A 227,225-nucleotide genomic window follows, 5' to 3' on the forward strand; every position below is an offset into this window, starting at 1 on the left:
CTCGAGGATCCATCCGTAGAGCGTGGTCATCAGTACGGAAAATAGATCGTCGACGACTCCGGGTGGGGCGCTCCTCGTGTGGATTTTCCGCAGGATTTCATGCACGAGTGGGTGAATCGTGAGTGTATCGCTCGCGGGGTTGTACTGGCCGTCACCGTCAACATAGCGTTCGCGGCGCGCCAGAGTTTGGGTCCGAATATTGGTGATGACCGCGTTTCGCAGTGTCTGGTCGGCCACGACCGGCGCCGGAGGGTGCATCAGATCCACGTGAGTAGTTGGATGCACCGTCTGGAGCAGGAGGTTGACAGGGATCCGGTCCGGCGACAGGAATGATGCGTGATAGAGCAACGCTTGGCTCTCGCGGCCGAACTGTCCGCGCGCTTGTGCTGCCTTCCCGATCTGCTCCACGGCGAACCGGACGGCTGCGAAGGCGGTTCGGTCGTATCCTGCGGGTACAGCCATCGAGTCATCGAGGGCCGCGAGATCATCGAAGTATCGTGCTGACAGCTCCTCGATGTCTTCTTGGCTGTTGCGGAAGTAGTTGGCGGCCATGCTGATTGCGAGTGGAATGCCGCCGAGCCGTTGGACGACGCCGCGAACTGCGCCGTCGTTGGTACCGGGTTCGATGTTCGCGTGACGCTGGAAGCAGCGCACCGCTTCGTTGTCGCTGATCGCCGTGACTTCTAGCCAGTCGCACGATGGCCACCACGTCGTGCTGTTCGTTGTCGTCACGACGACGAAACCGCTGCCGCTGGTCGGAAGGTAGGGCTCGATGTCAGCGCGTGTGCCCGCGCCGTCGAATATGAGGAGGAACGGCCCCGCGGATTCCCCGATCGCGGTGCGGAAGGCGTCGGCTGTGCGATCGGAGTCCGCTGCAGCCGGCGTCAATCGTGTGGTGATGTCCTTGATCTGTGCGCTGATGAGTTCGGGCTTTCGGCAGTCGATCCAGCAGACCTTCTCATAGAAATGCCGGTTCAGGTGGCAGAAGTCGGCGGCAATGGTGCTCTTGCCGAACCCGGTCTCGCCTGCGAGGACAGCCACGCGCGGTTGCCGTGTCGTGGTGCTCTCTTCAAACAGTTGAGCCAGTTCGTTGAGATACGACAGCCGCGGCACCACGGAACTGACCAGCGGTACCTCGTTGACCGGAGTTCCCCAGTCGAATCGTCCGGCGGCGTGCGCTAGTTCGCCGTCAGAAAGTGAGAGGAGCCCCCAGACGTCCTGTGCGGGGATTCTGCGTGTGCCCAACCCGGCAGCCGAGTCGAAGATGGTCGTCAGCAGCAATGCGGCGAGCAGAGTTGCTGAGGTTTCACCGCGGCCGAGTGCTCGGTCACGCCGGAGGGCTCGGATCGAACCGAGCAATGATTGTTTGAGTTGGTTCGGTGATCGAGGATCGACCCTGATGACAGATTGTCCGGCATCCGACGCGTCCCGACTTGGGCCATAGCGGTAGAGCCGCTGATCGGGATTGTCTGTGACATCTTCGGTGCATTCCGCCAGTAGGGCGGGCGCCAACTGGCGATTGGTCAGAACCGACAACCGCACTGGCGTCGACCCTGACCCGGTACCTGCAAGTCGAGCGAAGATCTTGGCGGCGTCCGCTCTGTTCAACGCCGTGTGGACAGTCGGGCGAACGGAGGCCTTCACCTGTACACGATCGGTAACTGCCCCGTCGCATTCGATCGCGAAGTCGATGATGTCGCCGTCGACGCCGTCCGCATCCGTCATGTCCGCTGGGGTCGGCTCAACGAGAAGAGTGGTCAATGCAACCTTGTCCGGTCGACGGGCAAGGGAGCTCAGGAGCCACTCGGCTGTCGCCACATACTGATAGTTGAAACCAAACGCAGCATTCGAACCGCCCACCGTCGTCGACACCCCGCTGATCGTACTGTTCGGTTCCGACAACATCTTGGGCACAGCGCCACCGCAATTGCCCGTCCGCCGCCTTGCCGGCGTCGGCCGCAGGGTCACCTGACGGGCAGTCGTCCGGGGATCTGTCACATCACGATGCGCTGCAAAGCTTTCGCCGAGTCGAGGATCGCCGGATGATCCAGTTCCAGAGGTTCCACCCGCACCAGCGAAGGCCGCAGCCAGGAGGCCAGCACCGACCACTGCGGGCGGTGATACGACCACCACGACACCGCCTGCCACGCCCGATCCCCCGTGTGAGGTTCGGTCTCCGACCAGATCCGATGCCCCCACCCCTGGGTCACCGTCAGATTCCGGGTCACCACCTGGGTCGGGCGCAACCCCAACCGCACCAACTGGGCCGGATCATCCAAATCGAGGATCCGCAGATCATCGGGCAACTCGAACACCCCCAGGGCGCGCCGCGACCCGGGCAGCAGCGGGAACTCCAACATCGACGCCTCCCAGCGGACGAGGTTCCCGAAACTCTCCCCACAAGCCGCCTCCGCCAGTCGGGAGAGATACCAGACGTGATAATCCGGGTGATCGATCCGGCCGCCGCGTTGCGGCCGATGCTCATACATCGGGTGCCCCGGCTGCCCCGGTGCGGCCGCGGGCAGGTATGGGAAGATGCGGTAGGCGAGCACTCAGGCGGCCCCGCCCCAGGCCTGCGCATCCAACGCTTCGAGCACCGGAGCAGGACCGGACAGTTGCAGCACATCGAGCGGACGCGCCCCATCGAGATATGCGTTGGCGCTCTCGAGCCACGTGTGGGCGGCCGTCTCCCCCCAGACCAGGCGGGCGCGGGCCAGCACATGCTCGAGGTCGATCAATAGCGGCGCCGCGGCCGGACCTGGCCGCTCCACGCCTTTGATCCACCGCGAGGGCTGCGACCGGTTCACCCCGACGATCGCCGCAAGCTGTGCTCCACCGAAAGCGCCGGTCAGGTACCGCACCCGCTCGGCCGACAACGGATCATCGGCGGCCACCCGCGGCGACCTGCCTCCGTGACCACTCGCCCGCGCCGTACGTCCTGCGGCCTTCTTCGCCGCCGCCGTCATGGTCTCGTCTCGTGCCTTCACAGTCGCCATACGCCCACTCTACCCAACATTTCTGTTGGGCAGAAGGGCGGGTCGCCCGGGCCTCGCCGCGGTCGGGACGCGGAGTCGGGCTGGGGCACACCGAAGGACCACCATTAAATGGGTTCAGTGCGAACCGCCCGACCTACTCCTGATTACGCCAGAATCTTGTTATGCCCCTTCACCGCGGTCACGGTGTCCCACTCGAAACCTACGAACTTACCCGCCGCGATCACCGCGAGCAGACGGCAACCGAGCAAATCCATGACCATGTCCAGATGCTCGCCGCACGGTGGCGCGCCGAAGAAGCGGAGGACCCCTGCCTGAGAGAACAGCGGGTTGAGGCTGTCCGGCGCGCATGGAAAACGATGGACACGCGTCGGACGGCCGACGATCAGATCATGCGCTGGCGAGTACGGCTCTACTGCAGCCATATCGTCGAAGTCACTCGCCACTGCGAGATGGAGGAACCGACGATGCATGGCTCCGTTTCCATGCCATGCCCCGACTGCCGGAAGGATCCGGCTCGGATCGTGGCGTACGAGCCAATTGGACTGGTCGCGGAACCTCGAGAGAGGAAGACCGCGGTTGCGGTTGCGGCCGCGCAGCCAAGGCGACTGAGTCGCAAGCAGCTCGAGGAGCGTGTTGCGGAGCTCGAAGCGACGCTGGCAGCGCGCAAGCGGACGGAGTAGGACCATGAACATGGCGATGATTCGGCGCGGTGCCGGGTTGGACTCGCTGGTCGGATCGAGGAACCGACAGCGGGCCAGACCGGAGGCGGGCCAGATGCCGACCAGGCCGTGTACGTCCGCAGCGGCGCCGAGGTGTTCGTGATCGATGCCGCCACCAACACGGTCAAGACAACCTTCTTTCCCGCGAAGGGCACCCTCGGCGGCGTGGCCGTCACCGGCGACGGAAATATGCTGTACGTCATCGACTCCGAGGGCGGGGCGGTCGCGGTCGTCGATACCGCCACCAACACCGAGGTCGCCTACGTTCCCGTCGGCGCGATCACCGGCGGCGTCACCGTCTCCCCCGACGGAAACAATGCCTACGTCACCAGCTCCAACGACACCGTCACGACGATCACCCGCGGCGGCACGACCGAAGCGCGCACCGGATTGCTGTGCCTGCCGATACCCGGTCGCTGACCCGAACAACAATGAGTGAGGGCGGAACCCCGAAGGGCTCCGCCCTCACTCATTCAAAGTCAGTCGCACGCGGTCATCGGGAATCTCCAAGGCCCGTGGCCATCGTGGAGCACTGATCAGAGCCTGTAGATGGTCTGGCGGGTTGACGTGACAGGGTGCGCCCCTCCGAGGAAGCTGGCGGGCCGGTGAACCACCCCATCTCGCCGCCCGCGGCCCCGCCGGCGCCCGCAACGAGATGGCTTCCGGGGCCGGGCGGCGCGGCGCGACCACGCTGATGCTGTGCGCCACCGGGCTTTCCAGCACGGGGTCGACCCCCTCGCATCTGCCGCCTCCATGTCGAGTGGCGCTGGATCGCCGACGGCAGTCCTGCCGGCACGCGCCGCCGCGCGGACAAGCGCGGTTCTTCGGATGTTTCGTCGACACTCACGCCGTGCTCGGTGACCAGGACGCCGAGTCCCCCACTCCAGCCGGCCGACCGGTTACGCACCTTCCACGTTCCGTTGCGCCGGTACACCTCGAGCAGCACCGCCGACCGCTCGGTGGTGAGACCTTCCGCCGGGATCACGAAAGAAACGCCGCCCACCTGGGTGACTCGCACGGCAAGGCCCGGAACCTGAGCCAGGCTGCCGGGCACGTTCTCATCGAGTGCGACGGCCACGGCCAGGGTGTCGATCGCCGCGGGGACAGTGCCGAGGTTCAGCGTTACCTGTCCGCCGGCGAGAGTGACCGCGCCCTCGGGAGTGGTGGGGTTGTTGAAGAACAACCAGATCGGCATCCGTCCGCACCTCCAAATCGGCACCGAGCTGGAAGACGAACAGATCGACCGTTCCCTGCCGGGCGCCGGTCACCTCCACCGTCGTCGTTGCCGTGCCGATCGGGCTGTTCGCTCCGCGAGTCAGTGAGGTCATGGTGTGTGCCCGGCACCCTGGAGGTGGGGCCGAGTCCTTTCCTTCGTCAACTGGTGTGGCGCAGAACCGGCTGTCGCCGGGGCGAATTCATGTCAGGGCCCCGATACTCCATCATGGGGGCAGCGGCCGGCCCCCGTTACGCAGTTCGGATCCCACGGGCATCAGTTCGACGAACCGACTGAGTACCGAACTGGTGCCCGCTCACCGTGTCAGGTTGACGACGCAAGTGTCGAGGGCTTGGACGATTTCGTCACCGGGGGAGATTTTCAAGGGTGCTGCGCTGGCCTTGGGCCAGGTGGTGGTGTTGCGGGCGCCGCCAGTCGAGGAGTAGACGGTGCCGTTCGCGATCACCCAGACGTCGGAGCGGTTCTTCATCTTGCCGGTCGTGTCGACGGTGGTGCCGCCCAGGAACGTGTACGGGCCGGAGTCGATCACCGTGCCGTTGATGAGCGAAAGTCCGGACGCGGAGAACCCTGACTCGACGAGGGCCACGAGCGATTCGTTCGCCGGGGCGCAGCGCGGGTCGGACGCGGGAACAGCAGGTCGCGGCGCCGGGACCGGGGGCTGCGTCGTGGTCGGTGCGGCAGCGGCCGGTGGAGTGGTCGACGAGGGTGCCGCCGATGTCGTTGTAGGCCGTGTCGTGGTGACCTGTGTCGTTGTGGCGGTCGTTGTCGCCGCTGCGGCCGACAGCTTGTCGTCCTTCTTGTCCCCACCACCGAAGACCGTACCGAGAATCCCCATGACTACCAGCACCGCCGCCAGAATCAGCAGGACCTTCCCCACCCCGCCCTTCTTCCGCGGAGTGGGTGTCTGGGACGGCTTCGGTTGAGTCTGCTCGGTCCAATGTGTTCCGTCCCAGTAGCGCAGTAAATTCGCGTCTGCCGGGTCCTGGTGCCAACCGGGCGGGGGTGTCGGAGCGGTCACTGTGGGAGTTCTCCTCGATCTGTGCTGTGGCCCGCCTGCCTGTCAGGCGCCGGAGGGTCCTCCGTTCACCCTTGAGATTCGGAAACGGTTGCGGATTCTCCGTGGATTGTTACACCTTCACCGCCGCGCTGCGTCCGGTGACCTCCTTCTGCACACAGTGTGTATATCGTGCGAATGACACCAGGCGGCAGTGCCTTTCGGGCGGGTGGAGCACACCATCCGTCGACGATCCACTGCTGCGGGGCTTGCGGCGGAATGGTGGGTTACGACGACGCGGCCGCAGACGATCAGTGCTCCAACACCCACACACCGCGCGACACACGAATCGACCGAGTCCCTGAAGTCGGCGCCGTTTCGATCGGTAATGGCGGGGGAACGCCATCACGTGAACAACGAGGGGGAACACGCAAGTCTGCAGATGAGGTCACACAGGAGGAGAAGGCTGGCGCCGCCCAATACAGTCGGGCGCCGCTGCCGGTGTACGACACCGTCGTGCTTGGGTGGAGCAACACCCTCGTCTGGCACTGTCCCAGCGAACGCCTCCTCGCGCACTACAACCTCGCACCTCGGTGGCCGGCACCTCGACATCGGCCCCGGAACCGGCTGGTACCTCCAGCACGCCACCTACCCGACCCCGAACCCGCTTGTCGCGCTACTCGACCTCAAGCCCAACACATGGCAGATGACCGCCGCACGCCTCGCCGACCGTGGCATCAACGCGGCAGCGCACACCGGCATCGTCCTCGCCCCATTTCCCGCGGACATTCGGGGTGTTCGACTCCGTGGCAGCGAACTTCGTGCTGCACTGCGTGCCCGGTACCTGGGTGGAGAATGGCCGCGCGTTCGCGCACATCGCCCAGGTCAATCGCCGACGACGGGGTGTTCTTCGGCCCGACCATCCTCGACCCCGGTGTGCACCACACTCGGGCTACAGGTGCTCGGTGGTGCGCTTGCCGATCGTGGTGCTCAGGGCGTCGAGTTCGGCGAGAACACCGGTGGCAGCCCAGATCTGGTTGCGCTTGCTCTCGGACAGCACCTCGAGCACCCCGGCCGCGGTGAGCCGGCCGAGCGCGCGGTACGTGCTGGCGTCGGTGGTGCCGGTGATCTGCTGGGCTGTGTCGGCGCTGAAGATCGGGGTGTCGAGCAGGGCGTCGATGATCTTCTCGTCGGCGGAGTTGCTGCGCGGCCGGGCGATGTCCCGCCAATGGCCGGGGAGTTCGGCCAGCGCGCGGGCAGAGTCCTGCGCCGCCTCGCTGGAGACGATCGCGGCGTGGGCGACGTACTCGACGAACCCGTCTGCATCCCCCGCTCGGTAGCGGGTCAGGTGGTCGAAGTAGCGGCGGGTGTCGGCGAGCATCACCGACGCCAACGGCACGGTGACCCGGTGGGTAAGGCCGCGGCGCCGCAGGATCGCGCTGATCAGGGCGCGGCCGATGCGTCCGTTGCCGTCGGTGAACGGGTGGATGGACTCGAACTGGGCGTGCGCGATCGCGGCCTGCGCGACGATCGGCAGGTCGGTGCGGTTCGCGAACTCCAGCAGATCCGCCATCAGCTCATCAACCAGTTCCGGTGGCGGGGGCACGAACAGCGCGTCGATCGGGGTGTAGTCGCTGCCGCCGATCCAGTTCTGCACGTCGCGGACTTGGCCGGAGTCGCGGGCGGTGTAGAAGTTCGGTGCCATCAGCAACCGGTGCGCACCGAGCAGGGTGTCACCGGTGATCGGGCCGTCGCCGGCGGCGTCGACCATCGCGATGAGGGCCTTCACGGCGGCGAGCTGCGACTTGGCCTCCTCGCTGGCCTTGCCACCGGCCAGCGCCTTGCCGAATGCCCGCCAACCCGCGTCGATGTGCTCGATCTTCGACGACGCCACCGACTCGCTGCGCAGCAGGAAGTCCGACAGCGGCGCCAGGTGCTCGCCGAAGCCCGCTTCGAGGCGGGCGACGGCGATGACCGCCTCCTCGTGCGCGCGGGCGACGGTGCCGACCAGGTCGCAGTCGAGGGAGCCGATCATCGGCGGGATCGAGACGTCGACGGCCTTGAGGGTGCGGTCAGTGCGCGAACCCTGCCGCTGACGCGGGTTCCAGTCCCGGGTCTCGGTGCGGTGCTCTGGCCAGATCACAACCCTCTCCCCCGTTCGGAGACAAACGTAGACAACAGAGACATTAACGTACTTTTTCTGCCCCAAACGTAGTCAACGGCGGGGTTAATATACAAACGGCGGCAGGACACCCTCCCGAAATCGGCTTCGTCCACGCCCTGCAGATCACCACCGGGTTCGGTAACACCGTCACCATCGAACCCGACCCCGCACCGTGCCCGGAACCGGCTCAGAAACCGAACCCCGCCGCGACTGGATCAGCCCGTCCGGTTCTACGGGCCGACACAGGAGTACTTCGACCACATCTACACACTCGCCGACTTCGCCAGGGTCGACCGACCGCAGCCAGCTGCGGCGGCAGGAAGGGCTGCTCGTCCGGGCGGCTGCTGCAGTTGGCGATGCGGGTGACCGGACTCCGGCCAACTTCGCCCGCTACGGCGGCCGTCAATGCCCCCGTCCGCCCCAATACATACGTTTGACGCCGGTGCGGCCCCGACTGATCTGACAGCATGCGTGCAAATTTGGGCCTGGAGGACGTCGCGGCCGCGCCGGACGCAGGATTTCATCCCGCACAACGACATTCCCGCATCGCTCAACAGGGCGGGTCTGCCGCGACACCGTGTTCCCCGGACGGGGTTCCCCTCCCAGACGGACTAGCGGTCGTCGGTTGCTTCCGACATGTCGTCCTCGTCGGTCTCGTCGTCGTTGAGAATTGATCGAAGTCCTTCCGAGAAGTCCCGCGGCTCAGCGACATCAACGGTCAGCTCGCCTTGGTAGAGCTCGTGGTGCTCTCGAGCAGTGACCTTCCATACGCCGGCGATGTGGCGGACGTCCAGGTCGCGGAGAAACAGTACGAACTCGCCGTCGTCGCTGTCGTAAGTGTCCTCCGGCCGCAACTCCGACAGGTGTAGTCGCAGGTCCACCGAGCCGGAGTTCTCGAACCCGACCGAGTCGTAGATTGCGGCGGGAACCGGGGGCTCGTAGCGGAAATGGTGTGCGAGATCCGGGCCCCCGAACAACGGCGTGGTCGTCCTCGGCCCCCACGGGCGCGGCCTCGCCGGAAGACTGCGTAGCAGGTCGCCACTGTCCGGCATCTTGGCGATGGCCCGGACCGGGCCCTCGAGATGAATCTTCACCACAACACCTTCGAGGAACGTCTTACGGAGGTTGCGCACTCGGATTCGCGCGCACGGCCAGACGGCAGCGGCCACGTCGTCGAGCAGTGCCGTCCACGCTTCACGGACTTCGGCTTCCCAGTGATCGATCTCGACCCGGTACTCCTCCGGGGAACGATCTTCGGGCTCGACACCGAAAGCGCCACTGTTCAGATCCCGGAAGGCCGCGCTCAACGGCTGCGGGGCGGCCGATTTCAGTACATGGTTCCGGTATGCGGACTCGAGCTCACCCCGTATGTCGGTGATGTATTCCTCGAGAACCTCGGCATCGCAGTGGAAGGGAAGAGCGCTCCCCACGACTGACACTTCGAGGTCGGCTTGTGGGCGCGCCGACTGAGCACGGGTCAGCAGGGCGCGGACTTCGCCGCCCTTGGCCTCTCGGGTCTGACCGTCGAGACGAATGTAGATCCCTCCGTCTTTGAGGTTTTCCGGCCCGTCCTTGTGACAGGTGAAGACCGGATCGCCATGACGGGGAGGATCTACGACGATGGTGATCACGTCGCGGTCGCCGCCCACGCGGACACGTTCGAAGTCCCAGTGTGGACCGTCGTCACCGATGTATTTCTTGACGGTGTTCTCGAGGTCTTTGGCTTCGAAGAAGGGAATTCCGGTGACCGCCCCTTCCGAGATTCCGAGGACCATCAGGGCGTGTCCACCGAAACGCTTGGCCGCCACATCGGGGTTTCGATTTGCCGCACCGAGAATGAACTTCGCGACCTTAGCTCCGCCGCCCGTGGTCGAGAGGTCCACCTCCGACTTCAACTCGAGGAAATAGCGCTCGGCGCGATCGTCGAGTTCTCCCAGCGACTGCACCAGGTTCGACCATCCCCGCTGCCCTACCGGTAACCGAATCAGATCCAGTTCAGCCATCTCCACACCCTTTCCCGGCCGCACACTAGCCGAGACCCACGACAGGGATCGCCGACGACCTCCGCACCGAGTTCCCCGGCATGCGAGGACTGTCCCAACGCAACCTGATCTACATGCGCACCCTCGCCAGCGAATACCCCGACCCAATTGCGCAGCACCCTGCTGCGCAATTGCCGTGGGGACACATCCTCGTCCTCCTCGACCGACTCCCCGACCCCCGTATCCGCGACTGGTACGCGAGCCAGGCGGCCAACCACGGCTGGTCCCGCGCCACACTCATCCATCACATCACCTCGGATCGGCACCTGCGTGTCGGCGCCGCACCGAACAATTTCCCCACCACGCTGCCGGCGCACGAATCCGACCTGGCCCACGAGATCCTCCAGGACCCCGTACAACCTCGACTTCCTCGGCCTCGACGCCGACTACAGCGAACTCGAACGCGAACGCGAACGCGAACGCGAAGATGCCCTCATCGGTCGGCTCACCCACTTCCTCGGGCGAGCTCGGCGGTGGCTTTTCATTTGTCGGACGCCAGTACAAGCTCACCATCGGAATCCTCCTCGCCGCCGACCGTGACGACATCGTCGTCGAATACGCGCTTCGCGGTCTGGACTCGTCGCTCGCCGTCAGCACCTACACCACGCACCGGTCCCTCCCTGAGGATGTCCGACCCGCGCTTCCGACAGGGGCCGACCTCTCCGACGCCATCCGGGAAGTTCGACACCCCCAAACCAGAGACCCCTCCCGGGCCGTCAACCGGCAGCTGAGCACGCGCCCCGGATGCCCTGCGAGCGCGGTGTCCGGAGTCTGCAACTCAATTTCAGGCACCCTCGTGTGGCATCGCGGCCGAGGGCGGCCCCCGGTGGATCAACCAGTACCGCCGGCAGCGCGTTGCACAAGGCCTCGGGAAGTCATCACAGCCGCCCCCGGCGGAGGCGGAGCTGCCGTCGTCGAGGTTTGCGGACAGCCCGGGTACGGCCGCAGATGATTGAACCGTCCTGGACGAGGTGGAGACTCCTGATCTAACAAGGCCTCGAGGTCGGCGGCGACAGCGGCGGGGTCAGAGTGCATTCGCCTGCGCACGCCGGTCGGCCGTGGCCGCGAGAAGCACCCGGTAATCGTCGTCGCCCAGCAGGTCGCGGGAGCGTTCGATCTGATCCCACGTGCCCAGCACGTAGCTCTCCCCCAGCGGGTCATTCTCGGCGACGTGCCCGAAGGTGTAGTCCCAGGCCATCAGTTCGGCCATCATCCGATCGTGGTCGATCCGCTTCGCGGCATGCTCGAGCAGCACCTCCCGGGGGCTGCGGTCGCGGGCCGACGGATTCAACCGCAGCTTCTTCACGATCCGGCTGACCTCCGGTTGCGTGACGGCCAGGTTCTTCGCGATCACCCGCTGCGGCACCCGATTGTCCGTCGCGTGCGCCACCGCACGCAGCAACTTCAACTGCAGGAGTTCTTTCTCCGCGGGGATCGCCCAGAGATCACGCTCAATATCCGTCAATGCCATCACACACCACCTCCAACTGCAGTTATACAAAATTGTATCACCGCTGCGGATAGCACCCGGCTCGAAGTTCGCGACGGCGGGAAGTGGAGCTGCCTTCCAAGTGTGCCTATCCCCCGCGAGCGCGCTGATCCGCCGAGGCCCGGGGACCACGGGTGTGACTCACCCGACCTTTGACTTCAAGTACTTGAAGTTCTTCGCGTCGATGGGGTGAGTGCACGAACCACCCCACGCGACTACACGATCAAGGACGCGGCCGCTCTGACCGGACTTCCGGCCAGCACGCTGCGCTACTACGAGTCGGTCGGGGTGATCGCGCCGATCAGCCGTGGGGAGAGCAGTAAGCACAGGGTCTACGACGAGAACGACCTGGGCCAACTCTTGGCCATCGCGTGCCTGGCAGCGACCGGGATGTCGGTCAGCGACATGAAGGAATACGTCGCCAACGGACAACTCGGGGCCGCGGCCGCCCCCGCGCAGATTGAGTTGCTGACCGAGCGCCGGCAGCAGCTTGCGCTCGAGGCCCGGCAGATCGCACTCCGGCAACGCTACGTCGACATCAAGATCGACTACTGGCGCGCGATCGACGCGGGCGACGAGCCCCGTGCCGCGCTCCTTGCGGCCGAGGCGAGCGCACTGGCTGACGAGCTCCACAACACCAGAAGGCGTTAACCCCACCGCCCTCGCCCGGTGCGGCCCCTCGACTGATGCGCCACCGGTCACTCGCCCCTGTCCTGCTCACCACCTCAGTGACCCACCAGAGAAGAAGGAAGAACTGCCATTCGTGTCAACGCGTACGCCGCTCCCGCCGCGGGCCAGCCGCTGGTCCCCACGACCATCGAGCGCCGCGACGTCGGCTCCAACGACGTCCTCATCGAGATCCAGTACGCCGGCATCTGCCACTCCGACATCCACACCGTCAACGGCGACTGGGGCCCGCAACCCTTCCCGGTCGTGCCCGGCCACGAGATCGTCGGCACCGTCGCCGAGACCGGCGCAGACGTCACACACCACAAGGTCGGTGACCGCGTCGGCGTCGGCTGCCTGGTCAACTCCTGCGGCGACTGCACCAACTGCCGCAACGGCGACGAACAGTACTGCGCCAACGGCATGGTCCCCACCTACGCCGGCGTCGACCGTGACGGCACCACCACCCAAGGCGGCTACTCCACCCACATCGTCGTCGACGCCGACTACGTCCTTTCCGTCCCGCAGAACCTGGACCCGGCCGCCGCAGCTCCGCTACTGTGTGCCGGCATCACCACCTACGCGCCGCTGCGCCGCTGGGGTGCCGGTACCGGCAAGAAGGTCGCCGTCGTCGACCTCGGCGGGCTCGGGCACATGGCCGTCAAGATCGCCCACGCCCTGGGCGCCGAGGTCACCGTGCTGTCGCAGTCGCTGAAGAAGCAGGAGGACGGCCTCCGCCTCGGCGCCGACGCGTACCACGCCACCTCCGACCCCACCACCTTCGAGCAGCTCGCCAGCCGGTTCGACCTCATCATCAACACGGTCAGCGCCAGCATCGACCTCAACGCCTACCTCGGCCTCCTCGCCGTCGACGGCACCCTGGTCAACGTCGGCGCCCCAGCCGAGCCGCTCGGCCTGAACGTGATGTCGCTGATCGGCGGCCGCCGCTCCTTCGCCGGGTCGATGATCGGCGGCATCGCGCTGACCCACGAGATGCTCGACTTCTGCGCCGCACACGGCATCGGATCCGAAGTCGAGGTGATCCCCGCCGACCGGATCAACCAGGCATACGAGCGGGTCCTCGCCTCGGACGTCCGATACCGGTTCGTCATCGACACCGCCACCCTGAACTGACCCGCTGTGAACGCCCGCCGACAGGTTTCGGCGGGCGTTCACCTAGGGTCTGTCGCTGATTCGGTGTAAGTGGTCCTGATCGCCCCGGCGTGGGGCAGGAGGAATCACTGTGATGACCGACACACTGAAGAACATGGAGAACACCCAGGAGTCGGGGCCGGCCGCGTCCGGCAACACCGATATGGGTACCGCTGAAGCGGTACGTGAGCTGTCTACCGGCGAGCAGCAGCTGGTCGCCGATCTGGTCCGTCAGGCACGCGCTGAGGGCGTGGAACTGACCGGCCCGGACGGCCTACTGAAGGCGCTGACGAAGTCGGTGCTCGAGGTGGCGCTCGACGAGGAGATGGCCGAACACCTCGGGTACGGAAAGCACGATGCGTCCGGTCGCGGTAGCGGGAACTCGCGCAACGGGTCGCGGACCAAGCGGGTACTGACCGATGCGTGCGGCGAGGTGGCCATCGAGGTCCCGCGGGACCGCAACGGCTCGTTCACTCCGCAGGTCGTACCCAAACGGCAACGACGGTTGTCGGGCGTGGACGAAGTGGTGCTGTCGCTGTATGCGAAAGGACCTACCACAGGCGAGATATCAGCTCACTTCGCCGACGTGTACGGGGCATCGGTGTCCAAGGACACCGTCTCGCGGATCACCGATCGGGTGCTCGCGGAGATGGCCGAGTGGTGGTCCCGGCCACTGGAGAAGGTGTACGCGGCGGTGTTCATCGATGCGATCATGGTCAAAATCCGGGATGGGCAGGTACGCAACCGGCCGATCTATGCGGCGATCGGCGTCGACCTCGACGGCAACAAGGACATCCTGGGCATGTGGGCCGGCGACGGGGACGGTGAGTCGGCCAAGTTCTGGCTCGCGGTGCTCTCCGACCTGCGCAATAGGGGCGTCAAGGACATCTTCTTCGTCGTGTGCGATGGGTTGAAAGGGTTGCCCGACAGTATATCTGCAGCATTTCCCCTGGCTACGGTACAGACCTGCATCATCCACCTCATTCGCAACACGTTCAAGTACGCCTCGCGTAAGTACTGGGACAGGATCAGTGCCGATCTGCGGCCGATCTACACCGCACCCAACGCCGAGCAGGCAAGGTTGCGGTTCGAGGAGTTCGCCGAGAAGTGGGGCAAGCCGTATCCGGCGATTGTCAGGTTGTGGAACAACGCGTGGGAGGAGTTCATACCGTTCCTCGACTATGACGTCGAGATTCGTCGAGTATTGTGTTCTACCAACGCAATCGAGAGTTTGAATGCTCGATATCGGCGAGCGGTGCGGGCGCGGGGCCACTTCCCGAACGAGCAATCGGCACTCAAGACGCTCTATCTCGTGACCCGCTCGCTCGACCCGAAGGGTACCGGCCAAACCAAGTGGGTCGTACGCTGGAAGCCAGCGCTCAATGCACTCGCCATCACCTTCGCTGACCGGATGCCGGGTGCGGAAGAACGCTGATCGAAGAAGAGTTCGAGAATTCTCCACTTACACCGAATATCGGACAGTCCCTTCACCTACACACCACAATTCCGTGACGTTGCGCGACAGTTGGTTACAGGACGGCACTGACAAAGTCGCGGAGCCATTGATGGCCCGGGTCGGCTTCGTGGCGATGGGACCAGTACATGGACACCTTGAAGGTGGGTACCTGCAGTGGGCACCGCACCGGGTGTCAACAGGTCTGTGGTCGCTAGTGTACTGCGTCAGAAATTGCACCAGTTAGTTTATAGTTTGTTCTTATGTCGCATCGTGGGCCTTCGGCTGTCGAGATCACCTTGTCCGTGGCCGAGCGTGCCGAGCTGACGCACAGAGCCGAGTCGGCGGACCGGCGGCAGGCCGAGCGCGCGCGCATCGTGTTGGCCTGCGCCGAAGGTTCGTCGAATGCCGGCGTTGCACGCGATCTCGATCTCGTGGTGGCGACGGTGGCGAAGTGGCGGCGAAAGTTCGCCGCCGACCGGCTCGACGGGCTGGCCGATGCCGGGCGCAGCGGGCGCCCGAAGGCAGAGCTGGTGTTGAGCGAGGACGAGCGCGCGCAGCTGACATCGTGGACACGGAGAGCGAAAACCGCTCAGTACCTTGCGATGCGGGCCAAGATCGTGCTGCGCTGCGCCGAAGGTGGGACGAACAAGCAGGCCGCCGCCGATCTCGGGGTCGACGAGTCGACCGTGGATCGGTGGCGGCAGCGGTTCATCACCGGCCGGCTCGGTGGGCTGGTCGACGAGCCCCGGCCCGGACGACCGCCGTCGATCCTGCTCGACCAGGTCGAAGACGTGATCATCGCGACCCTGGAGTCGACACCTGGCAAGGACACCCACTGGTCGCGGGCGTCGATGGCGGCACGCACCGGACTGTCGAAATCGACCATCGGCCGGATCTGGCGCAAGTTCGACCTCAAACCGCATCTGCAGGACTCGTTCAAGCTGTCCACCGACCCGCTGTTCGTCGAGAAAGTCGTCGATGTTGTTGGCTTGTACCACAATCCGCCCGAGAAGGCGATCGTGCTCTGCGTCGACGAAAAGTCCCAGATCCAAGCCCTCGACCGGTCGCAACCGATCCTTCCGATCATGCCCGGCATTCCGCAGCGCCGCACCCACGACTATCTCCGTCACGGCATCACCAGCCTGGGGGTACCTCCCTGGACGTAGTCCTTGGGGGAGTCGCGGCATTCAACATCGCCGACGGCACCGTCATCAGCGAACTGCACCGCCGCCACCGCGCCATCGAATTCCGCAAGTTCCTGAGCACCATCGACAAAGCCGTACCCCGCGAACTCGACGTGCACCTGGTGTGCGACAACTACGCCACCCACAACACTCCCGAGATCAAGACATGGCTGGCCCGGCACCCCCGGTTCCACGTCCACTTCACTCCGACCGGCTCGAGCTGGATGAATCAGGTCGAACGCTGGTTCGGCCTGCTCACCGACAAACTCATCCGCCGCGGCGTCCACACCTCGGTTGATGCCCTCGAAAAGGACATCGCCGCATGGATCGACGAGTGGAACGACAATCCGCGCCCCTTCCGCTGGACCAAGACCGCCGACGAGATCCTCAAGTCTCTCGCCGACTACCCAGCCAAGATCAACCCGACCATCACAACAGATCAATAACTAACCTGTTCAATCTCTGACGCAGGACACTAGCGTGTCGGGGATCCCGAGGACGCCGGGCATCACAAGTGCAACGTTCCGTTTCCACGACGCATCCAAGAGGTGGGAGTCGAGAATCCGCGACCACCCGCTGCGGGCGACGCTGATGGGCCGTGCCGATTGGTACTCGGCGTGTATCGAGCTGGACCGGGTGAACAGATGATCAGCGATTATGAGGCAGACCTAACTTTTCTTCGGTCAGTCGTTCCGATCTGAACTCGCGCTGGGCACACCCTCAGCGCTACGACAGCGACGCCCAGATCCCCGAGCTAACTCAGCCCGCGTAGGTCCCCGCTGCGTCACCGACGAGGCTACGACCGCCGCAGCCGATCTCGGCGGCGTGGTCCTGTTTGTCCCCGCAGCCACGATCGCCGCCACTGCCGTCGAAGCCGATCCCGAACTCCTTCGGTTCCTGTTGACGAACAACGTGTACTTGTCGGTCCAACCGGTTTCGCGCTGATCGCAGCAGCAGCCAGGGCCGCATCGTCCGAACGGAACTGCAATCCGATCTCATGATGATGCCGGCCTCGGTAGCGACGGCACTCAGCTCCGCCGACCACACCATCAGACACTTCGATCTGGTCAACAAGCAGCTGCGGCTAGCCTCCGTCAACCTCGCACACAGCTACGGGCATCCGGCTCCGGTCGGCGCGTCAAATGTCGAGGAACACCGTTTCCCGACCGCCGTCCGGAGTGTCCTGCAGTCGAATATCGAAGGTGTACACCGCTTTTCCGTCGCGCTCGCTGCGTGTGGCGATCAGGGTATTGCGACGGACCTCCCACTCGATCGAGGTCAGAAGTGGATCGGCAGCATTCGCAGCGGTCTCGTCGTCGAAGTACAGCCGCGTGTGCAGGCCCACGTTGATCCCGCGCGCGAACAGCACCATCAGCACATGCGGTGCCTGAGTACTTCCATTGCGTCCGGGCACCGGGCCGGGCTTGATCGTGTCGAATGTGTAGGCGCCCGTGTCGAAGTCTCCTCCGGTGCGACCCCAGCCCCGAAATGACGGATCGCGGTCCTTGTCCTGCGTATCGCCCGGATGGGCGTATTTGCCAGCGGCGTTGGCCTGCCAGATCTCGATCAGCACATCGCGCACCGGTGTGCCGGAGCCGTCGAACACCCGGCCCTCGAGGGTGATTCGCTCACCCGGGGTGTCCTCGTCGACGAGCACGTTGCCGAAATTGTTGTCGAAGATGTCGAATCCGGCCTGTTTCGGGGCGAGGCCGATGTGCACGTACGGGCCACCCGTCTGCGACGGGGTCTCCGGCCTGCGCGCCACCATGGGGAACGGGGTGAGCGGCTGCAGGTCAGGAGTTGGGGACTGGCTGGTCATCGGCTTGCTCCCGTCGGCTGCGTGTTCTCGAAGAAGGTGGCGCGGCGGCCCCGAAGCGTGATGTCGAAGCGATATGCACGTGCATCGAACGGGGCGTCGTTGGCCGTATCGGCCTGAGCGATGAGGCTGCGCACCTGCTCGCGGGTGGGAATGGTGGCGGCGATCGGGCATTGGTCGATCAGGGGATCGCCCTCGAAGTACGACTGCGTGATCAGCCGTTGCGCCCAGCCGTCGCCGATGATCGAGAAGTGGATGTGCGCGGGCCGCCACGCGTTGGCGCTGTTGCCCCACGGATACGGGCCGGGCTTGATGGTGCGGAAGAAGTAGTAGCCGTTGTCGTCGGTGAGCATCCGGCCGCAGCCGCCGAAGTTCGGATCGATCGGCGCGAGGTGATAGGTGTCGTTCTTGTGGCGATAGCGGCCGCCGGCGTTGGCCTGCCACGCCTCGACGAGCGCACCGCGCACCGGGTTTCCGAATTCGTCGCGAACGTAGCCGTGCATGATGATGCGTTCGCCGACGGGAAGCCCGTCGTGCGAGAAGTTGAGGATCATGTCGTTGTCGAGCTCGCCCAGCTCACCGGCGGTGAACAGTGGTCCGGTCCTCTCCGACAATGTGTTCCGCGGCGAGATCAGCGCGTTGCGTGGCGAGCGCAGTACCGAGGTGCGGTAGCCGGGTGTCAGAGCAGGTGGGTGCTGGGTGTGGTCGCGTTCGACGAATTCGCCGTATGCGCGTGCGGTAGTCATCGAGCCGCTCCTGTCGTCGCTGCCGTGGGTTGCCTCCACGCTATTGCTGTCCTCTGCTCATGTAAATTGACGATTCGGGACCAGATTCATAACCTCTACTTATGCAAATCGAGGCACGGTTGTCCGCACGCATCCGGTTACGCCACCTGTCGTGCTTCGTCGCGGTCATGCAGGAACGGCACGTCGGTCGCGCCGCCGCCCGCCTGCACCTGAGCCAGCCCGCCGTCACCAAGACCCTCAACGAACTCGAACTGCTCGCGGGCACCAAACTCCTCGATCGCGGGCGACACGGTGCCGTACCCACCGCGGCGGGTGAACGCTTCTTCGACCACGCCGAACGCGTCGTCCAGGCCTTCGACTCGGCCGTCGCAGGGCTGGCCGGCGCCCGTGACTCCGAACACCCGAGCGTGCGGATCGGTTCGCTGCCGTCGGCCGCATCGGTGCTGTTCCCGGACGTTCTCGCGGCTCTTCACAACCGGCACCCCGACCTCCGCGTGCGCCTGCGCACCGGCACGAACACCGAATTTCTCGCGGCCCTGCGCGCGGGCGAGGTAGACGTGATGGTCGGGCGCATGAGCGACCCCGAAACCATGCAGGGACTGTCGTTCGAGTTGCTCTACGCCGAGGCACTCGCGTTCATCGTGCGCCCCGGGCATCCCTTGACCGGGGCGCGGGTCGCACTCGCAGAGGCATGCGAATACCCGCTCGTCATCTCCCCGCCCGGAACCGTCCCACGGCACCACACCGACGTGCTGCTGCGCCGCCACGGACTCGACCTCCCCGCCGGCACCGTCGAAACACTCGACGTCATGGTCTCCGCCACCTATACCCACAGCTCCGACGCCGTGTGGGCCGCACCCGAGCGCGTGCCGGACCGCGACATCGCCGAGGGACGCCTGCGCCGGCTTCCCGTCGACACCGTCGGCACAGCCGAACCGATCGGTGTCATCCGACCGGCCGCCGGATCATCGGTTATCGTCGACGACATCGCCGCGCTGCTGCGCCGCGCAGGCCACCGAACGGCCACCATGTGAATTCGCGCTCGCGCGTGAGGTTTCCGCGAGCATGACCGACTCGATGCCGAGGTTCCGATGCCCACTTCCCCTTCCACCCGCGGCCCGCTGTTCGACGCCGTGTTCGGTGCCGACGATCTGGCGCCCCTGGTGTCCGACCGCGCGTGGATCGGCGCTCTCCTCGAGGTCGAGGTCGCGATCACCGCGAGCGCCGTCGGTATCGGTCGCGCGACGGAGGACGACGCTGTCGCCGTCGCCGACGCGGCCGGGGTGCTCGCCCGGGAACTCGATCCGGCCGAGCTCGGCGCTCTCGCTGCGGCGGGCGGCAACCCCGTCATCCCGCTCGTGAAGCTGCTCCGCGGGCGAACCTGCGCTCCCGCGACTGTGGTCCACGTCGGTGCAACGAGCCAGGACGTCATGGACACGGCCCTGATGCTGCTCGCCCGTCGCACCGGCGGGCGCATCCTCGACCACCTGCATACCGCAGCCGGCGCCGCCGCCGATCTCGCCCGGCAGCATCGCGCCACGCCGATGATCGCGCGGACCCTCGGCCAGCAAGCGCTGCCTACCACGTTCGGTGCGCTCGCCGCGACGTGGCTCACCGGCCTCGACGATGCATACGCCGAGCTCGAGCGCGCATTGACCGCGCTGCCCGTGCAGTACGGCGGGGCGGCGGGCACCCTCGCCGCCGTCGCCCCGCACGGTCTCGTTTTCGCCGACGACCTCGCCGACCGACTCGGTCTCGCGCGCTCGCCGCTCCCCTGGCACACCGTCCGCACGCCCGTCACCCGGCTCGCAGCCGCGCTCGGCGTCGCGGCCGGTGCGGTGTCCAAACCCGCGGCCGACGTGGTGCTCATGGCGATGACCGAGATCGGCGAAGTGTCCGAGGACTCGCCCGGGGGGTCGTCGGCCATGCCGCACAAGCGAAATCCGGTGGCGGCGATCTCCGCTCGTGCAGCTGCCCGCCGCGTACCTGGACTGGTGGCGACAATCCTGTCGTGCGCCGACCACGAATTCGCCCGCGCAGCCGGGCCGTGGCACGCGGAATGGGAACCGCTCACCGACCTGCTCCGTCTGACCGGCGGGGCCGCGCACCGGCTGGCCGCAAGCCTGGCCGGCCTGCACGTGCACGTGGACGCACTCGACCGCAATCTCGCGCTCACCGGCGGTGCGGTGCTCGCCGAGAAGGTCGTCAGTGCCCTGTCCCAGCATGTCGACGATGCCCTCACGATCGTCACCGACGCCGCCGTCTCGGGCACCGCGCTCGACGAGGACCCGCGGATCACCGCACACCTGCCCGACGACGAGCTCGCCGAATTGCTCGACCCCACCCGCTATCTCGGGCACGCCACCGACCTCGTCGACCGTGCCCTGGACCGACACGAAGGATCCGCATGACTGCCCTCGCCTACGACCGACACGGCGACCCGACCTCCCCGACCGTTGTTCTGCTCGGATCACTCGGTTCCGATCGTCGAATGTGGGCGCCCCAGGTCGTGGCGCTGTCGCCCATCGCCGACGTTATCGCCGTCGACCATCGCGGTCACGGTAAATCGCCTTCTACTCCAGGTGAATACAAGATCGAAGAGCTGGCCGGCGACGTCGTCGAGCTGCTCGACTCACTCGGTGTCGATGCGGCGCACGTCGTCGGTCTGTCGCTCGGCGGTGCGGTGGGGCAGTGGCTCGCCGCGCACCGACCCGAGCGGGTGCGCACCCTGACGCTGCTGTGCACGGCCGCCACGTTCGAGCCGGCCCAGCAGTGGCGCGACCGTGCCGCGACAGTGCGCTCCGACGGTGTCGGGTCGATTGCCGAGCAAATCGTCGGACGCTGGTTCACCGACACTCTGGCCGCACACGACCTCGAACTCGTCCGGCAACACGTCGCGATGGTCGCGGCGACCTCCGCCGAAGGTTACGCCGGCAGCTGTGATGCCCTCGCCGAGTGGGACGGGCGCCCCGACCTGGCCCGCATCGTCGCCCCGACGCTCGTCGTCGCGGGCGCTCAGGACCCCGCGACACCGCCCGAGGTGATGCGCGAGCTCGCCGACGGAATCGCCGGCGCCGACTTCCACATCCTCGATCCGGGCGCTCATCTGGTCAGCGTCGAGCAGGCCGGACGGGTGACCGCGCTGATCCGTGAACACATCATCCGCGCGGCACCGGTAGATGCGTACCGGGACGCGGCGGTCGAGGTCGGTATGCGCATACGCCGGTCGGTGCTCGGCGACGCGCACGTCGACCATGCGATGTCGCAGGCCACGGAGTTCACAAAGCCGTTCCAGGACTTCATCACCCGCACCGCGTGGGGCGACATCTGGGCACGACCCGGTCTCGACCACCACACGCGCCGGCTGCTCACGCTGGCGATCCTGACCGCCGTCGGCAACGAGCACGAACTCGACATGCACATCCGCGCCGCGTTGCGCGCCGGGATGAACCCCGACGAACTCGTCGAGGTCTTCCTCCACACCGCAGTCTACGCGGGGGTGCCCAACAGCAACCGCGCATTCGCCCTCGGCAAACAGGCCTTGAGGGACTTGACCGAGTGAGCCCGATTCACGAGTGCGGTCAACGGTGTAGCTTTCCGCGAGATACTTCCGGCCATACCGCATGGTGACGATATTCGTGGATTTGCCGATGGCGCACTTACAACCGAGGTGCGGCTATGCATCCGGCCGTCGAGATGGACGACGGATATCTGCTGATGAGCGTGGGTGACGGTCGAGCGAGTGGATCGTAACTCCAGGCGGTGCCAACCAACACTGTCCGATGCCCGGGCACGTAACCGGCTACCGCCCACCACACCGGCCCGCCTCGGCGATCACCCCGAACCCACCGACATGCGCCCCGGGAAGGAGATTCGTTCCCGGGGCGCTCGTGGTGTCTGGGTCGGTGGATGCGGCAGCAATCCAGGCGCTGAACGTGACCGGAAGGTTGGCTGGTCGTGGCGCTCCACAGTCGAATGTACGGTGCCCGACGGCTGTCGCCCTCCGAGGCAGTTACCCGAACCAGCGGAATCCATTCGACGTGATCTTCTCGGTACGGACACGGCGCCGTGCCACCGAGAACGTAGCCGACCTGGACGCCTGGTTCCGCCTCAGCTGTGCGGCCAGCCCGTGTAGCTTTCGGCGAGGTACTGCTGCCCGTACCGCGACGACGTGACGGTTGCGAGTTCGCCGAGAGCCCGCTTGCGTTCGAAGGGGTTCGCGTCGGCGCGGGTGTGCAACATGTTCGTCATCCAGTACGAGAAGTTCTGCGCTCGCCACACCCGTTGCAGGGTGGTGTCGCTGTATCCATCGAGCAGGTCGCGGGACTTGGTTGTGTAGAACGCGTCGATGGCCTCGAACAACACTCGGACGTCGGCCAATGCCAGGTTCAAGCCCTTGGCGCCGGTTGGGGGAACAGTGTGCCCGGCGTCGCCGACAAGGAACAGGTTGCCGTAGCGCATGGGCTCGCACACGTACGAGCGGAACGGGAGCACCATCTGTTCGAAGATGCGGCCTCGCTCGAGTTGGAATCCGTCGGGGCCGTCCACGCGCTTCTGTAGCTCTTCCCAGATCTGATCCTCGGTCCACGCGGAGGCATCGGTGCCGGGATCGCACTGGAAGTACATGCGCTGCACCGTGTCGCTGCGCTGGCTGATCAGAGCAAAACCGTGTTCGGAGTTCGCGTAGATCAATTCGGGTGCGCTCGGAGGTGCTTCGGTGAGGATGCCGAACCACGCGAACGGATACTCGATGAAATTGTCGGTGCGCAGGTCCTCCGGGATCGAGTGTCGGCAGATGCTCTGCGAACCATCCGCCCCCACGAGGATTTCGCAGTGGATCTCGACTGCAGTGCCATCAGCTTCGGTGAAGCGGATCTTCGGGGTGCCGGTGGTCTGGTCGAGCACCTCGGTATCGGTGACGCTGTAGCGGACGTCGCCGCCATCGCGTTCGCGGGCGTCGGCGAGGTCGACAAAAACCTCGTTCTGCGGGTACAGCCACACCGACTCGCCGATCAGGTCCGCGAAGTCGATTCGGTGGCTCTCGCCGGCGAAACGTAGGTCGATGCCGTCGTGCCGGTGCCCTTCGGTCAGGACGCGCCCGTCGACGCCGCTGTCGGTGAGCAACTGCACCGAGCCGTGCTCGAGGATGCCGGCGCGGTGGGTATTTGCGATGGTCTCGCGATCACGCTTCTCGACGGCAATGTTGTCGATGCCGGCCTTCGCGAGAAGGTGGGACAGCATCAAACCTGCAGGTCCTGCGCCGACGATGCCGACCTGGGTGGTGTCGATCCGTGAACTCATGGGTCCTCCCCTATGTGACGTATGCCATGAGTGTGGAAGCCGGGCCGGGCACCTTCCGCATCGATTCTTGTTGAATGAGAAAGCTCAGGGTCCCTGACCGGTACCGCGCGCGATGCCGCGCGCCGCGGCGCTGAGTACCGCGACGATCGTGTGCCGAGGCGTCCCTGTCGGTACCACGACCCCGATCGACGCCATTGCATGCTTCGATCGGTCGAGCACGGGCACTGCGATCCCGGTGGTGCCCTCGTCGAGGACTCCGTCGAGGATCGCGTACCCGCGAGTCCGGATCTCGGCGAGGGTTCGACGCAGCCCGCCGTCGAACCGGTCGTCGATTCCGGGATGTTCGCGCAGGTACTGCTCCTGACGGTGCGCCGACGAGAACGCCAGCATCGACATGCCCAGCGACGTGTCGTGCACGGGTAGTCGATGAGCCACCGATGCTTGATTGACCACCGAGTCCGGTGACGAAAGACGCTCGAGGACAAGAACTTCCTCATCCTGGAGGACCGCGAGTTGAGTGTGCTGATGCACCACCGACTGCACATCCTGGATGAACGGCAGCGCGGCGTCGCGTAGGTCGCGGGCGGGATAGCAGCGGGTGACGAGTTCCCACAGGCGCAACCCCGGCCGCACCTCACCCGTCGGCGGACGGTCGAGGAATCCGCGTCGCACCATGTCGTCGACGATGCGGTACGCGGAGGCCTGCGGAAGGTCCGCGCGCCGTGCGAGAGCGCCGACCGTGAGAGTAGGGCAAGAGGCGTCGAATGCCTCGAGGATCCGCAGCACCCGGTCGAGCACCGAATCTCCGGACGACGAGTTGGCCATTCGACCATTATCCTCGAGAAGCAGCTAAGTCCGTTGCAGAGCTCGCGCTCCAGCTGCGGAAATGGGCCTGCGAGGAGCAGATTGATTGCTTCGCAAGGGTCAACGCCGTCCGACCCCGGGTGCCAACGAACGGGCCTGTTGCGTCGCGTTGCCCATCAGAATCTCATGCGGTACAACCTCGATGGGGCACCCCACGTCTTCAGGATCTCCGCACTGATCTGCCGCGGGCATTTCGGACAATGGAGGTGACTATTCTCAGGCCGCGATCGCGGACTGCCGGTAACTGTAGTGGACGTCGTTCGGCGATCTGTACCCGATTGCGGAATGCCGACGACGTGGATTGTAGAAACCTTCGATGTACCTGACGATGTCCTGTCGCGCTTTGTTTTTCGCCACCCCGGTCCGTCCCATCGAGGACCGCATCCCCAGCGCGGCCACCAGGCGACGGTAAGACCGCGAGGTGTAGACACTGCCGCGATCGGAATGAAGAATCGCTCCCGGCTCGAAGAGGGTCGTTGCAGCTGCGTTCGTCAACGCCGCCGCGACGAGCTCGGTGCGCATGTGATCGGCGATCGACCACCCCACGACCTTGCGGGAGTAGCAATCGATGACCGTCGCGAGATACAGGAATCCCTGCCAGGTGGATGTAGGTGATGTCGCCGACGAACTTGATTCCCGGGCGATCGTCGGTCCCTCATGATCCGACCGGTGAGGTCACCGCCCGGTGTCATTGTCCGCTCAGCAGATCTACCACGCCTGGAGGGTGCCTCAGCGAACTCTCGACCACCGACAAGGCCCGGGTTACCTGGCGGGCAGCACAACTGGAAGTCGGCGAGCGCGGTGCATGTACGGCGGCCGCAGCCCCATCCGTCCCTCTCCACCCGTGCGCACGCCGCTGCGCCCGTGCAGGCAGGCCGCGGGTGCGGTGCGGCCGAGGCGGCCGTCCGGGTACAGGTGCGCGAACTCCCACCGATTGGCAGCCGGTTCTTCGTCGACGGTCCACGTCAGCACGTGGCCGTGGCCCGCACTGCGTTTCTTCCCGATCGAGACGATGGGTGCGAGCAGCTCGGCGACCGCGGCCGGGTCGCCGACCACCCGCCACACCAGGTGCCGGCACACCGTCAGCGGCATCCCGGTGTATCTGCGCACCCACCCGGTTACCGTCGCGGAACTGCGCCGACTTGTGTGTCGAGTTGCGGTTGATCGTGCCGTTCGGCAGTGTGTGAGTAGGCCGGTTGCGGCGGGTCGGCCTTTCCTCCCCGCTCAGTTGGGCTGAGCATGGATGAAGAAGCCGGGCTCCATTGCCGCCGCATCCAAGCTCTCTGCGCGTTTGCGGAAGATCGGATTCCACGGTTCGAAGGCGTCGCTGCCTCGCACATCGGCCAGTTCGAAGAGGGTTCTCGCCGCCACAGGTTGCCCGAACCAATGAACGTCTTTCGCATCGACAAGGGCCGGGGCAAGGAAGTCAGGACCAGACCAGATCCTTTTCCCGAATACCGTCAGGTCGCCGGTAGCAGCACTGGTGTGCGACGGGAGGGGTGCATGTACGGCGGCCGAAGTCCCATCCGCCCCTCCCCACCGGTCGGCACGTCGTCGTACTCGTGCAGGCAAGCCGCGGGTGCGGTGCGGCCGAGGCTGTCGTCGGGGTGCAGGTGCGCGAACCCCAAGAATCGGAATCCGGAAGTTCCTCAATCTCCCAGGACAAGACGTGGCCATGCCGGCTGCTGCGCTTCTTCCCGATCGAGATGATCGGTTCGAGCAATTCGGCGACTGCAGCCGGGTGGCCGACGGCCCGCCACACCAAGGTGCGGCACACCGTCAGCGGGATCGGCATCACTCGGGAGCGGTGGACGATGATGGCATGGATGGGCTCCTCGATTCGGCTGTGACGTCGACCTCACCGACACAACCAGGAGCTCGCTTCCATGCACTGACCACGGCAGACGCACGCCGTCGTCAAGTTTCTCAATCACGCTCTGACACAACGCTTCAATGGGCCTGGCGGGCGCAGACTGGATGACCAACATGATCGGCACCCGCGCCGACGCGGATCCCTTCGAACGCAAGCGGGCCCACACCGAACTCACCACCATCGCGACCTCGGGTATGGCCGGAAGTATCTCGCGGAAAGCTACACCGTTGACCGCACTCGTGAATCGGGCTCACTCGGTCAAGTCCCTCAAGGCCTGTTTGCCGAGGGCGAATGCGCGGTTGCTGTTGGGCACCCCCGCGTAGACTGCGGTGTGGAGGAAGACCTCGACGAGTTCGTCGGGGTTCATCCCGGCGCGCAACGCGGCGCGGATGTGCATGTCGAGTTCGTGCTCGTTGCCGACGGCGGTCAGGATCGCCAGCGTGAGCAGCCGGCGCGTGTGGTGGTCGAGACCGGGTCGTGCCCAGATGTCGCCCCACGCGGTGCGGGTGATGAAGTCCTGGAACGGCTTTGTGAACTCCGTGGCCTGCGACATCGCATGGTCGACGTGCGCGTCGCCGAGCACCGACCGGCGTATGCGCATACCGACCTCGACCGCCGCGTCCCGGTACGCATCTACCGGTGCCGCGCGGATGATGTGTTCACGGATCAGCGCGGTCACCCGTCCGGCCTGCTCGACGCTGACCAGATGAGCGCCCGGATCGAGGATGTGGAAGTCGGCGCCGGCGATTCCGTCGGCGAGCTCGCGCATCACCTCGGGCGGTGTCGCGGGGTCCTGAGCGCCCGCGACGACGAGCGTCGGGGCTCACACCCATCCAATATCGCCTGCACCTCGGAGGCGGTCAGCATCCGCGGCAATTCCTTCGACACCTTCGGTGCGATCGCCCGCCACGGTGCCAGGCGCTGCCTTGCTGATGTGATGCAGGAACGTTTCCACCCGCCGCGCCGGCCCCCGGGCTTCCCGTCACCAACAACTCACCCGCCTCCACGCCATGCCTGGCCGCATGCGTGTAGAAGGCGCTGAGCGCCGACAGCTTTCGGTTCACCGTCGATTCGGTGCAGTCTGCTGAAAGGAAGGCAACGCCGTGACCTGGCCCACGGGCAACAGCGGAAGGCGCAGCCACGCGACCAAATCGCCGATGTCTTCCAGCCGGACTTCCTGCCAGTCCACGTCGCGACCGGTCAGGAACGAAACCCAGTCCTTCAAGTCATGGGCATACGCCTTCACGGTGTTCGGCGAGCGCTCGATATCGGTCAGATACGCCAAGTACCGTTCGATCGGTGCAATCGGGGCCATCGTCGTCGTCGCCGCCGTCGCCGTCGCCGTCGCCGTCGCCGAGAACGGTCCACGACTCGAGCGGCACGTCGGGTGACAAGACCCGCTGAACAAGAATCATTCCTCCTGAGGATCTGCGTTACGGACAACGGCAGATAACCAGATCCACCACGCAGATTTCCGACGCTCAACCCCTCGTGATCAACGTGGATGACGGGAACGGGACGACTCCAGATAACGATCGGGTTGTTCGACCAGATCTTCTGCCAATGCGCCTGAGGGAACGTGGTGAACGCGAGGACGTCCGATTTCGCCCGACGCATCATCTCCGTGACCTTCGGGAACGCCCCGGCATCGTGCCGGCGACCGTGTCACACGGCGCGGCGAGCGCCTCGGGCTCAGTGTGCGCGAAGACAGTCTTGACCGCGGCCATCACCGGAGGCACATGCTTGTTGCTGACAGCCGACTGCAGATTCCGCATGAAGTGCAACGGGCACCGCTGCCACGACGACGTGCCCGTGAACTGCTGCGCCACAGCAGCTTTCAACCCCGACTGGGCATCGGAGATCACCAGGTGCACGCCCGAAAGGCCTCAGCCGCGCAGGCCGACGAAGAACTCACACCAGAAGTCGAAGGACTCGCTGTCACCCGCCGCGGTGCCGAGGACCTCGCGGGTACCGTCAGCGAAGACACCGATGGCCACCACCAGCGCCTGCGAGACTAACGTGCGCCCGACCCGCACCTTGCAGTACATCGCGTCCAGGAACGTACGGGAAGGTGGCGTGGGTGAGGTGCGTTCGCGGAACGCGGCGATCTTGACGTCGAGTTGCTGGCAGATCCGCCAGACCTTGGACTTCGATATCGGACGTGGCACCGAGAGCTGCGTCCAGGTCGTCGACGTTGCGGGTCGAGACCCCGTGCACCCACGCTTCCATGACCACCGCGTGCAGGGTCCTGTCGATACGCCGGCGAGCACTCGAGCAGCGACGGGAAGAACGACGCCGGACCTCAGCTTCGGTATCGCCACGTCTTTCGTCGCCGCTGGCGTGGCCACGGTCTCGGGCTGGTCCCGTTCCGGTAGTTCGTCCCGGTGTCGGCGCGTTCGTAGCGGCCCGCGCCAAGCGGGGCTGCAAGCTCGGCGTCGATCAGTTCTTGCAGGCCGGATCGGACGAATTCGGCGAACATGGCACACCGCCCCGGTCGGTGGTCGGTGTCGGCACAATCGTGGTGGGTTATAGCTCCTTGATGTCGGGTCACTGTGGTAGGTAACTCGTCCATCACTACGCGGTGGTCCGCCCCCTGGACTGGCAGTGACACGCTGCCAAGTCTGCTGCTCAGAGCCTCACCGATATCCACCACTTCCGGGGACTCTCCCACCGGACTTTTCCGTTCACCGGAAAGAATTGCTGGACAGACCCACGTGAGCCATGTCTCAATTAGCTGTGATCTCGAATCTGCTGCCCACTTCGAATGCCCTGGGTCGGTCCACGGTCGACAAGCTTCCTCCTGCGAGCGAGGTGAGCGGCCTGGTTCATCTCCGGGAAGAGGACCGGGCAGTCTGGGAACGCGCCGCGCGATTCCTCGACGTCCGAAGCAATGACGGTCACACCATCTATGCCTATGGCCTTGCCCGCGCCCTGGTGGACCTGCATCCGGACGCGGACCCGGGGATCGTGCTGCCGGCGATCCTGCTCCACGACACGGGCTGGTCCCAGGTCCCTCCCGGTGACGTGCTCGAGGCGATCGAGCCGGGTGCCGGGCGTCCTGACGTCGTGATCGCGCACGAGAAGGAGGGAGCGAGGATCGCTACTGCGATCCTGACCGATCTCGGTCTAGAGCAGCACCGGATCTACGAGATCGTGACCATCATCGATGGCCATGACACCCGGCTCACTGCCCTCTCGCTTAATGACGCCTTGGTCAAGGACGCCGACAAGCTGTGGCGACTCACACCTCACGGCGTGGACACGGTCATGAACTGGTTCGGCCTCGACCGAGAGCAGGCTCACCGCCTCATAGGCTCCCGCGTCCACGAGCACCTGTTCACCGACGCGGCCAGGGCGATGGCCCGCGGTCTTGCCGCGCTCGTGTCGATTGACTGCGCCCCCGAGCGCCTCGCGCTGGGATGATCGATGCGTACCAACGAGGCCGGGCGCACCGTTACCTCCCGCGTCCTGGCGATTCTTGAGGCCTTCGAGGCCCACGGCCCGATGCTGACGCTCTCGCAGGTGGCCGAGCACACCCAGATGCCGGTCTCCACCGCCCATCGCCTGATGGCTGAGCTCGAGGAATGGGGCGCGTTGGCGCGCGACGACAACGGCCGCTACCACGTGGGCCTGCGTCTCTGGGGACTCGCCCAGAGCGGCGGGGTCCGCCTGCGCGACAGCGCGAGGCCATTCCTGCAGGACCTCTTCTCCCTCACGCAAGAGACCGCTCACCTCGCCATCCGTGAAGGTAGCGAGGCGCTGTACGTCGATCGCATCTACAGCTCCAAGCGCGTCCCCCGGGCATCACGGATCGGCGGGCGGCTACCGCTGCACGCGACCGCCGTCGGCAAGGTCCTGCTCGCCTACGAGGCACCGTGGTTCCGCGACGCCTACCTCCACGAACACCTGGAGGCACCCACGAAACGCACCCACGTGAATCCTGAGGCGCTCGCCCGAGAACTCACACAGATCGCCGACCAGGGATTCGCGATCGCCCACGAGGAAGTCCGGGTCGGAGCATGCTCGATCGCCGTCCCCGTCCGCGGACGACCGGACGCCACCGAAGCGGCGATCGGCCTGGTTCTCCCTGCGCCACAGTCCAGTAACCTCACCCGCCACCTTCCGGTACTGACGGGCACCGCCACCCGGATCGAGGCGGCAATAGCGCGCTACCCGTTCACGATGACGAGCCAGCTGACCGGGGGCGCAACCACCTCGACTGGATGGAGATGACTTCCGGTGAATGGAAACGGGCCCTTGTGACCGGAGCAACGCGGATCCAGACTGCTTCTATCAACTAAACGGGAGTTGCATGTGACTACAAATCTCTCGGCCCCGCAGGCGGGATGCCCTGTGCCTCACGGAGACACGGCCCACCACGGCTACGAGCCCTTCGACCAGAACGACCCGTTCCCGTCGTACGCCGAGCTCCGGACTGAAGCACCGGTGTTCTTCGACGAGCGGATCGGATACTGGGTCGTCACCCGCTTCGACGACATCAAGGCGGTCTTCGAGGACTGGCAGACGTTCAGCAGCGAGAACGCCCAGGCTCCTGTGCGTGAGCGCGGCGCAGAAGCCACCCGAATCATGACGGAGGGCGGCTTCACGGCGTACTCCGGGCTGTCGGCCAGGGTGCCACCCGACCACACCAGGATCCGCAAGATCGCCTCCAAGGCGTTCACCCCGCGGCGGTACAAGGTTCTCGAGCCCAGCATCCGCGCGCAGGTCGTGAACCTGCTGGAGAACATGCTGGAGCGCCCGGGGCACGAGGGCGACATCGTCGCCGACCTGGCGTACGACGTCCCGACAGTGACGATCCTGACCTTGATCGGTGCGGACACCAGCCAGGTCCCGACCTTCAAACGCTGGTCCGACTCGCGTGCCGCGATGACCTGGGGCGACCTGAGCGACGAGGAGCAGATCCCGCACGCACACAACCTCGTCGAGTACTGGACCGAGTGCCGGCGACTGGTGGCCGAGGCGCACGAGAAGCAACCCGACAGCTTGATTGGCGACCTGGTTCGCGCCCAGGCGGCCGGGGACGAGATCAGCGACCACGAGATCGCCTCGGTGGGGTACAGCCTCCTGTTCGCCGGCCACGAGACCACCACGACGCTCATCTCGAACGCGGTACGAGCCTTGCTCGGCCACCCTGGGCAGTGGCAGCAGCTGGTGGACAACCCGTCGAAGATCCCGGCGGCGGTGGATGAAGTGCTGCGCTACAGCGGCTCGATCACCGCGTGGCGCCGAAAGGCACTGACCGACGCGACGATCGGCGGGGTGCGGATCGCCGCGGGCGACCAGGTCTTGCTGGTGATGGGTTCCGCGAACCGCGACGAGACCAAGTTCGCCGACGGCGAGACGTTCGACATCGACCGTCCGAATGCCCGGGAACACCTGTCATTCGGCTTCGGCATCCACTACTGCCTCGGCAACATGCTCGCAAAGCTCCAAACGAAGATCGCCCTGGAAGAGCTGGTCCGGCTGGCGCCCGACCTCCGGTTGCGCAGCGGTGCGTCGATCACGTTCCGCGAGAACTTGTCCTTCCGGGTTCCACAGGACGTCCCAGTGACATGGGGAGGAGCGGCATGACCACCTACATCCAGTTCTTCGACGAGGGCCTGCCGCCCGAGCACGAACTGCTTGGGGGCAAGTGCGCCTCACTGGTGACGATGACGGCCGCCGGCATGCCGGTCCCTCCCGGATTCGCCGTCACGACAGCGTTATACGACGCCTTCATCACCGAGTCGGGTCTCGGCGAGGTGATCGCAGCGAAGCTCGAGAGCCTCGATCCGAGCGATGTCGCCCAGGTCGATCGCGTCTCCGCGACGATCCGCGAGGAGATCTACTCCCGTCCGGTGCCCGATCATCTGCGCGAGCCCACGATCGCGGCGTACGGCACCCTCCAAGCCCGGTTCGCCGAGCCGGTGCCCGTCGCCGTGCGATCGTCGGCGACGGCGGAGGACCTGCCGGACGCGAGCTTCGCCGGCCAGCAGGACACCTACCTGTGGCTCACGAGCCTGACCGATGTGCTCTCGCACATCCGGGCCTGCTGGGCGTCGCTCTACACCAGCCGCGCGATCATCTACCGGCTCAAGAACGGGATCAGCGAAGAAGGCCTGTCGATGGCCGTGGCCGTGCAGAAAATGGTCAACGCCCGGGTCGCCGGGGTTGCGATGACGATGAACCCGCACAACGGCGACCGTTCCAAGGTGACCATCGACGCCTCCTACGGTGTCGGTGAATCGGTGGTCTCCGGTCACGTCACCCCGGACAACATCCTCATGGACAAAGTGATGCTCAGCGTCGTGCAGGAGCACATCGGCGCAAAGCACATCGAGCTGGTCCCGGACGCGACCGCCGGCCGCCTCACCGAGCGTGAGGTCGAGCCCGAGCGCTGCACCGTCCGCTGTCTCACCGACGACGAACTGAAGGCGGTCGCAACGCTCGCGAAGAGCGCTGAGCGCCACTACGGCACCCCCCAGGACATCGAGTGGGCGCTCGACCGTGACCTGCCCGAGGGTCAGGACCTTCTGCTCCTGCAGGCCCGGCCCGAAACCGTCCACTCGGTCAACAAGCCGGTCGCTGCTGCCGCCGCTGCGCCGAGAACAACCACCGGATTCTCGGGGCTCGGCGGCATCACCGCCGCCCTGCTGGGCGGTGGCTCGTACGCCCCTTCGATCCCTACCCACCACCACCAGAGCAAGGACACCTCGTAATGACCGTTGCTTCAGCCGCTCCGACGGTGAAGTCGTTCCCCAGCCCGTCCTCCCTTCCGGTGCCGGCAGGCGCCGAGGGGTGGGAGACGCTGTACCCGTACTACCTGACCTTCAACAACAACGCGGGCTCCGACGACGAGAAGTTCTGGTTCTGTGACAGCCAGCACTGGCCGACAGCGTTCAAGCCGTTCGAGACCATCGGCGGCGAGTTCGCGGTCAAGTGCCTCGGGCAGTACAACACGCGGCACCTGCTGATCCCGCCGGCCAACGGCATCGAGTTCAAGATCCACCTGGGCTACCTCTACATGAGCCCGGTCCCCGTCCCCGAAGAACAGATTCCCGGACGCGTGCCGGAGTTCGAGCGGCGCGTAGGCCACTACTTCCAGAACTGGGACAGCCTGCTCGTCCTGTGGAAGGAGAAGGTCCTCGCGACGATCCGAGAGATGGAGGCCCTCGAGTTCACCTCGCTGCCGGACATGGTGCCCTTCGACGACATCGTCTCGGGCAAGGCCAAGGACGGCAGCGAGGTCCTCCTGGAGAACTACGACCGGCTGATCCAGCTCTGTTACCAGAACTGGCAGTACCACTTCGAGTTCCTCAACCTCGGCTACCTCGCCTACCTCGACTTCTTCAACTTCGCGAAGGAGGTCTTCCCGGGCATCCCCGACCAGGCCATCGCGAAGATGGTGCAGGGCGTCGACATGGAGCTGTTCCGTCCCGACGACGAGCTCAAGAAGCTGGCAACGCTGGCCGTCGAGCTCGGGCTTCAGTCCGCGTTCGCCGACACCGACGACGTCGACGGCACCCTCAGTGCGGTTAGTGCCCTCCCGGGTGGCGACCAGTGGGTGGCCGCGTACCAGGCGGCCCAGGACCCGTGGTTCAACTTCACCGTCGGCAACGGCTTCTACAGCCACGACAAGTACTGGATCGAGCACCAGGAGATCCCGCTCTCCTACGTCAAGGATTACATCCGCCGCGTGGAGGCCGGCCAAGACATCCTCCGCCCGGTCGACCGGCTCATCGCTGAGCGCGACCGCATCATCGAGGAGTACCGCTCGCTGCTCGACGGCGACACCCTCGCCACCTTCGACGGCAAGCGCGGGCTGGCCGCCACCGCCTACCCGTACGTCGAGAACCACAACTTCTACATCGAGCACTGGACGATGGGTGTGTTCTGGCGCAAGGTCCGCGAGCTCAGCCGCGTGTTCGTCAGCGCCGGTTTCTGGGGCGAGCAGGGCGACCTCCTCTACCTGAACCGCAACGAGGTCCGCGACGCGCTCTTCGATCTGGTCAGCGGCTGGGCGGTCGGTGTGCCGGCCATCGGGCCGACGTATTGGCCTGCCGAGATCGAGCGCCGCCGCAAGATCGTCGACGCGCTGGACTCGCAGCGGCCCGCTCCAGCGCTGAACACCCCGCCGGCGCAGATCACCGAGCCGTTCACCCAGATGCTGTGGGGCATCACGACCGAGCAGGTCCAGCAGTGGCTCGCCGACGACGACGGCGACGACACCGGCGTGAGCGGCATGGCTGCCTCCCCCGGTGTCGCCGAGGGCCCCGCTCGCGTGGTCTTCCACGCCGATCAGCTCAGCGACGTCCAGGACGGCGAGATCCTCGTCGCCACGATCACGGCGCCGAGCTGGGGCCCGATCTTCGGCAAGATCAAAGCCACCGTCACCGACATCGGCGGGATGATGTCGCACGCCGCGATCGTCTGCCGGGAGTACGGCCTGCCGGCCGTCACCGGCACCGGCAACGGCTCGACCACCATCCAGACGGGCCAGCTCATCCGCGTCGACGGCAACACGGGCCGGGTCGAGATCCTTGAGAGCTGACCCCGTGCCCGACACCACCACCACCACCACCACCTCCTCCCGCCGCACCGTGCTCATCACCGGTGCGGCGGGAGGACTAGGACGCGCTTTCGCCCTCGGCTTCGCCGAGCGAGGGTACGACGTCGCCATCGCCGACATCGACCCGGTCGGGGTCGAGGAGACCGCGCGCCTGGTCCGCGAGACCGGCGTCCGTGCCTGGCACGGCCCGGTGGACGTGACGTCCACCGCCTCCACCGAAGCCCTGTGCACGGCGGCCGCCGCATTCGGCGGTGGAACGATCGACGTCGTACTCAACAACGCGGCGATCTACGCCACGGTGACGCGGTCGCCGCTGGAGAAGATCGATCCGGACGAGTGGGACAGGGTCATGGCCGTCAACGCGAAGGGCCCCTGGCTCACGGCGCGCGCGGCCAGTCCGTTCCTCCCCGAGGGTGGCCGCGTCATCAACCTGTCGTCCGCCACGGTCTACTCCGGCTCGGAGCAGTGGGCGCACTACGTGGCATCCAAGGGTGCGGTCATCGCGCTCACCCGGGTGATGGCCAAGGAGTTCGGTCGCCGTGCGATCACGGTCAACGCGATCGCACCGGGCTTCACCCTCACCGAGGCCAGCTACGGACTGATGGACGACGCCGCGTCCTACGGTGTCGACCGCGGTGCGCTGCGCAGGGCGAGCCAGCCGGGCGACGTCGTGGGGGCCGCCCTGTTCCTCGCCGGCCCCGACGCCGCCTACATCTCCGGTCAAACCCTCGTAGTCGACGGCGGCCGACAGTTCATCTGAAAGGACCCAGGAGTAAAGCCATGGCCAAGATCACCCTGACCGACAGCGTCGGCGAGAGCACCGTGCTGGACGCGAACCCCGGCGACTCCGTCATGGAGACCGCCGTGCGCAACGGAGTCACCGGCATCGTGGCGGAATGCGGCGGCTCGCTGTCCTGCGCCACCTGCCACGTGATCGTGGACGAGACCGACTACGCCACCCTTCCCCCGATGGAGGAGATGGAGGACGAGATGCTGTGGGGCACCGCCGTCGACCGCCTCCCGACCTCGAGGCTCTCCTGCCAGATCCGGGTGACGGACGGGATGGACCTGCACGCCGCCCTTCCCGAGACGCAGGTCTGAGATGACCGGCAATCGCCCGAGGAACGGGCTCCTCATCGTCGGCTCCTCCCAGGCCGGGGTGCAGCTCGCGGTCTCGCTGCGCGCGCTGGGCTTCACCGATCCGGTGACGCTGCTCGGCGACGAAAACCACCGGCCCTACCAGCGGCCGGCGCTGTCCAAGGAGTTCCTGCAGGACAAGATCACCAAGGAGTCGCTGATCTTCCGCAGCGAGGACTACTGGCGCGAGCACGACATCGACGTCGTCAAGGGGGAATTCATCGAGAAGGTGCGCACGGACCCGGACGGCTCGGGCACGGCGCACACCGCCGGCGGCCGCACCTTCGCCTTCGACCGTCTCGCCCTCACGGTCGGGGCCCGGGCGCGCCGGCTCGATCTCCCGGGGGCCGGCCTCGACGGCGTGCTCTATCTGCGCAACGCCGACGACGCCCTCGAGCTGAAGGCACGAGCACCGCACGCGCAGCGGGTCGTGGTGATCGGCGGCGGCTTCATCGGCATCGAGGCCGCGGCCAGCCTGCACACCCTCGGCAAGAAGGTCACGCTCGTCGAGTACGCCGACCGGCTCGTGGCTCGCGCCGTCGGCGAGCAGACCTCCGCGTTCCTCGCCGACCACCACCGCAGCCGCGGCATCGACATCCGCCTCGGCACCGGGGTGGAGGCCATCGTCGGCGCCGACGGCCGCGTCACCGGGGTCGACATCGGCACCGAGGTGCTCCCGGCGGACATCGTCCTCGTCGGCATCGGGGTCGTCCCCAACACCGACCTTGCCGAGCAACTCGGGCTCGATGTCGACAACGGCATCGTCGTGGATCGCTACGCCACCGCCTCCGACGGGCACACCCTGGCCGTCGGGGACTGCGCCAACCTCCCCAATCCCGTCCCGGGTGCGCTCGAGGGCGCCCGGGTGCGGTTCGAGAGCGTCAACCATGCCATCGAGCAGGCCAAGGTCGCGGCCTACGCCGCCATGGGACGCCAGTCCGAGTACGCCGGCGTTCCGTGGTTCTGGTCCAACCAGGGCGACCTCAAGCTCCAGATCGCGGGCCTGTCGACCGATCACGACCAGGTCGTCGACCGCAGCCCGGCCGACCCCACCAAGCACTCGGTTCTGTACTACCGCCAGGGACGGCTGATCGCAGCCGACTGCGTCAACGTGCCGCTCGACTTCATGATGGTCAAGCAGGCCCTCGGTGCCCAGGTCGATCTCCCTGCCGATCAGGTCGCTGACCCGACCGTCCCCCTCAAACCGATCCTGACCGCGGCACTCGAAGGAAAGCACGCATGACGACCCATCCGCTCCCGCCCACGCCGATCGCCCCCTCCGGGACGATCGACACTTCACCGATCGCCCTGAGTCCGGCGTCCGGCGCCGAACTCGACCCGATCTGGGCGTCGATCGTGCCGGAGACCCGGGCCCGCTCGAACGACATTCACCTCCCCGTGTCGCTCGCCTTCGCCGAGCGGCTGGTAGCCGCCCACCCCGAAGCGGACGCGCTGCTGGTGCGGGTCGCGATCGTGCTGCACGACGCCGGGTGGGGCCGGGTCGACGAGAGCCGGATCCTCAGCGAAGGCTTCTCCGGCGACTGGCGCAAGGCCGCGATCCGGTTCGAGCACGAGAAGCAGGGATGCGAGATCGCTCGCGAGGTGCTCCCGCCGCTGGGGTACGACGAGGAATTCGTCGAGGAGGTCGTGGCCATCATCGACGGCCACGACACCCGCAAGGAGGCGTACTCCCTCGAAGACGCCCTGGTGCGGGACGCCGACCGGCTGTGGCGCTTCGACCACGTCGGCATCGCGCTCGCCGCGGGCTGGTTCAACATGGACCCGGCCACCTACTGCAGCAGGCTGCGCAGCGAGATCATCCCCGAGCTGCTCACGCAGGCCGCCGTCGAGATGGCCGTGGCCAGTCTCGACCGATCCGAGGCCCTCCTGAAGACCGACGTGATCCGATGACCGTGGCCGTCACCTTCACCCACGTCGACGACCTGTTCCTCGGCGGCAACTGGACACCGTCCGGTTCGCCGGAACGACTACCGGTCGTCGACCCGGCGACCGGCGAGGAGTGGGGCAGCATCCCGCAGGCGTCCGCAGCCGACCTCGATGCCGCTGTCGGCTCCGCCCGCGACGCGTTCGACTCGGGCCCCTGGCCGCGGCTCACCGCCGCCGAGCGCGCCGATCTGCTGCTCCGCATGGCCGACGAGGTCGAGAAGCGGGCGGAGCTGATCTCGGTCACGAACACCCGCGAGAACGGCTCGCCGGTGGCCGAGACGTCCGGTGCCGCGGCGAACGCGGCCGGCATCCTACGCCACGTCGCCGGGCTCGCCGGGGTCCTCGACGGAGAGGATCGCCGGCTGTTCCCCGGCGGCGGGGGCGCGACCGTCGTCCGGCGGGATCCGATCGGTGTCTGCGCCCTCATCGCACCGTGGAACTTTCCGATCAACCTCGTCGTGACCAAGCTGGCCCCTGCGCTTCTGGCGGGCTGCACGGTCGTGATCAAGCCAGCCGAGACGACCCCGCTGTCCATCCGGTACATCGTCGAGGCCGCTGCCGCCGCCGGCATCCCGGCGGGTGTGGTCAACCTCATCACCGGCGACGGACGAGTGGGCGATGCGCTGGTACGGCACCCGGGCATCAACAAGGTGGCCTTCACCGGGTCGACGGGCGTAGGACGCCGGATCGCTGCTGCCTGCGGGGAGCTGCTCCGGCCGGTCACCCTCGAACTGGGCGGCAAGTCGGCCGCGATCGTCCTCGAGGACGCCGACCTCGCCGCCTTCTCCGAGGTCCTGATCAGGTCCTGCATGCGCAACACCGGCCAGACCTGCTACATCTCGACCCGGATCCTGGCGCCGGCTGCGCGCTACGACGAGGTCGTCGAGGCGGTCACCCGCACGGTCCGGGCCGCTCCCCAGGGCGACCCCTTCGACCCGGGCACCGTCTTCGGCCCGATGGCCAACAAGCGACAGTGGGAGGTCGTCTCGGGCTTCCTCGATTCCGCACGCGAGGAGGGCGCCCGCGTCACCACGGGCGGCCACGCGCGCCCAGGAAGTCCCGGGTACTTCATCGAGCCGACCGTGCTGGCCGATGTCACCCCACAGATGAGGGTGGCCCGCGAGGAGATCTTCGGGCCCGTCGTGACCATCCTGCGCTACGACGACGTCGACGAAGCGATCGACATCGCGAACTCGACGCATTTCGGCCTGGGCGGCATCGTTTTCGGCCGCGACACCGACCGCGCTCAGGCGGTCGCCGAGCAGATGGACACCGGGTCCGTCGGGATCAACTTCTTCGCGTCCAACCACGCCGCGCCGTTCGGCGGACGGCACGACTCCGGCCTCGGTGTCGAGTACGGCGTCGAGGGGCTCATGCAGTACGTCACCTACAAATCGATCCACCGACGCGACTGAAGCGCGTTCTCCCCCAATGTGAGTGGGCAATGACGATCCGGCCCCTCCTGCCGTCTCCCGACGGCAGGAGGGGCCGCCCCCTTTCCCACGATCGCCGGCTCGCCGGAGCGACCGGCTCCTGCGACCGCGGCGCCGCCCGGTGATCGACCGGACCCTGTCGATCGGCTCGACGGTCCACCGGGTCCGCCGATCCGGTCCCGACGCCACCCTGTGCACGGATAATTTTGCACGACAACAGATTCCATGCCGTCAACGCTGGCCACGGTCCGGCCCCAGGCCGCTCCCGCGGCACACGCGAAGGGGCCACGACAGCCGAGAGCTGTCGTGGCCCCTTCGCGACAGGGTTCGGGTGGATCAGCCGAACTTGTCCACGTGGATCCGGTCCAGGCCTGCGCCACACTCGCGGAGTACCGCCATCGTCGCGTCGACCATTGGCGGGGGCCCGGCCAGGTAGTAGCGGTGCGCCGGTGTGGCGATCTCACCCAGTGGGGTGGTCGCGAAGCCGCGACAGCCCTCCCAGGTGTCATCGGCCTGCGCGACTACCGGCACGAGCTCCCCTTCGGGCAGTTGCGCGACCGCGGCCGCGAGCTCGTCCAGGCAGACCAGTTCCTCGGGCGTGTTGGCGCCGTACAGAACCGTGACTGGATGGGTACGCCGCTGCTCGGCCATGTGCCGGACCAGTGACAGCACCGGAGCCACGCCGGTACCGCCCGCGATCAGGATCGTGCTCGAATTGTCGTCGCGCAGCCACATGCCACCGAAGGGAATCGCGATCGGCACCGATACCCCGACCTTCAGCGCATGCAGGGCAGAGCTCCCCGGCCGGCCTTCGTAGTGCTTGGCGACGAACGTGATTTCGTCCCCCGGCCCGGCGTCCATCGAGTAGCAGCGCCGCAGATCCGGGCCCAGCTCGAGGATCGCGTACTGCCCCGGACGGAAGTCGGCCGGTGCATCGAGCGCGAAGGTGAACGAGCAGATGCCGGGACCCAGCTCACGCTTGTCCACCAGCTGCGCGACGCGGTCGGTCGTCGGACGCTCCTCGAAGGGACCCAGCCGAGTGACCTTGAGCGTGACGTTGGTGGCGGTGGTGGTCTGACAGGTCAGCTTGCGGCGCCGTCGGTCGTCCCGGGGGTCAATGGCCGGGGCATCGGGGAAGAGCAGCTCGACCTCCCCGGAGATCAGGGTCGCCTTGCACGTCCCGCATGAGCCCCAGCCGCACTCGAAGGGCAGCCAGACGCCCGCGCGGCGACCCGCGGCGAGGATATTCTCGCCTGGCTGGACAACGAACGAATCACCCGACGGCTCGACGGTCACGCGGTAGTGCCCGGGAAGCTCGGCGGCGAACCGGGCACCGCGCGGCGACGCACCCGCCTGGGGGATCACCGGCGACCGCTGCGGCGACGGTGCCGCCGAGTCAGATGGCGGTGCCAACGATGAACTCATCGCGGGTCGCCCCAGCCCTCTTCACGACTGCCACCGGATCAAGCGGGACCGGGGCCTTGCCCAAGACCGGAGCCAGAGCGGCGACCGCCTCGTCGGCGAGGGCAACCCACTTCGAGACCCAGCCCTCGAACACCTCGGACAGCGACGGGTCCCGCTCGAGCGCGTAGCTCGTCAGGGCCTGCGTCCAGTCCCGGCTGCGGGCCGAGTCGCGGGCGAACTCCGCGGCCAGCTCGGCGACGAAGCTGTCGCCGTTCTGTGCTGCGAGGTCGCTCAGACAGTCGTTGAAGAGCGTGTCCATCGTGGGCTTGATGACCACGCAGAGGGCCGTGAAGGCCTCGCCCCAGTCGTAGCTGATCAGAAGGGTCTCGAGTGCCTTGCGCAGCGGCTGCCAGGCGGGGTCGGACTGCCAGATCTCCCGACTCCGTGCGGACTCTGCGATGTGGTCACCGTGGCTGTTGGCGAGCGCCTTGGTCCAGTAGGCGATCCGCTGGATCCGCCGCATCTCGTCAGCGGCCTGGAAATGGGCACAGTTCGTGATGTAGGACGACGGGGCCATCTGGCCGACGTAGAGGCTCACCATCTGCAGCACGTGGATCGGGAACCGCAGCGGAACGAAGACGTCCTCGAGGGTGGCGACCCACGCCGGGTCCAAGCCGGCGACAAGGCCACTGGTCTCCGATCGGTCCACCAGCGCGTCGACGTAGAGCTCGCGCTCGTGCTGCATCGCGACGTAGTCGCGGTAGGTGAGCTTGTAGGGGTCACGGAACGCCTCCCAGTCGTCGACCTGGAGCGGCGAGCCTTCACGGTTATTCAGGTACCAGGTGTTGATCGGTGTCGTCGGGTCGAGCTCGAAGGGAGCCGGCTCGCGACGGAAGTGGTAGTGGAACTTGCCGGTGACGACCTCGTACGGCGTGGGCTTGCGCTTCACTTCGCCGAACTGGCTCCAGGTGCGCGGCTTGGGGCGGCTAGCAGGGGTGTTGGTGGTCATATCAGTTGGTCCTCTCCAGGTACCACTCGATGCTGTCGTCGGAGGTGAGGACGCGGCCCGAGAACGAGGCCAGCGCCTGCTCGAGCTGCGTTATCGGGTAGGTGTAGCCCAGCTCGTCCTCCAGGGTGGCTCGCGTGAGCACGCACCGGCCGGGAGTGTGGATCCGGACGTAGCCGCCCTGGTCGTCGATGGTCACCGGCAGATCGGGGTTGTCCCGCTCGACGGCGGCCATCACGGCCTCGGCTAGGGCGGGGTCGAAGCCTCGGATCACCGGGCCGACCAGCTTGGCGGCACTGTGGGTGTTGGTCATAGGGTTGGCCTTCAGCTCTCGTAGGACTTGAGGTAGTGGGTTTGGCCGTCCTGCGGGATCCCGATGCGGATGATTCCGTCGTTCGCCTCGACCGGGTAGCGGTACAGCGTCGAGCCCTTCGGGTTGATGCCGTTGCCAGCCTGCATGTCGAACTCCCAGAGGTGGCCCGGGCAAGCGAGCACACAGGTGATCTCGTCCCACGTGCCGTCGGCCAGGAGCACCTCCTGGTGCGGACAGAGGCCCTGGAAGGCTGCGTACGTGCCGTCGAGGTGGTGCACGATGATGACCTGCTCACCCTCAACCTCGGCGTCGACGATGTCGCCCTCCCAGATGTCCTGCGCCTCGGGAACCTCGACCCACTTGATGTCGACGTCTGCGGCGACCTTCATCTCGGCCATCACACATACCCCACTTCCACGACGTCCATCGGGCCGAAGCCGGCGCTGGTCACGGTGGCGTCCGGCGCGACGGGGGCAGATTTGTGGCGGACCTGCATCGGACGGTCCTGGGCGGGGACGCGATGTCCGACCGCGTGGTAGGCCACCTTCTCGGCGACCTGCGTCATGGTGTCCTGGTCGTCGACCGGGACCAGCATGAGGACGAAGTCACCGTCGAACATGCCCTGCAACGGGAAAAGTGCCATGTTCCGTTCTCCCTCACTTGTCCGCGCCGACAGGCAACTTGCCGGGCACGTAGGCCTCGGCGGCCCATTCGTAGTTGGTCGCGTCTTGGCCGCATTCCTCGGGCGAGAGGCTCATGTAGGCGAGCGCACCGCCCAGGTCGGGCGGCTGGATCTCGCCGCCGAGGAACCGGTCGATCAGGCTGGTGTGCCCCTTGAACCGGTCCGGGGACTCCTCGAAGATCCACTTGCAGGGCACCGAGCAGAAGTTGTACTGGCGTCCCTCGTGGATCAGCGTCTGCGGCAGCGGGCTGTCGAGTTTGCCCGCGTTGAAGCCGGCCGGCGTGCAGATCGGGATGTGGCACATGTTGCAGATCATCGGCAGGGTCTCGGGCAGCGTCGCTTCCGGCTTGCCCGCCCGGATGTTGTCGCCCATGACGTCCCAGTGCCGTCCGAAGTTCTCGTTCCAGCCCGGGTACTTCTGCTCCAGATAGTCCCGCTCCTCCGGCGCGACGCCGGCGTCGGGGTTCCACCAGACCGTCGGCCGCCAGTTGTAGACCCCGAGGTGGTAGGCGTGGTGCAGCCAGTCGAGTTCCGGCAGGAAGTATTCGTCCCAGTACCACGGCTTCTCCAGGCCGAAGTCGCGGAACTGCTCCAGGAACTGCTTGACGATGAACTCGCTCATGAACTCCTTGAAGGAGTGGGCGCGGTGCTCCAGTGGGGTGTAGTAGTCCATCGACAGTCCGGTCAGCAGCGCGAAGACCTTCCACGAGCGCCAGAACATGTGGTCGACCAGCTTCTGGGCGACGTCCTTGTGGCCCTGCTCGATGAGTATCTTCACTGTCGGCTCGCCCTGTTGGGAGTGCCGCGCCTCGTCGGTCTGGATCGAGGAGATGAGCGAGCCGAAGTCCACGTCGCCGACTCTCATCGCGTCGGCTGCCATGCCCAGGAACTGCAGGTTGGTGAAGCCGGTCTCGAAGGTGAAGGTCAGCTGGATCGCGGTGGACACCGCGTCGTTGGCGGTGAACATGTCGTCGAACAGGCTGCGGGCGGCGAGCGCTCCCCACTCGTTGGTGTGGAGGGCCTTGTGGGCCCAGTCCGCTCGCGGCTCCTTCGCCAGCAGGCCGTACGGGAAGTACGTCTGGATCTGGCCGTGGCGGGTCTCGTCGAGCGTGCCGTACATCGCCATGTTGCGCCACGCGGCGGCACGGCCGAAGCGTCCCATACGGGACTCGCCGATGCCGGCGGAGTACTCGGGGACCGCGATGGCGCCGTAGTGGGCGAGGATCGCCGACTTCCAGCCCGGGTCGAGGGACTCGAAGATTTTGGAACGGCCGATGACCGCGTTGACGGCGTAGACCGAGGAGTCCTTGCCGAACTGATTGTGGACGTACTCGGTGTACGTCACCTTGTAGGGTTCGTCCCAGGTCCACCAGTCTTCGGCGGCGACGCCATAACTGTTGGAAAGCTCCTCGGGGAAGACGTCCTTTTCATCAACGTAGGTGAATGTCCAGTTCATGTCTCGCGTGAGGTCGTACCACTGCGACCGCTCAAGGCTAGGCACCTGATGACTCCTTCGGATGGGGGCCGACGCGCGCTGCGTTGGGGTTCCCGAATTAGACCACCGGGTGATGGCCATCACAACGGAGCTTTTCCATTCAACGGAAGTCGATTCCGCCGCCCCCGAACAGGGGCGCGCGCCCCGGGGCTAGCGCGACCCCAACGCGGGGCCGCGTGGCGCACCTGCGGGGCCAACCGTCCGCGGGGTCGACCCCGGCGACGAGGCACCGACCGAACGCGGACTGCGCGACCTCGCCGCCGAGGCTGCCCTCCATCCGCGGAATGATCGAAAGAGATTCTGCTGCAACAGAAGAGCGCCCCGTTGGCCGAACGGGGATGCTCGTCGATCCTCAGTGGGCACCCCCCGGCGAATCCCGGCTCGATCAGGCTTCGGGAACGCGGAATCGGCGGTGTCGTGTGCCTCATCCCTGCCGAGTCACCAGCATTCGAGCGTGGTCGGATACGGACGGAAACTCCAGGGGTTGGCAATCGCCCTGCCCGCCCTCGCGGGGTTCGTCGACGCGCTCGGTTTCGTCACCCTCGGCGGTGTGTTCGTCTCGTTCATGAGCGGCAATTCCACCCGCATGAGCGTGGGCATCGCCGACGTCAACTGGTCGCAAGCCGCACTCGTCGCGGGGATCATCGGACTGTTCCTCCTCGGCGTCGTGCTCGGCGGCGTCGTCGCGGAAGCCACCGGCCCGGACCGCCGCACCCGAAAAACGTCCGTTCTGGCCGCGGTGTCCACACTGCTGTTCGTCGGTGCGGTGGCCGCGGGGCTCGGCTGGACACCGGTGGCGGTCGTCGCCATGACGCTGGCGATGGGTGCGGAGAACAACGTGTTCCGGCGCGACGGCGAAACCAGCGTGGCGCTGACCTACATGACCGGCGCACTGGTCAAGATCGGACAGCGTCTCGCCGCAGCGATGTTCGGAGGACCCCGGTGGACCTGGCTGCCCTACCTGGGACTGTGGGCCGGGCTCGTGTCCGGGGCCACTCTCGGCGCACTCGCCCACCGCGTATTCGGTCTGCACGCGCTGTGGATCGCGACCGTGGGCGCGGCAACGCTCACCGTCGCCGTGCGATTCCTCCCCTACAGCACCGGGCCCACCCGGCCGATGTGAACACCGGGGCCCGGGCTCGCAGCCGCACAAGAGCATTCGATATGCAGGTCGGTGCGGTGCCGTGGGTCGCGCGCGCCCTGGTGGGTATTGCGGCAGCATCCGTCGCCGGGGTCGATGACACCATGACGATGCCGCGGGCTGCCGCCTCTACAAGGACGTCGCCGGCGACCACGTGCAGATCGTGACGGTGCCGGAACAACTTCCCAACGTCCTCGGCGCGCGCGGGGGCCACCGGGAAATCGAGCAGGTCGCAGACACTCTCGGCGCCGGAGCCGCCGAAGCGCTGCTGGGTGAAGACGTGGTGTCCGACGAAATGCCTTGGGTCACCGGATCCATCGGCCTCCTGGGCACCCGGCCCAGCTGCGAGATGATGCGCGGGCCAACTTTTGGTTGGCGGCCCTGCCCGAGGATGCACCCCTGTCGGAATTGGTGCGTCTGGCCAAGATCCGCTGGCGCAGCGAACACGACTATCGGGAGCTGAAAACCGGTCTCAGACTCGATCATCTCGAGGGCCTGTCCTGGCTCGGGTTGGCATCAAAATATCTTTGGCCCTGTGCAATTCGGCGACCTTCCTGCGGCGGCAGCGAATCTCGTCGTCGTCTCGTTCACCCGACACCGGCGTGGCGGGTGTGTCGGATCGGTCGGCGTCCTCGATCCAGTTCCGCCGCGTCGCCGGCTTGATGGCAAGCAGCTCGCCGACGTGGCGGCGGGCTCCCAGTTTCGAGTCTCCGGACTCACGGATCAGGTCCCGATACATCCGGACAGCACGCTACCGGGTCTCGGTGTCGTACTTCCTCGGTGCAGGCATACCAGTGTCAAGGGACATGAGGGCGTCCCTGTAGGCGGACAGGTGGTGTCCCTGTGTGCGGACAGCTGATCTCCCTGTCGGCGGTCAGCTGATCTCCCGCACCTGGTCAGGCCAAGGGCATCACCCCGCGTCCGGCGGTGGCGTCCTGCAGTCGCAGCGAGGTGCCCTCGGTGATCACCACATGGGCGTGGTGCAGCAGCCGGTCGACGGCGGCGGTGGCGAGGGTTTTCGGCATGATCGTGTCGAAGCCGGAGGGGTGAAGATTGCTGGTGACCACCACGCTGCGCCGTTCGTAGGCGGCGTCGACGAGACGGTAGAACGCCTCGGCGGCGGCCTGACCGGACGGCAGCATCCCGATGTCGTCGACGACGATCAACTCGGCCCGGGTGATGCGAGTGATGGTCTTGGTGATCGATCCGTCGACCGCGGCCCGCCCGATCGCGGCGGTCAATGATTCGAGACTGAACCAGGACACCCGCATCCCGGCGTCGATGACCGCATGCGCGAGTGCCTCGACGAAGTGGGTCTTGCCGGTTCCGGACGTTATCGACGGGTGTTCGTCGACTCTCAGCAACGTCTCCGACGACCTGTGTTGACCTTGCTCTGTGATCGTTGTTGCCAGGTTATCGCCGGGAGCGCAACAACGTCAGGAGCGAAGCTGTGGCCTACTGTGTGGCAGTACGGCCGCCTGGTGGGCGCCGGACATGGACGGTGATCGACGGCTCGTATCGGACCGTCGCACCGATCGAGCAGTGGCTCGAAGCGCATCGGCACCTGTGGTCGCCGAACACGGTGCGCGGGTATGCGACCTCGCTGGCGCAATGGTGGACGTTCCTCGAACAACGCGGCGAAGCCGACCGGTGGCAAGACATCGGCGTCCCCACAGTCAGTGGGTTCCTGTCATGGCTACGCAACGGCCGGACCGTCGAACACAGTGTGATTGCACCGCAACACATGCCGGCACCCTCGACGATGGAGGCACGCCTGGCGGCAGTGGTGTCGTTCTACCGTTGGCAGGAAGCAGTTTTCGGTGTCCCGGTCGCGGGGAGGCTGCTGCGGGGACCGGCGCGGCGGATGCCTGCGCGGGCGCTGCTCGCGCATCTCGATGCCCGATCAGCCCCGCGGCCCTCGTCGTTGGTGCGGGTGCGCAGCCATCGCCGTGGTGGCCGGCCACCGGTGCTGTTGCCGGCGCAGATCGAGCAGATTTTGGATGCCTGCGCCGTACTCGACCCCACCACCGGGGACTGGACGGGGAACCTGCGGGACCGGTTTCTGTTCGCGTTGTTGGCCGAGACGGGGATGCGGTTGGGTGAGGCGTTGGGATTGCGGATCGGGGACTTCGCGATGGGCCGGGGCGGGACGGCGTTCGTGGAGATCGTGCCCCGGGAGGACAACGCGAACGGGGCGCGGGTGAAGATGATGCGGCCGCGGCGGGTGCATGTCGGCGCCGATCTGGAACGGTTGTTCGCCGACTATCTGACCCACCTCGCCTGCCGGGCCACCGACCTGGGACTGCCGCTGGGACTCGAGTCGCCGTTGCTGGTGAATCTGGACCGGCCTCCGTTCCTGTCACCGTTGCGGGAAGGAACGGTTCGGGACAAGGTTGTTGCATTGCGGCGCAAGGGCATCGGATCCGACGACTGGACTCCGCACTGGTTCCGGCACAGTCACGCCACCGCCCTGCTACTGGCGGGAACACCGGAGTGGGTGGTCACCCGTCGCCTCGGCCATGCCCATGTCCAAACAACGCTGGACCTCTACGGCTGGGTTCGCGAGGACGACGCGTTACAGACCGCGGCGAACTGGCCGGCGCATGCGTCCGACCGGCAGGCGAGGCAATGACCGGGCCCCGGCCACCTTTCCCGGGTCGCATCGAGACCGCAGATCCGATCTGGCGACTCTGGCACGAGCTTCCGCCCCAATGGCGCGGACCGATCATCGGACCCGAGGTCGAGAACTGGGACAAGATCACCGAGAACGACTCGGCCCGGATCCGGCTGCACGATCTGCCGGAGACGATCGCCGCCGAGCTGGCCTGGATGGCGCACTGGCAGGCACGCGACGGCACCCGATCCTCGGTCTTGGCGACCAACCAACTGGCCAACATCATCCGACGAGCGATCGGTGACCGGCATCCGTTCCCGCCGTCGATCCGGGCGATGGACTGGGATCAAGCTGCTGCGCTGCAACGCTGGTTCTATGCCACCCGGTGGGGACGGCTCCCGCCACACGGCAGCATCGCCCGGCTGCGTGTGCTGTTCCGGTTCGCGCGCTTGGCGCTGGTGGCGCGTTGTCACGACGGGCACTGGTGGCAACTCGACGACTGGCACCCCCGCTGCGATCCGCGGATTCCGCTGACAGAGCGGGAACCGCAGGGCAACTACGGATGTTCACCCGGACAGATCCATCATCGTTGGCTGCGGGAGGCCGCGAAATGGCAGCTGGGGACCGCCCTCGAAGCCGGGACCTTGCGATGGTCGACGGTCAGTCAGGAACGGATCAAATGCCTGACCCGATTCGATCGGTGGCTGAGCACTATCGACGATCCGCTGCGGGTTCTCGGTGACCCCACCGACGCGAGCGTCCACGCAGCGACGTTCCGGAGGTGGGACACCGACCCTGCAAACCGGCTGCTGCGCAACAACGACCGCCGCTTCGCCGACAGATCGGTGCATCCCCGGCAGATCAACGACGATCTGCGCGCAGTCGGTGAGCTGTTCGCGTTCGTTGCCGGCAACCGCGCCGCCGCCCCTCGGCTGCTCGACACCGCACCGTGGTCACCGGTGACCGAGGCGCACGCCGCCGGCTGGTTGCGGCAGGTCACCCGCATCAAACACACCCGCGAGATCAACGACGCCCACTACGTCGACGACCACGCCATGAGCCAGATCCTGGCGGCGTTGCCGCTGCTCGGCCTGCCCCGCGACCAGCAGATGCTCATCAGCGGTGACGGTGGCACATCCGTGGCGGCCGACGGTTTCGACGATCCGCAGGCCATGCGGATGATCCTGCTGCAGATCCTCACCGGTCGCCGCGCCAGTGAGATCCGCACCTGCCGTTTCGACTGCCTGTCCGCGCCACCGGCCTCCGCGGTCCCCGGCGAGCAGATCACCCGATTCCACTACGCACAAACGAAGATCGACAGCGCACCGGACACCATCCTCGTCGATCGTCAGGTCGCCGAGATCATCGGCGAGCAGCAACGCTGGGTGACAGGCAAGTTCCCCGACCACGAACCGCGGTTTCTGTTCGTCCAGCGCAACGGCAACCGCACCGGCGGCAAACCCTATCCACCGGGCACCTACGCCTGGGTGCTGCGCGAGTTCAGCGACCGAGTGCAGATCACCGACAGCCGCGACCGGCCGGTCCGGCTCAGCCACACCCACCGGTTCCGCCACACCCGCTTCACTCGCCTGGCCGAGCTCGGCCTGCCGATCCACGTGCTGCAACGCTATGCCGGCCATGCCACTCCGACGATGACCATGCACTACATCGCCGCCCGACAACAGCACGCCGAACAAGCATTCCTGGCGACGGTGAAGTTGAAGGCCGACGGCACCCGGATCCAGTTCTCCCGCGACGACCACGACAGCCTGCACCTGTTCGACCGAGCCGATCGACGTCTGCCCCACGGATGGTGCCTGTTGCCGCCGCTGCAGACCTGCGACAAGGGCAACGCCTGCCTGACCTGTTCGGTCTTCGTCACCGACGCCACCCACCGAACCGTCCTGCAACGTCAGCTCGACGACACCACCGAGCTGATCAACCGCACCACAACAGAATTCGAGGACACACACGGCCGACCGATGCCCGACGACAACATCTGGCTCACCCACCGCCGCACCGAACAGCAGGCGCTGACCCGGCTGCTCGACGCACTGCCACCCGAGCCCGAGCGCACCGCCGGCAGCTGCTGCTCCCGGCCCGCCGTCGCCGGACCGATCCCGCTGCCCCTGCCCACCCCAAGGACACAACCGTGACCACCCCACGAGCAGCCCGCACTGCCGCCCTGATCGCTGCCGCCAAAGCCAAATCCGTCCGCAAGACCGCCGATGCCGAGCAGGCCATCCGACGCCTCATCAAACGTGGTGAGCGCATCACCTTCCAGGCCGTTCAACGCGAGGCCGGTGTCTCCCATGCCTTCCTCTACAACCACCCCGAACTACGACCACGCATCGAACGACTGCGCGCCGAGACCACTCCGCCGGTCGGCACCGACATCCCCACCGCGGACTCGGAGAGCACTCTCGTCCGAGTGCTCAGCCGGCAGATCACCGACCTGAAAAAGCAACACCGCACCGAAGTGCTCGCGCTGCGGGACGCTCTCGAACAGGCTCACGGTGAGAACCTCGAGCTGCGTCGGCAACTCGACCGCACAGGCGCAGCCGCCGAGTCACGTTCCATCGATCGCTGAAACGTCGTAACCAGCATCGACTCCTGAGTTTCGGGACCAAACCGGCGATAACCGACGGCCCGCTGACCGCCAGATTCTCGGCGCGATGCACCCACTCCAACGTCGCCAGCGCGTGCTGGGTGGGTAGCGGGATCGACGAATCCGACTCGCGCCAGGAGGAAAACGTCTTTCCTGCGGGAAGGCCGGCGCTCTTGCGGCGCATCGCCCTGGTGGCCTCGTCCCGGCCCCGGATCTCCTCGTCGAGCAGAACCTTGAGGACCTCGGCCGGATCCCACCGCTGCGCCTTCGCGGTGGCCAGCACCTCCGGTGCGGCAGCGCGCAGATAGGGCAGACGCATCCGTTTGAGCACCGCCAGCAGGTCCTCGGGCAGCGGCGGCGGAGTCGGGTTCACGAGCCTGCTCCCGCCGCCGTGGTGCCGAATCCGGCCCAGGCACCAGTGCCGGGCTGGGCCGAATGGGCCTCGTCGGCAACGACATTCCCACTGGAAGGGGTGTCGGCATGGTGGGCGACGATCGCCGGCAGGTCCGACTCGGCGAACCGGCCGGCCTCGGCGGCGACCGCCAACGCCGCATCGACGGTGTCGGCGCCGACGAACGCGGCCAGTTCGACCGCGGCGGTCATCTTCGCGCGGATCCGGACCGTGCCGGCAGCCGAGGCGGCGATCAGCCAGGTGTGCGCGCCGGAACCGAGTTCGAGGAACCGGGCCTCGGCCGCCGAACGGGCCCTCGGGATCGGAGGCTTCGGGGCACCGCCCGGTTCCTGCGGGTGGTCGGGGTAGTGCGCCGGGTCGATGCTCGGATTCCCGGGCGTCGAGAGTCGGTGCCGGGCAACCTCACTCAATCCCTTCCTGTTCTGGGCCCAGGCCGGGGTCCGGGGCAGGGCGTCGAGGTCGGCGACGATGACCAACTCGGTGCCGGCGACCCGCACCCAGACTTCGGCGCCGACCAGTCCGGGCGGGGTCGAATAGCGCACCGACCCGAACCGGATCGTCTGGTCGGTGCCGACACTGCGGGTGGTGCCCAACGCCAGCGTGTGCGGGGCCGACGGCAGGGTGTGCAGGCGGGCGCGTTCCTCGGCCAACGCCTCGGTGGGGATGCGGGCGCTTTCCCGATGCCGCCGACCGTTGACCGTGGCGCAGAACAGGTCGCAGGCGGTTTCGAGGTCGGCGAACGAGGCGTAGTCCGGCAGCAGGTTCGCCTCGGTGGGCACCAGGTCCGCCTTGGCGATCTTGACCGTGGCTTCGCTGCCGCCCTTCGATTCCGGATCGAACGGGACGCAGGTGTGCACCGTCATGCCGTAGTGCCGGGCGGCCTCGACAATCTGCGGATGCCGTACCGGAATCCCGGCGACGTGATCGATGCTCACGGTGCGGGGATTGTCGGTCAGCGCGTAGGTCGGCACCCCACCGAAGCGGCGCATCGTGGCGTCGAGACAGGCGATCAAGGTCGGCAACGTTTGGCCCCAGACCGGGATCACCACCCGGTAGCGTGACCAGGCCAGCCAGGCGCAGAACAGCAGGGTCGAGCGCATCAACCCGTCGGGCCCGGGTACTTTCGGTCCTGCGCCCCAATCGAATTGCATCCACAAGCCGGGTTCGGTGATCCAGGGCCGGTAGGTGCGGCGATGCCCGGCCTGCCACGCTGCCTTCGCCTCCGCCACCGCCCGGCGGGTGGTGCGTTCGGTGCCGTCGAAGCCGAGCTCGATCAGACGTTCGTGGACGATGTCGGCACGGACCTTGCCTTTGCTGCGGTCGATCCACTCTTCGATCTTCGCCAGGTAGTCGTCGATGAGGCGTGGTCGCCGGGTGGGACCGGCCAGTGCCAGCCCCGCGTCACGGGCGGCGACGTAGCGCCGGACGGTTTTCGGATCGACACCGGCCAGCTGCGCGGCGGAATGCGCGCTGCCGGTCGCGTCGTAGGCTTCGAGAATTTCCATGATGTCCCTGTCAGACTTCTTCATGCGTCCCTCCGGTGGGAGTCGCTCGGTGGTGGTCGAAGACCTCGAGCAAAACCCCGGAGGGGCGTCTGGTTCAGGACCGACACACCGCCGGCCCCCATGTCCCTCGACAGGGAGATCAGCTGTCCGTCAGCAGGGACGAACGTGTCCGTCTACAGGGAGATTGGCATGTCCGCTTTCAACCAGCATTCTCCTTGCCAGATCAGCAGGCTCCACCTCGTCCAGGGCGGTTCACCGCTCGCCACGGATCGAGAAGCCGGATCGATGGGTGACCGGGGCGATGCCGGCATAGGCGGCCAGGTGCGCCGCAGACTGGAATGCTGAGCTGTCTCCGACTTCGACGACTTCGAGGGGGATGCGAGCCGCGGTCCCGATGCCGATACCGGGCATCGACTTCAGGACCGGGAAAGGGGGTGGTCGTCGAGCGCTTCGTGGGTGAGCGCGACGTCGGCGCGGGACAACGCTGCCAGGATCGGCACGTAGGCTCATGTGCGAAGCCGGTTCAGCGTGGTGCATGGGTTGGTGGTGGCCACAATGGCGTCGTGGACAGGCTCAATCTGTCAGCGTTCTGTCGAGAAGATGTCATTGTACGTCGCGGGTTGCAGCGATCCGATCGTCGTCGGGGAGCCTGCGCGGACGCTCGACGATGCTCCATGCGGGTTCGATTCCCGATCCGATAATCAGCGAAGCTGGAAGGTACACACTGGCAGTGATCCCGCGTGCCGCGCCGGCTTCGGTGGTCGGGCGGAGCCGTACCTGTAGTCCGTGGCGCTGTGCGACCCGCCCCACCACATATAAACCCATGTGTCGGGTGGCCTGTGCATCTGTCTCCGCACCTTCGGCGAGCCGGTGATTGATCCGCGCGAGTTCCGCCGAGGGAACGCCGATTCCCTGGTCGACCACTTCGAGAAGTAGGCCCTTCTCGACGGCGGGTGAAGTCATGAATGCTACAGAGGTCGTTGGGTCCGAGGCTCGGAGGGCGTTGTCGAGCAGTTCGGTGAGCAGGTGGATCAGATCATCGACGACGCCACCGACCAGAGCTACCGGCGGTACCGCGCCGAGGCGCACCCTCTCGTAGTTCTCGACCTGAGAGACCGATGCTCGCATGACATCCTCGAGGGGCGTGTCCGATCGGGCAGTGCGGCGACTGCGGGTGCCGGCCAGAACCAGCAACGACTCACCCGTGCGGCGCATGCGTGCGGCCAGATGATCAAGTTCGAATAGGTTCTGCAGTCGCTGCGGGTCGCGCTCCTTGTACTCGAGAGATTCGATCAGCGCGAGTTGGCGGTCGACCAGGGATCGGTTGCGGCGGGCCAGGGTTTCGAACATGGTAGTGATTTGCCGACGCAGCGTGGCCTGCTCGGCTGCCAGCAACAGTGCCTGGGTGTTGACCCCGTCGACGGCGCGAGCGACTTGCCCGATCTCTTCTGCGGTATCGACTCCGATGGGGTCGATCGTGACGGTGGCGGGGTCGGTGTCGCCGCGGATTGCAGCGACCGCGGTGGGCAGATCTCGGTAGGCGACCCGGGCGGTGTCGTCGCGCAGTCGCCGAAGAGACGAGACCAACACTCCCGTCAGGGCAAACGTGATTGCAACCGTGCAGGCAACTGCGAGCGCGACGAGGACCGCGGTGCGAATCGCCGCCTCCCGCGCAGCGTCCCGCTCTGCGTCCAACTCGGCAACGATTCGACCGACCGCGACGTCGATCAGTCCATTGCGGATTGCGACGCCGGCGAGCAGTGAAGCGGTCAGGTCGGGCGCACGTGTCGGCAAGGAGGTCGGGCTGAGCAGCAGCGAATGCCGCTGCTCAGCCTCTGCACGCAGCTCCGCGAGCGCCTGCTGGTCATCCTTGGTGCCTCGGAGTGCCGAGAGCGCGGCACGTTCGGAGGCGAATGCTGTTTCGAGCAGGTTGCGGGCCGCGTCCGAGTCTCCGATAGATTGGGTGTACGCAGCGGTCTGGTCGAACAACATCAGGACAGCGTGCCACAGATCCAGAAGACGTCGTGACTCGCCAAGCGCGGTAACATTTTCCATCTGATCGGTCAGGGCGCGTACCGTGTGCTGCACCTGCAAGCCGAAGGCTCGCATCTGTTCGATCCGCAGTGGAATGGCGGTATCCGGCGCGGTAGCGGCACGGGTCAACTCTCGGCCGTCGGCGAGGATTCGGGTGATGTCCTCGGACACAACGGAGTCGAGGTCCTCACGTTTCGCAAGAGCTTCGACGGGTGCCGTGTAGTCATCGAAGACCGCATTGTTCTCGTCGACGAAGATCCCGAACGCCCTGGCCCCTACAGTCGCTGCGACGCTGGTTGCGTACCGCATGATCGCCGGCAGAGCCGAAATCTGTTCGGCGAGTGCCGCCGAGCGGGAGGCGCGTTGCATCCCGTCGGCGATCTGCACTCCGCCGAATCCGCTCAGCACGAGCAGCGGCACTGCGACGATGACGGCGGCCTTCGTACGGACACCCCAGTCACGGGGATGGGTACGCAGAGGTTCGGCCGAGTTCCTCACGAGATCGAGACCTTCCTTGCAGTGTCGGGGGAATGCGCGCCGCCGGTATCCTTAGGCTGGTGGCAATGCCAGACGCGTCGAATCACGTTGATACACATGATATCTGCGAGATCGCAGAATGCGAGGTGCCGACGAGCATGTAGTCAAGGGTTCGGATTGGCTGTCCCGGTGATAATTTCGACTCGTTCATGCATCGACGACCGAAACCAACGCAATCGTACGCAGCGCTGTCACGGTGTGGGTCAGTAACCCCTTGACGACGAGCTTGCGCTTGAGGATTTCACCGAGAACGGACATGCCGCGGCTGGTGAAGAAGCCAACCGGAACCAGGCCGCCGGCCTTCATCGGCAACTGCGACACGTCGATAATTTGATCGACGGTCGCCATCACCGTCACCGAAGGCTTGCCCACGATGTCGTTGTAGACCACGGCCTCGTTGCTGCCGAAGATGATGGTGCACGCGGTGTCGGTGTCGGTGCTGTAGATCGACACCGGGCGTGTGATCCTTCGTGCGAAAGCGGCTCGTGACGGGAAGTTGGCGAGATTCTGCCCGAGCAGCATCCCGACGATGCCGGCGACGCCGTTGGCGTCCGGACCGTCGTAGAGGGAGACCGAGTAGGTCGCGTTGACGACGGATGTCATTGATTCTCCTGGGTTTCTCAGCGCATGCCAGAACTGGTGGTTTGTAGTGGGCGGTCACCGTCGGGGATATTCGGGTGAACGGCGTTGTCCGGGGCGTCGACACGGCTGTGGGGGTCCCACCCTTGGCACGTCACAATGAGAATCATGTTCCGTCCGGTGAGATTCCAGCAGGCGTGAGGAACGCTGGGACAGGCGATGTGGTGAAGGCAGAGCCAGGCGCGGGACTTCCGAGAGCTCTCGGAAAGCCCCGCGCGACCGGTGCAGAGTCAGACAGCCCACTCGGTGGGAACCTGACCCCAGGTGAGGAGGAAGTTGTTGAAGGCTCCGGCGTTCTCAATTGCCGCGGACATCGGTCCCTTCGAGAGCTTGATGGCGCCCGCCATCAGGAGTCTTCCGCCTTCCTCCTTGCCGTCGGCTGCCAGCTTCCAGCTGTCCAGGCTTCCGTTGAGAACGATCCACAACTCGTCGTCGACGAACGTACGTGGCGTCCATGAGACGATCTTGCCCCGGTCCCATTCGATGTGAGTGACGAGATCTTCGCGTTCGATGACGGCAAATCCCATCTTGTTGGTGAAATTGGCAGCGTCCTTGAAGCCCTGGTGAACCGCGGCGTTGGCGTTGACAGCCTTGCGTGCGGCGTCACACCATTCCTGGGAGAAGAACTTGACGGCGTCGGTCATCGACCTGATCTCCTTTACTTGGTGCTCTTTCTATCGGCGCGGGGTTGCGCCGCTCGGTTGTTGCGGTATGTGAGGTCAGTTCCGTGCCCACCCAAGGACACTCACCGACCGTTCCCTACCGGAGGTGGTCACGCCGGACTGATGACGGTCTCTGTTCGGTTCCACTTCTGCCCCGGTGGGACGTTTCAGACGGTCCGCCGTCCTACCCGTTTCACGAGTGGATCAGACGGTTTCCAAGGTTCGTGCGTGCGATGCGAGGCGCTCGTCTCGTGCGGACGTCCCGGTGAGGAGACCGGCGCCGCCGAGGATGATCAAGGCAATGCCCGGCAGTACAAACCACCAGGTCAGTGTCGTGGTCGCATGTTCAGCGGTGGGGATGCTCGCTGCCTGCTGGAAGTTCCCGACGTTTTGGTCGATGCCGGTCACGAGACCGGCGAACCGTGGGAGGATGTCGTCGAGCTGTGCCATACCGTCGGCTACAGCGGGGAAGTTCTCGACCATGAAGGCCTGGAACTGGGTCGGGTCCATCCTCAGGCCCTGCATCAAGGCCGGAACCGTCTGGGTCTGCAACTGGTCTGCCATCTTCTCGATGACGGTGAAATCTGCACGTATCGAGGCGGCGCCTTCGTCGGTGAAAACCTGGTCGAATGCACTGGTCAGGTCATCGACGGCGGAGGCTTTGGCCGGGACCGACAACACCCACGGCGCGCCGACGAAGACCAGGCCGGTAACGACACTCGCCACCAACGTTGCTCGCGACAGGGTTGTTCGCGACAGGTTACGGCCGAAAACCAAGGCCCCGGCAGCGAGCACCACCAGGAGTGCTCCGGGAATCAGGAACAACAGCGGAACCGTGGTGCTCGGCAGGAAATTCGTGGGGATCTCGTCTGCGGCACGGAAGTTCGGAGCCTGCGCGTCGAGGCCGGTCACCAGGTTCTGGAATCTCGGCAGGATCGTGTCGAGCTGGCCGACGCCGGTGGCAACGTCGGGGAAGTTCTGGCCCATGAATTGCTGGAACTGCTCCGGGCTCATCTCCAGAGCAGCCGGCAGTGCGGGGAGGGTTTGCGCCTGCAGTTGGTCCGCCATCGCCTGAATGGTGTTCATGTCGGCGCGTGTCTGCTCGAGCGCCTGCGGCTCGAAAGCCGCCCGCAGGTTCCCGGTAAGGGATTCCACCCCTTGCGTTTTAGATATCAGACCGGTTGCGAACGGGAAGACGAACAGGAGCGCACCGACCGCGGCCACGCCTGCGAGAATCGCCGTCTTCGTTGAGCTGGGCACCTGATGACTCCTTCGGATGGGGCCGACGCACGCTGCGTGGGACTCCGTGAAGTAGAGCACCGGGTGACAGGAGCCACAACGCGGCTTTCCCATTCGGCAGAAGTGAATTCCGTTGGATCTCGAGCGCATCGAGAACCGGATTGGCGCGAAGTGCGGTGGACACCTGTCAGTGAGGTCTTCTCGGTGAGCCGACCTTGACTTGAGCCGAATCACGAAGAGACGCAGAGCCCCTGGTAGGGCCGGCTCATCTGCCAACTGGTACGCCCGGCAGTTTCGCTTCCGCGGGAGGATCCGCGGCACGCTCGCGACGATGGGGCCCGGGGTTCCATACGGAATCGACGCCGAAATCGGCCATCCCGAACGGCCCGTGATCGTTTTCGCCGGGGACGGCTCGATGCACATGAACGGGACAACGACCTCAACCAGGTCACCCGGGAGAAGCGGGCCATGGACGGGAACCGACATTCGTTGATTCCCAAAAACTTCCGGATGTCGACTATGCCGGGTTCGCCGCAAGTCTCGGCCTGCACGCCATCACCGTCACCGTGCCGACGAGCGTGTCTCCGTCCTCGTCGTGCGTCTACCGGAAACGCGCCCGCGACCGGTGGTGCTGCCGCAGGCGAGCATGCCGTCCGCCGCGGGACGTGTGGCGCCGTCGATGACGTCGCGTCCGTCGGCAGCGCGGATCAGGTGCCGCTTCGGTCCGGTCGTCGTCCCGCTCTCCTGGTGCCGGACCCGCCGTCCCCACCGGTCCCGTTCAGACCACCCGAGTCGAACTCCGGGTCAGTTCTCGGTGGTGACCTTCTGACCGGCAGCGTCGAGAACCCACCACACGCCGCCCTCGCCCTGGCCGTCGACCTCGCCGGCGGCGTTGTCGTCGACATAGAAGTAGAGCGGCCATCCGTTCACCGTGATCTGCTGGGTGCCGTCCGGCCCCGGAATCGTGCCGATCTCCCCGCCCACGCCGGCGACCTGCGGGGTGGACGTGTCGGTGGTGACCGGCGGCCACTCGACGAGGCACTCCCCGGTGCACGCGCTGGCCCCGGAGCCGGGTGTGTCGCGGTCGAAGATGTAGACGGTCATCCCGCGGCCGTCTACGACGATGTCGCCCAGTTCGGAGCCCGCGACCGCAAGCGCCGCGCCCGCCGTCTCTGCCGGTGCGGTGGGCGCGCTTTCCGTCGTGCGGGCACTCTCGGTGGTACGCGTCGCCTGGTCGTAGGCTCCGCTGTCGGTGTCGGTGTCGCCGCCGTCGTCGCTGCAGCCGGCCAGCACCAGGACGGCTGCGACCGCCACCGGCGCCGCGGCCCGCGCATATCTGTTCCGTGCGGATCTGCTCATGGGATCGGGTCCTTCTTCCTTGTCGGTGCCCGTACCTGCGACCGCGAGGCAGGGGCCGGAATCTGGCGGACGTACCGTCCACCGACCTCGACGAAACCCTGATGGAGGCCTGTCCATCCTCCCACCGGCACGTTCGGATCGGCGCGGATCGGGGACTGCCATCCGGAGATTTCGCCCCGGGGACGTGGCCCGCGGCGAACAATCGACCCCATGACGAACGCCGTGTCCCCTGCCGACCACTACCGCGATCTCGCCGCCAAGTTCACCGCCATCGTCGACGCGGTCCCCACCGACCGGTGGAGTTCGCCGTCGCCGTGCGACGGCTGGACCGCCCGCGACCTGGTGCAGCACGTCGTCGACACCCAACGCGAGATCGTCACGAGGGTCGGCCTCGAGTTGCCGCCCGGGCCGTCGCCGGAAGCCGACCCGGTCGGGGCGTGGGCCGCGACCCGCGACGGGGTACAGGAGATCCTCGACGACCCGGCCCGCGGAAACCTGGAATACGACGGCTATTTCGGGCGGACATCCCTCGCGGCGACGGTCGACACGTTCTACACCTTCGATCTGGTGGTGCACGGATGGGATCTGGCGCGCGCGACGGGACTCGATGAAACCATCGCCGCCGCCGACCTCGATTTCGTCGAGTCCGCGGCGGCCGGGATGGGTGAATCGATCCGTATGGAGGGCGTGTGCGGCCCGGCCCTCGAGGTACCCGAGGGCGCCGACCGCACCACCCGGGTCCTCGCGTTCCTGGGCCGGCAGGCCTGATCGTCACTTGCCGGCGTCGTGCCTGGTCGTCGTCGTGCAGACGGTCGCCGACGGGCGGCACCCATACCGTCGTATGTCCGATTGATGCAGGTACGGTGCATCCATGCGCGCCCGCCCGTACGCCACCACGAACCCCCACCGGCTCGCCGCTGCCTTGCTCCAGGTCGCAGCACGCAGCGGCCTGGACTCGGCGAGCGTGCGCGAGGTCGCGAGCGAGGCCGGGGTGTCGATCGGCGCGGTGCAGCACCATTTCCCGACGAAGGACGAGATGCTCGCGTTCGCCTTCCGGGCACTCGCCGACCGGGTCCTGGGGCGGCTGAGCAGCACCGATCCCGATATCGACCCCTCCCGGACCCTTTTCGCCGCGCTGAGCCAGCTGCTGCCGCTCGACGAGCAGCGAGCCAGCGAAGCGCAGGTGATGGCGGCGTTCGCGGTCCGCGCGGCCACGTCCCCGCCGCTCGGCGCGATCCGCCACGCGACACTGTTCACGATGCGCACGGGGGTGTCGGCGGTCCTGATCCGGATGGGCACCCCGGAGCCGGAGACCCGGGCGAGCCTGCCGACGCCCCCGCGGCACTGAAGAAGATGCTGATCCTGCTCGAGCACTGCCCCGCTGCGATCGCCGTCGTGACGGTGCACGGCGCTGTCGAGCTGCCACCCGAGCTTGCAGCCGGTGGTCTCGACCACAGTTGGGTGAGCGCACATCATCTGTGTTTCTCTCCCGAAGAGATGGAGCAGTTGTGCCGATCCCGAGGCCTGGCCGTCACCGCTGAGCGACGCCCGGAACTGTGCAGCGAACTCGGTGGCGTGCCGTCACTTGTCGCCTCTGCGGTAGCCGTGCTGCGAGTCGCTTCGGCTGCGGCGACCACCACCGGACACTCGGAACCGGCGCTGGAGCAAGTAGTCGGGGACTACGCGCACCACCGGCTCAGCGGACTCGGTGAGGACGCCCGCGCCATCGCTCTGAAAGTAGCGGTGATGACGACATTCACCGACGCAGACGCTACCGAATACGTGGGAGGCGAAGCGTCCGCGGAGTTTCTCGACCAGCTCGGCACGGTTGGACTGATACTCGGGACATTCGACGGTGTGCAGCGCCGCTGGTCGTGGCCTCCGGCAGTGCGGGAGGTGGTCCTCGGGATCACGCGTGCACACATGCCCGCATGGGTGGATGAAACGTTGACCAGGCTGGCCCGTGAGCGTCGGGATGCGGATCGTCACGCGGAGGCTGCCGTATATGCCGCCGAAGCCCGGAGATGGGATGTCGCAGCACGCATCCTCGACGAGAACTGGAGCCGTTTGGTCGCCAGCGATTTCGAGGTTCTGGTGCGGCTGCTGCGAGCGGTTCCGGACTCGGTGACCGATGAATTCCCCGGGTTGGCTGCCGGAAAGGCACTTTTCGTGAACGCCTTGACAGGCCACCCGCTGTTGGACATCGAAATATCGTCCGACCCGAATGAATTGACTTGCCTCGGTACAGAACCGGACGCGGCCGCGGCGCTGCACATCGGCACCGTCCAGGCCATCGCGCTGAGGTTGGCGGGGAACCTGCGCGAGGCCGGCGATCGGGCACTGGCGATGGTGCCCCTGGTGGAATCGATGCTGGTGCACCAGCCCGGTGAGGTGACTGCACAACTGCCGACTTTGCGGCTTCAATGGGCGATCGGCATGCAGCTGGCCGGTGACCTCGGCCAGTCCACTGTGCAGTTCGAACAAGCGTACCGAGATGCGCTCACCCCGGGTTCGGATTATGTGGTGCTCAACGCCGCCGGGAGCCTCGCGGCGAACTGGGCGTTGTCGGGGGATCTCACGAGGGCCGACGAATGGCTTTCTGCCGGCTCGCGGGTCGATATCAGCGTCGGCTACTGGGACGAGATGATCCGGGTCGCGGGTCGGGTCGGTGCCGCACTGGCCCACCTGGATCGTCTCGACGCGGAGGGTGCCGCCGTCGAACTGGACCGGCTCGGAGTTCCGGCCGCGGGCGAAGAACTCTGGGGCCTTGTTGCCTACGCGCACACTCAGTACGCGCTGACTGCTGGGGACGCGTACGCGGGTTTGACGGTCTTGCACCGGATTGTCGACGGCCACCGGCGTCTCCTGCAGGACGGATCCCTATCGCATGTACTGCTGACCGCGGCGGAGATCGACTTGCATCTCGCACTCGGACACGGGAATCTCGCACGTGCCGTCGCTGAAACCGACACCACCGGCCATCCGCTCGTTGTGGTGGCCTCAGCGCGAATGGAACTGCTGACCGGAAACCCCGAGGCCGCTCGGACCGTGCTCAAGAGAATCTCGTGGCCCGACAGCGGATGGCTACGGGCCCATATCGAGGCGCTGCTGATCGAGGCCGGCGCCTGGCTTCTCACCGATCGCGACGCTGCAGTACGTGCGTGGAGCCGCGGCACCACTCTGGCCGAAGCTCTCGGCAATCGTCGGGTCCTGATGACTGTGCCGGCAGATACCAGGCGCGAACTCGCACACGTGAGCGGTGCCGCGGTGCCCGAAAACCTAGCGGCCGAAGTGTTTCCCCTCTCGGTGCCGGAAACGGTACTCACAGCCCGTGAACGTGAAATTCTTCTCCTGCTGGCCAATGGTGTCGCTCGGAAAGACCTGGCGAAGACGATCTACGTCTCGAACAACACCGTCAAAACTCATCTACGCAGAATCAACGTCAAGCTCGGGACCGGCAATGCCGTGACCGCTCTCGCCCGTGCCCAGGAACTCGGCTTGCTGTCCTGATGTCCGACGACCACGGTTCCGGCGAGGACGCGTTGCCGCGGGTCACCGTGTCACGGCAGTGATCGGTTCATCGGCGTGACAGTGAGGTCCTCGACGACCGGATCGTCGGCGTCCACATCGAGGTGGCACAGAACCTGACCGGTCTCGTCGAGGAGGGCGTAGCGTCCCGGCACCAGACCGGCGAAACAGAACTGTCCGTCGGAGGCGGCCGTGGGCGGATCCGCCACCGGACCCGGCGGTCGTGTGCCGTGTTCCGGCGTCGAGTTCACAGATCGCCGCCCTATCCGGCCATTGCCGCCGCACCGACCCGCACTCGAATCGCTGCTGGTCTCACCCGGTGTTGTCTGTCGACGCTCTTCGCGGTCGGAACCTTCCGGGTGTTCCGGCGAGGAGCCCCGACGCAGGTTCCATCGGCGAGTCCCTCCTTGGTGTCGACGCTCGTCGATGGCGTGGGGGGTGGGTGTCGGCGGTGCCTGCCCGATGCTGCGGAACGCAGCCCGATGTGTCATGTGCCGCCGCTGCGTCGGGCCGGACGTCCGCCGGACCCGGCCGGTTCTCCCCTCCGGATGTCACCCCGGATGTCACCCGAACAGGAGATAACGGACAGCAGGTACCCGAGGATTCAACCTGTGTCGGGAGTCCAGGTCGGAACATTCACCAGTGTTCCGACTCAGCGGGGGCGTCAGACGAAAGGCACTTCAGGTGAAAATCTGTGTTCGAGTGTGGGCAGGTGCGGCGGTTTTGGCAGGATCATCGGTGATCACGATCCCGGTGACGGCGACCGCGACGACTCCACCCTCGATACGAGAACTCCAGATCGAGACCGACCCTCACAGCTCGGACTACGCGGTCATGGTGCGCCCGCCGCACACCGGCCGCTTCACCCTCACCCTCACACTCGCACCCTCACGGGCCTGGGGCCCGATCCCTGCCGGGTGCGCACCCGAGTCTCACGTAATCGACCAGGTCCTCAACGTCGAAGACCAGGCACCGGCGGGCACGGCGGCGTTAACCCGGTCGGTGATGGTCTGCGAACTCGGCGCACTCGACGCCGGAACACAGCACACGATCATGGTTCCGGTGTCGGACCAGGTGTCGGCCCTCTCCGCGGCCGGATCCGTGTTCACCGCGAATCTGCACTCGGGCGAGACATTCCTCGACCGGGCCGACCACCCCGCAGCGCCGGTCACCCGGTGCGCCCCACCCGGTCGGGCGCCGATCCGGACAGCGGATGATCAAGACCCCGACAACGGTGCTGTCGCCGGGGCACCGGAGACAGTGTCGGCGGCGGCGACCGGGCAGATCGCCGGCCGCACCCACCCCGGTGCCCGCCTTTCCCTGACCGGGGTCGATGCCTGTGAGGACCGCATCGACCGCACGGTCACCGCCACCTCCGACGGACAGTTCCGTTTCGCCGGTCTGCTGCCGGGACGCTACGCCCTCCTCGACGAGACCGGTCAGGTTCTGTGCCACCTCGATGTGGACGCCGACGATCCGGTCGTCGAGGACCTCACTGTCACGCCGATGAACCGATCACTGTGAGTGCGGTGCACGCGGGACGGGGGTCCGTGGCGGTCACTGCCGTGACACGGTGACCCGCAACAACATTTCGGGGACATCAACACGCGCAGGGGGGCGAACAGGAAGAGTTTCAGGTGAAACGAACACGTCGCTATCTCCTCGGTGCCATCACGGTCATCGCCGTCGGCTGTGCGATCCTCGCCGGAGTCTCGGCCGTAGCCGCCGCCTGGTGGCAGGTCGACCTCGTATCCGGATGGACGGCCACCGCACAACCGGCAGCGACGGTGATGCTGGCGGTGGCGCTGACGGCCTCGGCAGTAATCTTCTCCTGGGGACTTGCCGAACAACGCCAGATGCTGACCGCCCACCGGCAACTCGATCTCGAACCGGCGCACGTGCAGGGTCTACGTACCCGCATGCTCGACGCGGCACGCATGCTCTCGCAGGAGAATCCGACCCTGAGGTTGGCTGCGGTATACGAACTGCTGGCCGTGGCCGACGACTGGTGCCGGATCTCCCGCCGATCCACCCATCCTCAACGCCTGCTGCTCGAACACCAACGGTGCCTCGATCTGATCTGCGGATTCCTGCGGGCGAATCACCGACTGGAACGGTTCGTTCCCGGCACCAGCGTCGGCGCGGGCGTCGAACACGACGAACGAATCGTACGCAAACAACTGTGCGCCGGTCTGACCACGCACCTGACCACCTGGAAACACCTCGGGCCGTTCCGGGTCGATCTGTCCGGTGCGGACCTGGCCGCGATGGTGCTGCGCGGCAGGTCGCTGCCGGGGATCATCGCTCGCGGTTGTGTGCTCACCGAGGCCGATCTGTCCGGGTCGGACCTGGCCGGGGCTGATCTGACAGAGGCGGTCGCGGCGAACACCCGGTTCACCGACACCGATCTGACCGGCACGAATCTGACCAGGGCCACCGCACCGTATGCCTCATTCACCGGTGCCGACCTGACCGGCGCCGACTTCACCGACACGGTCCTACGAGGAGCCCAGCTGATATCGGCCACCCTCGAGCACACCGACCTGACCGGGGCGGACCTGCGCGCCGCGAAACTGATGCGGGCCGACCTGCGTACCGCGACGTGGGAATCGGCCGACTTCGGCGGTGCGGACCTGACCGACGCCAAGCCTGCTGCGGCCCGTGACCGGTCCACCACGACTACGACGGGCCACAAATGACCACCACAGAGCGCGCACTGGGATGGCACCGGGACCCGGGCAACGACGGACTGCAACGCTGGTGGGACGGCACCGCCTGGACCGCGCTGGTCCGCCCGATCCCCCGGCCTCGGGTCACCGACGTCGAGACGGCCCCACCATCGGAACCGGCCCCGCCGCGCACACCGATGTCCACCGACGCCAAACGCGCACTGATCATCACCGCGGTCGCGGCCGTGCTGTTTGCGGTGTGGGGATACACCACCGTCGTTGGTGCGAATCCGCCGTCGCCACCGTCGGTCGCCGAACAGGACACCACTCCTTGACCGCTCGAGGGGGCGTTGCAGCGCGCACCGGAGAAGCGGGAGAACCCATACCGCAGCGCGCCGGTCTCCCGCACTACCGGGCGATCATTCACTCGAAGGGCCGCAGCCTGCGGGCAAGGCACGTCGTCGCTGTGAGGCGACAGCGCTACTTGCCGGTATGGACCATGATGACCTAGACGATATGGAGTGACACACGGCTTGTTGTGAGAGCGCTCCCGTTGCGCCGGGGCGTCCCTCGGTCGCATGGAAAGGTGCGCCCGGTGCGGGGCGGTGTCAACGTCGTTCATGCTCGCTGCGCTGCGCGTGCTCCACGTTGACATCGCCACCCGTGCCCCGGGCGAGTCAGCGGTGATCGAGGGACACCCCGGGAGGGGGTTGTCGACCACACTGGCGGGCCGGGGCCTCACGCACAAGATTCGTGGGTTACCGAGCAGACGAACCCGCCTGTCCGGCCTATCCGACAATTGTGGGAGGCCCCGGTGTTTACCGAGCGTACGAGCGTTGGACTGGACGTGCACGCACGTTCGGTCGCGGCAGCAGCCATCGACAGCGTCACAGGTGAGGTGTTGCAAACCCGGCTGACCCCGTCCTACGAACACATCCGATCCTGGATCGCGGACCTGCCGGGTCCGGTAGCGGTTGCGTACGAGGCCGGCCCGACCGGGTTCGGGCTGTACCGGGCGTTGACCGACGCACAGGTGCGGTGCGAGGTAGCCGCCCCGTCGAAACTGCAGAAACCGGCCGGAGACCGGGTCAGAACCAACGCCCGTGACGCTGTGCACCTGGCCAGGTTGCTGCGACTCGACGAGATCACCCCGGTGTCGATCCCGACCGTCGATCAGGAAGCGGCCCGGGATCTGGTACGGGCCCGCGAAGACTGCCGCGGCGACCTGATGCGCGCACGCCACCGCCTCTCCAAGCTGCTCCTCCGACATGGCGTCGTCTACTACGGCGGCGCCGCCTGGACCGGAGCGCACGACCGGTGGCTGCGCACCGAAGCGGCACCACAGCTGACCGCACCGGCCACACGGATGGCGTTCGACGCCGACTACGACCACGTGCTCACGATGCAGGCCCGCCGCGGTCGCCTCGACACGGCGATCGAGGACATGGCATCGGATAGCGAGTTCACCCCGGTTGTGCGCCGCATGTGTTGCCTGCGCGGGGTTTCCACCTTGACGGGGTTCGGTTTGGCGGTGGAAATCGGTGACTGGAATCGGTTCACCGGCAACACCATCGGATCGTTCCTCGGGTTGGTGCCCTCCGAGTACTCGTCAGGCGCGTCGCGGGTGCAGGGGTCGATCACCAAGACCGGAAACACCCACGCCCGCCGGCTGCTGGTCGAAGCCGCCTGGCATCACCGCCCGCGGTATCACGTCGGGGCGGTCATGCGGCAACGGTGGGACCAGGCGCCGGCTGCTGCCCGCGCACGCGGTGATGAGGGCAACCGTCGCCTGCACGGCAGGTGGGTGGGATTCCTCGAACGCCGCAAGCGGCCGACGGTGGCGAACGTGGCGATCGCCCGCGAGTTGGCGGGCTGGTGCTGGTCGTTGGCGGTGATGGACTGCTGAGGACCCATCCCTGATCTGCTTCGCCGACGAGTCCGGTGGTGACAGCGCGTGGATCGACCCGCGACACAGCTATGAGCAGGCCGTTTCGGGCCGACGCTCGACCCTAGACACGCGGATGCGATCCAGCCGAAAAACCGTCCTGCGGTAGTCAACCCGCGTATATGCCCCCGCAAGCGGGAGGGACCCCCGTCTGACCGCGCGTCGCTTGTCGACACGCTCACCACAAGGACTTGTCGACGAAGCGCAGAGGCGCCTCCAGGGTCGCTCCCCGGAGGCGCCTCACTCTGGCCTCTTGACAGGCTTCTCTACATATCAGCTGTGATGTCTAGCCCTCCACGCCCGGTACGCGCAGGCCAGTATGCCCGATGTGCCCGAAGCCGACGCTCACTCGGACACTGACGACACAAAAAGTCCCCCACCTGCGTGAACAGGTGGGGGACTCGTGGCGGTGGCGGAGGGATTTGAACCCTTGCGGACCTCCTTGCGTACACAACGACAACGCTTCGACGTAGGTATTTGAGGCTTCTTCAATCTCACCCGGCCACCCGATCTTGCATTGGAATGTGCCCATGGCAGGTCCCCGATAGTCGGTCCGGTCGGTTCTAGAGCCGGTTCCTATGTGTAGTCGATCAGTCGATCTCGCACGCCACGGGCTGGTGCCGGTGGGTGCATCCGGCAGCGTACTCGGCGGGGGTCTTGTAACCCAATGCTGAATGACGGTGTCGGTGATTGTGGTCGTCCTTGAAGTCCTCGATCACCACACGGGCCTCGAGCAGAGTGGGCCAGTAGTTGCGGTTCAGGCACTCATCGCGCAGCCGGTTGTTGAACGACTCGATGAACCCGTTGTTCCACGGCGTGCCCGGCGGAATGTAGGACATCCCCACCGACCCAGCACAGAAGTCCCGCAGCGCTTCCGAGATGAACTCCGGCCCGTTGTCCATCCGCAACACCAGCGGCGGCCCACCCCACATCGCGAATGCCTTCTCCAAGCCCTCGATCAACCTGTCGGCGGTGATCGAGCGGTCCACGATGTTCAGCAACGACATCCGGGTGTGTTCATCGACCATCGACGCGATCTTCACCGTCTTGCCGTCGACGGTCGAATCGAACTGGAAGTCCAATGCCCACACAATATTCGGAGCATCCGCATCGATAATCGGAACGGAGGACAGGCCGGCACGTTTGCGGCGCGGGGCACGCCGGACCTGCAGCCCTTCTTCCTTCCACAGGCGGTGGATCTTCTTCTTGTTCACCTCGACGCCCTGGTCGTAGCGCAACCATGCCCACGCTCGACGGAAGCCGTGCCGCGGATGCTTGCGGGAATATCTGCGTAGCTCTGCGCGCAGGTCGGCATCCGGGTCGTCCGGTGTCTGCGCCAACGGCAACCGCCGGTAAACCGATCGGGAGAGCCCGACGACCTTGCACGCGGACCGCTCCGACATCTGCAGGGTGTCGGTAAGCATGGTGATCGCGGCGCGTTTGGCGGTCGGGCTCAGAATTTTCCCTTCGCGATCTCCCGCAGGGCGTCCTTTTCCAACTCGGCGTCGGCGAGCAGCCGCTTGAGCCGGCTGTTCTGCTCCCGTAGTTCCTTGAGTTCCTTCGCCGCATCGGCATCCATGCCGCCGTACTGGCGACGCCAGTTGTACAGCGTCGCCGCCGACACCTCGAGTGCAGCGGCGATCTCCTCGCCGTTCTTGCCTTCCGCGGCCAACTCGTCGGCCCGGCGCAGCTTGCGCACGATGTCCTCCGCCGAGTGACGTTTGCGTCCCGCCATGATCCTTGTCGTCCCTTCTTCGCCCTTACCAGGGCAATCAGGACTCTAGATCAGGCCGGACCTACTCAAGGGGAACATGCCACAGTACTGGCGCACAGCGGGGTCGCCCATACCGCGGCAACCACGCCGTATCCCACACCGGACCACGTCCATCCGCTAACGAGGGACCACCCTGCGAGCAACACCCACATCGCGGCGATCAGCCAGTAATGCGAGGGTGGAGCTTCCTGTCCCAGAATGCCGTGCGCGCGTTTCATCGCTCACTGGTCGCTGCCTGAGGGACCGGGATAAGCGGCGCGGGCGGTGCGGATCGCGGCGTGGAGTGCGTCGACCAGCTGGTGTGCCTCGTCGATCTGCAGCAGCAGCACCCGCTGCGTTGAGACCGTCGTCGACCGCTAAAGTCACCGTCTCCGGAAGTTCGTTGCGGACGGTGATGGCCCCGAAGTCGGTGTCGATGATGTGGGATTCGGTCACGGTGCGATCCTCTTTCATTCGGTGGTCTCGGCCCTGGTGGCCTGTTCGAGCTGGTTGATGCGACCACCGGTCAAACCCAGGACAGCTCCGGTGTCGCGGGTGGACAAACCCGCCTGCGTGCGCAACACACCGATCAGATCGACGGTGGTGGCGCTGATCTGCGCGCTGGTCTCCTGGGCGCGGCGACGCAGCTCGTCGAGGCCGGCGAGCTGTTCGGTGATGTCGACATCGCCGATACGCACGTGGGCGCGAGTGACGGTGACCGCGTCGGGATCGACGCCGTCGTGAGTGTGGGCCAGATCGCGGACACGGTCGTCGATGGCAGCGAAGTTCTTTTCCCGGAACGACCAGTCGGGCCGATCCTGCACGGTGACGGTCCAGGCCTTGTCGTCGGTGTCGGCGCGCACGACGCTGATGGTGTAGTCGCTGCTCATCGGATGTGTCCTCGTCCTTCAAGGGGCTGCCCAGGGTCCGGCCGGTGGACGCAGCGCCGGGGTCGACCGGAGGCTGCGTCCACCTGCCGAGCTCGACCCTACGGGCGCGCTGAGACGTCCCCGTACAGCGCCGTCAGTCCGGTGCGGTCGCCTCGGTCACCGTGTGCATGCCCCCTCGCCTGTGTGATGCCCCTGAATCTATGCCACCCGCACCACACCGTCAATCACTCTAAACAGATTTGTTTACTTCGCTTGACATATTGGGTTGCGGGGTGGTCGACTGGCCTCACCCGAACGAAAGGAACGCTCGATGCGCACTTCCGAAGTCTTTGAAGCCGTGACCTTTCCGAACGCGAGCGAGATCCTGGTCCGGCGCCGATCAGCCCGCGGCGGCATGGAAGTGCTTGCCCGCATTCCACGACCCGTCAACGCTCCGGCGCCGCTACACGAGGCCATGAGCACAGCCCTGGACCACAGCCGGTGGCAGGCCGTAAGCCCCGCGTTCCTCCTCCCCGCAGAGGAGCACGCCGCCGCCGTATCCGGCGTCAAGGTCGAGGTGACGTCCCGCTACGAGCACCCCGCCGACCCGGCTGCCGCGATCGTTGCGCTCACCGAGGAGCACCGCGAGGCCCTGACCGACGAAGCGGTGCGCTTCTACACCCGGATCGACGAACCGGTCGACGGACTCGACGACTACTCCAAGGCGGCTGCCGGTTCCCTGATCTGGGATGCCGGGTTGTTGCCGATCCGCTTCACCGGCCACCGTGACCGCTGCGGCGATCTGGTGCGCGCCCACATCGTCGCCGACACCGGCCTGTGGACACCGACCGCCGAGCGGGCCACCGACCTCGACAACCAGACGCTGACCGCGCGTGTCCTGTGGCAGCTGATCTGCGAACTGTCGGACTGACTGACCACCCGCACCGGCCGGTGCTGGGCGGGGATGCAGCAATCATCCCCGCCCACTCCCAGACCAGACCAGACCAGACCAGACCAGACCAGACCAGACCAGGAAGAGTACCGAGCATGTTCCGTGCCACCGAGACCCCCGTTGACCTGACCCAGTTGACCGAGCAGGTGCTGTGCATAATGACCTTTCCCCTGATCGTCGCGGCGCTGGTCTGGGTCGTATACCACCTGTACACCTTCCCCGACCGCATCGAGGCCCGCTGGAACCGCAAAGACGACTGGCAGCAGGCAGAGGCGATCTACCTCGGGGTGCTCGATGACTACGCCGCGTACCTCGCCGACCCAGATGCCCGGCTCGACTGCCCGGCTCTCGACGATGTCCGCAACCCGGCCACCGCTGCGTTCCTCGATGCCCTCGGACACGCTGAGTCCCTGCACTTGGACCGAGTTCCCGCCGACGGCGGCCGTATCGACGCGTTCGGCCGCGCCGCTCGGATGCTGCGCACTGCCTTCGATGACGCGGCTACCGACCGTGGTGCCCTGCCTGTCGACACCGGCCGGTAGCGTCGACACTCGTACCAACCAAGGGGCAAGCTCAGGTCGCAGGTTCGAGCGGTCGTGGGGCAGGAAGATCGGATACAGCAAACAAGAACGAGAGATGTATGCCGCTGCCGGTCGAGAGCTGCCCGACGACTAGATGGTTCGCGCGAAGTGGATTCCCTGATGCGACGAACCGTTTCCGGCGCGCCCGGCACCTGCATGCAGACAGATGCGGGGGTGGAGCGTACTCCTTGCTCACCTCACAGGAATTGCGGATCCGGCTTCTTCGGGGCGCAGCGCGACGAACCCGGTTGTATGAGCGGTGATCAGTTGCTGTAGCCGGTCACCTCGACGATCTGGGCGGTGAACGTCGGAACGGTGATACGTACGTCGCCTCTCGCGTCGTAGGTGATGGGGCCGCCCACCGTGGCATACATTGTGACCAGGTCCCCTTCCACGACGTCGGCCAAGATCTCGGATGTGGGAGAGGAGATGACAGCCCGATCGCGGTACCCGAAGCGGCTGCTGTGCGGTACCGCATCCACCAAAGCATGGAACGTGTCCAGCCCGGTTACGGTGTCGAACTGCTGCACATATCCGTGCAGCACGACTTTGCGGTCCAGATGCTGTGTCGGATCCTTCACGATGAACGCGAGATCACGCGAGTCGAGCACCTCGTAGCTACTCCGGTCGTACCGGGCCGCATCCAGCGACGGCGCAGGCACAGCGATCGACGCACCGCCGCCGGTCTGTGAGGACCATCCCGGCACTAGCGTCGTCCCATCCGCAGCGACGACCGACCCATCCCGAGCATCGATTACCGCACCCCGAGCATTGTTCGACGCACCCTGATCCTCGCTGTCGGTGGTGAGGACTGCGAAGACAATCATGAGCAGTACGACGCCCAGAACTGCGATGATCGCCCGAACCCACGTCGGTGTCGGGCTTCTGGTGCTGTCTGTGTCACCGGATGAACCCTCGTCGTTACTCAAGCCGCTGCCTCGTTTCATGCCCGATGTGTTCTCCTCGATGCCGCCACGTGACATGGCGATCTCAGCTCTGGAATCGAGTCCGTAGATCACATCGTTACCGCTGGTCAGCACAGTGTGGTCACGGGTCGCGACCGGCGCGGGGATGAGGACGATCGGCTGCCCCCGGGTGCAGGGTGTGCGAGGTTTCGAGCCCTGCCGATGCTGGCCAGTGGTTCGGCCACCATCGGAACCAACCTCCCAGCACCAGTTCCCAGTCCTCGATTCCGGCCGAACATCACAGTGAGGCTGCCCCCCTTGTAGTGGACACCCTCACGTGGTCGTTTGTCGGTGCCTTGTTGGAGACTCGGACCGTGAGCTCGAGACCTCTGAGAAACCCTACCGCTGCCAGTCGACTCCTCGGGACGAGGGCGGCGATCACAGCGAAAGAGATTCTGGGCGCGACTGTGAACCGAGCTGCGCGGGATCGCGTGTGGGCTTGCTCGAACATCTATAGGTCGCTCCAGGTGGTCGCCGATCTGTTGGCGCGCATGGACCTGGCACTCATCGACGACACACGAGACCAGGTGGAACTGAGCTGGACGCAAGCCCTCAGCCCCGTCCTGAGGAATAAGCTAGAGCCGCTGGTGTCCGTTTCCTATCGGGGACTGGGGCCTTGACCCCAGTCCGTAGACACGGGTGGTGGATTACGCCGCGGATGACAGCGTAGCGGTGTAGAGGCTCTCGTAAGAGTTCGGGGACCGGTGGCCGCACCAGGAGTGCCTCCTCCTGGTGTTGTAGCGGGTGACCCATCGGAAGACTTGGCGCCGGCACGCCGCTTCGTCGGGCCAGACGTTCGCGTTCTGGAGGACTTCTCGTTTGAGGGCGGCGTTGAAGGATTCGGCGAGGCTGTTGTCGGCGCTCGTGCCGACTTTGCCCATCGACTGGATAACGCCGAGGCGGGCGCAGAGGGAAGCGAAATCCTTCGACGTGTATTGCGCGCCGTGGATGCTCTCCTGAGAGTCAAGCTGCTTTTCGATGGTGTCGGGTGTTCGGGGTGATGGTCTGCGGTCCAGGGTTGAGGAGGTAGTAGACCTCGCGAGCCAGGTAGCGTTTCAGGCACCGAATGGTTTCCAGTTTCGAGTGGCCTTCGCTGGTTTTCTTCTCTACGTAGGCCTGGGTTTTCGGGTCGAGTCGAATGCGGCCGATGACGGCCAGATGCAAGGCTCGGTTGGCTTGGCGGTCACCGCCGCGATTGAGGCGGTGGCGTTGGGTCATGCCAGAAGATGCGGGTAGCGGCGCGACACCGCATAGCATCGCGAACGCGGCTTCGGATTTCATTCGATCGGAATTGTCGCCGGCGGTGACAAGCATTTGTCCGGCGACTTCGATACCGATTCCGACGCGCTCGAGTAGTTGAGGTGCGAGGGCTTTCACGATCGGGTTGATCAGTTCGTCGAGATCGGCGATCTCGTCGGTCAATTCGAGATAGCGGCGAGCCAGGGATTTCAGCGAAACCCGGTAGGCGGTCACAGGATCGGTAGCGTTCGAGACATCCGGCCGCCACGCGGCGAGGAGGCGTATCAGCTGCATCCGCGTCAGATCGCGGACCTGCTCGCGCAGCTCGTCGGGAGCGGAGATGATCGTCATCCGCAATAGTTGCAGCGCACTGCGCCGCTCTCGTACCGAATGGGCTCGGGTCACCCTCAACACACGAAGTGACTCGACGGCACCGTCTTTCGATTTCGGGGTGGTGGTGCGCCGGTTGGTTTTGGCTGCACGCGCTGCGTTAATGGCATCGAGGTCGTCGTTTTTGCCCTTACGGCGGCGGTCCGAGCGATCGGGGCGGTCCACCTCGAGTACCGTCACGCCGGCTTTCGCGAGGTGGCGGGTCAGCCCAGCTCCGTAGGAGCCAGTGCCCTCAATACCGATCCGGATCAGATTGCCGTACTCGCCGATCCAGGTCAGCATGGTTCGATACCCGTTTCGGGTGGTCGGAAAACTGCGAGTTCCGAGGACGTTGTCGTCGGTATCGATCACCGCGGCGACGTGCAGTTCTTTGTGGGTATCGACTCCGGCGAACACTTCCCGGTCTTGATCGAGATCGGCTTTGTCAGGCATCCTTGTCATGTCGCTTTCCTCTCCGTTGACCGATGAGCAAGGCGGCGCCGCGCATCGACCGAACCGGCGGACAAGACAGTGATGAGCACCTGGTGGTGCAGGCTCTCCTCAGGTCACCCCGACGGTGAGGCGTAGCGCCTCACCGGGGGTTCCCAGGAACCGACAAATCCAAGGAAAGACATACGATCGTCGATCGGAGTGCGGGTCAGGAACACTGGGAACTCCCGGCACCAGCATTCTCTCGTCTCCATGCGTTAACGGTCAGGAAATCCGAAAACACCGGCACAAACAGTCTCACTATCGGAGTGAAAGACGGACCCGGACAATCCATTACGATCGCCATGAGCAGCGCGGAGAGCGTCGGAGACGAGCTCGGTGCGCATATGGTCAGCGATCGCCCAGCCGGCGAGTTTGCGGGAGTAGCAGTCGATCACCGTCGCCAGATACAAGTTGGTCCCGCCCTCGAGCGGCAGGTAGGTGACGTCACCGACGTAGATGCGGTTCGGTGCGGGGGCGGTGAAGTCCCGCTCGAGCAGGTCGGGCACCTTCTGGTCGGCAGGTTCGGGGACGGTGGTCGTGACCCGTCGTCGACGGCGGTAGCCGGCGATATCGTTCTCACGCATCACCCGGGCCACCCGCTTGTGGTTGACCCTCTCGTCCATGGTGACGCCATCGTTGAGCTCGGCGGTGATCCTCGGTGCGCCGTAGGTGTTGTCCTCGGTGTGGATCACCCGGATTCTTTCGGCCAGCTGCGCGTCGGCCTCGGCGCGAGCGGCCCTCGTGGTCTCTGCGGATTTCCAGGCGTAGTAGGACGAGCGCTCGATCTCGACGAGCTGGCACAACCGCTTCACCTGATAGGTGTCGGAGTGGTCGGCGACGAACTGGAAGCGGGTCACCAGTTCGTCTCCCCGGCGAAATACTTGGCCGCCTGCCGGAGGATCTCGCGTTCGGTGGTGAGCTTGGTGGTCTCTGCTCGTAGGGCAGCGTTCTCGGCTTCGAGGCGGGCGAGTTTCTGCTCGACGGTCTCCGATTCGCTACCCGTGCCGGGGCTCGGGCTGTGAGGCCGTGCCGGAGTGTTCACCCGGGTGCCGTCGAGGTGGGTTTTGGTGCCGGTCCCGTACTGGTCGATCCAGTGGGTGAGGGTGCCGCGTACGACCCCGAGGTCAGCGGCGATGCCTCGGATCGTCGCGCCGGGTGTGGACTCGTACAACTCGACGGCCTGGCGCCGGAACTCCTCCGAGTAGTTCTTTCGTGACATGACTGAAGATCATCTCGCTTCCCCAGCAGGTGCTGGTTTCAGCGTGTCCAAGAACCGGGGTCAGGGCCCCTGATCTCACCTCGTGCGCTCATGCAATGCGCGCGCGAGATCATCGAATCGGCCACCGGCGATGCCGCAGCTCAGGCAGTGGACGCAGACGAACTCACACGGTGCCTGCTCGGAATCAACGGCGAGCACGATCATGTATCGGGTGAACTCGGTCTTCCCGAGATGGAGCGGTTCGATGCAAAATCGATCGACGGGATCACCTCGGTACTCGACGGCCTCGACGACAACCGCCTGCGTGAGCTGATGCGAGCGTTCAGCGTCGCCGAAATCGCCGAATTGGCGTTCGAGAAGCCGGAAACCATCGAGACGCTGCTTCCCCTGACACACGACATGTGGCGCCGACCGTGGCCATCGACTGCCCGGGTGGACCGGCTCACCGGTTCCTCTCCGGCTGCCGTCTTCGAGAACGTGTTCGGGTCAAGTCCCGTGAGGTGGTGTACGACGTCGTCGCGTGATTCCTCGTCGTCGGTTATGCGGTCAAAGCCGGTGCCACCTCCTCCGCGGGTTCTGTGACGGTCTCGGCACGCCTGTCCGTGCGGGAGCGGGCGAGAACGTCAAGTCCGAGATAGCGGCGACCTTCGATCCACTCGTCGTGCTGCTCGGCGAGGACGGCACCAACGAGCCGGATCAACGCAGTCCGATCCGGGAAGATCCCGACCACATCGGTCCTGCGGCGGATCTCCTTGTTCAGCCGCTCCTGCGGATTGTTGGACCAGATCTGCCGCCAGATCTGCTTCGGAAACGCAGTGAACGCCAGCAGATCCGCTCGCGCTGCGTCGAGATGCTCGGCCACCTTCGGCAGCTTCTCCTCCAGCGCATCGATCACCCGATCATATTGGGCATGAACAGAATCCGCGTCCGGTTGATCGTAGACCGAATGCAACAGCGTCTTCACCCACGGCCACGACGACTTCGGGGTCACCGCCATCAAGTTGGTCGAATAGTGCGTTCGGCACCGTTGCCAGGACGCCCCCGGCAAGGTCACACCGATCGCTCCCACGAGGCCGGCATGAGCATCGGAGGTCACGAGCTGCACCCCGGACAAGCCTCGGGCAACGAGGCCGCGGAAGAAGGCCAGCCAACCGGCGCCGTCTTCGGCAGAGGTGACATCCACCCCCAGGATCTCGCGGTAGCCGTCGGCGTTCACGCCGACCGCCACCAAGGTGTGCACGCCCACGACGCGACCGTTCTCGCGGGCTTTGAGCACGAGAGCATCGGCGGCAACGAACGTGTACGGACCTTGATCCAAAGGCCGATTGCGGAAGGCCTCGACCTGCTCGTCGAGCTCTTTCGCCATGACGCTGACCTGCGATTTCGACAGACTGGTGATACCCAACGTGTCGACGAGTTTCTCCATCCGGCGGGTGGAGACGCCGAGGAGGTAGCAGGTCGCAACAACAGAGGTCAGAGCTCGTTCGGCGCGTTTACGGCGCTGCAGCAACCAGTCCGGAAAGTATGAGCCCTGCCGCAACTTCGGAATGGCGACATCGAGCGTGCCGACGCGGGTGTCGAAGTCCCGATGCCGATAGCCGTTGCGGACGTTGATTCGGTCGTCGGAGCGTTGCCCGTAACCGGCGCCGCACAGTGCGTCGGCTTCGGCGCCCATCAGGGCGTCGAGGAATATCGTCAGTAGTTCGCGCAGCAGGTCGGGGCTGGCGCCGGTGAGTCGGTCGTCGACAAGCTGGCGCAGGTCGATATCGTGGGCAGTGGTCATCGCGTGGTCCTGTCTCGAGTGACTTTGGTCGGTCTCTCTGAGAATCACGCGGTGACCGTCTTTCGTTCGGTTACGACACGCCAGCAAGCTCATTCAGCTGCGGCTCGTACACCACTCTGGTGGACGCAACCACAGCCAGTGCCGAGTACACGGCGATCGATAGACCCCACGCGGGCCCTCGGACCGCGTAAACGCCGGAGTCGACGTCGAGGCCACGGCACTCATGCCCGACGGGCCACCACACGGCCACATCGTCGACAGTTCCGTTGGCGCGTTCCCAGTCCGGTGCGCGGTAGCCGAATTGCGCCGGGAACATCTCGCGGCACCCACCGGCATTCGACCACTGATAGTCCGCCGCCCACAGCACACAGAACGCAAAACAGTTCCGCACAACACAAGTGCCACACTGGTCCGGATGACTCGATCAGTCGACCAGCCTGCGAGGATCATCAAGATCAGCACAACGATCGATTCTGTGTGGCGAACTCCACCGGGCCGTCGCCGCCTGAATATCTCGCTGACACCGCCAGCAGTTGTCGGACACCGCTTCCGATGTGCCGCCCCGGCGATTTGTGCGCCACGCGTACTCCCCCATTCGGATCGGCCACGGGAACAGACGTTTGATTTCGTTCCATTCGCCTCGTAGTCCGATATCCACCCATCCTGCCAGCTTTCGACTGCAGTGGAGACCGACGCATCCGGTGATCATGCACGACTTCCAGACTCGGGTTGATGCGGAGATCCGTTGTGACATGTCCACCACGACAATCGGAAGGATCGATACACTCGTCCCCTCCGCAGATCGCGAACTATTCCGTCGAAAGGTTATGCAATGGGGACGCTTTGGTTGGAATCCGATGACTTCGGAGCTAGATGGGGCGACGTGCCCGACAGCGCATCGGAGAAAATACTCGAGAAGGCCACCACGCTGATCGGATCGCCGCACGCTGTGACCACAGCATGGACTCAGCCCGGCAATGGCCAATTCCTGATAGCCCGGGATCAGGTGCACACCTTCTGGAACGACGCGTCGGAGGCTCACGTCGACGAGATTACGGACGTGGCGACGGAGCTGCTGGGAGAGCCCGACACTGTGGCGTAAGCGACTCTATGCGCCGGTGCCGTTACCCGGAAATGAGATGACCCAGAGACGCTCAGAACTCATCACAGACGGGGTCGGACTCAATCGAGTTCGACCCCTTCCTCTGTTTCTGGCGATCATCGCGGGCCAGCCGTCGATCACGTTTACTCACCCATCGCCAGACCGGTTCTCACTGGCCCTTTTTCGCGTAGGCCGCCCTATCGGTATAGCCGCTGTATGCGATCCCACAACAAAGCCTTGGGTGTGGAATCCATCTTCAGTTCGCGAATGCACTGATCGAGCCGGTGAGGATTGTCTCGGTGGTAGTCGATAGCTTTGTCGAGGTCCCTCACGACAGACGAACCGTAGGCTGCCTCGGCCTTGTCAACGGCCTCGTCCATGAGGCCGTTGCTGGGCTCCATCATGGCGAGGTCGATCAGGTCTCGACTGAAGACGGAGGTGTCTGCCCATCTGTCGGAGTTCGCAAGAAGTTTACTTGTTGCCATGTCGAGTAGGGACAGCGTCGCCACCCCACATACCTGGTCGTCCCGCGCCGGAATTTCGAAGCTGATACGCCCTTCAGAAACGATCTCGAACTTGATGGGTGTACCGCCGACATCGAGAATCGCCCGGATTCCGTACTGGTCCGCCACGGGGTCACGGACCAACGGGACCTGGCGCACCATAATCGATTTGAATCCTGAGCTCTTGATCAGCTCTCGAAGCGTTCGGTACCCGGCTGCACTCGAAACCAGGAAGTCGACGTCGATCGACTCCCTGAACTCTCCGAAGCGGAGTGCTATCGCAGTCCCTCCACCGAAATAGCAACTCGTGTCTCGAAATAGTTCGCTGTTGAGTGATTCGAGAACAGTTTCGATGAGGTTGTGATGGTCTCTGCTAAACAAGAAGAACTCCCTTGCTGTATTTGTCCGCCAGAGCCTGGATCAGAGCTTTTTCCTTGTCGCTCATAGCGGCATGGTCGAGGTGACGCCAATTGCGCTCGTAGGTCCTCAAGGCCTCGAATCCGTCAAGGCAACTATCGGCATCGAGCTGCCAAGCTGCGGCGCTCAGTAGCGGGTAGTCACCCACTCTCACCTTCGCTGGAGTTTCGGTGTTCACTGGTTCGTCCGCGCTGCTTTCCGTCCACTGCGGGCGAGCATCCGTTAGCTGAAGATGCAGACCCACCGCCTCGGCGGCATTCACCAGTGCTCCTACCGTGACTGATGGCGCGCCGCTCTCGACTCGATGCAGCGTTACCCGTGACATTCCAGCGGACTCAGCTGCAACGGTCGCACTGATCCCTAGCTGTCGTCGACGATCTTTCAAGGCCGCGCCGATAGCAATCAGCGACTGCTCGCTGGGCTCTGATATGGAGGGATTCTTCGACGGCATGTATCTCATTCTATACATTCAACCGCTTCGGTCAAGGTTGGCGCTGTCACTCTCAGCTGCGCAAAAGTAGGCGGGCGCAGACGCTGTGGTTGCCACCCTCGCCACCGGCGAACCCCCATCATCCTTCCTCCGTATTGCCATCCTCCTACTCGAACCAGCCAGCAAGGTCGGCACACAACTCTCGTGCCACACGAACTACCTCCGGCCCTTCGTCTTCCGGAGAGAAGTTGGCGATTGCGCTTGTGCGAGCGAGGACGGAATCAGCGCTCTTCTTCTCGTCCAGCATGGGATAGACATCGGAGGCCAAGTGCCGCGCTTCTACCGCCACTTTCACGACGTCTTCACTTCGGGGGTCGACAGAATTGATCAAGGTCATCAGGTCTGCAACCGGGTTGTTGCTCATAATCGAATCCTTCTGTCGTAGCGCCGGTGCGGCGACCGGGAGTTACACGGGCTGTGCGTGTGCTGGACGTTTGTAGCCACCATGGCGGGTCTCAAATGCTTTCGCGCTGACGTGCGGTTACTCCGTTGCGGCGGCGCCACCACGCGGCGCCGGGACAGAGGAGAGCAATGAGCGGTCACGGGACCGGCGTCAGGAAAACTGATGGCACGAAGCTCGGGCAGCGAACCGTCCGATGTCGACGTAGTAGGCAGCGAGAACCGTAGCGACGCCGAGAAGGTCCTACCCGGCATGTTACTTCGCGCCGACGGATTCGTTCTCAAGTTCGTCGTCGTCCTCGATTTCCCGTTCGAACCCGCATTCCTGGCACTGCCCGATGGTCGGTTCACTGGCGTCGGCCGGGGCGATGAGCTTGAGATCCAGGTCCTTGCATTCCGGGCACAGGTACTTGTTGAATTGTGACATCGTCGCTCTCCTCTGTTGATTTTGTTTGTTCGCAATGTATCTGACTGGCTCCACCTGTGTTCCACGCAGCTTGGAGCCCAGGCAAGTGGTGTGGCGACCGCCGTCTCGAGCGTCACCTCCCGGTTCTCGTGAGAGCACTTTGTCGCGAAAACATCGAGGCTGCAGTCACATGCGCCGATTGCAGCGCTGTCGTTGACCGCGTGCCGATCGCACACCGTTCACCGGGAAAGATGTCGCAGATCATCCTAGTTCCTCTCTAAGACAAAGGTTCATGGTCAGTTTCGATTTCCCGGATGTCGTCGATTGATTGCTCGACGAACCACAGTCGACGGCTAATGGCTACTATTTCTTTGTGACCAACGGGGGGAACACCTACGAACTGCCGACCCTTCTCCCGGTTCAGGCTCGGCATCTGTACGTATCGCCGATCGAGAAAGAAGGATTCCGTGAATCGAGTTGGACGAGTGGGCGCATCAATTTGCGTGGCAGCGTTTTTCGCTGTCGCAGGGTGCAGTACCGACGTGAGTGCCGACGACCCGAATGCAGGTGAGTCGACATCTTCGGCGGACGCCGAGAATGCAAGCAATGCGTCTACCGCTGTGGATCCGTGCTCGGTGGCATCGGTCCCGGGTCAGATGTGCCGGACCGTAGCATCAGCACCAATTGAGCACGCGGACTTCACGAATCAGATTGCGGTATCGATCAACACCTCGCCGACGATCGAAGTTCGGGTCGCGACGAAGGCAGGGGGCGTCGCCACGCATCAGGTGTATCCGACCTCGACGTCCGGCGGCGGTGGCCTCGGGCCGACGGGCGACTTCCCCTCCAAACAGGATCACTTCCTCACCTCTGTCAGCGACGTGACAGGGGACGGCGTCCCCGAAATCATCGTCCAGACTGGACAGTTCGCCGATCACTCCGAGTACCAGGTGCTCCGCCTGGGCGAGAACGGGACGTTGGCTGTGGTGAACGCCCCGACATACAACAAGTGGACGACCGGTAGCGACGTGTGGACGACATACAACACCACGGACCCGGACATCGGCTTCTTCCGTTGCCCGAAGCCGGGGCAGCCTGGTGTCACCACGAATCCCCTGCAGAGCATCAACGTCAACGATGACGGCCGCGGAACCCGCGTCGACTATCTCCACGATCACAAGTCCGGCGCGTGGACTCAGGTCGCACAGGAACCGGTGACGATGCAGATGGGTGTCTCGACGGAGCCGTTCCGTGCATTCGACTGCACCGATGTCGCCACGCGTACCGATCGCACCCCCGAAGACAAGAACACCCCGTTCACGCCTGAGACCGCAACGTCGACTGTCGCAGCGCCGAGTACGTCCGAGGCCCAAACATCTACTGTCGCAGAACCGTGCACGTTCGATCCCTACCGTGGCAGGGCAACCACGATCTCTTTCGACTCCGGGCACCTCGACTGCGCTGACGCCCAGCGCATCGCCCACGAGTACCAGACCAGCGACATTCCGCCTGGCGGCAATGCCGCGCACCGGGACAACGGCGAGTGGCATTGCTCGTCACCGACTGCAGGCGAGAACGAGCGGACCGGCCGCATCATGAGTTGCTCCGCATCGGGTGAGGCGTCTCCGTCGTGGCATTTCTATGTCGTGGTCGAACCCAGGTAGCCCACCTGGTTCAGCATCACCGCTGTTGGTGTGCATGCGAAAGTCCCCCGCGGTCCGTATGGACGGCGGGGGCTTTCGTTTGTTCGCTGCGGTTTCCGAAGGTGGGGCGGTCAACGATCGCGTCGACGGGAGGCCTCGGCGACGACGATGTCGATCTCGACTTCGGTTGCGCCCGCGCGACGGGCCTCGCCCAGGGAGAAGCCGGATCGCTCGTCCACAGCACCTCTATGGATCCACGAGGCACGGGACCTCGACATGCCCGAATCCCGCGAGGTCGATCTGCCGACCGGGATGCCACTCCCCCGGCGCCTGGTACCGATGGCTGCGGGCGTGGGCGTCGAGCACCGACAACGTTTGTCCTTCAACCGGGTGATCATGAGCGCGGGCGATCGAGATCAGCCCCCACAGGTTCCTGGGGTGGATTGGGTCGCCCAGCTTGAGAGTCTCGAGGTGCGGCTGCCAGAGATCCTCGGCCCCGGTGCCGTAGTCCTCGTCGAATCGTCTCCTGGCGGTGGCGGTCTGCTCAGCTCTGATCACTTCGGACACAGCCTTGACGTACTGGTCCACCACCGCGTTCTCAGCTTGGGCGCGTTCACGCTCTTTCGCTGCGGCGGCGGCAACTCTGCCGGTCCAGGCGTCTACCCGCGCGAGTGCGTCCACGTCGGCCCACGCGAGTCGGGCACGGACGTCGCCGTATCGTGTGGCGCTCTCCGGCCACCAGGGGATGCCGACTTTGTCGAACCGTGGCCACGACGGATCGTCCGGGGAGGCGGAGTACTGAACGAACGACGGGCCGTACCGATTCCCGCGCTCTTCGGTCAGGTGAACACCGTTGCGGTCCTTTGTGATCTGGAATGTACGCGCGGTAATGAGGTCGTCGTCGATGTTGCGGTAGTTACGCAGCCCCTGCTCGCGCAGCGGCGTTTCCTCGGGCGGTAGCGGGTTCGTCCAGGAGTACGAGATCAGCTGCCGCGAGGACGGGCGCCGCTTGTCGTGGGTTTCGGTGATGCACAGCGCGATCGCGGCGGACTGCGCGCAGGCTTCCGCGATCACCGCTTCCCGTTCGGGGCCGGTGAGGTAATGCATCGGGTTTGCGGCGAAATTCCAACGCTCCCAGTCTTCGTGCGCCCATCCTGGCCGCAGTAGCGTCGCACTACGCACAGGAAGGTACTGCCAGCGCTCTGTTGTCCCCAATGTGCCGTCGGCGTCGATCGGGGTGATGTCGAGGAACACGTGAGGATCGTGCGCGGGCGAGGATGCCGCGTAGACGTGCCAGGCCCCTTTCCTGTTGCGTGCCACGCACACCGCTCCGGGGACGGCGCGCCCGGCCGCGATGATCGTCGCCGTCGACGGGTCGGCGTCGTGTGAACGCCGGGAGCGGTATTCGGCGAGGATCTGCCGGACAGCTCGGCCTTCGTGGGTGGGGTTTCCATTCAACGGCTTCGCCCACGTGTTCGCGAGTTTCCACCAGTGCACCAGCTCGTCGAGCACACCGTCGACCGTTTCGGGCTCAGCCCCGGCATCGATCAGTTGCGCCGCCAGCAGCACACGAAACGGGCCCTCCGTCTGGGCCTCTGAGTCTTTCGCTGCGATCGCCGATCGTAGAGTCGGCACCATCGTCAGGAAGTGGGCGCTGCGATCGTCGCGACTGTTGAGGTAGTACTGCAGTTCCTCCCGGGTGGCGAGGTCGAACGGCAGCACCCACGAATCGGTGGGCAGCACCAGGCATGATGCACGGGACGACGGGGTCACCGGCATTTCTCCGCCGTAGACGTATCCAGGCCGGTCGGGGATCGGGACATCGCGCTTCCACACCGTGTCGGTGCGGGTGTAGCGAACGATGACACCTCCGTCTCGGCGGTCCTCGATCAGGTGCGGCACACCGGATTCGGGGACGCATCCGACGCTCCGCGGGTGCAACCGCGGATGCCGAGCGGCGCGGTACCGGCCATCACCGTCCCGCCGCAGGTCGTCGAACGCCGACGCGTGCCAGTCTCCGATGATCCGCATCCCGGGGCGCATCTTCGCGTTCAATCGCCGTTGCCACTGGCCGAACGACTCGCGGCCGTCGCCCAGCTGGATGGATGTCTCGTCGTCCTGAATGAGGACGACTGTGCCGCTGTCCTGCGCCTCGACGGTCAGCAGGTTCACCCCCGCCGGGGGCAGTGGATGCCAGACCGGGGTGCGTTCGACGATTCCCTGCAGCACCAGCATGATTCGCATGTAGTGACGACGGCGGGCGTCGGCCTGCCGTTCCAGTTTCATCCACTCGTCGGAGCCGGGAACCAGCGGCTCCCCGGCTGCGCGGCCGAAGCCGAACAGTCGCCGATCGAACACTTCCACGAACTCAGCGCGACGAGGCAATACGCGGTCGCCGACGGTGATGTCCGCTGTCAGCAGGTAGAGCTTCTCGCCGTTGCGCATCAGCCACCACGAGCGGGAGTTCTCGGCATCCCGGGCCTCGTCTTCGAACGCGTTGCCGGAATCGCTGCGGACCCGTGTCGGGATCAGCACCACGACACCACGCTGTTCGGGCAGTACTCGGTCCAAGTTCGCCGGGTCGGCGGTGATCCACTCGGTGAACGCGTCAAGGTCTCGTGCGTCCATGCCCGTGGACCGGCGGTCCATCAGGACGAGAGATTCCTCGGCCATCACCAGTACTCGTTGGCGGATGGTGATCGGGGTGTCGGCTGCGGCGGGGGCTCCGTCGCGGATCAGTTCGACGTGCTCGTCGCGGCCGAGGTACAGATCGACCGTCCACATCATTTCCTGCATGCGTGCGAGTTGCTGCTTCATCGGCGCGATCTGTGCGTCCAGTTCTGCTCTCTGCCGGGCGAAGTCAGCTTCCAGTTCGCAGCGGCGGCGTTCCAGTTCGCTACGCAGTTCCTCGTGCCGGGCTTGGGCACTGCGCATCGTGCGGGCGAGGTCGGCGCGCCGCGTGGCGACGGCGCGTTTCGTTTCGGCGGCGTCGCGTCCGCCGCGGGTGACGAGTTCGTCGAAGGTGCCGTCGGTGCGCATCGATGTCTCCTCATTGGGGGCAGGCCGTCGAGTCGAGTGGTGGGCGGTGTCGATCTTTCGTATCGGTGCGCATTCAGGTCAGCTACGAAAGGGTGGGTGGCGCTTCGCAGCTGACCCAGGCAACGCGATTCAGTCGCCGCGGGATGGTGTGTCTACGTCGTCGATCACTCCAATCGGGACGGGGAAGCACCCCGTATTGACCCCGCCTATCCAAGTTTCTGTCGCTTCGATGAGTGCGGCTTTCGCGCTATCGATCGAATCGAGATCAATCTCTGTTGCGTCGTCCTCGTCGAAAGGTTTGTATTGCAAATCCTCAGCGAGTTCGGTGATCGCCTTCTGGAGCTCTTTGATTCGAGTAGACACCTGAGATGGTGTCAGGAGCGCTGCACGGACGAGAAGCAGATCGAACTCCGCCAGTGTGGATCTGGTCGCGCCAGCCGTATCGCTGTACTCTCCCGCGATCTGGGCAATGCGCTGGTTGAGATCGCCACTCTCCAAAAGAATCCGTTGCAGACGCCGTTCATCGGGCGTTTCGCCCCTGTTGGCAAAATTGTTGGCAGGATTGTAAAACTCCGGCTCAATGGCCACTTGCCGAGCGGAGATTTCCCGATATTCCCTCAGCTGGAGATTCAACGGAGCAAGCCGCTCACGCTCGATCTTTGTAGTCGTAGATACGACATCTGCAACCAAGTCCACGGCGCGCGTCAGCGTTTCGCTGTGCTGCTTGGCGTCGAGCTCCTTCTGTTTGATCACCATTTGGTGATCGCGGTCCTTTTCCGCGTTCACGGTTGCGGTCTTCCCGGCGAATCGTGCGGCGTAGAACGCCGCGCTCCCGGTGATGCCACCTCCGAGGCCAGCTGAAAGTACTAGTTGAATCCATGTCGACCACTCGGCCATGTTCCCCACCCTCAAATCAATTTTTCCACACCGCTACGACAAATGAGCTGCTCTGGTACGAGAATATGGGACTTGTTCCCGCCCTACACTATTCGGATCTTCGTTCGAATCCGATGCTGACGGATGAGCTGTCAGTCCATCGTCATCGCGGCGATCCATTCACTCGGATCCATGCTGTCAAGGGTGAGATCTCCGTCGTGTTCCTTGAAATCACTTTCCCTGAGTTCAAGCCCCTTCACTTTCGCTTCCACGATGTAGCGGGCGATCTTTTCCGTGTTCGCGTCACTTGCCATGATTGCCCTCTTCGTCTTGTCTTCTGCGCCGTCTGCGGCATGAATACTCACACATGAGTGTAGCGGAGCGTCTACACTCGCGGGTGTGTTCAGCGGACGCGCCCACCATCCACTGCACTCCAACCAAGCGAAGGAAACCCGATGAGCGAGAACACGTCCGACTACTTCGACAACTACTCAGCAGGCCTGACAGCGCTCGCCCACGAGTACCCTGAGATCGAACCGCACTTCGGGCAGAGCATCCCCGGACTCGTTCCCACCCTCGCCGACGAAGAAGTCGCACCATTCCTCGCTTCCCTCATCGCCGCATCCGTCTCACCCGAGGTCGACCAAACCACCCGGAACTACACGACGAAGCTCCACAGGTTGATCCAGGATTTCCTCACCGCCCGACGCCTCGACCAACCCCAATCCAGCCGCGGACTCTTCCAACGGTTGCCCTCCACCTGGACAAACGAGAAGTAGCACTATCCGCGGCGGGCTGCCGAAATCGCCAGACCCGCCGACGCCCTTCGCAACGTGCTTCCACGTGACCATCAACCAGGAGAATTTTCTCAATGAGCCCCACGACACAAGGCACTTGGGTCATCACCGAGGGCCGCGACTACACCGCTCTGGTCGGCGATCTCAACTCTCGTCTCAGCGGTCACCAACTCGTCGTGACGGAGATAGACACCGTCGAGTTCCCGGACCGGACCGGCAGGACTGGGTGGCAACGCCTGGCGGAACCGGCATATCTCGCACCGGGCAACGTGCACATCCCCGAACGGATCATCATCCCTGTCGGGCTCGGCATCACGATCCCCCTGCGCCCCACCGTCCACGACGGTCATATCGTGAACCCGATCATCGACGTCAACGGAGATCACGTCCAGATCCTGTGCCCCTACCTCTTTCACTCCCCACCGCGACAGATCGACTGCCGCTCGTGGAGCATCACCGCCGTCAAGTGGACCGACAACACCTGACACGCACACTCGATGCACGATCCTTCACGTACGAACTGACCTGCCTGGCAAAGGAACACCCATGCCGCTGCCCACCTTCACCACGATCAGCAACACTCCGGCCCCGTCGCCGACGATGACCCGAACCGACGCGGCAACCAAGCTCGGCCTCTCCCCCACGGCGCTCGACAAACTTGTCCACACCGGGATTCTCGACCTCCCCATCTCAACCGAACGCGTCTCCGCCCTCTCCGACCGGCCTCTGCTCTCGGTCACCTCAGGCGAACTGACCGTGTTGCGCACCGACAGCCCACAGCCCGCATCGGACGACGACGACCGCACAGTCATCGGGTTTCACACATCGATGGAAAACGAAGAAATCTGCGACACCAGCCTCCGGTGGTGGCGCTGCGACCCGGCGCGTGTCGTCGACAACAAACTGCTCGTCGTCACGATCGCCACCATCCCCGTCGCGGCCTTTCTCGTCACCGCTCACATCGCCCAGGCGCCGTCCGGAAAGCGCACAGTGCGTCATCGCTTCGACGGCCGACTCCTGGCGCGACTACAGGCCGATGGGAGGGTTGTGCAGGTTTCCGAGGTTGCGGACCTGGGACGCCGAGTCCGTGATCTCATGCATTCGCGCATCATCACGATCAGCGGTGGGCCTATTGGTTATCTGGGGCCGAACCCTGAGCGCGCCCAGCCCCGCAGATGATCTCACTCTGACCGCAACACAGAACGGCCCTCGACTTCACATCGAAGTCGAGGGCCGAACCAGTTCGCAGCGGGTGAGCCGATGCACCACCCGGGATGGACTTAATTCGAACGAATCCGAGCGCATTTCCCACGTCCGGTGGCGCACTCCGAGAGCGGAGACTCGAGTGCAGAGACGTCCGGCTAGCCGCCACCGGGTAACGATGGTTCTCGCTCGTCCACTTTCACTTCAGCCACGACCGGGCCGCCTTTGCAGCTTCCGCCTGGGCTGCGCGAGCGATAGGTTCACGCGCCTGCTGGGCGGCAGCGATCAAAGCGTCGAGGGTCTCGAGGTTCGCCGAGGACCCCTTCGACGCCAGGAACTCTTCGTAGGCGGCGCGAACAGCTCGCCCTGCCTTCACCGAGCGGATGTAGTTGATTGCGTCGACGACATCGGCGCCTTCCGGCGGGGCGAGTACGGCTTCCTGGCCGTCCCAACCTTTCATTATCCGCACGTAGCGCTCGCCCCCAACGGACTGGTTGGACCAGCGTTCTTCGCCAGTTCGCGGGAAGTCCACGACGACGTCACGGGTGAGCACCTTGGTGATGGTGCCGCGCTGGACCGATGTGACGGCTCCGCGTGACGAGTAGATCGCGGCGACGGCCGCGCCGGGAACAGCCCATTCCAGGTGATTACCGGTGGTGCTCATGGCGTTTCCTTTCGGAGTCGCCCACAACGCTCTGGCGCGGGCAGGTGGTCGACGTAAGCGGTGGAGTGGCGCCGTGTCATCGCTTGGCGAGGCGACCGAGTCGCTGGACGCGACGCCGTGCCGCATGGTCGTCCAGGTCTTGGGTACATCCGCACGTGGGGGATGCCACCGGCGCAGTGGGAAGGTTCGGCGCTGGGCATCACGCCTCCGGTGGCGTTCCGATGATGTTGCGGCCTGCTTCGGTGATTTGCCAGCCGTCATCGTATTCGTTGACAGCGTAACCGTTTTGGTCCAGGTGGAACATGCCTCCCAGTACGAGATCTCGCATCCCGATGTTGGATTCTTCGCTGGATCGGCTCGGGTCTACCGTGACCGCTATGCGAGTGGGTGTCCACACTTCGCCGTCTGCGAGGCACTCCATGATCATGGATGGGATCGGTCCGAGCGCCGCTTGGGCGTGTGGGGACAACGGCTTCGGCCGTGAGCACTGCGAGTCGACTCGGGCCGGTTGTGGGCCTTGAAGAGGAGATCGCACGGCGTATTCCGTCTCGGGCATCGACGCGGGCGTAGAGGGTCTCTGGTCGGTCCGTGCGCCCTGGCGGCGGATGAGGCCTCGAACTTGATCTGCCGGGTATCCGCTGACCCGTTTGATGCGGCGACTGGCCAGTAGTGCGCGGGCGCGTGATTGTGAGACTCCCCAGTGGTCGGCCACTTTCTCGATCGGCCAGAGGAATTCGCTCAGTAAGTCAAGGGAATTCGGATGGTTCTCGTCCTCGCCGGGCGGATTGTCGTTCGTTGGTTCACTGGCCATGAGACAAACTTACGAGCGTTTTGCTCGTAAGTCAATCGGGCCGGGCACGAAAATGGGCACCACCGAGACCGGTGGCGCCCACTTCCCACAACGACCGATGCCCTGGGGGCCCTAGTAGTCCTCGTCCCACCGCTCACCGGCGTAGGTCGGATCGAAATCAGGGGGCGCCTGCTCGGGATACCTGGCGCGAATCTCCTCGTCTCGCACCAACCGCTCTTCCCAGTGTTTGTCACACCGAGGGAACGACTTGCCCGTGGCGGACAACGCAGTTCGATACTCGACGACCCCGCGGCAATCACTCGTATCGCGGTCCAAACAAACGGGCGGTTCCACATCATCAGCCATTTGCGAACACTTCTCTCTTCAGTCGGTAGAGCGTCGAGTGTTGCTTCACCGTATCGCCCACGCCCCCAGTGCATCTACCCAATCGCGGCGCACGCGGCCGATCCCCTCGACACCCGAGGTCGGCAGCCACCTCTAGGAGTGCACTATTTCCAGCAGGGAACCCTTCTGCTCGTCCGTGAGGCTGACGACGTCGTCGCCGTCGATTCCGGTGAGCACTGCAACGCCGAAGCATGGTGACGAGGTGAAGCCGTGCGACGCCGCGATAGCAGTGGCGCGTTGATTGAGCGCCAGATCGCCTGTGGGGATCGCATCTTCGTTCAGCCACAGGACGATCTCGGGAGCGAGGAACAAGGGGCGGACGGCCTCGCACTTGATGACGTCCCGGAGAGCGCCGTCGACACCGTTTGAGTCGGCACCCAATTCGACCTCCCCGGCTGTGCCGTCAACGTCAATCCGCATGCCGTGTACAGGCATTTCCAATCCCCATTCCTCGCATGTCGTCGGCTCCGACGACCAACACCGCTTTCCCTTGCCAGCCCGACGGTACAACATAACGAAGCCCGCTGGGCGCCATTTGTTGCGTCCGGCGCGACATCGCGGGTCGAATTGCGTTACATTCATTGCGAGTGCCCATGCGGAAGGAACCCGCGAATCAGCCACACGTCCGCGACAAGCCGAGGAGCAACGATGGACAACCTCACAACCGTGATCGAGAAGGCCCTGACTGCACGCGGCCTCGGCAAGTCCGAGTTCAGCGAAATGGTCGGGGTGAGCCGCTCGACGCTGGCGCGGTGGGACACGAGCCTCCCGCAACCAGCGACCCTGCGAAAGATCTCCGATGTGCTCGAGATCCCGCACAGTGCCGTCCTCTCTGCCGCCCTTGCGAGCGCCGGGTACCTCGGCGGCGGTGACACGTTTCCCTCTCCGGACGTGTACGTGGTCGTCAACGAATGCGACCCTGACGACAGCCAGCAATACCTCAATGCAGGGCTTCCAGGAGCCGGTGTCGTCGGCGTCTACACCACGGAAGGCGCCGCCGATCGGTATGTCGAGACCGCAAACCGAATCAGCAACGTAAGCAGCGAGTTCCGAAAGCACACCCTTGAACTCGACACACCACCCGTTCCTTCGACCGTCACCGTCTACACGAGCCGATGGGAGTACCTCAGCGACACCCTTCGCACCACAGAGTCGATCCACACGAGCGTTCCTGAACGGCTCGGGGAATCGGGCACCAGTCCGGTCGACGCCGAGGAACTCCCGCACACAGGCCTTGTCCAGGAACTGGTCATCAGCTCTCTGGACCCTCGACGCGGGGAAGACATACTCAAATGGTTCCTCGAGACCCTCCGCACTCAAGGACGCGTGCGAATCCCGGTCGACACGGAGCGTGCACCCGAACCTGTCTTCGAATCGACATCGTCGGCCACAGTGATCCCGTCCTCGTTCCGCGACTTCACCGAAAGCGCTGGCGGTGCCAAGCGGTGGCCAGGTAGCGACGAGAATATTCGCGCGGCCCTCAATTACGTCAAGAACAGGTATCCCGGCGTCCCTCACTACTCCGCCACGACCCCAGCCGATCTCATCCAAAAAATGCTGGACCGCGGCATCGGCGACGCATCCAGCAGGGGGTAAATCGCATGTCGATCATCAAAAACGCGGAAGATCTCGTGGTCGGCGACGTCTTCACGCCGCCAGCAGAGTGGCTCGGTGGGCACACGTTCACCGTCATCACCCTCGACAGACCGCACAAAGCCCATCACGACGGGGCCGACACCTACGACGTCGAGCGGGACACGATCAACATGCTTGTGAGCCGGGACGGAGCCAACTACACGGTCCGGCTCTGGCCAGATCAGGCCGTCACGATCGAGGGGAACTGACATGACTGCAGTGGAGAGCATCCGGACGGTCAAACATCCCGAAGAAGTCCACTACACATGACGGCCGACAGCAAATAGGCTCTCAGACAAGCGAATCGAGCACCACCCGAAACAGCTTTGGGTGGTGCTCGATTCTTGTGCTGGGCGCGTGTGGGAAGAGGTTCGTCGACTGTCTATCAGCGGCGCAGTCAGAGGTAGCGCCGTCCGACCTCGTCAGATGGTGAGATCTCCCAGCCGGACGGGTGCATTCGGTACACCACGACGCCTGGGCCCGAGTAGTCCCACTTCGAGGAGACGCCCGAGTAGGCCGAGTCGCCCTCCGCGAGCGTGATGACTGCCTTTTTCCAGCCCTCCCCGATGTCCTCGCCCGCGTCCATGATCGCTTGGTGGTCGTAATGCATCCTGCACTCCTATCCGTTTATCACTGAATTGTGGCGTAGGTGACGGCGCTCGTCGTCATCGTTCCACGTCGCCGCGCCGCTCACGCGGCACGTGGTCAACGAGACACCTGTCGGTCACTGAGTAGGTTTGGGCGTAATCACCATCTCCCGAAATGGCATTCCATCCCCGCATAGTCGCCAGTCGGTGCTGCGTGCGTATCCGGCTTCGGCGACCTTGTCGTACGCGATCAGCTTGGTTGCTGCGGTGCCCAGCTCGTCAACTGACCCGTCGTCGTGTTGGATCCATAGGTTCTTGGTCTCACGGTTGTACATGGCTTTCATCGCGCGCATCCCCACTCGTTGGTCGTGGCTGCGCTCACCTTTGACTGTTGAGGGAGTCGCAGCCGATTCGAGCGTGAACCTAGCGTGCGCGGCGCCCTGATCGCTCGCCCAAACCTGCACGGCTACAACGCACCCCGCAGATTCAGGCAACTCCTACTTCCGTCGCGGTGTCAATCCCACTTTCACTGAGACGGCAGGCCCCCCACGGCGCTTGGTTCACCGGTTGTGGACACGGCGATCGGCAACACGGCGTGCCCGCACGCCGCACCGATCCGGCCGGGGACACGCACTAACCATGTGGGCAACAAAAATTCGCCTCCACACCCATGATGCAGTGGAGGCCGCACTTCGAGTGCGCTGGCCGCGGGGAGGTCGGACAGTGCCGAACGCAGCCGATTTCAGATTTTAGTCGAGCACCCCGCGGGCGTAGTCGTCGAAGAACTTTCGTGTCTCCTCGCTGACGGGAATGCCCACGATGTTGACCACGCGGGTGTCGCCGTTGTCGTCGCGGACTCGGTATTCCCAGGTGTCGTCCGTGCACTGACGGACGACTTCGGTGATGGTCGCGGTCCCTTCCCACCGCGCTTCGGGGTAGCGTTCGCCTTTGCTGAAGATTCGTGTCCCGATGGGAAGTTGGATCCGGTTGTCGTGGTTGGTCATCGGCCGATCCTCGGTCAGCTGGTGGTCAGTGCCTGGGCGATGTTCTTGGCTTTGAGTCGGTCGAAGATCGCGTCGATGTCGTGCTCGGTGGCACCGGCGTCCAACGCTGCGCGAGTCAGGAGTGCGTACTCTCTCGCGGCCACCAAGTTAGTCCGATCGACCGGCCCGCCAGAGGTTTGGAATTCTCGGTCCAACTGCTCGAGCCATGCCTGCAGTTCGCGCAATGCCTGTTGCTTGTCCATTCTCGGATCCTACAGCGGGACAGCGGTTTCGGCGCGCAACCGGCGGCGATGATGCCACGGATCACGTTGCGGTTACAACGAAGTGCGGGCCGGTCGCATCGCAGAGCGATGTGACCGGCCCATCCCGCTCCGAGTACGGGAGATGCGCTGATTCAGTCCCCGGCAGCTAGAAGCTGGGCGCCGCGAGGAAGTCGACGCCCACACCGTTGTACTGGTGGGGCGTTTCGGTGAGGATCGATGTGTAGGTCTCCCCGGTCTTGAACTGGCCGGTCAGTGCGGCGATGACGATGCCGGTTCCGTCGCAGGTGGCGTCGTACAAGGTGGTCGATGCGCCACCGTCTCCCTTGACGCCGTTGACTGTGAATGTCCTGGTGTTGCTCATGTTCTTTCCCCTTTGTTGACGCGTCGAGGACCGCCCGCGTGCCGGGTCGGTCTGTGAGTTGCCGAGAACGGTAGTGTCCCGGCACGCTGATGCATTGGCCGCAATTGTGTTGTATCCCAACGACTACCGGAAATGGTAGTGCCGTTTGGCTTCGCTGTGTCGGATTGCGCCGCGCGACGGCGATGCTTACTTCGCCGCGTCGACTGCTGCCATAGACTTCCTGATTGCCTCACCGCATGCCGTGCATGTGATGCCGTTCCCTGCGGCGGTGAACTCCTCTGTCAGTTCCAGTCCACAGGAGGTGACGGATTCACCGTCGCCTGCGTCGCCGTCAATTTTGTGACTGCGCCCGTTGGGTTTACGGACATTAAAGACTTGAAATTGGATGCCGTCCATAGTGGCGTAGAACTTCATTCGGTTCCTTCCTTCTGTGGGATACGACCCTGAATGCTGCGGGACTGACGCACGCATGCGTCTGCGTCCTAGTGTCAGGACGGAGGATCAGTGATCGCCGACCTCTGCGAGGAGCGCTGAGGTGGCGTTCTCGCGGATCCCGTTGAGCACCTTCCACACTTCGTCCTCGACCTGTTCGAAGGCTTTGTCGAGTGCTGCCTGGATGGTTTCGGTGGGAAGGTTGCACAGTGCTGCCAGCTGATCAGGACCGACGTTCTTGTTGCCGTAATACCAGTCGTCGAACAGGAATTGCAGCGACGCTGGGTTCGACGGGTTGCCGTTCTGCTGGGCGTGACGTCGGCCGGTGGGGTCGGTGGCGAAGAGATCGGACATAGTGGGGGTGCTCCTCGGTATCAGGTCAAGGAATGGTGAGACGATTCTTCGGTTGCGGTGCTGTGGAATCCTCGCGACCGGTTCAGCAACAGGGGCTGTCGTCAGATCTCGATGCCGGTTTCCCATTCCCCGCCGTCTCGGCGTTCTTGGGTGGCCATCTCACCGTTCGGTTCGATCAAGATTGACCATTCGAAGCCGTCGCCCTTCATGAATACTTCAGTCGCGCCGCGTTCGTCGGTTGCTCCGAGTCTCCACTCCCCGGGCACGTTGTACCCCTGCCAGAAGGCGACGACTTCCTGTTGCTTGGGATTGAGCGCTGATATGTCGAATGCCATGTCGGGTCTCCTGTTGATTCTTGTCGATGCGCGTCGTCGGTGCTGTACGCCGCAGTGGGCGTTGTCGTTTCGCGATGGTGGCGCCGTTCACCGGATTCGCTGTATCGCTGTGTCACTGTGGCTGATTCCGGGCGATCCCGGGCACCCAGGTGGCTACGAACACTCAGGTCGGCCGCTATACGGTGATTCCGTCCACCCACGTGCCGCCGGGTTCACGGGAGGATTCGGCGGACTCGCCGAACGGTTCGATGGTCAATGACCATTCGATGTTCTCGCCCTTCATGATTGCTTCGACGACACCGTCTTTGTCGGGCTGTCCGATCAGCCATTGACCTGGCACGTTGAAGGACTGCCAGTGGCTGATGACCTCTTGTTGGCGGTCGGTCAATTTCGGTACTTCGAATGCCATGGACTTTCTCCTGCCAGTCTCGATCTGTGTGTCGATCTGTGTGTTGGTCAGCGCGGCGAAGTTCTGTGCGGTTTCGTTGTGCTGCGTTGGATACGTGGCACCTTCGCCGAGGTGGTGGGCGGGGCTGAGTTGACTACGCGCTCTGTGCGCCTGAGGTTTCGCGTTGGTCGGCATGGGAGCCGCAGTACCCGTCGTACCCTTCTCCGTCGTCGAGGGAGTTCTCGCAGTCCGGCGCGTCGCAGGTATCAGGGTCGTAGTCGGCGAGTTCACTGTCAGACGGCGTCGGCGGCTGGACTGAATTCGGCATGTTCTGTGCTCTTTCGCTTTACGTGTGCGTGGGCGTGCGCCGCTCACGAGCATCCCTGACGATATGACACTTCAGTCACCTATGGTCGGGTGCGAAAGTTGCTGCGGCACGGACGATCCTCATGTCTCGTGACGCTTGCCCGTGCCCGGGGTACGGGTGCGGTCTCACCGACTTTCGCGTGATTGTGTGCGCAGCTAATCTGGCTGGCTGTTCCAGTAGGTGGTGTAGGCGTCGATCTCGTCGGCGGTTGCGACGTGCCAGTTGTGTTCGTCCCCGGGTTGTGGGTATCCGATGACCGGCACGGTTCCGGCGCCGGATCTGTCGGTGTTGTGGGCCATCTGTTCGTCGGCTTGTTCGGTCACAGTTTCTTCCCTGGTGGGTGTTTCGTTCTGCGGGTGGGTTTCTCGATTGACTATTGATCGCGGGGGGTCGGGTCGAGGGATCCGAGTTCACCCTGGTCTTCGATGTGCCGCCTGACTTCGGTCCACTCGCCGCTGTATTCCACGCGGGTGAAGTCGGAGCAGGCTGGCGGCAGCTCGGTGACGGACGGGATGGATGCCACGTAGTGCAGGCCCCCTGCCGCGCCTCTTTGGAATGCACTGGACAGCTGCGGGACTCGGGCCTGGTTCTACTCAGCTGATCGGGGTGTCGACGATGTTCCAGGACTTGATCTCACCGGCGTCGGTTCTGACGAGGTATTCCCAGGTGCCGTCCACGGCGTGCTGTTTGACGACCTCGACGATGGTCGCGGTCCCTCGCGCGATAGCTTCCGGGTACTGCTGGCCACGGTGCCGCACGCGGGCGCCGACTTCGAGGGGGGTTTGGTTGTTGTGGGAAATCACGTTCGCCCCTGTCTGTCGGTGTGCCTTCCCCTCCACGTGCGCGGGCTCATCCGAGTGTCGCGACCAGGGCGCGGGCCTTCGACTTCACCTTCGCGGGTATGTCGGCGGTGCAGTCGGCAAGGCCGTTCGTCCACACGTCACCGAGTTCGTACCCCTCTGCCGCTCGTGTGACCGATGCCGTGAACACTTCATCGTTGCGGGTGTCTTCGACGTGCGCATTCTGCCAGTCGACGGACACCGCCCACGGTCCGACGTTGCTGCTCGCTGCCATCGCCATTGGAGCTCCTCGTGTGTAGTGGAATTGGATCGTCGTCGCCGTGCCGCATGACGCGGCCGGGTGCTGGAAATTGCTTGACAACAAGCTAACTCAGATCGCCGTCGTCGTGTCAGGTCGTGTTCACGCGAGAGCATCGGCGTTCACTGCAGCGTTCCCCCGTGCAATTCCCTTATCCTGCTCATCGCCACGGCGACAAGGCACTTCCACCTCTGAGGTGCACATATTCTCGAGCGCTGGTGGAAATCACCTTCAGGTGGTCAGCGATTCCGCAGACGGCGACTGTGATCCATCCCCCTCTCTGGCGTAACAAAATATTTGCCAGCAATGATCAGGCGATCAGGGAATACGGGCGCCCTGCAGACCCAGACAAGACGAATCCGATAGTTGTTAAGGTTATTTCACGAACCTGAGGAATGCCCACACCAGTGCGTCTTCCCATTCGACTACCCATAGCATCTCGCCCGCAACACGCGCGCGTGCTCGGAGCAGTCGATGCAGCCCCCGATGAAAGGCGACACATGCGCCCCCGTACTGCCCGACCACACGCCCGAAGGATCGGTGCTGTCCTCGCCGCAGCGGCAACCGCCGCCACCGTTGCCACGGTCACCGCGCCGACGGCCAGCGCGGTACCGATCGTGTACCCGGCAGCATTGACCGACGGCTTCTACAACGCCCCGGCAGACCTGGCCGACAAGGCGCCCGGCGAAGTACTGGCCGTCCGCTCCGTCCCGCCACCGGCGTTGTTCTTCGACACCACCGCCGTCCAGCTGAAGTTTCGGTCCACGAACTCACAGGGCGCTCCCATCGCCGCAGTGACCACGGTTCTCTCCCCCACCGGCGCCGCACCCGCTCGCCCAGTGCTCTCGTTCCAGCACATCGTCAACGCCCTCGGGTTGCAGTGCGCGCCGTCACAAGCTCTGTACACCGCGGACCCGAACCTGATGATCCGTGAAGCACCCGCCCTCAACGGCGCACTGCAGCAGGGCTGGTCCGTCGCCATTCCCGATCACCTGGGGCCGACCAGCGCGTACGGAGCAGCTCGACTGGGTGGGCAGATCACCCTCGACGGGATCCGCGCTGTCAAGAACCACACGCCGCTGGCCCTGACCGACAGCCCTGTCGGGTTGGCCGGTTACTCCGGCGGCGGCATGGCAACTGCAATGGCCGCGGCGCTCGCACCGACGTACGCGCCGGAACTCGAGCTCGCTGGCAGCGCCTTCGGTGGCGCTCCGCTGAACATCGGCAAAATGGCGAAGGGCCTCGGCGATGCACCGCACCCGGTGTTCGGGTTGGCGATGGCCGCAGCAATGGGACTCGAACGTGAGTACCCGCAGCAGATGCCCGTCAGTGAACACCTCAATCCCGAGGGTGTCGCCCTGCGCGATTCGATCGCCAACTCCTGCACCAACGACATCATCGCGGGCGGCGCGGGCCGCAGCATCGCCGCCGTCGCAGACACCATCAACGGAACCGCCCTGCTCGACGACCCGTCGATCCAGGCCGTCTTCGCCGACAACAGCGTCGAAGCGCTGCCCTCCGTTCCGAACGCACCTATCTACGAATGGCACGCCAACGACGACGTCCTGATCCCCGTCGACGCGATCACCTCCACCATGCACCGCTACTGCGATGCCGGTGTCCCGGTCCAGTCCGAATCGGTGTGGAGTCCGGACCACCTCTCCGCGGCCGTGGTTGGTCTTCCCGGCGCCATCTCGTTCCTCACTGACCGCTTCGCAGGCGTCACTCCGACCAGCAACTGCTGACCGACAGGTAAAGGAATCACTGTGCACAAACACACCACGCACCGCATGCGGCGAACCGCCATGCGCATCGGTGCCACCGTTCTAGCCGGAGCGATCGCGTTCGGCGCTGCCGGTACCGCGACAGCCGCACCGGCGAACCATCGGGCGCCCGCCGGAGGATACGAAGAGGTCTTCGTTCCCTCCGAGATGGGGCCGGTGAAGGTTCAGATCCAGTGGGCAGCGCGCGGCGGCGACGCAGCGTTGTATTTGCTCGACGGCCTCCGCGCCCGCGACGACGTCAACGGTTGGACCCTCGAAACCGACGCCGCGCGCCAGTTCGCCGACGACGACGTCACTTTGGTCATGCCGGTCGGCGGTGAGTCGAGCTTCTACACCGACTGGCTCGCACCGTCGAACTTCAACCGCCAAGGCGTGACGTACAAGTGGGAAACGTTCCTCACCGAGGACCTCCCCGATTACCTCGCGACGCGCGGTGTCTCCCGCACCAACAACGCGGTCCTCGGACTTTCCATGGGCGGTAGCGCCGCCCTGTCCCTGGCAGCGCATCACCGCGACCAGTTCAAAGCCGCAGCAGCGTATTCCGGGTATCTGAACCTGTCCGCCCCGGCGATGCGTGAAGCCATCCGAGTCGCGATGCTCGACGCGGGCCGCTTCAACGTCGACGCGATGTGGGGTCCGCCGTGGGGCAACGGTTGGCTGCGAAACGATCCGTTCGTGTTCGCACCCACCCTCAAGGGACTGCCGATCTACGTCTCCGCCGCGAGCGGCCTTCCGGGACAGCACGACCAGCCCAAGGGCATAGTCGGACACGTCAACAACGCCAGCGCCATGGCGCTGGAGGCACTGTCCCTCGCTCAGACCCGCGCCTTCCAGATCCGCCTCGACACTCTCGGCATTCCCGCGCAGTTCAGTTTCCCTGCCGCCGGTACGCACAGTTGGGGTTACTGGCAGGACGAGTTGGCCAAGTCTCGTCCGATGCTGCTCGACGCCCTCGACGCACACTGATCCAACTGGCCCAGCGCGCGCCCCGAACCGAACAGGTTCGGGGCGCGTTGTCGTTTCCTGACCCAGATCGACTGCGACACGGCCCATCCCGCAAGGTGGTGTTGCGGAGTTGCTGCGCGCCAGATAGTTTCATCGGTATACGGCTCACCACGCGAGCCGTTCCCCGTTGAATCCGTTCCCGTGCCGGACGATTCTTTGGAGGGCAAGGGTCTCGGACTCGCGTGAGAAACAACCCCTGTATGTGCAGCGCATCCAGGTGGGCACGGAACCGGATGCACCACTGACACATGGAGGACCAAAAGTCATGCGAGACAACACCGCAATGAAGAAGAAGGCCCGCGCCCGCGCGCAGGCGACCGGCGAAAAGTACGTCACCGCGCAGAAGCAGATCGCCGCACAGGCGCCCGAACCGGTCGCCCCTCGATTCCCGACCTTCGCCACACTGCCGAGCCCGACGCGGATACCGACAAGCGTCGACGAAGCGAGCGAGATGTACCCCACCTTCCGCATGCAGCTCGGGATCGACGAATCCGGTGACATCGTCGGGGTCGACCTGGCCAAGAACCCGCACGCACTGTTCTTCGGCGTGACCGGATCCGGCAAGTCTGTCCTCACCCGTACGGTGATCGAGTCGTGCCGGTCCGCTGGGTGGATGCTCTTCCTCTGCGACGGCAAAGGCACCGACTACGAGGGTCTGCATCGGCAGCCCGGTATCGTGGCGATCTCGCAGCGCACTGCCGACCACATGCGCATGGTGAGGATGGTGGCCGACGAACTGCGCGGCCGTCAGGCAGATGCCTGGGCACGCAGGCAGGCGGGAGAACGCGGTCCGTTCCCATGCCCGCCACTGTTGCTGCTGCTCGACGAGTACGCCACGATACGCGCGAGCATCCGGGACGTATACGGCACCGATTTCCACGAGTTCGATTCGGATGTTCAGCTCATTGCACGCATCGGCCGCGAATTCAGGGTGCACGTGATCGTGGCTACTCAGGACCCTTCTCCGCGCGCTATCCCGGCGCCCTTGCTCGAAAATCTCAGCACACGTGTCGCGCTCGGCCCCTCGGACAACGCGGCGGCGTGCACCGCATTCCCCTATCCTCATCGCGCGACAGCACGCCGAATCATCGAGTCCTTCGGAAGCCACGCTCGCGGCAGGGGTTTGGTGGCGTTCACCGGTGAGGACGGCGGCAGCCGGATCGTGGAGATCCAGACGTTCATCGGCTATACCCCCGGCGATGCCAAGCGCGCTCCGGGTGGGGACGCTGACGTCACGCACAACGCGCACGAAGTCAGCAACAAGGTCCCCTCGCTGTACCCCCGACTCTGGTTCCAAGTCGACGGCCCCCATTATGGGCAGCCCCTCAGCGCTTTGTACGCCTGCCCGACAGTCGCGCTCGATCGACCCGACGGCACCCCCGACCCTGACATGGAGCAGTACGATCCGCTTCATCCGTCATATCTCGGCGCGGCCGACGCATTCCGTCATTGAGGCCCCGGTTCACGGAGGACTGATCGATCTCGTAGCTCACACCTCGCCCTGACGTCGTGCCCCGAACTGATAGCCGGTTCGGGGCACGACACATCAGTGGATTCTCATTCACACTGTCGCCCGGCATTTTCATTGCAGACTCGAGTAATGTCGCGAGGTATGGAGTCCTCACCGCACAGAATTCACCTCGCCGAAGGTGCAAAGAAGACCGCTAACATCGAGAACCTTATCGACCATGCCCACAGTTCCGGATCGATCGTCTATGCCGTAGGTGTACGCGGCGAAATCGCTGATCGGCTCAACCGCGACACCGGCGTTGCAGAAGTGTCGGAAACAGCTGCCGAACACGTTGCGCTCGCAGCGAAGGCCGTCGAGGAGGCACGCTCCCGCAAGACTGCAAACGCCGACAGCGAACTGGCCCAACTACTTCTGGTCGTCCACGACCTCCCTGCTGTGGAGAGCGAGTTGAAATCTGCTCCCGATGGCGCCGAGCTACTTGCATCGTTCGAACGTGATCTCTCATTACTGATGCGGGAGTGCCGAGAACTCAACATGCGTGTTCTTCTGAGTATCTAGTGTCCTCACTACTGTGCCCCGCTTGATCATCCGGCGGGGCACACTCGATATCGGATCGGAGATCTAGGGCTACGTCCCTCGACGAAATTCGGAGTCACCGGCCTCGTCAGGTCTCACAAACACACTGTGTCCGTGACACCCCAACCGCCCCATATCGATGCCTTCACACAAAGGCTCGGCGAGTAGATCATCTTCGACCACGAATTGGTGCCGTTGTTGTTGCTGTACTCCTGGGGGTAACCGCCGTACTGCACTGCCTTGATACTGCTGGTCACAAAATTTGCTTGCGCCCAGTTGGTTTTGCACGTCGGCGACCACCGGAGGTTGACCTGCGCGGTTCCACCACTCCCGTACACGTATGCGCTGGCTATTGTTTTGGCATCGCCGGAGCACCCCGACGACAGAGGGTCGACGCCCGAACAGTAGTCCCCGTAACAGGTGACTGCCGATGCCGACGGCACATTGACAAGAGCCGCGGAGAACGTCAACACCGCCACTGCTGCAGCCTTTTTCAGGAAACTGACCTTCATTGTCGGATCCTTTCGCTCGGACGAGGACGGCCTGAGTGCGCACTACCAACCGTTCGGGAACGCTCACGCTAGCTCGGCGGTCACCCAACTAGTGGATGAATGCACGCCAATTCAGTCGAACAGATGACAAGGCCAGGAGAACCGGACCTCACCCGCGCCGCCGAACGCCCGCTCAGATCTCCTCGGATCAGCGGCCGGTGACCAGTGGAGCGAGCGTGAAGATCTCGACCGACTCGTCGTAGTCGACGAGTCCGCGAATCAGGAGTCCGAGCAGGTGTCGTCGCATACCCGGCCCCGGGTTGCGGGCGCTCCACGTCCGACGCTTGAGGACCTGCCCGTAGACGTCGAGTTGCTTGGGTGTCGCGGCTGGGCCGACCATGTATTCACCGACGCGGCACGAGGTGTGGATCCGGTACCCGTCTGCATCGGTTTTGCAGTCCGGGGCACACTCGTCGATGTACTCCGCCGTCCACTGCTCATGGGCGAAAGTGGCGGACGAGTCGAGGTCGCGGAGTGCTTCCTCGGTGGTGCGCACGAACGCGGCGAATTCGTCTGCAAAGACGAGCCTTCGGATGTTGCCGTCGTCGTGCAGCATGTCGCGATGCCTTCCTGTCGTGGCCTGGTGCGGCTCTGCAGTACACCCTGCGTCGTGGTGGACAGCGCAGGGGTGTCGCCTTGTCAGAGCAGGTCGGCGAGGCGATCACCGAGTTCGAGGCGGGTGCGCGTCACGAACGGCTGGAGTAGTCGGTCGAGTTCCGGGGTTCGTGTGGCGAAATTGTATTCCGTGCAGCCCGGCGGGACTGATCGGCCACAGATACCGGGTAGCTGCCAAGCGTAATCGACGTCGAGGACGACGATTTCGGTGACCGGCCAGGATCCTCCGTCGTCCTCGCCTACACACACCTGAATGTGGATGGCTGCGTCCTGTTCGGGCCGCTGGACGCGAAATCCTTTTCCGTGCAGTGCGGTTGAGATGATCGCGAGCCGTACGACATCTCCGTCGATGGCGAGGCGGCTGGGTCTCACCAGCTCGGCCGTGTGTCCCGATGTCCTGATCCAGTCCAGGAGGATGGCGGTTCCGTGCTCGACTACCTGCGCTGTGCTCACTGGGGCCTCCCAAAGGTCATCAACATTGCCGAGTGAAATGCTAGCATGGATACATGGCACGCCAACCGCACGCACTGACAATCGAACCGGTCGATCTGTCGCCCCTCCTTACCCACACGATCCCCACCGTCGCAACAGAACTCGGTATCTCCCGCCCCATGGCAGAAAGACTGATCCGCGCCGAACTGGGCGGACCGGCGAGTTTCGACGGCACAAACCTGACCGCGACCAACGAGGCCATGAACGCCCTCCTCACCCAACGCGACAGGTGGGCGGACACCTCCGTCCACGGCATCGCGGTTCGCGTCGGCCCGGCGTGGTGGAGCCCCGAGGAAGGTCGCTACATCGGATGGCATCGCCGACTCGACGGCAAGTATCGGGACGACGCCATCCGCCAGGTCTGGGCCGTCCGCGGCGCTCCAGAACTGGTCGGCGCGGCGTTCCTCGCGACCATCGGCGGCTGGATCACCGAAGTCCGCCGCATCGTCGACGTCGAACCCGTTCACGGCGGATGGGCGTTCGATCTCGGCCCATGCACCCAGACCCAGCAGCGCGCATATTCCGGAAGGCGCATCCCGTCGACACCCGGCCGTCAGGTCATCCGGCTCGGCGAGTCCTGACTTCCGTGGCGTTCGGCTGGCGCCGCAGCATCACGACCGAGCAGTAAACCTCCGTGACCTCGTTCATGCTTGACCGGGTGGCCGGTTTCGTGTCACGTCGAACGATTGCCGCCCCGCCCCGGCGGATCTATCCGCTTCGCGCGGTCCACCGGCTCTCCCGGGTGAATGCGTTGCCGGAGTTCGTCGGCGGCTGCGTCGTCCAGGTCGGCATGGATCGTGCCCGCAGCCCAGTCCCACAACGGAGTCGACCAAACGTAATGGGGAACACCCCATTTCGGTTCCCATCCCTCTACACTCCGCGGACGGCGAGAGAGCATCGCTACACGGTTCGACGCGTCGAAACCCCCAGAGTCCGTTGAGCGGATGCTGTCCGGGGTGAAATCGACAGGCACTCGGACCGTCAATTGTGCATCGGTCACGTTGTTCGTGAACCACTGCACCTGCTCGCGTTGCGCGGCAAGCTGCTCGTCTCGAAGCAGTTGCTGATGCTCTTCCGGTGTGACGGCAGGCCCATCCCACATGAACAGCGCCTCATCCATTGTTTCGCCGACGGTGACGTCGACGAACCGCGAGCCTTCCCCAACCTCGTCGATGCGGTAGCCGAGCATCTGTCCGGATTCGACATCGACCCAGATCCGGAGTGGATACGGCTTGCCTTCCGGTGGAGCGAGTTGCACTGTCCAACAATCCCGTCCAGCGAATTCGGCGGCTTCGACTTCCCCAGCGGGTTGGGCGAAGTCGTTTCCGGCCCATTCGGCGGCGCTGCGGCGGTGGAGCAGGAATTGGTTGGGACCTAGATAGATAACGCGGTCGGGTGAACCTACGAGTGGCCGGTCGGCTCGGCCGGTGAAGTCCCATGCCCGAACGCCGTCGCTGATGAAGACCGGTTCTCCGTCGATGTTTTCGACTCTGATCTTGTTGCCGTGCCGCCAGACCCGGCAGCCGTGGCCTAGCACGACCATCAGTGGAGGCTGCCCACTGTAAGCGAATCCGCCGGTGAACGACTCGGAAACGCCCTCGGCACGGACTCCGTGAATCGTTCCACGTAGAGGAAGATCGGGTCCGGCAGTCAGAGCCGTGAGCACTTCGATCCAGGCGGTCATGTCCGCAGCCTAGCCCTCACTTTGTGCTCAGGCCGCCCGCCCACGTAGTAGCGACGGAACGTCGGGACTGGTAGAAGTGTCAGCTGCCGAAGATCGAGCCGAGGGACCCGAGGGACCCGGTCGGGGATGACCGGACCGTGACCGTTACTTCGAGGTTGACGGGGGCACCGACACCGTTGTCGGCAGCCAGCCTGAACTTGTAGCTACCTGCGGCGATCGGCGTCCCGGACAGGGTCGGGACACCCGTGACCGGATCCTTCGCGAACGTAGTTCCGGGCGGGAGCTTCGCCGCATCGACAACGGTCACGGCAGGAATCGGTGTTCCGATAGCAGTGAAGCTGCGAGACAGACTCGTTCCGACGGTGCCGGTCAACGTAACGGGCGCAGTGTCCGCAAACACCGGAGCGACAGGAGCCGGAGAAACAGTCGCCGTCACATCGAGGGTCGTGGGGGTTCCGACCCCATTGGAAGCGGTGAGTGTGAAGTCGAATGTGCCTGGGGTGGTCGGCGTCCCGGTCAGGGTCGGGACACCCGTGACCGGATCCTTCGCGAACGTAGTTCCGGGCGGGAGCTTCGCCGCATCGACAACGGTCACGGCAGGGGTGGGCGTTCCGGTGGCAGTGAAGCTGCGGGACAGGCTCGTTCCGACGGTGCCGGTCACCACGACGGGTGTCGGGTCGGCGAACCCTGCACTGACAAGAGTGGGAATGGTCGGCGCCCGGAGGACCTCATAGGCAATGCTGCAGCACCGCGGGCTAGCCGCCGCCCACCCCTGAGCTCCAGCAGGGCGCTCGAATACGACGCCATCGACCTTCACTACCTCAGTGAGACGCGTCGCCGTGCTAGCTGCCGGATTCCAACGTGCGAGACGAATCCAGTTGCCCTCACTGAGGTCTGAGCGGACGACGGTGTAACACCACATGCCCATCCCGTAAGGCGTGCGGATGTCATCGACCCACGTGTCGAACCTGACGTTTGACATCCACTCCCCGTGCCAAGTGTCCTCGGGCGCGTCCCAGGGGCCCCAGTCGCTCGGCTTTCCGTCGTTGACCTGAAAGGCAAGGTTGTTTCCCTCCTTCGCGTCTGAACAGAACTGGGCGTGGTAGGAGATTGCCGTGTCGGCCGAGGCGACACCGACTCCTCCGGTAAGCGCAATGCCCGCGGCGACCAGGAGGGCGGCAGCGATGCGGCCCCATCGAGTCCGGCGACGAAGATCAGGTGTTGTCACGGTTGGTGTGCCTTTCCGACAGAATCCCCACGGGATGTATCCACACGGAGGTGCGGAGCGGCCACGGAAAGCAACCACGAGAAAGAAACATAACGGACACTCGCCTTGATATACGCACGCCGGTAGTGATTCGGCGCAGTAGCGCGAAGTCTCGGAATCGATCAATTGATGGACTACGTCCAAACGTCGCGGACAGGAGTGTGGCGGCGGCTTCTATTATCCATCGATCACCGACGCGTATGGACGGCGTGGGTCCCGTGACTTGCCGTGCTTCATGACTGTGTCGATCGCTACGCGCACACTGGAGCAAGCCTCGTCGTATGTCGCGGCCCCTCCCGCGTGAATGGTGTTGTTACGCAGGTCGGCGAGTTGCTTCAACGCCGGATGCGGGGTGTAGTCCTCAACTCTGGTCGCCACCCATTTCGACCGACTTATCAAGCCCTGGCGACCGTTGTACTTCTCTCCGGTGGACGCTTCGGTTTTGGCTACCAGATCGATTAGGCAGATTTCTACTGCCGTCGCTGCGTCCAGCACAGCTTTCCGCGTGTCACCACGCACCAGAGCGGCCCTACTGTCACGCCACAATTGATGCTCGATCGGCGGCTGGTCCCCATCTCCTACTCGTTCCAGGATGGCGCGCAAAAAATTCTGGGAGAGAGGGGTGGGTGTCGGTGTCGAAATTCGGACTCCCCCGTCGATCCATTGACCATGCCGCCACGTCAGCAGACCTGGCCCGATGGAATTGGAGTCATAGATTGGCTGTCTATGGTTGATATCTTCGCCGGTCACGACGGACACCCAGTTCTCTACCTGCGAGAACCAATGTCCAATGTGATTGGCCGTGACATCAGCGATTTTCGCGGTCCGAGGCTGCCCACGATGATGTGGTGATTCCCAAACCTCCCGATCGTCCTCGCGCAGCTCTAAACCAATCCGTCGCAATCCGGTCGCGTTGTCGGTGCCGAAAGATGCGTATGTCGTCGACCACTGAGGAACCTCGTCCCCTGGTTCGACTGCCCATGCCTCATCGGGGACGCCGACGAGAGTGGGTGCAATCGCCAGGTCGGACGGTCCTACGCGCGGAGGTGTTACCACCGTTGCCCGCACCGGACCGATATAGGTTTCATACCGGCAATCGAGCGCACCCATCTCGACCCAAATATGGTGCGGCAGTGAATATTGTGCTGAGAGAATCATCCTTGCCCTATCCAGTCGGCGTTCAGGCGAACATTCCAGGATACAGGAGTGCCCTGACCTGAGCTGTCAGATTCACCTCGGAAGAGTTTGAGAGAGATTCGAAGATGGAGCGCAGCGCACGGGAGACACCGGTGCCGGGGTCGAATACCGTCACTGAGCCGGGGGAACTCAGCGGAGGTTCCTAGGAGGAACGCTGTGGGGGCGAACGCGTCAAACACGATCTAGTCAGAATTGAGTGGGGGTTGGCGTCGTACGAGATTCCAGCCCGTCACTGAAACGAGTGTCCCGACCGCGGACCCGAGAAGGGGTCCACCGACGATCAGTCCAATGATGAATCGATTAACCGAGACCGTCTCGATCCGGAACGATTGGAGATCGTGCGGCTGGTAGCTGGCTGTGTAGATCGTGAAGGGTTGGGAGACGTACCACCACAACACGGCAGCACCTACGAGCCCACACACTAAGCCGAATCCAGCGAAGACCAACACAGTAGCGGTCGCCGAACGGTGTTGCGCCTTCAAAACTTCTCTTCCCGAGCCACACACGCACGCTACCCAATGCGATGCATCCCGGTAAGGAGCGCAATAACACCGTGTCTCCCACATCCGCGAAGCGAACGTGGCCTCAACAGGTCAACGCACCACTACTGGTGAGATGGTGCGTGATCGAGGTTCCGCCGAAACCTCTAGTTGCTGTGTCAGTAGCCCCCTCCGCAGGTGCTGATGACACCCGTAGCTGACGCTGGCCGATTCAGGTTCTGTGGCTCAGCTTGACCTTCAGGGCTGTAGCGATGACTACGAGCGATACTGCTGCTGTGATGAAGTTTTCCCACCCGAGTGCGAAGTAGTTCACAGCTGAGTCGAAATCCAATGTCTTGCAGGAGGCTACGGGAAATGGGATCCACGCCCATCCTGCGTCTTCGAGCGCACCGCTGGAATACAAATTTGATCGACAGAGCGCTGGCGCAGAGGCCGGGAACCCCCACCGCGATGTCACACCGAAACTGACGATCAATCCAATTATGCCGATTACCAGCGCGAGGGATGAGGCGTTGAAGAAAGCTCGTCCTACACCTCCGGATGAATTCATTTGCGCAGCGTACGTTCTCGCCGGATCCAGATACTGACCAGTCGAGCGTTCCGGCTTGGTGAAGCGCGCCCTGCTTCGTTCTGTCACCGCGGGGTCAGTCAGGTTATTGAGGAGACGTCCCCTTCTTCTGATTTCGATTGCACAACGCATTGACTGCCAGACTGGGGAGCCCGTTCACCAGACCGAGCGCAACAACCGCCAAACCTCCCACCAACAGCGGCTCTGTACCCCAATACGGGCCCAAAATACGCACCGTACCAACGATACTCAGCACCCAGCTCACAGTCTGGGCACGACGAACCTGCCCGGAGAGGCGCGACGAGGACGCACTGGGAGGCGGCGGGCAGCTGCCGACCGTAACCTTCACCGGCCGCAATACGAGCGGCGAAAAGGTGGAAGGTGATGGCGAAGGCCAGAAATAACAATCCGATCAGCATGTGCGCCCTTTCAATTCCTTCATCGACCGTAGCCGCTATTGATCGCAACGAAGGCAAGACGGTCAGATGTCATCCCTGTAGCGCTCCATCGTCTCCGCATGGCGGGCGTGGATGCTCGATGTTCGGGTATGTGATCAAATTCGACGATGAGGCTTTACGGTGCACGCCCGGGTCGACTGTTTGTGTGTGTTGCCGTCGTTGTCGGGGCGCTCGCGTTGGGGTTTGGTGGTCCTGCGGTGTACCGGTGGGTGGACACACGATCTGCAGAGAAGGCGGCAGTGTCGATGGCAACGGACCTCGGGTTGCAGCTGTCCGACGACGACTCGGTGCTGTACTCCGAGACATACCCTTCGTTTCCCGACTCTTCTGCGTTCTTGGTCATCGAGTCGAATTCACCAGAACGGGCGGCGAACCTTCGGACTGATTCGGGGCTGATCTCCTGCGCCCCAACCGTTTCCTATGACCTGGACCAAGTGCCATCGGGATTCCGTCCAGCCTCGCCGGAAGGGTTGGTAGCGTGCGAGTCCCCGGTGACCGGCCGAGGCTACTTGCGAGCGGTGTGGAGTCCAACGGCAGGGCACGACAACCGAATGTTCCTGTCGGCAATTCAGATGTGAAGCTGGGGAACCGAAGCTGCTGGAAGGACCGCTGAGGATGCATCAGTGACCCGATCTGTCGGGCAAACCGTCCGGGGAAATATGGCCGAAGATCTCGATTTAGGTTGTATCCGTTCGCAATAACGGGGCGGTTATGTCGTCGACGGACTTATCGGTGCGGAGCCCTTTGTACGACGGGTGACGAAGTGCGCCGCCGGTGTACTCGCGGTATTCGACATCGCAAATAAGCAGTGGCTCAACCCATCTGACATTTCTGGCCACAGAGGGTGGCGGCGCGACTGCGAACGGGCTGGTCGGGCGTTCGAGTTCCTGGAGTTGCGCCCAAAGGTCCCGCCGCGTCCGGGCAGTGAAGCCGGTGCCGACATGCCCAAGTTGGATCAAGGAACCACTATCGTCGTGGGCGTCGAGGACCAACGATCCGATTCCGCGGCTGGCGGTTCCGGAGCCGGGCAGGTATCCACAGATGACGGCGGTGGTCTTGGCTCTGACCGGGCATTTGATCCACCGTGGGGACCGTTTCCCCGGCTGGTACGTCGAGTCCGTTCTCTTGGCGACTATGCCCTCGAGATGGTGTTTGCGGGCCACCTCGAGCATCGCGGCGCCATCGATGTCGAGCCAGTGCGGGGGTACGACGATCCGGTCGCCGATGAGACCCAGATCTTCGGGCACTGCCCGTCGCTCGAGGTACGGCAGCGGCATCGTCGATTCGCCGTCGACCGTGAGGACATCGAACGGGTAGTAGGTCACTGGAACGGATCTGCGGACCTGTGCAGTCGGGGCCTGCACGTGCATGCGGCGCTGCAGAAGCGAGAAGGATGGGGCCCCGCGGGCGTCGAGCGCGACTATCTCCCCGTCCAAGACCACTTCACGGTTGCCGAGCTGCTCAGCGAGCGCGTCGACGATCTCGGGAAACGACCGGGTGATGGCGTTTCCGTTGCGTGACCACAGGACCGGCGCGGGTTTGCCGGTGGCGGCGATCGCTCTCAATCCATCCCACTTTTACGTCACACCGGGGAGGTCGCATTTCCCGGGGTGGCGCGGATTCTCTCCGACCCCTCATCGCCGAATCAGCGTAGTTCCGTCCGGAGGGCCTCGAGTGTGTCGACGCCGCCCTGCGCAACGCAGTCCAGTGCGAGCTCGGATGCTGCCCCCCGCAGGGTGTCGTCGTCGGCCATTGCGTCGAGCGAGATGTCCACTGGCACAAATGCCTTGATCGGAATCGTATGTACTGGCGCGGGATAGAAGTCGTCGGCAGCTGTCGGTGCGTACGGTTCGGGGGCGTCGAGTTCGCCCGGCCCGTGGATGGTGATCGGGTCACTGCCTTCCCAGGCCAGGCCGACCCGCAACTCGTACGAGCCCGTCATCCCCAGTGACCGGGCGGCCGAAGTGAGGACGGCGAGAAACGATCCCACAGCCACTTCTACGAGCACAGAAGTCACCTCGTGCGGTTCGGTGTTGCTCACGATCCCTCCGAGTGTCCAGGCCAGGCTGACGGCACCGTTGTCGTGCACAGAGGCCTGAGCCGAGCGGTACCGGGAGTGAGCGCCGTCCTCGCGGTCGTATCGGGCTGTTTGGCGACGGAAGCCACGACGGGCGCGTTCCAAACTCGCGCCCTTGTCAAGCAGTGGACTGCTCCTCTCATGGAAAGGGAAGAGCGTGTTCTGCAGCAAGTGGGCGTTCTGGAATATGTAGGTCGCCTTCGCGCCGGTGATACGACCAAGACTCGGCGGCCTCGGGGTTTCCGGCGCTGCTACGGCGACGAAGGTGACGCGTGAGTCTGCGTGAGAGGAACCGGCGACCTCGTCGTAGAGACCGTGAAGTCGGGCCGTGAAGTCGCCGCGGTCGGCGAACCGGGATCTGTACGCCGCTGCCAGCTGGCGCTCTTTCATCCACTGCGTCTGCGTTCCATCCCTGAAAGGCGCCCTGAAATCGATGTCGTTCCTGATGAGGAGGTGCGGTGCGTCCAACGAGGGGGCGATGGTGATGACGAGTACCGATCCCTCGTCGTTGATGAGGTTGTCGAATGCCACGTCGGAGACAGGAGGATACGTGTTGTTGAAGATGACGTCTCGGTACCGCCGCGCGTCGAGGTCGTTCCACTGGACCGGCTCGTCGAAGCCGACGGCTTTCGACGTCGGCTTGTCTTCGGAAACGCCAACAACGATGATTCCTCCGCCTGAGTTTGCCATTGCAGCAACGTCTTTCGCGAGTTCATCCTTCCAGACAAGTCCCTTGTGCTCGTGACGTTTGCCTTTCCAATCGAGATCGGCCTGCTCGGGAAGCCCAGCGTCGACGGCCTGCTCGATCAGCGTCCAGGTCAGTGGCTGCGGTTCGAGGCCGAGGCCCCGATGGATGGCGGTGAATTGCATCCCCACATAGTGCCGGATTCTGGCAGGCGGAGCCCTGCTGGCACCCGACGGTAGCGAACGCTATTTCGCTTGCCACCCACCCTCGCTAAGCTGGTGGATTCCTACTGGAAGGCGCCGCACCATGGCACACAATTTCTTCGAAGACCCCAACTTCGCTCGTGTCGCGGCAGAGCAAGCGGCAACGATCGACATGAACGGCATACGAGATGCCGTCCTGCAGAATGTCACTTCGTTCGATACCACGTCATTGCAAGAGGCAGCGCGGAACGCGTCAGCATTCAACACGGTCAATCTCCTCAATTGGCAAAGCCCGGCGAACGGCGTGATGGCTCGTATAGCCGAGCAGCTCACCTCGCCCGCATTCGGTCAGATGCAGAACCTGGCCAGGGATCTGGATATGCCGTGGCTGGACTCGATCTCGGCTTCGCTGAGCCCAGTAGGTGATGCGGCATGGTTGGCGCCCTATCTGCAGACCGTCGACTCGGTGACGTTGTTCGACACTGTCTTCTCGGCTCAGTCGCCGATCGTGGATCTCGTTGGGCGGATGAGCGATGGCGTGCGGGATCAGTTCGTTATTTCTCCGATCCTGACCGATACGTTGATCAGTTCGCAGTTCACCACGATGCTCGATTCGATCGATGACCTGGCGACTCCCTCACTGATGAATCAGTTCCGCGATACCGTCCTCGCGCCGAACATCGGCTCGATCCTGGACAACATCGCCGAGGCTGCAGATCACGATCTGATCGACGAGATCGAAGACTTCCTCGCAGATGTCTCTGACGAGCAGGAAGCGTTCGTCGCCGATTTGATCGATGCCAACCCCTCTCTAAAGATGAAGTTCCAGGGCGCGGTGGCGAGCGTGAGCGGGAAGATCACGACCACGGTGAGTGAGCGGCGCCTGCGTGCTGGTCTTGTCCTGTTCGCGGTGACCGGCATCATTCATACGGTGCTACTTGTTGCGCCGGAAGAGTTCCGCGATCAGGCCATGCAGTTCGCGACGATAGCCGCGCTGGTCTACGGGGTGTTCGTGTTTCACGAGAACCGGTGACATGTTTCCACACTGCATGCAGGACAGTCATTTTCACAATGCCACACTTACGGTTAGCCCTGTGATTTGATCTTTCGCCTGCCGCCGGGAGCGCACCCATCTCCGAGTCGGGCCGTCGAGGGGTTCGTGTAGGCCGGAAGTCCACTGTTGTCGCCCTCGCCAATGACGCCATCGCTAAGTGGCACAAGCATTTCGCTCGCAAGAGGCAGGTCTGATCACGGACGTACGCATCCTGGCCGTTGCACTCCTCTCCCGACAGGTCGGACTTCCGAGATCGCTCTCCGCCCTCCAGCATCTACCGTAACGTCGCCGTGAGACGACATTCATGTCAACAAGAGGGGCCTTATGCGGTGGTTACTGTTGATGCTCATCGTGATCGGTCTTGCGGGAGCATTGCCGTTGGCGAGTGCCGCCCCCGCCCATGCCTGCTCATGTGTCTATGCCCCTGATGGACCTGAGATCGACGAGCTGGTCTCGCAGGCCGCTTCGGTCTTCACCGGTACCGCGACTGCCAAACGTGAGAGCGACCCTGTCTGGATTTACGAGTTCGATGTGCGCGAGGTCTTCGCGGGGGACGTCGGCTCAACGGCGACCGTATCGGCATTCGAGCTCAGTGCTTCCTGCGGTCTCAGTTTCGAGGTCGGGACCGAATACATCGTGTTCACCTCTAGACGCGAAAACCCCGCAGCATCATGGTCTGTGAACAGTTGCTCGGCGACGACTCAGTCATCTAACGAACGAACACGTGCTGCCGCGGTGGCCGTCTATGGAATGCCTCGGACAATCGATCCGCAGTCGAGTGCGGGCAGCGGCGACGGCGAGAAGTCCTTGTGGTGGGTACTCACCGTGATCGGCTGCGTCGCCGCGCTCGGCATAGTCCTGTTTGTCTGGCGATTGAGATTGCCCAGACGCTGACAGGCCGCGGGCCTGCCTACGGGGCGCCCGAGAGTTGATAACTGATGTATTTGTCACCCCATTCGAGGTAGGCAGTCGACGTTGCCTGGCCGCGGATCTGGTCGTTCTGCCACTGGTAGACAGGAAGACCCAGTGGGATCGGAAAGGAACTCACCCGTTCGAAGGTGTAGCTCGTGCCATGCCCCTGCGAGTACCGCTGGTCGAGCTCTTCACGACTGCGTGGCGGAAAATTGCTGATCAGGTAGGTGCGACCAAGGGATGTCATCCGCTCCGGCGGTGCGAATACGTTGGCACTGCGAAAGGCGGAAGCAAAATACAGGTAGGCCACCGCGACGATGGCGACCAGCGCCACCACGACGATCTTCGACGTGCGAGGGTGCGACAGCGACATGGTTCACCGTACAACGGGAAACGGACCATGCACCTCACTGGCACGGAGTGGCATCGTGTGGGTCAGCCTCCAGGTGGCGGAGTCCAATGGCCCAGGTTGGCAGGGATTTCCGTGGGCGGACGATAGTCTTCTCCGATGGGCGAAGGTCGAACATCTGGCAGTAAGTCTCGCAGGACTGATGCAGTGGTCATTTCCCTGTTCGTCATCGTCGTTGGCATTGTCGTATTCGCGATTGCGCTGGCCGCTCCGTGGATGGGCGCACCGGGCAATTCCGCGGGATTGTGCGCTGAGCGCGCACCGTGGGGAACTCCGGAGAACCCGCCTTACCCGGGGCCAGCCGGGGTACGCGCGGTTCGGTCGTGGTGGCCGATCGGGGTGACATGTGACGGCCCTGACCCAGGCAATGGTTTGAATGTCATTGTCCAGCCGAAGAACTGGGGTCCGACGATCGTGGCGTACATTTCGCTCGCACTCACCTTCCTGGGCGCGTTCACACTGGCGGTGCAGTTGAAGCGCCCGGTAGCTCTGTAGCGACAGGCGAGCGACCGGGGTTTCTCGGCGCCCCATCGACTGCGGGCAACACACGGAACCCCTCTCACAATGCACGTGGAAGATAGTGCACGTCTTCGCTCTGCACCGTCAGGTTCATCACCGCCTCGTACGCCTCCGGAAGTGGTAACCGACATGCTCCGCCGACCGGAAATGCCACCCTTACAGCGTTTCCCGCGTCATCGACCAGCCACACCACAGGTGTAGGAATGCTCGAGACTGTGGGACACTCGCCGAACCATGGCGATTTGAGGGAGTCCCGCTTCAACTGTGCCACTACATGCACCATGTCCCCAGTTAGGACCGTCTGCGAAAGGATCGCCTCACTGAAATCGTCTGTGTATCTGATGAATTGGCACACCTCGACGGATGTGGGCTCAAAGTGGTCGGGAACCGTGCCAGCAGGGGGTAAGGGATCCGATGGCGGCTCGGGCGACTGTACCGGTCCCGGGACCGCCGCGGCGAGGATCTCCGGCGCTGTACAGGTGGCGTGATCGACCGCCGATCCTGTCGGCAACGACGCGGGGGCGCGGCGTTCGTCGAGGGTGCGGAACGAGATCACTCCTCCGACTGTGAGTGCAGCGATCACAACTGCCGTGGTGAGGCTCGTCCGTAATCGCTGCATAGCCAACAGTAGGCCCGCGCTACCTGAACTCAGGACACGTTCGATCTCACCTTTCACCGCGCAGCAGTCAGATCCGCCGCCGAGTCCGCGCATTCCTCGAACCACGGGGCAAGATCGACAGGCACTAGTGTGGTGCGCTGGTCACGGCGTCGGACGTGACCCACAGCCACAGGTCGAGGCCGGTTTTGCCGTCGCCGGTGGTGGCATGAATTTTGACGCACCCGAGCCACTGTCCGTCGCTCAATCTTGCCCATGCGTGGAGTGTTCCGGGCATGGTTCCTTCGAGTCGGAGGCCTCCGGCGAGTACTCGCAATGGCAGCCTGTCGGGTCTTTCCGCGTTCTTCGCGAGAGGGAGGGCTCGGTTCATCTCGACGACTACTCGGCGGGGCTCGTCGAGTTGGTGCAGGGTCGGTGTCAGCGGCCAGGGTTCGTGCCAGCCGGTGAAGTCGGGGGCGGTCATAGCGCGCGGTGCAGGGGTTGCTGGTGCGGTGTCTGTGCAGCCCAGTCGACGGTGCCGTTGGCGGCGCTGAGGTCGAGTGTGGCGGATCGGGGCCGGAATCCTCGGCCACTGACTTCGACGTCGACGGTGATGCCGGTGATCCGGCCGCGGCCTTGTCCGAGACCGGTGTATCCGGTGACCTGACTGTCGATGCGGACGTCGGCGTTGTCCCAGCGGCCTTCGGTGACGACGAGGCACGAGTTTTTGCTGCGTGCGCGGGCGATGACCGCGCGGGCTCGGGTGGGTGGGACGGCTTGTCCGGCGAGGCCGAGGACGACCAGATCCATCCCGTCCAGCAAAATTGCTGCGACGTCGATGGCGGCGTCGCCGGGGGCGGGGACGAGGGCGCAGCGGTTGAGGTCGGCGCCCATTTCGGTGGCGGCGAGGAGCCCGAGCTTGGGGAGGCCGATGACGGTGGCGTGCTTGCCGCTGCTGGTGACGGCTGCGATGAGGCTCAGCAGTATCGAGGACGCCCCGTTGACGGAGGTGACGGTGCCGCGGGCGAGTCCTTGTTTGGGGAGCAGGGCGGCGAGCGCGTCGGGGGCGGGCAGGACGGTGAGTGTGGACCCGGCCGGGAGCGCTTCTCGGGCGTCGAATCGGGCGTCGGGTTGCTCGACCGGGACTGCGGGTGCGGCGGCGCCGTCGGTGCGGGCGGGGATGGAGGCGATGCGGCGGCGGAGCTGCTCGATGCGTTCGTGCGCGGGGAGGTTCGTCAGGGTGGGCGGGGTGGTGGCCACAGTGGTTCGACCTCCTCCGCCGGTGCTGCTGTCACCGCTCACTCTAGTCGAACGTACATTCGATTTCGAGTGGGGTGCGGGGCCGGATCGGCGGGTGCGGCGGATTGATGCTCAGATACTCGACTCTTGTTGCGCCGCTGCTAATCCCCGGTGCAGGTTCAGTCGGTGTCGTTTACTTGTGATTTCCGGTGCGTTCGGTTTGGCCACAGTCCGCGCAGTGCCGACTGTTGTTCACTCCGCTCGGGTGACATTCCTCGTCGCAGGACTCGGACGGAACGTAGTCGTGCTTGGTGCTTTCCATTGCAGATCTCCTAGTGGGTGTTCGGACGGGTCACGATTCCGCTGGAGAGGGCGCGGGCGGCTCGTATGCTCCGGGCGGCGTCGGCGAGGTGGTTGACGATGTCCTGGTGCTCCGCTTCGTCGGCGAGGAACTTCTCCACCTGCTTGGTTGTGGCTGCACCTTTGTAGGCCTGTTTGAGGGCCTCGACGGCGTCGAGGACGCTGAACTGGGCCATGTCGAGTGCGTCGAGCATCCCGCCGAGGTTGACCAGCGCCTGCTCGCCCTCGGGGTCGCTGCCCTCGTCGGCAACGGGGCGGAGGTGGAGCGGTTTGGCTGTCGTCATCGTCGGTGCCTCTCTGGGTGTCGGGTTCAGTGGGCGAAGGCGAGGTGCATGGTCAGGAGGTCGTCCACGCGGGCGGCGACGTCGAGGTCGTCGCCGTCGATGTCTTCGAGCAGTACAGCGACGGTGAATCCTGCGCAGAGGTTCCATGCGCGGCGGCGACTGTCGACGTCGGCGCTCACCTCAGCACGGGTGATCGCGGCAGCGAAGACGGCATCGGTCGCGGAGACCCATCTGCGGAAGGCGCCCACTCCCCCGCTGACTGCCCTTTCGAGGATCAGCTTCATTCCGGCGCGGGCGCGGACGGAGGTGGTGACGATGTCGGCGAGGGCTTCGAAGACTGCGCGCAGCTGCGTGGTGGCAGGAAGTTGTGTCGTTGCAGCGTCGGCGAATTCGGCTTCGATGGTCGCTATCCAGTCTTCGACGAGCTGTTGCGCGATGGCCTCTTTACTCGGGAAGTGGTAGAAGATCGCACCTTTGGTGAGATAGCTGCCGTTCAGCATTTCCGTGATACTGGCGGGGAAGTACCCGAGGGCGTCGAACACGTGCGCCGTCTCGTCGAGGACTTTCTCGCGCGTGACCTTCGCTCGTGGCTGAATGCAGGGTGAGTGGGCGAAAGTGAATGTGGCGGTCGCAGTGCTCATGTCGGATCCGTTTCTGTGGTGAGCGGCCCGGCCTGTCAGCGCTATTCGGGCAAACTATGTGGTGGAGACAAACTTTACCGTCGATCGTTCGCGCGTAGTTGGATCGTTCGACAGGACAGACTATTTCATGATCGCTATGGATCTCGTCGAGTTGAGTTGGGCCAGAATAGAACTGTCACGCTCGATCCGTGAATGGAGAGCAATCCGCGTGACCAGGCACAGCGCCGCAACAAGTGCGAGGGTCAGGTACGCGGTCAGCGACCACAATGCCGTCAGGTTCGTCGCGAGCGCGAGCCAGATCAGGCTGCCGTCCGCTATCCGGTTGACGAACCCGGCCCGGCACCCTTCCCACAGCGGCTTGGACAGGACGGCGACGAGGACTGTGGCGCCGGAGACGAGCATCAAGACCAGAGCCAGCATCGGGATCGATACGGCGTCCGCGAGGGTGAGAACGCCGAGGACTCCGCCGAGCGCAGCTACCACGCCGATGAGGCGGGCAGCGACATGGTGAATCCTGGTGGTAATCATTGGGTTCCCTTGCGAGATCGTGTGGGTGGCGTAGGCGCCGACGAGTGTGGGTGTGAGTGTAGTTGCCGCGCAGCGGGTGTGGGCGGAGTGCGTAGCGCTGAACCGCGGGACGCGGTTCAGCGCTACATGGAGGGTGGACTTCAGCAGGTGGCGAGGATTTTCTGCATCGCGTCCTTCTCTGCTTGCGTCACCCACAGGTGGTAGATCGATTTCACCGTGATCTGCTGGGAGACGTAGGTGCATCGGTACGCCTTGTTCGGCGGAAGCCAGGACGCTGCGTCGGAATCGGACTTCTGGCCGTTCGTCGGGCCGTCCACGGGGATCAGGTTCCGCGGGTCGTTGGCGAGGTTTCGGCGCTCTTCCGGGCTGAGTTGCTGGGCACCCTTCTGCCACGCGTCGCTGAGGGCGACGACGTGATCGATTTGCACGGCGGTCGAGGTGTCTTGTCCGCGAACGAATTTGATGGTCTTGCCGGTGTAGGGATCAGCCAGGGTGCCGGAGAGGACGACACACTGCTTCGTCCCCTGCTTGTAGACGATGTCGGTCAGGTCACGGGCGAGGATGTCGTTGCGTGTTATCTCTAGCGCCGCATCAGGATGAAGGCACGGTAGGCACGGCGTGTCGGTGGGCCTGTCCCTCGTGGTTATCTAATAGCGTCTATGTCACAGGTGGGACAGCCATAGGAGTGGCGATGTCGTGTGCTGTAGAGAAGGTCATTTCACTGACGACGGGGCAGTCGGGTTGGGTGATCGTGGACGAAGAATCCATGCGCCCGGTCGCGGAGGCTTCCGAGTGGGTGCTGTTCATGCAAGGCGCCGGAAGGTCACCTCAAACAATCCGCGCATACGTTCCTCGGGTCTGTTGGTTCTTGAACTGGACTGCCGGTCGCGGACTGGATTGGCACGAGATTCGTGTAGGTGAACTCACTCGTTTCAAATTCGCCGTCGAACACACCCCAACCGTCCACTACCGGCTGCGCTCCGGCAGATCGGTCAACGCAGTGATGACTGCTGTCGTCGAATTCCTCAGGTTCTGCGGAATGCGTGGATTGGTCTCCGCAGATGTTGTTTCTGGGCTGTCCCAGCCCAAGTATCTGGCCTACGCACCCCGCGATTTCCACGAAGGTGAATCCGGTCAGCATCGGCTGATTCGTGCCAGAACCCTCAAAGCGCCGGAAGTCGTAAAGCCTCCGGAAATTATTACTGAAGAACAGTTTTCGCATGCTCTGAACTCCGCGAACACCGAACGAGACCGTTTTCTGGTGCTGTTGCTGGTTCGTTCCGGACTCCGAATCGGAGAGGCATTGGGTTCGCGCCGTAGCGACCTGCATTTCCTTCCGACCTCGGTTCATCTGGGATGCCAGGAACGTGGACCTCATGTTCATGTTGTTCGGCGTGAAGGCAATTCGAACGGTGCCCGCGCTAAAGGACAATCCCGAGTCGTACCGGTCAGCGACGAGGTGGTCACTCAGTATCGCGAGTACCTTCTCGAACGAGACAGCGTGCCCACCGCAATGACCTCGGACTTCGTGTTCGTCAACCTTCTCGGGCATCACGCCGGTTCGCCGATGTCGTATTCGAACGCAAAACAGATTGTGGAAAGGATCGGCAACCGTGCCGGTTTCCGATTGCGGCCCCACATGTTCCGGCATACGGCAGCCACAATCTGGACGCGCAACGGCACCGGTATCGACGTGGTTCAGTCGTTGCTCGGTCATGTGAGCCGAGCATCGACCGCGATCTATCAACACCCCGACGCGGAGGACCTGAGGGCGGCAGTGGAAAGAGTGGGCATATGAGCATCACCGCTCTACCCCTCGAGTCAAGTGCCCTCTCGACTGGAAACGAACAGACCTGGAAAGCGTGGTTGATCGAACGAATCGACCCGCAATGGCGAGTCGCGGAATGGGATTCACGCCGACAGGTATTCACCGGAGACGTCGACAACGAAATGACAGCGGTCTATCTGTGCCGAGTCGACCGATGCATGACGGTCGTGGAAATCTTCGACCGCCGTTGCAGGCGGTGCGAACGCCACCGCAAGCTCAACGGGACCTCACCTTCATTCTTCGACCGGACATTCGACCCCGATTCGGTTCCACGAAGAGACGAAAAAGCCTTTTCGAAAGTCGATTTCGAACTCAGTGAGGTGAACGGCACTGTTGCGGCGGAGATTATTTACGGAGTGCAGCAGCGTGACCGTGATCAGATCATCTTGGTTCCGATGCGGATCCGCAGCATAGTTTCCCACCTCCCACCGGATTGTCGCTCACTGCTCGATGTCGCCGGAAATCGCCAGTTCGAGAAGGCACTCGGAGCTGCAGCCGGTGGTGTGTTCCGGTCGTTGGTCACACATCTGCAGCGGGCGCACGTCGTGTACTCCGGTACTGATCCCACCATGGCCGACGTGTGGAAACCTGCCGTCGTGGGCCTGCAAGCTGCTCCGGACCGGCGATACAGTGCGGCCGGTGGCGTTGTGGACTTCCGAGAGATCAGACAGCGATGGCTTCGAGAGATCACCAAACAATTCGGCCGCGAGGTACGCCCACCCGTGACGACACTGCGGCACACCGTTCATGCCGCCGAAATCGCTTCACGGCAACTCTCGCTGCGCACGAACGGCGATCACCCCGAACTACTCGACCACGGTGACATGAGCGCTGTCGTCGAGGGTTTCCGCACCAGCGCCGATCGAGAGGGCAAGCCCCATTCCTTCACCCATCGACGATCATTGCTCGGGTGGTGGCGCCGACTTCTCGAGTTCTCACGCCGCACGGGCGCAATGGATGACATCCCCGGCTCCTTCGCACTCGATCTGCGTTCGCACACAATTGCCCAGGTCGAGACCAGCGAGGACGACTTCGGACGCACGATCCCCGAACATGTCATCGCACAACTCGATCAACACCTCGAGCTGCTGGGTAGGCACTCCACGTACTCCGCGCCGGGCTGGAACCCTGACGACTACGCCATGATGTATCAGACGGTCTACCAGATCATCCGGGACACCGGTCGACGCCCGAGTGAAATCGTCGGGCTCAAACGCTCATGCCTGGACTGGGTCGACGGCAAGCCCACACTCGTCTACGACAACCGTAAACGTCGCAGAATGGGGCGTAGATTGCCGATCAGCACTGCAACGGCAACCGTGATCGACCAATGGCTCGACCACCTTCAATCGCTGTCCGTTCCGGACACACTGTGCGACTGGCTCTTTCCCACGCCAGGAACCCGCAACAACATTCGCCGCGGGCACTTGAGCGGTGCGCAGTTCGGGTCCCGGGCCTTCGCCATCTGGATCGATGCAATCCCGGAACTTGTCGACGAAAGACTCGACGATGACGGAAACCCAGCTCTTTACGACAGATCAATGATCACTCCTTATGGATTGCGGCACTCCTACGCTCAGCGGCACGCTGACAACGGCACACCGGTGGACGTCCTACGCGAATTGATGGATCACCGCAGCGTCGACACGACCATGGGATATTTCTCCGTCACACTCAAACGTAAACGCCAAGCCACCGAGGAGATTTCGAAGTTCGCGATCGACAGGCACGGACGACCGGCGGGATTCACGTCGGTAACGGAGTACGAGCGACAGTCGGTGGCCGTGCCCTTCGGAAACTGCACCGAACCCTCGAACATCAAAGCCGGCGGCCAACACTGCCCGATCCGATTCCAGTGCGCAGGATGCTCCTTCTACCGACCGGACCCGTCCTACCGGCCCGCAATCGAGCAGCATCTCGCAGAGCTGCGCACAGACAAAGAAACTGCAATCGCCACCGACTCCGCGTCGTGGGTGATCACCAACTTCGACGCCCAAATTCACGCGTTCACGGACGTCATCTCGTCGATGGACGCAATGCTTGCCGACCTGCCCGCAGACCAACGCGCGGTCATCGACAACGCCTCCCGCGAACTGAGGAAAGCGAGGACCGCAGCTGCCTTCATACCGCTCGAGTCCGTAACCACCCACACGAACGAGGACGAACAACGATGACTGCCGATGACCGTGACATACGAACCCAACGGCTCATCGCCTCCCGTCGACGTGACAGCGCTGACAAACAACGCAGAACGCTGACAGTCATCGCCGACCTCTCATCCGCTGGCGAACGCATCAACATCAGCGAAATAGCGCGTCGCGCAGGCGTTTCTCCATGGTTCATCTACAACACCGCAGCAATTCGAACCGCCGTCGAACGCGCCACAGAAGAGCACTCCCACACCGCCACCAGAAGCAGCGCCGGACGCACGTCCGCTACGGCGGACAGTCTTCACGCCGAACTGTTGATGGCGCGTGAGGAAGTTCGGGCGCTACGAACGGACCGAACCAAGCTCGAGACCAAAGTGCAACTACTACTCGGCAACCAACTCGAACACCTGCCGCACGACACACTGCTCGCCCGTATCCACGAGCTCGAACAGATAGCAGCCGAGCTGCGCTCGGACCTCGACTCCGAACGCAGACGCGCCGACACCATGACAACACGAACCGAAGAACTCCAGGACGAGCTCACCGCCGCCCGCGCCTCACTCAAAAGGATGGTTCAAAGCGTTTCTCCAGCACGACGAATCGAAGCAATCGGCACATAAGAACACACCCCAGCAAGCATCGGAATCTACGCGGAACTGTGAATCAACACGCGGACAATACGGCAGACATCGCATCCTTCTCTGCTTGAGTCACCCACAGGCGGTAGACCGACTTCACCGTGATCTGCTTCGAGACGTAGGTGCATCGGTACGCCTTGTTCGGGGGAAGCCAGGATGCGGCATCGGAATCAGACTTCTTCGCGTTCGTCGGTCCATCCACCGGGATCAGATTTCGGGGATCGTTCGCCAGATTCGTGCGCTCCTGAAGACTCAATTGTTGCGCACCCTTCTGCCACGAATCGCTCAACGCGACCACATGGTCAATCTGAACCGCAGTCGAAGTATCCTGTCCCCGAACAAAATTGATCGTCTTTCCAGTGTAAGGATCAGCCAACGTGCCAGAGAGAACAACACATTGCTTCTTTCCTTCTTTGAAGACCACGTCAGTCAGCCGCGAAGCCAACAGATTATTGCGCGTATCGCACCCGTCATGCCCGAACTCCACATCGACATCATCAGACCATGCCTGACCGAACTGATCTCTGCTGTAACCAGTTTTCGGAGCACGCCCCTTCACCGGAAGCGTCTCCAACAGCGCAACGGAAGAAGCCACATCAACATCGTGCTGACCAGGGCTATCCACAGACAACGATCCTGCTGGGATCACATCCGCCAACGTCGTACTGCAACCGGAAATCGACAACCCGACCAAGGCAGTGACGGCAACCAGGAGGGAACGGGAACGCACCAAGCGACTATGCAACGTGAAACTCCTAAATCATATGCAGTGCAGAGGATCTGCACTCTTATCAACAAAACTCATGAGGATGATTGTCGGGAAATCCCGACATCAGACCAGGTGTGCTACACATCCACCGAACCCAATCAACCGGCCACGTGCGTGATTGAACATGCCATCGTCCCTATCCGTGCGGTCGAACCGGTCGACCGTCACACGAACTGACCATCGTCACTCACATAACTCACACCGTCGACATCGAACAATGGGGGCCTACCAGCAAGGTTTTGAGATATGTCAAAACTGCGTGCAGATAATGCGTGTGTCACAACCATTTCTGGCCAGAGGTCCGTCGTACTTGTCGGTCCATGCGGTTCCGAAGACGCAACTTTCTCTGCACTAGTGCGACTTGCCTCTGGTGTGCGCAGGCATGCTCAAACAGTTTGGATTGGGTGCGGGCCGTTGGCCCGACATGGCGTTAATCTTCAGGAATGATGATCAATGTTGTATAGTGTTGTTTATGTTTGATGAGAATTTTCTGAAGGTGGCTGAAGCAGCCGCCTATGTGGGGGTTTCCGCGCAAACCCTTCGGCGCTGGGATCGTGACGGAACGCTGAGCGCAGTAAGACGACCAGGAAGCAACTACCGCTACTACCGCCAAGCCGACCTTGAACCCTTTCGGCTGCAATATCGACGCGCCGAGGAAGCCGCAGCGAGCGGTGCGGACAGCAGCGTCTTCGCGACAGCGAACGCTGATGTCGAAGCTAACGCAGCACTGCGGGAACCTCAGCGCGAAGCACACCGAGCGGTCCGGGAGCATTTCTCCGGTGACAGGAGTCCTGCGATCGTGCAGATTCCGGTCGGCTGTGGAAAGACCGGCATCATGGCTACGCTGCCTTTCGGCATTGCCCAAGGTCGTGTCTTGGTAATCACGCCGAACCTCACGATTCGAAAAGGTGTCGCCGACGCCGTCGATGTCACCAGTCCACAATGCTTCTGGACGAAGTTTCGGGTGCTATCTGACTTCACGGCTGGACCCTGGATGGCCGTGCTCGACGGACCGAACGCCAACCTCCACGATGCGATCGAAAGCGACTTCGTTGTCTGTAACATCCAGCAGTTGGCGAGCCAAGCCGACCGTTGGCTTCCCCAGTTCCCCGAAGATTTCTTTGACATGATCCTCGTCGACGAAGGTCACCACGCCGCCGCAGAGAGCTGGCAGAAGGTGTTCCGTCGGTTTCCTAACGCGAAGGTCGTTAGTCTGACGGCGACACCGTTCCGCTCTGATCAGCAGCAACTCCACGGTGAGATCGTCTACCGTTACCCGTTCACTCGAGCGATGGTCAACGGCTACATCAAGCAGATCCACTCACGCAACGTCGCGCCTTCGGAGATCTATTTTAACTACTCCGACGATAACCGCCGCCATACTCTCGAAGAAGTCCTTGAGCTGCGTGAAGAAGCGTGGTTCCGCCGTGGCGTTGCGCTTAGTCCGGAATGTAACCGTCACATCGTTGAGACCAGCATCCAGCAGTGCGAGCGCATGCGCGCACAAACAGGTATTCAGCACCAAATCATCGCCGCGGCATGCTCAGTCGACCACGCCCGACAAGTTGCCAGCATTTACAACGAATGCAACTATCGGGCCGCGGAAATTCACTCGGGTATGGACTCCGACAGCCAAGACGCCGTCATCGAACGGCTGCGGCGAGGCCAGCTCGACTGCATCGTGCAGGTTCAAATGCTCGGCGAAGGCTTCGACCATCCACGACTTAGTGTCGCAGCCATTTTCCGGCCTTTTCGCAGTCTTGCGCCCTACATCCAGTTCGTCGGCCGAGTCATGCGCGTAGTCCAGGAATCCGCCCCCGAGCATCCTGACAACCAAGGCCACATAGTTTCACACGTCGGGCTGAACAATGACGCTCGCTGGTCTGAGTTTCGAGAGCTCGACCTTGACGACCAAGCACTCGTTCACTCTTGGGTCGACGGACAGACTGACAACGATGAGGAGGGCGAAAACAGCGGTCCACGCGCCCGTCGGTTCGATGGCGGGATGCTGGTCGACAGTGAGATCCTGACCCGTTTCGTTGAACAGACCTACCTCGACCCCTCCGATGACCGAGTGCTGGACGAGATGCTCGACAAGGACATTGCGCCCGGGCTGAAGTTGGGTGACCTGGTCAGCCGAGACCAACTGCGCGAACGACTACTCGCGCAACAAGCAGCCGCAGAAGTGCCAGTGCCGCAATCGATCCCCGTCTCGCCGCAGCGTGCCCGTCAGTCAGCCAAGACCCGTGTCAACGAGCGCACGAAATCAGTTGCCAACCGTCTACTGGAAGATCTGAAGCTGCCACCTCGTGGCTACCAGCTCATGGCCGTGAATCCAGGTCGACGACAGCATAATTCCGTGATCGCGATTCGTCGCGTTGCTGCTGCAATCAATGCGGAAATCGGTATGCCCAACGGGACACGCGGCGAATGGTCACATGAACAGATGACCAGCATCTTCAATCGCCTGGACGAAATCGCCGATTCAGTCCGAGATTCACTGAGAATCCAACTCGATCAACGTAACTGAGCGGCAGCGGAATACACAGATAGGAGTTGAAATGCCCATCAAATCGGTTCTGCGACACATCCGAGTTGAAACGCCCCGAACAAACCATCAACGTAAATGCGCAGCGCACCAGAGAGGAAAGCAGGCGCATTACATACTCGCCGGTGACACTCACCTCGTCATAACAGAGGACAACAAGGACATCAGGTACTGCCTGGATGCCGCAGCCGAGATCCTCGACCGCGCTCAGAAGGATCTGGAGATTCTCCGAAATCAACTCGGTGCGCTGAAGTAGGTGCGTGTTGACGTATTGAAGCTCCGTGGATTCCATGCCGAGGCATTTCCCTCCTCCTGTTTCTCAGGCGTAACCGTGCCAATCAGTTGCGCGGTGAGTCCCCGTTCGAGCCAAATTCTGTCGACAACGACGGCTCGCGAAGAATCAGGAGACGGGCGATTGGTCGGCATCCGACTGGGCTGCATGTTAGGGCGTGCGGCGGACTGCTGCGTGTCCGCGCTTCACTGCGCAGTGCCGGCGAGCAATGCGAGAGAGTGGATTTTGAAACTTGCGATTCTTCTTTCTGGCGTGGTTATAGCGTAGGCGCCCTTCCAATGATGGAACCGAACGAAGGGATTCCGAGATCGGTCGTTCCCGATCCTCGTTTCATCGTGGCGTCGATTTGTGCCAACTTGTCCTTGACTCCGGTGTAACTGACCTGCAGTCCTTCGACTTCTCCCAGCCAGCCTTCCTGTTTTGCTTCGATGATGCGCGCTTCGAGGTTGTCTCGGATCTCTTCGAGCCTGCCTCGCTGCGTTGGATCCGGCCTCAGGAGTGAGCATCTGACGCAAGCATGCTCATGGATGCAGGGTGTGCCGAACGATCGCGCGCAGGTCCCGACCGATACTTTCCGCTTCTCGAAATGCGACAAGAACGCATCCCATTCCTCGTCGGTCGGTGTCCGGTATTCCTCACTAGGCCTCATCGAACGACGACGCGCGATGAACGCTCGGTGCGCTTCGATAGTTTCCGAGGGGTAGACGGCCTTGTAGCCCATCGTCGTGTCAATTGTCTTGTGCCCGCAGATAACCTGTGCGATATGGGGTGGCAGTCCGTTCATGATCGCGTCGGTGACGAATATTCGCCGGAAGTCGTGAGGCTGAAACATCAACGGATCGCCACTGGCATCGGTGAGAGCTGCCGCCGTGAGCGCATTGATGAGGAGCTTGCGGACGAAACTCGGTGGGATCGCGCGGCGTTCGTTTCCGATTGCCCGCTGAAACAGCAGCGGCATCGGCGGATTCCAGAGCTTCTCCTGTGTATCGTAGGCAGCCACGAGAGGTATCGATCCGTTTGGTTGCCGTGAACGTTGAACTACCGCACTGAGGACTTCCGCAAGCTCGGGACTGACCAAGATCAGCCGCTCGGTATCGGTCTTCGATGGAGCTATCTGCAGCAGCGGAACCAGTTCGCCGGTACTGGGTAGTCGGTATTCGGTGATGCTGTGGTGACTCAGCTCGAGGAGCTCTTCATGACGGATACCGCTGAGCCGCAGCACTTCGATGGTGGCGAATGCCCAGAATGCTTCCTCGTCCTCGTAGGTGAGATCGCGACGAGCGCCGTTAACAGTATTGTCGGCCCACATGACCCGGCCGGTTCCCCGAAGGATCAAGGATCGTCGCAGTTCTCCGTTGGTTCCCGCGATCACCTCACCTGGTTCGGTGTTCTGAGCCGCAACAAGTAGAGCCGCTGCGGCCGCGCGGCGGTCAGCGGCGGACCGAACCAACTGAGACAGGACGGGTAACCGCTCACGGGTGCGCTGATCCATCCGCGCTTTGCGGTGTTTGAGTTCCTTGCCTCTTTTGACCTCGGCGTCACTGATCGGGCAGGGCGCCACCCACTGCGCCCAGCGTGCCGGATCTTCGACGGCCCAGTGCGCGAGGTCGAGATAGAACGCGCGCACTTGCAACAGATTGTCTTTGTAATTCTTTCGGGGCGAAGTTGTTTCGTGCTTTCGTCCCGCCGCGTCGACGGCGGTGCGTGTGATCGAGCTCAGGTCGTCCTTCCATGCGCGGGCGACGTCAGGCGGCAGGTGCAGGGTGTCGATACCGGGTGCGAGTGTCTCGACGCGGCTCCAGAACAGCCCGGCGAGCCCTCGGGCTCTCGAGTTGAGGCTGGTGTAGTCCAGCGCGGGTTGGCGCTCGCGCAGATAGTCAATGAGCAGAGCTCGGATCGGTTGGTTCTCGATCGGGTAGCGGTCGACGAGTTGTTCGATCGTCAACTGTCCGACGGGAGCGCCGAACGCGCGGATGCTGTGTGGTGCGTCCTCGGGAAAGATGCCCATCGCACGTAGCCGCAGGTAGAAATCGATTTTCTTCTGACCGCGGCGGGAGTGCACCTGCGCCATCGTTTCGATCAGCTCCACGCAGTCGCCGACAGTGATCTCGGCGACCGTCCCGCCTTTGGATACCAGCAGGGTCGCGATTCTGGTCGCTGCGATTCGTGCATCGGCTCGCGAGGTATCCGGCTGAGTGGCAGCAAGCTCGTCCAACCGCGCGAATCCGTCCGGATCTCGCAGCTTCGCCATCATCGGCGCGAGAAACGGGTGCGCCCGGGAGAGCATCCACGGCAACTGCGGCCGGATCACGTCCAGGCAAAGCAACATCAGCAGTCCTGCAGCCAGGTCGTTGCGATCGTGTCTGACAGGGCGCCCCTGTCGGGCAATCCATTCCACCGGGAGATCGGCCCAGGAGGCTGTCGCGCCGTAACGAGACCCGCGAATGTTCTCGGCGCCGCTGGCGAGCCACCGGGCTTGCCAGGTATCGCCGGGCACCGAAGCCAACCAAGTCAGTATCTTGATCACGCCTCGGTGCCGTCCGGCTCGGGTGGTGACCGCAGCCTCGGCAAGCACCGAGCAGTTCAGTCGGGCCTCGACCTCCTCGGCAGAGGCAGCGGTGTGCGGCCACCAGAGTTCAACTTCGCGTGGTGGAAACTGTTTGTGCAGTTGGCGAATCCTCGAATGCGGCACCGGTGTGACCTCGAAGCGTTCCGGGCGGGTCATGTGCTTGACGGCAGTGCTCACAACGTCCTCCCGAACAACACGCTCAACGCTGCCGGATCGTACCCAGGTGCAGGAGGCGGTAGAGGAGTCCTCGGATGTTCCCGCTGATCAGCAGTACGAGCGTGGTGGGCCAGGACGCTGGTGATCACCTCGTCCTTGTCGGGTGTCAGATAAATTTCGGTCGTCGACAAATGTGCGTGCCCCAACACCTCTTTGACCTCCACCAAGGACAAGTGCGGGTCGTTGGCCATCCGCCTCGCTGCACTGTGACGTAAGTCGTGCAGAGTCCAATCCGAACCGAGAGTGGCGTTCGCACGCTCGAACATCCGATGCGCCGCATGGTAATTCAACGGGCGACGAGGCCTTCGCAGTGTCCACCACAACGGTTGCATCCGTCCGGGTGGCACCTCGCCCCGCAGCTGCTCCTGATACAACCGCAACCAGACGAACGCGTCTGCCGACGCAGGGACCTGCTCCACCGCACGTGTTCCCTTGCGCACCACGGTAATCAACTGTTGACCAGGATCGACATCGCACTCGCGGACTCCCAACAACTCCGACGCTCGCACCCCGGACGAAATCCAGAACGCCACCAACGCCCGGTCCCGATCCGACGACAACGCCGCGAACAACTTATCGAACAGATCCTCGGGAATCGCTCGGGGAATCCGCTGCGAGACCCGAGGCCGGTAGCGTCCCACACGCTCAGGTGCCCAATGATCCATCGGATTGTGGTGCGCATGAGCCCGTCTCGACCGGCGAGAGAGATCGAGAGGGAACGGATTCAGGAGCGGGCCAGTACTTGCGTCCCGATGAAAATCGTAGAAACTTCGCAGCACCGTCTCACTGTGCGCCACTGTCGCCGGCGAGTATCCGGTCCCCAGAGCCGGTTTGCCGGTGACAGGATTCGCTGTTGCCGCAGCAGTAGCAGCCGACTCGGCGCTGGCCGGCACCACTGATCCTTGTCGTGCCTTCGCCGTCAACTGGATCCAACAACTGAAATCGCGGGCATCGACCCGAGAGGCACGATCCCACGCCACATCCACAGCGTGAAGGAACCGCCACCACCTCAGCAGATCCATACCGTATGAACGCACCGTCGCCACCGACCTCCCGGAAGCGATCAGCTCCCGGAAGAACACCTCGACGGACTCCACTCGTTCATCGTCGCTGCCCTGCAGGATATAAGGCTCCGACGTGTGGCCGGTCGCTGTCAACCGACCCACTCGGGCCACCACCAGCCCCGACAGATCTCTCGAACTTTCCCCTTCGCTCATGTCCGCAAGCTACCGACCCACATCGACCTCACTCCTTCAGACCTGCACCGTTCGGCATTTAGTTCAGTCAACGGGGCTTCGCCTGTGCCGCAACCTCTTTCGTAACCAGGGACATTCGGCAACTTGTCGACGACAGTCACCGATCCGAGCAATTCGTCAAGGCGAGGCGTCGACTCGCCGGCCACTTCTGTGACCACGAGAGGTGCAGCAGGTGCACTCGTCTCCATTCCCGTCCAGGGGCCTCCCTGAGCAACCGCTGCGCACCCCGAGACCACGGTCATAAGAAGCCCCGCAGCGGCAACACACGTGGCGACCTTGCGCCTCATCATCATCATTCTTTCGTCTCTGCTGAGGGCCACATCAATTCGGCGGCGTTAGGTGCGACGGACGAAAGGCTGACTCTGCAGGAGAAATTCGAGGCCACCTCGCTCGGATCCGCAGCAGGAGCAAACGCGGGGTACTCGTCGAGCATCACGATCAGTCGACCACTGTCTTCGTCACCTTGAGTTTCGGAGCTGTCCCGCTCTTCCTTTTCGTCCGCGTTTCGTGCCGCTGCGGCAGCTTCCCTGGCTCGCGCGGCGAGCGTTGCGACAGACGTATCGGGGGGTTCGATCGGCGTGGTCATGGTCTCCCTTTCCTGGCGAGCCGATGCGGTTGCGTCCGGCATCGCCGCACGCTAACTCCGGACCTGGACTGGATGACGCCGTGCACGCACCTCCGTACAGAACCTGCAGCTCAGGCTCCTTTGCTTCACCGTCACAAAGCCGTGAAAATTCAGACGGTGCCCCCGGGTGCACAGGTTTCAAGAAGCGGGCCCGATTCGGCACCGGCGAATGGCAGGACTGACGAGTTGGTCGATCGTGTGGGGTAGTGTCGACGCTACTGAGAATGCACCGGGTGAGTCGGGGGCACACCATTTGGTGGCCTCCGACTTTCTTGTGTATGTCCTTCAGTTCCTCCCGCGCCGATTCCACCAACCGCGTCGCCAGCCAATGGGGACGGGCGCGCGGTTCGTGCGGTCGCCGACTTCAAGAGCCGAACATCGTCCACGGCCATGCACGCACGCCTGACAGGCGCGCACGAGCAACCCACCGGTAGCCCGCCCGTCAGCAACAACCAGGCAGGCCGTGTGCGCCAAAATCCGACCAAAGAAATTGGCGCACAGTCCAGGTTGGCCCGCCCACACTCTCTGGGGGATGTCGAACGGGCCAGGTACGCGTCGCGGGGGGTGCGCCCCGCACCCGGCGACGCTACTTCGCTGCGCACTTCGATGCATGTGGGAGTCGAGGGCGTCCGTTCCGCCGCGCTCCCTCTACGAGCAGACCAATCCACGGGTCTGCCTCAGGTCGGCCACAATCAGGCGTAGTTCGGCTTCACGATTCGGCCGCCGAGCTGGATCTTCATCTCCGAGCACATTCGTGTGGCCGTGGTATCCCCGCAGTTAATCATCCAGTTGGAACCAACAAGGAATCCGTACTCCAGCCTGATGGCTTCGCCGGTTTCGTCCGACACCGCTTGTCGGTGAGTTCTGACACCACTCGGGCCGGATCCACGCCGGGGATGTAGGTCTGCGTCGACACCACTGCTCGGGCGTACGACCTCCGGTCAGCTCGTCTGCTTCTTGGTGGCCTGGGCCAGACGATAAGAGTCGGTGCCGGTCTCCAGGATGGTGCCACCGAAGGTAAGCCGGTCGACGATGGCCGCGCACAACCGGGGGTCGGTGAATGTCTTGGTCCAGCCATCTGGGGTTGGCACTTGTTCGTCTCCGTGGAAACCCGCAGCTCGCTGGGACTTCAGCATGTTTTCGCGTTCTAGCCTTCTTCAAGCTGTGAGCGGTCTATATTAGGTGCTACCTTAATCGTTCAGGTGTGAAGAAGGTGTGCTGATGACCGAAGGTCTGCGGCTGATCCCGGGCAACGTCGTTCCGATAGAGTCGATCGAGTCAGATCCTGTTGTGTTCCAACGCAACTGCGTGGACGCCTTCGTCGCGTCCTGGCGAGCTCGGGGCTTCAGCCCAGTCACTATCGACAACGACATCGGGCTACTCGAGCGGACGCTGACGGCACTGGGCCGGCCGGCGTGGGAAGTCACCGCCGAGGACATCGACCGAGTCGTCGGCAGCCTCGCAGTCGCGGGCCGTGCTCCGTCGACTCGGCGGGAGTATGTGCAGATCTTCAAGGGATTCCACTGGTTCCTCCAGGTTCGCAAGGCAGCCGAGATCGAGGCCGTGTTCGGGGTGAAGCTGGTCTGTCCGGTGGATGAGTTCAACGCCTCCCGCCATGTCGGCGACGATTCGCCGGCGCTGGTGCCGCCTCCGACTCCGGAGCGCGTGCGGGAGTTCTTCGAGTTCATGAAGGCGCGCATCATCACCGCCCGAAAATATGGGCCGGCAGCTCGGGACTACGCGCTGTTCCGGACGCTCTATCATGCCGGACTGCGCTCGGAAGAGGCTGCGCTGCTCGACCTTCCGGATGTGCATTTCGATCGTGGTCCGTTCGGCAAACTTCATGTCCGCTTCGGTAAGGGCGCCAGGATGTCCGGTCCTCGGCCGCGATGGGTTCCGATGCTCGACGGTCTGGACCTGGTGCTGCGCTGGTTCCTGACCGACGTGCGGCCCAAGTTCCCGGACTCGCCGGTGTTGTTCGCCGACGAGTCCGGCGGGCCGCTGCATCGTGGAACGATCCGCAACCGGCTGCGATATCTGATGGAGCTCGAAGGGCGCCCGCGTTCGGAGCGGTTCAGCCCGCATGCGCTGCGACGTGCGTGCGCGACCCACAACTATGAGCGTGGCGTGGATCTGGTTGCGATCCAACAGCTTCTGGGTCACTGGACCGTCGGATCGACGATGCGGTATGTCCGGCCATCGGAGACCTTCATCGAGGACGCGTATCGGCGCGCGGTGACCACCACCCTGGCCGAGCTCAGCGGAGAGGACGAGCGAGCGTGAGGATCAAGTGGCGACTGCGGATGGCCGCGGCCCAACGCGAAGTGTGGACCGGGACCGAGCTGCGCAGGCTACTGGCAGACAAAGCCGGGCTGGAGATGTCGGCGGCGTCGGTGTCGGCGCTGTTCACCAAGGAACCCACCCAGATCAAGATGACGACGCTGATCGCGTTGTGCACTGCCTTGCAATGCACTCCGGACGACTTGTTCGAGATCGACGCCACTCCCGTCGAGCGTCCTGCCGATCCGCCAATTCGACCGGCGCCGACGCAGCGCCAAGCCGTCAACGCCCGCGGCCGCTCGCTTCCGCCGATGTGACGCTTCGACCTGGAAGTCATTGCAGAACATGGGTAAACGCCAGCGTGACTGTGCCGAGTGCGGCGGACCGGTGGGCATCATCGGCCGCGACCTGTGCTGCCGGTGCACCGCCCGCGCCAAGGACGCGGCCGCCAAGCAGCCGTGCCCTGACTGCAGCCGCAGTAGGGTGCTGGTCGTCGAGACAGGTCGTTGCGTGATTTGTTCCCGCCGGTGCGCGCAGTGCGGTCACAAGGTCCGCTTCGCGGAGGCCGTGTTGTGCCGGGGCTGCCAACGCAAAGCCGACCTGCAAGCTCGGCAACAGGACTGTCCGCGGTGCGGCAAACCCGGGTATCTGCGCGTGGACACCGGCTGGTGCGGTCACTGTTCGAGGCCGCGCCCTTCGAAGAAGCCCCCGCGCGTCTGCGTCGCCTGTGGCGTGTTGCGTCGCCATGCCGGCCGCGGCATGTGCTCGCGATGCTGGCAGCGCCATCCGGATCGGCCGCATGTGGCCGGCGAACATCTCCTAGCACGTCTTGCCGACCCGCCGGATTGGCTGCCCGGCCTGATCACCTGTCTCGCCGACGGCTATTCGCCAGGCCGTGCGTGTGTGGCGGTCACCGAGCTGGGGCGACTGCTCGACGACGAGCACTCCAATCATCCGCCGTCCCTGCTCGACAGGGCACGCCGCTCAGGCCGTTCCATGGGTCCGCTGGCCAGATCGATGCAAGATTTCTTCACCGAACACGGGCTGGCGATGCCGACCGACCACAACGAGCGACTCGCCGCCGGCCGCCGGCAACGGCGGATCGAAGCGGCCCCTGAACCGCTGCGACCGGCAATCGCAGGATTCGCCGAGTTCATGCTTACCGCCAAGGCCCGTGCTCGCCGGGCCGGAACACTGCCCCGCAGCGATTCGACCATAGAGGCCGCACTGGCGGCCGTTCGAGATTTCGCTTCGTTCTTGAACAGTGAACGCGGGAAACAAGATTGGGCGACCGTCGAGCTCGGCGACGTCGAGGCGTTCCTAGTTTCCCTGCCGAAGTCGCGCCAGCGAAGACTCACCGTGCTGCGCCAGTTTTTCCGATTCGCGCGCAGTCACCGTCTGGTCCTTGTCGATCCGACGAAGAGCCTGGACAGGAAAGAGGCCAAGGGTTTTCGTGGCCGGACGCTCACTCTCGAGCAACAACGCCGGTTGTTCCAGCGGTGGACCACCGACCTGCTGGTGCATCCGCATGAATCCCTGGTCGGCATCCTCGCCTTGCTGCATGGCGCTTCCAGTCGCGAAGTCCGGCTGCTGACCTGCGACGATGTCGATCCGCTTCGACAGACCGTCAGGCTTGGCGAGCGACCGCATCCGGTCCCGATGGACCCGGCGAGCTGGACGATCGTGCAGCGCTGTTTGGCCCAGCGCGCCTCCTGGCGCACCGCCAATCCGCACGTCATCGTCACCAAAGGGACCAAGGCCGGACGGTCACCCGCATCGGTCGCCTATCTGAGTCATGTGCTCGACGATTGCGGGTTCGGCCCGCGGATGATCCGCTGCACTCGCCTTATCGATCTGGTCAACACCATGGATCCGAAGCTCGTCGCCGCGGCATTCGGCATGACCGCCGGGGCCGCCATGATCTACCTGGCAGACTTCGTCGACCCCACCCGACTGCCGAACCCGTGAAACTTCGGCGCGACTACGCACAGATTCGCGCGAACATGTGCGCTTTGCCGAAGGACTCGTTGGACGCGATCGCGACCGAGGCCTTCTCCTCACGCTCGGTGAGGACCTGGAAGAGGAGTTCCGCACCGCGGCGGTCGAGCTGCATGTAGCCGAGCTCGTCGATGCACAGCAGGTCGACTCGGCCGTAACGGGCGATGGTCTTGGCGAGGGTCATCTGGTCGGCTGCTTCGACGAGCTCGTTGGCGAGCTGGGTCGCCAGGGTGTATTTGACGCGGTAGCCGGCCATGGCGGCCTCGGTGCCAAGGGCGATCAGCAGGTGCGACTTCCCGGTGCCGGAGTCCCCGATCAGACACAGCGGCTGGCCCTTGTGGACCCATTCGCCCTTGGCAAGGGTGTGCACCACGGCGGGGTCGATGTTCGGGTTGGCGTCGAAGTCGAATGCCCGCAGGGACTTCTCCCGTGGGAACTTGGCCGCCCTGATCCGCCGCTCGGACCGGCGGCGGGCGCGGTCGTCGCACTCGGCGAGGAGCAATTCGGCGAGGAACCCGCGGTAGGACATCTGCTCACGCCCGGCCCGGTCGGCGTACTCGGTGAAGGAGCCGCGGATGGTGGGCATCCTCAGCATCCGGCAGGCCTGGTCGATCGCGGCGTCAGCGGCTTCCTCGGTCATTCCACGGCGCTTGGTGGTCACGGTGCAGCTCCTTCGTTCGGGTTCTCGCGACGGTTGGGCAGCAGCTGGTCGTACTTGTCCACGCTCGGCAGTGGGCGAGTGTCGGCTGGGAGGTGTGCGCGCAGCCGGCGCTCGGTCAGCGATCGCACGGCAGGGGCCTCGCCTTCGCCGTACGCCTCTGAGCCGACATGGGCGGTTGGGTGGTCCAGGGCCGCGTCATCTGCCGTGTCCTCGTGCTTGCGTGCCTCCAACGCGACCGCGTCCGCGGTCAGCGCACCGGCACGTAGCGCGGTTGCGAGCCCGGCGACGACCTGCTCGTGGGGAAGGTGGCGATGCAGCATCAGCACCTCGATCAGGGCCCGGGTGCCATCGGCGTCCCCGTGGGCCTTGCATGCCGCTGCCCACCAGGCGTCGTGCACCTGGGTGAACTGTCCCGATGCCCGTGCCTGCTCCAACGCTGTTGCTCCGGGGAGCGCGCCGGGTTTGCGGAGGAGGACCTCGAGGTAGTGGTCCAGGTCGACCCGAGTCGCGCCCTTGGTCATCAGTCGCTCGTGGCGGGCGATCTCGGTCTTGCCGTCGTAGATGATCAGGTCGCTGGCATTGAGAAGCACCCGGGCTTGGCGGCCGACCAGACGCGCGGGGACGGAGTACTTGTTCATCCTGACCGTGACCTGGGCGTACCGATCCACGCGCGGGGTAAACCACCGGCCGGTCTCGAACACCTCGACAGGTAGTGGCGCGAGCAGTGGCTGCTCGGTGACGAAGTGCTCCCCGACCGTGCGGGCCCGGGACCCGATCCGACGAGTCTCGTCTGCCAGGTCCCACTCGTCGACCAAGCTGTTGAGCTCGGAGAGGGAGTCGACCTCGGGGATGGGGACGAGGTGGTTGCGGCGGAACCAACCGATCTGGCCCTCGACGCCGCCCTTCTCGTGGGCCCCCTGGATGCCGGGTTGGCAGTAGAACGCCTCGATGCCGTAGTGCGATCGGAACGCCGTCCAGCGGTCGGCCTCGACCCGCTGACGGCTGAACCCAATCACGCTCGCGACCGCGGCCTTGAGGTTGTCGTAACGGATCTTCCCGACCGGCACCCCGCCGAGGACGCGGAAGGCGTGGGCGTGGCCTTCGAAGAAGGCTTCCTGTCCCGCAGAGGCACTGATGCGGTGCACGGCCTTGCCGGAGTAGGAGAGTCGGAGGCTGAACAGCGCGCAAGTGACAAGCTCGCCCCGCAGCTGGATGGCCACATCACCGAAGTCGACCTCTGCCTCCCTGCCCGGGAGATGTTCTTGTGGGATGAACGTGGCTGCGGGCTCTCGACCGGCCTCGATCCGGATCTCCCGGCGTCGGGTCGCGACGTAGTCCCGCACCATCCCGTATGAGACCTCGTGGGCGTCGTGCTCGTCCAGAAGCCGATCGAAGATTCGCTTGGCGGTGTGACGCTGCTTGCGCGGAGCATCCAGATCGTCTCGCAGCCAGGAATCGATCACCCCGCGGTGTGGATCGATCCTCGATCCACGCTTCGGCTGTGGCTTGCGTGGCTCCGGCCACGCCGAGGCCTGCGCGGCAGCCACTGTCCGGTACCCCACGCCGTGCTTGCGCTGCAGGGCGCGGTTGGACATCCCGGCGCGGACATCGCGCCGGATTGCGGAGTACAGGTCGACCCTGGACCTACCCGCCGGCACGGACACGCCCGTCTTGGGTCGGGCCGGAGGTCATCGGCCATTGCCGGAGGTTGGTGTGCCGAGGCATTTTGCGATGCCGTCGAGAATCAGGCCGACACCACGCCGGTAGGCACCTTCGGGGTCGTTGGCTTTGCCGGTCTGTTCTCCGAGGGTGCGGGAGACGCGCGAGGCGGTCGGGAACCGGGTCTGGTCGCCGATCGCGTTGGTCAGGGCCGGTTCGATGTTCGACCACCAGTCGGTGTCGTGGTCTTCGCCCGGCAGCCTGGAGTCTTGGGCGGCGCGTGTGGCGCGGGCGGTTCCCTGCACCAACGAGAGCAGGGCGGTGAGGGTGTGCTCCATCTCGATGTCGGTGAGCCCGATTCCGTCCAGGGCGCGCAACTCGGTCTCGTACTTCGTTGAGGCCCCTGGTCCCGGGACTGGGCGTCCGGTAGCGAGGTCGGTGATCCAGGGATGGGCTTGGCAACTCGCCCAGTTCGCTTCGGCGAGCGCGGTGACGCGTTCCCGCCAGTCCGCGCCCTCGGGGATCGTGACGGCCTCGTAGGTCACGCCGGCGACTTGATCGAGCATGAGCTCGACGAGTTCGGCACGGCCACCGATGTGTGGATACAGCGCCATCGCGGTGACCCCTGCCTCCTCGGCCAGTCGCCGGATTGTCACGGCGTCCAGGCCTTCTCTGTCGGCGAGGTCGACTGCCAGTGTGGTGACGCTTTGGGTGCTGATCCCGCTGCGTGGGCTCACCGGCGAGTCACGCCAGAGCAGTCCGATCAGCTTGAACTCGTCCACGCCTGTGCGCTTGGCCATCTCTGTCCTCCTCGAACTCTACGTTGTATACTACACCGTAGAACGCGACGAGAGGAGCAGCATGGATGTCGAGATGAGCCCACCTGGCTCGATCCGGGTCGAGGCGGTGCGCAAGACCTTCCCGAAGCGGGACAAACCCGCGTTGACCCGGGTCGATCTGCGCGTCGACTCCGGCCGGGTGTGCGCACTGCTGGGAGCCAACGGTGCTGGCAAAACGACCCTGGTGCGGATTCTGACGACGCTGACGGGAAAGGACTCCGGCACTGTGAGCGTCAATGGCTGGGACGTGGACCGCGATCCTGCACGGGTACGGGCATCGATCGGCGTCGTGGGGCAGTATGCCGCCCTCGACGAGGTGCTCTCAGCCAGGGAAAACCTGGAACTGTTTGCCCGGCTGATCGGGCTCTCACGTACCGCGGCCCGGTCGCGGGCAGCCACGCTCCTGGAGCAGGCGGGCCTTAGCGAGCACGGCGGGCAGAAGGTATCCGGGTTCTCCGGTGGCATGCGACGTCGCCTGGACCTCGTGACCTCGATGATCACCCGTCCCGCCGTGCTCCTCATCGATGAGCCGACTACGGGCCTCGATCCGATCGCCCGTCGCACGATCTGGAACACGGTGCGCTCGTTGGTGGACGAGGGTACTACCGTCCTGTTGACCACGCAGTACCTGGAGGAGGCCGACGAATTGGCCGATGACGTCGTGATCCTGCGCGAGGGTTCCGTGGTCGCCACCGGCACCCCATCGGACTTAAAGGCGCTCGTGGGAGAGCCGCGGATGGAACTGCGCGACCCCTCCCTCGAAGACGTCTACCTGCATCTGCATCAAGGGGGCGACGCAGCATGAGCGCCACGACGATCGAGCACCACGGTCCGGCCACGGGCAGCATTCTGCGCGAGGCCGTCATCCTGACCGGCCGCGCGATGCGGCACTGGCGGGCGCGGCCGGTCACGTTCAGCATCCAACTGCTGTTCCCCGTCTTGGTCATGCTGCTCATGGGCGGCCTGCTCGGCGGGGCGATCGCCAGCACCACAGGCGACTACATCGTCTTCGTCGTGCCGGGCATTCTCGCCTTCACCGTGCTATCGGGAATCGAGACGACGATCACCGCTGTCACCGGAGACGCCGCCAAGACCGTCACCGACCGGTTTCGCACCCTGCCCATCTCCCGCGGTTCGGTGCTGCTGGGACGGGTCTTCGCTGACATGCTCACTGCCGCCGTGGAACTCGCGGTCGTCACCGCCGCAGGACTGCTGCTCGGCTGGCGTCCCGAAGGGGGCGTCGCCGATGTTGTGCTCGCCTACGTCCTGCTGCTGTGGCTGAGGTTCGGACTGCTGTGGGTCGGCGTCTGGATCGGGTTGAAGGCCGGCACGCCAGAGGCGGCCACGACCGCCCAGCTTGCGATCTGGCCGGTGGCGTTCCTCTCGACTGTGTTCGTCGATCCGCGCACGATGCCGGCCTGGCTCGGAGTCGTCGCCGAATGGAACCCCCTGTCGGCGACCGCATCCGCGGCGCGTGAACTGTTCTCGGGCACCGACCTCACCGGGGTTACCTTCGTCGCCGACCACTCCGTGCTCTTCGCCATCGGCTGGCCGCTCGCGCTGACCGCGGCGTTCATCCCCCTCGCCATTCGTGCCTACCGGAGACTGTCATGACGACCACGACCCACGACGTGATCCGCGTACGCGGAGCCCGTCAGAACTCACTCCAAGACATCGACGTCGACGTCCCCAAGCATCAGCTCGTGGTCGTCACCGGCGTATCCGGATCAGGCAAGTCCTCGCTGGTGTTCGACACGATCGCGGCCGAATCAGCGCGCCAGCTCAACGAGACATTCTCGGCTTTCGCCCAAGGCAGGCTCCCCAGCTACGCCCACCCCGACGTCGACCTGCTGGAGAACCTCTCGGCCGTTATTGTGGTGGATCAGCAGCGCCTCTCCGGCGGACCTCGCTCCACGGTCGGGACCATCAGCGACATCGGCGCACGTCTACGGCTGCTGTTCTCCCGCATCGGTGAGCCGGCCGCCGGCTATTCCAACGCCTACAGCTTCAACGACCCCGCCGGCATGTGCCCGAACTGTCAGGGGCTCGGCGTCGCGGCCTCGGTCGTGGAATCCGAACTCGTCGACGACGACCGCTCCCTCAACGAGGGCGCGATTACTTTCCCCAAGTTCAACCCGGGCACCTGGCTGTGGAAGGCCTACGCCAAGTCCGGGTTCTTCGACCCCGACTTGGCGATCCGCGACTACACCCCCGAACAACGCGAGCTGCTCCTGAACGCACCCGCCGCCAAGCACACCCCGCCCGCCGGGATGGATGCGGTCGGCACCGCCTACGAAGGCCTCGTCACCCGGTTCAACCGGATCTACCTCCAGCGCGAACCCGACTCGTTCAAAGGCAAGCAGCGAGAGGCCTTCGAGCGGATCGTGTCGCGTGGCCCCTGCCCCGAATGCCACGGCTCCCGACTCGCCGCGCCTGCCCGCGCCAGCCTGATCGACGGCAAGTCGATCGCCGACCTCAACGCTATGCAGATCAGTGACCTCGCCGAGCGCGTCGCCAAGATTGACGGTATCGGCGTGGCACCGCTCGTCGCGAACCTCTCCGTCCACCTGAAACGGATGATTACCCTCGGGCTCGGCTACCTCAGCCTCGACCGGGCCACGTCCACCCTCTCGGGAGGTGAGGCCCAACGGATCAAGATGGTCCGCCATCTCGGCAGCGCCCTGGCCGACATGCTCTACGTGTTCGACGAACCCACCGTGGGCCTGCACCCCCGCGACGTCGCCACCCTCGGACAGATGCTCGAGGCTCTGCGTGACCGCGGCAATACCGTGCTCGTGGTCGAACACGATCCGGACATCATGTCAATCGCCGATCACATCATCGACCTCGGCCCCGGAGCCGGAACCTCCGGCGGCCAGATCGTCTACCAAGGCGACTACGACGGCCTCACCCAGGCCGACACCCCTACCGGGCACGGACTCCGCGAGCACCGGCGCGCGACCCGGACGCGGCGTGAACCCGACGGCTGGATCAGCATCGACGATGCCACCACCAACAACCTCCAGGACGTCTCCACCCGCGTCCCGCGCGGCGTGATGACAGCCGTGACCGGAGTCGCCGGATCGGGCAAGTCCAGCCTGATTCTCGGCAACCTCCCCGCCGTCGAACCCGACGCGATCGTCATCGACCAACGCCCCATCCGTGGATCGCGTCGCTCCAACCCGGCCACCTTCACCGGCCTGCTCAACCTGATCCGTGATGTGTTTGCCAAGACCACCGGAGCACCTGTCGGGCTGTTCACCCCCAACTCCACCGGAGGATGCCCGGCCTGTGAGGGCAACGGCATCATCTACACCGACCTCGCCTTCATGGAAGGCGTGATCACCCGATGCGAAGTTTGCGAAGGACGACGGTTCACCCCCGAGGCCCAAGAGCATCAGGTCGATGGCAAGAGCATCGCCGACGTGTTCGAGATGAGCGTTACCGACGCACTCGGCTACTTCACCCAGCCCGCGATCGGGCGCATCCTGTCCCGGCTTCATGACGTCGGGCTCGACTACCTCACCCTCGGACAGACCCTCACCAGCCTCTCCGGCGGCGAACGTCAGCGACTCAAACTCGCTACCGAACTCGGAATCTCGGGCCGCACGATCATCCTGGACGAGCCGACCACAGGACTGCACATCGCCGATATCTCTCGGCTCCTCGGGCTGCTTGACCGGCTCATCGACGCCGGATCGACGCTCATCGTGATTGAGCACAACCTCGACATCATCGCCGCCGCCGACTGGATCATCGACATCGGCCCCGAAGCCGGACACGAGGGCGGACAAGTCGTCTTCGAGGGCACACCAGACCAGATGATCACGGACGGCGGGACCTACACGGCCGAACACCTACGAGCTCGCGCGAAAAACTGACACGGTAAGGCCAGCCGCACTGCCTGGCTCCGGCCTGTCCTCACCACCGATTCACCGACGTCCAAGACAGACGATCTGGAGCCGGTCCACAGCTCGAGATCAAGCGGTGTCAACTCTGGCCGACACCCTCCCAAGCCATAGCCGGGTGGTGCTGGCTCTGGGCGACAAGCGGTGTCGGATGAGACCCCCGTAGCCAGCCTGATCGCCTCAAACGTCCCGACGAGACTGGCAATGTTCTCCTCTTGCCGAGACTCGGAAGCAAAGGTCGAAAGCACTACCTCGCGGCCGTCCACATAGCAACGGCCGGCGTCAGCGGAGTACTCAGTTGATGCATCCCGAGCGAAGCTTTCGCAGGTAATTCCTGCCGCAGCGAGATCATCGGCGATTTCTTTCGCCGAGCCGTACTGCTGAGCCCCCGGTCGGGCTGTGAATTCCTCCTCACCATTGCCACACCCACTGAGGAGCAGCACGAGGCTGATTGCCGACACGATGCTCGCCATCCACTTCATACTCCAATTCAACCCGACAGCGAATCCCCAGCAAGTCATGTTGCCGCACACGAGCGCCAGTGGAGGATCCGATTACCTGATGGCCATCAGCGTAGAAACCCACGCTCTGCGTCCGCGACCACCCTCGCGGCAGTACGCGGCGCCCATTTCTCGTGGCCGAGCAGACTCCACGTCGGATCCCGACTGTCCAGCGGTGTCGCTGCCAGCTGAATCCGCCGCACAAACCTTCCGACAACAGGGAAAGACAACGCGATCCACCTCCACGAGCCGTCGTCAGAGGCGATACCGAGTCGGCTCATCAGGGCAGTCGACAGCGCCGACACGTCACCGCCCGCTCCCACAAAAGCATCCGCCGAGACATTGAAAACAGCTGTCCATGACTGCACCGGCGACTTCGGTCCACGCGGTGACGACTTCAAGCCAGATCTCGTCCGCTGCGGCTTCTCCATCACAGACGCTGCCGACTGCGCCCACACCGCATCGCCGCCACGGTTCGCCGGCAACGGATGCAATCGCACATGCCGACGCATCTCCCTACATCCGTCAACGACCTGCACCTCACTGAGAGGTTGGGTCGCGAGCAGAAACTGTAGCAACGAACCCACGTCACTGGTCGTACGCGCATCCGAAATCACAAGGTCATCCCACAGGCATCCAGATGACGCAGAGCGCCGCTCCTCATTTCGATACCTTTCCTTGCTCGAAAAACACTGCGAACCCATGGATTCAGCGCATGAAGTGAGTCCGGCCGCCCGATCAACGGGTGACCAGGTAGCGGAGTACCAACAATGGCCAGAGCATCACGATGAAAAGACACGACTTTTGCTCGCCGCTGGATCGGCGGTCGGCCAGTCTTACCGTGATCGGTCTCCGTGGTGCGGCGATTCCGATCCTTCACAGTCGGCAGGCTCCTGTCTTTGGAGGCATCGCCTATGGCGATGGTTCACACACTGTCAGGGGCCACACTCTCATGTTTTTGCACGGTGCCCGACTCTTCCGCTCGGCGGGTGTCGACGACTCGGAACTGTGCCGGGATCCCGAGAATGTCAGGATGAAATGTCAGGTCCGGGCGGCGATGGCGCGACGTCTGGTCTTTGCTCATTGTTGTTCTCCTTCGGGTCTGTGGTCAGTCAGTTGCACGACGAGACGTTCGCCAGGTTGTTGTCCAGGTCGCTCGTACGGCACGAAATGTGCACCCACCACGTCCAATTGGATTCCTCTCGGAAGCAAATGATGTGAGTTGTTCATCCGTGAAGACTGCCCGTAGTACATTCCCCGCTCTGTGGAGATCTCGAAGACGACATCTGTCGGGCGAGTGGTGGAATCGAGCTCGTGTAGCGAGTGCGTCGCTGCAGTGAACCGGTCGAAGGACAGCACCGTGCCGGGTTGAAGCGTGGCAGGCAGATCCGCCGGGTTGACCACAGCATGGGGAACGCTGACGGATGTGTAGACGAGATGTCCGCGGCCGGATTCACGTTCGTACCGCTGTATGGCGCGGTCGACTCGTTGCACCTGCTTTCGCCTGCTGTCGTCGAGTTCGACGGCATCGCCGGCAACCGCAGAAAGCGCGTTGTTCGTTTCTTTCCAAGCGTTCGGGTCCGACGTCAATGCCGACAGGGCGTTGTACTGCGCCTGCGGCATCGAATCGAGCACCTGCCGTTTGGTGGCAGAGCGTGCGTTTTTCTGCCGTGCGGACAGCGAGCGACGTAGTTCGATCGCGGCCGGCAGTTCTCGGCGCAACCTGTGGTTCTCGATCGGTGCCGGCGTCGGGCGTGGATAGGCCCGGTTGAGGTCTCGACTTGCGCGGGTGAGGCCGGGCAAGTTCTCTGTTGCATGGTCGAGTTCGCGTGCTCCGCTGCGAATGTCGGCACGAGTGCTGTAGGCGTGTTCCGAGATCAAGGCACCTTCTTTGCGGGTGGCGATGTCGCTCTCTCCCCGATCTGGGTCGAAGACGCCGTTACCGCGGTCCGGGCTGATCCTGTCGTGACTTCTCCCCATCAGTCCCGCTCCTCGAATTCGTAGAGCTCTCCGCGTAGTTCTGCCAACGCGGACTCTCGTGCGCGCCGAAGGTCTGTGAGGTCGATCGCCAACTGATCTATCGCCGAGGCCGCCACATCATCGCCGGCCGAGTTGACCAGAAGGTCCTCGATGGCCCGGTCTCCATCGTGAATCCTGTCGAGAGATTCACCGGCAGTGATCGATTCCTGCAGTTCGAGCAGATGACGACGATAGCTCCACAGCGCAGCTACACGTGTGAGCAGCGAACGCTCGACGCGCCCCAGCCACCGGCTGCTCACCAGGTGAGCTTCCCTCGCTGCGAGGGCTTGCGGGCCGCTACCCGCCGCTGGGGTTCCCAAAGTTGCTCGCACTGTGGCGAGTTCACCGGCGTGCGCGAGAATGTCGGCGAGTTGCTCGTCGAGATTCAGGCGTATGCGGCCTATGTCGAGATCCTCGCTTTCCCATACAGGGACGGTGCGGATCTCGTCGACGAGTGCCGATGCCGCCAACGCCAACCGCAGCTCGACATGCGTTCCGCCCGCTGAGATCAACGTCTGCAGAGCTGTCACAGCGACGCCGATCTCGGTTTTGTCCTCCGCACTCAGGCGGAGTGGATCGCGGCGGGTCCACCACCACAACCCCACCGCCTCTACCCCTGCGGCGAGACCAATGCAGACAAGTAGTGCGACGAGTGGGTTCGCCGGCGCAGTCACGCCGGCAAGAACCGGGACGAGTCCGATCAGAACCGGCGCGAGAAGAGCGAGCGGAATCTTCACTTCCTCACCGCCGGCGGTGCGACCGGTATGTACCGTCGTGCGCCACACATCGCGCCGAGGGTAGTAGTCGAGCGACGAATTTCCTTCCCATCCAGGCTCGTCAGCACTCCACGTCTGCTCACGCCTGAGCCCGACGATCTCCGCCACGCGCTCGCTGAGCATCTGCTCCCACAACCGGTCGAGCGCGCCCAAGAATTCTTCGCTCTCCGGGTCCACGTCGATGTCGGCGATCATGGACCGCACTGCGGTTGCTGCACTCTCTACGCTCACGTCACGCTCCGACCAGATCCGTTGTAGGTGAATGCTCCCGGTGATAGGTCTGCGCACGGACAAGCAGCCGATCGAGCGCTTCTCCGACGACCTGCGGTTGCTCCAGACCCACCATGTGCCGGCCACCGGCGACGGCAACGAGTTCGGCGTTCGGCACAAGCGCGGCCAGCTGCTGTGAATGCAAGATCGGAGTGACCCGATCTCTGGTTCCGCACATGATCGATACCGGGATGCGCCCCAGCGCTCCCACCGCGGCAGACGCGTCGTAGAGACGCAGGTCCCGCAAGAATGCCGCCACCGTCGCAATCGGTGTCGCGTGGACCATCTCGTACGACGTCGCTGCCGCCCGCAGGCCCGAGCTCGGAGCCATGGGACAGGTCGCGCCGATGACGGGGGTCAGCAGCCGCCGCGAGAGACTCCAGCTGCGCCACACCAATCTCGGTGCGTGCGCGCACGCACCGCCGAGCAGTGAGACTGCCGGGGTATTCAACGCGCGCCCGATGCCGGCGCCCGCGACGTTACTCAAGGCGGTCGAGATCAACCCCACGCCGACCACACGAGATGCCGAGTCGGCGTGTTGTGCGAGGTACGACAACACCGCCATACCGCCCATCGAATGACCCACGAGGACAACGGGTCCGGTGGGCGCTACCACCCGAATGATTTCCTCGACGTCTCGCCCGAGCTGGCTGATCGTGTAGGTGCCGGCATCGGCACCCCCTGAGCCACCGTGACCTCGGTGATCGAAGAACACCAGCCGCGCACGGCCACTCCACTTCCTACTCACATAGCGTTGCTGAGGCTCCCAGGCACCGGCGTGTAGGCAGAAGCCGTGGACGAAGATCACCGTCAGCGGCGCCGTTCGGGATCCGACCTCGCGGACCGCGAGTCTGGTTCCGTCCGCGACAACCAGCGTGTGCGAGCGGCCCTCCTCGCCGTTCACAGCGGCCCTCCCAGAGTTCTGGTGAACGGTCTGAAGCCGGGGCTCTCGCCGCTGTCTCGCAATGTGCGGCATCCCGGATGTTCCCACGTCGTCGGAGTATTCGGCTCGCCCACCTCGAACCCCAACTCGCGCCAGAACTGCACCCGTTCCGGAAGGTCCTCCGTCGATCCGTACAAGCGCCCCTTGCCGGCCGTGTCGTCGCTGAGCTCGGCGATCAACCGCTCGATCAGCGCGGCCCGGACAGTGGTCGCGTCGGGAACCTCCGGGTTGACGATGAGAGCGTCGACGATGCGGACGTGTGCAGCAAGCTGCTCACAACCCTCCGCAGACCAACCTGCCTGGCGCGCGGTCCGAATCAGCCCATGAGGCGCCGAGGCCAGCGCGTACCCGAGCTGCCGGTACTCCGACGATGCGACGACGCCCACAGTCCCTGCTCCCCCAAGCCCCGCCGGAGCGTCGGTACCCGGCGACCAGTGCCGGTGAAGCCTGCGCATCTTCTTCGCTTCGGTTGGATGAATACGAACAATCTCGACAGTCATCAGGCTCACTCCTCGTCGTCACAAACGGCATGTGGGAGGACCATAGGTTCGGACCTGGACAACTCAGCGCCAACCACCACCCCGCTGATTCATGACCTGGTCAGCGAGCCCGAAGTTGCACAGGGCGTATACGTGACGTTTCCTTGCGGCGGACGACGAAACGGGGGGGCGGCACGAGATAGGGAACTCGGGCCCGAACTCGCTCACTCATGCACTCGAACCGGAAAGGGCCACCCCTGTGCCCGAAAAGTCCCGACCAACCTTCGGTGAGCTCGTACACACGTATGCAACGCCACACCGGTACGCCGTCTTCAAGATCGGTGCCCTACGGACGTTCTCGGCGCTCTGCCTCAGCGGATTTATCCTTTTCATGGCACTCGTACCAGTCATGTCCGCGCAAAAAAGTAACGCCGCATCACTTACTATTCTCGGATTCGGGTTATTCACCGGCGCCCTGTTCGTCTTCCTCATACGGCCGATCGGTGGTTACTCTGCGCGCGGAGTTCGCGTCGCCACGGCTCGAGCCCGACGCGCCGCGCGCAGCATCGGCTGCACACTCCCACAACCCCCAACCATCGCGAACTTTGTCGCCGTCAGCATCGTCACACTGACGATCACCGCACTGCTGAGAGGACCGATCTTCGACCTCACCGTCGCTGCGGTCGGAACGCAGCAATCTCCTGAACAACTCGCTGCAACCGCCGAACGATCCACCTGGCTGAGTGCAGGTTGGGCAGCCCACATTCCCGGTCTCACACTGATCTCCGGAGTCGTCGCAGAAGAAGTTCTTTGGCGAGGACCGCTGGTCGTCGCAGTTGTCCTCACCCGCCGCTATTTTCGTGGTGGCTGGCCGAAATGGGCAGCATTCATGATGATCGCCGGACTGTGGATCCTTCTCGGCTATCTATTTGGCATAGGGCACATTACGTTTTCAGCCCTCAATGCGGTGCACATGGTGATCGCCGGACTGCTCTGGGGCGGTCTTGCCATCTGGACAAGGTCCCTGATTCCCTCGATCACCAGCCATGCCGTGTTCAACCTCCTCGCCGACTGGTGATCACTTCGCCGCCGGCCTGACCGATTGACTAGGTGCCACGGCACCCAGCTAGGGGACACGACCTGCGTTCAGGCGGTGCAGATCGCACACCAATTCTCACGGACAAAGTCTGCACTCACAACCTGATCAAACCAAGAGCCGCTTCAGTTTTCGTGATCCTCGACGGCCCTCAAACGGTCTCCCGTTCAGGGGTGCAACGCCCGGTGATCCAACTGCGCTAGCGTGCTGCTGAACGTATACGGTAACGACGCCTTTGCTTGCATGATCTTTCCGAACGTGTCCCGATGCGGCCTCGCAGTGCCTTCCTCGTCAGCGATAATCCAGTGGAGGCCAAGTGAACCCGTAAACTTGGACATCGCTAAGTGCGCATCCTCCAGCCCCAATATCTGCAGTTTCAACGTCGCAGAAACGCATGCGTAGTAGCGGCTGTCGCGGTCACGGTAGGCATCAGAGTCCCGCTCCATGGTCGGGTTATTACTCGACACCAACTCATCAGCCCGGTTCATCGCCTCAAGTGCGGACAAGAGAGCGTCGGTCACCTGCTGTCGATGCTGGACTGCACGATCCTCACCGAGGGTGGCCTCATGCAACGCTCTGTCGGCTCGTGCCTTCACCAGGATTCCCACGAACGCGATGCTCGCCGCCCCCACTGCGATCGCCGCCGCGATGATCGTTGCCTGCCCCTGCGTCAAACCTTCTCCGAGCGCCATGATCAACACGCTGCTGTTCACCCTTCAAAAAGTCTGTCGCGGGACCTATTCAACGAATCGAGGAACAGGGATGTCACGCCCCACCAACGGCCATGCGCCTTCAGCGGTCCGGCCGAGTGGAATCTCGGTGCTGACAATATCGGCTACCGAGTAGGCGATACGCCCACATCGTCGGCACTGGCCGGGCAACTGCTGAAAACGGATCATGGCCCAATGTTCGTCGCACAGTAGATAGTCCACGGGGGCGTTGCCATGACAACAGTCTTTGACGACCGCTGCCCACCTCGCTGCGCGCACGAAACCGACAGGGTCACCGGCAAAGTACTGCGGGTGCTCGGCGCAGAACTCGCACGGAAGTTCAGTCTGCACGACATCTGACTTCGCGTCCCTCGCTCGCTCGTCCATGCTGCAATCCTCTCCTCCACTTCCCCGTCCGAGAAGCATTCGTGTTCCGAAACAATCCGCAGGTGTTCAGCCCCTAGCGTCGGATGCTTCTTACTCGATCGAGATGCCAGCGTGCGCGCTCGGACAACTCACACACCGTTGCGTGTTCGAGGACATGCGGCGCCGCCAACGTATTCGAACCTGTGCCGATCAGCCTGGCCGCATACTGATCGAAGAATGTCACCAATGTTCGAGCACGCACCACCGGCATCCGAGAACCGATAGGACGGGACGCCTCGTTCGCCAAACGTTCGAAATGTTCGACCAGCCCGCGAAGATCGCGGTCAGGGACAGGGCAGTCGAGAAGTGCACCGAATCTACCGACCTCACTCACATTCTCGACATGCGCCGGCGTCATGTCGCCGCTGTGAGCTCGTCGTACCAACTCCGTCAGAACCTTGATCCCTTCCGGAGAAGTAGGCATCCGGTGAACATTGACGGTGATTCCGGTGGCTGCTTGAAGAGCATGAAATTCATCCAGTGCGGCAAGTCTTTCGTCATCGCGCTCCGGAGTGTCTTCCGCATCGAGATCCGCCGCGAGCCGTGCTGCGCATCCGTGCGCGGTCATCACGTAGAACTGTCCCAGACTGACCGACTCGACTGTCGTGCCTGCGATGGCGTTGTGAGTGCGCATGTCCTCCTCCAGCTCACGAATCATCGAGGCGACCACGTGCAGACGTCGCACACCGGCTGATCCCGGGGCATCTGATGCCGGCAGAGCGCGGTCTGCGACCTCCTGGACATGATCAAGGAACTCATTCACCCGTTCCACCCGATTCGGTGAATGAAAACGATTCCGGCGGCGCCACCTCATGTCCAGTTCCTCTCATCGATTCGGATACGTTTGCTCCGGCTCACAGCAGCCACCAGCCCGCGGGCAAGGCAATAGCGAGCGCTGTGCCGACAACGAGGTACGGAGCGAACCCGAACTCCACGCCCCGGACCTTTCCACCGCCGAACACCTTGGTGACCGCCACCCCGACTACTGCCAAGACATTGGGGAGCAGCACCGCCGCTGCCACGTTCATCCAGCCGACCCATCCGACAGCTGCCGTGAGAACGAAGCTCAACCTCACATCCGCCAAACCGGGGTGACCGCGAGTAATGATCGCGAACACCAGGTAACTGGCGAATATCGCGGCCCCGGCCACCACAGCACGAAGACCCGAGGCAGGGTCCTGATCGACCACCACTGCCATCGCGCCGAGCAGCAGACCCGACACGGTGACTGCACGGATCAACGACAAGGGGAACCGCAAGGTGAAGTGGTCAATCCACGCGGCCCAGACAGACAAAGCCGCCACCGTGAGCCATGCCGGCAAGATCGCGTCGCCGCCGGTGACCATCACCGCCCCGAACCACAATCCTGCTGTTGCCACTGCCGGGACGATCGGGCGACTGGTCGGCCTCACGGGAATCTGCACGAGTGCACACAAACTTGCCATCATCGGACGCACCGCCACGCTCACCGCCGCACCAGCCAGAGCGGCGAACGCTGCGACCGACCACAGACCAGCCTGCTCGTGACGACCGAACGCCCAGCGAGCAGCGATCCACACCGCCACACTCACAGCAATGACACCCAGGATCGGCAGATACGTCGAGAGAGTGGGTTTCCGCCTTCCTGCGTCGGCGACGCTGACGAGCCCCGGTCGTTGACCACGGCCAGGCGTTGTGGGCTCGGCCTCCTCAGCGAAGAGAGAAGTCGAAGCACCGGCGGCAGCATTTCCCGACTCCACATTCGATTCGGCCATCTCACAAAGCTCCTTCAGCGCGTCCATCACCCGTGGTCACAGGCAGAACCCGACCCTAACCGTTCTACCGGACAGCGCGGGCTTCCGAACTCATCGGTTGGCCGCTGGGGCGTGCGCTGCCCATGCCATGGACTATCACTGACCGCGCCATCTCAGATGCCTGAAAACCCGCTCGTGCTGCTCTCGAACCACGATGTTCCCGCATCGTGACCGGACTCGCCGCCACCAAAACCACTCGAAAACTCACCAGTAGAGGCAACATCACCCTATGAACGCCCCAATCGGAAAAGCTGACCGCCGCCGCGCACGACTCCACCCGGCACGTTCCTCCCGTCCAGCATTGATCGTTCACACCTTCAGCGAATACACCCACCACATCCGCGGCGGCGCCAAACGACTGATCATCGACGCCGACCCTGACCTGTGGTTCGACCTCGGGCATGTCCCGCACGGAGTCGATGTGAAGATCATCGGCCAATCCTGCGGCGGAATCAGCGGAGGATCCATCGCTGCCGCCGGTCGATGCTTCCTACAGGCCTCCCACCGCGCCCGTGTCACCGCCTACGAATTCGCGCACGTCGAAGCATTCGATGGCGTCACCATCGAAGCGCGCGGGAAAAGCCACATTGTCGGTACCGATCACGCCAAGATTCGCGCCGAAGATCAGGCTGTCGTTTTCGCCCACTCCCAGTGCCACGTCCAAGCAGCCGGCCATACTCTCGTCGCAGCGACAGACACTTCCTCTGTCTCCGTGAACGGCGACGCACACGTACGCGCCAGCGCCGGAGTGCACATCATCGGAGTTCCTCAGCCGAGGAACCTGAGCATCGAGCCGCGCCCGATCAGTCGACTGGCCAACCAGCTCAACATGTAAGGCCCCGCAAGCGGCAGTTAATCTCCGAGCCTCAGCCAGCCGACGACCGATACACCGTGAGATCAATCGACTCCTGATCGCGGAAACTCGACTCCAACAATTCCACCGCCGGCACAATCACTTCACTCTCGATCTTCCACACCACCGACGTCGTCCACCCCAACCCGCCAGGCCCGGGCGTCGCTTCACCGAACAAACCTTCCAAGGCGTCCCGCCGGTAACCAAAGGTATCCACCAGGTCATCAGCGGTGTACCAGTACTGCCGCAAAGGATCCGGGTCATCGGCGTGCAGAGCGCTGCCTTCGCTGATTCGAAATGGTTCGGTACTCATCTACCTGCCCTCTCTGTGGTGCGGTCCGCCCTGCGCCGTCTTCACGTCGACAATCCGCACGTGTGCATAATCCGGGTTCTCCACAACGTATTTCGAACGCTCGATGCGCCAACGAGCGACAAGCATCTCCAGCTCCTGAACCTCCCGTGGGTCCTCGAGGTACTCACACGCGAAGTCGAGCCACGGCACATAATGCCGCAGGCTTTGACCGATCCGTCCGGACTGGCCACCGATCACGCTCTCGAGCACGATCAGTTGTCGCTCGTCCTTCATTCGTCGGCGCAACGCTTTCTGATTCACTTCGACCAGCGCGAGTTCTGCCGCAGCCACCGACTCGCCTACCCCGTCGACGCGCGAGCCCATCTCGTGGCGGTGGTCGACGGCAGCGACGAACTCGCGACAGACCGACGCTTGAACCCCTTCCGGGAGCATCGACATAAGCGCAAAGCCGCGTTCCTCAAGGAGCTCGAAGCCGTGTCGATTACCTCGGGCATACCAACAACTCATGACTAGTGACCGCTCCCACGCCAACGCCAAGCGCCTCTCGAGAAAGGGAAGCGTTCGGGCGGCCGCCACGAATTGAGAATCACACTTTCCAGCGATCTCACGCGCCGATTCCCAGTCCACACTGCCTGTAGGAGAGCTGATCTCACGTACAGCGCGCATTCGCCCACGAAGATCCGCAGCAGCAGCGGCGATGTCGACTCTCACCGCGTACTTGTTGGATCGAGAGCGCAAGAACCAGAGGGTCATGCGGCTGAGCCTAATCTCCGCACCTCCAAGCAGGGGTGCAGTAGCATCGTCAGCGGCGCATTGCTGGCGTAGTGTGCTCCGGCTCACCGCACCGATGTCCATCGTCGATGCGGTGAGCCACCTTCACAGAATGGCTCAGACGCGAACAGCTCCATCGCCGACCACTCGTTGATCCTGTTGGCGACTCCGCATTCGTTCCGCGTGCCGTTTCTGCCACCGCGCGTGTTTGACCTTGAAGCGCTCGTCGAATTCCTCCCACCGCGGCAAAGCCTCCGCCTTCCTCGCAGCGAGAACATCAACGGGTTCCGGTCCGGACGCGAGCGCTGGAACCACATCGCCGACTTTGAGGCGATCGAAGAGCTCCGAGAACAACCACGCCGGGCAGCCCTCCCCCCGAAGCGCGTCGACTGCGTCTGGTTCGTCGTCGATCCAGGCCACTATCGGGCTCGTCTCTGCGTAGTGGTTTTCCCACCGCCACCAATGCCGACGTTTGACATCAAACGCCCGACGCACAGTTCCGTCCACCCACAAGCTCCGTGATTCGATGTGACCGGGCGGCAACGACTTCGCCCGAATCCACCGATCAGATGTCCGATTGAACTGGTCCAAGCGGGTTGTGCTGTAAGCAATGGTGAAACCTGCACTGTCGAGCGCCCGAACCAACTTTCCACCCGCGCGGTTCAGGGAAGCTTCACCGAAATGGGTATGAAACCGCTTCCAATCTCGATCGGCGTATGACGGCGCGGCGATCAACCCCTCGAAATTGTGCATATCCGCAACGACGCCATCGATGTCGACAACGACAGTCGGCCCCGGGCGGGGAGCATCCAGCCACGGTTTCGGACGATCAAAAAAGCTTCGATTCTCCGTCATATCCCCAACGATATGGGCAGACACAGACATTGAGCACGGTCCCGCGACCCACCCGTACGAATCCTCCGATGCATCTAGTTGGCAAAAGGCCCTGTTCACGCACTCGAACAGGGCCTTCTTTGATGCTTCTGGCCTTTAAGGCTCACCGGTCAACACAACTGACCGCGATTGCCGATCGCCCACGTTTACCCCACCCTCAGTGCCCAAACGAGAACCGCGCGACCTCTCGATCTCTGCGATGTAGACAACAGCCAAACCGACCACTACGACCGCGACGGCCACGACCAACCATCGCTGTCCCATCCAACCCGCCACTACGCCAAGATTGAAAATACTGTGAGGCACAACTAATCCCAAGAGCGATCGATAACGGTAGTACGCGAAAACAGCAAACCCTCCCCACAACAACGCACTGACTGCGAACTCCCACCCCTGATATATGTGCAAGGCTCCACGAAGAATCGCTGAAATACCGATCACCACGATGAGGTTGATCCGGAATCGCAGACCTACCAACACCGCCAGCCCGGCAAAGAAGACCTCTTCCATCAACCCCGCCAGCAGGACCGGCTTCACGACGTCCCAGGAGAACCAACCACCCTCGACCGAGGGAGTACCAGATGAGCCCTCACCGACAAATACCCGAAACGCAATTGCCAGAGCCTGACCGACCGCCCAAATTCCTGCAGCTCCGAGGAACCGCCGACGACGGCCCACACCTGCGAGCCACGGCGCAGATCGATCGACCGGGCCCCAGAATCTGCGAACAACCAAAAACGTGAACCACCCGCACGCCACCGCCACGCTAGTAGCGATAACGTCCTCCGCAATTCCAGGATCGGGCGAAACATCCACTGCCGCCCCCGAAGTTGGATTGAGATACTGGTCGATCGACGTCCAAATTACGTTGAACCAGAACAACAGCAGGATTATCGCGAGGACACCGATCAGCGGGACCAACTGTTTCCGCCACGCCCCCCAACGGCCCGTCCCCCCACCTGAAGCGCTCTCCTCCTGAATCGAAGTCGGCAGCTGCCTCATCCAAACTCCCCCGCCTGCTCGAATTTCACGATATTGACAACCCACACTCAACCAGACTGGCGATCCACAGTTCTACACCGCCACAAGGTAATCCAACACGCAACGCAAGCGCGCAACTGCAAGCAACGGCGAGACTGGACGACAGCTCGGGGAGATGAATCAATCAGGGTGCGCTGTAGTCAACTACCCAAGCGCCCTCGGTCCGGCGGAGAGGCACCAGCCAACGGTGGCGATGATCTCGCACGACCACCTCAAATCCCAAGAACCCCAACACCAGGGAAGTCGAAAATACGGCCGACAACGGAACCAACTCAGCCAACAAAATCCCCTCACCGTCACGCGCGAAATCCAAGGCAACCTCAAAGTTGGCCGTAAACGACGACAGAGGCTGCGCGCTGTAATCGTGAGGTACCCGACGCCCCGCCAGTTCAGGCCAGAGCTTGCGTCGAGGGCTTACCCCAAACTTCCCCAGCCCCCGCCACAGCAAAACATAGCGACCCCGAACACCGATCTCGGCGAATTCACTACGCACCACCATCGGGATCGCAACTGCCAAAGCTGCGGCCAATCGCGCCTCTCCCCGATCGGCCCTCGACAGGCTGTCCACGGCCAGATACCTGCTTGTGCTGTCAACGGCCTGGTGCATCAACATCGGCCACGGAAGGTTGACCTTCGCATTCCATTCCAGCGCCAGCCTGTTGATCGCAGAACCCACCGGACCCCCAAATTCAGACCTGAGCGCATCCTCAAAGGACGCGGAATACGAAGATTCCTCGCATGGGATCAACGTCGCCGACAAGTCCGAAATCAACTCCGGATCAACCGCATTCACACAGGCGCGCAATGCCGAGACGCGGACAGCAAAATCAGACGCCTGCCAGTAGTCCTCAACCCTGGCTGCATTGCGGGATGCACCACGAGCATGAACCGACCACGCACCCAGATACGAGAGCTTCTGTCTCACCGTCAGAACCGACGATTGCGCTATGGCCCTCCGAATTTCACCCAATGACAACGACGTACTCTCGCTCGGATCCCCGGTCAGCACGTGTATTTACATCCCCTCGACAATGATGTTCGGACAAGCGGCGTCTGCTTTGCCTGGCGAACTGGCCGGTACCAGGTGAGGAAGTTCAGGTTCGTCATCAAGGGACACCGGGCCGTCCCAAGGAGCTACCAGTGACGAGTCGTATTCCCAACCGTCACAGGACAGGTCGTCTACCCAGATCGCCGTCAGGGAACAGTCGAAATACTTCTCCGCGAACGCCATGATGGCCGGGAGGCGATTCTGATCAAACCAACCTCCCCTACCGACCTTGATGTCGCATCCGAATGCGCTCGGCCTTATCCTGGCGACGTATTCGCCTGGCGCCGAGCGTAGGACCACGTGATGATAGGTGCCCACCTATGATTCCCTTCTCGTTCTGCCGACAAAGATGCCCGCGTCACTCGAACTGGACAGTTCAAAATGACGCGGGCATCCATTGGCTGAATTCAGTTCGGTGTGACCAAGACCTGCAATTCGCCTACCCGCCGGTCGTACATCGACGTCAACGGAGTGGGGGCTACACCAAACCCATCGTGCCGCCTGGCCAAGTGGCAGTCCACGTGACCACCCAGTTGCTGGTCGCGCTGACCTTGAAGACGTCTTGCGGCTGTCCGATGGACGATTTTGCGAGACGATGCCCGCATGTGGGCGATGGAGTTCCGCTGGCGGGCGAAAGAGGGCTGGCGTCAACAGCATCGGTATACGGAGTGAACGGCAGCAATGCACCCGGGCACAGTTGCACGTCTCCATCGCCGTGATTGATGAGGACACCGGTGTTGATGGCGTTCGCGGTGACGGTTACAACACCCGAGGTGGCTGCTCTGTTGACCGGGCCTGTCGTGGATTCACGAACGTCGTTGGGGCACATGAAAGCCCAGCTCTCCTTACCCACGAGACCGGTACGTTGACCTCCACCTGAGTTCGCAGGTTCAGGTGTCCAGCACATTGGAGGCTTTTCGAGCTGCATAGCGGTGATCGCCATAGACACCGTATTCATGATCTCCGCCATTGAGGGCGGCGTCGGCGGGACCTCGATACCGGGTGCCGCAGGCGGTGCGGGGCATCCCCCCGGTGTGCCGAGACATGCGCCTTGCAGGATTCCGTTGAGGACCCCGGACGGAGGTGCAGCAGCGGGGCCGGCGCCGCCAGTACCCGCACCGCCTCCGCCGCCTCCTGCGTTGCCAGCCGCGCCGCCTGCCGCGGCCCCCGCGCCGGCGCCTGAGCCCGCGGGCGCACTCACGTAGCCGCCACCCACTGTCACATTCGCACCACCGGGCGAGGACGATACGTCAACTCCACCTCCACCTACGCCTGGCTGCGCCAACGCTGACTGACTCCCCGTGACCAGAACGCCGCAAACCAGTGTCGCAGTGGCGAAAATTCTCATTGCTAGTCGCATGATTGCACCTTCTCAACTGTTTGACTTGTGACGCGCCAGCCATTCGAATCAGGCCACGCGGGGTTCCGAACGGTGATGTTGGTGGACTCGAACTGGCCGCGGTCGGGCTTCATCGCACTTGATCCGTCCGGAAATACGGCATTCCAGCCGGAGATATCAGTGCAGGCCTGAACGTGAACCCAGGCGGCTTCCGCGCGGGGTTTTCCCTGATCATCTACTGGAGCGCTCAGATCCGTCACCGAGGATTTGATGACGGAAATGGCTCCGGTACTGGTGATGCCTTGCGACCGTCGAAGCATGATGTCCCCGACTCGGTCGTTCAAGACTGGGTCGCCAGCCACACCGCTGATCGCATCCACAGAAGCTGTTGGGTCAGCTTCAATGCTTCCGAGGGCAGCATAAAACTCGTTGACCTTGGCGATCGCTTGGCTCCGCGCTTGCTCGTCGGGCGTCTTCGCCTCGGTCTTGCCGTCTGGACCATCGAAAGCGGGGTTTCCGGTCGCAGTGAGAGTGACGTTCGGCTCGTCGGAATTGCTGGAACAAGCTGCGACGCCGGCTAGTAGGGCAACAGCTGCGACTGTTGCTGCTGTGGTTCGTCGAATTCTGTTGTGGGCCATGTTGTTGTCTCCTAGAAGCTTCCGGCGCTGCAGGGTGTTCCGGGTTGTGTGTAGTCGGCTGTGACTCTCCATCCTGCTGGGTCGGGCCACGACGGGTTCGTCAGGATCGGTTTTCCGAGTTCGAGTTTGTCCACTGGCTTGCTGATGCAGACGTCCATTTGGAGCGTGGCAGTTCCCGCTGTCGGTGCGCCGGTCTCGTCGATGGGGATGTCGTGTTTGGTAATCACGTTCTTGAGTACTTTGAGATCGCTTGGTGGCGTCGGGTTTCCGTTGCGACTGGTTGTGATCTCTTTCTTGGTCCTGTCGAGGAAACGGCCGGCCGCGACGGCATCGAGGTCAGAGAGCGGGGCAGCGGGGTCGGAGTTCAATCGTGCGAGCACGGTGTAGTACTCGCTGATCTTGGCGAGGGCACCTTCTCCTGCTTGCTGTTCAGGTGATTTTCCCGATCCAGGGGGGCCGGTAAAGGTCGGGCCGCTGCTGGTGTTGAGGGTGCCGGGCTCCGGGCTGAGGATGCTGCAGCTTGCGGTCAGGCAGGCCGCCGCAGTGAGGGTGAGCATGGCTGCGAGGCGGCGGTTCATGATGCGGCTCCGATGCGGTAGTCGGTGGTGGTGTCGAGCTGTCTGAGGAGTTCGTTGGTCTCCGGGTGTGCGTCGACTTGCAGTTCGTCGAGTTCGCTTTTGAGGGTGTCGATGAGGGTTTGGGTGGTTTCGATGTCCCCGGAGAAGTGGGTGGCGATGATGGCCGCTCGCCAGCAGCCTTCGTGAGCACTGTCGACCGTGAGGCCGGCCCGGGCTGCCTTTCCTGCGGCATCGAGGTCCTGGGTGACCTGTTCGCCGCGGATGTAGCGGCCGGCGAGCTCTTCTGCGACGTCGGTGATCGCGGAGATCATTTCCTGCTTTATGTGATCTGCCCACCGGTAGGCAATCGGGTCGTCGCTGGTGAAGGGCTGACCGGTCACCAGCGCTAGTGCAGATTCAAGGCGTTCGGTTGTCGTCGTCGCAGGGTGAGCGTCGACGAGCTGGTTCCAGTAGTCCCAGTCTGTGGTCACTGAAGGGTGGAGGCGAAGTGGCGTTCGGCCGGTTCGGTCTCCGGACTTGATGAGCGCTGCGTCCCCGGTGTCGGTATCTCCCATCCAGCTGCGCAGTCGTGTGACGGCTTGGTTGCGGCGGCTACGGAGCCGCGCGTTTGCCGTCTTCGCTTCTTCGGCAGTGCTGGCCGCGTTGACGAGTTCGACGTCGTGGGGCCACATCTTTGCGGTGAGCTCAGTTGCGGGCACTCCGTCGTCGCTGAATGCGAGTAGAGCGGCGATTTCGGTGAGGCTTCGCGAGTTTTCTCGGTCCGTTGAGCCTGGGGTGAGTGGGGTGAGGGTGGGTTCTCCGAGGACGCGGATCCAGATGTGTGGAGCTGTGGGGACGTCAGCCTCGTATGCGACGGTTTCGGTTTCGGTGTGGCCGCCACGGTCGGTTTCGATGTCACCGACTGTCTCGGAGTTGATTCCCTCAATTACGTTGTCGTCGTTGCGAACTACGGTGAATGCCGCAGGGTCGGCACTGGTGATGAGATTTTCGGTCGTGATGTCGAAGTCGAGACGTGCCCCCTCCCAACTGAAGTCCGCAGTTTCGGGTTGGGTAGCTGGGGAAGGATCATGCGTGGTGGTGGCATACAGACTGACGATGCTTTCGTAGCCGGCTTCGTCGAGTGTTGTGACAGTGAGCTGCGCGGTTGCGATACCTGGGCGGACCAGTGTTGCAGTGCCGTCGTCGGCGACATCCAACGTCCAGTCGGAGCGAGTATTCGCGTTCTGCGTCGTGACTGCGGCGAACGCGATCCGCGGTGCGTTCTCGGCGATCGCGGCCAGAATTTCTGTTTGTTCAGCTGTCAGCGGGTCCGAGATGAGGACGACTTCCGGAGCAGTCAGCTCGCTGGTTTCGTACACGCTCCGTGCATGCGCGATGGATTCGATGTCGTTCTCGTCGAGGATGTCGGCGTCGCGTTCGAGGTGGCGGGCCAAGCGCGCCAACACCTCGTCGGTGTTGTCCGAGTGCGTGATACGGCCGGTATTCACTGCGCCTGCGAGGTCGCCGCAGTATCCGACGACGTTGAGGTGAAGGGAATCGGCTAGAGGCGATACGGCAAGCTCGACGGCCATCGCGCGAAGCACATTTGCGGTCGCGGTAGGTGTGCCGGTGATGGAGAGATGCCCGATTTCCTCCAAATTGAGCATGAGCTCTCGCCCGTCGTCGCTGGCTCCCATCGCAGTCAGGGCTGGGTATGGGCTGACGTCGATGTCCGGGACCGACCGAGGGAACGCCCGTGGGTCGACCATCCACGTGTCGTCGTCTGATTGCATCCAAGGCTGGGGCAGCGAGATCTTCTCGATCAGCCCGAGTTCAATGGTGTCGTCGCCGATGAAAACCGCAAGCAGTCGGGGGATGGAGATCTCGTTCGCTCGGCAGTACTGCGCGAGGTTCCGTAATGCAATATCGACATGAGCGGTGGTCAACGGATCGACGGCGGCCGTCAATGCTTGTTCGGCAAGGATTGCTTCCTTGGCGGGCAGGGCGATGCGCTCACCGCGGCGGCGACGATGCTGCTGTTGCCGGCGGCGCAGCGCGAGATGACCGGTCAGGCCGGCGGCGGCGAGCGCGGAGATACCGAGGGCGATGTAGACGACGTCAGACGAGTTGGAGGAGTCGTCTTCCGTATCGGCGGTGGTCACGGTCGCTTCGGCATCAGGGGCCATGTTCGCAGGCATCTGGGGCTCGATGGGGTCGAGTTGCCAGTTCGGTGTCGCTGCAATTTCCGGGAGGGGTTCCGGTGCAGGGTTGGGTATCTGCGCCTGAGCTGGTTCCGGTGCCGCCGCCTCGGGGGCTACCTCCACCGCCGGCGCAGGTGCCGTCGCCGCCTCCGGGGATACCTCCACCGCCGGCGCAGGTACGACCGCCGGCTGGGGGGCTGCGTCCGCTGCCGGCACGGGTGTTTGGGCGGAGTCGGATGGGATGATCAATTGCTGTCCGACTGTGATCAGGTCTCCGGCGGGCGACCCGTCCGCAGTGGTGATCTCAGAAAAACGCAAAGGATCGCCGAGCTCTCGGTCGGCGATGTCCCAAAGCGTGTCTCCAGCTTGGACGGTGTAGGCGCCTTGTACGACGTCCTGGGTTGCCGCAGGGAGTTGCAGCGTCATTCCTTCTGCGAGGAATCCCGCTTCAGGGACAACGTCTTTGTTCAGTTCGAGCAGTTCGGTGAACAGTCTTCCGTCGCCGAGGTGAGTGTGGGCGAGTCCCCACAGGGTGTCTCCGCGTTCGGTGGTCACGGTCGGGCCGGCGGGTTGGACTGCGGGCCGTGCAGCGCGGGGGTCCATCTGAGTGTGGGCGGGGCCGCTCGGGTCTTGTTGTGCGGCGATCGGTGCGTAGGGCGCAGGTGATGCGCTGTCTGCTGGTTGCGGGAGTGCGGGTGTAGCGGTTGCGGTGCCGGCTGTCAGTAGAAGCAGTGCACCACTGACGAGGAATGTCGCCGTTTTCTGTTGCGATCCGAGAAGTCGGATCTTCGGTGCCTTGACGCCCCGGAGTGTGGCTGCGAGCTCGACAAGGATCGGGAGGGTGAATGTCGCCCAGGCGGCCCAGCCGACGAGGGGCAGAAGTGCGACGAGGAGGCTGCCGTCGTCGGGGCTGGAGAGCAGACTCTCGAGATCCGAGAAGGGGATGTCGAGAGGATTACCGCGCAATGCCCACAGTGCTGCGGGGATCCCTGCCACGAGCAGTAGCAGGATCAGGAGGTACCCGAGTCCTGCGAGGCGGGATCGGACTGTGCGAGCACTCATGGCCGGTACACCTCCCCTGCGTTGGTGCGGTTGAGGTTCACGGTTGCGCTGCCCGTGATCACTTTCGAACCAAGGGGCAAAAGCTTGTTGTCATAGACGATGCGGGTGGTGATCAGCAGTGTGCGAGGCCCTGTGGGGATGACCTCACCCTCTACACCGGCGTCGGCGAGGTAGCGTTTCGCGGCCGCCACTGCGCGTACGGGGTCGACAACCGTATCGATCCCTCGCGCACTGAGCGATCCGACGATCTGCTGTCCGGACGCGCGGGCGGCGTCTTCGGCGACGTTGTCCGCGCGTTGAGCTGCGGTGTGCATTCCGCCGCCGTCGACGATGAGTCCCCACACGAAGAATATGAGGATGGGGGCGAGAATCACGGTCATCAGCGTCACGGCGCCCTTGTCGCGTTCCTCGGGGAGCCTGGAGGTGAGTCGCTTACGCAGGGCGGTGATCATCTGGTGCGCTCCCGGAAGGTGTCGATGGGTGAGATTGCAGTGACCTCGATAGTTCGTCCTCCGCTGACGCCGGGCCATCCGAGGGCGTCGTAGGAGACTTCACAACTGACGGTGACTTCGACGGTTGCGGATACTCCTGGGCGCGTGCGGAATCCGGAGGTGTCAGCGCTGACGTTCATGGTCGTGCATTTGAGTCCTTGACCGTCCATGGAGTCCAGGGCCGCTTGGTATGCGAGGGGGTTGGCTTGAGTAGCGGTACGTGAGAGTGATGCTGCTCGGGCGGCTTCTCCTGCGGCGTGCTCGACCTTTTGATGTGCCTGGCGGTTGACGCCGTATGCGTACATCCAGCCGAGTAGGACGAGGAGGACGACGATCGCGAGGCACAACTCGATGGTCACATCTCCTCGATCGTTTGAGCGGGCGCGAGCGATCCACTGGTTCAGGTTCATCCGACACCTCCGGGATTGGTCACGCGCTCTGTGGGTTTGGTGTGGTCGACGGTGATGGCGAATTCCAGCCCCGGGACGAGGGACGGGGACTTGCCGGTGATCGTGACGGTGCTTTCGCGGAGTGTCTTGTTCACTGACACGACCGGAGCTTGAAGGTCACCCGATCCGGATTTCGCGATGCACGCGTTCGCTGCAGCGAGCCCGAGCGCCTGGTTCCCTTGCTGAGAACGTGTGGCTTGCAATGCTTTTTCGCCGCAGGTGTTGGCGACGTCCCGTGCGTGGAAGAACAGGGCGGTTTGCAGCAGTACGGAGAACATCATCAGGAAAGCGACCATCGCGATGACGGTGACGAGCGTGGTGGGCCCTCGGTCGTCGTGGCGCCACCGGTCGATCAGCTGTTCCAGTGTCATGACTGTCCGTTTCTCTGCGGTCCGGTTGGTGGGTCGGGTTAGGTGGCGAGATCTCTTTGGGCTGCGATTCTGCGTTTGGTTTCCACACGGTTGCGGACGAACACGGCAGAACATGTCACTGCGGCTACAAAGGCTATGGAGAGGGGGAATGCTGCGGCAAAGGTGCCGAAACGTGCTGCACGGGACGTGTTTTCGTCGGTAATCAGGTCGGTCGCCAGGAACGGCAGGACGATTATCATGATTACCGCAGCCATGGGGGCGTAAATGAACGCCATGGAGTGGTCATCGATGATGGCTACTATCGCCAGCAAGAGAGCCATCGTGACGAGCAGTACGCCGAGTGTGGTTATCATCCGTTTTCTACCTTTCAGCGGGCCTGGTGGTCGGTGAATGCTGTTGCATTGAGAACACTTACGACAGCGAAGGCGGTCATCATGATCGACACTAAGATTCTCCTTCTTGCAATCGGTTGCGCGAGATTTCAAGTCGGAGTTGGACAGAACTCCCAATCAGGTAGAACGCCAGGATGCAGGTGCCCACGATGCCAAGCGCGATCAGAGATGTTTGCACTGAACTAGTGAAGTAGGTACAAAACCCGACTACCCAAAAAACGAGAAGCGATAGCAGGAGGAGTGTTTCGAGACCGTTATACCCGTTGAAGGTTAGGTCGAATAGGAACAGCAAGCCGACGGCGATTGCGATCACAGCAAGCAGGGCAGTTTGCCATTCATCGAAAAGGACAACACAGAGCGAAATCGTCAGCATTATTGCTAATGACCAGGCGATCACGAGTTCTGGAAGCTTCATCCTTGACCTACTTTCTTCGAAACTGTTGGCAACTGATCATCCGGTCGAGTGACTAACCAATGCGCTGATGGCGATGATCATGAATTCCTCTTCTCATTTGGCGGGTCCGTGAATTTTTCGTATGTCGCCGTTCCAAAATCGTTCGTTCGACAAGGAAGAATCACAGCGGAATGCGGGGCACTTCGGTTGGCCCTCGCCGATGTTGGATCGTTGTGTCGACGATGTAGCGGAGACCGAAAAGACCCCCCACTCCGAGTACCACACCCCCAATAACGACCAAAGATGTTCTCCACGGGAAAAAGAAGGTAGAAAACGTCACCAGAAGTGATGCCAACATTGACCACAGAATTACGTGCTCCATCGTCCAGTAACTGAAGACGAGGCAGACAACGCCGCAGAGGGCAAGTGCGCCGGCGACAATGCTCATCGCGATCAACATCTAATACCCCCTTTTCTCGTTTCTCTCGTTCTCGAAATGGCAAGGCTTGGACTTGTCGGGCATCGATAGCGCCGAGCACTGGAGAGCGAAGTTGCACTCCATGTCCTCAGCGCTATCGACAAGCCCATGGTTTTGTTCTCCAGCATCCGAACTGCGCTCGGCAGCTTCAGTCGGGGATGGAGTCCGCGCGGGACTGGATCTTCTGGACGACTACGGCGCCGGCCGCGATGGCCGCGACGGCGACGATTCCGGCCATGATGACGTACTCGAGGGTGGACGGGCCACGGTCCGAATCCTTACCGCCTGCACGCTGCAGAAGGCTTCCTGCGAGTGCAGCGACGAACATCATCGTGAGTGCGAGGTACGAGGTGATGGCAGCGCGGGTTGCGCGGCGGGTGGTGGTGATGGCCTTGGTGGTCATGGCGTGCTCCTTATTGGTGTGCTGGATGTGTAGCAGTTGTCCTGGACTGGATGAGTCCGTTCGATGAGTCCTTCTTCGTTTTGCCTGTTCAGAGGGATTTCCTTTCGTGGGTTTGATTAGCCGCTGATGACAGATACCGCCGGGATCAGGAGTAGTGCCATGAACAGGCCGGCGAGGCCGGCAAGGGGCATGGCGAGCTTCTCCGTTGCCTCGACGGCGGCGGACTGTTCAGCGGAGGTTTGTGCGGAGCGCAGGCTGGCGGCTTTGGCTCGCAGTGAGGTGTAGACGCTGGCGCCTTTGTCACCGGTCATCGTCATGATGTCTGCGAGGTCGCCGAGTTCTGCGAGTCCGAGCTGCTGCGAGACGCGAGTGAGAGCACTCCAGGGCGCTTCGCCGGAGCGGCCCGCTTCGTAGAGTTCCTCGTCGAGTCGGAGGAACACCCAACTGTCTCCGACTTGGGCGGCGATCTCGAGGGATTGCGTGGATCCGACTCCGCCTCGTCGGCATAGCGCGACGAGGTCGATGTAGGAGCTGAGAGCCTGTGCGAATTCGGCGCGGGCGGCAGCTGCGCGTCGACGGATGTCGATGTCGGGAATCATGAAGAGGAAGACGGCGGTCGCGAGTGAGAGGATCGCCGGCATCGACCATGCCAATCCCAGTCCGAACGCTGTCAGAACCAGATTCAGTATCGGAAAGATCAGCAGGCCGAAGAACGCCGCGACAAGTTTTTCGCCGAGTACGTGCGCCGGATCTTTGTGCAGCAGTGAGAGGTCCGCTGTGGGGAGGGTGAGGAATCGGCTGTCTTGTAGGTAGGGGTGTACGCGGAGGCCGAGCTTGTTGGCGAGCCCGTCGACGAGTGATGTTCCTGCGGTGTTTGCTTTTTCCGGCGCGGGTCCGGACATTCTGGACATCACGTCGGTGAGGGCGGGTTGGGCTCGCAGGAAGTACAGGGCCACGAGGTAGATGCCGATTGTGCCGACGCTGGTATAGACGATGATCGTCATGGTGATGCTCATCGCTGCGCTCCTACGAGGTCAGTGCGTTCGACGCGGTCGTTGGTTCCGATGAACCGCGGGTAGACCGGCGGCTTGGTGGCTTGTTTCATCCAGTACAGATCCGCAGCGAAGAGCGTCAGCAGGATCAGCAGGACGATCTGCATTCCGCCTGAACGGTAGGGCTCCATGAAATTCGTGAAGGCGAACGCTGCGGCAAGGACGGCGATGGTGATGATGGTGACCCATTTGGCTTGTGTTCGAGTCGATTTGCGGTCCGCTTCGATGCGGCGGCGGCGGGCGACGGTGTCGCCTACGTCTTCGGCGAGGCCTTCGAGGACGTTGGCCAGGCCGACACCACGCAGTTGCATAGCGAGAAGGAGGGCGCCGCAGATCTTGTCACCGACGCTGTCGTTGAGGTCGGATGCGAATCGTGTGACCGCTTCGGCGGGTGGGACATTGTTGCGGAGCCTGTTGATGAAGGCGGTGATCTCGTCTTTCAGCGCTTCTGGGATGGGGGTCGAGATGATGGTGTGTTCGATTCCGGAGCCGGCTCGCATGCTGCTCGACAAGTTGCGTGTCCATTCGTCCATCGAGGACAAGCGACTGATCTGGTGTTCGGCTTCCGGTCGGCTCAGGAGGTAGGGAAGACCCACGAGAAGGGCGGGGACGAGGAAGAGCGTGAAGAGCCATCCGCTCAGGTAGTAGACGGTGGCGCCTGCGCCGATTCCGACGGCCAGGAGAAGTTGGGTGGTGCCCGATAGTTTTGCTCGTTCGCCCTTTCGGCGGCGCTGGCGAGTGGGGGCTGTGGGGTCGCGGCGGTCCCTCCACCCCACGACGAGGCAGCCGACTCCTGCGCAGAGCAGCAGGACGAGGAAGACGCCGATTTGTTGGTACATGATCATGCAGCTCCTTCGTCGTCGAACAGATCGCGTTCTTCGTCAAAACTCCGAAGAGTGTCGGGAGGGAGGTCCACTTTCTTGAATCCGCCGGCGAGGAGCTTGCGTAGCATCGGCTGCGGGATGCTGCCGAATACGCCTGTGCCGTCGGAGTATCCGCGGTAGATGTTGGAAAAGCTGGGTAGCTTGTCGGTGTCGCCAGGTTCGACGTAGACGACTTCGGAGACGTATCGGACTGCGGTTGTGGTGCCTTCGCGGCTGACCCTGACCTTCGTCGCCAGCTGAACGATCACGTCGACGTGTTCGGCGAGTTGCCGCTCGATGTATTCCGCTGACGCGTTCATCGGCGGCTCTTGGGCGAGGTTGGCGAGTCGGTCGATGACACCGCGTGCGGTGTAAGCGTGGGTGGTGAAAATTCCGCCATTGGCCGTTTGGAGGGCCTTGACCAGGGCGAGGATCTCGAGGCCTGCGATTTCACCGACTACGAGGAAGTCGAGTCCCTGGCGGACGAACTCGTAGAGAATTGCGCTCAGACTGAAGCCGCCGGCAAGTTGTCCGTCTGCGCCGCGCTCACCGCCGCCCATGATCATTTCTGCATCGACGATGAAGTCTCGACGGCCTGGGAGTTCGTCGAGGAAGAGTTCTCGTTCGGTTTCGGCGACTCCGATTCGTGTCTGGATGGGGAGTGCGTTGGCCAGGGCGCGGGCGAATGTCGTTTTGCCGTAGCCCATTCCGCCGCCGACTCCGGTCGAGGCTCTTCCTCGGATGGCGCACCCGAGCATGTGTGCAAGTTCTGGGGGCATCATGCGGTGGTCGAGTGAGAGTTGTTCGAGGGTGATGTTGGTCAGGCGGTGGATGCGGATTGCGACAGAGGGCCGGATGGTGGTGTAACCGAGGACCGAAAGTCGGTGGTTGCCTTGCATGTTGAGCCGGAGGGAGGGATTGATCCTGGAGAAGGGCCTGCCGCCGTTGTCGGCTCTGGATGCGAGCAGACTCATCCATTCGAGGAGTTCGTCGCTGCTGTCGACGACGGAGTCTCTGGATTCGTAGTGTCCGTCGGGGTATTTGACGTACACGGCGTCGCCGTTGAGGTAAATATCTGTGATGTGAGGTTCTTCGACGAGGTCTTGAAGAGGTCCGAGGCGGAACTGCGCGTCGAAGATCGCCTTGATGAGGGCGTGTTCCTGGTTGAGATCGAAGGTTTCGCCTCCGGACCGGATCGTCTGTTGGACATGGTTTTTCACCAGCCGGGTGATTGTCTCTCGCCCGTATTCGCGTTCTTCGTCTGCGGTGAAGGGAGCGACGATTTTCGTGTTCTTCGGATCGTTGAGCTCTCGGTCCCGCTTGGTGCGGTGTTCGCGCAGCAGCTCGGCCGCTTCTCGCTGCAGGGTGCGGACGAGTTTTCGGTCGACTGGGATCTTCGGGGCCGCACTCCGCTGCGACTGTACGACCTCACCAGGGGCATTGGGCCGCGGCGCTGGCGGTAGGTCGTGAAGGTTGTTGGTGCGGAAGAAATCCGCGGTCTCCGCCGGCACCGGCACCACTGGTTCGGGGGCAGTCTGGGGCTGATCGGCGATTGGAAGCATCGAGGAGAAGAACGGGAGATCGGTGATGTTCTTGTGCGTAGTCTGCGCTGTCTCGTCTGTCGTCATCGTCGGTCTCCTGTCATGGCGAGGCTGGACTTCCAGTCGGCCTGGTGGGTGGCCGCGAATTTTTCGATCTTCGGCCAGGTCGTTCGGTGCAGTGCACGCAGATACAGCGACCGACGGCGGCGCCACTTGGTCAACACCTCACCGTCGGAGAACACCCGCGCGTCCTTCGAATCCGGGATGACCGCGATGACATCGAGTCCCGCGACCTTGGCTACTTCGTCTGCGTTGTACGGGGATTCGCCGATGAGGATCAGCCCGAGGCTTGCCGTGGACTGTGTAGCGGACAGTTGTTGACGCAATCCGTTGATCGACGCTCGCAGTGCTGCCAGTGCCGGGCGAGTAGTGCGGGTGACGATGGCAATAGTCGTGGCATTGACGATCATTTCCACCGGTGAGCCGTGTTGTCCGATCCGGCCGGCGTCCACGATGACGTTGGCATCGTCGACCCCGAGTCCTGCGAGGTGGATTCCGAGTGGGCTCCAGACGGCGCGCATTGCGTCGACTTGAGCGGAATGCAGAAGGCCGGGGAGAACCGAGACCGTGGTGTCGGGGAAGGTGATCACCTCGGCGGCCAGCGCTGATTTGAGGCGTCCGTGACGGTTGGCGTCGACGAGGTTGATCAACGATTTGTCGTGGTAGCGGCCTCCGAGCAGGTATCCGGCGAGCACCGGCGAGGAGCCGATGGGGTCAGCTTCAACCAAGAGCGTGTTGCTACTCGGTGAATTCAAGGCCAGAGCTAATGCTGTCGTGGAGACCCCCGGTGCCCCGGATGCTGAGATGAGTGCGAGATACATGGGGAATCACCGCACTCGGTTGTCGAGGACGATGGACACGCGCTTCGTGGCGGCGCGGGCGGCGACCCAGTTTGCTTCGGCTTCCGGGACCAGAAGGTTGAGGGTGGTTTCGCCTGCTTCCGCGATGACGGTTGTGGAGTAGACCTGCGCTTTGGTGTTGACGGGTCCTGTGACGGGCGGATCGTCGCCCTCGCGGGGTGTGTCTACGACGCGGATCATGTCTCCGGGGACAATCGCTTCCGACGGTAGGTGTGGGTATCCCACGGTGATGCCGACCATCGTCAGGCCTTCCCCGGGCACTACCTGGTCGGTGACAGCTGCGGGCATCAATACGGATCCGGCCGGCAGACGCGTGCCGGCGCTCATGCCGATGACACGGCCGCGTTCACCTGCTGAGAGCGCACCCAGGTCCGCGTCGACGTTGACGGTCTTCACCGTGAGGTCCTTCGACTCGATGACTTGACCCTGTTGGACGTCGCGGGCGAGCACGAGGACATCCGTGGTGGCGCGCATAGCACTCACAGCGGCGAGCATCCCGATCACAGCGACGACGACAAGGGCAATGCCCACGGCCAAGTAGATCGGGCGTCGACGAACACGCGCACGGGTAGTCAGATCAGGTGGGCCATCCGGGTCTGCGCCGTTATGTGCTGGTGGTTTGTCACCGGACGAGCGGATGGAATCGATCTTTTTGGTCAGTAGGGATGCCATGTGTGGTGGTCCTTCACAGTGGACGAGTGGACGAGGTGGGCAGGTCGTACAGGGACAGTAGGACGGGACCTGGACTGGCTGGCGCCAACTGCGCTGCAGAACGGTTTGCCTCGGCTTTTCGGTGGCGGTAGGTTCGCCGCAATTCTTGTCAATTCTGATGACAAATCTAAAAGCCAATCTGGATGGCATATTAGAAGGGTTGCGGCATGGTGTCTAGCGATGGACGGACCAACCCGATGAGCCGCAACGTCCTGCGCGGCTTCGACAAAAAAGCATTCGCAGTTGCCCGAAAGGCAGCTCGGATGTCCCGCGGCGATGTCGCCCGCTTGGCTGACACGACTGCCGCGACTATCCGCAATTGGGAGATCGGTGCCGTGTCTCCTCAAATAGATTTCCTGGCCAGAGCCACGAAGGCGTTGAACATCGAGATCGGCGACGTCGTCGTCACGGATCCGGAGCAACGCTTTCTCAGCGACTATCGATGCTTGGTCGGACTTACCCAACCCCAGCTCGGCAAAGTGTGCGGGCTGACGACCACCACGATCACGCGCATCGAACGCGGTGAGATCGCTCTCACCGAGAAGATCGAGATCGCTTTGGCGGAAGCGTTGGGGATTTCCAGGGAACAGGTGAATCGGGCGTACATGAAGGCCAAGCGGCGACCTCCTGGAACGCCTGCCTGAACCTCGCTGTACACGTGGCACGGCTATCCCCCTCTGGAGCAAACTCCGAGGTTCTCCCCGCCCCGGTGTTGACTCGCCTCCCTGCTGTTTCACTCTCCTGCCTGCCACGCAGCTGAGAGTCTTCTTATGAAACAGGACAGCAGGTTTGTGTGGCCGATGCGAGGGTTGCCGGTACCACTAAAGAGTGTTACCTGCGAGTATTGACTTTTCGTCGTAGCTCCGCTTTGGGTGTTATGCCGCGTTACAGATACCCGCGAAAGGTCACGTATGGACACGGTCCGACCGCCCAACCTGGGCGATTACGTTCGGGCGTTGCGCACCCGATCCACGCCGCAGCACCCGGATGGTCTGACAAGAGCCGAATTTGCGGCCAACAATTACTGGAGCGTGAGCTATATCACGCAGGTCGAACGTAACGTAGCGCCGAACCCATCGGTCAAATTCCTCGAAGATGTTTCACGAGAGCTCGGCCTCGATCCGGCCCAGAGACGACATCTGTACAACCTTGCTCGTCGCACTCAAACTGAACGGGAAACATCGACCACGCCGTGGACGCTCGATCAGTACCGATCACTCATCACACCCGAGATGCGCACGGTGATCACAGCGCTCAATCCACATTTGGTGGCCTATCTGGACGAGCGATGGAATGTCATCGAGTGCAACGCTGCCTACGATCGCGCCTTTCCAGGGCTTCTCGACGACGGCAATGTTTTGCGCTGGTTCTTCTCCACGCCGCAGTCCAAGCACGTCATGGTGGAGTGGGAAGCCGAGACGACCTTGACGGTGAACTGGTTCCGCGCGTTGATGGGACGCTATTACAACCCTGAATGGGCAATCGAAACCCTGCAAGAACTGAGCCAGTTCCCGGCCTTTCGGCGCCTGTGGGACAAAGAGGACGTCCGATTCGGCCGGCACCAGCCATTCATGCACCTGCGCGATGCCGACACCGGCGAGGAATACCGCGTTCACGTCCAAGTACACACGGAAATGCGCGGCGACTACCCCGTCCAGATGTACTTAGGGGTGCGAATCCCGGGAACGCAATAGCTGCTCGAACCGCTACAGCCAGCCGGTTTCGACCATCTTCACGAAAGCGGCGATGGTCTCGTTCACGGGCTGCGGGTGAGTCCAATTGGCCGCGTGACCTGCGCCGGGAATGGTGAGGACTGGAACTGCGAGCGGCAAATGGTCGTACAACTGTTTCGCTTTGGTCGCAGGTGCGGACATGTCGTGTTCACCGCGGACAATCAAGGCCGGCACCGCGATGGCACTCAGCCGGTCGACGACATCGTCGCGTTCGATCAAGCACTCCGCAGCCGGCCGAATCGCCCGACGATCACTCGACGTCCACTTCTCGATCCACGGCGCCCACGACTCTCGTGAGTCTCCACCGATCAATTGAGGCGCCAGAGCTTCGACAAGCGGTTCGATCGGCGCATCGCTGCACCACTGATCGAACATGGCCCTGTATCCAGCTTTTTCGTCATCGGTGCAGGCAGATGCTTCGGTATCGAGCAGCAGCAGCGCTTGGACTCTCTCCGGAGCAAGCAAAGCAGTCCGCAGCGCGGTGTAGCCGCCCTGCGACATTCCGCCGACGATTGCTGTCTCGACTCCGAGGTCGTCGAGGATCGCGAGGGAGTCGCGAGCCAAATCCCAGTACGTGAATGCGGCACCGTGATCGGTTGTTCGGCCGTGCCTGCGAGAGTCCCAGGCCACCACCCTGACCTTGCCTGCGAGTGCATCGATCTGCGGGGCGAACATCGACGAATCCATGAAGAATCCATGACCGAGCAGCAGAACGGGACCCGCTCCCCCACTGTCGGTGAAATAAATATCGGCGTCGGGCGTTCTCACGTTCGGCACGAACCTGATACTAGGGGTGACGCATTCCTTCGCCACCAGTGGCCGAGGGCGAGGACGCTGAGTGGACTGAAAGGCACACCGCCGCCTCATGCGACCGGCCGCTGCGGCGGGTCTCGATAGGGAATCCGGAAGCGAGACACGGGCTGGACCTTGAATGACCTCGTGCGCAGAGGTGCGGCGCAGCTGTTTAGAAGAGATAGGGAAGCAGGAACGACGCCACGATCAGGAAGGCTCCGAGGACGACGAGAGCCGTGAGATTGCGTCTCATACCCGCGGCTTTTTCTTCGTAGTACCACTTCTGGGCTATAGCGTCGCGGCGCTCGTATTCCTCGAGTAAGTAGGAATCGCGATCGCTTGAAGGGCCTCCGCCACCGAGAATGCGCACCAAATCGTAGCGATCGGGGCCGACGAAGCCGAGATCTTGGACTTCCCTGTCGTGGAACGATGCTGACGAGTCCGAATGTGCCATTTCAATACCTGACGCTTCCTGGTGTTCCGCAAGCGGATAGTGACCGCGGATTCGATCCTGCTCATGTGCGAACGTGGATACGGGAGTCCCCTGAGTTCCTGATGCGCGACCATAGAAATACGTTGCAGTGAAACGTCTTTCGTAGGTGCTGTAGTTGGGCTAGTCCGGGTTTTCGGGCAGTCCTTCAAACACGTCCGCTACCCGTGTTTGCAAATTCGGGGAGCTGACGTCAATTGACTGGATTTGGGCACCGCCGATGAACGTCGCGCACACCTGATCGGACAATCGGTAGCTTGCGCCGCCCGCCCGTATCTCGGCCGCCTCGATGGAGCGGACAACCAAGTCATCAATACTATTGCGCCACTTGATGTATGCGCTCTTCCCCCCAGTGACGGAGGGTTCTACAGTGAGAAGCAACCCAGCACGCAGACCGGGGTCGGCATCGATGCGGTGCGCCACCTCGCTGCAGAACCGCACCAACCGGCTGTAGGGGGAACCTCCGTCAGGCTCTCCGAGAGCCGCATACTCCTCATCCACCATGGTGGACCATCTTTCGATAACCTGTTGTGCAAGTTCCTCTTTGGAGGGGAAATGGAAATATATGGCACCTTTGGTGAGGTTCCCGTTTTCGATGATGGCGTTCATGCTTGCCGCAGCGAATCCGCAAGCATCGAATTGGCGGGCAGCAGCGTCGACGATTTTCTCGCGAGTAATCACCGACCGTTTTTGCCGTTGCCTTCCTTTGCCCGCGTTACCGGCGACGGACGCACTGGGCGAACCGAAATGATCCGGACTCACCGACTCTGATTGGACGACGGTTTCACGCATTCCCTCTCACTTTCAGCATTGCCTTCTCGCTGCATCCTGCAGAAACAACGGAGGCATTGGCAATCTGCCTATTGTCAGCGTTTGCGCGCGATTGTGCCGATCGGAGGCCCGCGTGAGCTGACTCTGTCCTCGCAACCCACTCTCCGATTGCAGTCAAAATCCAACTTCTGGACACCTCGCGGTCAACACCCGCTACCGATGTCAGTGCTTCGAATGCCAACGTGACGGCGACAGAGAAATCAGGATCCGGAGTGTCCATTGCTTCCAGCGCGATGTCGTTGGCGGCAGAAAGCGCGAGGTGCAGCGCGTCCGTTGAAATCACCACCGGGTCTTCTACCAGCGTTGCAGTCGATTGGTATGCCGATATCCACACCTGAGGGTCTAGCGAATGCTGCGCGGAGGCGCGGCACATGCGGGCAACCTGCTCCAATTCGGAGATGATCTGCTCGGTCAGGATCGGGCCGAGTCTGCCGGTCAGCCCCCACTGCGAGTCCAGGAGGTCTGCGAACCATTGCCAGCGCATCGATTCCGGGGCGTCATCGAGAGCAAGCTCGACTGACCCGGCAGCAAGACACATAACAGCGTCGCCGGGGGTCATGGTGTTGAGCGCGGAGGCGAATGTCGTGTTCATGAGCAGGTCCCGTCTGGGCTCTCAGGTCGGGACCGGAGATGCCTGTATATGTAAGAATCGTAAAATATCTTCGTAATGCACTGTCCTGGCATGCTTTTCAGTCTTCAACGGAAATCTCGTCGAGAGTTGCTTCAGCCGCTATCAGCGATGTCGATCGGGCGCACGTATCCCTGCGGTTGTTTCCCTTCGTTCGCCTTTCGCTGCGGCAGACCGCTGTCGTGGCTGTAAACGAATGCACTGGTGCGAGCCCCTGAAAAGAATCGACCGCGCCGACGCGATGCATGTGCGGGTGACAGCGGCTGCGACGGTCGGCACTGCATGGCATCGTTGAAGTGTTGATCGGGTCCGAGCAATCGACCAGTCAAGTTGGGATGCAACCTGTCTCGTCTGGGTTGATGGCGAATGATTCGACCACCAGGGCCTACTCCGGGGCTGCGCTTACTCAGAGTGCGCGGCAGATGGCACGCGGCGCGGTTCGGTGTCGCACCATCCTCATGCCCTGACAGAGAATCTGGCAACGGAACTCGGCCGTTCCTCACGTCGTGCACGGCCGCCGCGCGAGCGTTCGATGTCGCCTCTTCCGGCGATTCTTCGTCGAGCAAGATCGGCTCCAGCTCCCGGCCCGAGTTAGCCTCGACAGGAGGCAGTTCGTCAGATTCTTCGCGCAGAGCGAGTACTTCAGCGGCCGTTTCCTGCGGGTTGCTCACTTCTGGCGATGAATCGCTGTCGGCAGCTGCATCGCGCGCCAGTGCGCGCCGGTAGCGGCTCAATTCGGTGACTGCCGAGTCATATTTGATGGAAAGCGTTGCCGCGAGCTCAGCAGGAGACCATCCCTTCTCGAACGCAATGCGCACGATCTCGCGTCGCTCGCAGAAGCGCAGTGGCATCTGTTCTCCACCAAGCCGGCGAATCACGACTGCCTCGTCAACGGGAACAGCTCCCGCTCCCTGGCGTGGTTGAACTCGTTCCTGACTCCGCGCCTTGGGGTTGTCGATTTCATCGTCGTCCCACCCGAGTGGCGGTACGACGCCGGCTGCACGGGATTGTTCACGAATTTCTGCATCCGGGCCCGGGCGCATGGACAGCTCGTCGTAGATGCTGTCGATCGCCTTCCATAGGCCACTGGGGATGAGGCTCTTGGTGGGCATACCGGTGACGACGTTGATGTCGACGCCGAGACGCGCTGCCAAGAGATCGTCTCCATAGCCCATTGCATTGAGTGCGCGCAGGCGCCGGTGCGCTCCTACTGCGGGGGTGAGATCGCGGCCGCGGCTGGGGTGAAAGGTGATGGAAAGGACTGCGTCGACGACACGTTGGGGTGCTGACGTCGTGGAAGTCTTGCGCAACGCCCGGATGGTTGCGACGGGCAGTGTTGCGAGTTGAGCGATCAGCTCGGTTGTCATTCCCGCGCACATCAGAGCGTTGACGTGGTAGCGAACGTTTGCGAGGTCGACTGATGTATCGACGTGACGGGCAGGTGTCCAAGCCTGCCCGTCACGTCCCCCTGAACCCGATTGTCGCGATGTCTGGAACCACCCGTCGTCGCGACTGGGTGTAGTAGACCGGGCGGGGATTCCGGCTGTTTTCAGTCTAGCTACCGACGCTTGGCGTGCCGAGGAGCGGCAGCCGCGGCGGCTGCTGGAAGTTTCGGACGAGCGTTGCGGTGCTGCGGTGCTGGTGGTCATCGGAAGCTCTTTTCCGTTAGCGGCTGGTCAGGCCGCATGTACGTGTGAACAGTTCGTACTCGAGCGCACCGGGTGGTCGAGAACAGCGAATGTCTGCTGGTCGAGGTCCTTCTGGTGTTTATCACTGGAATCTAAACCCGGTATGCAACGATGGTATCTACATCTTCAATAGGATGTCCAGCGATGAACGGACAATCCAGGTGAGACTGCCTTTGAACGGCTTCCAGCCGAAGGCCCTCGAGAAAGCTCGTACTGCGGCCAAAATCAGCCGTGGTGCCCTCTCCCGCGCAATCGGCGTGGACCCGACCACCGTTCACAATTGGGAAACCGAACGATCGCAACCGTCGCCTGACCATCTGGCGCGTGCCGCTGAGCAACTCGGCATTCCTCTCGATCAACTGATCGTCGTCCCAGAAAAGAACAGAACGATCGCTGACCTGCGCAATCTCGCCGGGCTGACCCAGAAGGACATCGCCGGCCGCACCGGCCTGAGCACCACAACAATCGGCAGGATCGAGCGCGGCGAAGGGACTCTCGCCGATCGCCACGCCACCGCGCTGGGCGAGGCCCTGCATGTGGAGATTCAGACGATTCGTGCCGCGTTCCTCCGAGCTCGAACCAGACCTCTTCGACCTCTTCCCAAGGCTCGTTAGCGCGGACTCCGCACCTAGGATTTTCTTCACGCCTGATCACCCACTCGCAGCCGCTGCTGCCGTCGACGATCAACTGCCTGGCGTAGTCCGCTGATCGCCAGAGCGACCGCTACCGCAAGGACTGCGACGACGACGATGAGCCGGCGGACATCGAGGCCAGCACCTTCCGCGCCCGGAAGGGCCAGCAAGGGCGATTCCGCGGCGCCGATGATCATGTTGTGTTCGAGAAGCCAGGCTGTGACCCTGGCCGACATGGAAGGAAGGGCTCCGACGACGACACCGAAGATCAGTGGGGCTGCCATCAGCAGGGACATCTGATCCGCGTCAGAGAGACCTGCCGAGTTCGCCGTACTCGGGGTGGTCCGCTGGGGTTCTGACTGACTGTCGAACATGACCGATCTCCTCGTGTCGCCGGAATTGGGCTTCTACGAGTAGGAAGATCCGGTGGGGGCGTCCTGTGTGACACGCGTGGGCAAACTAATTTCGGAACCTGGGCGCGTCGCACGTGACGGACGTGGGACATCGATACGTCCTGCCGCGCTTTTTGGTTCGACTATCGGCCACACGTGCAGCAAATGTCACCAAAACTCAATAACAGGACGTCAAAAATTACACCTTGAGTGGTATTATTGATGCATGAAAGGTGATGATCGGATCCTGGCGCTGGCAGACCACGCCCAAGAACAGTGGGGCATGTTCACCTCAGCCCAAGCCGCCGAGTCCGGCGTAAGTGCGCAACACCTCAAACGGTTGGCGGACCGATTCATCCTCACCCGCATCAGGCATGGCGTGTACCGGCTGACAGGGACGCCGATTCACCCCACCGATCACGTACGCGCCCAATGGCTTGCACTCGACCCGACACGCTCGGCAGCAGAGCGCATCAACAGTGCCGATCCCCGCGGGGTCGCCTCTCATCGAACGGCCGCCGACTTGAGAGAACTCGGTGACATCGATGCCGACATTGCAGAATTCACCGTCCCGCGGCGGCGCAATACACGTAGCGACGGAGTCCGTTTCCACGTCGCCGCGCTGGACCCTACGGACTGGTCCCTCCTCGACGGCCTGCCGGTCACGACGACAGCAAGGACGATCGTTGACCTCGCTCGCTCTCGCACAGACGGTGGACACCTCGCGGGAGTGGTGTGGGATGCACTGCGCACCGACCAGATCTCGCGAGAACAACTGGAGTCCGAACTGCGCCCATTCGCGCACCTCTACGGCGCTCCCCTCGGCGACGGAGCAGGGTTCGTCGCCGCACTCATCGACGACGTTGTCGCCTCGGACCTGATGTCCACGCCAACCGATACGAGGGCCTCTCGCCACAAAGAGGCCGGCGCCACGGACGAGGCCAGGAAAGGCGTCCTGAACATCCTGCGTGATCCTGCTCTGCCTGCCGCGCTCCGCGCCTTGCGCAAGCAAGGAATTGTATAGTGGCACAACATTATCCGTCCGCGGCAGCGTTCCACCGGGCACTGCTGGCCCGCCTGGGAAGCCAGGCCGAAACATGCGGTCGCACGACTGAGGAACTTCAACGCGAATACTTCACCCAGCGGTTCTTGGCGAGGGTGTTCGCATCACCTGATTCGAGGTGGATCCTCACCGGAGGTGGTGGGATGCTCGTTCGCATCCCTGGGGCCCGTTACAGCCAAGACATCGATCTACTTCATCCCGGAACAGACATCATCGGCGCCGTCGACGAACTACGTGCTCTCAGCGTCCGCCCAGACCTGGACCGATTCACTTTCAAGATCGAGGCGAAAGGGTCACTGACCGGAGTCAGTCGGGGGGCTCAATTGAAAGCAACCGTTTATCTCGGCTCTGCTCGCGTGGGAAACTTTCCGATCGACATTGCGATCGAACGCACCTTGGTCGGGCCGGTGGAGCGACTGCAGCCGCGCCCCGCCGTCGAAATCGCAGACGTCTCGACGCTGCCGACCTTCACTGTCGTACCTGTCGCCGATCAGATCGCTGACAAACTGTGCGCGATGTACGAATTTCACGGCCCTCAGAAGGCCACTCCTTCAACGCGTTTCCGCGATCTCGTTGATCTGCTACTCATCATCACCTCATGCACGTTCGACGCCGCAGACACCGTGAACGCACTACGAGCCCAACAGGCCCGTCGTGTGCTCACGCTCCCCCACACGCTTGCATCCCCCGGCCCGAGCTGGGCCGGGGGTTATCGAGCACTCGCGTCGACGACGTCGTTGAATTCGGAGCTTCATACCCTCGACGACGCACTCGCCGAGCTCAGCCGTGCACTGTCTCCATTGCTGTCGGGGCGGAGATCCACAGGGACATGGGACCCCGCCGCACGGCAGTGGATGCCGGCCGAGCTCGACAGAGATCACACCGGCGCAGGTTCGAGTTCAGGTACGTGAACAGGTCTGCGAATTGAGACGTAGGAACTGTCCGGAATCGCGAGATCGCCCATCTCGTCGGTGTCACTGCGCCAGGTCAACGAGAGCAACGAGTCTTCGAAGATGTCGGGTTCGGGTTCGGTGTCGACAACGACCCATTCGTCGGTGTCCTCCATCAACAACAGATCTCCCAGTTCCACGTCAGAGGCGCGAACATCCTGGACAGGACCGTATCGGCCCTCTTCCTGTTCGTCTCCTCCGACGAACGCATAGTCCGGTTCCTCGCCTAGAGCAGTGTGGGCGACCGCCTCCCTAACGACAGTGAGTTTCGTTCGGGCCTGTTCGGCGTTCGTCTGTTCCGTTCGGGTTGCAGCACCGGACAATTTGTCGAGGAACACCCCCGCATCTGCGGCATCGGTTGTCGCGAACGCCGGCCGGCGGTAGGTGTCGAGGTCGACGAAGTCCGCCATCGCTTGTCGCTTCTTCGGAGTTTCGGACGCCCCCAACAGACCCAACAATGCGGTCGGCGATGCGAGCCGGGGATCGGTGTCGCCATTCATCCGCGCTCGTGTGAGTACCGGGTCGAGGTCAGGCCTGTCACTGGCAAGAACCCAGTCAGCGTCGACGTAGTCGAAATAGGTCAGGGGCGCGGGTTCTGACGTTTCATCGGAAGCGTCGATGTCTGCCAGAGATTCCGGAGGAACGATGAGCAACCGCGGGTGTCTGGTCACCGCTGGCCGAAGTCTGTCGAGAAGTTCAGCGTCGGGAGTGCCGTCTCGGGTCTTCCGCGGGTCCGGCACGCGGTAGCACTGGATTTCGAGCGCCTGATAGGTGTCCGTGACAGTGGTGCCGCGTCCTCGGCACTTGCGCGGAACGCTCGTGCCGATCACCGGCGACTGCCACATCATGACGGCAGCTTGAGGTGAGAGCCGCCCCATGGAGATGCGCATCGCGAAGTTGTCACGCATATCGCCCTTGAAATAGATCGCATCGGGGCGCTGTGTGCCGAAGACCAGATGCACTCGCGACGAGCGAGCCTTGCGCGCCATCGACGCCAGCATGTTGAGTACCGGTGGTTCCCTCGGTCCACCTTTTGGTTTGACCGAGAAATACCAGTCCTCGACATTGCCGCGAAATTCCGCCCACTCGTCGAGGAACACCAGGACCGGTTCGAAGTCCGTTTCCGTTGCCTCGCCCTTGCGGATCTTGTCGTAGCGGAACTCCATCAAGTCGCGTGCACGGTGCACCATCGCAACTTGCTGTTCGATGGACGTGGCGACTACTTGAACATTGGGCCAGTCCTGATAGCCGAGGAATTCGACGTATTTTCCATCGAGCACCCAGATCGGCCAGCCGCGGCGAGAGAAGTTGACCAACAGGTTGTGTGCCGTCACTGTCTTGCCGCTACCGGGAGGTCCGATCAACATCAGATTCGGATCGATCGCGGGGCGCCACACCACTTCGTTGCCATCTTCGTCGACACCGTATGGGATCTCGACCGAGTCGTAGCTGGCCAACAAATCCACTTCCGGGTCGATGTCCGGCGCAGGCAACCACACGCTGTCGGGAAACTCGGTGCGTTGCTCGAACGTGACCTCGTCTGTGTGGTGGTTCCACTTTGCGCGCCAGCGTCCGGGGAACATCGCATTGATCGCGCGTTCGACCCGAATTCGATAGCCGTCCGAGACGAGCTTCGATCCGATTTCGTGCCGCACCTTCATGGAGGTGACTTCTCCGGTCTTGGTATCGACATCGATCGCGGTGACCGTTGCGGTCGGTCCGAGCAGTTGCCCGACATAGCGTTTTGCACGCGCCACCGCTTCACTGTCGGAGGGCTCTCGTTCCGGTTCCGCTGCGGGTGTGAAGATCAATCGCCGACGGTTGCGGTCGTGTTCTGCGAGGGCGAAGAATCCCCACCCTTGGTCTTCGAAAACCTCGCAGATGTCGTCGACCCATGTGTCGTCGTTGAGCGGTTGCGCCGACTGGTAATAGACGGTGAGTTTTCCGGGCACGCCCGGTGTCCCTCCGCTCCACTTCGTCACTGACAACACCGCCCGCGTCGCTTCGGGGAGTCCCATGACGGGGCAGAGTCGTTCGACAACTTCGTCGACGTCGACATCTCGGAGTTGTTTTCTCTTCCCCACAACTCCGGTGTAGACCGCGCCTATCGACAGACCTGCGGCCGCCGGAATGGACAAGGCGGCATACCCGAACAGCGGGGCTGCGGCGCCGACACCCACTGCTGCGCTTCCGAGGCAGAAGCTGTCGCGAACCCAGTTATGCGACCGTGCCGGCAGTGAACTAATGCGTGGGGAACGAGCGAATCGGGCGGGAGCCTTTTCCTGCGCGGGACTCGTCATCGCCGACCCCCGATCACCTGGCGGCGATCGATTCCGGTCTGCATCTGCATGGCGCTCCTCCTGTGGTCGGTCAACCGCGCGCTCGCGCAGCTGCCTCGGATGGTCCTTCTACTCATAGGAAGATCCCGCCGACCGGACCTGAGTGACATCGCGGCAAAAAATATCTTCAGAGAAAAATGTCTCTGGACTTTCACTCCTGCCTGACCTCTACCGGCGCATCGGCTAGTGCCTTGTATCCGATGCATCACCGAGTGACAGGTTCATGGGAGGCATCCCATCGCCCTCCCACTGCAACTTCCCTTCGCGGAGCCCGCACAACAACTGACGCTCATTCCAATCGTGTTCAGACTGATTGAATCTGATGTTTCCTCGCGGAATTGACCTGGGAGGAATCACTTTGGTTGAGCCAGCGGGATTCAGCGCGGCTCAAAGTACCTGAGGCGCGTGGAAGCGTCATGGTGGTTGTCGACATGCATCGAGAATCGACCGAGCATGCCCTTTGTTCGCTGACAAGATCACCCTCGATATACCTCGACACCGGAATGATCCAAGTGATTTAACCGAGAGATTTGGCAGATATGACCTGCAAAAATGACATCAGGTTTACATCCCGACAACGGGCTCATCGAGATGTCGACCAACCGACGGATCCCAGAAGTCCCTTCTCCCGTGTCCGTAAAAGCCGCTCGAACCTATGAGGAATCGAAAAGAATTGCACCACAGACACACTGCTCGATGCGCACCGAATATCTACGAAATGAAACAGCTCAATCGCACGGGACCAGTTGCTTCCGGAATGCCGATCAAGTTGTTCACGAGCGGGGGGGCATGCTCAAACTTTGGTTGTCAACGTCGGTGAGCAGATTTGCTCGGAGTTAAGACTCGGAGGTTCACACCGGCGGCACCCAAGAAACGAGACTATTCCGAATTTCGCAAAATCGGCGCACCGATCTCACCGACCGCATCGAAGAACTGACTACGTTTGCGTGACAATCTTCTCCAATTGCATCGGCTGCTGACGTCTGTCGCTGACCTCGTGCCCCTGCTCGAAGTTAGACCGAGGTGCCGAGGCTCCAAAATTTCGCAGCATCTAAGCCGCCGTTGGTTCGTATAGCTCGGTGCCAAGTAACGTCCTTCAGGCACCGAGCTATACGCGGGCCATCGCGTCCTTGGCTCTCGACGATCACGCTCACCTCGTCGAGAGCCGCATGAACGAGTTCCCAATGCACATCAGATCGCAGAGCGGAGGAACGTGTTTGCGCCGTATCGAGATGTTCCGGGCGAGCTAACGAACCCGTCTCGTCAATGTTGTGATACACGGAGGGATAGAAGCTGTAGAGATCGGCGATGCACACTAGGCCAGCGAGCGAACCGCTACGTGAGCTATCTGGAGCGGATAGCTCGCAGGTAGGCATCGCCTCGTGGTGAAATTTCGTAACCAATATTCAGGCTGCGCGTCAGACCAAGGTTCTTCAATTTGCGGACGTCGAGTTTCAGCGAGTCCTTGTCTCGGCCGAGTAGCTCCGCCAGTTCAGCTGCTCGACAACCGTGGTTGTCTGCGACTGCTGTGAGCACCGCGGTGGTCCAAGGTCCTCGCCGACTTGCCCGATCTAATCGCGCCAACGATGCCTCGATTTCACCAATTTCCTGTTTGGACAGTTCGGCACGATCGCTCAATTCAATGCGCTCATCAGGGCCGATGTAGCGAACTCCAATCCGGAAGACCGGGTCTCGTTCGGCACCGCGAAGAGTCGCGGAAAGTGTGGCTAGATTCTGTTCTCCGGCTGCGCGAACGTCTTCGTCCGAGATTTCCCGTATGTCGACCCGATTTACGCACTCGATCTCGACGATCCCGGCGGTGGTGTGAAGCGTGCTGCCTACGCGTACTCTCGGCACGGCCCAGCGTCGGAACACGTGGGTGATCTCTCCGGCTGCGATGCCACGAGCGACCCGATCAGTGAACATCATTGCGACAGGCTGGCCGTGGACACTACGAAATCCGCGAATGTGCTTGCCGCTCTTCCTAATACGTCGGCGACATCGGTTGTCGTCGGCGCTGCGTGTCCGTCCGCGATTGTCGAGAACAGACCAAGTAACGTGTCGATGTACTCGGCATCCCAGCCGAGTTCCAGCGCGAAACGCTCGAACTCCGAGACCGTCACTGCCTCATAGTTTTCCACGCCAATTCCGGTTCCGGCAGTCAACGCGGTCAATTCACGGAACGTGAGCGAATCTGGCCCGGTCAACGCATACTCCTTGCCCACGTGACCTTCTGCGAGGAGCGCCTCGGCCACCACTGCCGCGATGTCTCGGGTGTCGACGAAGCTCACGGCGGCCTCAGCCACTGGAATCCGAAGCGTTCCGGCCGCGGCAGCGGCGATATCTCGCAACGGCCCCTCAGTAACATTCTGGTGGAACCAATTCGGGCGCACGATCGTCCAGTCGATCGATGATTCCTGCACCCGCAACTCCAGCCGGCGCTGATCAACCGTCTCCGGCGCATACTCCATCCCCAGTGCGGTCATGACGACGACTCGCTCAACATTCGATCGCTCGAGTACATCCAGGAATGTGATGGCGCCGTCGCCCAAACCGCGGACAGAGCGATGGCCGTCGTCGCCGCCGGGAAGAACAAGGAATACTTTGTCGACACCGACGAGTGCCTGCTCCCAACCGTGCGGATTCTGCCAATCGAACGGAGGGGAGGAACTGCGGCCGGCCGCCCGTGCCCCCACAGCACGGTGGCCGAGCTCGGCGAGTACTTGCGAACCCACTTTGCCTGTCGCGCCGGTTACCAGAACTGTCACGTCTGTACCCCTAACGTCGTTGCGAGCTGATCGAGCAGAACAGCCCGAAAGCCTTCGAACTGCGGGTACGGCTGTTGCAGCACCCGCGGAAAACAGAGTCCATCGAGGGCGGCGACCACCAGGTCAACGACCGATCCAATGTCATGTTTTGGATGGAACACTCCGGTGTCGACGCCGAGTTGCAACGTCGTTTCGAACGGTTCTCGATAGCGTGCTTGGAGTCCGATGCTGTCGGCCCGCAACTCGTCGTCATGAGCTGCAGCGGTCCAGAACTCCATCAGCATGCGCCACACCGGAGTCGGGGTGTCGATGCCACGATCAACCAACAGCACCACTTGCTGCCACAGGTCCTCGATGCCTTCACTGACTCGACGCATCTCGGTGACCTCGCCTTCGGTCGCCGCCTGTAGGGCCTCGACCAGCATGTCTTCCCGCGATCCGAAGTACCCCTGCAACGTACTGATAGCGACCCCGCTTGCATCCGAAACATCTCGGAAACGGGTATTGTAGTAACCCCGCTCGGCGAGGACCTCGATTACGTTCTTGAGAACAGCTTGCCTGCGTTCGCCGCCTGCACGTCGCCGCCGGGTGTGAGCAAAAGTCATCGACGAACCCTACCCCCAGGTCCGCCCGTTGCCTCTGACGCGGTGCCCGCCTTGACTCCGACACCAGCAAGGCCGAAGACCTTTCCGACATACTCTCCATCCAACTCATTACCGGGCCTGCACCATTCCGGTATGCGTGTCATCCCGGGTTCGACCAGTTTGAAGCCCTCGAACATGGCGTAGACATCCTCATCGCTGCGATATCGAATGGGATTATCGGTCTTGGAATAGATTGCGGTCACATCACCGGACTGTGCCTGTAAACCTTCGGCTGTGGCGTGGGAAAGCGCAAGGTGGCTACCCTCGGCCAGTCGATCTCGATAGCGCGCTACCACACCCCATGGATCAGCAGCGTCCGGAACGAACTGCAACACCGAGAACAGCAGTACTGCCACTGGTTGAGAAAGATCCAGAAGGCCTTTGGCCTCCGGACTGTCCAGGACGGCGTCGGTATCGCAGATGTCCGCGTGCAGAAATGCGCACCTCGGGTCGCTGCCGAGTATTTCTCTACCGTAGACGGCCGCAGCTTCCTCACTGTCGACGTAAAGAACCCGATAGTCCGACGTCACTGAAGCAACTACCTCATGCACCGGACCTTCGGTCGGAATTCCCGCGCCGAGGTCCAGGAATTGGTTCACTCCTTGCTCTGCGCAAAAGCGAACTGCTCGCCGCAAGAACTGCCGATTGGCTCGCATGATCATCGGCGTTATCGGCAGCAGTGCGATGACTTCTTCTGCACGCTGACGGTCCACTGCGAAGTTATGGGTACCACCGAGGTAATAGTCGTACATACGGGCAGCGCTGGCGTGAACGGGTTCATCTGTATTCATCGGAGAGGCCGACCGCATCAACGAGTAGAACGGGACAGGTCGACAAGGGAGAATCGCGCGCCGAAAGGATCTCGCAAAGTCCCGACGCGTCCCGCTGGGATATCCGCGGGGCCGAACAGAATCTGCGCGCCGAGCTCGGCCGCTCGGGCAACGACCTTGTCAGTGCCAACCGAAGGATTGACACCGAAATATGGTGTCCAAGAGGCATCTTCTCCGTCGGAAGACTTCAACCGACCGACCGAGGTGTCGCCGTCGAGAGTCCAAATCGTGTAGTCGAAAGCCCCTTCACCGATCTGACGGGTCTCGAAGCCGAACACCGATGAATAGAACTCGTCCACTGAGGCTTCGGGCGTGACCAATTCCGACCAAACCAGCGCGTTGTCACGGCCCTGGATGAAGTCCCACCCTGCACCTGCCTCCCAGAGCCCAAAGGCTCCGAACGCCGTGTCGAGAGCAATCGCGACTTTGCCGGCACCACCGGCGTCATTAGGACCAAAAACCACGCGCCCAGCCAGGTCAGAAATCTTTGCGGCGACGGCTTCCACATCATCGACTCCGAAGTAGACATCCCACTTGGCAGATTCCTGCTCGTTCAAAGGACGTATACCTGCGACGATCGAACCGTCCACGCGTGCGTAACGGTAGCCGTTGGGCCACAGCTCAGGGTCGAACTCCCAGCCGAACAGTTCACCGTAGAACTCGCTTGCACCGTTCGGATCGGAAACTGCGACGTCCACCAAGGCCACTCCAGGCCGACCATCTTTCACGTTCACCGATTGCACTCCTTACTTCTTGTGATTCGAGTCGACACGTCCGGCAGATCCCCACGGCCCGCGGTCTCGGACATGACGCGGCGTGCCCCTAAGCGAATTCCGCTGGAGTTTCTGCCCTTCAAAAGCGGTATGACAGTACCGTATTATGGTACCGACTTACGATACCGTATATATTCGTGAAAAACTAGTCACTACCGCATCGATTCAGGATCGAGACGCTCATGAACTCCGCTTCCCACTCTGCTGGCCAGCCAGGATCCTCCTCGGTATCCGATCCCGCACAACATGTCCGAGAGCTGGTGACCGGCTACCGGCGCGCCAAGGTGACGGTCCTTGCCGCTGACCTCGGCATCGCTGATGCACTCGCCGATGGCCCCCTTCAGGCCGATGAACTCGCCGTACGATGCCGAACCCATCCATCGGCAACCGGTCGACTACTCGAGTCATTGCTCGAGGTCGGTCTGGTCACTCGAACGGGTGGCTACTACTCGCTCACCCCCGCGGGCGAGCTGTTGCGGCGCGACGCACCCGGCTCACTTGCTCGATGGGCAACGACCTCGGCGGGAACGCAGTATGCGGCGTGGCAAGAATCCGCGCACGCGATCCGGACCGGGCGACCTGCCTTTGACGCAGTATTCAAGACTTCCTTCTGGCAGCATCTTGCCAGCAATCCTGATGCGGCCGCGGATTTCGACGCAGCGATGGCGGACTCGGTCACTGAGTCATGCGAGCTCATCACCGGCGACCCGGCATTGCATGGGGCGACGATGGTCGCCGACGTCGGTGGAGGCAACGGCAAGCTCGCGTCGACCCTGCTCGCCGCTCATCCTGATCTGAGTGTTCTCGTAGTCGACCTACCGGGAGTCGTCGAGCGGGCCGCCAATGCACTGACGCATTTTGGGAAACGTGCCAGCGTCGAAGGCGCCGACTTCTTGACGCGAGTTCCCTCTGGTGGCGATATCTATGTTCTGTGCCGGGTGCTGTCGGACTGGGATGACGCTCATGCCGCGATCCTGCTAGCCAATTGCAGAGCAGCGATGCGGGAGGGAAGCGCGTTATTGATTGTCGGTGGTCTACGCCGACCTGGACAACCCGCAGCGCGTGGTCTGTTGGACCTTCATCTGCTGATGATCATCGGCGGACGTGAGCGAACCGAGGCGGAAACCGCCGACCTGCTGACATCGGCAGGATTCCGCCTCGATCGTGTAGAGCATTCGCTAAGCGAACGCACAAGTCTCATTGCGGCAACTGCGGTGTGAAATCTACTATCACCATCCACGCAGACGCGTCGGCTGGATGAAGGTCAGGGCTCGATGCGATTGCAGGAAAGCCTCCACCCCCCCGAACATTTCGTCGATCGGCTGGCGGTACTTCTCGAGGTACCCGGTATCCGGTCCGCTGTCGGGTGTTGCGGCTAGATCGGCCTTACCTTCCATCACGACGATGTCACGTCCGAAAGAACCGCAGTCGAAATGCAGCACAACGTCACTGTTGCGGCGCAGGTGCGTCAAACGGTGCGCCCTGTTGTCGTGGGCCACCACAATTCTTGTTCCATCCCAGTAGAACCACACCGGGTTCGGTGCTGCTACACCTCGCGCGTTCACGGTGGTGAACCACACCACCCGCTCGGTGGCCAAGCGATGGTGGACCCGCGCGCGGTATTCCTGTGAACGGTCTTCCAGAAGTGCGTCCAAACCTGTTCCGGTGATTGTCATTTCGATTCTCTCTTGAAGGGGGTGATCGAACAGCCGATTCGCAGTTCGGCGCATTGAGGTTCTTGAAGTGGCCACCACAGATCCTCGGGTACCGGCAGCATCTCGGTCACACTGACCTCTGCGCCTGCGTGCCGCGCGGCTTCTCGAAGGCTCATCGGGTCGGCGAAGTCCAGGTACAGAGGCTTGGGTTCAGTTGGGTACCGCACGAACACGCGCCGCGGTAGACCGAGGCGACGTCGAAGCCTGTGCAGGTCGAGCGCGTTACCAGATTCGGGGATATGGCATCGCCATTGTTCGCGTTGGTACACGGTGCCGTCGATGGTCAGTCGCGGAGTATGCGCACCGGAGCCGATGCGAATTGGCACAACGGCCGGCAGTGCCAGGGCGCAGTACAGGGGCGCGTTGAGATCTCCCGGGTATAGCCTGCGCCTGCGTCCGTGGATGAGCACCGCGTCGCCTTCAGGCACCACGACGACCTCAGCGATCGGGACGATGTCATTCTGTTCCTTGCTGGATCGTCCCGCCAGTTCGATTGACACACCGGGGAGCTCCGGTGTGACGTGAGCGCTGCGCCGGCGGCCCACGATGGTTGCGGCATGATCGCCGACCAAGGCTGCGACGTCGGTGGAAAATTCGTTCCATAGCCGATCAGGTTCGCTGTGTAACGGAGATTCCAGCCCACCGTAAATCGAGCTGCAGTCGTCGTGTAGTTCCGCCAAAAGCCACGACGACGTGGACAGGTCGGGGCCGAGTGCCATGAGATCCGGGCTCGGAAAACAGCAATCCGCCGCAGCGTCGTGTGGCACCGATGACCACAGGTCTGCCAACGCGTCATGTAGGTCGCCCGACCGAATATTGGGGCTACCTTCGAAAAGCGACTCGAGCCGGTCTCGAAAATCACGCATGGCCGGCCCCTCTGTTGGCAGCGTGAGGCTGGTCAGCTCTGCCAACGGTGTGGCCTTACCCCCGAGCGCCTTCCGCAGTGCTGCCCGCGCGTCGGCGCGGCGCAACAAGGCTCCTAGATAGCAGATCGACAGTACTGATCGCAGGGCGTCGGCGATTCCTTCCAGGGCTTGACCGCCGATTCGGATCTTTTCGCTGTGGGGGGCCAGTTCGATCCTCGTGAAAGATCTCCCGATCGGCGTAGTGGCTGCCTTCTTGTCGGCGAACTGTCCCGTTCGACAACTCACCCGCTAGTCGACGTGCATCGAGGAGCATTTCGCGTCTCTGCGGCCACATTGTGGTTGCGTAGCGATCACGCGCCGCCGCGAGTTCTGCCACGACGGGGTCCTCGGTCATCTCGGACAGACGCGTCAGTGCATGCAGCTCTACGGACGCGGTTGGGTGGGCGAGAACCGACAGTGCTCCACCGAGTGAGCCTGCTGTGGCCAACACTTCATCGACTGTCCAGCCCAACGCATGGGCCATTTCCTCGGCGGTGCGACCATCTGCTGCCCGCCACACTGTGAGCTTGTGCGCGTCGACGCGGAAATTGCGGCCGCTGGCGACGTGTCGCAGGCCGCGGCCGTCAGGAAGCTCAGCGAACAGCGGATTGCGTCGTACTGATCGGTCCGCGGGAGCAGAAGCGGCAGTGAGGTGCCTGGTCAATGCTTCAACCAGCCAGCTGCTCGCCTCGACAGTGATCCGCTCGGGGCCAGGCTCATCGATCGCCAGCGGCTCCACTACCGCACTGTCGAGTGCAACGAACTGGACCGGCCCGAAGAACGACACTGTTTCGCACCGGGTGCTGAAGCGCCGCAGATAGCGGTGCAACGTGGCGAGGGTGCGACGAGACGATGCGTTCGACGACTCGGCACGGTCCCAGACCGTGGCGGCATGATCGTGGAAGTCGGGATTGGAGACGAAGACCGCGTGGCGAATACGCTCATCGGCGAAGGCTGCGCGCACTTTCGATCGGGCTGCGGCCAACGCCCCTGATTCCGTGGCCTCGTATGGGGCCAGAAGTGATCGATAGCCCTGCACGGCCTCGGTCCACCGTCTCGCCCAATCATCACTGCCTGCACTGAGCAACAGGCCCGTGGCGCGCATGTCCAGTTCAGCACGTGCGGTCAGCAGTCGACGGACGTGGCGTACCGCACGCTGCGTCCGCTGCCGATTTTCCTGTCTATTCGCGAACTCGTCGAGCCTCGGTGCGACCGCTTCGTCGAAATCGGTTGCGATCGCGTCGAGTGCGGCCTCGCTGTCCAAGATGCGTATGATAGCAGCCAAGCGTTGTGTGTCCGCTGCGGTGTCGGCTAACTGTGCGGAAAATCCCGGGGTTCGCAGCAATGCCCACGGACGCAATTGGATTCGCAGCACTCGATCGGGCAGTACGACCTCTCTGATCAGAGGGCTCTTCCTCTGTTCTTCGACTCCTTCGGACTGGTCAATAGCCAGATGCACCGTCATCACAACCCCTCTTCCGTCGATCGAGTGCGTTCTCGCAACCGGTCGGCCCGTGCTTGATCAAAGCGTGCCCGCTGATCCACATCGGCTGCAGCGGCCGCAGCGGTCCAGCAAAGGCCCAATGCCCCGTCCAGTACTGCGCGATCGGCCGACTCGGAGACGCATGCCGAGGCGAATTCGGGTTGGTGGTTGACCGCCGCGCCAGAGTCGATGCTCAGTGTGGGATGAATGCTCGGAACCACCCGACTGACATTGCCCATGTCGGTGCTACCTGTAGGAATTTCGGCCTCTGCTTGCTCGGAGAGCAACGGGCGCCCCAGAGCGCGCGCAGCACTGCGGTAGGCATGGACGAGCCAGGGGTCGTGCGTGAGTTCTGCGTAGGCCGGGGTCGGCTCGGCGACGGTGAAAGTGCATCCGGTCGCGGACGCCCCGGCTTGTAGGCACCCTATGATCCGGTCCCTCAAATTCTGCAGGTCCTCGAGATCGGATGCCCGCAGCAGAAATAATGCGCGGGTACGCTCCGGGACGATGTTTGGTAAATTCCCGCCGTCGGTCACGATCCCGTGCACCATCTGCCGGGGCTTCAGATGTTGACGCGCCAGCCCGATCGCCACCTGGGCGACAGTGAGCGCATCCGCGGCATTTATGCCGGCGTGTGGGGCATAGGCGGCGTGGCTGGCGCGACCGTGATAGGTGACCTCGAGGTCCATCACCGCGAGCGACCTCGGCGCACAGTTCTCTTCCGGTGCAGGATGTGCCATCAGGCACACCGAGGCGTCGTCAAAGGCGCCGTCGGCCAGCAGAACGAGTTTTCCACCACCGGATTCTTCGGCTGGGGTCCCCAAGACTCGTACGGTGATGTTGAGTTCGTCAGCAACATCGCGCAGCGCGAGCCCTGCTCCAACACTGACGGCGGCGATCATATTGTGCCCGCATGCGTGACCCATTTCGGGCAGCGCGTCATACTCGGCGCAGAACACGACAACGAACGGCCCGGATCCATACTCGGCGCAGAACGCTGTTGTCAATCCACCGACCTCGTGGCGAACACGGAAACCGTTCGCCCGCAGGAGATCCGTGCAGCGTCCTACCGCACGATGCTCGTCGAATGCCGTTTCGGGGTCGGCGTGTATAGCGTGCGACAGTTCGCGCAGTTCGTCGGCGCAGTTGTCGACTGCGGTACGGCACCGCTCACCTATCTCAGCACCGAGCAGATCAAAAGCCGCGGTACTCGGCATCTGCCTCATGCCGGCTCGGCTCGTGTACCTGCGGGGCCGGCAGGTTCGGCCGCGACAAGGCGCTCGGCGCCACGCGGCCCTGCCCAACTACCTCGGGAGCGGAGTACAGCTGCATTGAGCCGCGGATCCAGATCGAAGGCCTTCAATGCCATCTCGGTGGGTAGAGCGAGTGCGACGAGCGCATCGGCGGATGCTTTGCGTGCTGCCCACGCGTCGCTAGATTCGTTCTGCGGCAACAGTTTCGTCGGCACTTCCTGTCCGAGCAGCAGGCAGTCGACCCCATCGAGGCCGTAGAAGGTCGGCGCGGTGGACTCCAGAAACCCCCGCACTACTGGGTTCCGGAATCGCAGCGGGGCACCGCCCGCATACACCTCGAGCAACGGCAGTAGACCTGAAACGTCGGTGTTGGCCCGTGCGTCCACCCAGAACTCGGTGTCTTTGCGGGTGTTGAAGCGGTAGTGCAGAGACAGGAACCAACGGATCTCGTCCCATTTCTTGGCAAGTGCGGCGTTGACGACGGCGCGGGGGCTGGGTTCATCCCACGACGCAGGTAGCGATCCAACTAGCGACATGATGCCCAATGTGATCATCATCAACCCGCTCGACTCGAGCGGTTCGACGAAAGCATACGAGTTGCCGATCGCGATAACGTTGCCGCGCCATGCTTCCTCGTGTCTGCCGGAGCGGAACCGGACGGTCTTGAAGGAATGTGCGTCTGGGTAGAGCCGCTGCAACTCCGCAGTAGCAGCGTCTTCGTCTATGAACTGCGACGAGTGGACGTAGCCGACGTGATCATCGGTGCGCGTGGGGATGGTCCAACACCAGCCGGCGTCCATCGTTGTCGCTCGCGTATACGGTTTGATCGCGCCGTGGTGTGGCACGACGGCGGTGATCGCCCGGTCGGTTTTGAGGCTGTCGGTGAATGGCACGTAGGGGGTGTCGAGCGCTTTACCCAACAACAGCGATCGGAAGCCGGAGCAGTCGACGTAGGCGTCGAATACGATCTGCTGGTTGTCGGCGGTAACCAGGTGATCGACCCAGCCCTCGGCGTCGAGTACGACCTGATCGACAGTGGCATCGAGGTGGTGTACGCCGCGACTACCCGCGAGTTTGGTGAGGTACCGGACGAATCGAGCATTGTCGAGGTGATAGGCGTAAGGCAAGTGGTTCATCAACGATATGTGTTCACCATCGCCCAGGTCGAAGACCGGCGCTCGATCGTGTGCCATCAGCAAGGACTGGAGGGTGAATGCGTTGATGTCGCCTTGGCTGGCTATCGAGCCCAACACACCGATCGAATTCGAACCCCAGTCGAACGGTGCCATGAAGCCGGCGGGTTTGGGGCCCCAATCGAATCGGATGCCCAACTTCCACGTGGGGGCGACTTCCCGGTACAGCTCCTCGACGTCGATATCGAGGTAGTGGTGCAAGAACGGCACCATCGACGGTGTCGTCGCCTCTCCGACGCCGATAATCGGGATCCCGCTGGATTCGACGAGAGTCACTTCCAACCAGGGTCTTTTGGCGCGCAATGCCAGCGCGGTGAGGTATCCGGCGGTGCCGCCGCCGATGATCCCGATGCGGCGGATTGCACGGGGATCATCGGCAGATGGGCGAGTCGCCGAGATGTCGCGGAAGTCGTCGGCCTCGCTCTCGGTGTCGGCGCTGAGGCCGTTCGAGGTGGTGAACCATTCCCGTACTGCGGTCGAGTCGTCGTCAGGCAGGCTGGCGAGCAAACGGTCGAGGTCGGTCAGGGGGTATACGGACATGGGAAGACCTTTCAACGAGAGTTTGCGACCTGGACGCTGGGGCTGAATCGATCAACCGCGGCGAGCGCAGGCCATGTCATTGCGGTACACACGAACGCTGTGAGCACCAGAATCGTGAACAATTCGGGCCCGAGCAGACCAAGATCCCGCCCGATACCCAGTACGACCAGCTCCGTCATGCCGCGGCAGTTCAGGAGCGCGCCGAGCCGCGCCGAATCCGACCACGACGCGCCGGCTGCACGTGAGGCAAGCGCGACTCCTCCATACTTGCCGACGAACGCTAGAGCGAGAGCAACGGCGAACCATCCCCACAGCGCACCTGCCGCACCGAGTGTCGTTAGATCCGTTGCCATTCCGCTGCCCGCGAAGAACAACGGCATCAATAGGATCGCGGCGGCTGGACCCAGCAGCCTGATCGACCGCTCCGCGACACCGCCGACGCGGGGTACGAGCAACCCGAAGACGAACGCGCCTATCGCTGCGTGCATCCCAGCCAAAGCGGCCAGTTCGGCGAACCCGACAGCGCAGGCAGTCAGAATGACAACGCGGATCGGGAGGGGAATAACCTGGCTGTTCAGCAATGCGCGCAGCCAGGGCCGCACCAACATCAATCCCGCCATTAGCGCGAAAGTAAGTCCGATAGTGGGGAGTAGCCCGCCAGCGACGCCGCCGACCAGGCCTGCAACCAGTGCAAGAAGAATCCATGCCTGTACATCGGCGATGGTGGCCGCTGTGACCGCGATGGTCGACAATGCGCTACCTCGCAGTGGGCTACCCCTGAGGATCACGACGAGAACCGGCAGGGCGGTGACACTCATCGCCGCCCCCACCAGCAGCGCGAACGGGAGCAGCTGCACACCGGGAGGTGCCAGGTGCGGGTATACGAGCAGCGCGAACAACGCTCCCAGCAGCAACGGGAACACAAAGCCGACTTGACTGACCGACGTAGTGATGCGGCCGCTGCGCCGCAACAGTTTCGGGTCGATTTCCATTCCTGCCAGGAACAAGAACAGGACCATGCCGAGGTGGGCGAGCCAATTCATTGGTAGCCGAACCTGATCCGGGAACAGCGCTTCCACAGCACCGGGCCACAGCTGCCCCAGCAGTGACGGTCCGAGGGCGATTCCGGCAGCGATTTCTCCGATTACCCGGGGTTGGCCCAGCCCGACTGCCGCACGACCAGCGAGCCGACAGGTAACAATGACTACGGTCACACCGAGCAGCAACTGCGCGAACAGCGCCGGCGTTGCCCCGGCGGGGCGAGTCCACACCAACGAGACAATCAGCAGACCGACGAATGCCACTGTCGCGGTGATAATTTCAGGCGCGATCGAGCGGCGCGAGGGTGCGCGGGCCACCGCGATGTCGCGGTTCATCACTCTGTCCCGGCTGGGAGCGGTTGCTCCTTGCGGTTCAGCGCCCGTGACATTTCCATGACTTGGTCGAGCATGGTCGGCAAGTGCTGGGAGACTGTTGGGTCGGCGGGTAGCCCCTCTGGGGTAAACGGTGGCCGGGCGATTCCGACGCCGAGAGGGGTGGGCCAGGCGCGTAGCGCGTGGCCGATCGCACGGAGGGCGGCCAACGTACTGGCCGCGCCTTGTTCCCCACCGGCGACGGCGACGCAACCGAATACCCGTCCTTGCAGGTAAGGGCGGGTATCGGTGGACAGCTCGTTGATGTAATCCAAGGCGTTTTTCAACAGCCCCGAGATGCTGCCGTGGTATGCCGGGGAAATCACGATGACACCGTCGGCAGTGCGGAGTGCATCCAGGTACAGGTCGACTGTCGTCGATCCCACCCGGCCCGGTGTGTAGAAAGGGAATTCGAGCTGGTAACCGTGAAACACCGTGGCGTCGATATGCGGCGCGCACTGTTGCGCGCACCAGGTCGCGAGTCGGTTGCTCGCTGAGCCGCGGCTCAGCGAGCCGCTGAGTACTACTACGGACGTGTTCATTGTGCCGCCTTCCGCTGATCGTTGTCCGGTCCCTCGCACTCTGCGCGAAGGTGGTCCCAGGCAAGCCGCCACGGGAAGGACTCGGGCGCAGCGCTTGTCGGTCCGCCTGCGGGCATGGAGCACACTTGCTCTCCGTACAGGACTGTCACACCCCAGGCCCGCAGCGAGGACATGGCTGCGACGATCGCCGGATGAGCCAAGTGGTCCCGAGTACTGAACGGGACAACCACGAGAGGAATGCCTGCACCGATCGCTTGGGCGCATCGGCCGGTGGCGAGCGTGTCCGACAGTCCGGCCGCGAGTTTGGCGATCGTGTTGGCCGTGGCCGGGGCCACGACAACCGCATCCGGAGGCGGCAACGGCTCCGGTTCGGTCGGGGCCCTGAAGGTGTACAACACGGGATATCCGGTCATCGCGATGAGAGCTTCGACGTCGAGGAACGGCATGGCAGAGGGGGTGGCGATTATCCCCACCTGCCACCCGTCTGCTTGGGCGGCACACACCAGTGCGCCGACTCCTCCGGCTGGCGGGGCACCGGTGACAATTGCGTACAGCATCGGTAAATCCGTCACCATCGGAGAGCCACCTGGCCTTCTGCTGTCTCCAGCCGTACCTCCTCGATGCCTCCGATGAGATCCTCGACGATCTCGATGCCCGGGGTCTCGCCGCCCATCCACGCGCGGCACTCGGCAGTGTCTGCGGTACGTACCCGAATACCAGTGATACCGGTCGGCACGTGATCGTGGGCCGCGGCATCGAGGTCGGCGGGCACCCGTTCCAGCCGTGTCGCCATGTCTCCGTAGGCCAGGAAGAACGGCCGCTCGGGCATGGACCACGAGGTAGCAAATCCGGCTTCTGCCCAGGGGACCACTCCCCCGTCTGCGCGTACCGACTCGCCAGTGAGCAGATCCGCAGACGCTCCGGTGGCGGTAATACGTGCTGCTACTTGTTCGATGTCGTCGACCAGAGCAGCCCAGTTCAGAAGTGTGGGCCCGTCGGCTGTGCGTTCGAGGAACAGTCGCCCGAACTCAGTGCCAGCGAGCAGGTTCTCGTCGTGGGCTACGAGCAGTTCCAGGTACTGCACCTCGTCGGTGGACATGGGTACGATCCAGCTGGCGGTGCCATCCGGGTTGGGGCTGCCGTCGCAGATGCCGAACCCGAATTCGTCGCGTAGCCGATCTCGCAACGGCTCGATGCTGCGAGATCCGAGCAAAACATGATCGATGCGTATCACGGCGATCACCGCGCCGATTCGGCAGTGACTTTGCTGGGGCACATGCTGTACGGCAGTGACTCCCAGTCGTCTTCAGTGAGACCGGAAACCAGACCCATTGCGGTGGCTCGAGCGCTCAATAGTCCGTGACCGGCGTGCCCGGCGCAGACGAAGAGTCGGGGGCGTTCCGGTATCGCGCCCACGATCGGCCGACCTGTCGCGGTCACGGGGCGTAGTCCGGCACGCAGTTCGACAGGTTCGGCACTCGCCAGTGCTGGCATCGCCGCGGTCGCGAACGATAACAGACCCGATACTCCACCGGCAGTGACTCTTTCGTCAAAGCCCGCGTGTTCTTCGGTAGCACCGACTAGGACACCACCACCGATTGCCGGCGCGAGGTAAAGCGCCGAAGAGAAGATCACGGGCAGCTTGACCTCTGTACGCAGGAGAATCATCTGACCGCGCTGCGGGGTCACGTCTGGTGCTCCGAGGGAACTGCTCCATGCTCCGGCTGCGACGACTGCGCGCTCGGCCCGGAACACGCCGCTGCTCGTCGTCACGCCGACTCCGGACAGGTCGTCGCAGAGTGCGTGCACTTCGGTTCCCTGTAACCAGGTGACGCCCTGGGCGAGTGCGTGATCACGTACCGCGCGTAGATATCCGGCCCCGTCCACCATCAGCCCGTCGCTGAGGATGTATTGCCGGCTTTTGGGAAGGCTCAGTCCGGGCGCGATCTCAGCGAGCTCGGCGTGCTCGACCCACCTGCCGTCGACGTCGGCGAGGCTGGCTGCGTACTGGTCTGCGTCGGTTCGCCGCAGTGCCCGGAGGATTGGACGAGCCATGGAGAATGGGCCAGACTCCGGCTCGAGCGTCGCGATATCGGAGGCCAGATCCTCGCTGGCAGAACAGAGCCACTGATAGAACTCTTGATCGCCGAGGTAGCGCAACGACGGTACGGCGACGCCTGCGGCACGCGGGGTCGCACCTCCGGCAGTAGCGCCCGCGTCGAAGACGACAACCGAGGCACCGGTCTTGGCGAGTTCGTCGGCGAGGCAGGCTGCGACGATGCCACCTCCCACAATGGCGAAATCATGGCTGACTGACGGTGATGACATCGCGGTCCTTCTTGTTGAGCGTTTCTGCTGAAGGCAGCAACACAGTTGATGTGGTCACTTCGGCATCGGTGTAGACGGTGGAGACCGTGCCGGTGATCCCCATCGCGTGGCGCAGTAGGTGAATCGGTCGGCCGGTCAGAGTCAGCGAGAACCATGTGCCGTGTTCGCTCTCGCGGGCAAGGCAGGTGAGCCGGACATTGCCTCGGGAGTGGTAGCGCTGCAGTCCCTCCACACAGTGGAGGAGTTCGATGTACCGCGGCGGCTCCATCGCTTTCGGGCCGGTGAGCCGCCACCCGGTGATGGGCGGGGCAACCGTGGTTCCGAGGTCGTGATTCCACACCCGCCGTGGTGCAGGATCCGGAGCGAGTACTCGTCCGTTGTCGATCAGTTCGACGGCCGCTGCCATGCCGCCGAGGTCGTTGGGTGTTCCTTCGGCGGGCCACAGGGGCACTTCGGTGAGAGTGAGTCCTGGTAGCAGTTTGCGGCCCGTCATCGTCTGGCGAGTCGAGGTTCCCTTGGCAGACAACAGCGAGAACCCCGCTCCGGCGATGAGGACAGCGGCCACTTCCGGTCGCAAGCACAGCGGTAGCCGTGCCCAGTCTGTGGGAGGCTCGTCCAACCTGTTCGGCATCTTCGGTGGAGCGAGGCTGGGCGCGTCGCTGAGTTCGGTGGGATCCGCGGCAGTCGCTGTCCCGATCAGGACCGGGCCGAGCGCAGTTTCGAGCCGCGCGAGCACACTTGTGTGTCGGGAGTCCTGACGTTGCCGCACGGTGACGATCGCGCTTTGCAAGGCAACGCCATGATCAGTACTCCACCGATCGAGTGTGCTGATCACTGCTGCGACCGGTTCGATTGTGTCGAAACCTTGCTCGCTTTTACCGAGCCGGATCGAGGAGACGACCGCACCCGAGTCGTCGCGCTGTAGTTCGAGGGTGTCGATCGAACGGTTCCGTCGTGGGCCGGCCAGGAGTGTGTGGGTGGTCTGGTCAATTTCAGCCATGGAGGACCTTCCGCACGTTGATCGTGTTGGCGGGTAGGCTCATTCCAGCGTTGGCGAACGACGTCGGAAGCGGAAATTGGCCGAGTTTGCCACAGCCGCGATTAGCTCTCCCGTAAGCCTGGATCGCTGGGTCGACCGGCATCAGGGCGCCGAGGGTGGTACCTGCGTCGCCGCGAATCTCGATCGCCCCGAATCGACGTGTCACTGCGCCCGGTTCACACCACAGTGAGTCGTTGGCGCGGAAGACGAAATCGCCGGTGGCGAGGTTCATCGACTCCAGGCGTAGCCCCAATGGCGCGAGGTACGGTCGCACCGGGAGTTCTGCAGCATTGCCCGGCTCGATTGTCGCGACGGTGTGCGTCATCCGCGGGATCGCAGGGTGTCGATAGTTCAGACGGCGACCGTGTCCGCTGCGCCGCAAGCCGAGCCGCGTGGCCGACATAGCGTCTGTCATCGGCTCGCCAACCTGGCCGTTATCGAGTAGAACCGCCGGTGTCGATGTGGTCCCCTCGTCGTCGATAACGCTGTGGAAGCCTCCCGCTGCCTCGCTCGATCCGTCGATAACGGTCAACCAGCGCGGGCCGATCACCTCGCCTCTGCGACCAGACAGCCAGCTGGTCCCGGTCGCCAGGACGTCAGCTTCGAGCGGGTGACCGACGAGCTCGTGGAAGAACGCTCCGGCTCGTCCCGGAAGTAGGACCAGATCCGCGTGCTGCCAAGCGATCTCGTCCGGTTCGACGGACGGTAGGTGCGCTCGGGTGCGCAGTTCGTCGACCAGCGCGGCAATACCCTCTATTTCTAGTGCAGTGCTGGTCGACAAGCGCGCCTCGGAAACCGGTCCACGTGGTGTGTCGACTTCGACCTCCACGGAGGCATATCTGCGCTGATCTTCGACCAGGGTTTCCGGGTTACCGGCAACTACTCGCTGGTGTAGTCCGGCGAATCGCAGTACCGCGCCGGTCTCGCGAGCGAGCTCGCGCAGAATCGGTTCACAATGCGCGGCGAACGCGTCGACAGATTGTGCCAGGACATGCGCCAATGCTGCAGCTGCCTCAGGTGGAAGTTGTGCCGGATCATCCGCCGCGCGGTGCTCACCCATCCCGGTGGTATCCACTGTTTCTACGCAGCCACCCGCGGTTCGGTGGTTCTCACGCTCGATAGTGCCGGTCGGATCGATTCGCATGACGCCACGAATAGTGTTCTCGGCGAACAGCACGCTGGTCACTGTGTCTCCTCGGTGTCGTGGCCGATGACTTGGATCCGTGCCTCGCTGGTGTAGCGACGCCCCTGCTGGTCACGTAGCCACAGCATCTCCGGTTCGGGTGACATCGGCTCGATGTGGAGCACACCGGGTGTTTTGGCGATGTGGGCGAGCAGATCGGCAGCCAAGGGCGCCGCCAGATCCAACATGTATGGCTTTCGCTCAGTCTCGCTGCGGCAGAAGACGAACCGGCAGCCGGTCAGCTGAGCCAGTCGTCGCAGGTTCAGGAATCGACCGGAAGGGGTCGTAGCGGTGAGCTCGTCCGTCGAGACCTCCCACCGGGCCCGTTGCACAACCACGCCTGCGATTTCGACCTCGGGTTGATGTTGTTTGTCGCTGGAGAACACAGGATGGACCACCTGCGGATGTGAAAGCGAAGCAGTGGGTGGATACTTCACGAAATCGCTCAGAGGCACATAGCAACGCAAGAGGCGGCCTTGGCGATCCTGAAGTTCAACCCGATCGCCGACTGGGGTGACTGTCACATCGTCTGCGGTCAGTAGGTCCTTTCGTCGAGTATCGGCCCACGACAGGGGCCGGAAGGCGACCTCCGGTCCAGGAAATCGGTAGTAGCCCTTGTTTCGACGCCCGAAATCGAGGCCCACGAGGTCGTCGGCCCGGCTGGTGATCCAGTCGTTTGCGTCAGCGGCGAACTGGTCTGGATTGTCGAACATGGTGGCAAGCCAGCTGTTGACCAGGAGGTGGTGGTGTGTACGCGCGACGATCAGCGGGGCTTCGGAGAGTGCATGTTCGTCGATGGCTCGTGGGCACAGGTCGACCACGGCATAGCGGTCCCCGCGCAGAGCTGCGGCTTTCTTGAGTAGCGTGGCGATCTCCGCATCGGCGGCGTCGCCGGAGTAGGTGGGGGCGTGTCCTGTGCGGAATCGCGAAGTGCTCACCTCTCGTTTTTCCAAGGCGGCGGCTGCACGCGTCGACCAGGCCGCGAGTGTCATAGCATCGTCAGGATCATGTCCGGAATCAGCGAGCGCGCCACGGACCACCGCTACCGCCTCCTGTTGGGTTTCAGCGCCGTGCGCGACTGCCACTTCAAGTAGCGGCGAAAGGCGTCGTTCCCATTCGGCCAGTTGATGTTCGGAGATCTCAAGGTCGAACTCGGAGGAGCATTCTTCGAAAAAGATCGCACGGTCGGCATAAGTCGCGCCCTGTCCTCGCCGGGCCGGTTTACCGGTGATCTCAGTGAAGCGCTGTTCCAAGGTTGCGACGGTAGCTATGCGCTTGTCGAGTGGTTGGTCTTCCATCGACGCGCGCAGACCTTCGAGTTCGTCGATACGGTCGATCCACTCGTCTTTGGCGGGCATCGGCGGGATCGCGTCGAGTTGGTCGCGCAGTGTTCTGAGGGGAGCGGTGTCATATTCTCCTCCGCCGAGTTCGACATCGGCGGCACCATCGGCAAGCAGTTTGCGCAGGTCGGCAGCAATTTCTTTGGATGGACGACCGGTTGCGCGGACCAGGTCGACGAACCGGGTTCCGCCTACCTGGAGCGCGGAGAATGTCACGGGTGCCGCGCCGCCGCTGACCGCCACGGGGTGGAATCGGAGATGGGGTAGTAGTCGTGTGTCGCGGGCTATCGCGCGGATCAGGGTACGGACGGCCCATTCAGACAGGAAGACGCGTCTTATTCGGGGGCGGTCTCGGTGAAGTCGAGTCGTTCCACCCGCTGTTCCATACGCCATGGGCCCGAAAAAGCTCACAGTTTCGTTCTTGGCGCAGAATCGTTGGACGTAGGTGTACATCTGTCGACGGACGCGGCGCCACCGTGAGTTCAGGGCACCTTTGTGGGACAGATAGGGCACCAGCATATTTCGGTATGCATCGGGGTTTGACAGAAATACTGCCTCGCCGACTTCAGGTCGACACAGCACCTCGCGCAGCTGATCGCCCGCGGCAGCGTCTGCGTCCGCGTAGGCGAGCTCGAAGCGCCGGGTAGCGACGGTCCATTCCCGTGACGCTGCACGAGCGTCCGGGTTGGCGAGAGTAGGTAGCGTAGCGCCGGATCCTCGGCGCACCGCGGAACGCACTGTGTCGGCCTGTGCACCGACTGCGGCCAGCAGCGCTGCTTCGCGATCAAGCACGTCCTGCGCGGCGGCGAGCAGTTCTGCGTCCGCGGTGAAGGCTTCCAGCCAGTCGAACGGCATTCCGGCGTGGCGTAGGACGAAAACGCGCCCTACGCGCCATTGTCTGGTCACAGCGTCCCTCTCCATGCGCCGGCCACTATCAGTTGGCCGGATAGCCGGTCACGAACCCGTTCGGATAATTGCTGCGCCACCGATTTGTCACCGCGCGCGAGCCGGTCCACGACCGAAGAAAGACGAGGGTGCACGCGAAAAGCGCTTCCTGAGCGCAAATTCACCACAAAGCTCCCCGGTCCCCGGCCGTCTGGGCCTGGTCCGTCGTTGCGCACAACCTGAGCGTTGGCCGACCAGCCGTCCTGTCCTGTCGCGGTCATCGGCACAGCGGCCGCGAAACGACCCGGCAGAAGCTCCACCATGTTCGAGAATTCCGCCAGAAGCTCAGCTATGGTTCCCGAAATCCTCTGGGCTTCAATAGTCTCCGCAGCGTCGAAGTCTCGACTTCTGGGCAGATCCCGGCTTCGTGGTTGCGAACGGTGGATCAGTTGACGACCACCCCAGCTACCGTGTGCGTTCACGCCGAGACGGAACGGACGAAGGCCGGCGAGATGAAGTTCGTCGTCGTTGGCAAGGCCCTGTGCTGTCTCCTTGATCTTCTCGTACTCCACCCCTGGTGCACCGACGAGAAGCTCGACACGCACCGGAATGTCACACGGCATCCGGCTGACGACATCGGCGATATCGACGGTCGCGCCGTTGAGGCCACTGGTGAATTGAGTCCGGCCGGGTCGAGCCGCAGCAGTGAGGACCATGCCCCGGCACAGTGACAAATCCGACGCGGGCAGTTCGAGTAGCGACGCGACGTCGAGCCATCCGACCCAGGGTTCGCCCTGGGGCGGATCGGCCGGGTCTGTAACCACGGTGACCCGTTCCCCCTCGGACCACTGCGGTGCCAACTGCCAGCGTGGAACCCACGCCGAGATTGTCGCGCCGCGTAGTTCGGGTAGGCGGGACAATGCCACGCGGTGGGTGTGCGCGAACCTTCCGCAAAGCTCGGTCCGGTTCGATTCCGAACCGAGGACGATGGCGATCGCGGCTGGCAGTTGCTGGTCTGTGTCGACGAGGACGCGAATCGGACCGCAGGCTGCGGCATCGGCAGCGAGTGCTACCTCCGGTCCGAACAGCGTCGTACGCCGGCCCGCGTCTGCTACATCACTGCTCGATTCGGTGCTGCCGCCGACGATCTCGACATCGTCAGCGGTCATCCGCAGGGCGTCGTCGTACGCAGTCATCGACCGCAGCGCCACTCCCATCGCTCGTAAGGTTGCTTCGTCTCGCCGTTGCCGAGCGAATGTCGCCGTGGCAGCGTGCAGAAACAGTGCATCGAGCGGATTGGCCGTGTCGGCGGCCGCACCCAGTCGGGCTGGGTCGGCAGCGCGGTTTCTGAATTTCGCGTTGAGGTCGAGGATCCGCAGGCCTGTGTCGGCGACTGTTCGCGTCGGATCGGATAGCGGTGGGATCACCAGCAGTGGTTCTTGTGGCATCGTCATATCTGGTTCGCTCCTTTCCGGACGTAAACACACCGCAGTTCTGCGGCGAAGCGCAGCTCACCGTCGCGTAACCAGGCCTCTTCTGGAGTCGGCAGAACTTCGCTCACAGTTAAGGTCTCGGAGGTCGCGGCCAGTCGGGTCAATGCATCCAGCAGCGACGGTGTTGCGGTATCGACGAAAATGGGTTTTCGCTCGGCTGGCGATTTCGCGAAAAACCGGGTCGGAAGGTTGCGCGTGGCACACATTCGCGCGACCGCCAGAAGTCGGCTGGTCTCGCCGATCTTGGTGTTCGGCTGCGGAATTTCGGCTGAGGGCAGCTTCCACGTACGTCGACTCAGTACCGCATTGCGCCACGTCAGTCGCGGAACATGCGGTAGATCAGGCAGAACGGGGCGCCTGATGCGGGGCAATGCCAGCGCTGTGTGCAGTCCACTGTCGAGTTCGCCGTTGTGAAATAGCAGTGAGCGTTCTGGATCAGCGCGATCGACGAGGATCGCCTGCTCCCCGTCGCTGTGGACCTGCAGTGCGTCGAGCCCGATCCGTCCCCGGGTCGGGTCGGCAGCTGTGCCTCCGAGTTCCAAAACCAACCCAGGGAATTCCAGCGGAGGCAATCCCGTGCTGCGCCGCGGGATGACATTGACCGCGGTTTGCGTTCCGAGTGCCACTTCGATGGCCGCGTCACGGTCGAGCAGTATGTGCTCGGAATCGGGATGGAACCGCAGTGCCCACGGAGTCAGCAGCGCCGCGTCGTGGATATCGCCGAGAACCAGTGGTGTCGATCCGGGCCGATAGCACGCCAGGTCGGCGGTCGCAGGGAGCATATCGATCGAGCAAAGAACCGGGTCCCGCGGCGCGGGCGGGATGTCGAGGAACTCGGCGAGATCGACCACGGCAGTGTCTGGGTCGATGTTCTGTAGTGCGGCTGTGATGTAGTCGGTCAGCCAGTCGGCGGTCTGGACGGTCAAGTCTCCGGCTTCTCGCAGCGCGGTGGCCAACGGGACCACTCGATTGCCGAGCCGCGCAGCGAGCTCGCGATTGGTGGATTCGCGTGTGAGATCTGCCTGATAGGCCAGCAGATCCAGTGCAGGCGCGACGACCTTCAGAAGGTCAGCCGCCAAGTCGCCGCGCAGAGTCGCTTCGGCGGTGCCCACCGCGGCTTCATGTACCACGACCCTGTCATTGTAAAAGCGATCGCCGCTGGCCCGGCTGGACTCGATCATCGAGTCGAGGTCGTTCTGTAGGGCTAGCTTCGTCTGTGCGGGAGCTGACGGGTACGCGGTGAGTAGCTCCCGTACCTTTGTGACGGTCTGATGCGCGTCGCTCGGGTCGCCGGCGGCTGTGCGCTGCGCCAATCGATGTTCGAGCCACCCCCACGGGTCGAGAAGAGTCGAGGGTGGAGTGAGGTCATGGATCAGCCGGCCGGATCGCAGCCCTGCACGCACGTGGTCAAGGGCCGCGGACAGCGGCACAGCCTCATCATGAGCGATCTCACGTACGGTCCGGCAACCGTCGACAAGGATCGAAAATCCGGACACCTTGCCCAATAGTGTTTTTCGACGTGGAATTGCATCGGAGAGGAGGTCGTCGTCGGCGTCGATTATATGGTTGATCGCGTGAAGAACCCGCGCTGCAGTATGGGCTTCTCGATCTCGAATGACGCGATGCCCCCGCCAGGTCACTGTTGACTGGTTCGGTTCGAGTGGTGCGAGATCCGCGTAATTGATCGGGCCGAAGAAGCTCATCGTCTCGCTTTTCGCACCGAAGCGCTGGGCGTACGACGCGAGTTGGCGGCGAATGCGTGCGCCCTTCGCCCCGCGGGAAAGGTCTCGGTACGCCGGTGGCGAAGAACATGCGATAGCCTCACCCACGCGTTCGTCGGACCGCAGCGCAGCGAAGGCTTGGTCTACAGCAGCCGCGTCAACTGTGATGGCTTCAGCGAGATGTTCGTGCTTGTCAGCTAATGCCGAGGTCTGCTTGTTCCACTCGGTCAGCCACTGCTCAGGAAAATTATCCTCGCGGGAGGCGAGTGGACGTAATGTCCTCAGTTTGCTTCGGTCACCACGGCTTAGCCGGACGCCGGGCAGGTTCTCCGCGAGAGTCCTCGCGTGGTCTTCCAGGTCGATGATCTCAGCGACCAGCTCCCCGCTGTGGTGGTACCGAAGCGACTCGACCAGCTGCCATGGAAAGCCCGCGCTACGCAGCACCAGCGTCGACAATATGTTCCAGCTGTGCGTCATGGATCGCTCCGGGTGAACGTGACACGAAATTCCGAGGTCGTCGGTTTTCCATGGTGACGCAACCACAGCTGGTCCGGCTGTGGACGCATCTCGGTCAACGTGAATTGCTGTGCATCTGCCGACCGCAATATCGCGGCGAGTGCGTCGACTGCAAGGGGGTTATCCAAGTCAATCCCGATCGGTTTGGGTTCTTGAGGAACTCCGGCGAAGCAGAATCGAGGCACACCGCGCAGAGCTCGCATCCACTGGACACGCCTCACGATTTCGGGTAACTGCGTACCTCGGTCTGGAATCAGATCCACTGTCTGGCACCACCATCGAGCTCGCTGCACGAGAACGTCACCGACGAAGATTCTCGGTGCTGCTTCACCGAGGCGCACTGTGGGCAGGGATGCTGCTGGCGCGGCGAATGCACGCAAGTGCAGGTGGTCGTCCTCACCGGCATAGAGCACCAGTTCCCCGGTCGGGCAGCGTAGTTTCGGTCCACCCGATGTCAGCAGCACCCGCACTTGCGACAACGGGATCGACCGTGCCGGGTTATCGGTCGCTACCGCGGTTACTTCGATGAAGTGTCCGGGAAAGATGTCGGAAACCAGTCCTTTGTGCTGGCGTCTACGGATCACAGTGGCCAGTCGGCCGGCGCCGCCCCAGGGTGCCAGATCAACGTCCGGTAGGTCCTGTTCCTCGGAGAAATGGCTTTGCGAACCCCAACTGAAGACGTAGGGATGTAGTTCGCCGAGCACTAGCCGCTGCCGTCCCGACGAGTCGAGTTCAATCATGATGTCAGGGCTGACGAAACGCGCCCCGGATGCGTTCGGCGGCAACAATGTTCGAAACTGCTCTGGCTCCAGTACAGCGTTCTGGGGGATGCGGCGGTCAACGGAACCCGCTACCAACGCGGTGAATTCGTCGCGGAAGGCCTCCGACGGCGCGTCCAACGCCACGACCTGCTCCTGGCTGAGGTCTTGGGTCCAACGAATCAGCTCGTCGTAGGCGATATCAGTAACTCCCCGGGACCGCATCAGCTCCGCAACGAGTCCGGCCGCAGCTGACGTCCGCAGTTCACCATAATGAATGGCAACGTCGAGTACGGGGCCTAGCTGTGCTTCCCAGTCGCATGCAACATCGTGTCCGACGATCACTGGAGTCTGATCTCCGCACGCATCGATCGATACGATGCCACGGTCGGCATACATACGGCCGGCCGCTCGCCGAGCCTCCACACCAGACACGGCAGCGAATCTTGCTTCCAATTCCTCCAGCGCGTTGTGGCGCGCGATGTCGTCGGCCGCCTCGGCGTATCTGTTAGCGCCCGAGTTCAATTCGGCGAGGATGCCGGGCCAGCGCGTATCCGCGGCGTAGGTATTTGTCCACGCGATGAGCCAGTCCAGCGGCCGTGATGATGTCGACGGTGGTTCCGGGACTGTTCGCACCGCACCGATACGGCTCAATCGCTCGACAATGCTTTCGACGACTACAGCATCGAGATCAGTTTTTTCTGCTATCGCTGCACGTCCGCGTTCGTTGTCGATTGCATCGGCAACTAGCGCCCGCTCACCGGTCAGTCGAACCCGGCGACCATCGGATAGGTGTAGAGCGCCGGGTTCGAGTCTGCATGCAGGTACCCATGTCAGCGGCACCCGATCCACCACTAGAGGCTCAGACGCGATGCATTCGGCAAGAGCACAGACCGCCCAGAAGGAGAAGAACGCCTCAACCGCGCGCACCCCACCCTCAGTCTCTGGGCCCAGCCTGATACCGGAGATACCGACATCGATTCGACCGTGGACAAGTGGTCCAAAGAAACTGGTTGTTTCGTTCTTCCCAGCGAGCCGCTGCGCATAGAGATACATGCGTCGATGAAAAGCGCGGTCTTTGGCCTTTTGTACCCGTTCGGCCGGACGTGCTGTCGATCGCACGACTTCGGCGTAGGCCGAAGGCGCGAGCTGAAGCACCGCGTCCCGGAACCGTGGGTCGAGCAGCATGTTTCGTACCCGATGGGGACGGTCCCGCAATTCCTGGGTGCCGGCTTCGAGCAACAGCTCTGATGCGGCTGTCGCGTTACGTAGCGCAGTGCGATAGTCGTCGATCTGCCTGCCGAGCGACACCAGTTCCGCGGTTGGCTCGATATCGAGGTATCTATTGACTCGACTTCGCACCCGAGAACAGGCGCGCAGCCTAGTCTTGTCGTCCTCAGCCGCAGCCTGGGCCACAGCACCAACAATTTTCTCCAGCAGCTCTGCCCGTATTGCATCGAGCTGTCGAACATAATCTCGATAGTGCCCCGATGCGTCGGCGGTAACTTCGTGGCCGAGCTCATGCCACATATCGATCGGAAATCCTGCCCGACGTAGCAGTAGACGCGATCCCATTTTCCAGGGGAGTTGTCCTGTCATCCGCAGTCCTGGAAATTGACAAGGTCGAATGGCCGGTTCAGTTTCGTGCGCGGTTGCGGAAGCGAGTCGATCGCAACGCATCCGTTCGAAAGCTCAGCAGCCAACTCGGCCGCAGCGCGCGGATGAGTGAGGCTTCTTCTCGCGATATCGATGGCAGTTTTGGTGGATACCGTCGAGTCACCTGCTGTGTTTCTGCCAGCCATCGCCTGCGCGGTGCGATATGGGTCGCCGATCCGTCGTGCGGCAGCCTCTGCACGCACGAAATGACTCTCAGCGGCGTCAGTGTTGCTGAGCCGCAGGTGAAGACCGCCGAGCTCGAGGTTTACCTCACACTCATGGAAATCGTCGGTGCCCGCTCTCGCGGCCTCGAGCACAGTGCCGAGTTCAGCGACCGCGACGTCGCTTTGGCCCACCAGCAGTTTCAACCCTGCTGAACGGTAGGAGTGATGCTTGCGGAAACTGATGCTGTCGGCACCCGCTACGCCAGCGAACCTCTCCCAGGTACGGAGCGCCATTTCGGGTTTACCCGAACGCTCTTGCAGGACACTGATGTTCGAATAGATATTGATCCGCAGGTGCGTCGAACTCGCGTCATCTAGATCGGCAAGGCATTCGAGCGCTTGCTTCTCCTGCTCGAATGCGGATTTGTGCCGCTTCTCGGCAAAGAAAGTGAGACCCCGAAGATTGTGCAACCATCCTCGCTCGCGACGCATACTCGCAGGCTCACCGCGAATCGGGGCGAGTGCAGCAAAACCAGCTTCCAGTTCACCGACGGCTGCTGGCAGTTCGCGTTTTCGTTTCGTCAAGGTCAGCGCACTGTAGAGATGTGATTGAGCTCGGACCTCCGGCGAAAGCCCTTCCTCTGCCTCACGCATCCGACGGAACCAGTTCAAGGCAGAGGTTTGATCGCCGCGGAAGGTTGCCTGGATGCCGAGAACTTTTGCGAAGTACGCACCGAGATCAGTAGCAGTGCGCAAGATTCCGGGTTCAAATTCGATGGCGGCTTCACTGTCGTCGCCACTGCGGATCGCCTGGTCGAGAATTTGGGTGACTCGGGCCTCACTGAGATCAGGCAGAAGATGCAGCGATTCGAGCGCCACGATCGCCATACCCTCCCAGTTGGCGCTGAAGAATCCAGCCTGACAGTAGGACAGCGCCGCGGCAAGCCGGTCGACTAATTGATTTTGATCGCCGATCGCCGCCTCGAAAAGGCCCGCCTCTTGCCCGACGCCGCTCGTGGGTACCGCAGGGCTTGAGTCGATCATCCACCCTGATTCAGCCACTGACGCATCCATCCTCGCCAAGCAACGTCGCCGGTCTGCACGAAAATCAGCCTCGACTCCCTTCGGGACACGCACCGCGCCGATATCGTCGATAACGATCCGCGCCGATGGATCCATCCGCGCGAACTCGAATGCCCGCATGAATCCTCGCAACGAGCTGAGATCGGTCTGGTTGAGGCCGCGAAGAACCAGTGGCCGATCGAGCTCGATCATCCCGGCACACAATGCTGCGGCTGCGACCGCGATCGTTCTGTAAACCTGTTCACTTTCCCTATGCAGACGGCGTTCGGAAGCAGCCAGCGCGATGTCGCGCAGAGGAAGGGCAGGGGTGACCTCACCGGGGAAGAGGGTCGCCCATTCAGCGGCATAGTCCGTCGGTAAAGAGCCAAACGTTGCACCGCTGGAACGCATGTCGGAAATCGCTTGCCGGAGACCGGCATAGGATGCAGCCGGTCCGGTCGCGACCTCGGAGATGACTGGATGATCGGCGGTCACGGATCCGACGGTCACAGGTACCCCACCAATTCCGCTTCGGCAAGAGCGAGTGGCGCAATCTTGTTCTCGACTTCGTCAAGATCGAAGTCCACATCGTCCAGGTCATCGAGGTCCTCGAGTGCATCATCGGCGATCACTCCCGCGTCTACACTCTCGGTGTCCGCCGGTGCCTCAACCGCCTGGTCGCCTTCTTCGTGGTCGTCAGCTACATACTTGTTCTGCACTTCACTGTCCATCGAAACTCTCCATTCATTGTCGAAATTTCAGGCATTGGATGAATTGCACACAAAACAGCCCATACGAGGCGACTTACCCCTCTGAGGTTCTCGCATTGATTCGTGACAGAAACATGTTGACGCACAAGAGAATATACTTGGCTCATGCTGTAACCGGTTGGAACGCAACCGTTTTACACCATTAGGTCCACCTAGAAACCGGCACCGAGATAGATACACATAGAGCGGAAGGTCTCCTCAGCCTAAATCCAAATACCGGACACGACAAACACTTTGAGCCCACGGCCTCAGCCTGCACTGTGACCGTCTGCCACACCCTGAATGTGGCGCCCCATTGCATCATTTCGGGAGAATTAAAGCTGACCGCAGCAGTGGCAGTCGACCAACAAATTATCTGCGTTCCTGAATTCGAGCCCCCTCGCGCCATGACGAAATTTAAGAAACGCGCCAATGTCTTGGCCTGGGTCTTGGTCCGACAGCGCACATCCTGGTTCCAAACACAAACTATCGACACCCACCCCCGCTGTCAATATTAAATACGTATCTGCCATACCGTACGTCGATACCGTATGCTTTTACGGAGCGTGCCAATATGCCTCAACTCCACCCTCAGGTAGCGCATGTGCCGAGCCGAGGCCTGCGGGGCTCCAGCCGAGACCGACGACAAACTTCGCTGGAGGGAAGGGAGGCCGATGCCCACGACCGTACCGGCGTCGATTGGGGAACGATCTATTTGCAGAGTGGGACCGATAGTTCAGGTTCGCAGCGTCTCGCCCTGGAATAGTGTTGCGACTAAACATCGCCGAATCGCAATGTTGTCCGGCAGGTGGGCCAGCCTCCACCACCATCCGTCATCAATTCCCGCCGCCAGAGCAGGTGATAGTGCACCGGAAGTGCCGCCACCGGATCACCCACCGCGCGCGCACTCGATCAACGGGCGCGGTTCGCGAACCTGAGTTGTCCTTTTGGCAGTCGCGGTGGGCTCGACGACCGCCCCGCAAACTGCTCGACCGGGGCCCTCCTCTGCCGTACTCCCATCTATTTACTTCTTCACGGGGACTCGCTCAATTGCGAACACTTGGCTGTAACCACCGTGTAGCAGTCCCGTTAGCGAATCGCCCGCACACACAGACGGTTCTCCATCGCAGCCGATCGACTGTGGTCAGAATTTGTTCCAGTCGATGCCTACACGGGTAAGTCCGCTGATCCATTTCACGATGGGGTCGCTGTTGCCGTGTGGCCAGTAGGGATGCCGTTCGCCGCTTGTCCGCCATCCGAGCTCGGTGAGGAATTGAGTACACGTCCGCTGCCTGGACGCGATCCGACGCCAATGCGGTGAGACGAGCAGTGCAGCGGTGTTGACGACGTTGGGATAGCTGGCTGCCAAGTATTCGCAGTCGTCGAGGGCAATGAACCGCCTCGCATTCGGCTCGAGGATGCCGAGTCTTTCCTTGACGCCGCTGTACGCCGGGAACGAATGGAGGTTGTTCCACACTCCGCGAGCGACGTTGAAGGCGTACTGGGTCGGTTGCGGTCCGCGCCGTTCCGCCAAGCGCCGATGTCTGGAATGAGCGGCCAGGACTGCCGGCGTGCCGCTGATATCGAGCACGCGGCCGCGATCGAATCGTCCGCCGCTGAACCAGATCTGGTGCTTCGGGCAGGCGTGAACGTACGACGGGTAGTAACGGGTCACCGCGCCACCGCGGTGACGGTTCGTGCATGCAGGACAGGCCGGTCGCGGCCAGTCCGCGAGGCGGGCAGTGTCGGTGTGCCGGTTCGACAGCTGAGGAAGCGTGCGTGTGAGCTGCTCGCGCGAATAGCCGGTGATGGCGACGAGCCTGACGAGGTTACCGGGCCGGATGCGCAATCCCAACCGCGCGGGATCGAGCCCGAGATGACGCTGCAGCGTGCCGTAGCTGACGTGGTTGACCACGGCGAGTCGGCGTATAGGTAAGACTCGATCGTTTCGTTCATCGAGGGCGGGATGGGAATGGGCAGTGGGCGCGCTTGCTCGCTCGGGCGCCGCCGAGATGTCATGCAACGCCACTTCGTTTGGCCGAACCCTTGCTGGGAGCCAACTCCGGCTGAATGTTGGCGGCGCGGTCGAGGCGCTGGGCGTCGAGATGGGCTTTGGTGATCTTTTCGCTGCCGTCGAGGATTGCGTCGATAGCAGCGCCGCGGATGAGGTGCGAGAGGCTGCCGAGCATGCCGTTGGTGCGCTGGTAGAGGTATTGGCCCTGCCGGGCGAGGGTGCCGGGTTTGTGCTGGTGCAGGCGTAGCGCTTGCTCGAGGGTGACGACGAGAGCGCTCCAGTGTTCGCGCTGCGCCGTGCTGCCGTAGGCGAACGGGTGGGAGGAGATGGTGGCGAAGCGGCCGGCGATCTGGCGGCCGCGGATGCCGGAGAACAGGCCGGCGTGCTCAACGTCGATTCCGGCGTAGACGAATGTCGCGGGAATGCGCTCGGAGAAGTATTTCAGTTGATCGGATACCTCTGCGCCCGCTCGGGTGGTCAGCGAAATGTTGTGGATCTCATCGACGAGGACCAGATCGCAGCCGACGGCGCAGAGGACCGCGCAGACGGAGTTGGTGATGTCGGTGAGATTGGCACGTCCCGTGAGTGGAAGACCGAGGAACCGCGCGAATTCGACCGCGACCATGCGCGCGGTCGCAGCCGGGGGCAAGGTGATGTAAACGACCGGAATCCGTGTCCCCCGAACAGGAGTGCGCAACCGCGTTCGAAGCTCGTGCGCCAGCCCCAACTGAGTCAACGCGGTGGTCTTGCCCGTGCCCGCGCCACCGGTGACGATTAGCCCGCGCCGAGCCGATATCTGGCGACGATTGAGAATCAACAGCCGCCGAACGGTTTTCGTGATGTCTTGGATGGTCGGGGTGTTCACCACGATCAGTTCAGAGTGGTAGTCCAGCCGGGTATCGTCGTAGTCGGCACGTTCGGGCGGTGCCAGCTCGCGCCAGTCTCCGCGCAGTTCAGGCGCAGAGCGATCACGGTCAACCCAGCGTTTCCAGCCTTCTTTGGTGGTGAGTGGGGCGTCCGGTGGCGGGTCGAATTTACTCATACTGGTCAGGGCCACCGCTGTGCCTCCGCAGCGGCGTCGAAGACACCGAACGGGATCACCGTGCCCCACTCGCCTTCGTCACCACCGCTGCCCTCGTCGAAGTCGTCACCGTCGAGCACTCGCAGGTCATCCGGCGCGACCGTGGCTCGGTGAGGTGTCGCAGCCCGGGTACGGGCCGCGATCTTGCGATCAACCTTGGTCCTGAGGCGATTCCTGGGTGCTGGCTGTGTATCCGGGCCGGCGGATGCTCGATCCAGCAGGTCTGCCAGCGCCCGCGCGGTCGCGGTCTCCACCGGTTCATCTGTCGGCCCGGCATCGGCGACGGTCTGGCGGGCGTGACGCCAGGTGAAGTCCGCGAACGGAGCCGACACCATCGGTAGATGCGTCCAGGTCGCTCGGATCCAACCACCTTCGTGATGGTTGCGGACGAACACCTGAGACAAGTCGTACGGGTCGTAGCGGACTTCCCAAGCCCCGTTGCGGGCGGTGACACCGGAATGCTGGCGCCGATAGGGATTGAACGCGCGATCGTCGTACGTGCGCCGGTCGAGGCGCACCCCGTAATCGTTGATGGTGCGCCATTGCGAAGGCAGAAGTTCGATGTAGTCCTCACCGGTCAGCATCAACGGCAGATAGCCTGCGGCGCTGACCAGCACCGCGTACATCTCGTTCGGTGACACCGCCTGACCGCTGTCGGGACTGCGCAGCCCGTCGTGTGGACGGCGCTGCCAGTGAATCACCCACTCGTCGAACAGATCCTGCAGTTGCGCCAGCGACCACGCAGCTTCGTCCTCGACATGCGCGCCGCGGCGGCTGACGTCGCGGCCGACGTAACCGGCGACATACTGGCAGAACAGGGTGTTGATCGAGGAAAATGTCCGCTCGATCACGCTGTTGTCGGTCGGAGTGCGCGGATGGGACGGCTGAACCGACATGCCCAACGCCTGACACGACCGCAGGAACGTTTCGGACAGGTAGACCTTTCCGCGGTCACAGCCGATCGTCTCCGGGACGATTACCGGTTTCGCCGCAGCCTGCTCCATACGGATATCGATGTCTGCCAGACTTCGATATGGCAACCGCGACACCGACATCCGCAACGCGTCTGCCCAACCCGGTCGCATCGGCTCAGGTACCAGCATCCGCGCCAGCAGCATCGATGCATCCACCGCCTTGGTACCGACCGGGCGGAGCACTCCCGCCGCGATCGTGCGCGTTGCGACATCGACCGCTGCGGTCAACTCGACTCGTCGGGCGATCCCGTCGTCGAAGACCGCCAACACGTCCAACGGCGTCGTGTCGATCTGAACGTGTTGTCCCGGCCGCGACGCCCATGTCGTGGTGAAGGGACCGGTCGGCCGATTGGCCGCGGATCGCCGCGTCTTCGCCGAACCGAACGTGTACTGTCCCGTCGACAGCGCTGTCACCAGTCGGTTGAATGTCGCCTTCGACGGCATCGCGACCACCCCGTCACCGTGCCGTTGCACCAGAAGCATTTCTACCTGCCGGCGCAGTCGATCCCGGGTTCCGGTGGACCGTTTCGTTTCCCCGTCCAACGCATCCAGGACCGCTGCCACCACGCGCTCGTCAGTGCGCCGATAGGTCGACGACGGCCGTGTCACCCTGCCGTCGACCAGCCCGCGCACGCCGCCGGAACGATAGCGGCTGCGCATCCGCTGAACCGTGATCGCGCTGGTCGGAAACCCCGCTGCAGTCAATTCGGCGGCCTTGGCTGCCTCGCGCTGGCGAATGGTGGTCCGCGCCGGGTCGTACTCGGGTCGAGGAGTGGCTCCCGGATCCGCTCCGGGCGGCAACCCGGTTTGGACCTCGACCACGTGTCGTTCCCAGTCACGAGCTCGCTCGGCGGCATTAGCAGGAACGTCGGCGAGGCTCTGCCCAGCCAGTCCACCCGACCCGAACCCGGCGTCGGACTGGCCGAGGATCGCGAACCCTGGCGAGTCCACCAGATGCGACACCAGAACCACCGACGCGGCCCCATCGGCTGCCTCCAACCTCACCCGCACACCGGACAGTGCCACCACCAGATGCTCGTCGTCGTCGAAAAATACGCGGTCGCCGACCTTCAGCAGCTTCATCATCTCGCCGCCGCCGACACGATCGACACCGACTCCAACCGCTGTGACAGATCCACGATCAGCTCCTTCGACCACAACAGGTGATGCAACACCGGCAATACAGCCACCGGATCGCCTACCGAACGCGCGCCCTCGATCATCGGCCGAGATTTCGCGAACGCCGCCACCAATGCCGCCGCCGTCGAATCCACTCGGTGACGAGGGTGTCGATACCCTGCCAGCCACTGCACGTTCGTCAACCAGACTGGATCGTGCTCGCTCACTCGCCGAGAGATCCAGCCCATCGACGCGCATGCCCGCGCGGTCGCTACGAACGAGGCCTCATCCCGCGGCTTGATCCGCGCCGCAGGTCGACAATCGACCACTACCCCGGTGCCGTCGGCCCGGCGGGCGAACAAATCCGGTGCATGTGATCGACTTCTGTGCCCATCGCGCCAGAACAGCCAGAACGGTTGCGCCGCGAACCCAGTCACGTCGGGATCGAAATCCAGCACCAACGCCTCGTCACGCTCCAACCAGGACTCGAACTCCACATGCGCCGACATCGTCGCCGACCAGTACAAGCCAGGATTGTGCCGCTGGCCCTGATACGACGGAATCGATCGGATCGGCGGAACCCGCTCGAACCGCACCGCCGCCGCGTCGGCCAACGAGCACCGAACCTCGACCCCACCCGAGCCCACGAAGCCGACCTCGAATGCGTCCAACCCGACCGACAACTCCGCGCTCCCGTTCGTCCGCAGCCAACCCCATGGGGCAGCGATAATGACACACCGCATCAGATGCCCTGAGTCTGCATCATATTGACGTATCGAAAGATCAGATTCGATGAGTCCACATCAGGTGCTATGAGCCAGAACAAATCGCGAAATAACACCGTCACCCCTTGACACGTGGGTTACGCTCCGAACAGCGCAACGAAGTGAGCATGGATCGGAGCGACCCCCCGCGTAGGGGATAAATTCTCTCCCCGGCAACTAGATCAAATTCGCGCTGTTCAGCTGGTTGCGGCCTTGGAAACGAGGGCCCGAACCGGCCCTTGTGTCCTCGTCGCACCCAGGCAGACAACCGCAGAAGTGTCTTCTCCCGATCACCACCCACGCCCCTCCCATGAGGGAATCAACGTCGCGAGCCTGTCCTTGTCCGGTGTCTGCGATATGTTCGGTGTCGAGTCGTTTCGCGTGACTCCCACCCATGTTCGAGCAGGCGCCCGCATCGTCGTTTCGGCACAAAGTTGGGGAAGGTCCTCCGGATCCGCGGATGCTTTTCGACACTGACCCCTTGATGGGTACATGCGGGGCACCCGTCAACGCGCCCAGTGATCGGAGCACACTCATGGTCTCGAATTCGGCTCGTAAGAAAGCTGCCCGAGAACACCAGATACTGCACGGCGGGACTTACGCATCGGCGCTCGCTGCAGTGAAGAAGATCGAAGCCTCAGTCCCAAGTCTGTCCTCGTGGACCCTGTCTCGAATGATCGAGGACGGCGTGCTCAGCGATGGCACCGCAGCATTTCTAGAGCATTGCGTTGCCGTGGGCCGAGTTGTCGTCATCGCCGGACCGATCGGCAGCGGGCGCAACGCCCTGTTGAACGCCTTGGTCAGAGGTATCCGTGAGGATGCACGAGTCGGCATCGTGGCGCGCTGGAAAGGACTCGACGAGCTCGTTCCTCACTTGAACAATGCGGTCGTTGCCGAAGTTCCCTCAGGTCTCACTCCATCACTGGATTGGGAGTTCTCGCTGAGTCGGCAACAACTCGAGTACCTGGTCGTGGACGAGATCATCGAGCCTGGTGATGGGCATTTCTTCACTCGGTTCGTCTCCGAAAATGTGTGCGGGGCGCTGGCGACGATTCAGGGGCAGACTGCCGACGAGGCCTTATCGCGAATGGCCGCGAACTTCGCGGCACTACCAGTCACAGAGACCACTCGTGTGCGTGCCGACGGAATCGAGGACATCGAAAAATTCATTCACGAGGTCGTCAACGTCGTCGTTGTCATGAAGCCGGACGGAGTGCGAGGAGTTCCCACAGTTTCCGAAGTCGCTGCGGTCTCCAGTGGACGAGGGCGCAACGGTCCGACATCGACCGCTCTACTGACCGAGTCCGATCACACGAGCGACGCAGTGAATGAAGCCGCCAACCTTCTCGGTCCAGCGCGTCGACCTTTTTGGAGGCCAACCAGGATTGGCGATTCATAAAGGGGTGTCAGTGATCCGAATTCGATCGATGCGCGTTGTTGCCAAGCGGTCGTTCTTGCTGCTCAACGCCAGGTTCCTGCAAAAGGGGATGTTGGGTCCGCGGTTGACGTGAACACACCTCGCCGGGACTGTGGCAATAACACCGGACGAGCCTCGTTGACATGTTTCGACTCCGAATCGGGCCGAATTTCTCGCGTGGTCCACTCATCTGCCACGGCGCAGGCTTGTGCTGTGGGAGATGAGTGGACCACTCCTGGCTCATCGGACGGCTACGGCGCTCACACGCCAGACGCCGAGTTTGATGGCACTCATGTAGACGGCGAAGGTGTTTTTGCTCAGTTCTTTTCCATCCGGTCCGGTGGCAGTCTGCGTCACTGCTAGAACGCGGGAAACTTTTTCGGGTTGATCAGCAGGGTGTTCGTCGCCGGCGATACTCGCTGTGGCAATGACGATCGCATGGTCGTCTGCCCAGTTCTGCCATTGCTTGCCGGTGATGGGTGCGAGCGCAATGAATGAGTCGGCGTTCGCGGCGTAGTACCTCTCGTCGAGGAGCGGCGCCGCCCGTTGCGCTGCCGCGGATTGGTTTACGTCCTTGCCTGGCGCGTAGGAGAGCAGGGTACGAGCGGCGGCGAGCATGACCGACTGCGCGTCGTTCTCGTTGGCTCCGGCCAGTGTGTCGGGGAGCACTGGAGGCGGAGTGGTGGTCAGTGCTGAAGGAGCGGTCGACGGCGATGGAACTGTCGTCGACGCCGAACCGGACTGGCCACTTTCAGCGAAGACGTCTGTCGATGGGAGTGGGGGCACCGTCCACGAGCTGTCGGCTTCGGCGCTCGTTTCCACCGGATGATCTTCGGGTTCGTCGCTTCCTCCGCACGCTGTCAGTACCAACGCGGCAGATGTGAGAGCAGCAAGAGCGAGCGAGCGATTTCGAGTAATCATTATGAAGGTTCCTATCCGAATCGTTTGACGTACATCTCTTCGCCGGCCCAGCCGGAGAGCGGCATGATCGAGACGCTTTTCCCCGATTCCGGGGCGTTGAGCAACATGTCCTGACCGTTTTCGGTGCCGTAGAAAATGCCGACGTGATGGGTATCGCCACCTGCGCCGAAGTAGATCAGGTCACCTGGACGCTTCTGGTCGAACGGAATGTCTTGGCCGCGGGAGTCATACAGCTGGCCGGGGTTGGAATGACTTCCGGTGAAGTGAGGGAGCAAAATTTGGCCACCGGAGGCTTGGTAAACCGCGTACAACGTCAAGCCTGAGCAGTCGAAGCCGACCTTGTTCGAATCGCCGTTCGCATCTCCTGCCCCGCCACCATCACTGATGCCTTTCGTTGGACCGTTCTGATCTCCGCCTCCCCACGCGTACGTTGTTCCGATCCATTGGGAGGCAGCAGCGATCACGTTCGCTCCGAACGGCCCACCCGGCTTGAACTGAGGTCCACCGGGGTTCGAGGTCCCAGGCGCGCAAGCGCCGCCATCGATGATCGTTGTTGCGGCGCCACCCTTGACGATGTCTGCCAGCTCCTGCGGCGTCAGGTCTTTGCCTGAACCTTTGAACTGCGAAGCTAGTTGCCGAGCGAGCGTTTCGTCGTCGGCGTATGCCTCCGGGTGAGCCGATCCCTGCACGGTTTGGGCGGCGACGGTGACTGGCATGGTTTGCCAGCCCGAAACTTTGAGCAACGCGTCAAAGAATTTGACGTTCGCCGTGACGGGGTTCATCAACTCTTCCGCGGTACCCCAGATGCCGACTTGCTGTTGGTATTGATTGACCGAGAGGTGATCGCTTCCGACGCCGTCGTGGGGATACTGCAGCGACTCGGGCACGTTGGAGCTGGCGAGCATTCGATAGGTCGATTCCTGGCTCATGGTGGCCAGGGCAACCACGATTCCTTGATCAGGAACGGCCATGGACTCACCTATGGCGACAGCCTGTTTCGCCAGCGCTGTTTGGCTGGCGTTGAGACCGCCCGTGCCGGCCGGGGTGGATTTCGCCACCAACTCTGCGTCGGGCTGAGCGGGGACGGAGGCTGCTGCCGGGGAGGCGGTTCCTCGTTGCTTGAGCCAGGAAACCGGGTCCACTCCACCGCCCATCGACCATTGTCCTGGGTAGATACCGAAGTGCAGGTGCGGGCCGCTGGACTGTCCTTCGCTGCCGACTTTGCCGATGAGTTGGCCTGCGGTGACCTTGTCGCCGGCTTTGACGAGCACTCCTGCTGCGGTCATGTGTCCGTAGAGAGATTCGACGGTCTGCCCATCGATGGTGTGCCGGATGCGGATCCAGTGTCCGTAGCCCGAGGCCGGTCCGGCGACGACGACTTCGCCGTCGCCTGCGGCGTAGAAGGGGGTATCCAATGGGGCGGCGTAATCCTGTCCGTCATGCATTCCGCCTTCTCGCATGCCGAACGGCGAGCTGATCGTGTACGTACCTTCGGCCATCGGAACTGCCAGCGATCCAGGTTTCAGACCTACCAAGGATCCGTCTGCACGAATGTCGGTACCGGTCGGCTGTCCGCAGGTGGTGTCCTCACCGGTGAGGGACAAGATGACGAGAACCGGCGCCATCAACACGACCATGCACACGATCGGCACGGAGATGAGGATCCACCACCACTTCTTCGACGAACTTTCCGAATCAGGGGACGGTGGTGCCGCCAGGAGCGTCATCAGCGCGGCCGCCGGGTCAGCGAGCTCGGCTGCGGGGTCCTCGCGTTACCTGCTCCGGCTTGAGCTGCCGCCGCAATCAGTCCTGCGGTTCTCGAGCCGGAACCGGTGGGAATGTTGACGGCGGGAACAACTGGAGCAGCTGGTGGACGTGCCGGCGCGGCGGTTGGCTTCGGCGCCTTCGGAGCGCGGGTAGGAGTAGTAGGCAACAACAGCGGTGCGCCGGAATCGGTGGTGAATTCGCGGAAAGCCCGACCGTCTGGTGCAACGGTCTTTGATGCTGAACTGCGAACTTGTCCGCGCTCCGGAGCAAGCCCCGACGGTGCTGTGGCGATCGACTTCTTGATGCCCGGTTTGTCTGCAACAGCCGCCTTCGAAAGTCGACTGCGCACCGCGGCCGCCGCGCTATCCGTACCGGTTCCACGGCTCGGTGAGCTCGTAGAGGACCGTGAGCCCGAGGACTGTGAACGGGCCATCGTGTCCGGGTCGGAGAGATTGTCGATCGACTTCTTGGCCTTCTTCGCTCCAGAGACTGCTTTCGTGCCCGCCCAGACTGCGGCAGCGACGCCTCCCGTAACCGCAGTCGATGTCGCTGTGCCAGCTACTGAGCCAACGGCTTTGGTTGAAGTAGTCGCCTTCTTCGCGATCTTGCCTGCACCCTGGACCGTGGCCTTGCCGCCACGGTAGATCTGTCGGCCCTGTGCAGCCATCAACGCGATATCGCGGCCCGACGTCGGGGTAGATCTGGTGATGGATGTGGGTGCGGCATCGGGGCGCTTCGCCAAAATCGACGCCAGACTGTCCGACATCCGTTGCAGTCCTTTGATCGCGCGGCGGAAGAGGAGGAGCGCGATGATCAGGAAGATGTCGACGAAGAAGACGGTGCGGATGAGGTTCGATTCGTCTGAAGCGAAAAGGTCTTGGACGACGAGCACGTATCCGACCAGGAAGACGATGGAAAACATCATCTGCAGCAGCGCCATCGCGACGTTGGCGATTGTGCGCCAAAACTGTCCACGCATCGACGGCGCGATGGCGACGACGATGCCAGGGATGGATTTGATGGCGTTGCCGATCGACACCCCGGCCGCGAGTACCAGCCTGCCCGCCAGGTAGATCGCGAAGGCCATCAGCAGGGTGCCGGCGAAGATCAAGAAGAGCAGGCCCATAGCTTGACCCGGGCCCGGGTTGTCGGCGTATTGCTTCATCGGACCGTCATCGCCGTCGCATGCCGCGATCGCGTCTTTGATGCGGTCTTCGGGCTTGTCGTCCGGGTTGATCAGGTCCAGGGCTGCCCCCGCGCCGGGAAGAATGTCACCGACCTTCTCTTCCACCTTGTCCATGACCCCGGGCCCGTCCGGGGTTGCGGCGTACGCCTCGTCGAATTCCTTGACGCACTTGCCGTTGTTGTCCGGCGCATCGAGGACGACACCGAAGTTGATCAGCTGGGTGGGTTGGCGCAGGAAGGTATCTACGAGGGTCGATTTGATGGTGTCGATCTGTTGATCGGCGTTGCCGCTGGTGTTCCCACCGTTCGCCAGTCCCGACGCGACTTCGAGTCCGGCATCGCGTGCAGCGAAAACCAGGCCGTCGTTCCCGACGACCCGGTCGAGCGGGTTGGCCAGGAATCCGACGGCCGCGGCCGCGATGACGCACGACATGAGCAGTTCGTAGATGCCGGTGGAGAAGCGGCCGCGTACGAACCACACGGCCACGCTGAATCCGGCGATCGTCAACATCAGTGGGGTGAGCGCGAATTGGTCGGTGATCGAAGTGACGGAGTCTGCGATGGTGCGGATCGGCGTGAGAATCATTTCGATCCAGTCGAAGGACAACGCGTAGGTGATGAACCAGATCGCGGTCGCCATCAGGAATCGGAAGATCTCGTATTCGAGGGTGATGATGTAGGCCCAGATCATTCTCCAGCCGCCGCCCATCGAGGCGTTGCCCTTGTCGATCGAGAGGAAGTAGCTCCAGGCGTCGATTCCGTGCGTGTCCTTGAGTGCCATCCACGCGAAGAACGGTGATGCACCTCCTCCTCCGCTGGGGTCTGCGGCCGCGGGCGTTGCGAAAATCAGCAATAGCGCACCAAGGGCGTGCCATCCAGCGGCCACCCGAATGAGCAGGCGGCTCCACCAGCGTGACCACAGCCAGCGAGAGATCGGTTTGCTCACGTACATGATGACGACCAACCAGGATTCGGGAATCCAGGCTTTGGCGAGCCTGCCGGCGAAGTGCAGGAGCCAGCGAAGTGAGTGTGTGACCGCGGCGCGGACGCTGAAGTACTCGCGGGCTTCGGGACGGCCCTCGACAACGTCCTGGTCGAGGGGGTGCGCCGCGGTCGAGGTCATGCCTTCACCAGCTTCTTGTTGTCTTTCGGGGTGGTCAGTGCGGCTTCACGGCGCGATTCGGTGGCGGGGAGAAGTGTCTTGATGCGGCCGACGTTTCCCCCGCCGTCGCGCATGTAGCCCTCGCCTCGGCGATGCGGCTCGACGTAGCCGTCCTGGCCTGTGACCGGCGCTGTCTGCTCCGTGAGCTCTTTGACCAGGTCTCGGTTCTCTGGGTCCAGGCCCAGCCACTCGATCGCGCGCTTGGCGAGGCCTTCGTCGGTGTGGCGATGAACAAATCGGGTTTTGATGAGGCCACGAAGTTTCGGTGTTCCGAAGGCGCAGTCCTGATCACCTAATCCCACTGCTGCAGAGGACTTTCGGCCTTGAAGAACGAAATCTTCGATGATGTCGATACCGTCGTCGGCATTGAGAAGGTGATGGGCTTCGTCGACGAGGAACAGCGCCATCTGATCGGAGTCGGCGAAGCACTGCCCGCGGGCGATCTTCGCGATGAGTGTGTAGACGGCGTGACCGAATCGCTTCTCGAGCGGCAGATTGTCGTACAGGTGCTGCTTCTCTGTCTGCAGCTGGGTGGGGAGCTCGACGCGGTGGGTTCGGAAGATGATCGCGGGTGCGGTGATCGGCAACGCCGGAAGATCCTTCGCGAAGAGCGCTGCGGCATAGCTCAATCGGGCGTAGACGTTCATCTCCTCGCCGAGGTCGTGGGCGCCGGCGATCAGGCAGTCGTCGGAGAGGAGGTGCTCGGTGAGCTCGCCCAGCCCTGCGTAGGGGTGACTGGTGCGATAGGACGGTTCGAGCACCTTGGCCAGCGCCTTGCCGTGTGTTGATGTCGGCTGGATTCGCAGCAAGGCCAGCATCACCGATTGCGTCATCTCCGCCGCGATGTTGGGCGGGAAGATCCGCAGTGGGTCGGTGCTGTAATCGGGTTCGACCAGATCGACGATGACCGCATCAGTGACCGCCCGAGCCCAGTTGGCGTATTCGCCGAGGTCACTTTGATCGATGCCGATGACCTGGCCGCCGCAGTCGACGACGTGACCGGCGATCACCTTCATGGTGACGGACTTTCCGGATCCGAGCTCCCCGGTGACAGCCCACGAAGAGGACTGGTCCCGGAGGGACTTACCGAGTATGTCGTTGAACACCGCACCGATCCGGGCTGCCGTGATGTTCAGTGCCAGCAGGGGTCCGGAACTGTCGCCCAGATCGTTGCGAGTGAACGGCATGTAGGCCGCGAAATGTGTCGAGGTGGTGATGTGCCCGAATTCGCGCACGATCTTCGACGTCGGAACGCCGGGAATCATCGCCCACCACAGGTCCTCTTGAAAACCGAGCGGCGCGACCAGCTTGTAGTCCTGATGCTCAAAGGACTTCTTCACTGTTTGGGCATCAGCGAGGGCCTGCTCTTCGGTCGACGCGCCTACGGCGAAAAGCGCTGTCCAGGCGACTTCGACCTCGTCACGGTTGGTTTCGAGAAGCGAGCTGTACTCGGTCAGTGCAGAGGCTGCGATATCAAGGGCGCCCTGTCCACCTGCCAGCTCGCCTTCCCGCTGCTCGTACTGCTCTTTGAGGTTTTCCAGCGCACGCTTGTTCGCGCGCATCACGTCAGCGCCTGCTGTCACCTTGAGTCGAGCAACGAAATCGACGTCGATGTCTCCGAAGTCGTCCGCCAGGGAAAAGAATTCCGAGCCGGGAAAGAGGACACCACCGGAGGGCATGTCCGCTAGCGCGAGAATTACTTGGTACGACGCCGGTCGATCATCGATGTCGTAGGGCTGATCGATCTTGAGAACTCGACTGAATGTGGGGACCTTCGGACGCCACCAAGTCGTGGGCTCATCACGATCTGATTGCGCGCCTTCGTCGAGTCGTGCTGGGGCAAGAGCCGCTCCCGATTTCGGGGAAGGCGTGGACGCGGCGCCAGGCATGTCTCGATCGACATGGAGGCCGCGGCTCATGGAGTGCTGCCAGAGCCAAACCATCTGTGCTGGTGTTGCCGGCCGAGCCTCGAAGACTGCGGGGATGTCGGCGATGATGAGATCCGCCTGACGAATTCGCGCCCGCACCTCATCTTCGGGGACGGAAGTTCGAGGGAGTCCGATGAAGTCCGACAGCGACGACCATGCCGCGTGCGTGGCGGCTTTTGCTTGTCCGGCGAGTCCTGTCGTTGTCAGAGGGATGCTCAGATAGAACACTCGTTGGCCGGGGCGATAGAGCTCGATGGAGTCGAGGGTGGCCTCGCATTCGATCGCCCAGTCTGTGTGGACGTCAAGATCAACGCCCTCGGTCATCCTCGCCACGACCGCTTCGGCGCTCAGCGATGAGGCGATGCCCATCAACATCGACTCGCCGGGCAGTGCGCGCACAAGCATCGTGTGCAGAGTCCGGGCGGTGCGCTTGTCGACGTTGGGTCGGTAGCCGTAGTCCATCCCGCTCAGTACGTAGTCGGCCCACACGACACCGGATTTCGTCCACCGGATATTTGCTGCCATTGACAGAGTTGGCTGTTCCATTGCGGCGAATCGCTTTCTACTCGGAGTTTCCGGCGGTGGCCAGCGCAAGGAGTTCCTTGACGCTCGAACGGCCGGGGCGCGGGGCGGGATCGTTTGGTGAGAGGACGGGCAGTTCCTGAGGTCGCGACCGAGTGCCGACAGCGTTGGGTGCGACCGGTACAAATTCGGAAGGGGATTCGGGTTCTACAGCAGCGACGAGTTGGTCCTCGATGCGCGGATCGGCAGTGATGTAGCCGCCGGCGTGAACAAGGTGCGGTGCTCGGATATTCACGCGTTTTCCGTTGATCTTGAGCTTGGCCTCAGGCGATGCGAAGACTGCCTTTTTGACCCCTTGAGCGACAGATGCCGGGCTGCGGCCGGCCAATCGGAGCTTGCCGACGACGAACACCGTGCCGCCGCAGCATGCAACGAAAAATCCGACGTTCCACGTGATGCTGTCGCCGAGCCACAACGGATGCAGGAGCCACAGGATTGCTCCGACAGCGGCGCCACTAACAGCTTGAGGGACTGTGTAGGGGCCGAAAGGGAGCTTCTTACCGTCGGGTGTGCGGCCGATCAGCTGAGGAATACTTCGAGCTGTTGTGAAGTCCTTGATGACTTCGACGTTGTTGTCGTCGTTCATGCGTGCACCGACTCGCGTGAGGAGTTCTGTCGGTGTGCTCGTGTGGTCGCGTCCGTTGCCGCGGTGGTTACCTCGGACATCTGCAGTCCTCCTTTGTCAGGGTCGGTGAAGGGCGATTCGACTGGTCTCCAGTCGCCGTTTACACCGGCAGATCCAGGCCAGGGTCCGGTGCTTCTA

At 63.3% G+C, this 227,225-nt stretch carries 222 protein-coding genes and 15 pseudogenes (1 of these 237 running past the window's edge); 74 read left to right on the forward strand and 163 right to left on the reverse strand.

What is annotated here, in order from left to right; all coding sequences use genetic code 11:
- Window positions 1–1,818, reverse strand: a 1,818-nt coding sequence (locus G4D79_RS30515) for an NB-ARC domain-containing protein (RefSeq protein ID WP_214514815.1), incomplete at its 3' end; no start/stop codon positions are given.
- A gap of 10 nt (window positions 1,819–1,828) precedes the next feature.
- Here G4D79_RS30515 and G4D79_RS30520 point away from each other — a divergent pair.
- Window positions 1,829–1,972, forward strand: a complete 144-nt coding sequence (locus G4D79_RS30520; protein WP_181992002.1) for a hypothetical protein — start codon at window positions 1,829–1,831, stop codon at window positions 1,970–1,972.
- Between the two features lie 22 nt (window positions 1,973–1,994).
- On the opposite strand, the gene G4D79_RS30525 is transcribed toward G4D79_RS30520, so the two are convergent.
- The 3 genes from G4D79_RS30525 to G4D79_RS30535 form a co-directional block, all read right to left on the reverse strand.
- A complete protein-coding gene (locus tag G4D79_RS30525; RefSeq protein ID WP_118606178.1) occupies window positions 1,995–2,552 on the reverse strand; it encodes an RES domain-containing protein in 558 nt (185 codons plus the stop codon).
- Window positions 2,553–2,996: an antitoxin Xre/MbcA/ParS toxin-binding domain-containing protein gene (locus G4D79_RS30530; protein WP_238704801.1), complete on the reverse strand. Its 444-nt coding sequence runs from the start codon at window positions 2,994–2,996 to the stop codon at window positions 2,553–2,555.
- Window positions 2,997–3,139: 143 nt separating this feature from the next.
- Window positions 3,140–3,682, reverse strand: a complete 543-nt coding sequence (locus tag G4D79_RS30535; RefSeq protein ID WP_147343825.1) for a hypothetical protein — start codon at window positions 3,680–3,682, stop codon at window positions 3,140–3,142.
- Window positions 3,683–3,784: 102 nt separating this feature from the next.
- Between G4D79_RS30535 and G4D79_RS30540 the strand changes: the two genes are divergently transcribed.
- Window positions 3,785–4,135 (forward strand): YncE family protein, encoded by a 351-nt coding sequence (locus G4D79_RS30540; RefSeq protein WP_181992003.1) that lies wholly within the window; start codon window positions 3,785–3,787, stop codon window positions 4,133–4,135.
- A gap of 73 nt (window positions 4,136–4,208) precedes the next feature.
- Here the strand turns inward: G4D79_RS30540 and G4D79_RS34790 are convergent, their stop codons facing one another.
- The 4 genes from G4D79_RS34790 to G4D79_RS30560 form a co-directional block, all read right to left on the reverse strand.
- Entirely contained in the window at window positions 4,209–4,910 is a 702-nt protein-coding gene (locus tag G4D79_RS34790; protein ID WP_238704802.1) for a TerD family protein, read from the reverse strand.
- A 334-nt stretch (window positions 4,911–5,244) separates the two neighbouring features.
- Entirely contained in the window at window positions 5,245–5,967 is a 723-nt protein-coding gene (locus tag G4D79_RS30550; protein WP_118606184.1) for a DUF2510 domain-containing protein, read from the reverse strand.
- Between the two features lie 928 nt (window positions 5,968–6,895).
- Window positions 6,896–8,086 (reverse strand): Fic family protein, encoded by a 1,191-nt coding sequence (locus tag G4D79_RS30555; protein WP_118606187.1) that lies wholly within the window; start codon window positions 8,084–8,086, stop codon window positions 6,896–6,898.
- Between the two features lie 632 nt (window positions 8,087–8,718).
- Complete coding sequence (locus tag G4D79_RS30560; RefSeq protein WP_147343826.1) at window positions 8,719–10,110, reverse strand: hypothetical protein; 1,392 nt, start codon at window positions 10,108–10,110, stop codon at window positions 8,719–8,721.
- Between the two features lie 47 nt (window positions 10,111–10,157).
- Here G4D79_RS30560 and G4D79_RS35485 point away from each other — a divergent pair.
- A pseudogene (locus G4D79_RS35485) lies at window positions 10,158–10,403 on the forward strand (DUF1016 N-terminal domain-containing protein); the annotation flags it as partial.
- A 227-nt stretch (window positions 10,404–10,630) separates the two neighbouring features.
- Here the strand turns inward: G4D79_RS35485 and G4D79_RS35130 are convergent.
- The gene (locus tag G4D79_RS35130; RefSeq protein WP_274542431.1) at window positions 10,631–10,759 is read right to left on the reverse strand and encodes a hypothetical protein; all 129 of its coding nucleotides are present in this window, start codon (window positions 10,757–10,759) and stop codon (window positions 10,631–10,633) included.
- Between the two features lie 414 nt (window positions 10,760–11,173).
- Complete coding sequence (locus G4D79_RS30570; RefSeq protein WP_118606196.1) at window positions 11,174–11,620, reverse strand: hypothetical protein; 447 nt, start codon at window positions 11,618–11,620, stop codon at window positions 11,174–11,176.
- 207 nt (window positions 11,621–11,827) lie between these two features.
- Between G4D79_RS30570 and G4D79_RS30575 the strand changes: the two genes are divergently transcribed.
- Window positions 11,828–12,289, forward strand: coding sequence for a MerR family transcriptional regulator (locus G4D79_RS30575; RefSeq protein WP_118606199.1), 462 nt, complete (start codon window positions 11,828–11,830; stop codon window positions 12,287–12,289).
- 74 nt (window positions 12,290–12,363) lie between these two features.
- Here the strand turns inward: G4D79_RS30575 and G4D79_RS35330 are convergent, their stop codons facing one another.
- Window positions 12,364–12,528 carry a hypothetical protein gene (locus G4D79_RS35330; protein ID WP_238704803.1) on the reverse strand — a complete coding sequence of 55 codons (165 nt, stop codon included), beginning with the start codon at window positions 12,526–12,528 and terminating at the stop codon, window positions 12,364–12,366.
- On the opposite strand from G4D79_RS35330, the gene G4D79_RS30580 reads away from it, so the two are divergent.
- From G4D79_RS30580 to G4D79_RS30595, 3 genes and pseudogenes are all read left to right on the forward strand, one after another.
- The gene (locus G4D79_RS30580; RefSeq protein WP_238704805.1) at window positions 12,455–13,438 is read left to right on the forward strand and encodes an NAD(P)-dependent alcohol dehydrogenase; all 984 of its coding nucleotides are present in this window, start codon (window positions 12,455–12,457) and stop codon (window positions 13,436–13,438) included. The genes G4D79_RS35330 and G4D79_RS30580 overlap by 74 nt on opposite strands.
- Window positions 13,439–13,619: 181 nt before the next feature.
- Complete coding sequence (locus G4D79_RS30585) at window positions 13,620–14,891, forward strand: IS256 family transposase (protein WP_374223458.1); 1,272 nt, start codon at window positions 13,620–13,622, stop codon at window positions 14,889–14,891.
- A 281-nt stretch (window positions 14,892–15,172) separates the two neighbouring features.
- Window positions 15,173–16,542: pseudogene (locus tag G4D79_RS30595) on the forward strand (IS630 family transposase).
- 313 nt (window positions 16,543–16,855) lie between these two features.
- On the opposite strand, the gene G4D79_RS30600 reads toward G4D79_RS30595, so the two are convergent.
- From G4D79_RS30600 to pcaH, 3 genes are all read right to left on the reverse strand, one after another.
- Complete coding sequence (locus G4D79_RS30600) at window positions 16,856–17,146, reverse strand: hypothetical protein (protein WP_118606205.1); 291 nt, start codon at window positions 17,144–17,146, stop codon at window positions 16,856–16,858.
- Window positions 17,147–17,234: 88 nt separating this feature from the next.
- Entirely contained in the window at window positions 17,235–17,864 is a 630-nt protein-coding gene (gene pcaG / locus G4D79_RS30605) for a protocatechuate 3,4-dioxygenase subunit alpha (protein WP_181992004.1), read from the reverse strand.
- A gap of 47 nt (window positions 17,865–17,911) precedes the next feature.
- Window positions 17,912–18,658 carry a protocatechuate 3,4-dioxygenase subunit beta gene (gene pcaH / locus G4D79_RS30610; RefSeq protein ID WP_118606226.1) on the reverse strand — a complete coding sequence of 249 codons (747 nt, stop codon included), beginning with the start codon at window positions 18,656–18,658 and terminating at the stop codon, window positions 17,912–17,914.
- Window positions 18,659–18,759: 101 nt separating this feature from the next.
- On the opposite strand from pcaH, the gene G4D79_RS30615 reads away from it, so the two are divergent.
- Genes G4D79_RS30615 through pcaD form a run of 3 tightly spaced genes read left to right on the forward strand, consistent with a single transcriptional unit; the run spans window position 18,760 to window position 22,220 of the window.
- The gene (locus tag G4D79_RS30615) at window positions 18,760–19,692 is read left to right on the forward strand and encodes a LysR substrate-binding domain-containing protein (RefSeq protein WP_118606211.1); all 933 of its coding nucleotides are present in this window, start codon (window positions 18,760–18,762) and stop codon (window positions 19,690–19,692) included.
- 57 nt (window positions 19,693–19,749) lie between these two features.
- Window positions 19,750–21,069 (forward strand): lyase family protein, encoded by a 1,320-nt coding sequence (locus G4D79_RS30620; RefSeq protein ID WP_118606214.1) that lies wholly within the window; start codon window positions 19,750–19,752, stop codon window positions 21,067–21,069.
- Complete coding sequence (gene pcaD / locus G4D79_RS30625; protein WP_214514816.1) at window positions 21,066–22,220, forward strand: 3-oxoadipate enol-lactonase; 1,155 nt, start codon at window positions 21,066–21,068, stop codon at window positions 22,218–22,220. Before G4D79_RS30620 ends, pcaD begins: the two co-directional genes overlap by 4 nt.
- A 548-nt stretch (window positions 22,221–22,768) precedes the next feature.
- Here the strand turns inward: pcaD and G4D79_RS30630 are convergent.
- From G4D79_RS30630 to G4D79_RS30650, 5 genes and pseudogenes are all read right to left on the reverse strand, one after another.
- Window positions 22,769–23,959, reverse strand: a complete 1,191-nt coding sequence (locus G4D79_RS30630) for a 4-hydroxybenzoate 3-monooxygenase (protein WP_118606766.1) — start codon at window positions 23,957–23,959, stop codon at window positions 22,769–22,771.
- Window positions 23,960–24,043: 84 nt separating this feature from the next.
- A complete protein-coding gene (locus G4D79_RS30635) occupies window positions 24,044–24,784 on the reverse strand; it encodes an IclR family transcriptional regulator (protein WP_118606764.1) in 741 nt (246 codons plus the stop codon).
- A gap of 255 nt (window positions 24,785–25,039) precedes the next feature.
- Window positions 25,040–25,475 (reverse strand): annotated as a pseudogene (locus G4D79_RS30640) (DDE-type integrase/transposase/recombinase); the annotation flags it as partial.
- Window positions 25,476–25,585: 110 nt separating this feature from the next.
- Complete coding sequence (locus tag G4D79_RS30645; protein ID WP_238704827.1) at window positions 25,586–25,933, reverse strand: hypothetical protein; 348 nt, start codon at window positions 25,931–25,933, stop codon at window positions 25,586–25,588.
- Window positions 25,934–26,047: 114 nt separating this feature from the next.
- Entirely contained in the window at window positions 26,048–26,194 is a 147-nt protein-coding gene (locus tag G4D79_RS30650; protein ID WP_181992022.1) for a hypothetical protein, read from the reverse strand.
- Between the two features lie 128 nt (window positions 26,195–26,322).
- On the opposite strand from G4D79_RS30650, the gene G4D79_RS30655 reads away from it, so the two are divergent.
- Entirely contained in the window at window positions 26,323–26,673 is a 351-nt protein-coding gene (locus G4D79_RS30655; protein WP_181992021.1) for a hypothetical protein, read from the forward strand.
- Window positions 26,674–26,946: 273 nt separating this feature from the next.
- On the opposite strand, the pseudogene pcaC reads toward G4D79_RS30655, so the two are convergent.
- The 3 genes and pseudogenes from pcaC to G4D79_RS30670 form a co-directional block, all read right to left on the reverse strand.
- Window positions 26,947–27,519 (reverse strand): annotated as a pseudogene (gene pcaC / locus G4D79_RS30660) (4-carboxymuconolactone decarboxylase); the annotation flags it as partial.
- Between the two features lie 237 nt (window positions 27,520–27,756).
- Window positions 27,757–28,011: a site-specific integrase gene (locus G4D79_RS30665; protein ID WP_238704783.1), complete on the reverse strand. Its 255-nt coding sequence runs from the start codon at window positions 28,009–28,011 to the stop codon at window positions 27,757–27,759.
- 218 nt (window positions 28,012–28,229) lie between these two features.
- A pseudogene (locus G4D79_RS30670) lies at window positions 28,230–29,178 on the reverse strand (IS256 family transposase); the annotation flags it as partial.
- A gap of 254 nt (window positions 29,179–29,432) precedes the next feature.
- Here G4D79_RS30670 and G4D79_RS30675 point away from each other — a divergent pair.
- The 10 genes from G4D79_RS30675 (at window position 29,433) to G4D79_RS30720 (ending at window position 39,764) form a co-directional block, all read left to right on the forward strand.
- Window positions 29,433–30,119: an HD domain-containing protein gene (locus G4D79_RS30675; protein ID WP_238704782.1), complete on the forward strand. Its 687-nt coding sequence runs from the start codon at window positions 29,433–29,435 to the stop codon at window positions 30,117–30,119.
- A gap of 3 nt (window positions 30,120–30,122) precedes the next feature.
- On the forward strand, window positions 30,123–30,929 hold the full coding sequence (locus G4D79_RS30680; protein WP_118605656.1) for an IclR family transcriptional regulator: 807 nt from the start codon (window positions 30,123–30,125) through the stop codon (window positions 30,927–30,929).
- A gap of 81 nt (window positions 30,930–31,010) precedes the next feature.
- Window positions 31,011–32,288, forward strand: coding sequence for a cytochrome P450 (locus tag G4D79_RS30685; RefSeq protein ID WP_238704781.1), 1,278 nt, complete (start codon window positions 31,011–31,013; stop codon window positions 32,286–32,288).
- Window positions 32,285–33,415 carry a PEP/pyruvate-binding domain-containing protein gene (locus tag G4D79_RS30690; RefSeq protein WP_118605650.1) on the forward strand — a complete coding sequence of 377 codons (1,131 nt, stop codon included), beginning with the start codon at window positions 32,285–32,287 and terminating at the stop codon, window positions 33,413–33,415. Before G4D79_RS30685 ends, G4D79_RS30690 begins: the two co-directional genes overlap by 4 nt.
- Entirely contained in the window at window positions 33,415–35,247 is a 1,833-nt protein-coding gene (locus G4D79_RS30695) for a PEP-utilizing enzyme (RefSeq protein ID WP_064080110.1), read from the forward strand. The genes G4D79_RS30690 and G4D79_RS30695 overlap by 1 nt, the downstream gene beginning before the upstream one ends.
- A 4-nt stretch (window positions 35,248–35,251) precedes the next feature.
- Window positions 35,252–36,025, forward strand: coding sequence for an SDR family NAD(P)-dependent oxidoreductase (locus G4D79_RS30700; RefSeq protein WP_181991997.1), 774 nt, complete (start codon window positions 35,252–35,254; stop codon window positions 36,023–36,025).
- A gap of 20 nt (window positions 36,026–36,045) precedes the next feature.
- Window positions 36,046–36,366: a 2Fe-2S iron-sulfur cluster-binding protein gene (locus tag G4D79_RS30705; RefSeq protein ID WP_064080108.1), complete on the forward strand. Its 321-nt coding sequence runs from the start codon at window positions 36,046–36,048 to the stop codon at window positions 36,364–36,366.
- 1 nt (window position 36,367) lies between these two features.
- Window positions 36,368–37,645 (forward strand): NAD(P)/FAD-dependent oxidoreductase, encoded by a 1,278-nt coding sequence (locus G4D79_RS30710; protein ID WP_118605647.1) that lies wholly within the window; start codon window positions 36,368–36,370, stop codon window positions 37,643–37,645.
- Complete coding sequence (locus G4D79_RS30715) at window positions 37,642–38,313, forward strand: HD domain-containing protein (RefSeq protein WP_118605644.1); 672 nt, start codon at window positions 37,642–37,644, stop codon at window positions 38,311–38,313. Before G4D79_RS30710 ends, G4D79_RS30715 begins: the two co-directional genes overlap by 4 nt.
- Window positions 38,310–39,764 carry an aldehyde dehydrogenase family protein gene (locus tag G4D79_RS30720; protein ID WP_118605641.1) on the forward strand — a complete coding sequence of 485 codons (1,455 nt, stop codon included), beginning with the start codon at window positions 38,310–38,312 and terminating at the stop codon, window positions 39,762–39,764. Before G4D79_RS30715 ends, G4D79_RS30720 begins: the two co-directional genes overlap by 4 nt.
- A gap of 354 nt (window positions 39,765–40,118) precedes the next feature.
- Here the strand turns inward: G4D79_RS30720 and G4D79_RS30725 are convergent, their stop codons facing one another.
- From G4D79_RS30725 to G4D79_RS30750, 6 genes are read right to left on the reverse strand one after another with little or no spacing between them, the layout of a single operon-like run.
- On the reverse strand, window positions 40,119–41,207 hold the full coding sequence (locus G4D79_RS30725) for a 2Fe-2S iron-sulfur cluster binding domain-containing protein (RefSeq protein WP_118605638.1): 1,089 nt from the start codon (window positions 41,205–41,207) through the stop codon (window positions 40,119–40,121).
- Window positions 41,179–42,195 (reverse strand): aromatic/alkene monooxygenase hydroxylase subunit beta, encoded by a 1,017-nt coding sequence (locus tag G4D79_RS30730; RefSeq protein WP_064080097.1) that lies wholly within the window; start codon window positions 42,193–42,195, stop codon window positions 41,179–41,181. The genes G4D79_RS30725 and G4D79_RS30730 overlap by 29 nt, the downstream gene beginning before the upstream one ends.
- Window position 42,196: 1 nt before the next feature.
- Window positions 42,197–42,505 carry an MmoB/DmpM family protein gene (locus tag G4D79_RS30735; protein ID WP_005568703.1) on the reverse strand — a complete coding sequence of 103 codons (309 nt, stop codon included), beginning with the start codon at window positions 42,503–42,505 and terminating at the stop codon, window positions 42,197–42,199.
- 11 nt (window positions 42,506–42,516) lie between these two features.
- On the reverse strand, window positions 42,517–42,903 hold the full coding sequence (locus G4D79_RS30740; RefSeq protein ID WP_064080096.1) for a Rieske 2Fe-2S domain-containing protein: 387 nt from the start codon (window positions 42,901–42,903) through the stop codon (window positions 42,517–42,519).
- Window positions 42,903–43,148 carry a toluene-4-monooxygenase system B family protein gene (locus G4D79_RS30745; RefSeq protein ID WP_118605635.1) on the reverse strand — a complete coding sequence of 82 codons (246 nt, stop codon included), beginning with the start codon at window positions 43,146–43,148 and terminating at the stop codon, window positions 42,903–42,905. The genes G4D79_RS30740 and G4D79_RS30745 overlap by 1 nt, the downstream gene beginning before the upstream one ends.
- 13 nt (window positions 43,149–43,161) lie before the next feature.
- Window positions 43,162–44,688 carry a YHS domain-containing protein gene (locus tag G4D79_RS30750; protein ID WP_118605632.1) on the reverse strand — a complete coding sequence of 509 codons (1,527 nt, stop codon included), beginning with the start codon at window positions 44,686–44,688 and terminating at the stop codon, window positions 43,162–43,164.
- A 448-nt stretch (window positions 44,689–45,136) separates the two neighbouring features.
- Between G4D79_RS30750 and G4D79_RS30755 the strand changes: the two genes are divergently transcribed.
- From G4D79_RS30755 to G4D79_RS35490, 3 genes and pseudogenes are all read left to right on the forward strand, one after another.
- On the forward strand, window positions 45,137–45,805 hold the full coding sequence (locus G4D79_RS30755) for a YoaK family protein (RefSeq protein ID WP_118605629.1): 669 nt from the start codon (window positions 45,137–45,139) through the stop codon (window positions 45,803–45,805).
- Window positions 45,806–45,950: 145 nt separating this feature from the next.
- Window positions 45,951–46,181: pseudogene (locus G4D79_RS30760) on the forward strand (hypothetical protein); the annotation flags it as partial.
- Window positions 46,175–46,349 (forward strand): annotated as a pseudogene (locus G4D79_RS35490) (IS701 family transposase); the annotation flags it as partial. The pseudogenes G4D79_RS30760 and G4D79_RS35490, both read left to right, overlap by 7 nt.
- Before the next feature lie 370 nt (window positions 46,350–46,719).
- Here G4D79_RS35490 and G4D79_RS30765 read toward each other — a convergent pair.
- Window positions 46,720–47,154, reverse strand: a pseudogene (locus G4D79_RS30765) (ATP-binding protein); the annotation flags it as partial.
- 119 nt (window positions 47,155–47,273) lie between these two features.
- Here G4D79_RS30765 and G4D79_RS30770 point away from each other — a divergent pair.
- The 3 genes from G4D79_RS30770 to G4D79_RS30780 are packed head-to-tail and all read left to right on the forward strand — an operon-like array spanning window position 47,274 to window position 51,027.
- The gene (locus tag G4D79_RS30770) at window positions 47,274–48,455 is read left to right on the forward strand and encodes a tyrosine-type recombinase/integrase (protein ID WP_118605621.1); all 1,182 of its coding nucleotides are present in this window, start codon (window positions 47,274–47,276) and stop codon (window positions 48,453–48,455) included.
- Window positions 48,452–50,593: a tyrosine-type recombinase/integrase gene (locus G4D79_RS30775; protein WP_118605618.1), complete on the forward strand. Its 2,142-nt coding sequence runs from the start codon at window positions 48,452–48,454 to the stop codon at window positions 50,591–50,593. The genes G4D79_RS30770 and G4D79_RS30775 overlap by 4 nt, the downstream gene beginning before the upstream one ends.
- The gene (locus G4D79_RS30780) at window positions 50,590–51,027 is read left to right on the forward strand and encodes a DUF6262 family protein (protein WP_118605615.1); all 438 of its coding nucleotides are present in this window, start codon (window positions 50,590–50,592) and stop codon (window positions 51,025–51,027) included. Before G4D79_RS30775 ends, G4D79_RS30780 begins: the two co-directional genes overlap by 4 nt.
- Before the next feature lie 52 nt (window positions 51,028–51,079).
- Here the strand turns inward: G4D79_RS30780 and G4D79_RS34805 are convergent.
- The 7 genes and pseudogenes from G4D79_RS34805 to G4D79_RS34815 form a co-directional block, all read right to left on the reverse strand.
- A pseudogene (locus tag G4D79_RS34805) lies at window positions 51,080–51,418 on the reverse strand (ATP-binding protein); the annotation flags it as partial.
- Complete coding sequence (gene istA, locus G4D79_RS30785) at window positions 51,415–52,986, reverse strand: IS21 family transposase (protein ID WP_374223456.1); 1,572 nt, start codon at window positions 52,984–52,986, stop codon at window positions 51,415–51,417. The pseudogene G4D79_RS34805 and the gene istA (G4D79_RS30785), both read right to left, overlap by 4 nt.
- Window positions 52,987–53,220: 234 nt before the next feature.
- Window positions 53,221–53,411 (reverse strand): annotated as a pseudogene (locus G4D79_RS30790) (transposase); the annotation flags it as partial.
- Between the two features lie 154 nt (window positions 53,412–53,565).
- Window positions 53,566–55,494, reverse strand: coding sequence for an ATP-binding protein (locus tag G4D79_RS35335; RefSeq protein ID WP_118605612.1), 1,929 nt, complete (start codon window positions 55,492–55,494; stop codon window positions 53,566–53,568).
- A 186-nt stretch (window positions 55,495–55,680) separates the two neighbouring features.
- Window positions 55,681–56,136, reverse strand: coding sequence for a hypothetical protein (locus tag G4D79_RS30800; RefSeq protein ID WP_118605609.1), 456 nt, complete (start codon window positions 56,134–56,136; stop codon window positions 55,681–55,683).
- 266 nt (window positions 56,137–56,402) lie between these two features.
- Window positions 56,403–56,816, reverse strand: coding sequence for a hypothetical protein (locus G4D79_RS30805; protein WP_118605606.1), 414 nt, complete (start codon window positions 56,814–56,816; stop codon window positions 56,403–56,405).
- A gap of 222 nt (window positions 56,817–57,038) precedes the next feature.
- Window positions 57,039–58,094 carry a hypothetical protein gene (locus G4D79_RS34815; protein ID WP_238704780.1) on the reverse strand — a complete coding sequence of 352 codons (1,056 nt, stop codon included), beginning with the start codon at window positions 58,092–58,094 and terminating at the stop codon, window positions 57,039–57,041.
- 238 nt (window positions 58,095–58,332) lie between these two features.
- On the opposite strand from G4D79_RS34815, the pseudogene G4D79_RS30815 reads away from it, so the two are divergent.
- Window positions 58,333–58,657: pseudogene (locus G4D79_RS30815) on the forward strand (thiamine pyrophosphate-dependent enzyme); the annotation flags it as partial.
- Between the two features lie 220 nt (window positions 58,658–58,877).
- On the opposite strand, the gene G4D79_RS30820 reads toward G4D79_RS30815, so the two are convergent.
- Window positions 58,878–59,432: a hypothetical protein gene (locus G4D79_RS30820; RefSeq protein ID WP_118605603.1), complete on the reverse strand. Its 555-nt coding sequence runs from the start codon at window positions 59,430–59,432 to the stop codon at window positions 58,878–58,880.
- A 210-nt stretch (window positions 59,433–59,642) separates the two neighbouring features.
- Here G4D79_RS30820 and G4D79_RS30825 point away from each other — a divergent pair, with 210 nt between their 5' ends.
- From G4D79_RS30825 to G4D79_RS30835, 3 genes and pseudogenes are all read left to right on the forward strand, one after another.
- On the forward strand, window positions 59,643–60,200 hold the full coding sequence (locus tag G4D79_RS30825) for a TIGR03086 family metal-binding protein (protein ID WP_118605600.1): 558 nt from the start codon (window positions 59,643–59,645) through the stop codon (window positions 60,198–60,200).
- Between the two features lie 103 nt (window positions 60,201–60,303).
- Window positions 60,304–60,759, forward strand: a pseudogene (locus tag G4D79_RS30830) (TetR/AcrR family transcriptional regulator); the annotation flags it as partial.
- 26 nt (window positions 60,760–60,785) lie between these two features.
- Window positions 60,786–62,942 carry a LuxR C-terminal-related transcriptional regulator gene (locus tag G4D79_RS30835; protein WP_118605594.1) on the forward strand — a complete coding sequence of 719 codons (2,157 nt, stop codon included), beginning with the start codon at window positions 60,786–60,788 and terminating at the stop codon, window positions 62,940–62,942.
- Between the two features lie 50 nt (window positions 62,943–62,992).
- Here the strand turns inward: G4D79_RS30835 and G4D79_RS30840 are convergent, their stop codons facing one another.
- Window positions 62,993–63,451, reverse strand: a complete 459-nt coding sequence (locus G4D79_RS30840; protein ID WP_147343816.1) for a hypothetical protein — start codon at window positions 63,449–63,451, stop codon at window positions 62,993–62,995.
- Window positions 63,452–63,698: 247 nt separating this feature from the next.
- Between G4D79_RS30840 and G4D79_RS30845 the strand changes: the two genes are divergently transcribed.
- The 4 genes from G4D79_RS30845 to G4D79_RS30860 all read left to right on the forward strand — a co-directional run bounded on the left by G4D79_RS30845 (window position 63,699) and on the right by G4D79_RS30860 (window position 67,535).
- Entirely contained in the window at window positions 63,699–64,484 is a 786-nt protein-coding gene (locus G4D79_RS30845) for a carboxypeptidase-like regulatory domain-containing protein (protein ID WP_147343815.1), read from the forward strand.
- Window positions 64,485–64,597: 113 nt separating this feature from the next.
- A complete protein-coding gene (locus G4D79_RS35340) occupies window positions 64,598–65,659 on the forward strand; it encodes a pentapeptide repeat-containing protein (protein ID WP_118605588.1) in 1,062 nt (353 codons plus the stop codon).
- Window positions 65,656–65,964 carry a DUF2510 domain-containing protein gene (locus G4D79_RS30855; protein WP_072816302.1) on the forward strand — a complete coding sequence of 103 codons (309 nt, stop codon included), beginning with the start codon at window positions 65,656–65,658 and terminating at the stop codon, window positions 65,962–65,964. Before G4D79_RS35340 ends, G4D79_RS30855 begins: the two co-directional genes overlap by 4 nt.
- Before the next feature lie 479 nt (window positions 65,965–66,443).
- Window positions 66,444–67,535 carry an IS110 family transposase gene (locus G4D79_RS30860; RefSeq protein ID WP_118605585.1) on the forward strand — a complete coding sequence of 364 codons (1,092 nt, stop codon included), beginning with the start codon at window positions 66,444–66,446 and terminating at the stop codon, window positions 67,533–67,535.
- Window positions 67,536–68,164: 629 nt separating this feature from the next.
- Here the strand turns inward: G4D79_RS30860 and G4D79_RS30865 are convergent.
- Window positions 68,165–69,309 (reverse strand): IS3 family transposase gene (locus G4D79_RS30865; protein WP_374223451.1). Its coding sequence is split into 2 segments (ribosomal slippage): window positions 68,165–69,045 and window positions 69,045–69,309, totalling 1,146 coding nucleotides; the frame shifts between segments, so codons are not numbered across the junction.
- A gap of 488 nt (window positions 69,310–69,797) precedes the next feature.
- Window positions 69,798–70,217 (reverse strand): hypothetical protein, encoded by a 420-nt coding sequence (locus tag G4D79_RS30870; RefSeq protein WP_118605579.1) that lies wholly within the window; start codon window positions 70,215–70,217, stop codon window positions 69,798–69,800.
- A gap of 310 nt (window positions 70,218–70,527) precedes the next feature.
- On the opposite strand from G4D79_RS30870, the gene G4D79_RS30875 reads away from it, so the two are divergent.
- A complete protein-coding gene (locus G4D79_RS30875; protein WP_118605576.1) occupies window positions 70,528–71,127 on the forward strand; it encodes a hypothetical protein in 600 nt (199 codons plus the stop codon).
- Window positions 71,128–71,243: 116 nt separating this feature from the next.
- Window positions 71,244–71,690 (forward strand): hypothetical protein, encoded by a 447-nt coding sequence (locus G4D79_RS30880; protein WP_118605573.1) that lies wholly within the window; start codon window positions 71,244–71,246, stop codon window positions 71,688–71,690.
- A 302-nt stretch (window positions 71,691–71,992) separates the two neighbouring features.
- On the opposite strand, the gene G4D79_RS30885 is transcribed toward G4D79_RS30880, so the two are convergent.
- The 4 genes and pseudogenes from G4D79_RS30885 to G4D79_RS30900 form a co-directional block, all read right to left on the reverse strand.
- Entirely contained in the window at window positions 71,993–72,676 is a 684-nt protein-coding gene (locus G4D79_RS30885; protein WP_147343812.1) for a hypothetical protein, read from the reverse strand.
- Window positions 72,677–73,341: 665 nt separating this feature from the next.
- A pseudogene (locus G4D79_RS30890) lies at window positions 73,342–73,647 on the reverse strand (transposase); the annotation flags it as partial.
- A gap of 10 nt (window positions 73,648–73,657) precedes the next feature.
- Window positions 73,658–74,764 (reverse strand): IS110 family transposase, encoded by a 1,107-nt coding sequence (locus G4D79_RS30895; RefSeq protein ID WP_082920510.1) that lies wholly within the window; start codon window positions 74,762–74,764, stop codon window positions 73,658–73,660.
- 278 nt (window positions 74,765–75,042) lie between these two features.
- A pseudogene (locus tag G4D79_RS30900) lies at window positions 75,043–76,013 on the reverse strand (IS3 family transposase); the annotation flags it as partial.
- A gap of 90 nt (window positions 76,014–76,103) precedes the next feature.
- Between G4D79_RS30900 and G4D79_RS30905 the strand changes: the two are divergent.
- On the forward strand, window positions 76,104–76,595 hold the full coding sequence (locus tag G4D79_RS30905) for a hypothetical protein (protein WP_181991995.1): 492 nt from the start codon (window positions 76,104–76,106) through the stop codon (window positions 76,593–76,595).
- On the opposite strand, the gene G4D79_RS30910 is transcribed toward G4D79_RS30905, so the two are convergent.
- Both G4D79_RS30910 and G4D79_RS30915 read right to left on the reverse strand, forming a co-directional pair.
- Window positions 76,552–77,796 carry an IS256 family transposase gene (locus G4D79_RS30910; RefSeq protein WP_118605508.1) on the reverse strand — a complete coding sequence of 415 codons (1,245 nt, stop codon included), beginning with the start codon at window positions 77,794–77,796 and terminating at the stop codon, window positions 76,552–76,554. The two genes, G4D79_RS30905 and G4D79_RS30910, sit on opposite strands and share 44 nt — an antisense overlap.
- A 70-nt stretch (window positions 77,797–77,866) precedes the next feature.
- The gene (locus G4D79_RS30915; protein WP_118605505.1) at window positions 77,867–78,112 is read right to left on the reverse strand and encodes a hypothetical protein; all 246 of its coding nucleotides are present in this window, start codon (window positions 78,110–78,112) and stop codon (window positions 77,867–77,869) included.
- A gap of 516 nt (window positions 78,113–78,628) precedes the next feature.
- Here G4D79_RS30915 and G4D79_RS30920 point away from each other — a divergent pair.
- Window positions 78,629–78,898 carry a hypothetical protein gene (locus G4D79_RS30920; protein WP_118605499.1) on the forward strand — a complete coding sequence of 90 codons (270 nt, stop codon included), beginning with the start codon at window positions 78,629–78,631 and terminating at the stop codon, window positions 78,896–78,898.
- 197 nt (window positions 78,899–79,095) lie between these two features.
- Here G4D79_RS30920 and G4D79_RS30925 read toward each other — a convergent pair whose 3' ends face one another.
- From G4D79_RS30925 to G4D79_RS30935, 3 genes are all read right to left on the reverse strand, one after another.
- Complete coding sequence (locus tag G4D79_RS30925) at window positions 79,096–79,782, reverse strand: nucleotidyl transferase AbiEii/AbiGii toxin family protein (RefSeq protein WP_118605496.1); 687 nt, start codon at window positions 79,780–79,782, stop codon at window positions 79,096–79,098.
- Window positions 79,775–80,287, reverse strand: a complete 513-nt coding sequence (locus tag G4D79_RS35135; RefSeq protein ID WP_118605493.1) for a helix-turn-helix transcriptional regulator — start codon at window positions 80,285–80,287, stop codon at window positions 79,775–79,777. Before G4D79_RS35135 ends, G4D79_RS30925 begins: the two co-directional genes overlap by 8 nt.
- A 127-nt stretch (window positions 80,288–80,414) precedes the next feature.
- Entirely contained in the window at window positions 80,415–80,672 is a 258-nt protein-coding gene (locus G4D79_RS30935; protein ID WP_118605490.1) for a hypothetical protein, read from the reverse strand.
- Window positions 80,673–80,873: 201 nt separating this feature from the next.
- Between G4D79_RS30935 and G4D79_RS30940 the strand changes: the two genes are divergently transcribed.
- Together G4D79_RS30940 and G4D79_RS30945 are read left to right on the forward strand one after the other, a co-directional pair.
- Complete coding sequence (locus G4D79_RS30940; RefSeq protein WP_118605487.1) at window positions 80,874–81,131, forward strand: hypothetical protein; 258 nt, start codon at window positions 80,874–80,876, stop codon at window positions 81,129–81,131.
- Between the two features lie 524 nt (window positions 81,132–81,655).
- Window positions 81,656–82,777, forward strand: coding sequence for a hypothetical protein (locus G4D79_RS30945; RefSeq protein WP_147343810.1), 1,122 nt, complete (start codon window positions 81,656–81,658; stop codon window positions 82,775–82,777).
- Between the two features lie 225 nt (window positions 82,778–83,002).
- Here the strand turns inward: G4D79_RS30945 and G4D79_RS30950 are convergent, their stop codons facing one another.
- The 3 genes from G4D79_RS30950 to G4D79_RS30960 all read right to left on the reverse strand — a co-directional run bounded on the left by G4D79_RS30950 (window position 83,003) and on the right by G4D79_RS30960 (window position 87,036).
- The gene (locus G4D79_RS30950; RefSeq protein ID WP_118605481.1) at window positions 83,003–85,795 is read right to left on the reverse strand and encodes a hypothetical protein; all 2,793 of its coding nucleotides are present in this window, start codon (window positions 85,793–85,795) and stop codon (window positions 83,003–83,005) included.
- A gap of 129 nt (window positions 85,796–85,924) precedes the next feature.
- Complete coding sequence (locus G4D79_RS30955; protein ID WP_118605478.1) at window positions 85,925–86,692, reverse strand: hypothetical protein; 768 nt, start codon at window positions 86,690–86,692, stop codon at window positions 85,925–85,927.
- Window positions 86,693–86,823: 131 nt separating this feature from the next.
- The gene (locus G4D79_RS30960; RefSeq protein WP_118605475.1) at window positions 86,824–87,036 is read right to left on the reverse strand and encodes a hypothetical protein; all 213 of its coding nucleotides are present in this window, start codon (window positions 87,034–87,036) and stop codon (window positions 86,824–86,826) included.
- Between the two features lie 90 nt (window positions 87,037–87,126).
- Between G4D79_RS30960 and G4D79_RS30965 the strand changes: the two genes are divergently transcribed.
- The 3 genes from G4D79_RS30965 to G4D79_RS30975 all read left to right on the forward strand — a co-directional run bounded on the left by G4D79_RS30965 (window position 87,127) and on the right by G4D79_RS30975 (window position 88,647).
- Window positions 87,127–87,450, forward strand: a complete 324-nt coding sequence (locus G4D79_RS30965; protein WP_118605472.1) for a hypothetical protein — start codon at window positions 87,127–87,129, stop codon at window positions 87,448–87,450.
- A 92-nt stretch (window positions 87,451–87,542) separates the two neighbouring features.
- Window positions 87,543–87,953 carry a hypothetical protein gene (locus tag G4D79_RS30970; RefSeq protein WP_118605469.1) on the forward strand — a complete coding sequence of 137 codons (411 nt, stop codon included), beginning with the start codon at window positions 87,543–87,545 and terminating at the stop codon, window positions 87,951–87,953.
- Window positions 87,954–88,014: 61 nt separating this feature from the next.
- A complete protein-coding gene (locus G4D79_RS30975; RefSeq protein WP_118605466.1) occupies window positions 88,015–88,647 on the forward strand; it encodes a hypothetical protein in 633 nt (210 codons plus the stop codon).
- A 223-nt stretch (window positions 88,648–88,870) separates the two neighbouring features.
- On the opposite strand, the gene G4D79_RS30980 is transcribed toward G4D79_RS30975, so the two are convergent.
- The 4 genes from G4D79_RS30980 to G4D79_RS30995 form a co-directional block, all read right to left on the reverse strand.
- Window positions 88,871–89,335, reverse strand: coding sequence for a hypothetical protein (locus G4D79_RS30980; RefSeq protein WP_118605463.1), 465 nt, complete (start codon window positions 89,333–89,335; stop codon window positions 88,871–88,873).
- A gap of 199 nt (window positions 89,336–89,534) precedes the next feature.
- Entirely contained in the window at window positions 89,535–90,146 is a 612-nt protein-coding gene (locus tag G4D79_RS30985) for a hypothetical protein (RefSeq protein WP_118605460.1), read from the reverse strand.
- 111 nt (window positions 90,147–90,257) lie between these two features.
- Window positions 90,258–90,491 carry a hypothetical protein gene (locus tag G4D79_RS30990; protein ID WP_202975886.1) on the reverse strand — a complete coding sequence of 78 codons (234 nt, stop codon included), beginning with the start codon at window positions 90,489–90,491 and terminating at the stop codon, window positions 90,258–90,260.
- A gap of 132 nt (window positions 90,492–90,623) precedes the next feature.
- A complete protein-coding gene (locus tag G4D79_RS30995) occupies window positions 90,624–90,965 on the reverse strand; it encodes a DUF3846 domain-containing protein (RefSeq protein ID WP_181991994.1) in 342 nt (113 codons plus the stop codon).
- 213 nt (window positions 90,966–91,178) lie between these two features.
- Here G4D79_RS30995 and G4D79_RS31000 point away from each other — a divergent pair, with 213 nt between their 5' ends.
- Complete coding sequence (locus G4D79_RS31000; RefSeq protein ID WP_118605454.1) at window positions 91,179–92,126, forward strand: helix-turn-helix transcriptional regulator; 948 nt, start codon at window positions 91,179–91,181, stop codon at window positions 92,124–92,126.
- A 5-nt stretch (window positions 92,127–92,131) separates the two neighbouring features.
- On the forward strand, window positions 92,132–92,374 hold the full coding sequence (locus tag G4D79_RS31005) for a hypothetical protein (RefSeq protein ID WP_118605451.1): 243 nt from the start codon (window positions 92,132–92,134) through the stop codon (window positions 92,372–92,374).
- Between the two features lie 188 nt (window positions 92,375–92,562).
- Here G4D79_RS31005 and G4D79_RS31010 read toward each other — a convergent pair whose 3' ends face one another.
- The 14 genes from G4D79_RS31010 to G4D79_RS31075 all read right to left on the reverse strand — a co-directional run bounded on the left by G4D79_RS31010 (window position 92,563) and on the right by G4D79_RS31075 (window position 97,330).
- Window positions 92,563–92,775, reverse strand: a complete 213-nt coding sequence (locus G4D79_RS31010) for a hypothetical protein (RefSeq protein ID WP_118605448.1) — start codon at window positions 92,773–92,775, stop codon at window positions 92,563–92,565.
- Between the two features lie 114 nt (window positions 92,776–92,889).
- A complete protein-coding gene (locus tag G4D79_RS31015; protein WP_147343809.1) occupies window positions 92,890–93,105 on the reverse strand; it encodes a hypothetical protein in 216 nt (71 codons plus the stop codon).
- 396 nt (window positions 93,106–93,501) lie between these two features.
- Window positions 93,502–93,756: a hypothetical protein gene (locus G4D79_RS31020; RefSeq protein WP_118605442.1), complete on the reverse strand. Its 255-nt coding sequence runs from the start codon at window positions 93,754–93,756 to the stop codon at window positions 93,502–93,504.
- A 14-nt stretch (window positions 93,757–93,770) separates the two neighbouring features.
- The gene (locus G4D79_RS31025) at window positions 93,771–93,998 is read right to left on the reverse strand and encodes a hypothetical protein (protein WP_118605439.1); all 228 of its coding nucleotides are present in this window, start codon (window positions 93,996–93,998) and stop codon (window positions 93,771–93,773) included.
- Window positions 93,999–94,164: 166 nt separating this feature from the next.
- Window positions 94,165–94,380, reverse strand: a complete 216-nt coding sequence (locus G4D79_RS31030) for a hypothetical protein (protein WP_118605436.1) — start codon at window positions 94,378–94,380, stop codon at window positions 94,165–94,167.
- Between the two features lie 186 nt (window positions 94,381–94,566).
- Window positions 94,567–94,794, reverse strand: coding sequence for a hypothetical protein (locus tag G4D79_RS31035; RefSeq protein ID WP_118605433.1), 228 nt, complete (start codon window positions 94,792–94,794; stop codon window positions 94,567–94,569).
- Window positions 94,795–94,881: 87 nt separating this feature from the next.
- A complete protein-coding gene (locus G4D79_RS31040; RefSeq protein ID WP_118605430.1) occupies window positions 94,882–95,166 on the reverse strand; it encodes a hypothetical protein in 285 nt (94 codons plus the stop codon).
- Window positions 95,167–95,267: 101 nt separating this feature from the next.
- A complete protein-coding gene (locus tag G4D79_RS31045) occupies window positions 95,268–95,501 on the reverse strand; it encodes a hypothetical protein (RefSeq protein ID WP_097388318.1) in 234 nt (77 codons plus the stop codon).
- Window positions 95,502–95,676: 175 nt separating this feature from the next.
- The gene (locus G4D79_RS31050; RefSeq protein ID WP_147343808.1) at window positions 95,677–95,910 is read right to left on the reverse strand and encodes a hypothetical protein; all 234 of its coding nucleotides are present in this window, start codon (window positions 95,908–95,910) and stop codon (window positions 95,677–95,679) included.
- Window positions 95,911–96,043: 133 nt separating this feature from the next.
- On the reverse strand, window positions 96,044–96,217 hold the full coding sequence (locus G4D79_RS31055; protein ID WP_181991993.1) for a hypothetical protein: 174 nt from the start codon (window positions 96,215–96,217) through the stop codon (window positions 96,044–96,046).
- 194 nt (window positions 96,218–96,411) lie between these two features.
- On the reverse strand, window positions 96,412–96,579 hold the full coding sequence (locus G4D79_RS31060; protein ID WP_157920647.1) for a hypothetical protein: 168 nt from the start codon (window positions 96,577–96,579) through the stop codon (window positions 96,412–96,414).
- A gap of 50 nt (window positions 96,580–96,629) precedes the next feature.
- Window positions 96,630–96,779 carry a hypothetical protein gene (locus tag G4D79_RS31065; RefSeq protein ID WP_181991992.1) on the reverse strand — a complete coding sequence of 50 codons (150 nt, stop codon included), beginning with the start codon at window positions 96,777–96,779 and terminating at the stop codon, window positions 96,630–96,632.
- A 70-nt stretch (window positions 96,780–96,849) separates the two neighbouring features.
- Window positions 96,850–97,059 (reverse strand): hypothetical protein, encoded by a 210-nt coding sequence (locus G4D79_RS31070; RefSeq protein ID WP_118605424.1) that lies wholly within the window; start codon window positions 97,057–97,059, stop codon window positions 96,850–96,852.
- 46 nt (window positions 97,060–97,105) lie between these two features.
- Window positions 97,106–97,330: a hypothetical protein gene (locus G4D79_RS31075; protein WP_147343807.1), complete on the reverse strand. Its 225-nt coding sequence runs from the start codon at window positions 97,328–97,330 to the stop codon at window positions 97,106–97,108.
- A gap of 524 nt (window positions 97,331–97,854) precedes the next feature.
- Here G4D79_RS31075 and G4D79_RS31080 point away from each other — a divergent pair.
- From G4D79_RS31080 to G4D79_RS31095, 4 genes are all read left to right on the forward strand, one after another.
- Window positions 97,855–99,099 carry a lipase family protein gene (locus tag G4D79_RS31080; RefSeq protein WP_118605526.1) on the forward strand — a complete coding sequence of 415 codons (1,245 nt, stop codon included), beginning with the start codon at window positions 97,855–97,857 and terminating at the stop codon, window positions 99,097–99,099.
- Between the two features lie 45 nt (window positions 99,100–99,144).
- Window positions 99,145–100,104, forward strand: coding sequence for an alpha/beta hydrolase family protein (locus tag G4D79_RS31085; RefSeq protein WP_118605523.1), 960 nt, complete (start codon window positions 99,145–99,147; stop codon window positions 100,102–100,104).
- A 304-nt stretch (window positions 100,105–100,408) separates the two neighbouring features.
- The gene (locus tag G4D79_RS31090; protein WP_118605418.1) at window positions 100,409–101,596 is read left to right on the forward strand and encodes an FtsK/SpoIIIE domain-containing protein; all 1,188 of its coding nucleotides are present in this window, start codon (window positions 100,409–100,411) and stop codon (window positions 101,594–101,596) included.
- Between the two features lie 147 nt (window positions 101,597–101,743).
- Entirely contained in the window at window positions 101,744–102,172 is a 429-nt protein-coding gene (locus tag G4D79_RS31095; RefSeq protein WP_147343806.1) for a hypothetical protein, read from the forward strand.
- A 113-nt stretch (window positions 102,173–102,285) separates the two neighbouring features.
- Here the strand turns inward: G4D79_RS31095 and G4D79_RS31100 are convergent, their stop codons facing one another.
- The 3 genes from G4D79_RS31100 to G4D79_RS31110 all read right to left on the reverse strand — a co-directional run bounded on the left by G4D79_RS31100 (window position 102,286) and on the right by G4D79_RS31110 (window position 103,809).
- Entirely contained in the window at window positions 102,286–102,702 is a 417-nt protein-coding gene (locus tag G4D79_RS31100) for a DUF2690 domain-containing protein (protein ID WP_118605411.1), read from the reverse strand.
- A 187-nt stretch (window positions 102,703–102,889) separates the two neighbouring features.
- Window positions 102,890–103,297 carry a hypothetical protein gene (locus G4D79_RS31105; protein ID WP_118605408.1) on the reverse strand — a complete coding sequence of 136 codons (408 nt, stop codon included), beginning with the start codon at window positions 103,295–103,297 and terminating at the stop codon, window positions 102,890–102,892.
- A gap of 83 nt (window positions 103,298–103,380) precedes the next feature.
- Window positions 103,381–103,809 (reverse strand): hypothetical protein, encoded by a 429-nt coding sequence (locus tag G4D79_RS31110; RefSeq protein WP_118605405.1) that lies wholly within the window; start codon window positions 103,807–103,809, stop codon window positions 103,381–103,383.
- Window positions 103,810–103,862: 53 nt separating this feature from the next.
- Here G4D79_RS31110 and G4D79_RS31115 point away from each other — a divergent pair, with 53 nt between their 5' ends.
- Window positions 103,863–104,429 carry a hypothetical protein gene (locus tag G4D79_RS31115; RefSeq protein WP_118605402.1) on the forward strand — a complete coding sequence of 189 codons (567 nt, stop codon included), beginning with the start codon at window positions 103,863–103,865 and terminating at the stop codon, window positions 104,427–104,429.
- Between the two features lie 92 nt (window positions 104,430–104,521).
- Here G4D79_RS31115 and G4D79_RS31120 read toward each other — a convergent pair whose 3' ends face one another.
- The 5 genes from G4D79_RS31120 to G4D79_RS31140 form a co-directional block, all read right to left on the reverse strand.
- Complete coding sequence (locus tag G4D79_RS31120; protein ID WP_181991991.1) at window positions 104,522–105,532, reverse strand: hypothetical protein; 1,011 nt, start codon at window positions 105,530–105,532, stop codon at window positions 104,522–104,524.
- Between the two features lie 79 nt (window positions 105,533–105,611).
- The gene (locus G4D79_RS31125; protein WP_118605397.1) at window positions 105,612–106,760 is read right to left on the reverse strand and encodes a hypothetical protein; all 1,149 of its coding nucleotides are present in this window, start codon (window positions 106,758–106,760) and stop codon (window positions 105,612–105,614) included.
- Window positions 106,761–106,976: 216 nt separating this feature from the next.
- Window positions 106,977–107,957, reverse strand: a complete 981-nt coding sequence (locus G4D79_RS31130) for a hypothetical protein (RefSeq protein WP_147343805.1) — start codon at window positions 107,955–107,957, stop codon at window positions 106,977–106,979.
- A gap of 2,242 nt (window positions 107,958–110,199) precedes the next feature.
- On the reverse strand, window positions 110,200–111,087 hold the full coding sequence (locus G4D79_RS31135) for an RNA ligase family protein (RefSeq protein WP_214514819.1): 888 nt from the start codon (window positions 111,085–111,087) through the stop codon (window positions 110,200–110,202).
- 80 nt (window positions 111,088–111,167) lie between these two features.
- Window positions 111,168–112,469 carry a helix-turn-helix domain-containing protein gene (locus G4D79_RS31140; protein ID WP_118605373.1) on the reverse strand — a complete coding sequence of 434 codons (1,302 nt, stop codon included), beginning with the start codon at window positions 112,467–112,469 and terminating at the stop codon, window positions 111,168–111,170.
- A 121-nt stretch (window positions 112,470–112,590) separates the two neighbouring features.
- On the opposite strand from G4D79_RS31140, the gene G4D79_RS31145 reads away from it, so the two are divergent.
- Both G4D79_RS31145 and G4D79_RS31150 read left to right on the forward strand, forming a co-directional pair.
- Window positions 112,591–113,520 carry a hypothetical protein gene (locus tag G4D79_RS31145; RefSeq protein ID WP_118605370.1) on the forward strand — a complete coding sequence of 310 codons (930 nt, stop codon included), beginning with the start codon at window positions 112,591–112,593 and terminating at the stop codon, window positions 113,518–113,520.
- 345 nt (window positions 113,521–113,865) lie between these two features.
- Window positions 113,866–114,435, forward strand: a complete 570-nt coding sequence (locus tag G4D79_RS31150; protein WP_118605367.1) for a hypothetical protein — start codon at window positions 113,866–113,868, stop codon at window positions 114,433–114,435.
- Window positions 114,436–114,451: 16 nt separating this feature from the next.
- On the opposite strand, the gene G4D79_RS31155 is transcribed toward G4D79_RS31150, so the two are convergent.
- Window positions 114,452–114,826, reverse strand: coding sequence for a hypothetical protein (locus G4D79_RS31155; protein ID WP_181991990.1), 375 nt, complete (start codon window positions 114,824–114,826; stop codon window positions 114,452–114,454).
- A gap of 135 nt (window positions 114,827–114,961) precedes the next feature.
- Here G4D79_RS31155 and G4D79_RS31160 point away from each other — a divergent pair, with 135 nt between their 5' ends.
- On the forward strand, window positions 114,962–115,357 hold the full coding sequence (locus tag G4D79_RS31160; RefSeq protein WP_214514820.1) for a hypothetical protein: 396 nt from the start codon (window positions 114,962–114,964) through the stop codon (window positions 115,355–115,357).
- 767 nt (window positions 115,358–116,124) lie between these two features.
- On the opposite strand, the gene G4D79_RS31165 is transcribed toward G4D79_RS31160, so the two are convergent.
- The 6 genes from G4D79_RS31165 to G4D79_RS31190 form a co-directional block, all read right to left on the reverse strand.
- Window positions 116,125–116,460 carry a hypothetical protein gene (locus tag G4D79_RS31165; protein ID WP_118605358.1) on the reverse strand — a complete coding sequence of 112 codons (336 nt, stop codon included), beginning with the start codon at window positions 116,458–116,460 and terminating at the stop codon, window positions 116,125–116,127.
- Window positions 116,457–117,236 carry a hypothetical protein gene (locus G4D79_RS31170; protein WP_238704776.1) on the reverse strand — a complete coding sequence of 260 codons (780 nt, stop codon included), beginning with the start codon at window positions 117,234–117,236 and terminating at the stop codon, window positions 116,457–116,459. The genes G4D79_RS31165 and G4D79_RS31170 overlap by 4 nt, the downstream gene beginning before the upstream one ends.
- Before the next feature lie 311 nt (window positions 117,237–117,547).
- Window positions 117,548–117,859 (reverse strand): hypothetical protein, encoded by a 312-nt coding sequence (locus G4D79_RS31175; RefSeq protein WP_118605355.1) that lies wholly within the window; start codon window positions 117,857–117,859, stop codon window positions 117,548–117,550.
- Window positions 117,860–117,885: 26 nt separating this feature from the next.
- The gene (locus G4D79_RS31180) at window positions 117,886–118,500 is read right to left on the reverse strand and encodes a TetR/AcrR family transcriptional regulator (RefSeq protein ID WP_118605352.1); all 615 of its coding nucleotides are present in this window, start codon (window positions 118,498–118,500) and stop codon (window positions 117,886–117,888) included.
- Window positions 118,501–118,620: 120 nt separating this feature from the next.
- Complete coding sequence (locus tag G4D79_RS31185) at window positions 118,621–119,028, reverse strand: hypothetical protein (protein WP_118605349.1); 408 nt, start codon at window positions 119,026–119,028, stop codon at window positions 118,621–118,623.
- 140 nt (window positions 119,029–119,168) lie between these two features.
- Entirely contained in the window at window positions 119,169–119,675 is a 507-nt protein-coding gene (locus G4D79_RS31190; RefSeq protein ID WP_214514830.1) for an HNH endonuclease family protein, read from the reverse strand.
- A gap of 44 nt (window positions 119,676–119,719) precedes the next feature.
- On the opposite strand from G4D79_RS31190, the gene G4D79_RS31195 reads away from it, so the two are divergent.
- From G4D79_RS31195 to G4D79_RS31205, 3 genes are read left to right on the forward strand one after another with little or no spacing between them, the layout of a single operon-like run.
- On the forward strand, window positions 119,720–120,826 hold the full coding sequence (locus tag G4D79_RS31195) for a tyrosine-type recombinase/integrase (protein WP_214514821.1): 1,107 nt from the start codon (window positions 119,720–119,722) through the stop codon (window positions 120,824–120,826).
- Window positions 120,823–123,030: a site-specific integrase gene (locus tag G4D79_RS31200; RefSeq protein WP_118606757.1), complete on the forward strand. Its 2,208-nt coding sequence runs from the start codon at window positions 120,823–120,825 to the stop codon at window positions 123,028–123,030. The genes G4D79_RS31195 and G4D79_RS31200 overlap by 4 nt, the downstream gene beginning before the upstream one ends.
- Complete coding sequence (locus tag G4D79_RS31205) at window positions 123,027–123,626, forward strand: DUF6262 family protein (RefSeq protein WP_047269065.1); 600 nt, start codon at window positions 123,027–123,029, stop codon at window positions 123,624–123,626. Before G4D79_RS31200 ends, G4D79_RS31205 begins: the two co-directional genes overlap by 4 nt.
- A 43-nt stretch (window positions 123,627–123,669) precedes the next feature.
- Here the strand turns inward: G4D79_RS31205 and G4D79_RS31210 are convergent, their stop codons facing one another.
- Window positions 123,670–124,269, reverse strand: coding sequence for an HNH endonuclease family protein (locus G4D79_RS31210; RefSeq protein ID WP_235808525.1), 600 nt, complete (start codon window positions 124,267–124,269; stop codon window positions 123,670–123,672).
- Window positions 124,270–124,885: 616 nt separating this feature from the next.
- On the opposite strand from G4D79_RS31210, the gene G4D79_RS31215 reads away from it, so the two are divergent.
- Both G4D79_RS31215 and G4D79_RS31220 read left to right on the forward strand, forming a co-directional pair.
- Window positions 124,886–126,943: a DEAD/DEAH box helicase gene (locus G4D79_RS31215; protein ID WP_214514822.1), complete on the forward strand. Its 2,058-nt coding sequence runs from the start codon at window positions 124,886–124,888 to the stop codon at window positions 126,941–126,943.
- A gap of 31 nt (window positions 126,944–126,974) precedes the next feature.
- Window positions 126,975–127,217, forward strand: coding sequence for a hypothetical protein (locus tag G4D79_RS31220; protein WP_118606747.1), 243 nt, complete (start codon window positions 126,975–126,977; stop codon window positions 127,215–127,217).
- A 292-nt stretch (window positions 127,218–127,509) separates the two neighbouring features.
- On the opposite strand, the gene G4D79_RS31225 is transcribed toward G4D79_RS31220, so the two are convergent.
- The 4 genes and pseudogenes from G4D79_RS31225 to G4D79_RS31240 form a co-directional block, all read right to left on the reverse strand.
- Window positions 127,510–129,999 carry a site-specific integrase gene (locus tag G4D79_RS31225; RefSeq protein ID WP_238704826.1) on the reverse strand — a complete coding sequence of 830 codons (2,490 nt, stop codon included), beginning with the start codon at window positions 129,997–129,999 and terminating at the stop codon, window positions 127,510–127,512.
- Complete coding sequence (locus tag G4D79_RS31230) at window positions 129,996–131,255, reverse strand: site-specific integrase (RefSeq protein WP_118606749.1); 1,260 nt, start codon at window positions 131,253–131,255, stop codon at window positions 129,996–129,998. The genes G4D79_RS31225 and G4D79_RS31230 overlap by 4 nt, the downstream gene beginning before the upstream one ends.
- A gap of 331 nt (window positions 131,256–131,586) precedes the next feature.
- Window positions 131,587–131,922, reverse strand: a complete 336-nt coding sequence (locus G4D79_RS31235; RefSeq protein WP_238704752.1) for a hypothetical protein — start codon at window positions 131,920–131,922, stop codon at window positions 131,587–131,589.
- Between the two features lie 938 nt (window positions 131,923–132,860).
- A pseudogene (locus G4D79_RS31240) lies at window positions 132,861–132,995 on the reverse strand (ATP-binding protein); the annotation flags it as partial.
- 145 nt (window positions 132,996–133,140) lie between these two features.
- Between G4D79_RS31240 and G4D79_RS31245 the strand changes: the two are divergent.
- Window positions 133,141–134,202 (forward strand): site-specific integrase, encoded by a 1,062-nt coding sequence (locus tag G4D79_RS31245; RefSeq protein ID WP_181991961.1) that lies wholly within the window; start codon window positions 133,141–133,143, stop codon window positions 134,200–134,202.
- A complete protein-coding gene (locus tag G4D79_RS31250) occupies window positions 134,199–134,516 on the forward strand; it encodes a helix-turn-helix transcriptional regulator (RefSeq protein ID WP_064445096.1) in 318 nt (105 codons plus the stop codon). The genes G4D79_RS31245 and G4D79_RS31250 overlap by 4 nt, the downstream gene beginning before the upstream one ends.
- A 16-nt stretch (window positions 134,517–134,532) precedes the next feature.
- Here the strand turns inward: G4D79_RS31250 and G4D79_RS34830 are convergent, their stop codons facing one another.
- Window positions 134,533–134,877, reverse strand: coding sequence for a hypothetical protein (locus G4D79_RS34830; protein ID WP_073513720.1), 345 nt, complete (start codon window positions 134,875–134,877; stop codon window positions 134,533–134,535).
- A 123-nt stretch (window positions 134,878–135,000) separates the two neighbouring features.
- Between G4D79_RS34830 and G4D79_RS31255 the strand changes: the two genes are divergently transcribed.
- Window positions 135,001–136,167, forward strand: coding sequence for an integrase (locus G4D79_RS31255; RefSeq protein ID WP_238704751.1), 1,167 nt, complete (start codon window positions 135,001–135,003; stop codon window positions 136,165–136,167).
- A 13-nt stretch (window positions 136,168–136,180) separates the two neighbouring features.
- On the opposite strand, the gene istB is transcribed toward G4D79_RS31255, so the two are convergent.
- Genes istB through G4D79_RS31270 form a run of 3 tightly spaced genes read right to left on the reverse strand, consistent with a single transcriptional unit; the run spans window position 136,181 to window position 139,317 of the window.
- Window positions 136,181–136,837: an IS21-like element helper ATPase IstB gene (gene istB / locus G4D79_RS31260; protein WP_274542417.1), complete on the reverse strand. Its 657-nt coding sequence runs from the start codon at window positions 136,835–136,837 to the stop codon at window positions 136,181–136,183.
- Window positions 136,838–136,854: 17 nt separating this feature from the next.
- On the reverse strand, window positions 136,855–138,516 hold the full coding sequence (gene istA, locus G4D79_RS31265; RefSeq protein ID WP_118604224.1) for an IS21 family transposase: 1,662 nt from the start codon (window positions 138,514–138,516) through the stop codon (window positions 136,855–136,857).
- A gap of 30 nt (window positions 138,517–138,546) precedes the next feature.
- Window positions 138,547–139,317, reverse strand: a complete 771-nt coding sequence (locus G4D79_RS31270; protein ID WP_008720567.1) for a TetR/AcrR family transcriptional regulator — start codon at window positions 139,315–139,317, stop codon at window positions 138,547–138,549.
- A 61-nt stretch (window positions 139,318–139,378) separates the two neighbouring features.
- Between G4D79_RS31270 and G4D79_RS31275 the strand changes: the two genes are divergently transcribed.
- From G4D79_RS31275 to G4D79_RS31285, 3 genes are read left to right on the forward strand one after another with little or no spacing between them, the layout of a single operon-like run.
- On the forward strand, window positions 139,379–140,161 hold the full coding sequence (locus tag G4D79_RS31275) for an ABC transporter ATP-binding protein (protein ID WP_008720569.1): 783 nt from the start codon (window positions 139,379–139,381) through the stop codon (window positions 140,159–140,161).
- Window positions 140,158–140,970, forward strand: coding sequence for an ABC transporter permease (locus tag G4D79_RS31280; RefSeq protein ID WP_118604179.1), 813 nt, complete (start codon window positions 140,158–140,160; stop codon window positions 140,968–140,970). Before G4D79_RS31275 ends, G4D79_RS31280 begins: the two co-directional genes overlap by 4 nt.
- A complete protein-coding gene (locus tag G4D79_RS31285; protein WP_118604176.1) occupies window positions 140,967–143,237 on the forward strand; it encodes an excinuclease ABC subunit UvrA in 2,271 nt (756 codons plus the stop codon). The genes G4D79_RS31280 and G4D79_RS31285 overlap by 4 nt, the downstream gene beginning before the upstream one ends.
- 595 nt (window positions 143,238–143,832) lie before the next feature.
- Here G4D79_RS31285 and G4D79_RS31290 read toward each other — a convergent pair.
- The 6 genes from G4D79_RS31290 to G4D79_RS31315 form a co-directional block, all read right to left on the reverse strand.
- On the reverse strand, window positions 143,833–144,276 hold the full coding sequence (locus G4D79_RS31290) for a hypothetical protein (protein WP_147343758.1): 444 nt from the start codon (window positions 144,274–144,276) through the stop codon (window positions 143,833–143,835).
- A gap of 413 nt (window positions 144,277–144,689) precedes the next feature.
- A complete protein-coding gene (locus G4D79_RS31295; protein WP_181991959.1) occupies window positions 144,690–144,848 on the reverse strand; it encodes a hypothetical protein in 159 nt (52 codons plus the stop codon).
- Window positions 144,845–145,744 (reverse strand): hypothetical protein, encoded by a 900-nt coding sequence (locus G4D79_RS31300; protein WP_118604162.1) that lies wholly within the window; start codon window positions 145,742–145,744, stop codon window positions 144,845–144,847. The genes G4D79_RS31295 and G4D79_RS31300 overlap by 4 nt, the downstream gene beginning before the upstream one ends.
- Window positions 145,744–146,790, reverse strand: a complete 1,047-nt coding sequence (locus G4D79_RS31305) for a hypothetical protein (protein ID WP_118604159.1) — start codon at window positions 146,788–146,790, stop codon at window positions 145,744–145,746. The genes G4D79_RS31300 and G4D79_RS31305 overlap by 1 nt, the downstream gene beginning before the upstream one ends.
- A gap of 1 nt (window position 146,791) precedes the next feature.
- Window positions 146,792–147,733: an alpha/beta fold hydrolase gene (locus G4D79_RS31310; protein WP_118604156.1), complete on the reverse strand. Its 942-nt coding sequence runs from the start codon at window positions 147,731–147,733 to the stop codon at window positions 146,792–146,794.
- The gene (locus tag G4D79_RS31315; RefSeq protein WP_070159882.1) at window positions 147,730–148,272 is read right to left on the reverse strand and encodes a hypothetical protein; all 543 of its coding nucleotides are present in this window, start codon (window positions 148,270–148,272) and stop codon (window positions 147,730–147,732) included. Before G4D79_RS31315 ends, G4D79_RS31310 begins: the two co-directional genes overlap by 4 nt.
- A gap of 370 nt (window positions 148,273–148,642) precedes the next feature.
- Here G4D79_RS31315 and G4D79_RS31320 point away from each other — a divergent pair, with 370 nt between their 5' ends.
- Entirely contained in the window at window positions 148,643–149,329 is a 687-nt protein-coding gene (locus G4D79_RS31320; protein WP_141751357.1) for a CPBP family intramembrane glutamic endopeptidase, read from the forward strand.
- 185 nt (window positions 149,330–149,514) lie between these two features.
- On the opposite strand, the gene G4D79_RS31325 is transcribed toward G4D79_RS31320, so the two are convergent.
- The 4 genes from G4D79_RS31325 to G4D79_RS31340 form a co-directional block, all read right to left on the reverse strand.
- Window positions 149,515–150,039, reverse strand: coding sequence for a hypothetical protein (locus tag G4D79_RS31325; RefSeq protein WP_238704750.1), 525 nt, complete (start codon window positions 150,037–150,039; stop codon window positions 149,515–149,517).
- 45 nt (window positions 150,040–150,084) lie between these two features.
- Window positions 150,085–150,444 carry a hypothetical protein gene (locus G4D79_RS31330; protein ID WP_118604153.1) on the reverse strand — a complete coding sequence of 120 codons (360 nt, stop codon included), beginning with the start codon at window positions 150,442–150,444 and terminating at the stop codon, window positions 150,085–150,087.
- Window positions 150,445–150,517: 73 nt separating this feature from the next.
- Window positions 150,518–151,246: a hypothetical protein gene (locus G4D79_RS31335; protein WP_238704749.1), complete on the reverse strand. Its 729-nt coding sequence runs from the start codon at window positions 151,244–151,246 to the stop codon at window positions 150,518–150,520.
- Window positions 151,247–151,337: 91 nt separating this feature from the next.
- Window positions 151,338–152,237, reverse strand: a complete 900-nt coding sequence (locus G4D79_RS31340; RefSeq protein ID WP_238704748.1) for an A24 family peptidase — start codon at window positions 152,235–152,237, stop codon at window positions 151,338–151,340.
- 268 nt (window positions 152,238–152,505) lie between these two features.
- Here G4D79_RS31340 and G4D79_RS31345 point away from each other — a divergent pair, with 268 nt between their 5' ends.
- Window positions 152,506–153,111, forward strand: coding sequence for a hypothetical protein (locus tag G4D79_RS31345; protein ID WP_118604147.1), 606 nt, complete (start codon window positions 152,506–152,508; stop codon window positions 153,109–153,111).
- Window positions 153,112–153,142: 31 nt separating this feature from the next.
- Here G4D79_RS31345 and G4D79_RS31350 read toward each other — a convergent pair whose 3' ends face one another.
- The 20 genes from G4D79_RS31350 to G4D79_RS31445 all read right to left on the reverse strand — a co-directional run bounded on the left by G4D79_RS31350 (window position 153,143) and on the right by G4D79_RS31445 (window position 171,019).
- Complete coding sequence (locus G4D79_RS31350) at window positions 153,143–153,442, reverse strand: hypothetical protein (protein ID WP_118604144.1); 300 nt, start codon at window positions 153,440–153,442, stop codon at window positions 153,143–153,145.
- Window positions 153,443–154,195, reverse strand: a complete 753-nt coding sequence (locus G4D79_RS31355; protein ID WP_238704747.1) for a hypothetical protein — start codon at window positions 154,193–154,195, stop codon at window positions 153,443–153,445.
- A gap of 135 nt (window positions 154,196–154,330) precedes the next feature.
- Window positions 154,331–155,068 carry a hypothetical protein gene (locus G4D79_RS31360; protein WP_238704746.1) on the reverse strand — a complete coding sequence of 246 codons (738 nt, stop codon included), beginning with the start codon at window positions 155,066–155,068 and terminating at the stop codon, window positions 154,331–154,333.
- A gap of 135 nt (window positions 155,069–155,203) precedes the next feature.
- A complete protein-coding gene (locus tag G4D79_RS31365) occupies window positions 155,204–156,109 on the reverse strand; it encodes a CPBP family intramembrane glutamic endopeptidase (protein WP_118604141.1) in 906 nt (301 codons plus the stop codon).
- Window positions 156,110–156,272: 163 nt separating this feature from the next.
- On the reverse strand, window positions 156,273–157,157 hold the full coding sequence (locus tag G4D79_RS31370; RefSeq protein ID WP_118604138.1) for a hypothetical protein: 885 nt from the start codon (window positions 157,155–157,157) through the stop codon (window positions 156,273–156,275).
- Between the two features lie 517 nt (window positions 157,158–157,674).
- Complete coding sequence (locus G4D79_RS31375; protein WP_214514823.1) at window positions 157,675–158,397, reverse strand: hypothetical protein; 723 nt, start codon at window positions 158,395–158,397, stop codon at window positions 157,675–157,677.
- 149 nt (window positions 158,398–158,546) lie between these two features.
- Window positions 158,547–159,173, reverse strand: coding sequence for a hypothetical protein (locus G4D79_RS31380; protein ID WP_118604132.1), 627 nt, complete (start codon window positions 159,171–159,173; stop codon window positions 158,547–158,549).
- 11 nt (window positions 159,174–159,184) lie between these two features.
- Window positions 159,185–159,751, reverse strand: a complete 567-nt coding sequence (locus G4D79_RS31385) for a hypothetical protein (RefSeq protein WP_058037091.1) — start codon at window positions 159,749–159,751, stop codon at window positions 159,185–159,187.
- Window positions 159,748–162,993 (reverse strand): LysM peptidoglycan-binding domain-containing protein, encoded by a 3,246-nt coding sequence (locus G4D79_RS31390; RefSeq protein ID WP_118604129.1) that lies wholly within the window; start codon window positions 162,991–162,993, stop codon window positions 159,748–159,750. The genes G4D79_RS31385 and G4D79_RS31390 overlap by 4 nt, the downstream gene beginning before the upstream one ends.
- Window positions 162,990–163,445: a TadE/TadG family type IV pilus assembly protein gene (locus G4D79_RS31395; RefSeq protein WP_058037093.1), complete on the reverse strand. Its 456-nt coding sequence runs from the start codon at window positions 163,443–163,445 to the stop codon at window positions 162,990–162,992. The genes G4D79_RS31390 and G4D79_RS31395 overlap by 4 nt, the downstream gene beginning before the upstream one ends.
- The gene (locus tag G4D79_RS31400) at window positions 163,442–163,894 is read right to left on the reverse strand and encodes a pilus assembly protein TadG-related protein (protein ID WP_118604126.1); all 453 of its coding nucleotides are present in this window, start codon (window positions 163,892–163,894) and stop codon (window positions 163,442–163,444) included. The genes G4D79_RS31395 and G4D79_RS31400 overlap by 4 nt, the downstream gene beginning before the upstream one ends.
- Window positions 163,891–164,304, reverse strand: a complete 414-nt coding sequence (locus G4D79_RS31405; protein ID WP_070160957.1) for a hypothetical protein — start codon at window positions 164,302–164,304, stop codon at window positions 163,891–163,893. Before G4D79_RS31405 ends, G4D79_RS31400 begins: the two co-directional genes overlap by 4 nt.
- Window positions 164,305–164,342: 38 nt before the next feature.
- Window positions 164,343–164,657, reverse strand: coding sequence for a hypothetical protein (locus G4D79_RS31410; protein WP_118604123.1), 315 nt, complete (start codon window positions 164,655–164,657; stop codon window positions 164,343–164,345).
- A 91-nt stretch (window positions 164,658–164,748) separates the two neighbouring features.
- Window positions 164,749–165,111, reverse strand: a complete 363-nt coding sequence (locus G4D79_RS31415) for a hypothetical protein (protein WP_118604120.1) — start codon at window positions 165,109–165,111, stop codon at window positions 164,749–164,751.
- Window positions 165,112–165,716: 605 nt separating this feature from the next.
- On the reverse strand, window positions 165,717–165,971 hold the full coding sequence (locus tag G4D79_RS31420) for a hypothetical protein (RefSeq protein ID WP_118604114.1): 255 nt from the start codon (window positions 165,969–165,971) through the stop codon (window positions 165,717–165,719).
- Between the two features lie 116 nt (window positions 165,972–166,087).
- Complete coding sequence (locus G4D79_RS31425) at window positions 166,088–166,987, reverse strand: type II secretion system F family protein (protein ID WP_118604111.1); 900 nt, start codon at window positions 166,985–166,987, stop codon at window positions 166,088–166,090.
- A complete protein-coding gene (locus G4D79_RS31430) occupies window positions 166,984–167,862 on the reverse strand; it encodes a type II secretion system F family protein (protein ID WP_070161042.1) in 879 nt (292 codons plus the stop codon). Before G4D79_RS31430 ends, G4D79_RS31425 begins: the two co-directional genes overlap by 4 nt.
- Window positions 167,863–167,864: 2 nt before the next feature.
- Window positions 167,865–169,514, reverse strand: coding sequence for an ATPase, T2SS/T4P/T4SS family (locus tag G4D79_RS31435; RefSeq protein WP_118604108.1), 1,650 nt, complete (start codon window positions 169,512–169,514; stop codon window positions 167,865–167,867).
- Complete coding sequence (locus G4D79_RS31440) at window positions 169,511–170,215, reverse strand: hypothetical protein (RefSeq protein WP_238704744.1); 705 nt, start codon at window positions 170,213–170,215, stop codon at window positions 169,511–169,513. The genes G4D79_RS31435 and G4D79_RS31440 overlap by 4 nt, the downstream gene beginning before the upstream one ends.
- Before the next feature lie 99 nt (window positions 170,216–170,314).
- Complete coding sequence (locus G4D79_RS31445) at window positions 170,315–171,019, reverse strand: SAF domain-containing protein (RefSeq protein ID WP_118604105.1); 705 nt, start codon at window positions 171,017–171,019, stop codon at window positions 170,315–170,317.
- Window positions 171,020–171,255: 236 nt separating this feature from the next.
- On the opposite strand from G4D79_RS31445, the gene G4D79_RS31450 reads away from it, so the two are divergent.
- Window positions 171,256–171,702, forward strand: a complete 447-nt coding sequence (locus G4D79_RS31450) for a helix-turn-helix transcriptional regulator (protein WP_070160969.1) — start codon at window positions 171,256–171,258, stop codon at window positions 171,700–171,702.
- 267 nt (window positions 171,703–171,969) lie between these two features.
- Entirely contained in the window at window positions 171,970–172,752 is a 783-nt protein-coding gene (locus G4D79_RS31455) for a helix-turn-helix domain-containing protein (RefSeq protein ID WP_070160971.1), read from the forward strand.
- 12 nt (window positions 172,753–172,764) lie between these two features.
- Here the strand turns inward: G4D79_RS31455 and G4D79_RS31460 are convergent, their stop codons facing one another.
- From G4D79_RS31460 to G4D79_RS31480, 5 genes are all read right to left on the reverse strand, one after another.
- Entirely contained in the window at window positions 172,765–173,568 is an 804-nt protein-coding gene (locus G4D79_RS31460) for an alpha/beta fold hydrolase (RefSeq protein WP_118604102.1), read from the reverse strand.
- Between the two features lie 187 nt (window positions 173,569–173,755).
- Window positions 173,756–174,037, reverse strand: coding sequence for a hypothetical protein (locus tag G4D79_RS31465; RefSeq protein WP_118604099.1), 282 nt, complete (start codon window positions 174,035–174,037; stop codon window positions 173,756–173,758).
- A gap of 159 nt (window positions 174,038–174,196) precedes the next feature.
- Window positions 174,197–174,865 carry a TetR/AcrR family transcriptional regulator gene (locus G4D79_RS31470; protein ID WP_238704743.1) on the reverse strand — a complete coding sequence of 223 codons (669 nt, stop codon included), beginning with the start codon at window positions 174,863–174,865 and terminating at the stop codon, window positions 174,197–174,199.
- Complete coding sequence (locus G4D79_RS31475) at window positions 174,858–175,496, reverse strand: hypothetical protein (RefSeq protein ID WP_118604096.1); 639 nt, start codon at window positions 175,494–175,496, stop codon at window positions 174,858–174,860. The genes G4D79_RS31470 and G4D79_RS31475 overlap by 8 nt, the downstream gene beginning before the upstream one ends.
- 131 nt (window positions 175,497–175,627) lie before the next feature.
- Window positions 175,628–177,181: a hypothetical protein gene (locus tag G4D79_RS31480; protein ID WP_118604093.1), complete on the reverse strand. Its 1,554-nt coding sequence runs from the start codon at window positions 177,179–177,181 to the stop codon at window positions 175,628–175,630.
- A gap of 89 nt (window positions 177,182–177,270) precedes the next feature.
- Between G4D79_RS31480 and G4D79_RS31485 the strand changes: the two genes are divergently transcribed.
- Window positions 177,271–177,834 carry a helix-turn-helix transcriptional regulator gene (locus G4D79_RS31485; protein ID WP_238704742.1) on the forward strand — a complete coding sequence of 188 codons (564 nt, stop codon included), beginning with the start codon at window positions 177,271–177,273 and terminating at the stop codon, window positions 177,832–177,834.
- A gap of 26 nt (window positions 177,835–177,860) precedes the next feature.
- On the opposite strand, the gene G4D79_RS31490 is transcribed toward G4D79_RS31485, so the two are convergent.
- On the reverse strand, window positions 177,861–178,226 hold the full coding sequence (locus G4D79_RS31490; RefSeq protein ID WP_118604085.1) for a hypothetical protein: 366 nt from the start codon (window positions 178,224–178,226) through the stop codon (window positions 177,861–177,863).
- 244 nt (window positions 178,227–178,470) lie between these two features.
- On the opposite strand from G4D79_RS31490, the gene G4D79_RS31495 reads away from it, so the two are divergent.
- Window positions 178,471–179,268 (forward strand): type IV toxin-antitoxin system AbiEi family antitoxin domain-containing protein, encoded by a 798-nt coding sequence (locus tag G4D79_RS31495; protein ID WP_118604082.1) that lies wholly within the window; start codon window positions 178,471–178,473, stop codon window positions 179,266–179,268.
- The gene (locus tag G4D79_RS31500; RefSeq protein ID WP_118604079.1) at window positions 179,268–180,218 is read left to right on the forward strand and encodes a nucleotidyl transferase AbiEii/AbiGii toxin family protein; all 951 of its coding nucleotides are present in this window, start codon (window positions 179,268–179,270) and stop codon (window positions 180,216–180,218) included. The genes G4D79_RS31495 and G4D79_RS31500 overlap by 1 nt, the downstream gene beginning before the upstream one ends.
- Here the strand turns inward: G4D79_RS31500 and G4D79_RS31505 are convergent.
- From G4D79_RS31505 to G4D79_RS31525, 5 genes are all read right to left on the reverse strand, one after another.
- A complete protein-coding gene (locus G4D79_RS31505) occupies window positions 180,185–182,557 on the reverse strand; it encodes a type IV secretory system conjugative DNA transfer family protein (protein WP_238704741.1) in 2,373 nt (790 codons plus the stop codon). The two genes, G4D79_RS31500 and G4D79_RS31505, sit on opposite strands and share 34 nt — an antisense overlap.
- Window positions 182,558–184,521: 1,964 nt before the next feature.
- The gene (locus G4D79_RS31510; RefSeq protein WP_070160022.1) at window positions 184,522–185,364 is read right to left on the reverse strand and encodes an NAD(P)H-binding protein; all 843 of its coding nucleotides are present in this window, start codon (window positions 185,362–185,364) and stop codon (window positions 184,522–184,524) included.
- On the reverse strand, window positions 185,361–185,969 hold the full coding sequence (locus tag G4D79_RS31515; protein WP_070160024.1) for a TetR/AcrR family transcriptional regulator: 609 nt from the start codon (window positions 185,967–185,969) through the stop codon (window positions 185,361–185,363). Before G4D79_RS31515 ends, G4D79_RS31510 begins: the two co-directional genes overlap by 4 nt.
- Window positions 185,966–186,799 carry an SAM-dependent methyltransferase gene (locus tag G4D79_RS31520; RefSeq protein ID WP_083291413.1) on the reverse strand — a complete coding sequence of 278 codons (834 nt, stop codon included), beginning with the start codon at window positions 186,797–186,799 and terminating at the stop codon, window positions 185,966–185,968. The genes G4D79_RS31515 and G4D79_RS31520 overlap by 4 nt, the downstream gene beginning before the upstream one ends.
- A gap of 17 nt (window positions 186,800–186,816) precedes the next feature.
- The gene (locus G4D79_RS31525; protein WP_141751367.1) at window positions 186,817–187,572 is read right to left on the reverse strand and encodes a VOC family protein; all 756 of its coding nucleotides are present in this window, start codon (window positions 187,570–187,572) and stop codon (window positions 186,817–186,819) included.
- A gap of 221 nt (window positions 187,573–187,793) precedes the next feature.
- Between G4D79_RS31525 and G4D79_RS31530 the strand changes: the two genes are divergently transcribed.
- Window positions 187,794–188,831 (forward strand): methyltransferase, encoded by a 1,038-nt coding sequence (locus tag G4D79_RS31530; RefSeq protein WP_118604076.1) that lies wholly within the window; start codon window positions 187,794–187,796, stop codon window positions 188,829–188,831.
- Between the two features lie 9 nt (window positions 188,832–188,840).
- Here the strand turns inward: G4D79_RS31530 and G4D79_RS31535 are convergent, their stop codons facing one another.
- The 22 genes from G4D79_RS31535 to G4D79_RS31640 all read right to left on the reverse strand — a co-directional run bounded on the left by G4D79_RS31535 (window position 188,841) and on the right by G4D79_RS31640 (window position 217,479).
- Complete coding sequence (locus tag G4D79_RS31535; protein WP_181991958.1) at window positions 188,841–189,287, reverse strand: pyridoxamine 5'-phosphate oxidase family protein; 447 nt, start codon at window positions 189,285–189,287, stop codon at window positions 188,841–188,843.
- On the reverse strand, window positions 189,284–190,297 hold the full coding sequence (locus G4D79_RS31540; RefSeq protein ID WP_214514824.1) for a hypothetical protein: 1,014 nt from the start codon (window positions 190,295–190,297) through the stop codon (window positions 189,284–189,286). The genes G4D79_RS31535 and G4D79_RS31540 overlap by 4 nt, the downstream gene beginning before the upstream one ends.
- A complete protein-coding gene (locus tag G4D79_RS31545) occupies window positions 190,248–191,495 on the reverse strand; it encodes a lantibiotic dehydratase (protein WP_214514825.1) in 1,248 nt (415 codons plus the stop codon). The genes G4D79_RS31540 and G4D79_RS31545 overlap by 50 nt, the downstream gene beginning before the upstream one ends.
- Window positions 191,496–191,695: 200 nt before the next feature.
- Complete coding sequence (locus G4D79_RS31550) at window positions 191,696–192,931, reverse strand: M20 family metallopeptidase (RefSeq protein ID WP_118604064.1); 1,236 nt, start codon at window positions 192,929–192,931, stop codon at window positions 191,696–191,698.
- A gap of 5 nt (window positions 192,932–192,936) precedes the next feature.
- Entirely contained in the window at window positions 192,937–194,700 is a 1,764-nt protein-coding gene (locus tag G4D79_RS31555) for a tryptophan halogenase family protein (RefSeq protein ID WP_118604061.1), read from the reverse strand.
- Window positions 194,701–194,711: 11 nt separating this feature from the next.
- Window positions 194,712–196,076 carry a cation:proton antiporter gene (locus tag G4D79_RS31560; RefSeq protein ID WP_118604058.1) on the reverse strand — a complete coding sequence of 455 codons (1,365 nt, stop codon included), beginning with the start codon at window positions 196,074–196,076 and terminating at the stop codon, window positions 194,712–194,714.
- Complete coding sequence (locus tag G4D79_RS31565; RefSeq protein ID WP_118604055.1) at window positions 196,076–196,654, reverse strand: NADPH-dependent FMN reductase; 579 nt, start codon at window positions 196,652–196,654, stop codon at window positions 196,076–196,078. The genes G4D79_RS31560 and G4D79_RS31565 overlap by 1 nt, the downstream gene beginning before the upstream one ends.
- On the reverse strand, window positions 196,651–197,211 hold the full coding sequence (locus G4D79_RS31570; RefSeq protein WP_181991957.1) for a flavoprotein: 561 nt from the start codon (window positions 197,209–197,211) through the stop codon (window positions 196,651–196,653). Before G4D79_RS31570 ends, G4D79_RS31565 begins: the two co-directional genes overlap by 4 nt.
- Before the next feature lie 11 nt (window positions 197,212–197,222).
- Window positions 197,223–197,897 (reverse strand): VOC family protein, encoded by a 675-nt coding sequence (locus G4D79_RS31575; RefSeq protein WP_202975883.1) that lies wholly within the window; start codon window positions 197,895–197,897, stop codon window positions 197,223–197,225.
- Complete coding sequence (locus tag G4D79_RS31580) at window positions 197,894–198,982, reverse strand: FAD-binding oxidoreductase (protein ID WP_118604050.1); 1,089 nt, start codon at window positions 198,980–198,982, stop codon at window positions 197,894–197,896. The genes G4D79_RS31575 and G4D79_RS31580 overlap by 4 nt, the downstream gene beginning before the upstream one ends.
- The gene (locus tag G4D79_RS31585) at window positions 198,957–199,982 is read right to left on the reverse strand and encodes a hypothetical protein (RefSeq protein ID WP_118604047.1); all 1,026 of its coding nucleotides are present in this window, start codon (window positions 199,980–199,982) and stop codon (window positions 198,957–198,959) included. Before G4D79_RS31585 ends, G4D79_RS31580 begins: the two co-directional genes overlap by 26 nt.
- Complete coding sequence (locus tag G4D79_RS31590; RefSeq protein ID WP_118604044.1) at window positions 199,975–201,207, reverse strand: metallopeptidase TldD-related protein; 1,233 nt, start codon at window positions 201,205–201,207, stop codon at window positions 199,975–199,977. Before G4D79_RS31590 ends, G4D79_RS31585 begins: the two co-directional genes overlap by 8 nt.
- On the reverse strand, window positions 201,204–203,450 hold the full coding sequence (locus G4D79_RS31595) for a lantibiotic dehydratase (protein ID WP_118604041.1): 2,247 nt from the start codon (window positions 203,448–203,450) through the stop codon (window positions 201,204–201,206). Before G4D79_RS31595 ends, G4D79_RS31590 begins: the two co-directional genes overlap by 4 nt.
- Window positions 203,447–204,883, reverse strand: coding sequence for a hypothetical protein (locus tag G4D79_RS31600; protein WP_118604038.1), 1,437 nt, complete (start codon window positions 204,881–204,883; stop codon window positions 203,447–203,449). The genes G4D79_RS31595 and G4D79_RS31600 overlap by 4 nt, the downstream gene beginning before the upstream one ends.
- Entirely contained in the window at window positions 204,880–207,120 is a 2,241-nt protein-coding gene (locus G4D79_RS31605) for a lantibiotic dehydratase (protein ID WP_118604035.1), read from the reverse strand. The genes G4D79_RS31600 and G4D79_RS31605 overlap by 4 nt, the downstream gene beginning before the upstream one ends.
- A complete protein-coding gene (locus tag G4D79_RS31610; RefSeq protein WP_202975882.1) occupies window positions 207,117–209,228 on the reverse strand; it encodes a hypothetical protein in 2,112 nt (703 codons plus the stop codon). Before G4D79_RS31610 ends, G4D79_RS31605 begins: the two co-directional genes overlap by 4 nt.
- 284 nt (window positions 209,229–209,512) lie before the next feature.
- Window positions 209,513–211,309 carry a lipopolysaccharide assembly protein LapB gene (locus G4D79_RS31615; protein WP_118604030.1) on the reverse strand — a complete coding sequence of 599 codons (1,797 nt, stop codon included), beginning with the start codon at window positions 211,307–211,309 and terminating at the stop codon, window positions 209,513–209,515.
- A complete protein-coding gene (locus G4D79_RS35345; RefSeq protein ID WP_118604027.1) occupies window positions 211,306–211,530 on the reverse strand; it encodes an ammosamide/lymphostin RiPP family protein in 225 nt (74 codons plus the stop codon). Before G4D79_RS35345 ends, G4D79_RS31615 begins: the two co-directional genes overlap by 4 nt.
- A 1,162-nt stretch (window positions 211,531–212,692) precedes the next feature.
- Window positions 212,693–213,577, reverse strand: coding sequence for a hypothetical protein (locus G4D79_RS31625; protein WP_147343755.1), 885 nt, complete (start codon window positions 213,575–213,577; stop codon window positions 212,693–212,695).
- The gene (locus tag G4D79_RS31630) at window positions 213,564–214,604 is read right to left on the reverse strand and encodes a TniB family NTP-binding protein (protein WP_118604203.1); all 1,041 of its coding nucleotides are present in this window, start codon (window positions 214,602–214,604) and stop codon (window positions 213,564–213,566) included. Before G4D79_RS31630 ends, G4D79_RS31625 begins: the two co-directional genes overlap by 14 nt.
- Window positions 214,605–214,609: 5 nt before the next feature.
- On the reverse strand, window positions 214,610–216,703 hold the full coding sequence (locus G4D79_RS31635; protein WP_238704740.1) for a Mu transposase C-terminal domain-containing protein: 2,094 nt from the start codon (window positions 216,701–216,703) through the stop codon (window positions 214,610–214,612).
- Window positions 216,700–217,479, reverse strand: coding sequence for a TnsA-like heteromeric transposase endonuclease subunit (locus G4D79_RS31640; protein WP_202975881.1), 780 nt, complete (start codon window positions 217,477–217,479; stop codon window positions 216,700–216,702). The genes G4D79_RS31635 and G4D79_RS31640 overlap by 4 nt, the downstream gene beginning before the upstream one ends.
- A gap of 556 nt (window positions 217,480–218,035) precedes the next feature.
- Here G4D79_RS31640 and G4D79_RS31645 point away from each other — a divergent pair.
- The gene (locus G4D79_RS31645; RefSeq protein ID WP_147343754.1) at window positions 218,036–218,899 is read left to right on the forward strand and encodes a hypothetical protein; all 864 of its coding nucleotides are present in this window, start codon (window positions 218,036–218,038) and stop codon (window positions 218,897–218,899) included.
- Window positions 218,900–219,157: 258 nt separating this feature from the next.
- Here G4D79_RS31645 and G4D79_RS31650 read toward each other — a convergent pair whose 3' ends face one another.
- The 6 genes from G4D79_RS31650 to G4D79_RS31675 form a co-directional block, all read right to left on the reverse strand.
- Window positions 219,158–219,838 (reverse strand): hypothetical protein, encoded by a 681-nt coding sequence (locus G4D79_RS31650; RefSeq protein ID WP_118604018.1) that lies wholly within the window; start codon window positions 219,836–219,838, stop codon window positions 219,158–219,160.
- An 11-nt stretch (window positions 219,839–219,849) separates the two neighbouring features.
- Window positions 219,850–221,565 (reverse strand): peptidoglycan DD-metalloendopeptidase family protein, encoded by a 1,716-nt coding sequence (locus G4D79_RS31655; protein ID WP_118604015.1) that lies wholly within the window; start codon window positions 221,563–221,565, stop codon window positions 219,850–219,852.
- Window positions 221,565–223,913 carry a hypothetical protein gene (locus G4D79_RS31660; protein ID WP_118604012.1) on the reverse strand — a complete coding sequence of 783 codons (2,349 nt, stop codon included), beginning with the start codon at window positions 223,911–223,913 and terminating at the stop codon, window positions 221,565–221,567. The genes G4D79_RS31655 and G4D79_RS31660 overlap by 1 nt, the downstream gene beginning before the upstream one ends.
- Window positions 223,910–226,405 (reverse strand): ATP-binding protein, encoded by a 2,496-nt coding sequence (locus G4D79_RS31665; protein WP_238704739.1) that lies wholly within the window; start codon window positions 226,403–226,405, stop codon window positions 223,910–223,912. Before G4D79_RS31665 ends, G4D79_RS31660 begins: the two co-directional genes overlap by 4 nt.
- 37 nt (window positions 226,406–226,442) lie before the next feature.
- A complete protein-coding gene (locus tag G4D79_RS31670) occupies window positions 226,443–227,048 on the reverse strand; it encodes a hypothetical protein (protein WP_118604006.1) in 606 nt (201 codons plus the stop codon).
- A 139-nt stretch (window positions 227,049–227,187) separates the two neighbouring features.
- Window positions 227,188–227,225, reverse strand: partial view of a hypothetical protein gene (locus tag G4D79_RS31675; RefSeq protein ID WP_118604003.1) — the final stretch only. It continues 283 nt past the right edge of the window; the window shows 38 of its 321 coding nt (coding positions 284–321); its start codon lies off the right edge, out of view; its stop codon occupies window positions 227,188–227,190.

It is taken from the genome of Rhodococcus sp. WY5 (genome assembly GCF_018588185.1).
Taxonomy (GTDB): domain Bacteria; phylum Actinomycetota; class Actinomycetes; order Mycobacteriales; family Mycobacteriaceae; genus Rhodococcus_F; species Rhodococcus_F qingshengii.

Excerpts from the sequence above, each read along its gene's own strand:
- G4D79_RS30635 (WP_118606764.1), bottom strand. The coding sequence starts at position 24,784 with ATGGCCAACTCGTCGTCCGGAGATTCGGTGCTCGACCGGGTGCTGCGG.
- G4D79_RS31650 (WP_118604018.1), bottom strand. The coding sequence starts at position 219,838 with ATGATTACTCGAAATCGCTCGCTCGCTCTTGCTGCTCTCACATCTGCC.
- G4D79_RS31480 (WP_118604093.1), bottom strand. The coding sequence starts at position 177,181 with ATGACCACCAGCACCGCAGCACCGCAACGCTCGTCCGAAACTTCCAGC.
- G4D79_RS34790 (WP_238704802.1), bottom strand. The coding sequence starts at position 4,910 with ATGCCGATCTGGTTGTTCTTCAACAACCCCACCACTCCCGAGGGCGCG.
- G4D79_RS30680 (WP_118605656.1), top strand. The coding sequence starts at position 30,123 with ATGCGTACCAACGAGGCCGGGCGCACCGTTACCTCCCGCGTCCTGGCG.
- G4D79_RS30535 (WP_147343825.1), bottom strand. The coding sequence starts at position 3,682 with ATGGTCCTACTCCGTCCGCTTGCGCGCTGCCAGCGTCGCTTCGAGCTC.
- G4D79_RS31645 (WP_147343754.1), top strand. The coding sequence starts at position 218,036 with ATGGTCTCGAATTCGGCTCGTAAGAAAGCTGCCCGAGAACACCAGATA.
- pcaH (WP_118606226.1), bottom strand. The coding sequence starts at position 18,658 with ATGACTACCGCACGCGCATACGGCGAATTCGTCGAACGCGACCACACC.
- G4D79_RS31235 (WP_238704752.1), bottom strand. The coding sequence starts at position 131,922 with ATGCCGGACGCAACCGCATCGGCTCGCCAGGAAAGGGAGACCATGACC.
- pcaD (WP_214514816.1), top strand. The coding sequence starts at position 21,066 with ATGACTGCCCTCGCCTACGACCGACACGGCGACCCGACCTCCCCGACC.
- pcaG (WP_181992004.1), bottom strand. The coding sequence starts at position 17,864 with ATGGTGGCGCGCAGGCCGGAGACCCCGTCGCAGACGGGTGGCCCGTAC.
- G4D79_RS31350 (WP_118604144.1), bottom strand. The coding sequence starts at position 153,442 with ATGAGTACCGAACCATTTCGAATCAGCGAAGGCAGCGCTCTGCACGCC.
- G4D79_RS30775 (WP_118605618.1), top strand. The coding sequence starts at position 48,452 with ATGACCGGGCCCCGGCCACCTTTCCCGGGTCGCATCGAGACCGCAGAT.
- G4D79_RS31230 (WP_118606749.1), bottom strand. The coding sequence starts at position 131,255 with ATGAGCGAAGGGGAAAGTTCGAGAGATCTGTCGGGGCTGGTGGTGGCC.
- G4D79_RS31215 (WP_214514822.1), top strand. The coding sequence starts at position 124,886 with ATGTTTGATGAGAATTTTCTGAAGGTGGCTGAAGCAGCCGCCTATGTG.
- G4D79_RS31505 (WP_238704741.1), bottom strand. The coding sequence starts at position 182,557 with ATGACGAGTCCCGCGCAGGAAAAGGCTCCCGCCCGATTCGCTCGTTCC.
- G4D79_RS30975 (WP_118605466.1), top strand. The coding sequence starts at position 88,015 with ATGCCGCTGCCCACCTTCACCACGATCAGCAACACTCCGGCCCCGTCG.
- G4D79_RS30995 (WP_181991994.1), bottom strand. The coding sequence starts at position 90,965 with ATGCCTGTACACGGCATGCGGATTGACGTTGACGGCACAGCCGGGGAG.
- G4D79_RS31145 (WP_118605370.1), top strand. The coding sequence starts at position 112,591 with ATGGCACACAATTTCTTCGAAGACCCCAACTTCGCTCGTGTCGCGGCA.
- G4D79_RS31055 (WP_181991993.1), bottom strand. The coding sequence starts at position 96,217 with ATGCCGAATTCAGTCCAGCCGCCGACGCCGTCTGACAGTGAACTCGCC.
- G4D79_RS30570 (WP_118606196.1), bottom strand. The coding sequence starts at position 11,620 with ATGGCATTGACGGATATTGAGCGTGATCTCTGGGCGATCCCCGCGGAG.
- G4D79_RS31095 (WP_147343806.1), top strand. The coding sequence starts at position 101,744 with ATGTCGCGAGGTATGGAGTCCTCACCGCACAGAATTCACCTCGCCGAA.
- G4D79_RS30710 (WP_118605647.1), top strand. The coding sequence starts at position 36,368 with ATGACCGGCAATCGCCCGAGGAACGGGCTCCTCATCGTCGGCTCCTCC.
- G4D79_RS31025 (WP_118605439.1), bottom strand. The coding sequence starts at position 93,998 with ATGGACAAGCAACAGGCATTGCGCGAACTGCAGGCATGGCTCGAGCAG.
- G4D79_RS31155 (WP_181991990.1), bottom strand. The coding sequence starts at position 114,826 with ATGTCGCTGTCGCACCCTCGCACGTCGAAGATCGTCGTGGTGGCGCTG.
- G4D79_RS31555 (WP_118604061.1), bottom strand. The coding sequence starts at position 194,700 with ATGTCCGTATACCCCCTGACCGACCTCGACCGTTTGCTCGCCAGCCTG.
- G4D79_RS30835 (WP_118605594.1), top strand. The coding sequence starts at position 60,786 with ATGCTGATCCTGCTCGAGCACTGCCCCGCTGCGATCGCCGTCGTGACG.
- G4D79_RS30870 (WP_118605579.1), bottom strand. The coding sequence starts at position 70,217 with ATGAGCAGCGACTACACCATCAGCGTCGTGCGCGCCGACACCGACGAC.
- G4D79_RS30585 (WP_374223458.1), top strand. The coding sequence starts at position 13,620 with ATGGGTACCGCTGAAGCGGTACGTGAGCTGTCTACCGGCGAGCAGCAG.
- G4D79_RS31195 (WP_214514821.1), top strand. The coding sequence starts at position 119,720 with ATGTCGTGTGCTGTAGAGAAGGTCATTTCACTGACGACGGGGCAGTCG.
- G4D79_RS30940 (WP_118605487.1), top strand. The coding sequence starts at position 80,874 with ATGGCACGAAGCTCGGGCAGCGAACCGTCCGATGTCGACGTAGTAGGC.
- G4D79_RS31405 (WP_070160957.1), bottom strand. The coding sequence starts at position 164,304 with ATGACACTGGAACAGCTGATCGACCGGTGGCGCCACGACGACCGAGGG.
- G4D79_RS31200 (WP_118606757.1), top strand. The coding sequence starts at position 120,823 with ATGAGCATCACCGCTCTACCCCTCGAGTCAAGTGCCCTCTCGACTGGA.
- G4D79_RS30665 (WP_238704783.1), bottom strand. The coding sequence starts at position 28,011 with ATGGCCCCGATTGCACCGATCGAACGGTACTTGGCGTATCTGACCGAT.
- G4D79_RS30980 (WP_118605463.1), bottom strand. The coding sequence starts at position 89,335 with ATGAGCACCACCGGTAATCACCTGGAATGGGCTGTTCCCGGCGCGGCC.
- G4D79_RS31270 (WP_008720567.1), bottom strand. The coding sequence starts at position 139,317 with ATGGCCAAGCGCACAGGCGTGGACGAGTTCAAGCTGATCGGACTGCTC.
- G4D79_RS30715 (WP_118605644.1), top strand. The coding sequence starts at position 37,642 with ATGACGACCCATCCGCTCCCGCCCACGCCGATCGCCCCCTCCGGGACG.
- G4D79_RS30910 (WP_118605508.1), bottom strand. The coding sequence starts at position 77,796 with ATGACCACTGCCCACGATATCGACCTGCGCCAGCTTGTCGACGACCGA.
- G4D79_RS30630 (WP_118606766.1), bottom strand. The coding sequence starts at position 23,959 with ATGAGTTCACGGATCGACACCACCCAGGTCGGCATCGTCGGCGCAGGA.
- G4D79_RS31635 (WP_238704740.1), bottom strand. The coding sequence starts at position 216,703 with ATGATGAAGCTGCTGAAGGTCGGCGACCGCGTATTTTTCGACGACGAC.
- G4D79_RS31550 (WP_118604064.1), bottom strand. The coding sequence starts at position 192,931 with ATGCCGAGTACCGCGGCTTTTGATCTGCTCGGTGCTGAGATAGGTGAG.
- G4D79_RS31140 (WP_118605373.1), bottom strand. The coding sequence starts at position 112,469 with ATGCAATTCACCGCCATCCATCGGGGCCTCGGCCTCGAACCGCAGCCA.
- G4D79_RS31185 (WP_118605349.1), bottom strand. The coding sequence starts at position 119,028 with ATGATTACCACCAGGATTCACCATGTCGCTGCCCGCCTCATCGGCGTG.
- G4D79_RS31520 (WP_083291413.1), bottom strand. The coding sequence starts at position 186,799 with ATGAATACAGATGAACCCGTTCACGCCAGCGCTGCCCGTATGTACGAC.
- G4D79_RS31430 (WP_070161042.1), bottom strand. The coding sequence starts at position 167,862 with ATGTACCAACAAATCGGCGTCTTCCTCGTCCTGCTGCTCTGCGCAGGA.
- G4D79_RS30950 (WP_118605481.1), bottom strand. The coding sequence starts at position 85,795 with ATGCGCACCGACGGCACCTTCGACGAACTCGTCACCCGCGGCGGACGC.
- G4D79_RS31220 (WP_118606747.1), top strand. The coding sequence starts at position 126,975 with ATGCCCATCAAATCGGTTCTGCGACACATCCGAGTTGAAACGCCCCGA.
- G4D79_RS31120 (WP_181991991.1), bottom strand. The coding sequence starts at position 105,532 with ATGACCGCCTGGATCGAAGTGCTCACGGCTCTGACTGCCGGACCCGAT.
- G4D79_RS31355 (WP_238704747.1), bottom strand. The coding sequence starts at position 154,195 with ATGACCCTCTGGTTCTTGCGCTCTCGATCCAACAAGTACGCGGTGAGA.
- G4D79_RS31165 (WP_118605358.1), bottom strand. The coding sequence starts at position 116,460 with ATGACCGCCCCCGACTTCACCGGCTGGCACGAACCCTGGCCGCTGACA.
- G4D79_RS31300 (WP_118604162.1), bottom strand. The coding sequence starts at position 145,744 with ATGGGGAGAAGTCACGACAGGATCAGCCCGGACCGCGGTAACGGCGTC.
- G4D79_RS30985 (WP_118605460.1), bottom strand. The coding sequence starts at position 90,146 with ATGGCCAGTGAACCAACGAACGACAATCCGCCCGGCGAGGACGAGAAC.
- G4D79_RS31570 (WP_181991957.1), bottom strand. The coding sequence starts at position 197,211 with ATGCTGTACGCAATTGTCACCGGTGCCCCGCCAGCCGGAGGAGTCGGC.
- G4D79_RS31080 (WP_118605526.1), top strand. The coding sequence starts at position 97,855 with ATGCGCCCCCGTACTGCCCGACCACACGCCCGAAGGATCGGTGCTGTC.
- G4D79_RS31330 (WP_118604153.1), bottom strand. The coding sequence starts at position 150,444 with ATGGACGAGCGAGCGAGGGACGCGAAGTCAGATGTCGTGCAGACTGAA.
- G4D79_RS31410 (WP_118604123.1), bottom strand. The coding sequence starts at position 164,657 with ATGATAACCACACTCGGCGTACTGCTCGTCACGATGGCTCTCTTGCTG.
- G4D79_RS31020 (WP_118605442.1), bottom strand. The coding sequence starts at position 93,756 with ATGACCAACCACGACAACCGGATCCAACTTCCCATCGGGACACGAATC.
- G4D79_RS31000 (WP_118605454.1), top strand. The coding sequence starts at position 91,179 with ATGGACAACCTCACAACCGTGATCGAGAAGGCCCTGACTGCACGCGGC.
- G4D79_RS30875 (WP_118605576.1), top strand. The coding sequence starts at position 70,528 with ATGCGCACTTCCGAAGTCTTTGAAGCCGTGACCTTTCCGAACGCGAGC.
- G4D79_RS31290 (WP_147343758.1), bottom strand. The coding sequence starts at position 144,276 with ATGCGTCGGCATGTGCGATTGCATCCGTTGCCGGCGAACCGTGGCGGC.
- G4D79_RS31175 (WP_118605355.1), bottom strand. The coding sequence starts at position 117,859 with ATGACGACAGCCAAACCGCTCCACCTCCGCCCCGTTGCCGACGAGGGC.
- G4D79_RS31245 (WP_181991961.1), top strand. The coding sequence starts at position 133,141 with ATGACCGAAGGTCTGCGGCTGATCCCGGGCAACGTCGTTCCGATAGAG.
- G4D79_RS31205 (WP_047269065.1), top strand. The coding sequence starts at position 123,027 with ATGACTGCCGATGACCGTGACATACGAACCCAACGGCTCATCGCCTCC.
- istA (WP_374223456.1), bottom strand. The coding sequence starts at position 52,986 with ATGAAGAAGTCTGACAGGGACATCATGGAAATTCTCGAAGCCTACGAC.
- G4D79_RS31425 (WP_118604111.1), bottom strand. The coding sequence starts at position 166,987 with ATGAGCATCACCATGACGATCATCGTCTATACCAGCGTCGGCACAATC.
- G4D79_RS31600 (WP_118604038.1), bottom strand. The coding sequence starts at position 204,883 with ATGACGATGCCACAAGAACCACTGCTGGTGATCCCACCGCTATCCGAT.
- G4D79_RS31320 (WP_141751357.1), top strand. The coding sequence starts at position 148,643 with ATGGCACTCGTACCAGTCATGTCCGCGCAAAAAAGTAACGCCGCATCA.
- G4D79_RS31455 (WP_070160971.1), top strand. The coding sequence starts at position 171,970 with ATGGACACGGTCCGACCGCCCAACCTGGGCGATTACGTTCGGGCGTTG.
- G4D79_RS31660 (WP_118604012.1), bottom strand. The coding sequence starts at position 223,913 with ATGACCTCGACCGCGGCGCACCCCCTCGACCAGGACGTTGTCGAGGGC.
- G4D79_RS30805 (WP_118605606.1), bottom strand. The coding sequence starts at position 56,816 with ATGACCGACGCCGTCAAGTTCTTCTCCCAGGAATGGTGTGACGCCGCA.
- G4D79_RS31160 (WP_214514820.1), top strand. The coding sequence starts at position 114,962 with ATGGGCGAAGGTCGAACATCTGGCAGTAAGTCTCGCAGGACTGATGCA.
- G4D79_RS30530 (WP_238704801.1), bottom strand. The coding sequence starts at position 2,996 with ATGGCGACTGTGAAGGCACGAGACGAGACCATGACGGCGGCGGCGAAG.
- G4D79_RS30600 (WP_118606205.1), bottom strand. The coding sequence starts at position 17,146 with ATGGTGTGGTCGGCGGAGCTGAGTGCCGTCGCTACCGAGGCCGGCATC.
- G4D79_RS30885 (WP_147343812.1), bottom strand. The coding sequence starts at position 72,676 with ATGAAACGAGGCAGCGGCTTGAGTAACGACGAGGGTTCATCCGGTGAC.
- G4D79_RS31450 (WP_070160969.1), top strand. The coding sequence starts at position 171,256 with ATGAGCCGCAACGTCCTGCGCGGCTTCGACAAAAAAGCATTCGCAGTT.
- G4D79_RS30730 (WP_064080097.1), bottom strand. The coding sequence starts at position 42,195 with ATGACCACCAACACCCCTGCTAGCCGCCCCAAGCCGCGCACCTGGAGC.
- G4D79_RS30720 (WP_118605641.1), top strand. The coding sequence starts at position 38,310 with ATGACCGTGGCCGTCACCTTCACCCACGTCGACGACCTGTTCCTCGGC.
- G4D79_RS31085 (WP_118605523.1), top strand. The coding sequence starts at position 99,145 with ATGCGGCGAACCGCCATGCGCATCGGTGCCACCGTTCTAGCCGGAGCG.
- G4D79_RS31580 (WP_118604050.1), bottom strand. The coding sequence starts at position 198,982 with ATGTCATCACCGTCAGTCAGCCATGATTTCGCCATTGTGGGAGGTGGC.
- G4D79_RS31075 (WP_147343807.1), bottom strand. The coding sequence starts at position 97,330 with ATGGCAGCGAGCAGCAACGTCGGACCGTGGGCGGTGTCCGTCGACTGG.
- G4D79_RS31010 (WP_118605448.1), bottom strand. The coding sequence starts at position 92,775 with ATGCATTACGACCACCAAGCGATCATGGACGCGGGCGAGGACATCGGG.
- G4D79_RS30970 (WP_118605469.1), top strand. The coding sequence starts at position 87,543 with ATGAGCCCCACGACACAAGGCACTTGGGTCATCACCGAGGGCCGCGAC.
- G4D79_RS30690 (WP_118605650.1), top strand. The coding sequence starts at position 32,285 with ATGACCACCTACATCCAGTTCTTCGACGAGGGCCTGCCGCCCGAGCAC.
- G4D79_RS31560 (WP_118604058.1), bottom strand. The coding sequence starts at position 196,076 with ATGAACCGCGACATCGCGGTGGCCCGCGCACCCTCGCGCCGCTCGATC.
- G4D79_RS31605 (WP_118604035.1), bottom strand. The coding sequence starts at position 207,120 with ATGACGCACAGCTGGAACATATTGTCGACGCTGGTGCTGCGTAGCGCG.
- G4D79_RS31015 (WP_147343809.1), bottom strand. The coding sequence starts at position 93,105 with ATGCGCGCGATGAAAGCCATGTACAACCGTGAGACCAAGAACCTATGG.
- G4D79_RS31275 (WP_008720569.1), top strand. The coding sequence starts at position 139,379 with ATGGATGTCGAGATGAGCCCACCTGGCTCGATCCGGGTCGAGGCGGTG.
- G4D79_RS31445 (WP_118604105.1), bottom strand. The coding sequence starts at position 171,019 with ATGGCATCCCTACTGACCAAAAAGATCGATTCCATCCGCTCGTCCGGT.
- G4D79_RS30735 (WP_005568703.1), bottom strand. The coding sequence starts at position 42,505 with ATGACCAACACCCACAGTGCCGCCAAGCTGGTCGGCCCGGTGATCCGA.
- G4D79_RS31400 (WP_118604126.1), bottom strand. The coding sequence starts at position 163,894 with ATGAACCTGAACCAGTGGATCGCTCGCGCCCGCTCAAACGATCGAGGA.
- G4D79_RS31005 (WP_118605451.1), top strand. The coding sequence starts at position 92,132 with ATGTCGATCATCAAAAACGCGGAAGATCTCGTGGTCGGCGACGTCTTC.
- G4D79_RS31490 (WP_118604085.1), bottom strand. The coding sequence starts at position 178,226 with ATGTTCGACAGTCAGTCAGAACCCCAGCGGACCACCCCGAGTACGGCG.
- G4D79_RS31535 (WP_181991958.1), bottom strand. The coding sequence starts at position 189,287 with ATGACAATCACCGGAACAGGTTTGGACGCACTTCTGGAAGACCGTTCA.
- G4D79_RS31090 (WP_118605418.1), top strand. The coding sequence starts at position 100,409 with ATGCGAGACAACACCGCAATGAAGAAGAAGGCCCGCGCCCGCGCGCAG.
- G4D79_RS31360 (WP_238704746.1), bottom strand. The coding sequence starts at position 155,068 with ATGACGGAGAATCGAAGCTTTTTTGATCGTCCGAAACCGTGGCTGGAT.
- G4D79_RS30920 (WP_118605499.1), top strand. The coding sequence starts at position 78,629 with ATGGGGACGCTTTGGTTGGAATCCGATGACTTCGGAGCTAGATGGGGC.
- G4D79_RS31585 (WP_118604047.1), bottom strand. The coding sequence starts at position 199,982 with ATGGCTGAAATTGACCAGACCACCCACACACTCCTGGCCGGCCCACGA.
- G4D79_RS30880 (WP_118605573.1), top strand. The coding sequence starts at position 71,244 with ATGTTCCGTGCCACCGAGACCCCCGTTGACCTGACCCAGTTGACCGAG.
- G4D79_RS30825 (WP_118605600.1), top strand. The coding sequence starts at position 59,643 with ATGACGAACGCCGTGTCCCCTGCCGACCACTACCGCGATCTCGCCGCC.
- G4D79_RS30935 (WP_118605490.1), bottom strand. The coding sequence starts at position 80,672 with ATGAGCAACAACCCGGTTGCAGACCTGATGACCTTGATCAATTCTGTC.
- G4D79_RS31385 (WP_058037091.1), bottom strand. The coding sequence starts at position 159,751 with ATGAACCGCCGCCTCGCAGCCATGCTCACCCTCACTGCGGCGGCCTGC.
- G4D79_RS35330 (WP_238704803.1), bottom strand. The coding sequence starts at position 12,528 with ATGTCGGAGTGGCAGATGCCGGCGTACTGGATCTCGATGAGGACGTCG.
- G4D79_RS31180 (WP_118605352.1), bottom strand. The coding sequence starts at position 118,500 with ATGAGCACTGCGACCGCCACATTCACTTTCGCCCACTCACCCTGCATT.
- G4D79_RS31280 (WP_118604179.1), top strand. The coding sequence starts at position 140,158 with ATGAGCGCCACGACGATCGAGCACCACGGTCCGGCCACGGGCAGCATT.
- G4D79_RS31045 (WP_097388318.1), bottom strand. The coding sequence starts at position 95,501 with ATGGCATTCGACATATCAGCGCTCAATCCCAAGCAACAGGAAGTCGTC.
- G4D79_RS31395 (WP_058037093.1), bottom strand. The coding sequence starts at position 163,445 with ATGATCACCGCCCTGCGTAAGCGACTCACCTCCAGGCTCCCCGAGGAA.
- G4D79_RS31565 (WP_118604055.1), bottom strand. The coding sequence starts at position 196,654 with ATGAACACGTCCGTAGTAGTACTCAGCGGCTCGCTGAGCCGCGGCTCA.
- G4D79_RS35135 (WP_118605493.1), bottom strand. The coding sequence starts at position 80,287 with ATGTATAGAATGAGATACATGCCGTCGAAGAATCCCTCCATATCAGAG.
- G4D79_RS31380 (WP_118604132.1), bottom strand. The coding sequence starts at position 159,173 with ATGGCCCACAACAGAATTCGACGAACCACAGCAGCAACAGTCGCAGCT.
- G4D79_RS31530 (WP_118604076.1), top strand. The coding sequence starts at position 187,794 with ATGAACTCCGCTTCCCACTCTGCTGGCCAGCCAGGATCCTCCTCGGTA.
- G4D79_RS30800 (WP_118605609.1), bottom strand. The coding sequence starts at position 56,136 with ATGACATCCGTCGTCAACGCGACCTACTCGGTCTCCCTCTACGACGGT.
- G4D79_RS30915 (WP_118605505.1), bottom strand. The coding sequence starts at position 78,112 with ATGTTCCCGGCGCAATTCGGCTACCGCGCACCGGACTGGGAACGCGCC.
- G4D79_RS30905 (WP_181991995.1), top strand. The coding sequence starts at position 76,104 with ATGCAATGCGCGCGCGAGATCATCGAATCGGCCACCGGCGATGCCGCA.
- G4D79_RS30895 (WP_082920510.1), bottom strand. The coding sequence starts at position 74,764 with ATGACAAGGATGCCTGACAAAGCCGATCTCGATCAAGACCGGGAAGTG.
- G4D79_RS30560 (WP_147343826.1), bottom strand. The coding sequence starts at position 10,110 with ATGGCTGAACTGGATCTGATTCGGTTACCGGTAGGGCAGCGGGGATGG.
- G4D79_RS31640 (WP_202975881.1), bottom strand. The coding sequence starts at position 217,479 with ATGCGGTGTGTCATTATCGCTGCCCCATGGGGTTGGCTGCGGACGAAC.
- G4D79_RS31665 (WP_238704739.1), bottom strand. The coding sequence starts at position 226,405 with ATGGCAGCAAATATCCGGTGGACGAAATCCGGTGTCGTGTGGGCCGAC.
- G4D79_RS31630 (WP_118604203.1), bottom strand. The coding sequence starts at position 214,604 with ATGAGTAAATTCGACCCGCCACCGGACGCCCCACTCACCACCAAAGAA.
- G4D79_RS31495 (WP_118604082.1), top strand. The coding sequence starts at position 178,471 with ATGAAAGGTGATGATCGGATCCTGGCGCTGGCAGACCACGCCCAAGAA.
- G4D79_RS30725 (WP_118605638.1), bottom strand. The coding sequence starts at position 41,207 with ATGAGTTCATCGTTGGCACCGCCATCTGACTCGGCGGCACCGTCGCCG.
- G4D79_RS30820 (WP_118605603.1), bottom strand. The coding sequence starts at position 59,432 with ATGAGCAGATCCGCACGGAACAGATATGCGCGGGCCGCGGCGCCGGTG.
- G4D79_RS30695 (WP_064080110.1), top strand. The coding sequence starts at position 33,415 with ATGACCGTTGCTTCAGCCGCTCCGACGGTGAAGTCGTTCCCCAGCCCG.
- G4D79_RS31470 (WP_238704743.1), bottom strand. The coding sequence starts at position 174,865 with ATGCGTGAAACCGTCGTCCAATCAGAGTCGGTGAGTCCGGATCATTTC.
- G4D79_RS30745 (WP_118605635.1), bottom strand. The coding sequence starts at position 43,148 with ATGGCACTTTTCCCGTTGCAGGGCATGTTCGACGGTGACTTCGTCCTC.
- G4D79_RS31465 (WP_118604099.1), bottom strand. The coding sequence starts at position 174,037 with ATGGCACATTCGGACTCGTCAGCATCGTTCCACGACAGGGAAGTCCAA.
- G4D79_RS31345 (WP_118604147.1), top strand. The coding sequence starts at position 152,506 with ATGAACGCCCCAATCGGAAAAGCTGACCGCCGCCGCGCACGACTCCAC.
- G4D79_RS31485 (WP_238704742.1), top strand. The coding sequence starts at position 177,271 with ATGTCTGCTGGTCGAGGTCCTTCTGGTGTTTATCACTGGAATCTAAAC.
- G4D79_RS31115 (WP_118605402.1), top strand. The coding sequence starts at position 103,863 with ATGGCACGCCAACCGCACGCACTGACAATCGAACCGGTCGATCTGTCG.
- G4D79_RS30955 (WP_118605478.1), bottom strand. The coding sequence starts at position 86,692 with ATGGCCGAGTGGTCGACATGGATTCAACTAGTACTTTCAGCTGGCCTC.
- G4D79_RS30840 (WP_147343816.1), bottom strand. The coding sequence starts at position 63,451 with ATGACACATCGGGCTGCGTTCCGCAGCATCGGGCAGGCACCGCCGACA.
- G4D79_RS30990 (WP_202975886.1), bottom strand. The coding sequence starts at position 90,491 with ATGGCTGATGATGTGGAACCGCCCGTTTGTTTGGACCGCGATACGAGT.
- G4D79_RS30620 (WP_118606214.1), top strand. The coding sequence starts at position 19,750 with ATGCCCACTTCCCCTTCCACCCGCGGCCCGCTGTTCGACGCCGTGTTC.
- G4D79_RS31030 (WP_118605436.1), bottom strand. The coding sequence starts at position 94,380 with ATGAGCAACACCAGGACATTCACAGTCAACGGCGTCAAGGGAGACGGT.
- G4D79_RS31325 (WP_238704750.1), bottom strand. The coding sequence starts at position 150,039 with ATGGCGCTCGGAGAAGGTTTGACGCAGGGGCAGGCAACGATCATCGCG.
- G4D79_RS31670 (WP_118604006.1), bottom strand. The coding sequence starts at position 227,048 with ATGAACGACGACAACAACGTCGAAGTCATCAAGGACTTCACAACAGCT.
- G4D79_RS31295 (WP_181991959.1), bottom strand. The coding sequence starts at position 144,848 with ATGAGCAAAGACCAGACGTCGCGCCATCGCCGCCCGGACCTGACATTT.
- G4D79_RS31390 (WP_118604129.1), bottom strand. The coding sequence starts at position 162,993 with ATGAGTGCTCGCACAGTCCGATCCCGCCTCGCAGGACTCGGGTACCTC.
- G4D79_RS30705 (WP_064080108.1), top strand. The coding sequence starts at position 36,046 with ATGGCCAAGATCACCCTGACCGACAGCGTCGGCGAGAGCACCGTGCTG.
- G4D79_RS35345 (WP_118604027.1), bottom strand. The coding sequence starts at position 211,530 with ATGGACAGTGAAGTGCAGAACAAGTATGTAGCTGACGACCACGAAGAA.
- G4D79_RS31105 (WP_118605408.1), bottom strand. The coding sequence starts at position 103,297 with ATGCTGCACGACGACGGCAACATCCGAAGGCTCGTCTTTGCAGACGAA.
- G4D79_RS31340 (WP_238704748.1), bottom strand. The coding sequence starts at position 152,237 with ATGGCCGAATCGAATGTGGAGTCGGGAAATGCTGCCGCCGGTGCTTCG.
- G4D79_RS31100 (WP_118605411.1), bottom strand. The coding sequence starts at position 102,702 with ATGAAGGTCAGTTTCCTGAAAAAGGCTGCAGCAGTGGCGGTGTTGACG.
- G4D79_RS31415 (WP_118604120.1), bottom strand. The coding sequence starts at position 165,111 with ATGAAGCTTCCAGAACTCGTGATCGCCTGGTCATTAGCAATAATGCTG.
- G4D79_RS31655 (WP_118604015.1), bottom strand. The coding sequence starts at position 221,565 with ATGACGCTCCTGGCGGCACCACCGTCCCCTGATTCGGAAAGTTCGTCG.
- G4D79_RS30855 (WP_072816302.1), top strand. The coding sequence starts at position 65,656 with ATGACCACCACAGAGCGCGCACTGGGATGGCACCGGGACCCGGGCAAC.
- G4D79_RS30740 (WP_064080096.1), bottom strand. The coding sequence starts at position 42,903 with ATGGCCGAGATGAAGGTCGCCGCAGACGTCGACATCAAGTGGGTCGAG.
- istB (WP_274542417.1), bottom strand. The coding sequence starts at position 136,837 with ATGACCGAGGAAGCCGCTGACGCCGCGATCGACCAGGCCTGCCGGATG.
- G4D79_RS31035 (WP_118605433.1), bottom strand. The coding sequence starts at position 94,794 with ATGAAGTTCTACGCCACTATGGACGGCATCCAATTTCAAGTCTTTAAT.
- G4D79_RS30615 (WP_118606211.1), top strand. The coding sequence starts at position 18,760 with ATGCAAATCGAGGCACGGTTGTCCGCACGCATCCGGTTACGCCACCTG.
- G4D79_RS31050 (WP_147343808.1), bottom strand. The coding sequence starts at position 95,910 with ATGGCATTCGAAGTACCGAAATTGACCGACCGCCAACAAGAGGTCATC.
- G4D79_RS30965 (WP_118605472.1), top strand. The coding sequence starts at position 87,127 with ATGAGCGAGAACACGTCCGACTACTTCGACAACTACTCAGCAGGCCTG.
- G4D79_RS31365 (WP_118604141.1), bottom strand. The coding sequence starts at position 156,109 with ATGAGGCAGCTGCCGACTTCGATTCAGGAGGAGAGCGCTTCAGGTGGG.
- G4D79_RS31285 (WP_118604176.1), top strand. The coding sequence starts at position 140,967 with ATGACGACCACGACCCACGACGTGATCCGCGTACGCGGAGCCCGTCAG.
- G4D79_RS31475 (WP_118604096.1), bottom strand. The coding sequence starts at position 175,496 with ATGAACACGACATTCGCCTCCGCGCTCAACACCATGACCCCCGGCGAC.
- G4D79_RS31150 (WP_118605367.1), top strand. The coding sequence starts at position 113,866 with ATGCGGTGGTTACTGTTGATGCTCATCGTGATCGGTCTTGCGGGAGCA.
- G4D79_RS31130 (WP_147343805.1), bottom strand. The coding sequence starts at position 107,957 with ATGATTCTCTCAGCACAATATTCACTGCCGCACCATATTTGGGTCGAG.
- G4D79_RS31040 (WP_118605430.1), bottom strand. The coding sequence starts at position 95,166 with ATGTCCGATCTCTTCGCCACCGACCCCACCGGCCGACGTCACGCCCAG.
- G4D79_RS31315 (WP_070159882.1), bottom strand. The coding sequence starts at position 148,272 with ATGACTGTCGAGATTGTTCGTATTCATCCAACCGAAGCGAAGAAGATG.
- G4D79_RS31435 (WP_118604108.1), bottom strand. The coding sequence starts at position 169,514 with ATGACGACAGACGAGACAGCGCAGACTACGCACAAGAACATCACCGAT.
- G4D79_RS31515 (WP_070160024.1), bottom strand. The coding sequence starts at position 185,969 with ATGACTTTTGCTCACACCCGGCGGCGACGTGCAGGCGGCGAACGCAGG.
- G4D79_RS31420 (WP_118604114.1), bottom strand. The coding sequence starts at position 165,971 with ATGACCACCAAGGCCATCACCACCACCCGCCGCGCAACCCGCGCTGCC.